The 229,864-nt window shown below is 70.7% G+C and carries 213 protein-coding genes, 2 tRNA genes, 3 pseudogenes and 1 riboswitch (2 of these 219 only partly in view); of the genes and pseudogenes, 136 read left to right on the top strand and 82 right to left on the bottom strand.

What is annotated here, in order from left to right:
• From LXN57_RS47860 to LXN57_RS07685, 6 genes are all read right to left on the bottom strand, one after another.
• On the bottom strand, positions 1-183 hold the 5' portion of the coding sequence (locus LXN57_RS47860; protein ID WP_285904605.1) for a calcium-binding protein. 1,188 nt of this gene lie to the left of the window's left edge; only the first 183 of its 1,371 coding nucleotides appear in the window; its start codon is at positions 181-183; its stop codon lies beyond the left edge, outside the window.
• Positions 184-206: 23 nt separating this feature from the next.
• On the bottom strand, positions 207-1,673 hold the full coding sequence (locus tag LXN57_RS07705) for a calcium-binding protein (protein WP_251797303.1): 1,467 nt from the start codon (positions 1,671-1,673) through the stop codon (positions 207-209).
• Between the two features lie 115 nt (positions 1,674-1,788).
• Positions 1,789-2,154: a hypothetical protein gene (locus tag LXN57_RS07700; protein ID WP_251797302.1), complete on the bottom strand. Its 366-nt coding sequence runs from the start codon at positions 2,152-2,154 to the stop codon at positions 1,789-1,791.
• The gene (locus LXN57_RS07695; RefSeq protein ID WP_251797301.1) at positions 2,154-2,798 is read right to left on the bottom strand and encodes an HNH endonuclease family protein; all 645 of its coding nucleotides are present in this window, start codon (positions 2,796-2,798) and stop codon (positions 2,154-2,156) included. Before LXN57_RS07695 ends, LXN57_RS07700 begins: the two co-directional genes overlap by 1 nt.
• A 100-nt stretch (positions 2,799-2,898) precedes the next feature.
• Positions 2,899-4,626, bottom strand: coding sequence for a 2-isopropylmalate synthase (leuA, locus tag LXN57_RS07690; RefSeq protein ID WP_251797300.1), 1,728 nt, complete (start codon positions 4,624-4,626; stop codon positions 2,899-2,901).
• 184 nt (positions 4,627-4,810) lie between these two features.
• Complete coding sequence (locus LXN57_RS07685; RefSeq protein ID WP_251797299.1) at positions 4,811-5,587, bottom strand: hypothetical protein; 777 nt, start codon at positions 5,585-5,587, stop codon at positions 4,811-4,813.
• A 222-nt stretch (positions 5,588-5,809) separates the two neighbouring features.
• Between LXN57_RS07685 and LXN57_RS07680 the strand changes: the two genes are divergently transcribed.
• The 3 genes from LXN57_RS07680 to cutA are packed head-to-tail and all read left to right on the top strand — an operon-like array spanning position 5,810 to position 8,462.
• Positions 5,810-7,075, top strand: a complete 1,266-nt coding sequence (locus LXN57_RS07680; protein WP_251797298.1) for an aspartate kinase — start codon at positions 5,810-5,812, stop codon at positions 7,073-7,075.
• Positions 7,076-7,083: 8 nt separating this feature from the next.
• Positions 7,084-8,139: an aspartate-semialdehyde dehydrogenase gene (locus LXN57_RS07675; RefSeq protein ID WP_251797297.1), complete on the top strand. Its 1,056-nt coding sequence runs from the start codon at positions 7,084-7,086 to the stop codon at positions 8,137-8,139.
• On the top strand, positions 8,136-8,462 hold the full coding sequence (gene cutA, locus LXN57_RS07670) for a divalent-cation tolerance protein CutA (RefSeq protein WP_251797296.1): 327 nt from the start codon (positions 8,136-8,138) through the stop codon (positions 8,460-8,462). The genes LXN57_RS07675 and cutA overlap by 4 nt, the downstream gene beginning before the upstream one ends.
• A 275-nt stretch (positions 8,463-8,737) precedes the next feature.
• Here the strand turns inward: cutA and LXN57_RS07665 are convergent.
• Positions 8,738-8,814, bottom strand: a tRNA-Pro gene (locus LXN57_RS07665).
• Between the two features lie 72 nt (positions 8,815-8,886).
• A complete protein-coding gene (locus LXN57_RS07660; protein ID WP_251797295.1) occupies positions 8,887-9,783 on the bottom strand; it encodes a metallophosphoesterase in 897 nt (298 codons plus the stop codon).
• A gap of 26 nt (positions 9,784-9,809) precedes the next feature.
• Here LXN57_RS07660 and LXN57_RS07655 point away from each other — a divergent pair, with 26 nt between their 5' ends.
• Positions 9,810-10,262: a GatB/YqeY domain-containing protein gene (locus tag LXN57_RS07655; protein WP_251797294.1), complete on the top strand. Its 453-nt coding sequence runs from the start codon at positions 9,810-9,812 to the stop codon at positions 10,260-10,262.
• Positions 10,263-10,448: 186 nt separating this feature from the next.
• Here the strand turns inward: LXN57_RS07655 and LXN57_RS07650 are convergent, their stop codons facing one another.
• Genes LXN57_RS07650 through LXN57_RS07640 form a run of 3 tightly spaced genes read right to left on the bottom strand, consistent with a single transcriptional unit; the run spans position 10,449 to position 14,180 of the window.
• A complete protein-coding gene (locus tag LXN57_RS07650; RefSeq protein WP_251797293.1) occupies positions 10,449-10,754 on the bottom strand; it encodes a hypothetical protein in 306 nt (101 codons plus the stop codon).
• 54 nt (positions 10,755-10,808) lie between these two features.
• Positions 10,809-13,016 (bottom strand): putative bifunctional diguanylate cyclase/phosphodiesterase, encoded by a 2,208-nt coding sequence (locus tag LXN57_RS07645; protein WP_251797292.1) that lies wholly within the window; start codon positions 13,014-13,016, stop codon positions 10,809-10,811.
• A gap of 3 nt (positions 13,017-13,019) precedes the next feature.
• Complete coding sequence (locus LXN57_RS07640) at positions 13,020-14,180, bottom strand: FIST signal transduction protein (RefSeq protein ID WP_251797291.1); 1,161 nt, start codon at positions 14,178-14,180, stop codon at positions 13,020-13,022.
• A gap of 91 nt (positions 14,181-14,271) precedes the next feature.
• On the opposite strand from LXN57_RS07640, the gene pyrE reads away from it, so the two are divergent.
• From pyrE to LXN57_RS07610, 6 genes are all read left to right on the top strand, one after another.
• Positions 14,272-14,796 carry an orotate phosphoribosyltransferase gene (pyrE, locus tag LXN57_RS07635; RefSeq protein ID WP_251797290.1) on the top strand — a complete coding sequence of 175 codons (525 nt, stop codon included), beginning with the start codon at positions 14,272-14,274 and terminating at the stop codon, positions 14,794-14,796.
• Between the two features lie 39 nt (positions 14,797-14,835).
• Positions 14,836-15,150: a PadR family transcriptional regulator gene (locus LXN57_RS07630; RefSeq protein WP_251797289.1), complete on the top strand. Its 315-nt coding sequence runs from the start codon at positions 14,836-14,838 to the stop codon at positions 15,148-15,150.
• Positions 15,147-15,899: a hypothetical protein gene (locus tag LXN57_RS07625; RefSeq protein WP_251797288.1), complete on the top strand. Its 753-nt coding sequence runs from the start codon at positions 15,147-15,149 to the stop codon at positions 15,897-15,899. The genes LXN57_RS07630 and LXN57_RS07625 overlap by 4 nt, the downstream gene beginning before the upstream one ends.
• A gap of 37 nt (positions 15,900-15,936) precedes the next feature.
• Positions 15,937-16,998 (top strand): Gfo/Idh/MocA family protein, encoded by a 1,062-nt coding sequence (locus tag LXN57_RS07620; protein WP_251797287.1) that lies wholly within the window; start codon positions 15,937-15,939, stop codon positions 16,996-16,998.
• A gap of 29 nt (positions 16,999-17,027) precedes the next feature.
• Positions 17,028-17,297 (top strand): hypothetical protein, encoded by a 270-nt coding sequence (locus LXN57_RS07615; protein ID WP_251797286.1) that lies wholly within the window; start codon positions 17,028-17,030, stop codon positions 17,295-17,297.
• Positions 17,298-17,502: 205 nt separating this feature from the next.
• Positions 17,503-18,333 (top strand): DUF4352 domain-containing protein, encoded by an 831-nt coding sequence (locus tag LXN57_RS07610; protein ID WP_251797285.1) that lies wholly within the window; start codon positions 17,503-17,505, stop codon positions 18,331-18,333.
• 88 nt (positions 18,334-18,421) lie between these two features.
• On the opposite strand, the gene LXN57_RS07605 is transcribed toward LXN57_RS07610, so the two are convergent.
• Positions 18,422-20,833: a transglycosylase domain-containing protein gene (locus LXN57_RS07605; protein WP_438872848.1), complete on the bottom strand. Its 2,412-nt coding sequence runs from the start codon at positions 20,831-20,833 to the stop codon at positions 18,422-18,424.
• A gap of 324 nt (positions 20,834-21,157) precedes the next feature.
• Here LXN57_RS07605 and LXN57_RS07600 point away from each other — a divergent pair, with 324 nt between their 5' ends.
• Positions 21,158-21,460: a WhiB family transcriptional regulator gene (locus LXN57_RS07600; RefSeq protein ID WP_097317528.1), complete on the top strand. Its 303-nt coding sequence runs from the start codon at positions 21,158-21,160 to the stop codon at positions 21,458-21,460.
• 10 nt (positions 21,461-21,470) lie between these two features.
• Here LXN57_RS07600 and bagB read toward each other — a convergent pair whose 3' ends face one another.
• Genes bagB through LXN57_RS07585 form a run of 3 tightly spaced genes read right to left on the bottom strand, consistent with a single transcriptional unit; the run spans position 21,471 to position 24,518 of the window.
• A complete protein-coding gene (gene bagB / locus LXN57_RS07595; RefSeq protein WP_251797330.1) occupies positions 21,471-22,598 on the bottom strand; it encodes an ArsA family ATPase in 1,128 nt (375 codons plus the stop codon).
• Between the two features lie 58 nt (positions 22,599-22,656).
• A complete protein-coding gene (gene bagA / locus LXN57_RS07590) occupies positions 22,657-23,610 on the bottom strand; it encodes an ATPase BagA (RefSeq protein ID WP_221378203.1) in 954 nt (317 codons plus the stop codon).
• Positions 23,611-23,633: 23 nt separating this feature from the next.
• Positions 23,634-24,518, bottom strand: coding sequence for an Rv0361 family membrane protein (locus LXN57_RS07585; RefSeq protein ID WP_251797283.1), 885 nt, complete (start codon positions 24,516-24,518; stop codon positions 23,634-23,636).
• 118 nt (positions 24,519-24,636) lie between these two features.
• On the opposite strand from LXN57_RS07585, the gene sp36 reads away from it, so the two are divergent.
• The 5 genes from sp36 (at position 24,637) to LXN57_RS07560 (ending at position 30,818) form a co-directional block, all read left to right on the top strand.
• Entirely contained in the window at positions 24,637-24,792 is a 156-nt protein-coding gene (gene sp36 / locus LXN57_RS07580; protein ID WP_127498762.1) for a Sp36 family protein, read from the top strand.
• Complete coding sequence (locus LXN57_RS07575) at positions 24,789-25,274, top strand: RidA family protein (RefSeq protein WP_251797282.1); 486 nt, start codon at positions 24,789-24,791, stop codon at positions 25,272-25,274. The genes sp36 and LXN57_RS07575 overlap by 4 nt, the downstream gene beginning before the upstream one ends.
• Positions 25,275-25,385: 111 nt before the next feature.
• On the top strand, positions 25,386-26,198 hold the full coding sequence (locus tag LXN57_RS07570; protein ID WP_251797281.1) for an MBL fold metallo-hydrolase: 813 nt from the start codon (positions 25,386-25,388) through the stop codon (positions 26,196-26,198).
• The gene (locus LXN57_RS07565) at positions 26,195-29,845 is read left to right on the top strand and encodes an adenylate/guanylate cyclase domain-containing protein (protein WP_251797280.1); all 3,651 of its coding nucleotides are present in this window, start codon (positions 26,195-26,197) and stop codon (positions 29,843-29,845) included. Before LXN57_RS07570 ends, LXN57_RS07565 begins: the two co-directional genes overlap by 4 nt.
• Positions 29,846-29,876: 31 nt before the next feature.
• Positions 29,877-30,818 (top strand): serine/threonine-protein kinase, encoded by a 942-nt coding sequence (locus LXN57_RS07560; RefSeq protein ID WP_251797279.1) that lies wholly within the window; start codon positions 29,877-29,879, stop codon positions 30,816-30,818.
• Here LXN57_RS07560 and LXN57_RS07555 read toward each other — a convergent pair.
• The 3 genes from LXN57_RS07555 to LXN57_RS07545 all read right to left on the bottom strand — a co-directional run bounded on the left by LXN57_RS07555 (position 30,795) and on the right by LXN57_RS07545 (position 35,009).
• Positions 30,795-32,801, bottom strand: coding sequence for an acetyl/propionyl/methylcrotonyl-CoA carboxylase subunit alpha (locus LXN57_RS07555; RefSeq protein ID WP_251797278.1), 2,007 nt, complete (start codon positions 32,799-32,801; stop codon positions 30,795-30,797). The genes LXN57_RS07560 and LXN57_RS07555 overlap by 24 nt on opposite strands.
• A complete protein-coding gene (locus tag LXN57_RS07550; RefSeq protein ID WP_251797277.1) occupies positions 32,798-34,129 on the bottom strand; it encodes a carboxyl transferase domain-containing protein in 1,332 nt (443 codons plus the stop codon). The genes LXN57_RS07555 and LXN57_RS07550 overlap by 4 nt, the downstream gene beginning before the upstream one ends.
• 202 nt (positions 34,130-34,331) lie before the next feature.
• Entirely contained in the window at positions 34,332-35,009 is a 678-nt protein-coding gene (locus tag LXN57_RS07545; RefSeq protein WP_020515203.1) for a Crp/Fnr family transcriptional regulator, read from the bottom strand.
• 205 nt (positions 35,010-35,214) lie between these two features.
• Here LXN57_RS07545 and LXN57_RS07540 point away from each other — a divergent pair, with 205 nt between their 5' ends.
• The 5 genes from LXN57_RS07540 to LXN57_RS07520 all read left to right on the top strand — a co-directional run bounded on the left by LXN57_RS07540 (position 35,215) and on the right by LXN57_RS07520 (position 39,891).
• Complete coding sequence (locus LXN57_RS07540) at positions 35,215-36,402, top strand: CapA family protein (RefSeq protein ID WP_251797276.1); 1,188 nt, start codon at positions 35,215-35,217, stop codon at positions 36,400-36,402.
• Positions 36,403-36,455: 53 nt separating this feature from the next.
• A complete protein-coding gene (nth, locus tag LXN57_RS07535) occupies positions 36,456-37,250 on the top strand; it encodes an endonuclease III (protein ID WP_285904606.1) in 795 nt (264 codons plus the stop codon).
• Entirely contained in the window at positions 37,247-37,888 is a 642-nt protein-coding gene (locus tag LXN57_RS07530) for a TlpA family protein disulfide reductase (protein WP_251797275.1), read from the top strand. Before nth ends, LXN57_RS07530 begins: the two co-directional genes overlap by 4 nt.
• A 64-nt stretch (positions 37,889-37,952) precedes the next feature.
• Positions 37,953-38,678: an NUDIX hydrolase gene (locus tag LXN57_RS07525; protein WP_251797328.1), complete on the top strand. Its 726-nt coding sequence runs from the start codon at positions 37,953-37,955 to the stop codon at positions 38,676-38,678.
• A gap of 34 nt (positions 38,679-38,712) precedes the next feature.
• Complete coding sequence (locus LXN57_RS07520; RefSeq protein WP_251797274.1) at positions 38,713-39,891, top strand: MarP family serine protease; 1,179 nt, start codon at positions 38,713-38,715, stop codon at positions 39,889-39,891.
• A 229-nt stretch (positions 39,892-40,120) separates the two neighbouring features.
• Here LXN57_RS07520 and mycP read toward each other — a convergent pair whose 3' ends face one another.
• Together mycP and eccCa are read right to left on the bottom strand one after the other, a co-directional pair.
• Entirely contained in the window at positions 40,121-41,371 is a 1,251-nt protein-coding gene (mycP, locus tag LXN57_RS07515) for a type VII secretion-associated serine protease mycosin (protein WP_438872845.1), read from the bottom strand.
• Between the two features lie 159 nt (positions 41,372-41,530).
• A complete protein-coding gene (eccCa, locus tag LXN57_RS07510) occupies positions 41,531-45,481 on the bottom strand; it encodes a type VII secretion protein EccCa (protein WP_251797272.1) in 3,951 nt (1,316 codons plus the stop codon).
• A 162-nt stretch (positions 45,482-45,643) separates the two neighbouring features.
• Here eccCa and eccD point away from each other — a divergent pair, with 162 nt between their 5' ends.
• Complete coding sequence (eccD, locus tag LXN57_RS07505) at positions 45,644-47,080, top strand: type VII secretion integral membrane protein EccD (protein ID WP_251797271.1); 1,437 nt, start codon at positions 45,644-45,646, stop codon at positions 47,078-47,080.
• A gap of 111 nt (positions 47,081-47,191) precedes the next feature.
• Here eccD and LXN57_RS07500 read toward each other — a convergent pair whose 3' ends face one another.
• Complete coding sequence (locus LXN57_RS07500) at positions 47,192-47,695, bottom strand: inorganic diphosphatase (protein WP_251797270.1); 504 nt, start codon at positions 47,693-47,695, stop codon at positions 47,192-47,194.
• An 884-nt stretch (positions 47,696-48,579) separates the two neighbouring features.
• On the opposite strand from LXN57_RS07500, the gene dacB reads away from it, so the two are divergent.
• The 6 genes from dacB to folE all read left to right on the top strand — a co-directional run bounded on the left by dacB (position 48,580) and on the right by folE (position 55,773).
• Positions 48,580-50,043, top strand: a complete 1,464-nt coding sequence (gene dacB, locus LXN57_RS07495) for a D-alanyl-D-alanine carboxypeptidase/D-alanyl-D-alanine endopeptidase (protein ID WP_251797269.1) — start codon at positions 48,580-48,582, stop codon at positions 50,041-50,043.
• A gap of 65 nt (positions 50,044-50,108) precedes the next feature.
• Positions 50,109-51,170 carry an Rv3626c family coenzyme F420 biosynthesis-associated protein gene (locus LXN57_RS07490; RefSeq protein ID WP_221378218.1) on the top strand — a complete coding sequence of 354 codons (1,062 nt, stop codon included), beginning with the start codon at positions 50,109-50,111 and terminating at the stop codon, positions 51,168-51,170.
• Entirely contained in the window at positions 51,170-52,099 is a 930-nt protein-coding gene (tilS, locus tag LXN57_RS07485; protein ID WP_251797268.1) for a tRNA lysidine(34) synthetase TilS, read from the top strand. Before LXN57_RS07490 ends, tilS begins: the two co-directional genes overlap by 1 nt.
• A gap of 137 nt (positions 52,100-52,236) precedes the next feature.
• Positions 52,237-52,812, top strand: a complete 576-nt coding sequence (hpt, locus tag LXN57_RS07480; RefSeq protein ID WP_221378220.1) for a hypoxanthine phosphoribosyltransferase — start codon at positions 52,237-52,239, stop codon at positions 52,810-52,812.
• 301 nt (positions 52,813-53,113) lie between these two features.
• Positions 53,114-55,129, top strand: coding sequence for an ATP-dependent zinc metalloprotease FtsH (gene ftsH / locus LXN57_RS07475; RefSeq protein WP_221378221.1), 2,016 nt, complete (start codon positions 53,114-53,116; stop codon positions 55,127-55,129).
• The gene (gene folE, locus LXN57_RS07470; RefSeq protein ID WP_251797327.1) at positions 55,126-55,773 is read left to right on the top strand and encodes a GTP cyclohydrolase I FolE; all 648 of its coding nucleotides are present in this window, start codon (positions 55,126-55,128) and stop codon (positions 55,771-55,773) included. The genes ftsH and folE overlap by 4 nt, the downstream gene beginning before the upstream one ends.
• 5 nt (positions 55,774-55,778) lie before the next feature.
• Here the strand turns inward: folE and LXN57_RS07465 are convergent, their stop codons facing one another.
• Positions 55,779-56,282 carry a carboxymuconolactone decarboxylase family protein gene (locus tag LXN57_RS07465; protein ID WP_251797267.1) on the bottom strand — a complete coding sequence of 168 codons (504 nt, stop codon included), beginning with the start codon at positions 56,280-56,282 and terminating at the stop codon, positions 55,779-55,781.
• 79 nt (positions 56,283-56,361) lie between these two features.
• On the opposite strand from LXN57_RS07465, the gene LXN57_RS07460 reads away from it, so the two are divergent.
• Positions 56,362-56,829, top strand: coding sequence for a MarR family winged helix-turn-helix transcriptional regulator (locus LXN57_RS07460; RefSeq protein WP_251797266.1), 468 nt, complete (start codon positions 56,362-56,364; stop codon positions 56,827-56,829).
• A 54-nt stretch (positions 56,830-56,883) separates the two neighbouring features.
• Positions 56,884-57,285 carry a RidA family protein gene (locus tag LXN57_RS07455; protein WP_251797265.1) on the top strand — a complete coding sequence of 134 codons (402 nt, stop codon included), beginning with the start codon at positions 56,884-56,886 and terminating at the stop codon, positions 57,283-57,285.
• On the opposite strand, the gene LXN57_RS07450 is transcribed toward LXN57_RS07455, so the two are convergent.
• Positions 57,278-57,961, bottom strand: a complete 684-nt coding sequence (locus LXN57_RS07450; RefSeq protein WP_251797264.1) for a hypothetical protein — start codon at positions 57,959-57,961, stop codon at positions 57,278-57,280. The two genes, LXN57_RS07455 and LXN57_RS07450, sit on opposite strands and share 8 nt — an antisense overlap.
• On the bottom strand, positions 57,958-60,543 hold the full coding sequence (locus LXN57_RS07445) for an FtsK/SpoIIIE domain-containing protein (protein ID WP_438872847.1): 2,586 nt from the start codon (positions 60,541-60,543) through the stop codon (positions 57,958-57,960). Before LXN57_RS07445 ends, LXN57_RS07450 begins: the two co-directional genes overlap by 4 nt.
• Before the next feature lie 280 nt (positions 60,544-60,823).
• Between LXN57_RS07445 and LXN57_RS07440 the strand changes: the two genes are divergently transcribed.
• Positions 60,824-61,246 (top strand): hypothetical protein, encoded by a 423-nt coding sequence (locus tag LXN57_RS07440; RefSeq protein ID WP_251797262.1) that lies wholly within the window; start codon positions 60,824-60,826, stop codon positions 61,244-61,246.
• Between the two features lie 2 nt (positions 61,247-61,248).
• Here the strand turns inward: LXN57_RS07440 and LXN57_RS07435 are convergent, their stop codons facing one another.
• From LXN57_RS07435 to LXN57_RS07405, 7 genes are all read right to left on the bottom strand, one after another.
• The gene (locus LXN57_RS07435; RefSeq protein ID WP_251797261.1) at positions 61,249-61,854 is read right to left on the bottom strand and encodes a hypothetical protein; all 606 of its coding nucleotides are present in this window, start codon (positions 61,852-61,854) and stop codon (positions 61,249-61,251) included.
• Positions 61,851-62,969, bottom strand: coding sequence for a M23 family metallopeptidase (locus LXN57_RS07430; protein WP_251797260.1), 1,119 nt, complete (start codon positions 62,967-62,969; stop codon positions 61,851-61,853). Before LXN57_RS07430 ends, LXN57_RS07435 begins: the two co-directional genes overlap by 4 nt.
• Positions 62,966-63,508 carry a hypothetical protein gene (locus tag LXN57_RS07425; protein ID WP_251797259.1) on the bottom strand — a complete coding sequence of 181 codons (543 nt, stop codon included), beginning with the start codon at positions 63,506-63,508 and terminating at the stop codon, positions 62,966-62,968. The genes LXN57_RS07430 and LXN57_RS07425 overlap by 4 nt, the downstream gene beginning before the upstream one ends.
• 4 nt (positions 63,509-63,512) lie before the next feature.
• Positions 63,513-65,498, bottom strand: coding sequence for an MFS transporter (locus LXN57_RS07420; protein ID WP_251797258.1), 1,986 nt, complete (start codon positions 65,496-65,498; stop codon positions 63,513-63,515).
• A gap of 1 nt (position 65,499) precedes the next feature.
• Positions 65,500-69,072: an ATP-binding protein gene (locus LXN57_RS07415; RefSeq protein ID WP_251797257.1), complete on the bottom strand. Its 3,573-nt coding sequence runs from the start codon at positions 69,070-69,072 to the stop codon at positions 65,500-65,502.
• A 103-nt stretch (positions 69,073-69,175) separates the two neighbouring features.
• Positions 69,176-69,538, bottom strand: a complete 363-nt coding sequence (locus LXN57_RS07410; protein ID WP_251797256.1) for a hypothetical protein — start codon at positions 69,536-69,538, stop codon at positions 69,176-69,178.
• Position 69,539: 1 nt separating this feature from the next.
• Positions 69,540-69,833 (bottom strand): hypothetical protein, encoded by a 294-nt coding sequence (locus tag LXN57_RS07405; protein ID WP_221378232.1) that lies wholly within the window; start codon positions 69,831-69,833, stop codon positions 69,540-69,542.
• 341 nt (positions 69,834-70,174) lie between these two features.
• Between LXN57_RS07405 and folP the strand changes: the two genes are divergently transcribed.
• From folP to LXN57_RS07360, 9 genes and pseudogenes are all read left to right on the top strand, one after another.
• Positions 70,175-71,026, top strand: coding sequence for a dihydropteroate synthase (gene folP / locus LXN57_RS07400; RefSeq protein WP_251797326.1), 852 nt, complete (start codon positions 70,175-70,177; stop codon positions 71,024-71,026).
• Between the two features lie 5 nt (positions 71,027-71,031).
• Positions 71,032-71,400, top strand: coding sequence for a dihydroneopterin aldolase (gene folB, locus LXN57_RS07395; protein ID WP_251797255.1), 369 nt, complete (start codon positions 71,032-71,034; stop codon positions 71,398-71,400).
• Positions 71,397-71,924, top strand: coding sequence for a 2-amino-4-hydroxy-6-hydroxymethyldihydropteridine diphosphokinase (gene folK, locus LXN57_RS07390; RefSeq protein ID WP_251797254.1), 528 nt, complete (start codon positions 71,397-71,399; stop codon positions 71,922-71,924). Before folB ends, folK begins: the two co-directional genes overlap by 4 nt.
• A gap of 35 nt (positions 71,925-71,959) precedes the next feature.
• On the top strand, positions 71,960-72,439 hold the full coding sequence (locus LXN57_RS07385; protein ID WP_251797325.1) for a DUF3180 domain-containing protein: 480 nt from the start codon (positions 71,960-71,962) through the stop codon (positions 72,437-72,439).
• A gap of 152 nt (positions 72,440-72,591) precedes the next feature.
• Positions 72,592-73,839: an ABC transporter permease gene (locus LXN57_RS07380; RefSeq protein WP_251797253.1), complete on the top strand. Its 1,248-nt coding sequence runs from the start codon at positions 72,592-72,594 to the stop codon at positions 73,837-73,839.
• 31 nt (positions 73,840-73,870) lie between these two features.
• Positions 73,871-74,155, top strand: a complete 285-nt coding sequence (locus tag LXN57_RS07375; protein WP_251797252.1) for a hypothetical protein — start codon at positions 73,871-73,873, stop codon at positions 74,153-74,155.
• A 62-nt stretch (positions 74,156-74,217) separates the two neighbouring features.
• Positions 74,218-74,709, top strand: coding sequence for a hypothetical protein (locus LXN57_RS07370; RefSeq protein ID WP_251797251.1), 492 nt, complete (start codon positions 74,218-74,220; stop codon positions 74,707-74,709).
• 341 nt (positions 74,710-75,050) lie between these two features.
• Positions 75,051-75,488: pseudogene (locus tag LXN57_RS07365) on the top strand (glycine betaine ABC transporter substrate-binding protein); the annotation flags it as partial.
• Between the two features lie 93 nt (positions 75,489-75,581).
• Positions 75,582-77,228, top strand: a complete 1,647-nt coding sequence (locus LXN57_RS07360) for a chromosomal replication initiator protein DnaA (protein WP_251797250.1) — start codon at positions 75,582-75,584, stop codon at positions 77,226-77,228.
• A gap of 84 nt (positions 77,229-77,312) precedes the next feature.
• Here the strand turns inward: LXN57_RS07360 and LXN57_RS07355 are convergent, their stop codons facing one another.
• Positions 77,313-78,437 carry an NADH-quinone oxidoreductase subunit D gene (locus tag LXN57_RS07355; RefSeq protein ID WP_251797249.1) on the bottom strand — a complete coding sequence of 375 codons (1,125 nt, stop codon included), beginning with the start codon at positions 78,435-78,437 and terminating at the stop codon, positions 77,313-77,315.
• Between the two features lie 62 nt (positions 78,438-78,499).
• Positions 78,500-79,468, bottom strand: coding sequence for an SAM-dependent methyltransferase (locus LXN57_RS07350; RefSeq protein WP_438872844.1), 969 nt, complete (start codon positions 79,466-79,468; stop codon positions 78,500-78,502).
• A gap of 306 nt (positions 79,469-79,774) precedes the next feature.
• Here LXN57_RS07350 and LXN57_RS07345 point away from each other — a divergent pair, with 306 nt between their 5' ends.
• The 10 genes from LXN57_RS07345 (at position 79,775) to LXN57_RS07300 (ending at position 91,256) form a co-directional block, all read left to right on the top strand.
• Positions 79,775-80,641, top strand: coding sequence for a Rossmann-like and DUF2520 domain-containing protein (locus LXN57_RS07345; protein ID WP_251797248.1), 867 nt, complete (start codon positions 79,775-79,777; stop codon positions 80,639-80,641).
• Complete coding sequence (gene panC, locus LXN57_RS07340; protein ID WP_251797247.1) at positions 80,638-81,465, top strand: pantoate--beta-alanine ligase; 828 nt, start codon at positions 80,638-80,640, stop codon at positions 81,463-81,465. The genes LXN57_RS07345 and panC overlap by 4 nt, the downstream gene beginning before the upstream one ends.
• Complete coding sequence (gene panD / locus LXN57_RS07335) at positions 81,465-81,902, top strand: aspartate 1-decarboxylase (RefSeq protein ID WP_251797246.1); 438 nt, start codon at positions 81,465-81,467, stop codon at positions 81,900-81,902. The genes panC and panD overlap by 1 nt, the downstream gene beginning before the upstream one ends.
• Positions 81,903-81,974: 72 nt before the next feature.
• Positions 81,975-82,880 carry a septum formation family protein gene (locus tag LXN57_RS07330; RefSeq protein WP_251797245.1) on the top strand — a complete coding sequence of 302 codons (906 nt, stop codon included), beginning with the start codon at positions 81,975-81,977 and terminating at the stop codon, positions 82,878-82,880.
• Positions 82,881-82,941: 61 nt separating this feature from the next.
• Complete coding sequence (locus LXN57_RS07325) at positions 82,942-84,585, top strand: L-aspartate oxidase (RefSeq protein ID WP_251797244.1); 1,644 nt, start codon at positions 82,942-82,944, stop codon at positions 84,583-84,585.
• A 14-nt stretch (positions 84,586-84,599) separates the two neighbouring features.
• A complete protein-coding gene (nadC, locus tag LXN57_RS07320; protein ID WP_251797243.1) occupies positions 84,600-85,451 on the top strand; it encodes a carboxylating nicotinate-nucleotide diphosphorylase in 852 nt (283 codons plus the stop codon).
• A gap of 75 nt (positions 85,452-85,526) precedes the next feature.
• A complete protein-coding gene (locus LXN57_RS07315; protein WP_221378249.1) occupies positions 85,527-86,285 on the top strand; it encodes a type III pantothenate kinase in 759 nt (252 codons plus the stop codon).
• Positions 86,286-86,338: 53 nt separating this feature from the next.
• Complete coding sequence (gene lysS, locus LXN57_RS07310; protein ID WP_251797242.1) at positions 86,339-87,847, top strand: lysine--tRNA ligase; 1,509 nt, start codon at positions 86,339-86,341, stop codon at positions 87,845-87,847.
• Positions 87,848-88,012: 165 nt separating this feature from the next.
• Positions 88,013-88,369 (top strand): histone-like nucleoid-structuring protein Lsr2, encoded by a 357-nt coding sequence (locus tag LXN57_RS07305; RefSeq protein WP_221378251.1) that lies wholly within the window; start codon positions 88,013-88,015, stop codon positions 88,367-88,369.
• 364 nt (positions 88,370-88,733) lie between these two features.
• Positions 88,734-91,256 (top strand): ATP-dependent Clp protease ATP-binding subunit, encoded by a 2,523-nt coding sequence (locus tag LXN57_RS07300; RefSeq protein ID WP_251797241.1) that lies wholly within the window; start codon positions 88,734-88,736, stop codon positions 91,254-91,256.
• A gap of 123 nt (positions 91,257-91,379) precedes the next feature.
• On the opposite strand, the gene LXN57_RS07295 is transcribed toward LXN57_RS07300, so the two are convergent.
• From LXN57_RS07295 to LXN57_RS07285, 3 genes are all read right to left on the bottom strand, one after another.
• Positions 91,380-92,777 (bottom strand): glycoside hydrolase family 43 protein, encoded by a 1,398-nt coding sequence (locus LXN57_RS07295; protein ID WP_251797240.1) that lies wholly within the window; start codon positions 92,775-92,777, stop codon positions 91,380-91,382.
• Positions 92,778-92,788: 11 nt separating this feature from the next.
• Positions 92,789-95,290 carry an alpha-L-arabinofuranosidase family protein gene (locus tag LXN57_RS07290; RefSeq protein WP_251797239.1) on the bottom strand — a complete coding sequence of 834 codons (2,502 nt, stop codon included), beginning with the start codon at positions 95,288-95,290 and terminating at the stop codon, positions 92,789-92,791.
• A 149-nt stretch (positions 95,291-95,439) separates the two neighbouring features.
• Positions 95,440-96,336: an HhH-GPD family protein gene (locus LXN57_RS07285; protein ID WP_251797238.1), complete on the bottom strand. Its 897-nt coding sequence runs from the start codon at positions 96,334-96,336 to the stop codon at positions 95,440-95,442.
• Positions 96,337-96,357: 21 nt separating this feature from the next.
• Between LXN57_RS07285 and LXN57_RS07280 the strand changes: the two genes are divergently transcribed.
• From LXN57_RS07280 to LXN57_RS07265, 4 genes are all read left to right on the top strand, one after another.
• Positions 96,358-96,861, top strand: a complete 504-nt coding sequence (locus LXN57_RS07280) for a glycine cleavage system transcriptional repressor (RefSeq protein WP_251797237.1) — start codon at positions 96,358-96,360, stop codon at positions 96,859-96,861.
• Positions 96,858-97,394, top strand: a complete 537-nt coding sequence (gene def / locus LXN57_RS07275; RefSeq protein WP_251797236.1) for a peptide deformylase — start codon at positions 96,858-96,860, stop codon at positions 97,392-97,394. Before LXN57_RS07280 ends, def begins: the two co-directional genes overlap by 4 nt.
• A gap of 83 nt (positions 97,395-97,477) precedes the next feature.
• On the top strand, positions 97,478-98,242 hold the full coding sequence (locus tag LXN57_RS07270) for an adhesin (RefSeq protein ID WP_251797235.1): 765 nt from the start codon (positions 97,478-97,480) through the stop codon (positions 98,240-98,242).
• Complete coding sequence (locus LXN57_RS07265) at positions 98,243-98,758, top strand: 2'-5' RNA ligase family protein (protein WP_251797234.1); 516 nt, start codon at positions 98,243-98,245, stop codon at positions 98,756-98,758. It begins immediately after the preceding gene.
• Between the two features lie 145 nt (positions 98,759-98,903).
• Here the strand turns inward: LXN57_RS07265 and LXN57_RS07260 are convergent, their stop codons facing one another.
• From LXN57_RS07260 to LXN57_RS07235, 6 genes are all read right to left on the bottom strand, one after another.
• Positions 98,904-99,521: a DUF6518 family protein gene (locus LXN57_RS07260; RefSeq protein WP_251797233.1), complete on the bottom strand. Its 618-nt coding sequence runs from the start codon at positions 99,519-99,521 to the stop codon at positions 98,904-98,906.
• A 112-nt stretch (positions 99,522-99,633) separates the two neighbouring features.
• A complete protein-coding gene (locus LXN57_RS07255; protein WP_251797232.1) occupies positions 99,634-100,200 on the bottom strand; it encodes a hypothetical protein in 567 nt (188 codons plus the stop codon).
• Between the two features lie 247 nt (positions 100,201-100,447).
• Positions 100,448-101,638: a DNA integrity scanning diadenylate cyclase DisA gene (gene disA / locus LXN57_RS07250; protein ID WP_251797231.1), complete on the bottom strand. Its 1,191-nt coding sequence runs from the start codon at positions 101,636-101,638 to the stop codon at positions 100,448-100,450.
• 73 nt (positions 101,639-101,711) lie between these two features.
• On the bottom strand, positions 101,712-103,130 hold the full coding sequence (gene radA, locus LXN57_RS07245) for a DNA repair protein RadA (protein ID WP_251797230.1): 1,419 nt from the start codon (positions 103,128-103,130) through the stop codon (positions 101,712-101,714).
• A gap of 29 nt (positions 103,131-103,159) precedes the next feature.
• Positions 103,160-103,900 carry a hypothetical protein gene (locus tag LXN57_RS07240; protein WP_251797229.1) on the bottom strand — a complete coding sequence of 247 codons (741 nt, stop codon included), beginning with the start codon at positions 103,898-103,900 and terminating at the stop codon, positions 103,160-103,162.
• Positions 103,901-103,987: 87 nt separating this feature from the next.
• Entirely contained in the window at positions 103,988-104,815 is an 828-nt protein-coding gene (locus LXN57_RS07235; RefSeq protein ID WP_251797228.1) for a UbiA family prenyltransferase, read from the bottom strand.
• Between the two features lie 46 nt (positions 104,816-104,861).
• On the opposite strand from LXN57_RS07235, the gene LXN57_RS07230 reads away from it, so the two are divergent.
• Genes LXN57_RS07230 through LXN57_RS07215 form a run of 4 tightly spaced genes read left to right on the top strand, consistent with a single transcriptional unit; the run spans position 104,862 to position 108,301 of the window.
• Entirely contained in the window at positions 104,862-105,587 is a 726-nt protein-coding gene (locus tag LXN57_RS07230) for a methyltransferase domain-containing protein (RefSeq protein ID WP_251797227.1), read from the top strand.
• Positions 105,584-106,738: an acyl-CoA dehydrogenase family protein gene (locus LXN57_RS07225; RefSeq protein WP_251797226.1), complete on the top strand. Its 1,155-nt coding sequence runs from the start codon at positions 105,584-105,586 to the stop codon at positions 106,736-106,738. The genes LXN57_RS07230 and LXN57_RS07225 overlap by 4 nt, the downstream gene beginning before the upstream one ends.
• A gap of 46 nt (positions 106,739-106,784) precedes the next feature.
• The gene (locus tag LXN57_RS07220) at positions 106,785-107,846 is read left to right on the top strand and encodes a type III polyketide synthase (protein WP_251797225.1); all 1,062 of its coding nucleotides are present in this window, start codon (positions 106,785-106,787) and stop codon (positions 107,844-107,846) included.
• Positions 107,843-108,301, top strand: coding sequence for a DUF6023 family protein (locus LXN57_RS07215; protein WP_251797224.1), 459 nt, complete (start codon positions 107,843-107,845; stop codon positions 108,299-108,301). Before LXN57_RS07220 ends, LXN57_RS07215 begins: the two co-directional genes overlap by 4 nt.
• Before the next feature lie 12 nt (positions 108,302-108,313).
• On the opposite strand, the gene LXN57_RS07210 is transcribed toward LXN57_RS07215, so the two are convergent.
• Positions 108,314-109,084, bottom strand: a complete 771-nt coding sequence (locus LXN57_RS07210; RefSeq protein ID WP_251797223.1) for a hypothetical protein — start codon at positions 109,082-109,084, stop codon at positions 108,314-108,316.
• Between the two features lie 335 nt (positions 109,085-109,419).
• Between LXN57_RS07210 and LXN57_RS07205 the strand changes: the two genes are divergently transcribed.
• The 4 genes from LXN57_RS07205 (at position 109,420) to LXN57_RS07190 (ending at position 112,371) form a co-directional block, all read left to right on the top strand.
• Complete coding sequence (locus LXN57_RS07205) at positions 109,420-109,905, top strand: CarD family transcriptional regulator (protein WP_026206027.1); 486 nt, start codon at positions 109,420-109,422, stop codon at positions 109,903-109,905.
• 47 nt (positions 109,906-109,952) lie between these two features.
• Positions 109,953-110,648: a 2-C-methyl-D-erythritol 4-phosphate cytidylyltransferase gene (gene ispD / locus LXN57_RS07200; RefSeq protein WP_251797222.1), complete on the top strand. Its 696-nt coding sequence runs from the start codon at positions 109,953-109,955 to the stop codon at positions 110,646-110,648.
• A 9-nt stretch (positions 110,649-110,657) separates the two neighbouring features.
• Complete coding sequence (gene ispF / locus LXN57_RS07195; protein ID WP_251797221.1) at positions 110,658-111,131, top strand: 2-C-methyl-D-erythritol 2,4-cyclodiphosphate synthase; 474 nt, start codon at positions 110,658-110,660, stop codon at positions 111,129-111,131.
• A 67-nt stretch (positions 111,132-111,198) separates the two neighbouring features.
• On the top strand, positions 111,199-112,371 hold the full coding sequence (locus tag LXN57_RS07190; RefSeq protein WP_251797220.1) for a tetratricopeptide repeat protein: 1,173 nt from the start codon (positions 111,199-111,201) through the stop codon (positions 112,369-112,371).
• On the opposite strand, the gene LXN57_RS07185 is transcribed toward LXN57_RS07190, so the two are convergent.
• The 3 genes from LXN57_RS07185 to LXN57_RS07175 all read right to left on the bottom strand — a co-directional run bounded on the left by LXN57_RS07185 (position 112,358) and on the right by LXN57_RS07175 (position 115,963).
• A complete protein-coding gene (locus tag LXN57_RS07185) occupies positions 112,358-113,377 on the bottom strand; it encodes an N-acetylglucosamine kinase (protein WP_251797219.1) in 1,020 nt (339 codons plus the stop codon). The genes LXN57_RS07190 and LXN57_RS07185 overlap by 14 nt on opposite strands.
• Positions 113,374-114,630 (bottom strand): family 4 glycosyl hydrolase, encoded by a 1,257-nt coding sequence (locus LXN57_RS07180; RefSeq protein ID WP_251797218.1) that lies wholly within the window; start codon positions 114,628-114,630, stop codon positions 113,374-113,376. Before LXN57_RS07180 ends, LXN57_RS07185 begins: the two co-directional genes overlap by 4 nt.
• A gap of 151 nt (positions 114,631-114,781) precedes the next feature.
• Positions 114,782-115,963 (bottom strand): ROK family transcriptional regulator, encoded by a 1,182-nt coding sequence (locus tag LXN57_RS07175; protein WP_251797217.1) that lies wholly within the window; start codon positions 115,961-115,963, stop codon positions 114,782-114,784.
• Between the two features lie 203 nt (positions 115,964-116,166).
• Here LXN57_RS07175 and LXN57_RS47855 point away from each other — a divergent pair, with 203 nt between their 5' ends.
• A complete protein-coding gene (locus tag LXN57_RS47855) occupies positions 116,167-117,375 on the top strand; it encodes a chitosanase (protein WP_285904604.1) in 1,209 nt (402 codons plus the stop codon).
• Positions 117,376-118,147: 772 nt separating this feature from the next.
• Here the strand turns inward: LXN57_RS47855 and LXN57_RS07160 are convergent.
• Positions 118,148-119,305, bottom strand: a complete 1,158-nt coding sequence (locus LXN57_RS07160; RefSeq protein WP_251797216.1) for a homogentisate 1,2-dioxygenase — start codon at positions 119,303-119,305, stop codon at positions 118,148-118,150.
• Positions 119,306-119,380: 75 nt separating this feature from the next.
• On the opposite strand from LXN57_RS07160, the gene LXN57_RS07155 reads away from it, so the two are divergent.
• Genes LXN57_RS07155 through LXN57_RS07140 form a run of 4 tightly spaced genes read left to right on the top strand, consistent with a single transcriptional unit; the run spans position 119,381 to position 122,888 of the window.
• On the top strand, positions 119,381-120,226 hold the full coding sequence (locus LXN57_RS07155) for a hypothetical protein (RefSeq protein ID WP_251797215.1): 846 nt from the start codon (positions 119,381-119,383) through the stop codon (positions 120,224-120,226).
• The gene (locus LXN57_RS07150; RefSeq protein WP_251797214.1) at positions 120,223-121,320 is read left to right on the top strand and encodes a fumarylacetoacetate hydrolase family protein; all 1,098 of its coding nucleotides are present in this window, start codon (positions 120,223-120,225) and stop codon (positions 121,318-121,320) included. The genes LXN57_RS07155 and LXN57_RS07150 overlap by 4 nt, the downstream gene beginning before the upstream one ends.
• Before the next feature lie 33 nt (positions 121,321-121,353).
• On the top strand, positions 121,354-121,812 hold the full coding sequence (locus LXN57_RS07145; RefSeq protein ID WP_251797213.1) for an SRPBCC family protein: 459 nt from the start codon (positions 121,354-121,356) through the stop codon (positions 121,810-121,812).
• 14 nt (positions 121,813-121,826) lie between these two features.
• Positions 121,827-122,888, top strand: a complete 1,062-nt coding sequence (locus LXN57_RS07140; RefSeq protein WP_251797212.1) for an outer membrane protein assembly factor BamB family protein — start codon at positions 121,827-121,829, stop codon at positions 122,886-122,888.
• Here LXN57_RS07140 and LXN57_RS07135 read toward each other — a convergent pair.
• A complete protein-coding gene (locus LXN57_RS07135) occupies positions 122,881-124,191 on the bottom strand; it encodes an aspartate aminotransferase family protein (protein ID WP_251797211.1) in 1,311 nt (436 codons plus the stop codon). The two genes, LXN57_RS07140 and LXN57_RS07135, sit on opposite strands and share 8 nt — an antisense overlap.
• A gap of 75 nt (positions 124,192-124,266) precedes the next feature.
• On the opposite strand from LXN57_RS07135, the gene LXN57_RS07130 reads away from it, so the two are divergent.
• Together LXN57_RS07130 and LXN57_RS07125 are read left to right on the top strand one after the other, a co-directional pair.
• Positions 124,267-125,151 (top strand): LysR family transcriptional regulator, encoded by an 885-nt coding sequence (locus tag LXN57_RS07130; protein WP_251797210.1) that lies wholly within the window; start codon positions 124,267-124,269, stop codon positions 125,149-125,151.
• A gap of 75 nt (positions 125,152-125,226) precedes the next feature.
• A complete protein-coding gene (locus LXN57_RS07125; protein ID WP_251797209.1) occupies positions 125,227-125,811 on the top strand; it encodes a dihydrofolate reductase family protein in 585 nt (194 codons plus the stop codon).
• 98 nt (positions 125,812-125,909) lie between these two features.
• Here LXN57_RS07125 and LXN57_RS07120 read toward each other — a convergent pair whose 3' ends face one another.
• Positions 125,910-127,025 carry an ROK family transcriptional regulator gene (locus tag LXN57_RS07120; RefSeq protein WP_251797208.1) on the bottom strand — a complete coding sequence of 372 codons (1,116 nt, stop codon included), beginning with the start codon at positions 127,023-127,025 and terminating at the stop codon, positions 125,910-125,912.
• A 50-nt stretch (positions 127,026-127,075) separates the two neighbouring features.
• On the opposite strand from LXN57_RS07120, the gene LXN57_RS07115 reads away from it, so the two are divergent.
• Positions 127,076-128,293 carry an MFS transporter gene (locus LXN57_RS07115; RefSeq protein ID WP_251797207.1) on the top strand — a complete coding sequence of 406 codons (1,218 nt, stop codon included), beginning with the start codon at positions 127,076-127,078 and terminating at the stop codon, positions 128,291-128,293.
• Between the two features lie 35 nt (positions 128,294-128,328).
• Here the strand turns inward: LXN57_RS07115 and hisC are convergent, their stop codons facing one another.
• From hisC to hppD, 4 genes are all read right to left on the bottom strand, one after another.
• Positions 128,329-129,411, bottom strand: a complete 1,083-nt coding sequence (gene hisC, locus LXN57_RS07110) for a histidinol-phosphate transaminase (RefSeq protein WP_251797206.1) — start codon at positions 129,409-129,411, stop codon at positions 128,329-128,331.
• Positions 129,412-129,450: 39 nt separating this feature from the next.
• The gene (locus LXN57_RS48570) at positions 129,451-130,080 is read right to left on the bottom strand and encodes an RDD family protein (protein ID WP_438872843.1); all 630 of its coding nucleotides are present in this window, start codon (positions 130,078-130,080) and stop codon (positions 129,451-129,453) included.
• 494 nt (positions 130,081-130,574) lie between these two features.
• On the bottom strand, positions 130,575-131,168 hold the full coding sequence (locus tag LXN57_RS07100; protein ID WP_251797204.1) for an RDD family protein: 594 nt from the start codon (positions 131,166-131,168) through the stop codon (positions 130,575-130,577).
• Between the two features lie 10 nt (positions 131,169-131,178).
• A complete protein-coding gene (gene hppD, locus LXN57_RS07095) occupies positions 131,179-132,333 on the bottom strand; it encodes a 4-hydroxyphenylpyruvate dioxygenase (protein ID WP_251797203.1) in 1,155 nt (384 codons plus the stop codon).
• Positions 132,334-132,540: 207 nt separating this feature from the next.
• On the opposite strand from hppD, the gene LXN57_RS07090 reads away from it, so the two are divergent.
• Together LXN57_RS07090 and LXN57_RS07085 are read left to right on the top strand one after the other, a co-directional pair.
• The gene (locus tag LXN57_RS07090) at positions 132,541-133,845 is read left to right on the top strand and encodes a PQQ-binding-like beta-propeller repeat protein (protein ID WP_251797202.1); all 1,305 of its coding nucleotides are present in this window, start codon (positions 132,541-132,543) and stop codon (positions 133,843-133,845) included.
• 70 nt (positions 133,846-133,915) lie between these two features.
• Positions 133,916-135,583: a fumarate hydratase gene (locus tag LXN57_RS07085; RefSeq protein WP_251797201.1), complete on the top strand. Its 1,668-nt coding sequence runs from the start codon at positions 133,916-133,918 to the stop codon at positions 135,581-135,583.
• A 156-nt stretch (positions 135,584-135,739) separates the two neighbouring features.
• Here LXN57_RS07085 and LXN57_RS07080 read toward each other — a convergent pair whose 3' ends face one another.
• Entirely contained in the window at positions 135,740-136,252 is a 513-nt protein-coding gene (locus LXN57_RS07080) for a hypothetical protein (protein WP_251797200.1), read from the bottom strand.
• 164 nt (positions 136,253-136,416) lie between these two features.
• On the opposite strand from LXN57_RS07080, the gene LXN57_RS07075 reads away from it, so the two are divergent.
• The 3 genes from LXN57_RS07075 to rlmB are packed head-to-tail and all read left to right on the top strand — an operon-like array spanning position 136,417 to position 140,374.
• Positions 136,417-137,814 carry a class II fumarate hydratase gene (locus LXN57_RS07075; protein WP_285904603.1) on the top strand — a complete coding sequence of 466 codons (1,398 nt, stop codon included), beginning with the start codon at positions 136,417-136,419 and terminating at the stop codon, positions 137,812-137,814.
• A 29-nt stretch (positions 137,815-137,843) separates the two neighbouring features.
• On the top strand, positions 137,844-139,256 hold the full coding sequence (gene cysS / locus LXN57_RS07070; protein WP_251797199.1) for a cysteine--tRNA ligase: 1,413 nt from the start codon (positions 137,844-137,846) through the stop codon (positions 139,254-139,256).
• Positions 139,256-140,374: a 23S rRNA (guanosine(2251)-2'-O)-methyltransferase RlmB gene (gene rlmB, locus LXN57_RS07065; protein ID WP_251797198.1), complete on the top strand. Its 1,119-nt coding sequence runs from the start codon at positions 139,256-139,258 to the stop codon at positions 140,372-140,374. The genes cysS and rlmB overlap by 1 nt, the downstream gene beginning before the upstream one ends.
• 751 nt (positions 140,375-141,125) lie before the next feature.
• On the opposite strand, the gene LXN57_RS07060 is transcribed toward rlmB, so the two are convergent.
• Positions 141,126-141,199: transfer RNA gene (locus LXN57_RS07060), tRNA-Thr, on the bottom strand.
• A gap of 140 nt (positions 141,200-141,339) precedes the next feature.
• On the opposite strand from LXN57_RS07060, the gene LXN57_RS07055 reads away from it, so the two are divergent.
• Positions 141,340-142,425, top strand: coding sequence for an ABC transporter ATP-binding protein (locus LXN57_RS07055; RefSeq protein WP_251797197.1), 1,086 nt, complete (start codon positions 141,340-141,342; stop codon positions 142,423-142,425).
• A gap of 65 nt (positions 142,426-142,490) precedes the next feature.
• Here LXN57_RS07055 and LXN57_RS07050 read toward each other — a convergent pair whose 3' ends face one another.
• Entirely contained in the window at positions 142,491-145,307 is a 2,817-nt protein-coding gene (locus LXN57_RS07050) for an Hsp70 family protein (RefSeq protein ID WP_251797196.1), read from the bottom strand.
• Positions 145,308-145,353: 46 nt separating this feature from the next.
• Here LXN57_RS07050 and LXN57_RS07045 point away from each other — a divergent pair, with 46 nt between their 5' ends.
• Entirely contained in the window at positions 145,354-145,788 is a 435-nt protein-coding gene (locus LXN57_RS07045; protein ID WP_251797195.1) for a GNAT family N-acetyltransferase, read from the top strand.
• 274 nt (positions 145,789-146,062) lie between these two features.
• Entirely contained in the window at positions 146,063-149,293 is a 3,231-nt protein-coding gene (locus LXN57_RS07040; protein WP_438872846.1) for a S8 family serine peptidase, read from the top strand.
• A gap of 62 nt (positions 149,294-149,355) precedes the next feature.
• On the opposite strand, the gene LXN57_RS07035 is transcribed toward LXN57_RS07040, so the two are convergent.
• Complete coding sequence (locus LXN57_RS07035) at positions 149,356-150,342, bottom strand: hypothetical protein (RefSeq protein WP_251797193.1); 987 nt, start codon at positions 150,340-150,342, stop codon at positions 149,356-149,358.
• A 114-nt stretch (positions 150,343-150,456) separates the two neighbouring features.
• Here LXN57_RS07035 and LXN57_RS07030 point away from each other — a divergent pair, with 114 nt between their 5' ends.
• A complete protein-coding gene (locus tag LXN57_RS07030) occupies positions 150,457-152,244 on the top strand; it encodes a potassium channel family protein (RefSeq protein ID WP_251797192.1) in 1,788 nt (595 codons plus the stop codon).
• On the opposite strand, the gene LXN57_RS07025 is transcribed toward LXN57_RS07030, so the two are convergent.
• Positions 152,212-153,441 carry a DUF4032 domain-containing protein gene (locus tag LXN57_RS07025; protein ID WP_251797191.1) on the bottom strand — a complete coding sequence of 410 codons (1,230 nt, stop codon included), beginning with the start codon at positions 153,439-153,441 and terminating at the stop codon, positions 152,212-152,214. The genes LXN57_RS07030 and LXN57_RS07025 overlap by 33 nt on opposite strands.
• A 152-nt stretch (positions 153,442-153,593) precedes the next feature.
• On the opposite strand from LXN57_RS07025, the gene LXN57_RS07020 reads away from it, so the two are divergent.
• Positions 153,594-155,000: a trypsin-like serine peptidase gene (locus tag LXN57_RS07020; protein WP_251797190.1), complete on the top strand. Its 1,407-nt coding sequence runs from the start codon at positions 153,594-153,596 to the stop codon at positions 154,998-155,000.
• A 10-nt stretch (positions 155,001-155,010) separates the two neighbouring features.
• Positions 155,011-155,733, top strand: coding sequence for a phosphatase PAP2 family protein (locus LXN57_RS07015; protein WP_251797189.1), 723 nt, complete (start codon positions 155,011-155,013; stop codon positions 155,731-155,733).
• Here LXN57_RS07015 and nagA read toward each other — a convergent pair.
• Genes nagA through LXN57_RS07000 form a run of 3 tightly spaced genes read right to left on the bottom strand, consistent with a single transcriptional unit; the run spans position 155,696 to position 158,633 of the window.
• Positions 155,696-156,793, bottom strand: coding sequence for an N-acetylglucosamine-6-phosphate deacetylase (gene nagA, locus LXN57_RS07010; RefSeq protein WP_251797188.1), 1,098 nt, complete (start codon positions 156,791-156,793; stop codon positions 155,696-155,698). The genes LXN57_RS07015 and nagA overlap by 38 nt on opposite strands.
• On the bottom strand, positions 156,790-157,713 hold the full coding sequence (locus tag LXN57_RS07005; protein ID WP_285904602.1) for an ROK family protein: 924 nt from the start codon (positions 157,711-157,713) through the stop codon (positions 156,790-156,792). Before LXN57_RS07005 ends, nagA begins: the two co-directional genes overlap by 4 nt.
• Positions 157,710-158,633, bottom strand: coding sequence for an SIS domain-containing protein (locus tag LXN57_RS07000; protein WP_251797187.1), 924 nt, complete (start codon positions 158,631-158,633; stop codon positions 157,710-157,712). Before LXN57_RS07000 ends, LXN57_RS07005 begins: the two co-directional genes overlap by 4 nt.
• Positions 158,634-158,818: 185 nt before the next feature.
• Here LXN57_RS07000 and LXN57_RS06995 point away from each other — a divergent pair, with 185 nt between their 5' ends.
• The 4 genes from LXN57_RS06995 (at position 158,819) to LXN57_RS06980 (ending at position 162,075) form a co-directional block, all read left to right on the top strand.
• On the top strand, positions 158,819-159,604 hold the full coding sequence (locus LXN57_RS06995; protein ID WP_221378397.1) for a DeoR/GlpR family DNA-binding transcription regulator: 786 nt from the start codon (positions 158,819-158,821) through the stop codon (positions 159,602-159,604).
• 52 nt (positions 159,605-159,656) lie between these two features.
• Positions 159,657-160,649: an ATP-binding cassette domain-containing protein gene (locus LXN57_RS06990; RefSeq protein ID WP_251797186.1), complete on the top strand. Its 993-nt coding sequence runs from the start codon at positions 159,657-159,659 to the stop codon at positions 160,647-160,649.
• Positions 160,646-161,656, top strand: a complete 1,011-nt coding sequence (locus LXN57_RS06985; protein ID WP_251797185.1) for an ABC transporter permease subunit — start codon at positions 160,646-160,648, stop codon at positions 161,654-161,656. The genes LXN57_RS06990 and LXN57_RS06985 overlap by 4 nt, the downstream gene beginning before the upstream one ends.
• A gap of 98 nt (positions 161,657-161,754) precedes the next feature.
• A complete protein-coding gene (locus LXN57_RS06980) occupies positions 161,755-162,075 on the top strand; it encodes a DUF3263 domain-containing protein (protein WP_251797184.1) in 321 nt (106 codons plus the stop codon).
• On the opposite strand, the gene LXN57_RS06975 is transcribed toward LXN57_RS06980, so the two are convergent.
• Positions 162,072-164,291, bottom strand: a complete 2,220-nt coding sequence (locus tag LXN57_RS06975; RefSeq protein WP_251797183.1) for an AAA family ATPase — start codon at positions 164,289-164,291, stop codon at positions 162,072-162,074. The two genes, LXN57_RS06980 and LXN57_RS06975, sit on opposite strands and share 4 nt — an antisense overlap.
• Positions 164,292-164,421: 130 nt before the next feature.
• On the opposite strand from LXN57_RS06975, the gene LXN57_RS06970 reads away from it, so the two are divergent.
• The 4 genes from LXN57_RS06970 (at position 164,422) to LXN57_RS06955 (ending at position 170,795) form a co-directional block, all read left to right on the top strand.
• On the top strand, positions 164,422-167,187 hold the full coding sequence (locus LXN57_RS06970; protein WP_251797182.1) for an alpha/beta fold hydrolase: 2,766 nt from the start codon (positions 164,422-164,424) through the stop codon (positions 167,185-167,187).
• The gene (locus tag LXN57_RS06965) at positions 167,184-168,047 is read left to right on the top strand and encodes an ABC transporter permease (RefSeq protein ID WP_251797181.1); all 864 of its coding nucleotides are present in this window, start codon (positions 167,184-167,186) and stop codon (positions 168,045-168,047) included. Before LXN57_RS06970 ends, LXN57_RS06965 begins: the two co-directional genes overlap by 4 nt.
• Before the next feature lie 81 nt (positions 168,048-168,128).
• A riboswitch (SAM riboswitch) is annotated at positions 168,129-168,264 on the top strand.
• Between the two features lie 14 nt (positions 168,265-168,278).
• Positions 168,279-169,562 carry a threonine synthase gene (gene thrC, locus LXN57_RS06960; protein WP_251797180.1) on the top strand — a complete coding sequence of 428 codons (1,284 nt, stop codon included), beginning with the start codon at positions 168,279-168,281 and terminating at the stop codon, positions 169,560-169,562.
• Positions 169,563-169,817: 255 nt separating this feature from the next.
• The gene (locus LXN57_RS06955; RefSeq protein ID WP_251797179.1) at positions 169,818-170,795 is read left to right on the top strand and encodes a GNAT family N-acetyltransferase; all 978 of its coding nucleotides are present in this window, start codon (positions 169,818-169,820) and stop codon (positions 170,793-170,795) included.
• Here LXN57_RS06955 and LXN57_RS06950 read toward each other — a convergent pair.
• Both LXN57_RS06950 and LXN57_RS06945 read right to left on the bottom strand, forming a co-directional pair.
• Complete coding sequence (locus tag LXN57_RS06950) at positions 170,734-171,219, bottom strand: hypothetical protein (RefSeq protein WP_251797178.1); 486 nt, start codon at positions 171,217-171,219, stop codon at positions 170,734-170,736. The two genes, LXN57_RS06955 and LXN57_RS06950, sit on opposite strands and share 62 nt — an antisense overlap.
• Entirely contained in the window at positions 171,219-171,728 is a 510-nt protein-coding gene (locus LXN57_RS06945) for a GNAT family N-acetyltransferase (RefSeq protein WP_251797177.1), read from the bottom strand. Before LXN57_RS06945 ends, LXN57_RS06950 begins: the two co-directional genes overlap by 1 nt.
• 96 nt (positions 171,729-171,824) lie before the next feature.
• On the opposite strand from LXN57_RS06945, the gene LXN57_RS06940 reads away from it, so the two are divergent.
• The 4 genes from LXN57_RS06940 to LXN57_RS06925 all read left to right on the top strand — a co-directional run bounded on the left by LXN57_RS06940 (position 171,825) and on the right by LXN57_RS06925 (position 176,880).
• Positions 171,825-172,745 (top strand): hypothetical protein, encoded by a 921-nt coding sequence (locus LXN57_RS06940; RefSeq protein ID WP_251797334.1) that lies wholly within the window; start codon positions 171,825-171,827, stop codon positions 172,743-172,745.
• Between the two features lie 322 nt (positions 172,746-173,067).
• Positions 173,068-174,690 (top strand): chaperonin GroEL, encoded by a 1,623-nt coding sequence (gene groL / locus LXN57_RS06935; protein WP_251797176.1) that lies wholly within the window; start codon positions 173,068-173,070, stop codon positions 174,688-174,690.
• Positions 174,691-174,823: 133 nt separating this feature from the next.
• Positions 174,824-176,620, top strand: a complete 1,797-nt coding sequence (locus LXN57_RS06930) for a glycerol-3-phosphate dehydrogenase/oxidase (protein ID WP_251797175.1) — start codon at positions 174,824-174,826, stop codon at positions 176,618-176,620.
• The gene (locus LXN57_RS06925; RefSeq protein ID WP_251797174.1) at positions 176,617-176,880 is read left to right on the top strand and encodes a DUF4031 domain-containing protein; all 264 of its coding nucleotides are present in this window, start codon (positions 176,617-176,619) and stop codon (positions 176,878-176,880) included. The genes LXN57_RS06930 and LXN57_RS06925 overlap by 4 nt, the downstream gene beginning before the upstream one ends.
• 70 nt (positions 176,881-176,950) lie before the next feature.
• Here LXN57_RS06925 and LXN57_RS06920 read toward each other — a convergent pair whose 3' ends face one another.
• Complete coding sequence (locus tag LXN57_RS06920) at positions 176,951-177,583, bottom strand: HD domain-containing protein (RefSeq protein ID WP_251797173.1); 633 nt, start codon at positions 177,581-177,583, stop codon at positions 176,951-176,953.
• Between the two features lie 226 nt (positions 177,584-177,809).
• On the opposite strand from LXN57_RS06920, the gene LXN57_RS06915 reads away from it, so the two are divergent.
• A complete protein-coding gene (locus LXN57_RS06915; RefSeq protein WP_251797172.1) occupies positions 177,810-178,988 on the top strand; it encodes an FUSC family protein in 1,179 nt (392 codons plus the stop codon).
• Positions 178,989-179,987: 999 nt separating this feature from the next.
• On the opposite strand, the pseudogene LXN57_RS06910 reads toward LXN57_RS06915, so the two are convergent.
• Both LXN57_RS06910 and LXN57_RS06905 read right to left on the bottom strand, forming a co-directional pair.
• Positions 179,988-181,733, bottom strand: a pseudogene (locus LXN57_RS06910) (PrsW family intramembrane metalloprotease); the annotation flags it as partial.
• Between the two features lie 68 nt (positions 181,734-181,801).
• Entirely contained in the window at positions 181,802-182,098 is a 297-nt protein-coding gene (locus tag LXN57_RS06905; RefSeq protein WP_249999670.1) for a GroES family chaperonin, read from the bottom strand.
• A gap of 151 nt (positions 182,099-182,249) precedes the next feature.
• On the opposite strand from LXN57_RS06905, the gene LXN57_RS06900 reads away from it, so the two are divergent.
• The gene (locus LXN57_RS06900) at positions 182,250-183,494 is read left to right on the top strand and encodes an AI-2E family transporter (protein WP_438872842.1); all 1,245 of its coding nucleotides are present in this window, start codon (positions 182,250-182,252) and stop codon (positions 183,492-183,494) included.
• A gap of 9 nt (positions 183,495-183,503) precedes the next feature.
• Here LXN57_RS06900 and LXN57_RS06895 read toward each other — a convergent pair whose 3' ends face one another.
• From LXN57_RS06895 to LXN57_RS06880, 5 genes are all read right to left on the bottom strand, one after another.
• Positions 183,504-183,833 carry a DUF1416 domain-containing protein gene (locus LXN57_RS06895; RefSeq protein WP_251797169.1) on the bottom strand — a complete coding sequence of 110 codons (330 nt, stop codon included), beginning with the start codon at positions 183,831-183,833 and terminating at the stop codon, positions 183,504-183,506.
• A 2-nt stretch (positions 183,834-183,835) separates the two neighbouring features.
• On the bottom strand, positions 183,836-184,684 hold the full coding sequence (locus tag LXN57_RS06890) for a sulfurtransferase (RefSeq protein WP_251797168.1): 849 nt from the start codon (positions 184,682-184,684) through the stop codon (positions 183,836-183,838).
• Between the two features lie 181 nt (positions 184,685-184,865).
• Positions 184,866-184,943 carry an Ms5788A family Cys-rich leader peptide gene (locus LXN57_RS48265; protein ID WP_322112171.1) on the bottom strand — a complete coding sequence of 26 codons (78 nt, stop codon included), beginning with the start codon at positions 184,941-184,943 and terminating at the stop codon, positions 184,866-184,868.
• Between the two features lie 117 nt (positions 184,944-185,060).
• On the bottom strand, positions 185,061-185,855 hold the full coding sequence (locus LXN57_RS06885) for an LmeA family phospholipid-binding protein (protein ID WP_251797167.1): 795 nt from the start codon (positions 185,853-185,855) through the stop codon (positions 185,061-185,063).
• Between the two features lie 88 nt (positions 185,856-185,943).
• A complete protein-coding gene (locus tag LXN57_RS06880) occupies positions 185,944-186,942 on the bottom strand; it encodes a hypothetical protein (protein ID WP_308206599.1) in 999 nt (332 codons plus the stop codon).
• 255 nt (positions 186,943-187,197) lie between these two features.
• Here LXN57_RS06880 and LXN57_RS06875 point away from each other — a divergent pair, with 255 nt between their 5' ends.
• The 6 genes from LXN57_RS06875 (at position 187,198) to pstB (ending at position 193,184) form a co-directional block, all read left to right on the top strand.
• Entirely contained in the window at positions 187,198-187,920 is a 723-nt protein-coding gene (locus LXN57_RS06875; protein WP_221378417.1) for a winged helix-turn-helix transcriptional regulator, read from the top strand.
• Between the two features lie 10 nt (positions 187,921-187,930).
• On the top strand, positions 187,931-188,824 hold the full coding sequence (gene mshD / locus LXN57_RS06870; RefSeq protein ID WP_251797166.1) for a mycothiol synthase: 894 nt from the start codon (positions 187,931-187,933) through the stop codon (positions 188,822-188,824).
• 282 nt (positions 188,825-189,106) lie between these two features.
• Positions 189,107-190,204, top strand: coding sequence for a phosphate ABC transporter substrate-binding protein PstS (gene pstS, locus LXN57_RS06865; protein WP_251797320.1), 1,098 nt, complete (start codon positions 189,107-189,109; stop codon positions 190,202-190,204).
• Positions 190,205-190,245: 41 nt separating this feature from the next.
• On the top strand, positions 190,246-191,316 hold the full coding sequence (gene pstC / locus LXN57_RS06860) for a phosphate ABC transporter permease subunit PstC (RefSeq protein ID WP_251797165.1): 1,071 nt from the start codon (positions 190,246-190,248) through the stop codon (positions 191,314-191,316).
• Positions 191,313-192,398, top strand: a complete 1,086-nt coding sequence (gene pstA, locus LXN57_RS06855; protein WP_251797164.1) for a phosphate ABC transporter permease PstA — start codon at positions 191,313-191,315, stop codon at positions 192,396-192,398. The genes pstC and pstA overlap by 4 nt, the downstream gene beginning before the upstream one ends.
• A gap of 9 nt (positions 192,399-192,407) precedes the next feature.
• Positions 192,408-193,184 (top strand): phosphate ABC transporter ATP-binding protein PstB, encoded by a 777-nt coding sequence (pstB, locus tag LXN57_RS06850; RefSeq protein ID WP_251797163.1) that lies wholly within the window; start codon positions 192,408-192,410, stop codon positions 193,182-193,184.
• 67 nt (positions 193,185-193,251) lie between these two features.
• On the opposite strand, the gene LXN57_RS06845 is transcribed toward pstB, so the two are convergent.
• Positions 193,252-194,091, bottom strand: coding sequence for an NUDIX hydrolase (locus tag LXN57_RS06845; protein ID WP_438872841.1), 840 nt, complete (start codon positions 194,089-194,091; stop codon positions 193,252-193,254).
• 67 nt (positions 194,092-194,158) lie between these two features.
• Between LXN57_RS06845 and LXN57_RS06840 the strand changes: the two genes are divergently transcribed.
• Positions 194,159-195,136: a Gfo/Idh/MocA family protein gene (locus tag LXN57_RS06840; RefSeq protein ID WP_251797162.1), complete on the top strand. Its 978-nt coding sequence runs from the start codon at positions 194,159-194,161 to the stop codon at positions 195,134-195,136.
• 41 nt (positions 195,137-195,177) lie between these two features.
• On the opposite strand, the gene LXN57_RS06835 is transcribed toward LXN57_RS06840, so the two are convergent.
• The 3 genes from LXN57_RS06835 to LXN57_RS06825 all read right to left on the bottom strand — a co-directional run bounded on the left by LXN57_RS06835 (position 195,178) and on the right by LXN57_RS06825 (position 197,863).
• The gene (locus LXN57_RS06835) at positions 195,178-196,191 is read right to left on the bottom strand and encodes an inorganic phosphate transporter (RefSeq protein WP_251797161.1); all 1,014 of its coding nucleotides are present in this window, start codon (positions 196,189-196,191) and stop codon (positions 195,178-195,180) included.
• Positions 196,192-196,194: 3 nt separating this feature from the next.
• On the bottom strand, positions 196,195-196,821 hold the full coding sequence (locus LXN57_RS06830; RefSeq protein ID WP_221378426.1) for a DUF47 domain-containing protein: 627 nt from the start codon (positions 196,819-196,821) through the stop codon (positions 196,195-196,197).
• A gap of 79 nt (positions 196,822-196,900) precedes the next feature.
• Entirely contained in the window at positions 196,901-197,863 is a 963-nt protein-coding gene (locus LXN57_RS06825) for a PI-PLC domain-containing protein (protein WP_251797160.1), read from the bottom strand.
• An 88-nt stretch (positions 197,864-197,951) separates the two neighbouring features.
• Between LXN57_RS06825 and sigJ the strand changes: the two genes are divergently transcribed.
• Positions 197,952-198,818, top strand: coding sequence for an RNA polymerase sigma factor SigJ (gene sigJ / locus LXN57_RS06820; protein ID WP_251797159.1), 867 nt, complete (start codon positions 197,952-197,954; stop codon positions 198,816-198,818).
• On the opposite strand, the gene LXN57_RS06815 is transcribed toward sigJ, so the two are convergent.
• Entirely contained in the window at positions 198,798-199,304 is a 507-nt protein-coding gene (locus LXN57_RS06815; protein WP_251797158.1) for a DUF402 domain-containing protein, read from the bottom strand. The two genes, sigJ and LXN57_RS06815, sit on opposite strands and share 21 nt — an antisense overlap.
• Before the next feature lie 55 nt (positions 199,305-199,359).
• Between LXN57_RS06815 and LXN57_RS06810 the strand changes: the two genes are divergently transcribed.
• Both LXN57_RS06810 and LXN57_RS06805 read left to right on the top strand, forming a co-directional pair.
• Complete coding sequence (locus LXN57_RS06810; protein ID WP_507185024.1) at positions 199,360-201,357, top strand: ATP-dependent DNA helicase; 1,998 nt, start codon at positions 199,360-199,362, stop codon at positions 201,355-201,357.
• Between the two features lie 5 nt (positions 201,358-201,362).
• Positions 201,363-202,160, top strand: coding sequence for a hypothetical protein (locus LXN57_RS06805; protein WP_251797157.1), 798 nt, complete (start codon positions 201,363-201,365; stop codon positions 202,158-202,160).
• A 40-nt stretch (positions 202,161-202,200) separates the two neighbouring features.
• Here the strand turns inward: LXN57_RS06805 and LXN57_RS06800 are convergent, their stop codons facing one another.
• Positions 202,201-202,575: a DsrE family protein gene (locus tag LXN57_RS06800; protein WP_251797156.1), complete on the bottom strand. Its 375-nt coding sequence runs from the start codon at positions 202,573-202,575 to the stop codon at positions 202,201-202,203.
• A gap of 14 nt (positions 202,576-202,589) precedes the next feature.
• On the opposite strand from LXN57_RS06800, the gene mtfM reads away from it, so the two are divergent.
• The 12 genes and pseudogenes from mtfM (at position 202,590) to LXN57_RS06745 (ending at position 210,347) form a co-directional block, all read left to right on the top strand.
• Positions 202,590-202,694 (top strand): small membrane protein MtfM, encoded by a 105-nt coding sequence (gene mtfM / locus LXN57_RS47850; protein ID WP_285904601.1) that lies wholly within the window; start codon positions 202,590-202,592, stop codon positions 202,692-202,694.
• Entirely contained in the window at positions 202,688-203,293 is a 606-nt protein-coding gene (locus LXN57_RS06795; protein WP_438872840.1) for a heme-binding beta-barrel domain-containing protein, read from the top strand. The genes mtfM and LXN57_RS06795 overlap by 7 nt, the downstream gene beginning before the upstream one ends.
• A 50-nt stretch (positions 203,294-203,343) precedes the next feature.
• Positions 203,344-203,739 (top strand): Fur family transcriptional regulator, encoded by a 396-nt coding sequence (locus LXN57_RS06790; RefSeq protein WP_221378558.1) that lies wholly within the window; start codon positions 203,344-203,346, stop codon positions 203,737-203,739.
• 1 nt (position 203,740) lies between these two features.
• Positions 203,741-204,775 (top strand): CAF17-like 4Fe-4S cluster assembly/insertion protein YgfZ, encoded by a 1,035-nt coding sequence (gene ygfZ, locus LXN57_RS06785; RefSeq protein WP_251797154.1) that lies wholly within the window; start codon positions 203,741-203,743, stop codon positions 204,773-204,775.
• 10 nt (positions 204,776-204,785) lie between these two features.
• Positions 204,786-205,655, top strand: a complete 870-nt coding sequence (locus LXN57_RS06780) for a beta-keto acid cleavage family enzyme (RefSeq protein ID WP_251797153.1) — start codon at positions 204,786-204,788, stop codon at positions 205,653-205,655.
• A gap of 6 nt (positions 205,656-205,661) precedes the next feature.
• Positions 205,662-206,567, top strand: a complete 906-nt coding sequence (locus tag LXN57_RS06775) for an asparaginase (protein ID WP_251797152.1) — start codon at positions 205,662-205,664, stop codon at positions 206,565-206,567.
• A 201-nt stretch (positions 206,568-206,768) separates the two neighbouring features.
• Positions 206,769-207,149, top strand: a pseudogene (locus LXN57_RS06770) (helix-turn-helix domain-containing protein); the annotation flags it as partial.
• A gap of 17 nt (positions 207,150-207,166) precedes the next feature.
• Positions 207,167-207,625: a hypothetical protein gene (locus tag LXN57_RS06765; RefSeq protein ID WP_251797150.1), complete on the top strand. Its 459-nt coding sequence runs from the start codon at positions 207,167-207,169 to the stop codon at positions 207,623-207,625.
• A gap of 66 nt (positions 207,626-207,691) precedes the next feature.
• Positions 207,692-208,006, top strand: coding sequence for a DUF2516 family protein (locus tag LXN57_RS06760; protein WP_221378439.1), 315 nt, complete (start codon positions 207,692-207,694; stop codon positions 208,004-208,006).
• Positions 208,003-208,887, top strand: coding sequence for an alpha/beta fold hydrolase (locus LXN57_RS06755; RefSeq protein ID WP_251797149.1), 885 nt, complete (start codon positions 208,003-208,005; stop codon positions 208,885-208,887). The genes LXN57_RS06760 and LXN57_RS06755 overlap by 4 nt, the downstream gene beginning before the upstream one ends.
• A gap of 155 nt (positions 208,888-209,042) precedes the next feature.
• Positions 209,043-209,465, top strand: coding sequence for a hypothetical protein (locus LXN57_RS06750; RefSeq protein WP_251797148.1), 423 nt, complete (start codon positions 209,043-209,045; stop codon positions 209,463-209,465).
• Between the two features lie 63 nt (positions 209,466-209,528).
• Complete coding sequence (locus LXN57_RS06745; RefSeq protein ID WP_251797147.1) at positions 209,529-210,347, top strand: EI24 domain-containing protein; 819 nt, start codon at positions 209,529-209,531, stop codon at positions 210,345-210,347.
• Here LXN57_RS06745 and LXN57_RS06740 read toward each other — a convergent pair.
• The 3 genes from LXN57_RS06740 to LXN57_RS06730 all read right to left on the bottom strand — a co-directional run bounded on the left by LXN57_RS06740 (position 210,312) and on the right by LXN57_RS06730 (position 213,610).
• Positions 210,312-211,322 (bottom strand): LacI family DNA-binding transcriptional regulator, encoded by a 1,011-nt coding sequence (locus LXN57_RS06740; RefSeq protein ID WP_251797146.1) that lies wholly within the window; start codon positions 211,320-211,322, stop codon positions 210,312-210,314. The two genes, LXN57_RS06745 and LXN57_RS06740, sit on opposite strands and share 36 nt — an antisense overlap.
• Positions 211,323-211,327: 5 nt before the next feature.
• Complete coding sequence (locus tag LXN57_RS06735; protein ID WP_251797145.1) at positions 211,328-212,752, bottom strand: GH1 family beta-glucosidase; 1,425 nt, start codon at positions 212,750-212,752, stop codon at positions 211,328-211,330.
• A 99-nt stretch (positions 212,753-212,851) separates the two neighbouring features.
• Positions 212,852-213,610: a maleylpyruvate isomerase family mycothiol-dependent enzyme gene (locus tag LXN57_RS06730; RefSeq protein WP_251797144.1), complete on the bottom strand. Its 759-nt coding sequence runs from the start codon at positions 213,608-213,610 to the stop codon at positions 212,852-212,854.
• Between the two features lie 68 nt (positions 213,611-213,678).
• Between LXN57_RS06730 and LXN57_RS06725 the strand changes: the two genes are divergently transcribed.
• On the top strand, positions 213,679-214,713 hold the full coding sequence (locus tag LXN57_RS06725; protein WP_251797143.1) for a UDP-N-acetylmuramate dehydrogenase: 1,035 nt from the start codon (positions 213,679-213,681) through the stop codon (positions 214,711-214,713).
• Positions 214,714-214,723: 10 nt separating this feature from the next.
• On the opposite strand, the gene LXN57_RS06720 is transcribed toward LXN57_RS06725, so the two are convergent.
• The gene (locus LXN57_RS06720) at positions 214,724-215,221 is read right to left on the bottom strand and encodes a CAP domain-containing protein (protein ID WP_251797142.1); all 498 of its coding nucleotides are present in this window, start codon (positions 215,219-215,221) and stop codon (positions 214,724-214,726) included.
• Between the two features lie 364 nt (positions 215,222-215,585).
• Here LXN57_RS06720 and LXN57_RS06715 point away from each other — a divergent pair, with 364 nt between their 5' ends.
• From LXN57_RS06715 to fliN, 18 genes are all read left to right on the top strand, one after another.
• Positions 215,586-216,284 (top strand): response regulator transcription factor, encoded by a 699-nt coding sequence (locus tag LXN57_RS06715; protein ID WP_249999465.1) that lies wholly within the window; start codon positions 215,586-215,588, stop codon positions 216,282-216,284.
• Between the two features lie 88 nt (positions 216,285-216,372).
• On the top strand, positions 216,373-218,721 hold the full coding sequence (locus tag LXN57_RS06710; protein ID WP_251797141.1) for a chemotaxis protein CheA: 2,349 nt from the start codon (positions 216,373-216,375) through the stop codon (positions 218,719-218,721).
• Position 218,722: 1 nt separating this feature from the next.
• A complete protein-coding gene (locus LXN57_RS06705) occupies positions 218,723-219,160 on the top strand; it encodes a chemotaxis protein CheW (RefSeq protein ID WP_221378449.1) in 438 nt (145 codons plus the stop codon).
• Entirely contained in the window at positions 219,160-220,032 is an 873-nt protein-coding gene (locus tag LXN57_RS06700; protein ID WP_251797140.1) for a hypothetical protein, read from the top strand. The genes LXN57_RS06705 and LXN57_RS06700 overlap by 1 nt, the downstream gene beginning before the upstream one ends.
• Before the next feature lie 13 nt (positions 220,033-220,045).
• Complete coding sequence (locus LXN57_RS06695; protein ID WP_251797139.1) at positions 220,046-221,197, top strand: protein-glutamate methylesterase/protein-glutamine glutaminase; 1,152 nt, start codon at positions 220,046-220,048, stop codon at positions 221,195-221,197.
• On the top strand, positions 221,194-222,039 hold the full coding sequence (locus LXN57_RS06690; RefSeq protein WP_251797138.1) for a CheR family methyltransferase: 846 nt from the start codon (positions 221,194-221,196) through the stop codon (positions 222,037-222,039). The genes LXN57_RS06695 and LXN57_RS06690 overlap by 4 nt, the downstream gene beginning before the upstream one ends.
• A gap of 5 nt (positions 222,040-222,044) precedes the next feature.
• Complete coding sequence (locus tag LXN57_RS06685; protein WP_251797137.1) at positions 222,045-222,431, top strand: response regulator; 387 nt, start codon at positions 222,045-222,047, stop codon at positions 222,429-222,431.
• Positions 222,428-222,913, top strand: a complete 486-nt coding sequence (locus LXN57_RS06680; protein WP_251797136.1) for a chemotaxis protein CheX — start codon at positions 222,428-222,430, stop codon at positions 222,911-222,913. Before LXN57_RS06685 ends, LXN57_RS06680 begins: the two co-directional genes overlap by 4 nt.
• Positions 222,910-223,272: a response regulator gene (locus LXN57_RS06675; RefSeq protein ID WP_285904600.1), complete on the top strand. Its 363-nt coding sequence runs from the start codon at positions 222,910-222,912 to the stop codon at positions 223,270-223,272. Before LXN57_RS06680 ends, LXN57_RS06675 begins: the two co-directional genes overlap by 4 nt.
• A gap of 7 nt (positions 223,273-223,279) precedes the next feature.
• Positions 223,280-223,768, top strand: a complete 489-nt coding sequence (locus LXN57_RS06670) for a hypothetical protein (RefSeq protein WP_251797134.1) — start codon at positions 223,280-223,282, stop codon at positions 223,766-223,768.
• Between the two features lie 119 nt (positions 223,769-223,887).
• The gene (locus LXN57_RS06665) at positions 223,888-224,334 is read left to right on the top strand and encodes a flagellar hook assembly protein FlgD (protein WP_251797133.1); all 447 of its coding nucleotides are present in this window, start codon (positions 223,888-223,890) and stop codon (positions 224,332-224,334) included.
• A 40-nt stretch (positions 224,335-224,374) separates the two neighbouring features.
• Positions 224,375-225,658 carry a flagellar hook protein FlgE gene (locus LXN57_RS06660; protein WP_251797132.1) on the top strand — a complete coding sequence of 428 codons (1,284 nt, stop codon included), beginning with the start codon at positions 224,375-224,377 and terminating at the stop codon, positions 225,656-225,658.
• A gap of 195 nt (positions 225,659-225,853) precedes the next feature.
• Entirely contained in the window at positions 225,854-226,141 is a 288-nt protein-coding gene (locus LXN57_RS06655; RefSeq protein WP_251797131.1) for a flagellar FlbD family protein, read from the top strand.
• On the top strand, positions 226,141-226,932 hold the full coding sequence (locus LXN57_RS06650; protein WP_251797130.1) for a flagellar motor protein: 792 nt from the start codon (positions 226,141-226,143) through the stop codon (positions 226,930-226,932). Before LXN57_RS06655 ends, LXN57_RS06650 begins: the two co-directional genes overlap by 1 nt.
• Before the next feature lie 4 nt (positions 226,933-226,936).
• Positions 226,937-227,947 carry a flagellar motor protein MotB gene (locus tag LXN57_RS06645; RefSeq protein WP_251797129.1) on the top strand — a complete coding sequence of 337 codons (1,011 nt, stop codon included), beginning with the start codon at positions 226,937-226,939 and terminating at the stop codon, positions 227,945-227,947.
• 32 nt (positions 227,948-227,979) lie between these two features.
• Positions 227,980-228,438: a flagellar basal body-associated FliL family protein gene (locus tag LXN57_RS06640; RefSeq protein ID WP_251797128.1), complete on the top strand. Its 459-nt coding sequence runs from the start codon at positions 227,980-227,982 to the stop codon at positions 228,436-228,438.
• 123 nt (positions 228,439-228,561) lie between these two features.
• Positions 228,562-229,512, top strand: a complete 951-nt coding sequence (locus LXN57_RS06635; protein WP_251797127.1) for a flagellar motor switch protein FliM — start codon at positions 228,562-228,564, stop codon at positions 229,510-229,512.
• Positions 229,509-229,864, top strand: partial view of a flagellar motor switch protein FliN gene (gene fliN, locus LXN57_RS06630; RefSeq protein ID WP_251797126.1) — the beginning only. The gene runs 412 nt beyond the window's last position; the window shows 356 of its 768 coding nt (coding positions 1-356); the start codon lies at positions 229,509-229,511; its stop codon lies beyond the right edge, outside the window. Before LXN57_RS06635 ends, fliN begins: the two co-directional genes overlap by 4 nt.

The raw sequence follows: 229,864 nt of genomic DNA, 5'->3' as shown, positions 1-229,864 counted from the left end.
GCGGGTGATGACGACGTTGTGGGTCTGCTTGTAGACCGACCGATAGCGGACGATCGTCGACGACGTGACGTCGGCCGTGCCGGCGGTCGCGGCCTCGGCCGGCACGGCCACCCAGGCCACGCCCGCGACGCCGACGCCGAGCACCGAGACGGCGACGCGACGGGCCTTCCTGCTCAGTCTCATGGGGATTCTCCCGAGTCTCGCGGTCACCAGCGGGCGGTGTCGGCGAGACGCTGCAGGCGCTCGTCCTTCTCGATTTGCGCGGCGCGCGCGGCCTTGGCCCGGGTGGCCGACCCGCCGGCGCCGATCTCGCAGCTGGTCACGGTCTCGCCGGCCTCGATCGGGTCGTTGCAGAAGTCATCGCCGGCCTCGCCGTCGATCGAATCGATGCCGGCATCGCCCCACAGCGCGTCGTCGCCGGCGCCGGCGACGATCACGTCGTTGCCCGGCCCGCCCTTGAGGAAGTCGACGCCGGGGGTGCCGGTCAGCCGGTCGTCACCCTTGCCGCCCCAGATGGTCCCGACCGACGGATCGATGGTGTCGCCTTCGCCGGCCGAGCCGTCGTCGCCCTGCACGCCGTCTGCGTCGGCGGTGACGGCCTTCGTCCGGTTCTCGTAGATCAGCACGTCGTCGTCCGGGCCACCGATGAAGGTGTCGGCATCGGTGCCGGCCGGGAAGACGTCGCTGCCCTCCTGGAAGAAGTCGATGCCGGCACCACCGTTGGCGATGTCGTTGCCGCCGGCGCCGTCGAAGAAGTCGCTGTTGTCGCCACCGATCATCTCGTCGTCGCCGGGACCGCCGCGCATGCTGTTCTCGCCGTTGTGACCTTCGATGAGGTCGTTGCCCTCGTCGCCGACGAGGTATTCGCGGGACGCCGTGAAGTCGCCGCCGATGAGATGGTCGTCGCCGGGTCCGCCGGAGAGCGAGTTCGAGCCGTCGCCGCCTTCGAGGAGGTCGTTGCCGCCGTCGCCGTAAAAGACGTCGAGGCCCAGCCCGCCGTACATCTTGTCGTTGCCGTCGCCACCGTAGAAGTACTGGTCGTCGCCGTCGCCGCCGTACACGATGTCGTCGCCGGCGCCGGCGTAGGACGCGGTGTCGCTACCGGGGCCGCCGTTCAACGTGTCGTTGCCGGTGCTGCCGGAGAGCGAGTCGGCGCCCTCGCCCCCGATGACCAGGTCGTTGCCGGCGTCGCCGCGCAGCACGTCGTCGCCGCCGTTGGTCTGCAGGACGTCGTCGCCGTCACCGGCGTAGATGTCGTCACGCTTGGGGCCGCCGGTGATCCGGTCGTTGCCGGCCCCGGTGCGGGCGGTCATGCCCAGGTTGGCCCGGTTGACCACGATGTCGTTCAGGTCGCCGAGGTCGACCCGGATCCAGTTCACGTTGACCGTGGGCGTACACCGGATCTTGGTGGCGTCGCCGCTGACCGCGACGCAGCCCGCGCCGGCCTTGATGCTGTGGACGTCGTCGACGGTGACGGTGTTGCCGGACTGGGTGAGGACAACGGTATTGGCCTTACCGGTCGCGGCGGTGTAGGTGACGACGTTCGTTTCGACGACTGAGACGATTCCCGTTGTCGCCGCGTCGGCCGGAAGGGCGATCCAGGCGACGCCGGCAACGGCGGCACCGCCGATCGCGACCGTGGCGACCCGGAGCGAGCGCTTGCGGAAATTCAAGGTCGTTCCTCTCCTGAAGGACATGAAGCCTCAGGAGTGTAGGTCGATACGGGACCGTCCCGCTGTCCCGTTTGCCCGCGGGGGCATCGCTGATACTCGATTTTCTGGCCGGCGGTCAGCCTTCCGGGCGGTTCAGGATTCCCACGGCTACGGCGTGGATCGCGTCGGCGTCCCTGGGGTCCTGCACGGGCGCCTTGGCCCCGGTCACGGTGTACCACTCGTCGGCGTCCTTGTACTGCACGCGGACCGTGACGTCGAAGCCGTCGACCTCGGTACGAAGAGTCAGGTCACCCGTCACCACGCCGACCTCGTCGGTCATGACCCCACCCTGGCCGGCCACGATGTCAGTGGTGAGCGCGCTGGGCGCAGCCGGCCCAGCCTCCGCGGCCGGTGCCGCCTCGTCCTCGGCGGGCGCCACGTCGTCGGCCGGCGGCTCAGCAGCGGGGACGGGCTCCTCGGGCGAGCCGGGGGAGATCGTCATCAGCAGTTTCCCAACATGTCTTCGAGCGCGGCCTTCTCTTTAGTGGTGACCGTCAGCTTCCACTTGGCCTTCACAGCGACCCAGTCTTGCGCATATTCGCACCACGCGCTGGTCTCGGTCGGTTTCCAGGTCGACGGGTCCTGGTCGCCCTTCGAGCGGTTGGACGAGGCCGACACCGCGATCAGCTGCGGGTCGTCGAGGTCGTTGGCGAAGTCGCCGCGCTTGTCGTCGGTCCACTTGGCCGCGCCCGAGCGCCACGCGTTGGCCAGCGGCACCATGTGGTCGATGTCGACCTTGGTGGGGGAGTTGAGCACCTGGCCGTCGTAGAGGCTGTTCCAGGTGCCGGCGACGACGTTGCAGCCCGAGTACTTGACCTTCTTGCCGTCCCGCTTCAGCACGGTGTCGCGGACGTCGCAGTTGTCACCCGTGCTGCGCCAGTGCGGGAACCGGTCGCGGCTGTATTTCGCCATCGAGCCGGCCTTGGCCACGGTCAGCGTGTCCAGCTGCTTCTGCGAGGCGTTGACGTCCTGAGTGGACCGGGTCGACCCGGTGGTGGGCTGGTCGGTCGGCTCGAGGGAGACGCCCTGGCATCCGGCGAGGGCGAGTAGGGCGGTGGCGAGGATCAGCGGGGTACGAGGGGGCACATGCCCCAGAGTAGGCGGGGTACGCCCGTTCTGCCCGAGTCGTGCCCCGTGGGTGGATCATCCCGCGCGCCGCCGGGCGCGCGGGATGACCCCGCGAAAATCAGCGAGCGCGGTTGACCGCGCTGGTGACCGCCTTGATCGAGGCGCTCACGATGTTCTCGTCGATCCCGACGCCCCATACCGCCTGGTCGCCGACCTCGACCTCGACGTACGCCGCGGCCTGCGCGTTCTCACCCGAGGTGAGCGCGTGCTCGTTGTAGTCGAGCACCCGCGCGGTGATCCCCAGCGGGGCGATGGCCTGCACGAACGCGTCGATCGGGCCGTTGCCGACGCCGACCAGCGGCCGCCGCTGTCCACGGTGGAAGATCTCGACGTCGATCTCGACCTTGCCGTCGCGGATCGAGGTCGAGTAGGTCTCGATCGTGAACGCCTTGGTCGTCTGGTGGTCGACCAGGTATTCGCCGGCGAAGATGTCCCACATCTGCTGCGGGCTGACCTCGCCGCCCTCCTCGTCGGTGTGGTGCTGCACCACGCCGGAGAACTCGATCTGCAGCCGCCGCGGCAGGTCGAGCTTGTGCTCCTCTTTCATGATGTACGCCACGCCGCCCTTGCCGGACTGCGAGTTGACCCGGATGACGGCCTCGTAGTTGCGGCCCAGGTCCTTCGGGTCGATCGGCAGGTAAGGCACGCCCCAGGTGAACTTGTCGATCTCGACCCCGGCCGCGTCCGCGTCGGCCTGCAGGGCGGCGAAGCCCTTCTTGATCGCGTCCTGGTGGGAGCCCGAGAAGGCCGTGTAGACCAGGTCACCGACGTACGGGTGACGCTCGTGGACGGGCAGCTGGTTGCAGTACTCGACGGCGCGCTTGATCTCGTCGATGTCGGAGAAGTCGATCATCGGGTCGATGCCCTGGGAGAAGATGTTCAGCCCCAGGGTCACCAGGTCGACGTTGCCGGTGCGCTCGCCGTTGCCGAACAGGCAGCCCTCGATGCGGTCGGCCCCGGCCAGCAGGCCCAGCTCGGCCGCGGCGACCGCGGTGCCGCGGTCGTTGTGCGGGTGCAGCGACAGCACGACCGACTCGCGCCGGGGCAGGTTGCGGTGCATCCACTCGATGGAGTCGGCGTACACGTTGGGGGTGGCCATCTCGACCGTGGCCGGCAGGTTGATGATCAGCGGCCGGTCCGGCGTCGGGTCGATGACGTCGATCACAGCGGAGCAGATCTCCAGCGCGTACTCCAGCTCGGTGCCCGTGTAGGACTCCGGCGAGTACTCGTAGAAGATCTCGGTGTCCGGGGTGTGGATCTCGGCGTATTTCTGGCAGAGCCGCGCCCCGGTGGTGGCGATGTCGGTGATGCCGTCCTTGTCGAGGCCGAAGACCACCCGGCGCTGCAGCGTGGACGTCGAGTTGTAGAAGTGGACGATCGCGCGCTTGGCCCCGCGGATCGACTCGAACGTGCGCTCGATCAGGTGTTCCCGGCACTGCACCAGCACCTGGATGGTGACGTCGTCGGGGATCAGGTCCTGCTCGATGAGCTGACGGACGAAGTCGTAGTCGGTCTGGCTGGCGGCCGGGAAGCCGACCTCGATCTCCTTGTAGCCCATCTGCACCAGCAGCATGAACATGCGCCGCTTGCGTTCGGGGGACATCGGGTCGATCAGGGCCTGGTTGCCGTCGCGCAGGTCGACCGCGCACCAGCGGGGCGCGGCCTCGACGTGCCGGGCGGGCCACTGCCGGTCGCTCAGTTCGATGGCGAATTGCTTCTGGTACGGGACGTAGCGCTCGAACGGCATTTTGCTGGAGCGCTGGGTCTCGAAAGCCGAAGAGGACATGTGGAACTGCTCCAAAGGGAGAGAAGACGAGAAGGCGGCGCGCGTCAGCTCCGCGACGAGGTGCCGGCCTGGGATGGGGCCTCGTCGCGGCAGCTAAGAAGGAGAAGCGTCTGCCACATGTCGAAAATGACCCTACGTGATCAACTGAGCCGTTGCCAGCCGTACGCCCGGATGGTGAGAACGCTCAGGCGGAAGGGACGATCCCGGTGGGCTGAACGGGGTCGGGCGCCGGGGGTGGGGCGTCCATGCCCATGGGCGGACCGGCCACCTCCAGGCCGGGCAGCGGCACGGTCGCCGGCCCCTCGACCTGGCTCGTGATCTTGAGTACGCCGAAGCCGACCCGGGCCGCGGTCAGCACCCCGTCGTCGGCGTAGCAGTAGACGCCGACGTCGACCGGGTCGGCGAGCGAGGCCGAGATCGAGTCGATGGAGAAACAACTGCCCTTGGCCCCGGCCAGCGGCTGCACCTGGGTCACGGCGAGCGCGGCCTGCCGGTCGGTGAAGACGGGGAGCCACTGCCGGAACAGGCGCTGAACCTTGGGGTCGTACTCGTCGGGAACGGGTTTGCCGGGCTTGGCGACCTTGACGCAGGTCGAGGTGATCGGGTTGGACTGCGACCCGAGCGTGCACTGGAAGACGCCGGCCGCCGTCGACGCGATCGTCACGTCGGCCGTGCCGCCGAGCGCGCCACCGCTGACATCCACCCGCCACGTGCCGTCCCGGCCGACGGTGGCCACGACATTGCGGGGCCGGCCGCTGCCGTCGTCGAGCGAGTAGAGAGCCGCGTACGCCTTGTCCATGGCCAGCGCAGCCGTCGCGGCCAGGCCGTCGCGAGCGTCCCCGGCAGCCTGACTCGGCCCGGAGCTCGCCGGGAGCGGAACTGTTTCCGGGGCGCCGCTGCAGGCCGCCACGCCCGTCAGGAGCAGGGCGGCGGTGGACAGAAGCATCGAGCGTGGGCGCACCGAGACATTCTCGCCTCCACGGGCCGAATCGCCCCGGTGCTGAGCCTTCTGGCGCTTCGGCGTGTCGCGCGTGTCAGTTCCCTTGCGCGCCGGATTCTGGGATCGCCTGTCGGAGCCGGGCCGGAGCGCGGCTACTGTGGTGGCGATTGTCCTGGCCGGCCTCGCCGGCACGCCAAGCCTGCCGGTCCCACCGGCACGCACAGCCGAAGGATTGGTTCAGCCGTGGCACTGGTGGTGCAGAAGTACGGTGGCTCGTCGGTCGCGACCGCCGAGCGCATCAAGCGCGTCGCCGAGCGCATCGTCGCCGCCCGCAAGGCCGGCGATGACGTCGTGGTCGTGGTCTCCGCCATGGGTGACACCACCGACGAGCTGATGGACCTGGCCAACCAAGTCAGCCCGCTGCCGCCCGGCCGCGAACTCGACATGCTGCTCACCTCGGGCGAGCGCATCTCGATGGCGCTGCTCGCGATGGCGATCCACAACCTGGGCTACGAGGCCCGGTCGTACACGGGCTCGCAGGCCGGCGTGCTGACCACGTCGACCCACGGCAAGGCTCGCATCATCGACGTCACGCCCGGCCGGCTGCGCAGCGCGCTCGACGAGGGCGCGATCGCCATCGTCGCCGGCTTCCAGGGCGTCTCGCAGGACACGAAGGACATCACGACGCTCGGCCGCGGCGGCTCCGACACCACGGCGGTGGCCCTGGCGGCCGCCCTGCACGCCGACGTCTGCGAGATCTACACCGACGTCGACGGCGTCTTCACGGCCGACCCGCGGATCGTGCCCGACGCCAAGCACATCAAGCAGATCACGTACGAGGAGATGCTGGAGCTCGCCGCGGGCGGGGCAAAGGTCCTGATGTTGCGATGCGTCGAATACGCGCGCCGCTTCAAGGTGCCCATCCACGTACGCTCCTCGTATTCTCAGAAGCCCGGCACCCTGGTCACCGGATCGATGGAGGACCCTGACGTGGAACAAGCGCTGATCACCGGGGTCGCCCACGACCGCAGCGAAGCGAAGATCACGATCGTCGGGGTGCCCGACGAACCGGGCGCCGCGGGCCGCATCTTCGACACCGTGGCCCAGGCCGAGATCAACATCGACATGATCGTGCAGAACGTGTCCACCGAGGGCACCGGGCGCACCGACATCTCGTTCACGCTGCCCAAGGCCGACGGCCCGACCGCGATGACCGCGCTCGACAAGATCAAAGATCAGATCAAGTTCAAGAGCCTGCTCTTCGACGACCACGTCGGCAAGGTCTCGCTGGTCGGCGCGGGTATGCGGTCGCACCCCGGCGTCGCCGCCTCCTTCTTCGCCTGCATCGGCGAGGCCGGCGTCAACATTGAGATGATCTCCACCTCCGAGATCCGGGTCTCGGTCGTCTGCCGCGACAGCGACCTCGACACCGCGGTCCGCGCCGTCCACGACCAGTTCGAGCTGGGCAGCGGCGAAACGGCAGTGGTTTACGCGGGCACCGGGCGGTAAGCCCCGTCATGGCGCAGCCCACGCTCGCCGTCGTCGGGGCCACCGGCTCCGTCGGGACGGTCATGCTCGAGCTGCTGTCGTCCCGGCGCAACGTCTGGGGTGAGATCCGGCTGATCGCGTCGTCGCGGTCGGTCGGCAAGCAGCTGAGCTGCCGGGGCGAGCAGCTCACGGTGGCCGAGCTGACCCCCGAGGCGTTCGATGGCGTCGACGTCGCGATGTTCGACGTGCCCGACGAGGTGTCCCTGCAGTGGGCGCCGATCATCGCGGCCCGCGGCGTCACCGTGGTCGACAACTCCGCCGCGTTCCGCATGGACCCCGACGTGCCGCTCGTGGTGCCCGAGGTCAACCCCGAGGCGATGGCCCACCGGCCGCGCAACATCATCGCCAACGCGAACTGCACCGTGATGGCCATGATCATGGCGATCGCGCCGCTGCACCGCGAGTACGGCCTGCGTGAACTGGTGCTGGCCTCCTACCAGGCCGCGTCCGGCGCCGGCCAGGTCGGCGTGGACACGCTGCACGACCAGCTCAGCAAGGTGGCCGGCGACCGCTCGCTGGGCTCCCGCCCGGGCAACGTACGCCAGGCCGTCGGCGACGAGCTCGGCCCGTTCCCGGCGCCGCTGGCGCTCAACGTGGTGCCCTGGTCGGGTGCGCTCGAGCCACTCGGCTGGTCCTCGGAAGAGCTGAAGCTGCGGAACGAGTCCCGCAAGATCCTGGCCATGCCGGCGCTGAAGGTCTCGGCCACCTGCGTCCGCGTCCCGGTGGTCACCGCCCACTCGATCGCCGTCCACGCCGTCTTCGGCTCCGAGGTCGACGCCGAGGGCGCCCGCCAGGCCCTGCGCAACGCCCCCGGCGTGATCCTGGTCGACGACCCCGAGGCCGGCGAGTTCCCGATGCCGATAGACGCCGTGGGCACCGACCCGTCCTGGGTCGGCCGCATCCGCCGCGCGATGGACGACCCCCGCGCGCTCGACCTCTTCGTCACCGGCGACAACCGGCGCAAGGGCGCCGCCCTCAACACCGTGCAGATCGCCGAACTGATCGCGGCCGAGCTGTCCAAATGACCGGCGTCGTCGAGGTCGTGATCACCGCCGCCGACCCTTCCTGGCTGGCCGATTTCACCCGCCGCCTGGTCGATGACCGCCTGGCCGCCTGCGGTCAGCAGGTCGCGGCGATCCGCTCGATCTACCGCTGGGACGGCGAGGTCCACGACGACCCCGAGGCCCGGGTCGCCCTGCACACCCGCGCGTCCCTGGTCGACCGCATCGTCGAGCGGGCGAACGCCGAGCATCCGTACGACGTCCCCTGCGTCCTGGCCCTGCCGGTCGCCGCCGGCAACCCCGCGTACCTGGAATGGGTGTTGCAGGAAACCGAGCCGGCCGCATAGAAACGAGAGCTCAGCGGGCGGACATTGCGTCGACTCGAACCGGTCAGGCCCGGTTTGTGTGATCGGCTCGGAGGAGGTTACCGACTCTCGCGGCGAAGTTCGACCGAGGATTTCGCGCATTCGGGCGATTGAGCGATTGCCGCCGGCACCTCTGCCACCAATCGTTCTTGCCGGGCCCGGAGGTCCTTCGCGCCCTGCGGCTGATCGCTGCTCAACGAGCCTGGGCCGACAGGACGAAGGCCAGGTCAGACAATGTCTGACCTGGCCTTCGCACGTGGTCGGGGTGGCCGGATTTGAACCGACGGCCTCTTCGTCCCGAACGAAGCGCGCTACCAAGCTGCGCCACACCCCGAGCTGCCTGGAAATACTATCCGACGCTTCGGCCAGCGCGAAATCGGTATCCCCAGGAGCGTAAAATCCCAGGTCAGCGCGGTATCAGGGTGAGCATCGAGGCCTCCGGGCGGCAGGCGAAGCGGATGGGGGCGGTGGGGTGGGTGCCCAGGCCGGCCGAGACGTGGAGCCAGGAGTCGGAGCCGGGCCAGCGGTGCAGGCCCTTGGCCATCCGGTGGGGGAGGTCGCAGTTGGTCGTCAGGGCGCCGTAGAACGGGACGCAGACCTGGCCTCCGTGGGTGTGGCCGGCCAGCAGGAGGTCGAAGCCGTCGGCGGCCATGGCGTTGAGGACGCGGGAGGCGGGGGTGTGGGTGACACCCAGGTGCAGGTCGGCGCCGGGGTTGATCGGGCCTTCGACCGTGTCGTACTGGTCGCGGTTGATGTGGGGGTCGTCCACGCCGGCCAGCTCGATCGAGCGGCCGCCGGCCTTGAGCACCGTGCGGGCGTTGTTCAGGTCGGCCCAGCCGGCGTCGGTCAGGGCTGTCCGCAGGTCTTCGGCGGGGAGGTCGGCGTCGCCCTGGACGTACTCGCGCTCGGGGAGCAGGTAGAGGATCGGGTTCTTCCAGCGGGGGCCCCGGTAGTCGTTCGAGCCGAAGACGAACGCGCCGGGGATCGCCAGCAGGGGGCCGAGGGCGCGCAGCACGCCCGGTAGCGACTCCGGGTCGGCCATGTTGTCGCCGGTCACCACGACGAGGTCGGGGTCGAGGCCGGCCAGGGCGGACACCCAGGCCTGCTTGCGGCGCTGGTCGGGCATCATGTGCAGATCCGAGATGTGCAGGATGCGCAGCGGCTCGGCGTCGGGTTCGAGCACCGGCACGTCGAAGCGGCGGAGCGTGAACAGGTTGCGTTCGATCAGCGAGGCGTAGGCGAACGTGGCGGCCCCTGTGGCGAGCACCGCGGAACCGAGAGTGAAAAGAGAGCGCTTGCGCATGGGTGACAAGGGTAGTTTCTCCGTCCATGGGAACGCTGAAAGACCGCCTGAACGATGACCTGCACTCGGCCATGAAGAGCCGGGACGAGCTCACCACGGCCACGCTGCGGATGGCGCTGGCCGCCGTGCGCAACGCCGAAGTCGCCGGTTCCGCGGCTCGCGACCTGTCGGACGACGAAGTGCTCGCCGTCCTGAACAAGGAGTCGAAGAAGCGGCGCGAGGCCGCCACGGCGTTCAGCGACGCGGGCCGGGCCGAGCAGGCGGCCAAGGAGCGGTCCGAGGGCGAGGTGCTCGAGCGCTACCTGCCGCAGCAGCTCAGCGACGACGAGATCGCCGAGCTGGTGGCGGGGGCGCTCGCGGCCGGCGGCTTCACCGGCAAGGGGCAGATGGGTCCCGCGATGAAGGCGGCCCAGGCCGCGGTGGCGGGCCGGGCCGAGGGCGGCCGCGTCGCCGCCGAGGTGCGCAAGCAGCTGGGATAGGGGCTGAGCGCGACAAGGTGAGCGCGCTTCGGAAGGGGGAAGCGCCGGGGCAGGCCGCCCCTGATTCTCGCGATCGCCGGCATGGTTCTGGGCTTCGCCTTCGGCGTCGTCCGGCAGTTCCTGCTCGCCGGCTGAGCACAGCGAAACGGGGGTGCGGCGATCCGGCCGTACCCCCGCAAGGGGATTTCAGATCGCGAGCTGGGGCCGGACCGGGACGGCCGTGACCGCCGGGCTTGCGCTGCGCCCCGGCAACTGCTGCTGCGGCACCGCGTACGGTCCGAGCATGGATTCGATGGCCGGGGCGATCGCCGGCCGGTCGTTGAGCTGGATCAGGCGGGCGGCGCGGGCCAGTGAGCCGGTCTCCCCGTCGCGGAAGCCCTCGCGGTAGCCCTTCTCGTAGCGCTCCCCGCGGCCGAGGGCCCGGCCGAGAGCGAAGCAGGAGGAGCCGGCGAGGGCGAGGAGGAAGAGCAACGCGAAGGGTGTCACCGTCATTTTCCTTCCGGGGTAAATGTACTAATTAGCCGAAAAGTACCCCTAGAGCATGGCTCATGCGGTAGAGCGGTGATCAAGTACGCCAACGGGTGACTCCCCTTGCGTTCCGGCCAGCCGAGCGGGAATGTCGTCGGGATCGGATGGCCGGCACAGGTGGAAGCCCTGCCCGTAACCGCAGCCGAGGCCGCGTAACGCCGCGAGCTGTGCGGCGTTCTCGATCCCTTCGGCCACCACCCGCAGTCCGAGAATCTGCGCCAGCTCGACGATCGTGCGAACCAGGGCGAGGTCCTCCGCGGTCAGCTCGGCCCGGGCGATGAACGCCCGATCGATCTTGAGTTCGTCGACCGGCAACTCCCGCAGGTAGGCGAGCGAGGAATACCCCGTGCCGAAATCGTCGATCGACAGCTGTACGCCGAGATCGCGCAGCACACCGAGGGCCGACTTCCCCAGATCGGGCTCGCTGACCAGCACCGACTCGGTCAGCTCGAGGGTCACGGCGCTCGACGGCAGCCCGGCCATGGCCAGCGCCCGCATGGCGTTGTCGGCGAACCGCGGATGGACGAGCTGGTGGCCCGAGACGTTGACGTTGAGGCCCAGATCCGGGAAGTCGCGCCGCCACTTCGCCACCTGCATCGCGCTCTTCTCGAGCACCCACTGCCCGATGTCGACGATCAGCCCGAACTCCTCGGCGACCGGGATGAAGTCGACCGGCGACACCAGGCCGCGGGTCGGGCTGTGCCAGCGGATCAGCGCCTCGACACCGGCCGGCTGCCCGTCGGCCAGCCGGATCAGTGGCTGGTACTGCAACCGGAACTCGCCGTCGCGCAACGCCCGTTGCAGGTCTCCGCGCAGGCTCAGGTGGTCGAGCGCCTCGGCGTGCATGTACGGCTCGTAGACCAGCACCCGTCCCGGACTCTCCTTCTTGGCCCGGTACATCGCCACGTCCGCGTTGTGCAGCAGATCCTCGGATTTCTCATCGGCCTTGCGCGAGGTCGCGATGCCCACGCCGGCGCCGATGAAGACTTCGCGGCCGGCCACCCGGAACGGCTCCTTGAGGGCGGCCACGATCCGCTCGCCGACAATCTGGGCGGATTCGGCCGGGGAGTCGTGCAGCAGCGCCGCGAACTCGTCGCCGCCGAGCCGGGCCGTGGTGTCGCTGGCCCGTACGCACCCCCGCAGCCGCCGCGCCACCAGGGCGAGCAGCTGGTCGCCGGCGTCGTGCCCGAGGCTGTCGTTGACCGTCTTGAACCGGTCGAGGTCGATGAAGAGCACGCTGGTCGGGTCGACCAGGGTGTTCCGCGAGGCCAGCACCCGGTTGAGGATCTTGAGGAACAGTGCCCGGTTGGGCAGCCCGGTGAGCAGGTCGTGGTGGGCCTCGCGCACCGCCTCGACCGTGCGCGCGTCGGTCAGGGCCAGGCTGACCTGCTGGGCGAAGGCGTCCAGTTGGTCGCGCTGCTCGGTGTTCCGGTCGGTCACCCCGGGCAGGTACGCGACCAGGCTGCCGGCCATCTCGCCGGTGACCCGGACCGGGGCCGCGATCATCACGCCGTCCGCGTCCGGCCGCACCAGCACGGCTCCGCCGGCCATCGCCGCGCGGGCCAGGCTCTCCGGTGGCGCCTCGCCGTCCCCACAGGTGGAGGCGATGCTCAGCCGCCGGTCGGGCCCGCCCTCGGCCAGCATCAGCGCCACCGTGGCCCCGCCCAGCAACTCGGCTGCGCCGCAGGTCACCGCGTCGAGGATCTCGGGCAGCGGCTGCCGGCCCGAGATCGCCCGCTGAATCGTGAGCAGCGACTCGACCAGCCGTTGCCGGGTCTGTGCGCTCGTCGCCTGCTGTTCCGTCTCGGCCCGCAGGTGACGTTCCGCGGCGAGCACCCGGATGCTGCGGAGGGCTAGGCCGAGCACCTGACCCATGCCCTGCAACATCTGCCGTTCCGCGGGGCCGAACGGCTCGGTGAGCCGGGCCACGATGAGCGCGTCGCCGCTCTCGCCGCCGAGCGGGTTGCTGACGGCGTGCAGTTCCCCGAGGTACGGGACGACGAGGATCGGCTGTCCGGCGGCGACTTCGTGCAACGCCGCCTCGGGCAGGACCGGTCCGAAACCGTACGCCCCCGAGACCCGGCCCTCACGCACCACCGCGCCCACCTCGGCCTCGACCATCTCGGTGGCCCGCTCGACCGCGCCGGCGATCGCCGTCTGTTCGTCCTCGGCCGCGTTGACCGCGGTGAAGTACTCGGTGAGCTGGTGCGTCGACCAGGATTCCATGGCTCAGGCCAGAGCCAGCGTGACGAGGGTCAGGGCATGAGTGCCGAGCGCGCCGCGTACGCGGGCGATCTCACCCAGCGTGTAGAAGCCGGCGAACGGGGCATCGCTCAACGCCGTACGCATCGCCTGGATCTCGTGGTCGAGGCCGCCCTCGACGAGACCGGCCCACCGGCCGCCGCAGTCGAAGGCGAGCACGCCGAGTGGTGGCAGGCCGTCGAGCCGGGCGATCGCCTCGGTGCACGACCAGGCGGCGCCGTCCAACATCGACTGCCGGTCGCCCTCCATGAGCCAGACCAGCGCGCCCTGCGGCACGTCGTTGGAACCCCAGACCGAGCGCTCCTCGTCGTCGCCGGCGTGGATCACCCGGATGTCCTCGCCGTTGCGCCGCGAAAGCCCGAGCGGTTGCAACGCCCGGCCGCGGTCGAACAGTTCGGCGGCCGTGCCTTCCATCTCGTTGCGGCGCAGCAGCACGTCCAGGGCCGGTTCCCCGTCGAGCTGGTAGATGTGCGGGCCGTTGGCCCTGGTGACCACCATCGGCGGCTCCTTGCGGCGCCAGCCGTGCGCGACGCCGATGCCGATCGGACCGTCCGATCCGAGCCCGAGCCCCACCACCGCACCGGTGAGCACCTCGTCGCCGATGAACTGGTACGTCTGCCGGAACCGCCGGTCGTCGGCCGCGAACCCGCCGACCAGCGGAACACTGGCCCCGATCGAGGAGTAGGCCCCGCGGACGATCTCGTGCTGCGGGCCCACTAGGCCGTCGGCCAACAGCACCAGCACCTGGTGCTCGTCGTCCAGACCGTGCAGCGCCTCGGCCGCTGCCGACCCTGCGGCCCGTGGATCGGATTTGTGGATCCGGGCCGCCCGGGCCTGCACGGTGAAACCGTCGCCGCCGAGGGCCGCGACCGCGACGCCACCGTCGGTCGTCCCGGCGCTGCCCAGCTCGCCCATCGTCGTGGCGCCGACGATCTCGGCGTCCGGTCCGGCCTCCATCCGTACGCCCCGCAGCAGCGCCGGCAGATCGTGGGCGACCGATGCGAAGACGAAAACGGCCTTGGCCTCCCGCCCGCCGATCGCCTCCGACGCTGCCTCGGCCCCCGCCTTGCGGGAGTCGGGCGCGCTGCTCTGGCCCACGCCGAACCAACGGTGCAGGATGCTCTGCATGATCCTCTGATCGGCACCGTTTGTCGGTTGCTGAGTGGTTGCGTGTGGGGTGCCGTCCGGTGTCCCGCAGCGGCCTGCGAGGCTTGGTTCCGTGACTGACTCCGACCTTGCGCGGCAGGTCCGCGCCGTGAGCCGGCTGACCGGCGAGTTCACCCTGCGTTCCGGCCGCGTCGCCAACGAGTACTTCGACAAGTACCAGTTCGAGGCCGACCCGGTGCTGCTCGACCAGCTCGCCGAGGCGATGGCTGTGCTGATCCCTGAGGGCACCGAGGTGCTGGCCGGTCTCGAGATGGGCGGCATCGCCGTCGTCACCGCGGTCGCCCGGCACGCGAAGCTGCCCACCGCCTTCGTCCGCAAGGAGGCCAAGAAGTACGGCACCGCGCGGCTGGCCGAGGGAGCCGAGGTGGCCGGCCGGCGGGTCCTCGTGGTCGAGGACGTGGTGACCTCGGGCGGCCAGGTCGTCATCTCGACCGGCGACCTGCGCAAGCTGGGTGCGCACGTCGACCACGCGCTCTGCGTGATCGATCGTCAGGAGGGCGGCGCGCAGGCTCTCGCGGCCGAGGGCATCACCCTGCGGGCGCTGCTGACCCGGGCCGACCTGGAAGCCGTCGCCTGATCCATTTACATAGGTAACCTGACGACATATGTTGGCTGTGTGAGAGAGCCGACGTATTTCATCCTGGCCGCTCTGCAGGACGAGCCGGCCCATGGCTACGCGATCATGAGCCGGGTGGCCGCGCTTTCCGGTGACCGGGTGCGCCTGGCCACCGGCACCCTCTACCAGGCCCTCGACCGCCTCACCCGAGAGGCGCTGATCGAGGTCGTCCGGGAAGAGGTGGTCAACGGCCGCGCCCGCCGCCACTACGCGCTCACTCCGGACGGCCGTTCCGCCCTCCAGGCGGAGGCCGCCCGGATGGCCGCGGCGGCACGCATCGTTCTGCGGCCGCGTGTCGCCGGGGGTACGGCATGAGCGAGCGCCTGTACGAAACTCTGCTGCGCCTCTACCCGGCCGCCCATCCCCGCGACGAGATGCTCGACGTGCTGCTGACGGCCGGCCGCCCGGTGTGGCGCGAGATCCCGTCGCTGCTGCTCGGTGGCCTGCGGGCCCGGTGCGGTGGCGACCAGCCGCTCGCCGTCCGCTGGCTGTACGCCGCCCGCGCGGCGGCCCTCCTGCTGCTGATCTTCAGCGCCGTGGGCTCGGCCCGCGAAGTCGCGTCGACCTGGCTGCCGCTGAGCACCATGCAGATCCTGGTGTGGGTCGCGGTGGCCCTCGCGGTCGTGTCGATCATTGCCGGCTGGCGGGTGCCCGCGGCCCTGGCTGGCTTCGCCACCTTCGCGATCAGTGCGGCCGACGGGGTCGACTGGCGAGCGGTCACCGCCTATTCGCTGGCGGCGGTGCTGCTGCTGATTCCAGGCCCACCCACCCCCGTGCGCAACCCGATCCTGCTGGCGCTTCCCCTGGTGCCGCTCGATGCCGTCGCACTCGGCACCGAGCCCCTCTACCTGCTCGGCCTGGCGGTACTGGCCTGGGCAGTGGTCGACGAACGGGTCGCGCTCGCCGTCGGGCTGGCCTTCTGCGTAGCGTTCCTGCAGGTGATCGCCGACCTGCCGGGCGCCGACGCCCGTGGGGTCCTCATCCTCACCGGGTCTCGCATCGCTTACGTGGCCGCCTTCCTCGTCGTCGGCGCCTGGGCAGCGCGCCGGCGGGCACGCGTGTAGGGCCGGTTCACCGGATCGTGGGCTCTACCGTGGACGGATGACGAGGTTCGCTCTTGTCGGGTTCGGCTTTCGCGCGGCGGCGTTTCACCGGGTCGCGCAGGCGCTGCCCGAGTTGGAGTGCGTCGGCGCTGTCGTGCGGGAGCCACGGCCGTTGCCCGTTTCGGCCTACAGCGACCTGCGTGAATGCGTAAGCAGTGCCCGGCCCGACTTCGTGGTCACCGCCGTCCCGCGCGCGGCCAACCCGGGCGTCATCGCCGGTGCGGTGGAGCTCGGCCTGCCCGTCCTGGCCGAGACGCCGCCGGCGCCCGACCGGGCCGGCCTGCGTTCGCTGTGGACGACGGCCGGGCCGTCCGGACTCGTGCAGGTCGCGGAGCAATATCTGCTGATGCCGTCGCACGCCGCCCGGCTGGCGGCTGTGCAGTCCGGCATCATCGGGACGCCGACGCAGGTGCACGTGTCGTCCACGCAGCAGTACCACGCGATCTCGCTGATCCGCGGGATGCTGGCCGTCGGACATGACCCGGCGACGGTGCGAGCCGTGCGAACCGTCGCGCCGCTGCTCGACCCGCTCGATCGTGCCGGGTGGACCGATGCCGCGGAACCGAAGCCGGCCACCACCACCATCGCCACGCTGGACTTCAGCGACGGGCGCTCGGCTGTCTACGAGTTCACCACCAACCAGACGAGGAATCTGCTGCGCTCGCGACGGCTGCTGGTCCGCGGCACGCACGGCGAACTGAGCAACGACGAGATCGTCCACATGCCGGCCCCGCGGACGATCACCCGCACCGCCCTCATCCGCCGGCAAAGCGGCCACGACCTGGACCTGAACGGTTTCGACACGGAGACCATCACGCTCGGCGAGAAGGTGCTCCACCGCAATCCGTACGTCGGTCATCGCCTCAACGACGACGAGATCGCCACCGCCGCACTGCTCGACGCGATGGCGGCCTGGGTGCGGGGCGAGGGGCCACCGCCCTATCCGCTGGCCGAGGGCAGCCAGGATCATCTGCTGGCGCTGGCCGTTGAGGAAGCCGCAGAGACCGGCCAGGAAGTGACCACGGCCGCGGGCAACTGGCCGCCGCCGGCGCACACATGAGGGTGGACATCGGTCGCAGGTGCGGGAGGATGACAGCCGTGAGCGACGAGGAACTGGCGATGCTTCGGGAACGGGCGGCGGTCGGTGATCGGGACGCGACCGATCAACTGGTGGAACTGGCCGGCGAAAGCGGCGATCTCGACGAGCTGCGGCGGCTGGCGGCGGCCGGCAGCAGTGATGCGGCCGCCGTGCTGGTCGAGTTGGCCGCCGAACGGGAAGACCTGGACGAGCTGCGCGAGCTCGCCGCCGCGGGGAGCGAGGACGCCCAAGATGTGCTGGCCGAGCTGACCGACGAGTAGCGGGCGTTCTTTCAAAATTGAACTTTGGTACGAGGCGCCGACCGCGAAAGGTCGGACGAATTCGTCCCGCGTTCATCAGTACTGACAGGACGGATGATGATCTTGCCGGGATGCGGCCTGTTGCATGAGAGGCGCGGCCGCGTCTCTGGACTGGTGCCCGGCCGCAAACCAGTCTCGAGCAGCCAGTCCGTGGAGCACCGAAACCGTGACGTATCAGCCCCACGCTGAACAGCCCTACCCGCCCGACAACTCGCCACAGCCCGGTGTCTACGGCCGGCCCGCCCAGGCCGGACAGCCGGGCGGCGCTCACCAACCCGGCTACGGCAACCAGGCGCCGCACGCGTCCACCTACGGCAATCAGTCGCCGCAGCAGTCGGGCTTCGGCAACCCACCGCCGCAGCAGTCGGGCTTCGGTAGCTCGCCCGCCCAGCAGCCGAACTTCGGCGGCCCGGCATCCCCGCCGCCTGGCTTCGGCGCGCCGGCGCCCACGAAGAAGCGCAAGAAGTGGCCCTGGATCGTGCTCGCCGTGGTCGTCGTCATGATCCTCGGCTGCGTCGGCATCGTCACCCTCGTGGTCGGCGGAGCGAAGGAAGCGGTCGACACTCTCGACGACAACGCCGCCGGCAAGAACGCGGTCGCCGGCGCCATGGGCAAGCCCGCCCGCGACGGCAAGTTCGAGTTCACCGTCAAGTCGATGGACTGCGGCAAGACCTCGGTCGGCCAGTCCGTCCTGGCCGTCAAGGCGCAGGGCACCTTCTGCATCGTCACGATGACCATCAAGAACATCGGCGACGAGGCCCAGACCTTCGACGGCGCCAGCCAGAAGGCGTACGACGCCAAGGGCACCCAGTACTCGGACGACATCGAGGCCGAGCTGGCCGTCAACGGCGACGCCTCGACGTTCCTGCAACAGATCAACCCGGGCAACCAGGTGACCGGCAAGCTCGTCTACGACGTACCCAAGGGCACCAAGCTGACGTCAATCGAGCTACACGACTCGATGTTCTCCGGCGGCGTGAAGATCCCCCTGAAGTAACCGCTCCGACCCGGCGCACCGCCGTCGGATCTTGCCGCTCAGATGTGAAGGGCGGGACGTCTCCAGACGTCCCGCCCTTCCCTGATGCCTATCGCCGTGGTCGGCCCGAGGGTGGGCCGCCGGGGGCGTTGGGGTCGCCGGCCGGGGGTGCGGCCTTGGCCTTGGCCGGGTTGATGATGACGAAACCGCCCTTGAGGGTTCGGCCGTCGGGGCTGGTGCCGGCGGCTGTGCCGGGCGGGCAGTCCGAGTCGATCTCGCTGCCGACGGAGACGTCGAAGCCGGCGTCCTCCAGGCGGTCGCGGGCGTCGTCGATCGAGTCGCACTCGACGTTCGGGATGGAGCGTTGGTCGCCGAAGGCGATCTTTCGGTTCTCGGGCTCCTTGAACTGCTCGCGCGGCTTGCCTTCCATGAAGTCGCCCAGGGTCTGGTAGACCGCCGGGTTGACGACGTCGTGGGACATGCGGTCGCGGTGGTCGGGCCAGTCGGGGTTGACCAGGTAGCCCGCGATCACCAGGGACGTGGTGCCGGCGATCAGCGCGGCGGTCTTGTCGGCGTCCGTCGTGCCGGTCTTGCCGAACACCGGGTGCTTGACCGTCGACTTGGTCTGGCGGGCCGTGGCGCCGCCGCAGCGGCCCATCTGGGCCGAGTCGCCGACCGGGCAGCGGGCGGCGTCGAGGGCCGCGCGGGCGACATCCTTGCTGGTGGCCCGGATGCAGCGCGGTTTGCCGATGTCGAGCTTGTTGCCGTCCTGGGTGGTGATCTGTTCGATCGGGGTGGGCTCGCAGTACATGCCGTCGCCGGCCAGTGTCGCGTACGCGTTGGCCATGTCGAGCGGCGTCGAAGCGGACACACCGAGGGTGAAGGCGCCCCACTGGTTGGCCGCCACCGAGTTGTTCGCGAAGTCGGCGTCCTGCTTGACGCGGAACTGCACGCCGAACCGCTTGGCCACGGCCACCACGTTCTCGGCGCCGACCTGTTCCTCGAGGGGCACGAAGTACGTGTTGATCGACTTCGCGAACGCGGAGTGCATGTTGTAGACGCCCGCGCCGCCGCCGCCCGAGTTGCTGGGGCACCAGAAATGGGTGCCGGGGCAGGCCGAGTCGTTGCTGGAGCTGATGATGTAGCCCGACTTGTAGCGCTTCTCGGCCTTGATCGGCCAGGCCAGCGGGTAGCCCTTCTCGAGCGCGGCGATGATGGTGAAGATCTTGAACACCGAGCCGGCCTGGTAGCCGCTGATGTCACCGCCGCCACTGAGCAGCGGGTTCGTCGTGTTCGGGTAGGTCGCCCGTACGCCCGCCTTGGCCTTCTTCTTGTCCGAGGACAGCGGGTTGGGGTTGGCCGGGTCGGGCAGCTTGTACTTGCGGTTGGCCGCCAGCAGCCGCACCTTGCCGGTGCCGGGCTCGGTCGCGGCCAGCAGCAGGGCGTTCTTGTTGTCGTCCTTGATCCGCTTGTTGATCCGCTTGCGGGCGTCGGCCTGGGCGCTCAGGTCGAGCGTGGTGATGATGCGGTAGCCGCCGCTCTTCAGCCGGCGCTCACGGTCGTACGGGGTGGCGCCGAACGCCTCCTGGCTCATCCACCAGCGGTAGAAGTAGTCGCAGAAGAAGCCCCAGTTGTTGTTGGCCACCGACACGCAGCCGTTGCCGACCGGCTTGACCTGGCGCGGGATGGCCTCTTTCCTGGCCTTGTCGGCCTGGGCCTGGGTGAGCTTCCCCATCTCGACCATGGCCGGGAGGATGTAGTTGTCGCGGCGCTGCTTGATCTGGTCGTACCCGCCCTTGGTGGTCGGGTTGAAGCTGGACGGCGCCTTCACCATGCCGGCGAGCATCGCGGCCTGGCCGGCTGTCAGGTCCTTCGGCTTCTTGTTGAAGTAGACCTGGCTGGCCGCGTAGACCCCGTAAGCCTGGTTGCCGAACGGCGCGATGTTGAGGTAGCGCTCGATGATCTGCTCTTTGCTGAGCTCTTTCTCGACCTGGATCGCGTACTTCATCTCGGTGATCTTGCGCTTGGGCGTGTCCTTGGTGGCGTCGACGACCTCCTGCGGGTTGGTCGCCGAGTAGGCCAGCGACATCCGCACGTACTGCATGGTGATCGTCGAGGCGCCCTGCTTCGACTCCGACTTGCCGCTGTTGTTCACGAACGCGCGGGCGACACCCTTGAGGTCGACGCCGTTGTGGTTGTAGAACTCACGGTCCTCGGCGGCGATCATCGCGTCGGGCATGAACTTCGACATGTCCTTGAGGCGGACGTCGCTGCGGAACTCGTCGTAGAACTGCGAGATCTGCGTCTTCTTGTCCGCCGCGTAGATTCGGGTGATCTGCGGGGAGCTGAAGTCCTTGAGCTCACTGGGCAGCTGCGCGAACGTCTCACCGCCGGCCTTGGCGGCCAGGCCGGACATCGCGGCGGCGGGGAAAGCGGCGGCCGCGACGACGACGCCGGCGAGTAAACCGCAGATCAGCAACGAGGTCGCGTTGGCGAAAATGTTGTGATCGCGTCTGCGCATCCAGGAGGTCACCCGAGCAGGGTACGCGAAGAAAGCACGTGACGACCCATCGGAAAGGTCATGCTTCGCCCCGATTAGTCTGCCCCGCTCGCCGAGATCTTGGGGGGATTTCCGCGAAGCGCACCGAGACCGCACCGAAGCTGATGCCATGGCCTTCGTGGCGTTTGCCCAGAACAGCCGGGCTGTACGTATTTCAGGTACAACGTTGCGTAATCGCCTGACTACAGAGCATGATGGTCCGGCGAGCTTGTCGCACGACGTTCGCACGGCCCGGGGGACAAGGGCGGCGGATGTCAGGGGTAACGCAAGGGGGGACGTTTACACATGGGGATGATCAGCGACTGGCCCAGCATGGCGGCGTGTCAGAGTGGCGACCCTGACGCGCTGTTCGTGCAGGGCGCCGAGCAGAACGTGGCGAAGAGAATCTGCCGCAGCTGCCCGGTCCGCTACGAGTGCCTCGCCGATGCCCTGGACAACAGGATCGAATTCGGCGTCTGGGGGGGCATGACCGAGCGGGAGCGGCGGGCGCTGCTGCGCCGTCACCCGCACGTGGCGAGTTGGCGCAAGATGTTCGAGGCCGCGATGAAGGACAAGGGCGCCGACAAGGTGCTCGTCCCCACTCGCTGAGCCACGTCGGTCACGCCAGGAGCGAGCCGATCGTCCGCAGCCCGTCGACGTCATGGACGTCGGCGGGCTGTGCCGTGACCGAGACCGTCGGCACGCCCGGGAAGGCGTCGATGAAGGTGGCGGCGACCCGCTGCTCACGATCGGTCTGGCGGACCAGGTTGGCGTGGATGCGCAGCGCGTCGGCGACCAGTGGCTGGTCGCCGGCGGCGGTCAGGGCCTCGGCCGCGGCCAGCGAGGCGTCGGCCGGGAGCCCGGGCACCTCGGTGCGGTGCATGCGGTTGAGCACCAGGCCGGCCAGCGGCATCCGCTCGGCGACCAGGCGCTCGGCGAAGTAGGCGGCCTCGCGCACGGCATCGCGCTCGGGCGCGGCGACCAGCAGGAACGCCGTCTGGGGGTCCTGCAGGATCCGGTACGTCTGGTCGGCGCGCTGCCGGAAGCCGCCGAACATCGAGTCGAGCGCGGCCACGAACCCGGACAGGTCAGTGAGCAACTGGGCGCCGAGAACCTTCTGCACCGTACGGGAGAAAAGCCCGAAAGACGCGGTGACCAGGCTGAACATGCTGCGGCCGCCGGTGCGTGCCGGAGCGAGCAACATGCGGAGCATGCGGCCGTCGAGGAACCGGGACAGCCTGGCCGGCGCGTCGAGGAAGTCGAGCGCGGAGCGGGAGGGCGGAGTGTCGACGACGATCAGGTCCCACTCGTCGGTGGCCCGCAGCTGGCCGAGCTTCTCCATCGCCATGTATTCCTGCGTGCCGGCGAAGGTGGAGCTCATGGCCTGGTAGAAGGGGTTGGCGAAGATCTCGGAGGCGCGCTGCGGCGTGGTGTGCTGCTGCACCACCTCGTCGAAGGTGCGCTTCATGTCGAGCATCATGGCGTGCAGCTCGCCGCCGTTGTCGCCGTCGATGCCCTTGACCTGGCGCGGGGTGTTGTCGAGCTCGCTGAGGCCCATCGACTGGGCCAGCCGGCGGGCCGGGTCGATCGTGAGCACCACCGTGCGCCGTCCGTGCACCTCGGCCGCCCGCAGGCCGAGCGCGGCCGCAGTTGTAGTCTTGCCCACCCCGCCGGCGCCGCAGCACACGACGATGCGGGTGGACGGGTCGGCGAGCAGACCGTCGACATCCAGTCGTTGAGTGCTCACTTCAGCCACTACTCAAGGGTAGTCCGAAGTTGATCCGGCGCACGGTCACTGTGGCCCGTCACGCACGCATGAGGGCTGCGGCCAGTTCGTCGAGCCCCGCCTGATCGACGCCGCCGGACAGCAGCGGCAGCTCGACCAGCGGCCGGCCGGTCTCGGCGAGCTCGGTGCGCAGCGTCTCTTCCAGCTCCTGCCGGGTCAGGTGGGCCCGGACCTCGGTGGCCAGCCCGTTGACGGTGGCCGCGTCGGTGGGCAGCCCGGCCTCGGCCAGCCCGCGCTTGAGCTCGGCCTTGGTGACCTTGCCGCCGGTAACCAGGGCCGGCCGGGTGGCGTTGAGCACGATCCGGCCGACCGGGATGCGCAGGGCGCTGAGCTCGGCGATCGCGTCGAGAGTCTCCTGCACCGGCATCTCCTCGAGCAGGGTGACGACGTGCACCGAGGTGATCGGCGAGCGCAGCAGGGAGGCGACGCCGTCGCTCTGGGTCTTGATGGGGCCCATCTTGGCCAGCTTGGCCGTCTCGGCCGTGACGTTGAGGAACCGGCCGATCCGGCCGGTCGGCGGAGCGTCGAGCACGACCGCGTCGTACGCCCGCCGGCCGTCCTGCGACCTGGTCGTCGCCTCTTTGACCTTGCCGGTGAGCAGCACGTCACGCAGGCCCGGGGCGATGGTGGTGGCGAAGTCGATCGCACCCACCTTGCGCAGCGCCCGGCCGGCCGCGCCCAGGTGGTAGAACATGTCGAGATATTCGAGGAGGGCCTCCTCGGGATCGACGGCCAGCGCACGCACCTCGCCGCCGCCGGCCACCTTGGCGATCCGCAGCTCCTTGTAGGGCAGCGGCTCGGTCTCGAAGAGCTGGGCGATGCCCTGCCGGCCCTCCACCTCGACCAGCAGCGTGCGCCGCCCGTCCGCGGCCAGGCCCAAGGCCAAGGCCGCGGCGACGCTGGTCTTGCCGGTGCCGCCCTTGCCGGTCACCACATGCAGTCGTGCCGGCCATCTGCTGACGTGCTCGCCCATGGCCTCAACGGTACGGCGAGCGGTCAGCCGGCCACCTCGCAGACCAGCCAGCCGGTCTTACGGATCACGGTGAACTCCAGATCCTGCGACGACGCCTTCTCGTCGGCGGTGGACATCGTGAGCTCGACCGAGACGAGCGCGCGATCCTCCGAGTTGTCGGAGACCTTCGGGTCGGCCCAGCGGAAGACCGGGTCGGTGTAACCGTCGGCGTACGCCTTGATCTCGGCCACCCGGTCGGCGATCTTCGTCTCGTCGCGGGCCTCGCGGCAGACCAGGTCGTCGGCCGCGGCAGCGTCCTGCTCGGTGTAGACCGCGGTGAGGAACCGGTCGACCGCCGTGGCCGGGTCGGGCGAGCCTGGGTTGTCGGCGTCCCGCAGCAGGAAATAGGCCGAGACGGCGCCGCCACCGCAGAGGAAGAGAGTGCCGACGAGCGCCAGCGAGACCCAGAGCGCGCTCCGGCGGCGGCGCGGGCCGTTCGGCTCGTGGGGCACCTGGTAGGGCTGCTGCGGGGCGCCGGCCCAGATCGGGTCGGGCGGCTGCGGGGTCGCGGCCGGGATCGAATGCTGCCAGGCCAGGTGCTCGGGCGGGGTGGTCTGCCACTCGCCGGGCGCCTCGTGCTGGGCGTGCCAGGGCGAGGTGGCCGGGGCCGGCTGCCAGCCGCTGGGCTCGGGCGGGATGACCTGGGTGCTCTCGTGGAGCGGGGTCTCGTCGGCGAACGAACTCGTCGGGGTCTCGTCGGCGAACGAGCCGGTGGGGGTCTCGTCGGCGAACGCGCCGGCCGGGGGATAAGAGGTGTCGGGCGGCTCGGGAGCGGCGTCGATGAAGTCGATCACAGGCGGCGTCGCCGGGACCGGCGGCGCTGGAGGCCCGGGGGCAGGCGGCGGCCACTCGCCCGGCGGCTGCGTCATGTCGCCCTCCGTGATCTTCCGCTCCCGGTCCGCTCCGAGGCTCGATCAGCCTAGCCAAACCGACCCTGCCGCGGGCCCTAAGCTGGCCGAGGTACCGACGATTAGGGAGTAGGCGAGCATGCAGAAGTGGGAGTACGTGACCGTGCCCCTGCTGGTCCACGCGACCAAGCAGATCCTCGACAACTGGGGCGAGGACGGCTGGGAACTCGTACAGGTGGTGCCCGGCCCCAACGCCGAGCAACTGGTGGCGTACATGAAGCGACCGAAGTCGTGACCACGCCGATCAGTGGAGAGGGCGGTGTGGATGCCTACGCGAAGCTCGCCGAGCTGGGTCTGACCCTGCCCAAGGTGGTGCCGCCGCTGGCGTCCTACGTCCCCGCGGTGCAGACCGGCAACTACGTGTACGTGTCGGGTCAGCTGCCCCTCGTCGACGGCAAGCTGCCGTACACCGGCAAGGTCGGCGCCGAGGTCACCACCGAGCAGGGCGCCGAGCTTTCCCGCCTGTGCGCTCTCAACGGCCTCGCGGCGATCGAGGCGCTGGTCGGCCTGGGCCGGGTCGTGAAGATCGTCAAGCTGACCGGCTTCGTCGCGTCGGCGCCGGGATTCACCGGTCAGCCCGCCGTCATCAACGGAGCGTCGAACCTCTTCGGCGACGTCTTCGGCGAGCAGGGCCGGCATGCCCGCAGCGCGGTCGGCGTGGCTGAGCTGCCCCTGAACTCCCCGGTCGAGGTCGAGATCATCGCCGAGGTGGAGTAACCCCCCCCACCTCGATCGTCCGTTCCGGTTGCAATGCGTGACCTGAGCGGACAGGGAGATCGCACATCCGGTCCTCTTGTTCAACCCCATGCGCGACGTAGGATTTCGCGCATGGGGGGTGTCGCGCCGAACGGGCTGCCGGGCTGGGTGACGCTGTTGCGCGCGCCCAACCCGGGTCCGATGACGCTGGACGGCACCAACACGTGGGTGCTGCGGGCACCCGGCGAGACCTACGGCGTGGTCATCGACCCCGGTCCGCTCGACGAGGGGCACCTGAGGCGCATCGCCGACCACGGTCCGTACCAGTTCATTCTGATTACTCACGGTCACCATGATCACGTCGAGGGCGCCGCTCGCCTCTCCGAGATCCTGGGGGGCGCCGCCGTGCTCGCGGCCGACCCGGCCCACTGCGTCGCCGGCGAGCCCCTCGACCCGCGGGAGCACCTCGGCGGCTCGGGGCTCGAGGTCGAGGTTCTCGACACTCCGGGTCACACCTCCGACTCCGTGTGCTTCCTGGTGCGTCAGGGCGACTCCCGCGCGATGTTCACCGGTGACACGATTCTCGGCCGGGGCACGACGGTTGTTGCCCATCCGGACGGTGACCTCGGTGCCTATTTGGGCAGTCTCGATCGACTCCGGGCGTACGAGAACGTTCTGATGTTGCCGGGGCACGGCCCTTCGCGTATTGACGTGTCGGCCGTCGCCACCGAGTACCGCGACCACCGCCGGGAGCGGTTGGCGCAGGTCGAGGCGGCGATCACAGCCGGTGCGCGCACTGCCGAAGAGGTCGTCGACATCGTCTACCCCGACATCGACCCGGCCGTCCGGTTCGCCGCCCTGTGGTCGGCCGCCGCGCAACTTGATTACCTGAATCACAAAAATGGGGAATCAAGAACACCCACAAGCAGGTTGGATCCGCTGTGACCTGTCCTGTGTGTGGAACCGTCGCCGTGCCCGGCGCCCGCTTCTGCCACAACTGCGGCGCGGCCCTGCCGGCGGCCGCGACCCTGCCGGCGGCTGAGCGACGCATCGTCACCGTGCTCTTCGGTGACCTGTCCGACTTCACCTCCTGGTCGGAAGACCTCGATCCGGAACGGGTCGGCGCGGTCACCGACCGGGTGCTGGCGGCGCTGGCCGGAGCGGTCAAGACCTTCGGCGGCCATGTCGACAAGCTGACCGGCGACGGCATCATGGCCGTCTTCGGCGCCCCGGTGGCCCACGAGGACGACGCCGAGCGGGCCGTGCGGGCCGCGCTGAGCATGCAGCGCGCGGTCCGCCGGGTGCTCGACGACGAGCGCGGCGGCGGCGCCCCGCTCGGCCTGCGGGTCGGCCTCAACACGGGCGAGGTGGTCGCCGGCATCCAGGCCTCGATCGAGTACACCGTCATCGGCGACACGGTGAACACCGCCGCCCGGCTGGCCGACGCGGCCGCCGTGGGCGCGGTCTACGCCGGTTCCCGCACCAGCGGTGGCACCCGGCACGTGGCCTCGTGGCGACAGCTGCGCCCGCTGCGGCTCAAGGGCAAGCGCGAGCCGGTGCCGGCGTTCGAGCTGCTCGGTCTGCACGACGCCCCAGGCACCCGGTCGGGCCTGGGCGACGAGGCGCCCTTCGTCGGCCGCGAGACCGAGCTCGGCCGGGTGGCCGGCCGGCTGGCCGAGGCGATCGACTCCGGCACGTCGCGCGTGATGGTGATGACGGCCGAGGCGGGCATCGGCAAGTCCCGGTTCGCCGGCGAGGTCAAGCGGCTGGCCGCCGGCTACGACGTGGGCAACGGGCGCTATGCCGCCCACACGGGCGCCCGGGTGCTGCGAGTGCGCTGCCGCGCGTTCGGTGAGCGCCGCCGCTTCGCGCCGCTGGCTGACCTCGTACGCAAATCGGTCGGCCTGCCCAAGGACGTGGTGGCCACGGTGGGCCGCACGGTGGTCGAGGAAAGACTGCGCAAGCTGGCCAACCGGCTCGGCCGCGACGGTGAGCCGGCCGACATCGACATCGACCGCCTGCTCGCGCTGCTGGGCTACGGCGAGGCCCCGGCCAACCCGGTGGGCCCGGCAGCCGGCGCCGACTGGCAGCCCTCGACCAAGCGGGCCGACGCCGAGGCGATCTCGGGTGCGGTCGCCGAGTTGCTGAGCGCCCTGGCCGCCGAGGCGCCGCTCGTGGTCATCGTCGACGACCTGCACGACGCCACCGCCTCGACCGTGGACGCGCTGGGCCGTACCCTCTCGCTGCTCGACGGCCCGGTGGTGGTGCTGCTGCTCGGCCGGCCGGAACTGGTGCGCACGGCCGGCGCGCTCACCCGGCTGGCCGACGCCGAGGTGCACTCGCTGCCGCCGCTGCGCGGCTCCGACGCCTCCCGCCTGCTCACCTCGTATCTGAACGGCGGCAAGCTGCCCCAGGCCGACACCGACCGGCTGCTCGCCACCGCGCAGGGCAACCCGTTCTATCTGGCCGAGATGGTCACGCTGCTCATGGAGCGCGGGGCGCTGACACCGGCCGTGGGCGCCAACGCGGCCGGCAAGTGGCAGCTGGCCGACGGCTCGCTCGGCCGGCAACTGCTCTCGCGTGACCTCGCGGCCGTGCTCGCGGCCCGCATCGACGCGCTGCCGCCCGAGCCGCGCTCGGTGCTGCGGGACGCGGCCGTCGCGGGCGACACGGTGCCGGTCGGCGTGATCGAGTCGCTGCGGGAACGCCGGGCGTCGAGCGACGCACGGCCGGGCGCGGTCGCCGCGGTCGAGCTGGAACGCTCGATCGACGAACTGCTGCAGCGCCGCATGCTGCACCGCACGCGAAGTGGCTACGCCTTCACCACGCCGCTGATGCGGGAGGCGGCCTACTCCGGCATCGGCAAGGCTGACCTGGCCGAGCGGCACGCCTACCTCGCCCAGTGGGCCGCGCCCGAGAGCTTCGACCGCGTCGGCTACGACAGCGCGGCCCGGCTCAACCTGACCGACAACGAGCGCGACGCTTTCGTGGCCACGCATGCCGAGTGCGCGGTCGAGCTGGCGAACGCGGTGCGGCTGCGTCCCGAGGCTTCCGTACGCGAGGTCGCCCCGCTCGGCGTGGCCGCGCTCGGCCGCCTGGCCCGCCGCGCGCTGGCCAACATCGAGCCGGCCGCCTCCATCGAGTACGCCGAGCGGGCCGGCGCCCTGACGCCCGAGGGCCTGCCGCTGCCCGACCAGCTCGTGCACGCCCGGGCCCTGCTGCGCCTGGGCCGCGCCGAAGAGGCGCTGACGCAGGGCGAACGCATCGCCAAGAACGCCACCGACGAGCCCGTCAACAAGGCCGAGGCGTTGCTCGTGGTCGGCCGGGCTCACGAGGCGCTGGGCGACACCGGCCGGGCCGTCGCCGCCTGGCAGGAGGCGCTCGAGGTGGCGACCGAGGCCGAGCTGCTGCCCGAGCGGGCCAACGCCATGCGCCGGCTCGGCATGGCCGACTTCCTGGCCGGCCGGCTCAGCCAGGCCAGCAGCCGGTTCGCCGCGGCCTACCAGGTGACGCTGGCCGCGGGTGACCGCCACGGGCAGGCCTGGGCGCTGCAGAACCTCGCCTGGGTGACCACCACCCGGGGGGATTTCGCCGGCACCGACGCCGTGCTGGGCCGGGCGGCCCGGCTCTTCGCCGAGCTGGGCGACCCGGTCGGCCGCTCGTGGCTGCGCGGCACCACGGCGTTCGCCCGGCTGCTCTCCGGCCGCCTGCAGGAATCGCGCCGGCTGGCCCGGATCTTCCTGCCCTTCGGCGACCGGGTGGGCGAGGCCTGGGCGGTCGGCACGCTGCGGGCGGTCGAGGCGTACGCGGCCTCCGAGCTGGGCGAACTGGCCGAGGCCGACGGCGAGGCCCGCCGCGCCTACCGCGACTTCAACGCCGTCGGCGACGACTGGGGCCGGGGACTGGCACTGGTGGTCCGGGGTGCGATAGCCCGCGGACTGGGCGAGCTCGACCACTCGTACGACCTGCTGACCGACGCGCTGGCCTACGCCGACCGCACGGGCCACCCGCTGCTGCTGGGCATGGCCGGGACGCTGCGCGGGTTCATCTCGCTCAACCGGGGCGACCTGGCCGGGGCCGAGGCCGACGCGCGCCGGGTGATGTCCGCGGTCGAGCCGCACAACCCGATGGCGCCGGCCCAGGTCGGCCCGCGGGTGCTGATGGCCGAGGCCCGGTTGCGGTCGGGCGACGCCAAGACCGCGATGGGCCTGCTCGCGCCGATCGCCACCGACACCGGGGTGCCGTCGCTGCTCTTCTCGCGGCGGCACGCCCTGGCCTCGTACGCGGCCGCCCTGCTGGCCGACGGCCGGGTCGAGGCCGCCCTGACCTGGATCGAGCGCGCCCGGCAGGTGAAGGCCGAGGACGTGCGCAGCGGGGTGCTGGCCGCCATGGTCCACGCCCGGGTGCTGGCCGCGGCCGACCGGTGCGACGGCGCGCACGCAGCGGCGGAGGAGGCGGTGTTGCTGGCGTACTCGACCGAGCAGATCAGCGAGCGGGAGGCCGCCGAAGAGCTGCGGGCAGCGCTCGCGGTGGAGCCGCTCGAAGCCTCCGCGGCTGCGACTGTCGCCTACGCGTCTGATGCGCCCGGATGATCGCCCGGGCCGCTGGCGTATTTTCAACTTCATGACCGAGACACCGCGCGGAGCGTTGCCGGCTCCGTACGTGCCTGGCATGTCCGGCTTATCCGTGATGGCGCGTGGGGGGTACGCCACCGTCTACCGCGCGATGCAGGAATCGGTGGGCCGCGAGGTCGCCATCAAGGTGGAGAATCGCCGCCTCGAGAGCGACCGCGACCAGGCGCGATTCCTGCGTGAGGCGCGGGCGGCCGGGCGCATGTCGTCGCACCCGCACGTGGTCGACCTGTTCGACGTGGGGGTGACGGTCGACCAGCACCCCTACCTGATCATGGAGCTGTGCGACGGGTCGTACCTCGACCGCATGCGTCGCACGCCCCTGGGCGCGGCCGAGACCCGCGACCTCGGCGTCAAGATCGCCGACGCCCTGGTGCACTCGCACGCCAACGGGGTGCTGCACCGCGACGTGAAGCCCGCCAACATCCTGTATTCGCAGTTCAACCCGGCTGTGCTGGCCGATTTCGGGCTGGCCGTGCTGGGCGAGATGCGAGACTCCTCGGTCACGCTCGAGGTGCTGACCCCGGCCTACGCGCCGCCCGAGATGTTCCGTCACGACGAGCCGAGCGGGGCAGTCGACGTCTACGCCCTCTGCGCCACGCTCTACGCGGTCATGCGGGGCCGGCCGCCACGCTGGGACGGCGACCGCAGCCCCAGCCTGCTGAGCCTGATGGACCTGTTCCACCAGCCGATCCCCGACCTGCCGGGCGTCCCGGCCGGGCTCACCCAGGTGCTGCGGTACGGCATGGCGAACGACCCGGAATCGCGGCCCACCGCCCAGCAGCTGCGCGAGATGCTGACCGCGGTGCAGCTCAACCCGCCGCACCAGGTGCCGGCGCCGCGCTGGGAACCCGGCGACGACACCCCGACCATCCGCAATCCGCGCCCGCCGAAGAAGAAGTGGTTCGGCCTACTCGGGAGCGAGAACCGCTAGCAGTTCGCCGGTGTCCACCTCGGCCCCCGGGGCGACCGGCAGCGAGGCGACCACGCCGGCACTGGGCGCGTGCACCGGGTGTTCCAGCTTCATCGCCTCCAGCGTGAGCAATAGCTCCCCGGCGCGCACCCGCTGGCCGGGCACGACCAGCACCCGCCGGACGGCGCCGGGCAGCGGCGCGATCAGGGAGCCCTCGACGGCTTCGGGAGCGGGCAGCGGGAACCGGGAGAGCGCGCGCAACGCCACCGAGCCTTCCGGGCTGTCCACATACGAGACGTCACCCACCCGGTGCACGTTGAAGGTCAGCCGGATGCCGTTGACGTCGAGCACGACGCGCTCGTTGCCGGCCCGCACGACCACGGTCTCCGGGTAGTCGGTGGACACCGGCGCCTGACCCAGCCCGGCCAGGTCGAGCTCCTCGGGGTCGACCGTGCGCACCCACCAGCCGGCGAGCTCGCCGTGCCGGTTCATCCGGTAGCCGACCTCGACCGGGCCGGCCGGGCCGTCGTACACGGCGGTCTGCGAGCCCGAGGGCACGTTGCGCCAGCCCGAGGGCAGCGTGCCCAGCACCGTGGCGGTGGCCCGCCGGTCGGCCGCGCCGGCCAGGGCGGCGGCGAGACACGACAGGCGTACGGCGTCGACCGCCGACAGCAGCGGCGCGAACACCTCGGGCCGCCGGTCGAGGAAGCCGGTGTCCACGTCGCCGGTGCGGAAGGCGTGGTGGCGCAGGGCCCGGACCAGCAGGTCCCGGTTGGTGGCCACGCCGTGCAGCTGGGTGCGGGTCAGCGCCGAGGCCAGCATGCGGGCCGCCTCCTGCCGGGTCGGCGCCCAGGCGATCAGCTTGGCCAGGGTGGAGTCCTGGTGCACGCCGACCACCGAACCGCTCTCGACCCCGGCGTCGAGCCGCAGGCCGGGAGCCGGCAGCGGGCGGAACCGGCTGGCCACGTCGGGCACGGCGAAACGGTGCACCGTGCCGCTGGCAGGCAGCCAGGCGTACGCCGGGTCCTCGGCGCACAGGCGCACCTCGATCGCGTGGCCGCGGATCGGCGGCGGTCCGGGCATCGGCAGGCTGCCGCCCTCGGCGACGAGCAGTTGCAGGCGTACGAGGTCGTAGCCCGAGACGCACTCGGTGACCGCGTGTTCGGCCTGCAGGGTCGGGGTGAGCTCGAGGAACCAGAAATCACCGTTCGTGTCGAGCAGGAACTCGACAGCGCCCGCTCCGACGTAGCCCAGCGCCCGGACCGAGACGATCGCCGCGCGGCACAGCTCCTCGCGCAGCCCGGGGTCGACCGCCGGCGACGGGGTCTCCTCGACGATCTTCTGGTAGCGGCGCTGGATCGAGCACTCGCGCTCGCCGAACGGGATCACCGCGCCGTGCTCGTCGGCCAGGATCGGCACCTCGATGTGCCGCACGTCCTCGACGTACGGCTCGCAGTAGACCTCGCCACCCACCTCGCGCCGGGTCGTGGCCAGCGCCTCGACCAGCGTCGCGGCATCCCGGACGACCCGCAGGCCGGTGCCGCCGAGGCCGGTGTCCGGCTTGATCAGGACGGGGAAGCCGGGCACCTCGGCCGGGTCGGTGAAGCTCGGCAGCACCGGCACCCGGGCCTCGGCCACGCGCGCCTTGGTCTCCTGCTTGCTGCGCAGCACGCCGAGCGTCTTGGCCGGGGCGCCGACCCAGATCAGGCCCGCTTCGGCCACCGCCGAGGCGAAGTCCGGGTCCTCGGCCAGCTCGCCGATGCCCGGGTGGATGGCATTGGCGCCGGACCGCTGGGCCGCGGTGATGATCAGGTCGCCGCGCAGGTACGAGGAGCGGGGGGTGCCGCCGTCCAGGCGTACGGCGTAGTCCGCCTCGCCGACGTGCGGCGCGTCGGAATCGGCGGCGGCGTAGACGGCGACCGTCTCGATGCCGACCAGGCGGCAGGTGGCGAACACCCGGCGGGCGGTCTCGCCGCGGTCGGCCACCAGAAGCCGTCGGATCACTGGTCCACCTTTCCGGATCGGAACACGCCGACGTGCCCGGCGCCCTCGACGGCCGCGCTGTGCACGGCGGAGAGGCAGAGCCCGAGCACGGTGCGGGTGTCGCGGGGGTCGATGACGCCGTCGTCGTCGCCGTTGGCCAGCGGGCCGTCGGCGGGCCAGCGGAAGGCGAAGCGGGGGTCGCCGGTGCGCCCGGTGTTGAGGGCGAGCAGCGGCACGGTGGAGTGGGCGAGGGCGTCGACCGCACCCGAGCCGAGAGCGCCGGTCTCGCCGGGCCGGATCAGCAGCAGCGAGGTGTCGGTGGCGTTGGCCAGTTGGATGAAGTGCACCGCCTTCTGGGTGTCGGCCGCCGTTTGCGGGGCGCCCGACGTGGACAGGATTCCGACCGGATAACCGTGCAGCTCGGCCCAGCCGGCCAGCACGGCGTCGCCGGCGGCCGGCTTGAACTCGTCGAAGTCGCTGCCGTCGAGGATGCGGGCGAGCACCTCCCGCGGCTCGACCAGGGCGGGACGGCCCGCGCCGGCCAGGGCGAGCAGATCCTCCGCGTCGTACTTGGGGGCCGGCGGGGGGAAGACGCGCGGCGGCGGGCCGCACTTGCGCCAGTTCAGGCGGCGTACGCACTGACGGGCCAGCCGCAGGGCGTCGCGCTCGTCCTCGGCCAGCTGGTCGGCCGGCGCCGCAGCGGCACGCAGCTCCGCGCCGTTCGTGCCGCCCCGGGGCAGCATCTTGGCGTGCCCGCGCACCATGATCGTGTAGTCCGACAGCGCCGGCAGGTAGGCCGCGTCCCCGCTGGTGGGCCCGAAGACCACACCGACCGTGGGCACCCGGGCCGAGGCCAGGCGGCTCAGGTCGCGGGCGATGCCGCCGCCCGGCGGGGAGCCACCGCCGCCGGCCTCGGTGGCCGACTCGACTAGGTTGACCAGCGGCAGACGGTTGGCCGCGGCGATCCGCGCGGCCCGGCGGATCTTCTCGACCGCGTACGGGTTGACCGCCGTGCCCTCGACGGTCGGGTCGGTCGCGATGATCATGCATTCGGCCGCCTCGACCACGCCGATGCCGGTCACCACGCCGGCGCCCACGGCGAACTCGGTGCCCCAGCCACAGACGGGGGACAACTCCAGGAACGGGGCGTCCTGGTCGAGCAGCATCTCGATGCGTTCCCGGGGCAGCAGCTTGCCCCGGGCGTGGTGCCGGGTGACCGCCCGCTCGCCACCGCCGGCGCGAGCCTCCTCGATCGCCGCCTCGAGCCGTTCCAGCCGGTCGAGGGTGGTGTTGCGACCCTCCAGGTAGCCGGGGGTGCGCGTGTCGACGGTGGTGTCGAGCACGGTCACGTCGGCACCCCGATGCGCTGTTCGACCCCGATGTTCAAAGCCGCGCCCTCTCGTATCCGTTGATGCCTCTCGACCACCTCCGTAACGAGTGGTCGAGTGGGTGCGACACGGATGCAAATGCGGCTGGTTTGTCGCCTTTTCAGGGGTTTACATACGCAATGAGGGGCCGTCCACCGGACGGCCCCTTGAAGATCAGCTCAGGTCAGACGCGGGCGCGCCGCGCGAGACGCTCCGGGTCCAGGATGATCACGCTCTTGCCGTCGAGCCGCAGCCACGCGCGGGAGGCGAAGTCGGCCAGGGCCTTGTTCACCGTCTCGCGGGACGCGCCGACGAGCTGCGCCAGCTCCTCCTGGGTGAGGTCGTGCGTCACCCGCAGGACGCCGCCGTCGCGCGTGCCGAACCGGCCCGCCATCTGCAGCAGGTTCTTGGCCACGCGGCCGGGCACGTCCGTGAAGATCAGGTCGGCCAGGGCGTCGTTGGTGCGCCGCAGCCGGCGGGCGAGCACCCGCAGCAGCTGCTCGGCGATCTCGGGCCGGTTGTTGAGCCACGGCCGCAGCGACGTCTTCTTGAGCCGGGCCAGCCGGGCGTCGGTCACCGCCGTCGCGGTGGCCGTGCGCGGACCGGGGTCGAACAGCGAGAGCTCGCCGACCATGTCGGACGGGCCCATGATCGATACGAGGTTCTGCCGGCCGTCGGCGGCACGGCGTCCCAGCTTGATCTTCCCGGACAGCACGATATACAGGCTGTCACCGGCCTCGCCCTCGTTGAACAGGACGTCGCCCTTGCGGACCTCGACCGTGTCCATCTCCTTGGCGAGCGCCTCGGCGGCCTCCGGGTCCACGCCCTGGAAGATCCCGCTGCGCGCCAGTACCTCATCCATCGCCGCACCTCCGAACACGCGCAACGCCTGCGCTCGATCAGTCTAGGCGCACGCGGGCAAGAATCGGGCGGGCACCCCTTGATCCAGATACCGCAGGGTAACCATCCCGACCGTGACGGGCAGTATTTTTCGTCGCCCGGTGTGGTCGACGACCAGCCTTTCGACGGTTCTTCCGCGTGGCCACCTGAAGGTATCGTCGCCGTCGATGAATTCCCACCCCTCGCATCCACGGCCGGGTATTTTTGGACGACCCGTCCTTACTGTCGCTATTGTCCTGGCGGTCCTGGCCGCGATCGGCGTCGGAAGTGTCGCTTTCGCAAACCGGGACTCCGGGAAGCCGGCCGCCTCCTGGGCCGAGCCGACCCGTTCCACCCCGGCCCCTCCCGCCTCTTCGTCATCGCGGGAGCCGGTCGAGGAGTCGGCCGCCGATGTCGGGACCGTCACACTCTCGGCAACCGGCGACATCATGATGAGCAACGCGCCCGGCCGCATGCCACCCGCCGACGGGGCGGGATTCTTCGACTCGGTCAAGAAGGCGCTCGCCTCCGACCTGGTGATGGGCAACCTCGAGCAGCCGCTCACCACCGACACCGGCACCTCCAAGTGCGGGGCGGCCGCGACCAACTGCTTCGCCTTCCGGTCCCCGCCGTCCTACGCCAAGCACCTCCGGGACGGCGGCTTCGACCTGGTCAACACGGCCAACAACCACTCCAAGGACTTCGGTACGCGGGGCGCGCGCAACACCCGCGAGGCGCTCGACGAGGCCGGCGTCAAGGCCACCGGCAACACCGACGAGATCACCGTGGCCGAGGTCAAGGGGATCAAGGTCGCGGTGGTCGGCTTCTCCTCGTACGCCGGCGCCAACAGCCTGCTCGACCTCGACCAGGCCCGGTCCGTGGTCGAGAAGGCCAAGGAGCAGGGCGACCTCGTCGTGGTGCAGGTGCACATGGGCGCCGAGGGCACCGACGAGCAGCACGTGAAGCCGGGCACCGAGACGTTCTTCGGCGAGAACCGGGGCGACCCGATGAAGTTCAGCCGCGCGGTGATCGACGCCGGGGCCGACCTGGTGGTCGGGCACGGTCCGCACGTGCTCCGGGGCATGGAGTTCTACAAGGGCAAACTCATCGCGTACAGCCTGGGGAACTTCGCCGGGGGCGGGCGCACCCTGTCGCGGACGGGCGTGCTGAAGTACGGCGGAGTCCTGCACGTCACGTTGAGCAAGGACGGCTCGTACGTGGGTGGGAAGTTGCTTTCGACGTACATGAACTCCAACGGGTTGCCGACCCGCGACGAATCCGCCGAGCGGGGGCGCAAGCTCGTGGCCCAGCTGACCAAGGCCGACTTCCCCGAGACGGGTCCGACGTTCGGCGCGGACGGCTCGATCAAGCCGTAGTCACGGCCGGATTCCTTGTCGTAGGGGCGACGTACTCTAAAGCGGTGACTCAGGTGGTGCGGTCGGTCAAGCGGTTCGCGGCAGAGACGCCCATCGGGCGCAAACGGCGGGCCCGCAAGATGGCCCGCGTGCTGGCCGACACGCATCCCGACGCGCATTGCGAGCTCGATTTCACCACTCCGCTCGAGCTGGCCGTGGCGACGATCCTGTCCGCGCAGACCACCGATGTGCGGGTCAACACGGTCACCCCCGAGCTGTTCAAGCGCTACCAGTCCGCCGCCGACTACGCCGCGGCCGACCGCACGGCGCTCGAGACGCTGCTCAAGCCGACCGGCTTCTTCCGGGCCAAGACCGACTCGCTGATCAAGCTGGGGCAGGCGCTGCTCGAACGGCACGACGGCGTCCTGCCGGCGACGCTCGACGAGCTGGTCGCGCTGCCCGGCATCGGCCGCAAGACGGCCAATGTCATCCTCGGCAACGCGTTCGGCGTCCCCGGCATCACGGTCGACACCCACTTCCGGCGCCTCACCAACCGCTTCGGCTGGGTTTCCGAGGACGACCCCGTCAAGATCGAATTCCTGGTCGCCGACCTGATCGAGAAGCGCGACTGGACCATGTTGTCGCACCGGGTGATCTTCCACGGCCGGCGGGTGTGCCACGCGCGCAAGCCGGCCTGCGGGGCGTGCACGCTGGCCACCATGTGCCCGTCCTACGGCACCGGGCCCACCGAGGCGGCCGCCGCGGCCAAGCTGCTCAAGGGGCCCCGGGCCCGTGAGCTGGCCGCTGCCGCCGGGGTCGACCCGGCGCTCGTGCCGGCGGCCGCGGTCGCCGCGCCGGAGGCCCCGTGAGCCAGGCCGCAAACCCCCGGTCCACGCGCTCACCGGTTGTGTCGCTGCGACGTGGTCCTGGGCTTTCCCGGCTGCTGGCGGCGCCGCTTGTTCTTCTGCTGGCGGCTGCGGTCGCGGCCTGTGGCGACGACGAGCCGACCGTGGCCTCGCCGTTCGTGGGTTGCGACGCCCTCAGCGCGCCACCGCCGTCGGCCGCCCCCATCTCAGGAGCATCCACCGCTACCGACCTGCCCGATCTGAAGCTCCCCTGTTTCACCGGCGACGACGAGATCTCGCTACGGACGCTGCGCGGGCCTGCGGTGATCAACATCTGGGCGTCGTGGTGTCAGCCCTGCCGCACCGAGTTGCCGGTCATGCAGAGCCTGGCCGACAAGGCCGCGGGGCGGCTCACCGTGCTCGGCGTCGACTCCGGCGACCAGCGCGACAAGGGCGCCGACTTCGCCACCGACAAGGGCGTGCGCATGCCGACGCTGTTCGACGAGAAGGGCGCCCTGCTGAACAACCTCGGCCGCATCAACCTGCCGGTCACCGTCTTCCTCGACTCGGCCGGTCGTTCCTATGTGCACCCGCTGCCGCTGGACGCCCGGGGATTGTCCGAGCAGGTCCGCAAGCACACCGGTGTGACGGTGACCCCATGAGGCGGCCGGCGCGGCGCATCGGTGGCCTCGCCGCGGGTGGCGACCGACCGTGGGCGGCGGCGTGGTGAGCGAGGGCAAGGTGCTCGAGCGGCCCGTCGGGTTGCCGTCGTGGTTCGAGCCGCTGCTGAGCCGGGTGGGTGGCAGCCGTACAAGCGACTTCACGCCGCTCCGGCCGCCGCCCAGCGGTGGCCGGCCCAGCGCTGTGCTCGTGCTGCTCGGCGAGAGCGAGCCCGATGCCGGCCACCCCGGCGGGCCCGACCTGCTGGTGCTCCAGCGGGCCGCGACCATGCGCAACCACGCCGGCCAGCCCGCGTTCCCCGGCGGCGGCACCGACCCCGGGGACGCCGACGCCGTGGCCACCGCCCTGCGCGAGGCCAACGAAGAGGTGGGGCTCGACCCGTCGAGTGCCGAGGCGCTGGCGCTGCTGCCCGACCTCTACATTCCGGTCAGCTCGTTCGTGGTCACTCCCGTGCTGGCCTGGTGGCGGCGCCCGCACCCGGTGAGCCCGCGGCAGCCGGCCGAGGTCGCGCACGTGGCCCGGCTGCCGATCAGTGAACTGGTCGACCCGCGCAACCGTATCCGGGTACGGCATCCCAGCGGCTGGGTCAGCCCGGCCTTCCAGGTTCGGGGGATGCTGGTCTGGGGCTTCACGGCAGGGGTGATCTCGACGGTGCTCGACATGGGCGGCTGGGCGCAGCCGTGGGAGCCGGGACCCCTGGCCGAACTGCCGGAAGCGAGCGCCCCGGTGCCCGCCACACGCGGCGGAGCGCCCGACGAGGTCCTGCCATGAACCGATGGTGGCCCGCGACTTCTACTGTGGGTGAGTGTCCGTGGTCGATGGCATCCTGATCCTGCTCATGCTGATCTTCGCGATCAGCGGCTACCGCCAGGGCTTCGTCATCGGCGCGCTGTCGTTCGGCGGCTTCTTCAGCGGAGTGCTGATCGGTCTCCAGCTCGGTCCGCTGATCGCCGACCGCTTCACCGACCCGACCGCGCGGCTGGTCGTCTCCCTGGTCACCATCTTCGCGGTCGCCGTGCTCGGGCAGACACTGGCCGGCTGGCTCGGCACCCACCTGCGCCGCGCCATCCAGAGCCCGCCGCTGCAGCGCCTCGACGACGCCGGCGGCGCGGCCGTCTCGCTGGTCGCGGTGCTGCTGGTCGCCTGGCTGATCGCGGTGCCGCTCGGCTCGACCCCGTTCCCCGGTCTCAACTCCGCGGTGCGCAACAGCGCCATCCTGGGCGGCATCAACAGCCTGATGCCCGAGCAGGCACAGGCGTTGTCGTCGGCGCTGGGCGACACCCTCGACACGAGTGGCTTCCCGGCCGTCTTCGGCGGCCTGACCCCCACCAAGGCCAAGGACGTGGCGGCGCCCGACCCGAAGCTCAAGGGCTCCCAGATCGTCGCCCGCTCGAAGCGCTCGGTGCTCAAGGTCCTGGGCACGGCGCCCAGCTGCTCGCGCCGCATCGAAGGCACCGGCTTCGTGTACGCCGACGAGCGCGTGATGACGAACGCGCACGTGGTCGCCGGCACCCGCGAGACAACGGTCGAGGTGAGCGGCCGCCGCGTCGACGCCACGGTGGTCGTCTACGACCCCGACCGCGACCTGGCGGTGCTCTACGTGCCCGGCCTGACCGCGCCGGTCATGCCCTTCGTGGCCAAGCAGGCCGCCACGGGCGCGAGCGCGATAGTCCTGGGCTACCCCCAGGACGGCCCGTACGACGCCCAGTCCGCCCGCGTCCGCGACGTAGGCAAGATCACCGGCCCCGACATCTACGACTCGGGCGACGTGACCCGCGAGATCATCACGATCCGGTCCCTGGTCCGCAGCGGCAACTCGGGCGGTCCGCTCATCACCACCAACGGCCAGGTGCTGGGCGTCATCTTCGCCGCGGCCGCCGACGACAAGAACACGGGCTTCGCCCTGACCGCCAACGAGGCCGCCCCGGTGGCCCAGGCCGGCGAGTCCCGCACCAGAGGCGTCCGCACCGGCGACTGCGCCTGATCAGCGTCCCGGCTGCGCTCGGCCGCCTTCCGCTCCAGCGTTGCGTACGGGTCGGTTGCCGTCGGCGTGTTCGAGGCGTTTGCGCGGACGGGGACGAAACGCGGCTCGGGCTGCGCATCGTCCGGGTCACCGAGTCTGGAGCCAGCACCGTGGCGCCTCAGCGTGCTGACGGGGACGGCGAGTTGGTTGGTGGCGGCGGATCCCCGGACCGGCTGATGGCGCGGAACTGTCAGGTGGTGCCGGCGAAGCGGCGGAATGTCAGGACCGCGGCGGCGACGGAGAGCAGGAACAGCGCCGCGGTGGCCCACCAGGCCTTGTGGGAGGACGCCGGTGGGGCGGCAAAGGGGGCTGCGCCCGTGCCGGGGTCGGACTCGGGGGCGGCGGGGAGCAACTCCTGCGTTTCGCCGTCGGGGGCGGACAGCGCCTGGCCCGGAGCGGGGGCGCTGCCGAAGCGGGCAATGCCGGGCGACGGGGACGTGTCGAGCGGGTTCTCGAAGACCGGGGGGATCGAGGCGGTCAGGGCGGCGACCGGATCGACCAGGCCGAAGCCGAAGAGGGGATCGCGGCCGGCGGCGCCCTTGTCCTTCGCCGTACGGATGATGCGGTTGATGACCTCGCCGGCCGGCATGTCGGGCCAGCGGGAACGGATCAGGGCGGCGGTGGCCGAGACCATCGGGGCGGCGAAGCTGGTGCCCTGGACCTTCCAGTAGTCGCCGCCGGCGTTCGCGCCGACCAACTGGGTGGCAGGGGCGGTGACCACAGTCTCTTTGCCGGTGATCGAGCCGGACCACAGGGTGGTGCCGTCGCGTTCCATGCCGGCCACGGCGAGCACGCCGGGCTCACGAGCGGGGTACCACACCCCGCTGGACGACGACGCGCTCGCGTTGCCGGTGCAGGCGATGACCACCACGTCTTTGGCGAACGCGTAGTCGAGCGCTGCGGCCAGGGCCGCGCTGCTGCCGTTGCCGCCCAGCGAGAGGTTGATGACCTTGGCGCCGTGGTCGACCGCCCAGCGGACGCCCTGGGCGACGATCAGGGCGTCGTTGTAGCGGTTGTCCTCGTCGAGGACGCGTACCGGAAGGATCTTGGCTTTGGGGGCGATGCCCACCACGCCGGCCGTGTCGTCGTCGCGGCCCGCGATGATGCCGGAGACGGTGGTGCCGTGGCCGACCAGGTCGGTGTCGCCGTCGCCCTTGTCGTCGACCAGGTCGAGGCCGGGAAGCACCTGACCCTGCAGGTCGGGATGGTCGGCGTCGACCCCGGAGTCGATGACCGCGACCGTGACGCCGGAACCGCTGGAGTAGGTCCAGGCCTCGGCGACGTTGAGCGTGCCCAGGTGCCATTCGTCGGCGCGTACCGAATCGCCTTGCAGCGGGGTGGGCTCGGCGAAAGCCGGGGCGGCGGGCAGAGCCAGCGCGAACAGGCCGGCAGTGGCGGCCGCCGCGAGACGGCGTGCGCTCACCAACGGGCACCACGCCATCGCGGCGCGGCCGGCCGGTCACTCACCCGTTCAGCGCTCACGGTTCGCATCGCCATTCTGGATCCTGGATGGTCGATGCAGATTACTCCCAAACGGGCCCCGGCGGCTGCTGTCTGTCTATGCCTATCGCACTCGCTGTCTGTTAAATCCTGGCGCACGTCAGTACGGCGCCAGGTGTGCCAACTGAATCAGCCGCACGCCCTCACGCCGCGTGAGCAAGCGGCCCCGGCCGGGCGGCAGCAGCGCCGGGCGGAGGTTGCCGATCAGCGGTCCCTCGTCGGGCGGCCCGGACATCACCAGGCCGGGCGCGGACAGTTCGCGCAGCCGCTGGATGACCGGTTCGTAGAGCGACCGCCCGGCGCCGCCGGCCCGCCGGGTCAGGATCAGGTGCAGGCCGACGTCGCGGGCCTGCGGCAGGTATTCGAGCAGGGGGGTGAGCGGGTTGGTCGGACCGGCCACGACCAGGTCGTAGTCGTCGACCAGCACGAACAGTTCGGGCCCGGTCCACCAGGAGCGCTCGCGCAGTTGCTGGGCCGTCACGTCGGGGCCGGGCAGGCGGCGTTCCATGTAGCCGGCGACCGACTGCATGAGCTCCAGCGTCTTCTGCGCCTGGATCCCGTACCCGATGCGGTGTTCCGATTCCGGCAGGTCCATCAGGGACCGCCGGTAGTCGACCAGGATGATCCGCGCTTCCTCGGGCGTGAAGCGCTGCGTGACCGTGGTGGCCAGGGCGCGCAGGAACGTCGACTTGCCGCACTCGGCGTCGCCGAAGAGCAGGAAGTGCGGGTCCGAGGCGAAGTCGATCTCGACGGGCTGCAGGTCTGCCTCGCTGATGCCGATCGGCAGGCGCAGGCCGCCGCTGCGGTGAAGGTCCATTTCCGCGTACGGGACCAGGGCCGGAAGAAGCCGGACGCGCGGCGCCGGCGCCCCGTGCCAGTTGGCCGCGACCTCTTTCACCAGGTCGGTCGTGTCGGCCAGGGTGCTCAGTTCGGGTCGCACGGTCAGCAGGTGCAGGAACTTGTTCTTGTCGGCCGGGTGATCGATGATGCCACGGCCGGACTGCTCGGGCACGGTCATCGCGGCGCGGCGGTTGACCGTGGAGTCGCTGGGGTCGCCCAGCCGCAGCTCGAGCCGTGAGGCGAACATGTCGCGGATCGCCGGGCGGAAGTCCATCCACCGCGAGGTCGCGACGACGACGTGGATCCCGTACGAGAGACCACGGGTGGCGATGTCGGTGATGACCGGTTCGAGTTCTTCGTACTCTTTGCGCAGCGTGGCCCAGCCGTCGATCACCAGGAACACGTCGCCGAACGGGTCGGTGTCGGTGCCCGGGTTGGCGGGGTTGGCCCGGCGGCGGCGGTAGGACGACATCGAGTCGATGCCCATCGCCCCGAAGCGTGCCTCGCGCTCGGACAGCAGCGTGGAGATCTCGCCGACCGTACGCCGGACGCCCACCGCGTCGAGCCGGCCCGACACCCCGCCGACGTGCGGCAGGTCGCGCAGCGTGCCGAGCGCGCCACCGCCGAAGTCGAGGCAGTAGACCTGCACCTCGGCCGGGGTGTGGGTGAGGGCGAGACCGCAGATCATCGAGCGCAGCGCCGTCGACTTGCCGCTCAGCGTCGAGCCGACGACCGCGACGTGCCCGGCCGCGCCCGACAGTTGCAGCCACATGACGTCGCGGATCTGCTCGCGCGGCTTGTCGACCAGCGCGATCGGCACCTGGAGGGCGCCGTGCAGCTCGGGGTTGGCGAAGGCGAGCCCGCGGACCGGGTCGGCCACCACCGGGCCCAGCAGTTCGTCGAGGGCAGCCGAGACGGTCAGCGGCGGTAGCCAGACCTGGTGGGCCGGCGGCCCCTGTCCGCTGAGGCGGTCGACCATCACGTCGAGGACGGTCTGGCCGTTCTGGGTCTCCACGGGCTGTGGCTCGACCGGCTTGACGGGCTCGGGCGCCGGGACGTACCTCGTCGAATACGGCAGCACCAGGGGTTCCGCCCCGGCCCCACCGGCGGCGGCGCGCGTGCCGGCCTTGCGCACCGGCCCCGAGACGTACGCCGCCTTGAAGCGCAGCAGCGGCTCGGTGCCGAACTTGAGGTAACCGTGCCCGGGGGACCGCGGCAGCTCGTAGGCGTCCGGGACGCCCAGCACGGCCCGCGATTCGAGCGCCGAGAAGGTCCGCAGACCGACCCGGTAGGACAGGTGCGTGTCCAGGCCGCGGAGGCGACCCTCCTCGAGGCGCTGGCTGGCCAGCAGCAGATGGACGCCGAGCGACCGGCCCAGCCGTCCGATCTGGACGAACAGGTCGATGAAGTCGGGCTTGGCCGACAACAGCTCGGAGAACTCGTCACAGATGACCAGCAGCGACGGCAGCGGGGGCAGAGCCGCGCCCCCGGCACGGGCCTTCTCGTAGTCGCGCAGGCTGGCGTAGTTGCCCGCCTTGCGCAGCACCTCCTGCCGGCGGATCATCTCGCCGTCGATCGCGTCGACCATGCGGTCGACCAGCGGCAGCTCGTCGGCCAGGTTGGTGATGACCGCGGCGGTGTGCGGCAGCCGGTCGAGCGAGGCGAAGGTCGCGCCGCCCTTGAAGTCGATCAGGACGAAGTTCAGCGACTCCGACGAGTGTGTGGTGGCCAGGGCCAGCACCAGGGTGCGCAGCAGTTCCGACTTGCCGGAGCCGGTGGCCCCGATGAGCAGCCCGTGCGGGCCCATGCCGTCCTGGGCCGACTCCTTCAGGTCGAGCTCGATCGGCGCGCCGTCGGCGCCGACCCCGATCGGCACCCGCAGCTTGTCGCGGTTGGGCCGGGGCATCCAGGCCTGGGCCACGCTGAACGTGTCGGGCTCGCCGATGCCGAGCAGGTCGGCCAGGCCCATCTCGGCCGCCAGCGGTGTGTCGGCCGACTTCGACATCGCGGCCAGCCGCAGCGGGGACAGCCGCCGGGCGACCGCCTCGGCCTGCTCGACGCTGAGCCTGTCGGGCGTGCCGACCTCGGCCTCGTGGTCCATCGAGTAGGTGTTGAGCACCCGGCGGCCGCCGTGCTGGGCGACCTCGAGCACCAGCAGGGACCGGTCGAGCAGACGCGGCGGCTGCTCGTCGAGGTCGAGGACGGTGACGCCGTCGATGCCGTCGTCGAGCTGGGTCGCGCCGCGCAGGTCGGCCCCGTCGAGCACGATCACCACGTGCGGCGTGCTGTGCCCGCCGGAGCCGAAGCGCGGCCGGTTGCCGATCACGTCCTCGAGCAGCTTCTCGAGTTCCGGGCCGGTGCTGGCGACGAGTCGCACGTGACCGAGGGCGTCGGTGCGGGACGGGTGCAGATTGTGCGGCAGCCACTTGGCCCACTCCCATGAGGAGCGTCGCTCGGGGCCGGCGCAGATCGCGACGATCAGGTCGTCGGGCGCGTGGAACGTGGCCAGCTGGGTGACCACCGCGCGGGACAGGGCCTGCGCGTCGGGCTCGGGGCCGCGCAGGAACACGCGGCCGAAACCGCGCAGGGACGCCGCCACGGGCAGGTCGGGAACCACCGAGTACGCGTCGAGGAAGCGCCGCAGGGCGCCGGCGGTCATCGGCTCGAGCTCGTCGAGCGGCCGGGTCACCGGTGGCAGCAGCGGAGTGGCCAGCGTCTGCGGGCCCACCGCGAGCCGGACGACGCCGAAGTCGGGGTCGCTGGTGCGGCGTTCCCACACCCGGTGGCTGCCGGCGGTCGACCACAGCGTGGTCGGGTCGGGGTGGCGGTAGAGCAGGCCGACGCGCTGCTTGCGGGCCGTCTCGCGGACGCGTTTGCGCAGCCCGGACAGGTGCCGCAGATACTCACGGCGGGCCGCCATCATCTCGGCCTTCTTGGGCGAGCCGTTCGAACCGAAGCTGGTCGCCATCATCGCGATCGACGAGACGCCGAACAGGCCACCGATCACATAGGAGTACGCCCCGCCGCGACCCTGCCCCATCATCATCGCCATGGCCACCGAGCCGCCCAGCATCGGCAGCGCCATCATCGCCTGCTGCCAGCGGCCACCCGTGGCCTGCGGGATCTCGGGCGGCGGCTCGACAGCGATCTCCCCGGTCGGAATCTCCGGCGCGGGTCGCCGGGCCGACCGTTTGATCACCACCGTGCTCATGCCGCGTTTTATCCCTTTCGTCGACAAGGGTGTGATGGTCACTCCCTGTGCGCCGGTCCGTCGCCGGACGTCGCGTTGGGCCCATGGTAGGTAAAGTCTGCTCGCGTCCGCAGCCTCGTCACCTTCGATCTCATATGCGGCACGCAACGGGGAGGGCGATCCATGAGCATCGGTCTGGCGCGGGTGACCATCAGCGCGCCGCAGCGCCGCATCGACGTGGCCCTGCCCGAGCACGTGCCGCTGGCCGAACTGCTGCCCGAGGTGCTGCGTCACGCCGGCGAGGGGCTGGCCGACGACGGCGAGAAACACGGCGGGTGGGTGCTACGGCGCACCGACGGCGTCGCGCTGGCCACCGCGCAGGGTCTTTTCCCGCAGGGTGTACGCGACGGGGAGATCCTGCATCTGGTGCCGGCCCACGACGAGTGGCCCGAACTCGAGTACGACGATGTGGTCGAGGCCATCGCGGAGGGCGCCCGCCGTCGCGGCAGCGCCTGGACGCCCGCCTCGACCCGCACGGCCACCCTGGTCGGGGCGGGCGTGCTGCTCGCCCTCGGCCTGTTCGCGGTGCTCGCCGCCGGTCCGGCCTGGAACGGCGCGGCCTTCGCCGGCCTCGGACTCGCGGTGCTGCTCGCGCTGGCCGGGGTGACGGCTTCCCGGGCGTACGGCGATGCCCGCGCCGGGGCCGCGCTGGGCGCCTACGCGATGCCGTTCGGCTTCGCCGGCGGCGCGGTTCTGGTCGCCACCGACGACCGGGTCGGCGTCGTCGGTCTGCTGCCCTGGCTCGGTGGCTCCGAGCTGCTGGCCGGTTCGGTCGCGCTGCTGCTGGTCGCGGCGCTCGGCGCTATCGGGGTGGCGGCTCAGCAGCGGCTCTTCACGGCGGGCGCGGTGGCCGGTCTGTTCGGCGCGCTCACGGCGCTGGTCAGCATGGTGACCACGGCCGCGGGCTCGGCCGCCGTGCTGATCTCGATCCTGGTCTGCGGCATCGGCGCGTTGCCCCTGCTGGCGATCCGCTTCGGCAAGATGCCCACGCCGCCGGTCACCCTGCCCACCGGAGCCGAGGCGGCCGAGGGCTTCACCACGGCGAGCACATCGAGCGCGCTCGACGCGGCCCGCGAGCGTCCCGACCGGGCGACCGTCTTCGCCGCCGTGACCCGCACCGAAGAACTGCTGGCCGGCATGCTGCTGGGTCACGCTGTGCTGGCCGTGGGCGCGTTCGCCGTCCTGGCTGTGGCCGGCACCCTCTCGGCCCGCATCCTGATCGCCGTCTCGGCGGCGGCGCTGCTGCTGCGCTCGCGGCTGTTCATCACGCTGCGCCAGCGGGTGCCGCTGGTCGTGGGCGGCCTGGCCGGGGTGGCCGCGCTCGGCGCCGACCTGCTGCGCGGGTCGGACGCGACGATGCGGCTCGGCGTGACCTCGGCCGCGCTCGTCCTGGCGCTGATCACGGTCGTGGCCGGTGCGACCTATTCGCGCAAGCCGCCCTCGCCCTACCTGGGCCGGGCCGCCGACCTGTTCGACACGCTCGTGGTGGTCTCGGTCATCCCGGTGGCCTGCGCGGTCGTCGGCCTCTACGACGCTGTGGGCAGCATCAGCCTGGCCTGAGCCCCGGAAACCTGAGCCCCCGGAAAAGCAGCACGCGGGCGGCTCGAAGCCGCCCGCGTACGGGAGCCGCGCGACGTCGGCGGGCGACGGCGGGGCGCGGCGGGTGTTACGTCAGTGGTCGACGCCCTCGGCCTCGGCGACCTCCTGGCGCTTGAACGACGCCCGGATCTCCTCCTCGGCCTCGACGCGGCCGGTCCAGGTCGCGCCCTCGACCGATTTGCCGGGCTCGAGGTCCTTGTAGACGGTGAAGAAGTGCTGGATCTCCATCCGGTCGAACTCGCCGAGGTGGTGGATGTCGCGCAGGTGCTCCTGACGCGGGTCCTCGAACGGGACGCAGAGGACCTTGTCGTCGCGACCCTTCTCGTCGGTCATCCGGTACATGCCGATGGCCCGGGCGCGGACCAGGCAGCCGGGGAAGGTCGGCTCCTGGATGAGCACGAGCGCGTCGAGCGGGTCGCCGTCCTGGCCCAGGGTGCCCTCGATGAAGCCGTAGTCGGCCGGGTACTGCGTCGAGGTGAACAGCGTCCGGTCGAGCCGGATGCGACCCGTCTTGTGGTCGACCTCGTACTTGTTGCGGTGACCCTTGGGGATCTCAACCACTACGTCGAAATCCATCTTGTGCTCCCTTGTTCGCCCGCTGGAGAGAAACCGGGCCGGGCGAGAAACACTGCGGCCGGTCTGGCGGCCGACAGGATCCGCGCGCGACGGTGTGCCGGATGTCGCTAGTCTCCCCTAAGTCTTACGCCGCGCTCTAGGAGGGGCTCGTGGGGAGGCAAGATTCACACGATGGTCCCGGATACGACGGCGTGTCCGAGTCGCATCGCGGCTCTGGAAACGGTAACCCGAGCGAAGGTGCGCCGGGTGTCGCTTCGCCGCAAACCGGCACGACCGCCGACCTCAGCGGGCACGCCGGGGCGCAGGGGTCCCGGCAATCATCCGAACCGGCCGGAACGGGCGGTCGGGCGACCGTGCCGCCGTCGGCCGTTCGGCCTCAGGTGATGCCTGGACGGGCACAGATTCCGGCTGCGTCCGACCCCCAATCGGGGCAATCGCCGCGCGGCGGTGCGAACGGGGCGGAAAATCGGCTGATGCAGCCGCAGCCGCCGGCCGGGGACGCCGACCGAACCGTCGGCGAGAAGACGCGCGACCTGGGCCCGCCGCCGCCCGCCCGGGCCTCCGGCGGCGGCATCCTGCACGACGGCACACCTCAGTCTTCGCAGTCGCCGCGTTCGGAGGAGCGGGCTCAAGGTGCGTGGGCGACCGCGCCTGGATCGCCGGCCGCCGGGGGCACCTATGGGCGCGCCTCGGTGCCGCTGAACACCGTGCGCCCCACGTCGCCCGGTCCGGCCGGGTCTCCGCCCGCGACGCCGCCATCCGGCCCGCCCACAACGCCACCTGCCTTCCCACCGCCGGCAGCGCCAGCTGTGGCGTCGTCGGCGCTGCCACCCGCGGGACGTCCGGCGGCGGGTGAGGGACCGCCGCCGGGTGACAGTGGTGTGATGCCCGCACGGGTGGGTGGCCGAAAATCCCGTACGAAATGGGTCTTCGCCTTGGCCCTTGTCGTTGTTCTCGGCGCGGCAGCCGGCGTAGCAGTGGTCAAACCCGGCCCCGTCGACGAGTGGCTGTCGTCCGCCGAGCCGAGCAGCAGGCCGACGCCCGCCCCCACCACGCCGGATCCATCGCCCACGCCGGTCCTCGTCGCGGCGAGCGGCGGCGGCACCCCTCTCACCGCGAGCTCCGTGACCAAGGCGATCGACCCGCTGGTGAAATCGGCCGCGATGGGCACAAAGGTGCACGCCGCGGTCCTCGACGTGGCGACGGGCGACGTTCTCTACGCACGCAACGCGGACGCGATGACCACTCCCGCCTCGACGACGAAGCTGCTGACCGCGGCCGCGGTGCTCGACGCGCGCGGACCCTCGCACCGGCTGACCACGCGGGTGGTGGCCGGCGTCCAGCCGGGCGAGGTCGTGCTCATCGGCGGCGGTGACCCGACGCTGGCGACTACGAAGAACAAGCTCTTCCCCGGGGCGGCGCGGCTCGATCTGCTCGCGGCCCAGGTCAAGAAGTCGCTGGGCGGCGCCGAGCCGACCCGTCTGCTGTACGACACGTCGCTGTTCAGCGGGCCGGAGACGGCCAAGGGCTGGGACCCCAGCGACATCTCGTTCGGGCAGGTCTCGCGCATCCAGGCGCTGATGGTCAACGCCGGGCGGATCCGGCCGATCCACAACGAGTTCGGCGGTGATCCGCGATCGCCGGATCCGGCCGGCGCGGCGGCGAAGGCGTTCGCCAAGATGCTGGGCGTGCCTTCCTCGGCCGTACGCAAGGGCAAGGCACCCACCAAGGCGGCCGGCCCGTCCTCGGCCCCGGCGACGGTCGACGTGACGCCGGGGCAGGAACTGGGCGCTGTCCAGTCGCCACCGATGGTGCAGCTCACCGACTGGATGCTCGAGCAGAGTGACAACACCGCGGCAGAGGCCCTGGGTCGGCAGGTCGCGATCGCCGACGGCAAGCCGGGCACGTTCGACGACACCACCGAGGCGATCGCCGGACGGATGCGCGACCTGGGGCTGCCGGCCGACGAGGCGAACCTGTACGACGCGAGCGGGCTGTCCCGCAACAACGGGATCAGCCCGACGATGCTGACCCGGCTGCTGTCGCTGGCGGCCTCAGGGGAGCAGCCGGCGCTGTCGTCGATCTTCGGTGGGCTGCCGGTGGCGGGCTGGTCGGGCACGATGCTCAAGCGCTTCGTGTCGCCCAAGCCCAATCAGGGTGGGCAGGGGGTCGTACGGGCCAAGACCGGCACGCTGAGCGGGGTCAACACGATGGCCGGGACGCTGACGACGGCCGACGGCCGGCTGCTGGTCTTCGCGATCATGGCGAGTGGGTCGGCGAACGCCGTCACCGGGCGGGCGGCACTGGACGCGGTGGCCGCCAAGCTGGTGTCGTGCGGCTGCCCCTGAGCAGGGCGGCTGATCTCAGGGTTCCACCCGAGGGTGGGGTGGATTTCCGCGGGTACGGTGGGGTGATGGCGCAGTTCGTTGATTGGGATCTGGCCGCCGCGACCGCCGGCGCGCTGTCGAAATCGGGCCCCTCGGTCTCCTACGAGGACGCGATGGCGGTGGTGTCCGAGCTGCGCGATCTCACCGACGAGGCGGCCGGGCACGTCGCCGCCTACACGGGGCTGACCTCACAGGTCGAGGTGCCACCGGTCCGCGTGGTCGACCGCAAGGACTGGGCCGCCGTCAACATCGAGGGCCTCAAACAGGTGATCATCCCGCTGGTCACCCGGCTCTCCGGCGACAAGCAGCCGGGCGGGCTGGCCGACGCGATCGGCTCCCGGGTCACCGGGGTGCAGGCCGGCACGATCCTGGCCTATCTCTCCGGCCGCGTGCTGGGGCAATACGAGGTCTTCTCCAGCAATCCGGGCCAGCTGCTGCTGAACGCGCCCAACATCGTCGAGGTCGAGCGCAAGCTCGGCGCCGACTCGCGCGACTTCCGGCTGTGGGTCTGCCTCCACGAGGTCACCCACCGCACCCAGTTCACCGCCGTCCCGTGGATGCGGGGCTACTTCCTGGGCGAGGTGCAGGCGTTTGTCGACGCGTCGCAGAGCACCGAGCACATCCTCGAGCGGCTGCGCCGCGGCGTGGCGACCCTGTCCGACGCGCTGCGCGACCCCGATTCCCGTTCCTCGGTGCTCGACATCGTGCAGACGCCGGGGCAGAAGGCCGTGCTCGACCGCCTGACCGCGTTGATGACCCTGCTCGAGGGCCACGCCGAGTTCGTGATGGACGGGGTCGGTCCCGAGGTCATCCCCAGCGTCGAGTCGATCCGGTCCAAGTTCAACCGCCGCCGCGAGAGCGGCAACCCGCTCGAGAAGGCGATGCGGCGGCTGCTCGGCATCGAGGTCAAGATGCGCCAGTACGCCGAGGGCCGCAAGTTCGTGCACGGCGTGGTCGAACGGGTCGGCATGCCCGGGTTCAACAAGATCTTCGACTCCCCCCTGACGCTGCCGCGGCTCGACGAGCTGGGCGACCCCGACGCGTGGGTGGCCCGCGTGCACGGCCCGCAGCCGGCGATCGGCGGGTAGTGGCCCGCATCCCGCCCGCTGTCGCCGCGGTGCGGCTGGCCGTGCGGCGGGCGCTGCCCGCCGAGGGCCTCGTGCTGGTGGCGTGCTCGGGTGGGGCGGATTCGCTGGCCCTCGCGGCGGCGGCCCGGTTCGTGGGAGCCTCGGTGGGGCTGGTGACGGTCGATCACGCTCTGCAGGCGGGGTCCGCCACGCGGGCAACCGAGCTGGCCACCTGGGCGGCGGCGGCCGGGTTCGACCCGGTGATCGTCGAGACGGTGTCCGTCGAGGGTCGACCGGGCGGGCCGGAGGCGGCGGCGCGGGCGGCCCGCTACGAGGCTCTGGGCTCGGCGGCCGAGCGGACCGGGGCGATTGCCGTGCTGCTCGGGCACACGCGTGACGACCAGGCCGAGACGGTGCTGCTGGCGCTGGCCCGAGGCGCGGGTCCGCGTGGGCTTTCCGGAATGCCCGCGCGCAAAGGGATCTTCTGGCGGCCGTTGCTCGACGTCGCCCGGGCCGACACGCGCAAGGCCTGCGCGGCGCTGGGGCTGGCGCCCTGGGAAGATCCGCACAACAGCGATCCGGCCTACGCCCGCTCGCGGGTGCGCGCCGACGCCCTGCCGGCGCTGGTAGAGGCCCTGGGGCCGGCCGTGGTGGCCAACCTCGCCCGCTCGGCCGAGTTGATCGCCGCCGACAACGAAGAGCTGGACCGCCTCGCCGCCGCTGCCTTCTCCGTGAACGTCGCTGACTTGTCCGTCATGAGCAGGGCGATCCGGCGGCGGGTGTTGCACTCGTGGGCGTTGCAGCTCGGGGCGCCCGGTGGAGCGTTGTCGCATCGGCACGTGGCGGCGCTGGACGCTCTCGTCACGGAATGGCACGGGCAGGGGCCCGTTCATCTGCCGGGCGGCATCGAGGTCGCGCGCGACCGGGGAATACTCGTTCGAGTGCCCTGACGGGCTGTGAGAGTTGTCACTCCGCGTAGGCGCCCAGCGGGTGCCATGGGCGGAACTGCCCGATTCCCTGTGGTTCCGGCCGTCGTGATCGCTGACCCGTTCGACGAGACGCAACCTTGATGCGGCAGTCTTGGGCCATGGCTGAGGGCACCTGGTACGCCGCCGACATCGACCACGTGATCATCTCTGAGGAGCAGATCCGGGAAAAGATCGCCGAACTGGCGAAGCAGGTCGCTGCCGACCACGCCGAGGCGGAGGACGGCATTCTGCTGGTCTGCGTGCTCAAGGGCGCTGTCATGTTCATGGCCGACTTCGCCCGTGCGCTGGGCAACTCCGGACCGTCCACCGAGATGGAGTTCATGGCCGTCTCGTCGTACGGGCAGGGCACCACGTCGTCGGGCGTCGTGCGCATTCTCAAGGACCTCGACCGCGACATCACCGGCCGGCACGTGGTCGTCGTCGAGGACATCGTCGACTCCGGCCTCACGCTGTCGTGGCTGATGAAATACCTTCAGTCGCGCTCCGCGGCCAGCGTCGAGGTGGTCGCGCTGTTCCGCAAGCCCGACGCCGTGAAGGTGCAGGTGCCGGTCAAGTACGTCGGCTTCGACATCCCCAACGAGTTCGTCGTCGGCTACGGCTTGGACTTCGCCGAGCGCTACCGTGAGCTGCCGTACGTCGGGGTGTTGAAGCCCGAGGTGTACGCCCGTAGCTGAACCATTTCTCAGCCCCTTCTCAGAATTCAGTCCTTATGGGCGGTTTTGCCAGCAAAGCTGACTGAACGGGCGGCGGCCGGGAAGTGTCCGGGCAACGGGCTCACGGGTTCGCAACCGGCACCCACGGTGTACCGTCGAGTGACCGATGGCGCAGCGTCACAGGCGCCGGAGGGACCGGGAAGATTTCACCGCCACGGTTCGACGGCAGTGCGGATCAGGCCCGGGGCCGCCGGTGAGCGGCACGTTGAGGTGACCAGGACGCCGATCAGGAGGGTCCGGGCGCTTGGCGCCCGACAACAGTATGGAACGTACGCGTTTCTTCCGCCGCCCGGTGGTCTGGATCATTCTGGTGATCATCGGCGTGATTGCGCTGAGCTCCTTTTTCACCAGTGGTCCGAGCTACCAGCGCGTAGATACCTCGGTAGCGCTCGAGCGCCTTAACCAGCCCGGCATCAAGAAGGTCGTCCAGAAGGACAAGGAGCAGACGCTCCAGATCGACCTCGCGGCGCCGGAACGGTTCGAAGGCAAATCGACCGACAAGATCGAGACCCAGTACCCGTACGAGGTCACGCGCGAGATCTGGGCCGAGGTCCAAGAGGCCAAGACGGCCGGCCGGATCACGGGCACGATCAACGCCACGGTCTCGGGCGACAACATTCTCTTCAGCCTGCTGATCAATCTGCTGCCGATCGCCATTCTGGTGATCCTGCTGCTGCTGTTCATGTCGCAGATGCAGGGCGGCGGCTCCCGGGTGCTCAACTTCGGCAAGTCCAAGGCGAAGATGATCACCAAGGACACTCCGAAGACGACGTTCGCCGACGTGGCGGGCTCGGAAGAGGCCGTCCAGGAGCTGCACGAGATCAAGGACTTCCTGCAGAACCCGGCGAAGTACCAGGCTCTCGGCGCCAAGATCCCGAAGGGTGTGCTGCTCTTCGGGCCGCCCGGAACGGGCAAGACGCTGCTGGCCCGGGCCGTCGCCGGCGAGGCCGGGGTGCCGTTCTACTCGATCTCGGGTTCCGACTTCGTCGAGATGTTCGTCGGTGTCGGCGCCAGCCGCGTCCGCGACCTGTTCGAGCAGGCCAAGTCGAACGCCCCGGCGATCGTCTTCGTCGACGAGATCGACGCCGTCGGCCGCCACCGCGGCGCCGGCATGGGCGGCGGTCACGACGAGCGCGAGCAGACGCTCAACCAACTGCTCGTCGAGATGGACGGCTTCGACACCAAGGGCGGGGTCATCCTGATCGCGGCCACCAACCGGCCCGACATCCTCGACCCGGCGCTGCTGCGCCCCGGCCGATTCGACCGCCAGATCCCGGTCGACAACCCCGACATGGAGGGCCGCAAGGCGATCCTGCGGGTGCACGCCAAGGGCAAGCCGTTCACGCCCGACGTCGACCTCGACTCGGTGGCCCGCCGCACGCCGGGCTTCTCCGGCGCCGACCTGGCCAACGTGATCAACGAGGCCGCGCTGCTCACTGCTCGTAACGAGAAGCGGGCGATCTCGAACTACTTCCTCGAGGAGTCGATCGACCGGGTCATCGCGGGCCCCGAGCGCCGCACCCGGGCGATGAGCGACAACGAGAAGAAGATCACCGCGTACCACGAGGGTGGGCACGCGCTGGTCGCCTACGCGCTGCCGCACTCGGCCCCCGTGCACAAGGTGACGATCCTGCCGCGTGGCCGCTCGCTGGGTCACACGCTGGTGCTGCCGACGGAAGACAAGTACACCCAGACCCGCGCCGAGATGATCGACACCCTGGCCTACGCGCTGGGTGGCCGGGCCGCCGAGGAACTCGTCTTCCACGAGCCCACCACCGGCGCCGGCAACGACATCGAGAAGGCGTCCGGTCTGGCCCGGGCGATGGTCACCCAGTACGGCATGAGCTTCAAGCTCGGTGCGGTCAAGTACGGCACCAGCGGCGACGAGCCGTTCATGGGTCGCAACATGGGCCACGAGCGGGACTACTCGGACTCGGTCGCGGCCGACATCGACGCCGAGGTGCGCGCGCTCATCGAGCTGGCGCACGACGAGGCGTGGGAGATCCTGGTCGAATACCGGGACGTGCTCGACAGCATGGTTCTCGAGCTGATGGAGAAGGAAACCATCACCCGGGAAGACATGGACCGCATCTGCGCCCGCGTGGTCAAGCGCCCGCCGATGTCGCCGTTCAACGGCTTCGGCAAGCGCCTGCCCTCCGAGGCCCCGCCCGTGCTCACCCCCGCCGAGCGGGAGAAGCTGCGGACGCAGGCCGAGGCGGACGGGCAGATCGCCGTCGGGCCCAACTCGAACGGAAGCAGCCCGGAAGGCGCCAACTGATCAGCGACGACGACGAACTGGACTATCTCGCCGCCCGTCTGGTCGACGGCAAGCTCACCGGGTCTCCGGTCGAGCAGGCCGTCGACCTCGGGCGGATCGAAAAGGCAGTTCGAGAGATCCTCATCGCGATCGGGGAAGATCCCGATCGCGACGGGCTCGAGCGCACCCCGGCCCGGGTCGCCCGGGCCTATGCGGAACTCTTCGCCGGCCTGCGGGTCGACCCGGCCGATGTGCTGCGAACCAGCTTCGAGGCCGACCACGAGGAGATGGTGCTCGTCCGCGACATCGAAGTGATGAGCATGTGCGAGCACCACCTGCTGCCCTTCAAGGGCGTGGCGCACATCGGCTACATCCCCGGCCCGAACGGCCGGATCACCGGACTCTCCAAGCTGGCCCGTCTGGTCGAGGTCTTCGCCCGGCGCCCCCAGGTGCAGGAGCGGCTGACCTCCCAGATAGCCGATCTGCTCATGCAGAAGCTGGACGCCCGCGGCGCGATCGTGGTTCTCGAGTGCGAGCACCTCTGCATGGAGATGCGGGGCATCCGCAAGGTCGGCGCCCGCACGGTCACCTCGGCTGTCCGCGGCGCCTACCAGACCGACGCCAAGGTCCGCGCCGAGGCGATGGCCCTGATCAACGCCCGCTGACCGTCTCAGGCGCGCACCAGCCGGTTGGCCAGCGTCGACATCGTGTACGTGCCGATGCCCAGCACCACCTCGAGCGCGTTGCGGGTGGTGAATCCGGCCGCCAGGAACGCGGCCAATTCGTCGTCGGGCACCTCCCCGGCCGTCTCCAGCACTCGCAGGGTGAAGGTCCACAGTGCCGCCAGCCGTTCGTCGGCCGGCGGCGTCTTCGCGCGCAGGCCGGTGATGAGCGCGGCGTCGGCGCCGAGCCCCCGCAGCCGCCCGGTATGCAGGCCGAGGCAGACCCGGCAGTCGTTGCGGGCCGCGATCACCATCACCACCACCTCGCGGGCCAGCGGGTCGAGGGTGCTGTGCTCGAAGAGGTCACTGGCCTGCAGAAACCCGCCGAGCATCTCGGGTGACTCGGCCAGCCGGGCGACCGGGCCGGGCAGGTGGCCGAGGTGCTCGACCGTCTGTTCCATGAGCGGCCGCGAGCCGGCCGGCGCCGATGCGAGGGTGTGCTGAGCGAACATCGTTCCTCCGGTAAAGTAGTCAACGTGGTTGTCGAAACAGTAAACCAGGTTGTCGAGTTTGCCAAGCGCGGGGGAACACATGACTGAGGCCGACCCGCCCGGCTACGAGTTGCCGCTGCTGCTGTTCGCGGGCTTCCGCTCCCTCATCGACGAGCTGCACACCGAGCTCGCGGCGCTCGGCCACACCGAGGTGCGCCCGGCGCACGGCTTCGCGCTGCAGGCGATCGGCCCGTACGGCGCCTCGGCCACCGAGATCGGCCGTCGCCTGGGCGTCTCCAAGCAGGCCGCCGGCAAGACGGTCGACCGCCTGGCGGCCCTGGGCTACGTCGAACGAGCCGACGACCCCTCCGACGCCCGCCGCAAGCTCGTCCGCCTGACCCCCCGCGGCCTCGACATGCTGACCCGCTCCGCCGAGATCTTCGACCGCCTGCGCGCCAACTGGGTCCACCAGCTCGGCGCCGACCGCGTCACCCAGCTGGAGTCGTCCCTACGCACGGTCGTGCCCGCGACCGCCTTCCCCGTCGACGTGCCGGGCTGGTTCGGCTAGGTGCTGTCCCGTTAATGAGTGTTCTTGGCGCTTGGGCGTCGCGATACTGACCGGATGATCGAGAAGTTCAACCCTGCCACCGTTCATGAGCCACCGGGCTACTCGCACGTCACCGTCTCGTCGGCGGGGCGGCTGGCCCATCTGGCTGGGCAGTGCCCGCTTGATCGGAGCGGGAAGGTCGTGGGTGAGCCCGGGGACTTCGACGCGCAGACGGATCAGGTGATTGCCAACTGCCTGGCCGTGCTCGAGGCGGCGGGGGCCGGGCCGGGTGACGTCGTGCGGTCGGTGATCTATGTGGTCAGTTCGGAGACGGCCGTGCTGGCCTCGGTGTGGGACCGGCTCAACGCCTCGCCGCTGGCGCCGGCCTTCAGCACCGCGTCGACGCTGCTCGGGGTGGCTGCGCTGGGTTTCGGCGGGCAGCTGGTCGAGGTCGACCTGACGGCCGCGCTCAGTTGAGGAACGACGTCAGGCCGACGCCCATGCAGGTGAGCAGCACGGGGGTCAGGCAGGCGACGGCGCCGACTATGGGGGTGCGGTCGACCCCCTCGGGATCGCCGCCGTAGACGAAGCCGATCGTGATCCAGCCCAGGCCGAAGGCCAGAACCGGCATGCTCAGGCCGCACAGCAGGGCGTACGTCGGCACCGAGCCGGGGGACGCGACCAGGTAGAGCACGATCTGCACGATCAGGACGACCGCGGCGAACGGGCCGTAGATCAACAGGTTCCGCGCCCACGGGCGCCACTGGCGTGCGGGCGCCGTCTCGGTGAGCAGCGCGTCGCCGGCCTCGGCGGTGCGGCGCGCCTGTTGCAGGGCGGCCAGCGCGGCAGCTGGGCCGCCGGCGACGGCCTGAGCGGCCACGTCACGGTCGGCCGACGTCGGCGTCAGCTCCGGCGGGGGTACGGCCAGATCTCGGGTCAGACGGGCTTCCTGGGCGGCCAACCGGGGCCGTACGACGGAAAGCTCCTGCCTCGCGGCCGTGACCGCGGCCTGGTGTTCGGTGGCGGCGGCACTCGCCGCGCGGCGGACCGCGTCGAGTTGTTGCGCGGCGGCCAGATAGTCAGCCCACGGACCCGGCGCCGGGGGCGTCGGCTGGGCCGGGATCGCGCCGGTGGCCTGCTGCTGGTCGGTCACGGCAGATCACCCTGGTCGTCGGTGACGCCGGGGTCGAGGAACGGCACGACGGTGAGCGTGCGCTCGTCGCGGCGGTCGTGCAGCAGCGCTCTGTTCGGCCGGGGGTGCCAGGCGACCGGCCGTCCGATCATCGCCGCCACCTCGGCCGGCGGGACGTTCAGGAACAGCAGGCCGGACACGTCGTCCCGTCCCGCGCTGTCGGCGAACCGATGCGGATCGCGCCACCAGGAAAGCAGGTGAGCGCCGCCGGTCGGGCCGTCCCGCAGCAGCTCGGGCAGGCCGGCCAGGGTGCCCGGGGCGGCCGCGTCCATGCCGAAGACCACCCGGTAGCCGGGACGGCCGGGGTCGAGCTCGCCGGCCAGACCGGCCGCGTCGACCAGCGTCACCTCCTGGCGGTGACCGATCTCGGCGGCCAGGGCCTCGGCGAGTCGGTCACCCTCGGCGACCAGCGAGGCGATGACGAACCGGGCCGTACGAGGCTGGTGGAACGCGGCCACGCTGCGAGCCGCCGCGTCGAGCACCTCGGACGCCGACGCCTGCGACCCGAAGATCGCCAGATGCCGCCCCGGGGCGCCGTCGAGCGGGAACGCCGCGGTGGTGAGACCGACGTCGAGCAGCCGGCCGACCAGGGCCGTGGGAACGGCGCCGCGACCAGCCAGGGCGGCCCGGTAGGTCGGGTCGTCGGCGAGGTGCTGATGCGCGTACCCGGCGAAGACCCGGGGTGGCTGCGATTCGGGGTCGCGGGCACCCCAGAGCCGGTGTCGCAGGTCGCTGAGCAGCTCGTCGTCGGTGTGCGGGTCGGGGAAGCGGATGATGCGCTCGTGCCCGCGGGTGGCGCCGCGCGGCCCGCCCAGCCCGCCGGCCGTGTTGACGACCGCGGTGCCCAGCGGCAGGCCGGCCGCCGAGTCGTTCGCCGGTTCGAGCACGTCGCCGCCGCCCGGCAGCGCGATGCGCACCGGGAACTGGCCGAAGAACGAGTCGCGCTTGGCGTAGTGCGCCTCCAGCCCGGCGACGTTCTGACTGGCCAGGATGAGGTGGATGCCGCACGAGCGGCCGGTGCGGGCCAGCGACTCGAGCAGCGTCGTCGCCTCGGTCGCCACCGGGTCGTTGCCGGCCAGCAGCACCGGGAACTCGTCGATCACGCACAGGATGCGCGGCAGCGGGCGTTTCAGACCGTCCTCGGCCGCCGCGGCGCGTAGCTCCGGCAGCCGGGAGACACCCGCCCGCTCGTACGCCGTGTTGCGGCGCGACATCTCGGCGTTCAGCTCACGCAGCACAGCCAGCCCGTACTCGCGGTCGGCCTCGACCCCCACCGCGCGGGCCTGTGGCAGCCAGGTGCGGTCGCGCCGGGTCGGCACGAACTCGGCGAAGGTCACGCCCTCCTTGAAGTCGAGCAGATAGAGCGCCAGCTCAGCCGGGCTGTAGCGGGCGCACAGGCCGTAGAGCACGTTGACCAGGAAGGCCGTCTTACCGGCACCGGCCCGGCCGCCGACCATCCAATGTGGTGTGAGGTCGTTGAAGCGCAACGCCAGCGGCGTCTCGCCGTCGTGACCGACGACCGCGCTCAACCCCTCGCCGGCGTCACCCGCCCACAGCGGTTCGCCCGGCTCGGGCAGCAGATCGGCCAGCGTGACCCGGGTGGCCGTGACCGAGTGTGCGGCCAGCTCACGGCACACGGCGTCGACCAGGTGGGGCGGCGGGTCGTCGTCGAGGAAGACAGGGGCGTTGAGCCAGGAGACATCCGCGGTGGACCCGTACGTGGCGCCGGGCGGGTCGCCGATCACCGCGTACGGGTTGCGCACCGACACCATCGTCGTGCGAGGCAGCGGCGCCTGGGTTGTCTCGGCCGTCAACGGCGGCGGCGGCCAGCCCGCCACGATCAGATGCAGGCCGGAATCGGGGCCCTGCTGGGCCAGCGCGGCGATCCGGCGCAACTCTTCGCCCTCGGTCAGCTCGGGCAGGCTCGCGATGACCACCAGCATCATGCGGTCCCGCCGGGTGCGCCGAGGGGCGGCGCCGCGGCCGGGGCGCAGCCACTTCTCGGCCTCGGCGAGCACCTCGCGCAGCCCCTGGCGGTCGGTGGCCGGCGGCGACAGAAGGCCCGCGTCCTGCAGGCCCGCGAAGGGCGCGAAGACCGCACCGCCGCCGGTGCCGTCGACCGCACGAACCAGCAGCGACCCGGCCGGCGCGGCGGCGAGCAGACGCAACAGGATCGACCGCAGCAGCCCGAAGACGCGCGAGTCGGTGGCGGTGGCGTCGATCGTCAGGTGGCCCGTGCCGAGCAGCGGGATCACAGCCGGGAAACGTGCGTCGTCGAGCGGCTGGGCGACCCCGAGGCGTACGAACTGGGGCGGGTACACGCCGCCCAGCGGGGTGTTCGCCGACTGCGCGTCGAGCGGCGAGCCCAGCCAACCGGGCGCGAGCGCACCAGCGGCGGCCCGCAACTCCTCGGCCAGGCGATGCTGTTCGAGCGGGTCGCTGCCGGCAGCCTCGGCGTCGAGCGCGGACGACGCCGCATCGGTCAGCGCAGCCGCCTGCCGGTGCAAAGCGGCAGCCTGCTGGACCCGCAAAGCCGAATCCACCACCGCTCTCACCTCCCGTGTGCGGGTAAAACTTATCCCAGACGGGCCGGGGCATCGCGTTCCCGGTGCCTGGTTCGGTGTCCGCGTCGTGCGGATCGTCCCGCTCCAGGTGTGGTTGGGGTGACACGTGTGCGGAGGCACTACTGTCGTATGTGTGCAGCCGCAGGAGCCCGTGACCGGACCGACGCCCCCGCCGTTGGGCCCCGGGACACCGCCTGCCGAGCCGGCGCGGAAGCCCCGGAACCGCCGGTTGCGGTTGTGGCTGGCGCTGGGGGCGGGCGTGCTGACGCTGCTCTGCCTGGGCGGCGTCGGGATCGCCGTGCTGCTCTACGACGAGGAAACAAAGATCGACCGGGCCGAGCCGGACCAGGTGACATCCAGTTTCCTGCGGACATACCTCGTGAATCGAAGTGACGACGAGGCCGCGCTCTACATCTGCGCAAGCGGCGCCAAGCTTGAGGAGATTGCCGCACTGCGCGCTGAAAACATCAATCGAGAAGCGCAGTTCGGAACATCGGTTTCCGTAGTTTGGGAGTCATTGACCGTGGCGCCGGCAACGGGCGGCGTGACGTCGGTGAGTGTTGATCTTGTAATAACGGGATCGAAGGGCGGCGTGCAGACCAGCAGTCGCACTGAGCCGTGGTCGTTCCAGCTGATAGATCAAGACGGATGGCGCGTCTGCGGAGCGACGAAAGAACCCTGACGTCATTCGACCCAGAGAAGGTGCACTGCAACCTCGAGGGTGCGTGGTGCATGGCCACTCCAACCCCAGCGGTACCAGTCAAGCTCCGTCGCCAGGCGCGCGCAGATGCTGCCTTCATTGTTGGTGTGGATCTCCGTGACAGCCCGCAGATCGCGCTCTTCAGTACCGTCCTCGCGCAGGCGGACTACGCGACGCCCCGACAACGAATGCGCGTCCAGCGCAGGTTGCGGGGCGCGGCGAGGAGGCTCATCGAGCGATACGAGCCGCGACGTCACTCCGTCGGTGGGAAGCGGGATGCCAGCCACTCCATACTCCTCGACCCAGACTCGTTCCACCGGCACGAGCGGGGCGAAGATCTCGGTCTGCTCGGCTTCGGCGCGGTACCACTCACCCTCGGACATCACCGGCACGTAGGTGCGACTGCCTTGGACGACCTTCTCGTCGGCGCGGAGGTCCGACCGCCACCCGTGACCGGGAAGCCCGATGAGGACGCGTCTCCCGCGGAGCTGCCCGGTCATCGTCGCGGGAGTAGGCACCAGCGGCCGGGGCGGGTCGAGCTGCCAATCCGGGTGCCCGGCAAACGGATCAGGCTGCGACTCGCCTGTCATCCCTCGTCCCCCAGCGGTGTGCCCTGCTCGCGCATGAACCGGACGGGGTCGATGGCTCCGGCGCTGGACCGGTCGTTGTTCATGTGAACCTCGAAGTGCAGGTGCGGACCCGAGGAGTTGCCGCTGCTGCCGACCCGGCCGATCAGCTCACCGGCCGCGACCTCCTGGCCCTCGACGACGAGCGGCTTCACGATCAGATGGCAATACCTCGTCATCACGTCCCCGGCGTGCTGGATTTCCACCATCCAACCGCATCCACCCTTACCCGGGTAGCCGTCGGCGTTGCAGGTGCGCCGCCCGTTGTGGTCCTCGTCGCACTTCACCATGGAGACGATGCCGCTGGCGGCGGCCGTGATCGGGGACTGCTTGCCGGCGATCAGGTCGACGCCCTGGTGCGTCGGGCGGGAGGCCGTACGGAACCCGGAGCCCACGAGCGCGCCGACCGGCCGAGTCCAGCCCGACGCCGCGATCTGCCTGCCCGAGGCGCAGACCATCGCGACCGAGTCGCCGGCCGCGTTGGCCGCACCGTCGGCGAGCTGGTTCACGATCCGGGTGGCGAGAGGCTCGTGCTTCGCGTACGCGTCCGGGTAGGCGCTGATCTGCACGCGCTGAGCCGCCCGCGTCAGCGGCATCTTCTCCCAGCCCTGGACGGTCTTGAGCTTGTTGTAGAACTTCGTGGCCGCGTAGACCGGGTCGCGCACCTGCTTCGTCGAACCCCAGCCGGAACTGGGCCGCTGCTGGAACAGGCCCAGTGAGTCGTGGTCGTTCTCGGCGCCGAGGTTGCCCAGGTTGGTCAGCCGCGACTCCTGCATCGACGTGGCAACCGCGATGACCCAGGCCCGGGGCGGCATCTTGAGCTGGGCGCCCACATTGATGATGACGGCCGCGTTACGGACCTGCTCGGCGCCGTAGGGCCGGATCCGGGGCAATTTGGTGTCCGGGTCGACCGGGCCGCCCTTGCCGCATCCGAGCGAGGACGCGTTCAGATTGTCCTGGCCCTCGTCGGTGAGTCCGCCGACAAAAAGAGCGGTGATGCCACCGCCGCAACACAACAGAGCCAGCGTCGCCACCAGGGCGACAAGCAGAACTATCTTGCGCGGCCGGGGGATGTTCATGACGACCAGTCGATCCCGTCGACCCGCCAGTGCCCGTCGGGGGCGATCAGGCGAAGGTTCAGCTTGCCGGTGTCCATCGTGACGACGGCGTTGACCACGGTTGCGCTCACCGGCACCAGGCTGGGACGCCCGATCACCCGCTCGGCCGGCACGCCAGCCGGGTCGACCCCGTCCAGCTCGTCGGCGAGCTTGGTGGTCGAGTTGGGCAGCAGCTGCGCCCGCCAGGCCTTGGGCGTGACGTTCTGATGGTCGGCCCAGGCCGAGGCGAAGGCGTAGGCGACCGCCTCCGGCTTTGCCCGTCCCGGGGTGGTGGACGGGCTCGGCGGCGGATCCGTCTCGATGATGCTGTCGTCATCCTTCGGGTCGGCACTCACCACCGGGCCCGGCGACGCGGTGCCGAGCGAGGGCCGGGAGTCGTCACCGTCAGAGAACACCCGGGCCAGACCGACGATCGCCAGCACGATGACGCCGAGGACGATGGCTACGCCCCAGCGGGACCGGAAGATTCTGTTCAGGCCGAGTTCGAGGGAACGGGGCATGCGATCACTTGGCCTCGGAACGGATACGGGGAGTGGCCGGTTCGGCCGTGGTACTACCGGTCTCGGGCCGGTAAATCGCGTACGAGGAGGGTTGCTCGGCCACGTCCGGTTCGGTCCAGCCGGTGGCCCCGCGCGATCGATTCGCCCGGCCTGGGTTCGGCGAAGTGTTTGCAGCGGGTGCGGCAGTCGCTGGTGTGCCGGCATCGTCGCGTACCGACTCGTTGCCGTCGGGTCTGGTCGGACGCGACTCCCCGGCGGAGGTACCCGACGTCACAGGCGACAAAGTGCTCCGATTCGCCGAGTGCGCCGGATCCTCCAGGCGTGCTTCGGGACGCAGGTTGCCCTGATCGACGAACACCGTGCGGCTGCCCTTGCCGATCACATGGCCGCGATCCTCGCTGTCGGCTCCCTCAATCTTGGAGGCCTCTCGCATGTCTCGGAAGAAATTCCTGTGCCAGGAACCGGTGGCGATCGTGCGAGCGTTGTCCTTGCCGCCGAGCTGAGTGATGCGCCGATAGGGGCGAAGGAGGAGCCAGCCCACCACGCCGCACAGCCACACCAGGACCACTTGCAACCAGCCGGGAAGGCTGGCCGTGTTCATGATCAGATCGACGGCAAACAGGTAAATGGCCGCGCCTGTGCCAAAGATGGCGATGTTGAAGACGGCAGCGACTACCGCGTTCCCCAACCGCTTGATTCCTGAGTTCGCCGGGCGTAGAAGCCCGACAGTTCCCAGGATCGGCGCCGCGATGACTGCCCACCGGAACACCAGGAAGCCGAGCAGAACCAAGATCGACGCTGTCAGGTCGAACATGGCGAACATGACCGCAGCGAGGACAGCAATAAACCCTGCGCCGATACGATCCATGCCGTTCACGCCCTGCAGGTACTGATAAGCCTCAGGGTCTTCCTGCTTGATCTGTTCGGCGATCTTTTCCCACTGGGCATTCTTGGCGGTGATCGTCGCATCGCGGTCACTGGGATTTGTCCGAAGGCGCTCGGCGTCGCGCCACGAGAAAGATCGTGCATCATAGAGCGCCCTGCCGTACTTCTGAGCGGTCGGGCTGTCGGCCGAGCCGAGCAGACCACGAAGCCAGTTTCGGTAGAGCATTGTTTCAGTCGACGTGTCGCTGGCCCGCACTGCTGGAGGCCTGTTGTCCTCGCAAGCTCCCGGCGTCGGATCGTCGCACTGACTCGCCGGCGTGTTCTGTGCCCTTGGGCCGACCGCGTCGTGAATGACGCTCAGCGTACTGATCAGACTTTGATCTGCGATCGTTGCAGATCTGACCGGCCAGGTGGCAATTGCGGTGACGATGACCATCACCAGAATTGCCCATCCAGCGGTCGTGGTGGCCGCTCCCATCTCCGCCTGCCGTGAGCGCCAAAGCAGGTAGAGGCCGACAATGCCCAGAGTGATCACGCCGAAGACGCTGAAGACTTTCTCGTAGACCGCCTTGGTTGCCTGATCGACGAGCGGATCGGCCCAACCCCACAGTGATGCGGGATCCCAGGCTCGCTCGCGCAAGGCGTTGGACGCCCCGATGACAGCGGTCGCGATCATGAATTCGCCGTTGGCAATCGTCGTTTCGAACTTGTAGTCCGGATCGACGAGAGTGGAGGCGCATCCGCTATCGAGGTCGTAGGTGGTGTAGCTGTATCCGGCGTACCCGTATTGGCTGTAGAGGCCCTGCGGCCCGTTCTGAGTGGACGACGCCGGGCGCTCGGCGAACCAGCCGGCCAGCCCCGAATCCGGTGTGCTCGGCGTAGGCGGCGTCAAACAGGTGGCCCGGCTCTCCCCGACATCGGCGAGCCGCCCGGCACACCCCTTGAAGTCCTGCTGCCATTCCTCGACGCTGCAAGCCCCGCCAGGCGCTCGCGACGGCAGCCCGGCCGGCGCGGCCGAAGCCGCAGGCGCAGCCACCGCCCAGGCGATCGACGCCACCATCATGACGGCCATCGTCGCCAGCAGCGCCAACCCCCGCCGCACCATCTCAAACCTCCAGGTCGGACGGCAACATCGGGACCGAGGGCGCCGCCTTGGCGGCCGTCGGCGTCGTGTCGAGGTGCTCCAGCAGACCTTCAACGTACGACACGTCGACACGTACCTTCTGCACGCGACCGTCGACGTCCCGCATCACGAACTCGCGGAAACCGAGCCGTGACGACGACGAAGTGTCCACCTGGGACAGCGAGGCCAGCGTGGCCTCGTATCCGTCGTGCACCGGCACCCGCAGCAGGCGTAGCGCCTCGGAGGCGATCTCCTGGTCTTCCGCGATGCGGCCCACGAAGACCGTCGACACGAGGTTCTGCACGTCGAGGCCGAGGATGTCGCGCGGGTTCTGCGAGGCGACCAGGGCGGCGAGGTTCCACTTGCGAGAGTCGCGGGCCAGGCGTACGAGGAAGGAGCGCCCCGACCGCCAGCCCTCCATGAAGTGGGCCTCGTCGAGGCCGACCATCTTGCGCGACGACATCGAGCCGCCGTAGCAGCGCCGGACCGCGAGCCGGTGGGCCGTGTGCAGCATCGGCAGGGCCAGCGATTCCTCCGCCGACCAGTATTCGCGCTCGATCTTCAGGTCGGGCAACCGCAGGCCGGCCATCGTGATGACCGTCAGGGCCGCGTCGGCGCCGAGCAGGTGTTGCGGGGGCGAGCCGAAGAACAGCAGCGCCAGCGGCATCTCAGCCGTGTCGAGGAGAAGGTTGGCCAGTTCCTTGCCCTCGTCGTCGAGGCCCTGCAGGGTGCGTACGACGTCGTCCAGGGTGGATGTCTCCTCGGCCGGCACCTGGCGCACAGCGTGCCGCAGCAGCGTCGCCGTGGACGCTTCCTTGGCCACCTGCGGCGGCACCAGCATCGAGCAGATGTCCTGCACCAGCATGCGGCGCTCGGCGCGGGCATTGGAGACCGCGATCTCGAACTCCCGGTCGCCGCCCGGCCCGGTCGCGAACTCCGACCGGATCGGGGTGGGAATCAGCGCGTACGGGGCCAGCGTGCCCTGTTCCGAGCCGGTGAGATTGAGGACGCGGGAGTAGGGCCGCAGTTCCGGCATCTGGCACAGCCGGGCGAGGGGACCCGACGGGTCGAGCAGGGTGACCTGCACGCCCCGGCGCGCGTTCAGGTAGCCGAGGGCGCCCATCAGCGTCGACTTTCCACCGCCGGGCTCGGCCACGAAGACGCCGAGGCCGGAACGTTCGCGCACCTCCATCGGGAAGTGCAGGTCGAGGAAGACCGGCCGGCGGCACGTGCCCGACGTGCGCCCGATCAGGTCGCCCCGGCGGTCGCCGACGGTCGACGCCGCCTGGGGGAGGGCCGCGGCCAGCAGTTTGACCGGCATGCGGCGCACGTAGCCGGTGTTGGCGATGGGCTCACCCGGGATGAACTCGCGGGCCAGCTGGTCCTGGTTCTTGGGGTGTTGCAGCGAGATGCGCAGCTCACGCGAGTAGAGCTGGATCAGGCGGCGGGCCCGTTCCAGGCATTCCTCGCGGGTGGCGCCGCCGACCGCGATCCGGTGCCAGCCGTGCGCGCGGGCCGACTCGACCGGCAGGCCGGTGGTCATCTCGTCGCCGATCACGAGCGCCCGCTTGGCCAGACGTTCCAGTTCGGGCGGCGCGTCGATGCCGTGCTCGGCGTAGTCGAGCTGCTGCGAACGGATCATCCGGAGTCGGTGCTCCAGATTCTTGAACGAGCTGCCCGAGCCGAGGATGTCGAGCCGGGACGACAGCTCCATGGGCCAGGGCAGCCGCTCGTGGAAGTGCATCCACGGCTCGTGCTTCTCGGGGATCTCGAGCGGCTCCATCCGGCCGACGGAGAGCACGGCGACGTGCCGTTCCTCCCCGGTCATCCGGTTGACGAGCTTCACGGTGGAACCGTACGGGGTGCGGTATCGCTCCACCTGCTCGGTCAGGGCCAGCAGGTCGCCGGTGTCCCACTGCCCGTTCGTGACCGGCGACAGCGGCCCGGGCGGGGCCATGCAGAGCGCCACCGAACGGAACAGCAGCCATTCCAGCTCCTGCGGGGTGACCCGGCGCCCGCGCATGCCGAACGCGTTGAGCACCTCGTCGAACTGCTCGACCGCGCGGTTGAGCTTGCGCCGCTCGCCGTCCGAGGTGCCGCGCCCGAAGATCCGCAGGACCCGTTCCGAGAACGTGTCGCCCAGCGAACGCCGCGCGAACGTGACACCCAGGTAGGTCTGCCCCTCGGCGTGGTTGACCGAGAGCAGGTGCCGCTGGGCCGCCACGAGGTGGTCGGACCACGAGGTGCCGCCGCGCACGTCGGGCAGCGGCTTCGCGGTGAAGGAGTCGACCGTGCGGGCCCACTCGTCGGCCGGGAACGGCCGGTTGGTGCGGCGCAGGTGCAGCCGGAAGCCGGCCAGGCCCGCGTACTGCTCGGAGATCGCGCTGAGCAGGGCCTCGCGCTCCGCGTCGGGCCGGAACGCCCAGCGTACCTCGGGCAGGTAGTACCAGGCCGTGACCGTGCTCTGGGTGAAGGTCAGGTGGCCGGCGATCTCGCTGATCTCCAGCTCCATGACCGGGTCACGGTCGTTGAACTTCAGCTTGTGCGGCCGCAGCGCCAACGCCTTGTCCTGGCGGACCGGGAGGTTCCTGGGCTCCTTCTTGCGCTTGGCCGGGGACTTCTCTTTGCGCTTCGCCGGAGCCCGGTCGGTGGCCGGCACAGGCAGGGGCGCCTCGGCCGGCGGGGCCTGCGGGGCGTACGCCTCCACCGGCCCGGCCTGCTGCGGCGCGACCTCGTCGCGGCGCATCGGAGCTGCGCCGCCCACGGTCTGCCACAGCGGCGGCGTCGACACCGGCGCGGCCGGGGCGGGGCCGGCGTCCGCGGACGAGGGCGTGGGCGGCCAGTTGTCGAAGTCGGGCCAATCCTCGAAGTCGGCATCGGCGGTGGCGCCGACGGACTCCTGGAAGTAGTCGGCCTTGGGCCCGATCGGGGCCCGGCTGAACGGCGCGCCCGGTTCGGACGTGCCCCAGGGGCCGTCCGGCTCGTCGGGGACCGGCCCGGCGAGCTCCGGTTCGGACGGGCGCGGGGCCGGCGTCGGCATCGTGAACGGCGGCGACGAAACGGACTGTTCGGCAACCGGCGGCGCAGAGACCGGCGGCGCAGAGACCGGCCGCTCGGCGACCGGTGGCAGGGTGACGGGCGGCTCGGCCGGTGGCAGGGCTACAGGCGGCTCGGCGACCGGGGCCGGCGCCGGGGCCGCGGACACCGGCCGTGGCTCGACCGGCTCCGGTCGTACGGGCTCGGGGGTGGGAAAGGTCTTCGGCGCCGGCGGAGTGGCGCGGTCGTCGAAGTCGAACCCGAAGTCGAAGTCGAGCTCCGGATCGGCCGGCGCGTCGGCGGCTGGGGGGCGAGCCGTCACCGGTGCAGGCGGCGCGGCGCCGCCGAAAAGGTCGAGGAACGGCGAATCGATGTCGAGCGTGGTGTCCACCCCCGCACCCCGCGGGCGCAGCGGCTGCGGGGACTGGAAGACGCCGACCGCGCCGTGTCCCGGCGCGGCCACGAACTCGTCGGCCGGCTCGTCAGCGGAATCTGACGACGAGTAGTGGTTCGAACGCACTCCGTTACTCTGCCTGCCCTGCGTGTCGGCATCCGCGCGGGGATGACCGTGCGGAACGGGTCCGGTCATGCGCCGTCCCCGTGGGAGCATGCGAATGAACTGGTCATACCAACTCCTCCCGAACCCGGATGCGAGTGGCGACAAGTCTCGGGTCGCGTCGCTCGACCGCCGGCTCGCGCGTGCGGCGCCAGTCGGTGAGTGCGGTCCGGATGACGACCCGGGCCGGACGGTCGGGGTCGACATGGCGGAACACGTACGACGTGGTGACCATGGCGAGCGCGATCTCCCAAGCCGGGAATGGATCGAACTCGAAGGTCAGCAGGTAGTGCAGGAACATGAACAACGGCACCAGCACCACGAACATGCCGTACTGCGCGTACGGCAGGTGGATGGGCAGGGTGTAGCCCGGCGGGCCCAGATAAACGAGGCGCGCCCGGTAGATGTCGTCGTCGGTCCGCAGCCGCATCTCAGTTGAAGATCAGCTTGATCAGGGCGTCGCCGACGAAGAACAGCGTCGCGGCGCCGGCGATGAAGGCCAGGCCCACGATGGCGATGGCCGAACTGGTCAGCACCTTCGAGATCTCACCGCGGCTGGCTCGTCCGATAAAGATCACGCCCAGTACGGCCAGCAGGATGGGTGCGATGTTGCTGGCGAAGAAGGTGACGATGCCTTCGGTGTTGATGCCTTTGGGTTCGGGCGCGGCGAGCGTGGCCTGCTGAAGCATGGCTGCCGCCTGCGTGGCGAGCTCAGTGGCGATCATCGGTAAACCTCCCCGTGCCCGGCTAGGGGGTTCCGGGCACGCTGCAGTTGTGAAGCTTCACGGCATCGCCCATATCGTGCAACTTCCCACCCTGCGCGTCGAGTGAGCCGTTCGGGCACAGCCATGCTCGTCTGCTCTCTTCGGTTCCTGCAAATGATGCCTAGTTCCGAAGAGTACGGCCCGCCGTTCTTGGCTACAAGCGCCCGAAACGTTACGCAAGGTGATGGCGTGCGTGAAATTGAGTTACGGGTCATCGTACGCACGTGCGACAACCCCGCCCGCCGTACCCTCGGTCCGTGACGACGGAGCCGACGGATGCGCTGGTCGCGGGGCGCGCAGTGATGCAGATGGATCACCCGGTCGTGATGGGCATCCTGAACGTCACGCCCGATTCCTTCTCGGACGGCGGGAAATACACGGACGTGGAAGCCGCCGTCCGGCACGGGATCGAGTTGCACCGGGCGGGCGCGGACATCGTGGACGTGGGTGGCGAGTCAACCCGTCCCGGGGCTCAGCGGGTCGACGCCGGGACCGAGATCGCACGGGTCGTCCCCGTCATCGAGCGGCTGGCCCGGGCCGGTGTGCCGCTGAGCATCGACACCACCCGGGCCGAGGTCGCGCGGGCCGCCCTCGAAGCCGGCGCCGCCGTGATCAACGACGTGTCGGGCGGGCTGGCCGACCGGGGCATGGCCAGGGTCGCGGCCGAGGCCGGCTGCCCCTGGATCCTGATGCACTGGCGCGGGCACTCCCGCCGCATGACCGAGCTCGCGGTGTACTCCGACGTCGTTTCCGAGGTACGCGCCGAGCTGCTCGAACGCGTCGGCGAGGCCCTCTCCGCCGGCGTCGACCCGGCGCAGGTCATCCTCGATCCCGGCCTCGGTTTCGCCAAGACCGCCGAGCACAACTGGGCCCTGAGCGCCCACCTCGACGTCCTCGTCGGCCTGGGCTACCCGGTGCTCTTCGGGGCCAGCCGCAAGACGTATCTGGGCCGGTTGCTGGCCGGTCCGGACGGCACGCCGCGCCCGGTCGAGGAGCGCGAGGCCGCGACCCTTGCCACGTCGGTGCTGGCGGTGGCGGCCGGCGCCTGGGGCGTACGGGTCCACGACGTGACCGCCACGGCCGACGCGCTAGCCGTGTGGCGCGCGACCGGGTCGCCGCGGCTGCGCACCGTGTCCGCGAGTGAGAAGGAGTGAACGGGGTGGAGGGACGGATCACGCTGACCGGGCTGCGGGTGCGGGGCCGGCACGGCGTCTTCGATTTCGAGCGCGAGCAGGGGCAGGACTTCGTCGTCGACGTGCGCCTCGACCTCGACCTCGACCTCGCACCGGCCGCGGCCAGCGACGACGTCGGTGACACGGTCCACTACGGGGAGCTCGCCGGGCGCCTGGCCGAGATCGTCGGCGGCGAGCCGGTCAATCTCATCGAGACGCTGGCCGACCGGCTGCTCGCCGCCTGCCTGGACGACCCGCGGGTGTCCGCGGCCGAGGTCACCGTCCACAAGCCGCAGGCCCCGATCCCGCTCGAGTTCGCCGACGTCGCGGTCACCCTGCGCCGGAGCCGTGCGTGACCCGGGCGTTGCTCTCGCTCGGCAGCAACCTGGGCGACCGCGAGCAGCACCTGCGCCGGGCGGTCAGCCGGCTCGGCCCGGGTGTCGTGTCGCGCTCCGGCATCTACGAGACGCCGCCGTGGGGGGACGCCGACCAGCCCTCGTACCTCAATGCGGTCGTGCTCGTCGCCGACCCGGAAGCGGAGCCGCGCGACTGGCTCGAGCGTGCCCGGGCGGCCGAAGCCGAGGCGGAACGCGTACGCGATCCGGAGCGCCGGTTCGGCCCGCGCACCCTCGACGTCGACGTGATCGCGGTCTGGGACGCCGGCGGTCGGCCGGTGCTCAGCGACGACCCCGAGCTGACGCTGCCGCATCCCCGTGCCCACTTGCGTGCCTTCGTGCTGCGGCCCTGGCTCGACATCGAACCGGCGGCCGAGCTGCCCGGCCACGGGCCGGTCGCCGCGCTGCTGGCGGCGCCCGGCCCGGCGGACGACGTCGCCGGTCTGACCCCACGGCCCGATCTGACACTAGAGTTGTCGGTGTGAGCAGCAATCCGCAGGCGCCCAAGTCGGACCCGTCGATGCGCCCGACCAGTATCTCGGTGCTGGTCGTCGCGGGTCTGACCGCCGCTGCCGTGGGCTGGCTGCTGCTCAGCTTCACGTATTCGACCCTGCCCGACCTGCCGTGGTCGCCGGTGATCGTGCTGGCCGTGCTGGCCGTCGCCGAGGGCCTGCTCGCGCAGAACACGGCGGCCCGCATCCAGCGCAAGCCGGGCACGCCCCGGGTCGACCCACTGGCGGTCGCCCGCTACGTCGCGCTGGCCAAGGCGTCCGCCCTGGTCGGCGCGATCTCGGCCGGGTTCTCGGCCGGCCTGCTGGCCTACCTGGCCATGGAGCCCACGCAGGCCGCGCACGACGATCTGCCGGTTGCCGTCGGCAGCGCGCTCTCGGCCGCGGCGCTGGTCGGCGCGGCCCTCTGGCTCGAGCGGTCGTGCCGCATCCCCGAGCAGCCCGACTCCGAGGACGAGAACGATCTGGGTCGACCCACCGGCCTACTCTGAGGCCACGAACGAGATCCGGGTCCGCCCCGGGATCTCGGCCTTGAACTGAGACCGACTCGTATCCGTATGCTCTGGACGCGGGGCACGCGCCCGGCGGATTCCGGCGTGCGTCTCTTTCACCGCACGGGGGGCGCACACGAGGAGGCGCGACGATGGCGTACGACGACTCGACCTACCGCCGGCAGACCGACGAACCCACGCCGACCGACCCGGCCGCCTATCGGGCCAACACGCTGGCCGCGGCCGAGCAGCGGCGGCGGGCCGAGGAACTCGACGGCGTCGGTGAGACCACGGCCGACGTGCTGCGCCGCGCCGAGACCGACGAGGACGGCCGCGACCGCCTCGGCATCCACCTCGGCTGGGAGGTCGTGCTGCTGGTCGCCGCGGCAGCGATCGGTTTCCTGCTCTGGCGCCTCGATCCGGAGAGCCTGCGCCGCCCCGGCCTCGACGACCTGCTCGTCACCGGCGCCGCGATCGGCCTGCTGACCCTCGGTGCGGGCCTGAGCCTGCGGGCCGGCGTGCCCAACCTGGCGCTCGGCCCGATCGCGCTGGCCGCCTCCCTCCAGTACGCCGAGCAGGGCGACCAGGGTCTGGTCAAGGCCATGGTTCCGGCGCTGGTCCTCGCGGCCGCGGGCGCGATCGTGCTCGCCGTGGTGATCCTGGTGCTGCACGTGCCCGGCTGGGCGGCCACGCTCGCGGCCGCTCTCGGCGTGATCGTCTTCGACCAGCTGCGCGTCGCCCCGGTCGCCGTGCAGGGCACCTACGACCCGACCGGCCAGGCCTTCTTCCTGTTCGGCGGGTTCGCCCTGCTCGCCGTGTTCGGCGGCGCCCTGGGCACCGTCACACCCATCCGGCGCTGGCTGGGCCGCCTGCGTCCGGCCGGCGACCCGGCCCGTCGCCGGGGCGCGGCCGTCGCCTTCCCGGTGATCGGCGCCCTGCTGCTGTCCTCGCTCTTCGCGGTCGCGGCGGGAACGCTCCTGGCCACCCAGTCCGGCGGGCCGATCGTCCCGGCCACCGGTCTCGAGTGGAGCGGCATCGCCCTCGGCCTGGCCATGCTGGCCGGCACCAGCGCGTACGGGCGGCGGGGCGGCATCTTCGGCACGCTGTTCGCGGTGGCGGCCCTGACGCTCTTCCTCGACTACGCCGAGCGGCGCACCTTCGACATCTCGCTGTTCGCGATCGCGGCCTGTGTCTTCGCGGGCGGCCTGGTCGTCACCCGGCTCGTCGAGACGTACGGGCGGCCCCTGCCGGTCGCCGGCCAGGCCGACTGGAACGCGGCCGCTCCCGCGACGGGCGCCAACTGGCAACCCGACCTCCCGGAGACCTGGTCGACCGCCACCACGACCCCGCGCGGCGACCGCTGGGACTCCGGTCCGTGGGGTACGGGCACTGGCCAATGACCGCCCGTCCGCTCGGCTTATGCTCTTGGTCATGACCTCTCCGAGCTTCGCCGAGCTGGACGCCCTGCCCACCGAGGAGCTGCGCGAGCGCGCCTTCCACCGGGCGCGGGAGCGGCGCGACGTCGGCTTCTTCTGGTCGGTCTTCAAGCACCTGCCCGACGCCGACGAGGCGGCCCAGCTCGACGGCGCGCCCAACTCGATCGGCCCCACGGTCGACGAGGCGGTGGCTCTCTGGCGTGAGCTCGAGGGCCACGGGTACGGCGAGAACGAGCCCCTGCTGCGGGCCGCGTTCATCGATTACCTGCAGAAGCACTGACGCTCCGGGCGGCATCCACCGCTGTCGTTTGAACTGAGCGCCGCTCTGGGAAATAGCGGCGCATGGCTCTCGGTAACCGCTACAAATCTGCGCCTGGTGCGGGCACGCTGGCCGCGCTCATATTGGTTCTCGTCTTCGGCAGCCCCTGGTATGCCGAGTGGGCGATCGACAACACCGACCCGGAAACGGCCGGCGGCTGGTTCCTCAACCTGCTCGCCTGGCCGCGCTGGTCCTTCGACTCCGACGACTCCCTGCGCGCGATCATCGTCGGCGACCTCAAAGCGATCCTGCTGGTCGTGCTGACCGCGCTCTTCCTGTTCCTGCTGCCCGGATCGCAACTGGCCCGGGCCCGCGGCACGATCAGCCAGTTCTTCGCCGGCTGGGGTGCCTACGTCTTCGCCGCCGGGTTCGCCGCCCTGCTGACGACGCTGTTCCTGGCCAACCCGTCGCTGGTGGAAGCCTTCCGGGCGGCCGGCAACGGCGCCTCGTACGGGCTCTTCGTCGGCTGGATCATCGGCCTCGCCACGCTGGGTGGTTACCGCGGCACTAGATAGGCCGCTCAGGTTGCCGGACGGGTCTCGCGGCTGTGCTCCTCGAACAGCCCGGCCTGCGAGACCGTTCCGATCGGCTTCCCGTCCTCGACCACGAGCACCTCGCCGACGTCGCCGGCCAGCATCGCCGCCGGCGCGTCGTAGAGCGTGCCGCCGGCGTCGCGCCCGGCTTCATCGCCGAGCGGACCGGAGTGACGGCGAGACGGCGGATGCCCCGGTCGGCGCCCACGAAGTCGGCCACCTCGGGGGATTCCGGCCGGCTCAGCAGCTCGGCCGGGGGTGCGTACTGCCGCAGGACGCCGCCGTTGCCGAGAACCAAGCGATCGTCCCCCAAGTCGTCCAAGGCTGCCGCCGAAGAGTTCGCAACTGCGAACAGTTTGACGGCCGACCTCGCCAAGGACCCGTCCTCGCCCGAGCTGCAGACCACGATCACCAACCTCATCGCGCTCGGCGAGAAGCGTGGCCTGGTCTTCGGCAAGCCGTCCGCCGCGCAGGACCAGAACGCGTTCGCGGTGACCACCGCGTTCGCCGACAAGAACGGTCTGCGAACTCTCTCCGACCTGGCCGCGAAGTGCTCCGGTGCGGCCACCGTGCTGGGCGGCCCGGCGGAATGCCCGCAGCGTCCCAAGTGCCGGCAGGGACTGGTCGACACGTACGACTTCAAGGCCGGCAAGTTCAGCAGCCTGGACGCGGGTGGCCCGCTCACGCTGACCGCCCTCAAGACCGGCACGGTCAGCGTCGGCCTGAGGTTCAGCTCCGACCCGGCTCTGGCCAGCAGCTAGGGCTTATTGTCGGAGATCGCCGGGTTTCAGGTCATCTGAAGCCCGGCGCTCGAACAGTTGCTCGATCGGGGAGTCTGGGTAATATCGGCGGCCATGCCGGAACTGGACTCCGTGGCGGGTAACGCGCGACTGCTCCGCGGCCTCAATTGGGCGGGCGTTCTGCTCGCTCCCTTGGCCGCGGCTGTGGTGCTGCTCGGCCAGAGCTCCAACGCCGTGCGGTTCGCCGTGCTCGTCATCGCAGTCGCTGTCGTGCTGGTCGGCGCGTCCGCTCTGGTGCGCAGCGACCCGGTGCTGGGCCGCATGGACGTCGAGGACGCTGTGGCCGACCAGGTCGCACAGCTGCGCCGTGAACTACGGGCCGAGTTCGGCGCGGGCGGCCCCGGGACGGCCGGTGTTGTGCACGGTGGCGGCCACGGCGCGGTTCCTCACGGCGGTGGCCTCCACGGCGGAGCTGCGGTTGGCGGCGCAGGCGGGAGTCTCCACGGCGGGGCTGCGGTCGGTGGCCCGGGCGGGAGTCTCCACGGCGCTGGCAAGCAACGCGCCTCTGCTGTCGTCGCGCCGCCGCCGGCCGATGAGGAGGCGGGATTCTTCGCCGACATGCCACCGGTGTATCCGGAGGACGACCCGTTCGTGAGCCCCTCCGGCTTCCCGGGCCGCGGCAACTTCCCGGCTTCCGCCGACTACCAGGGCTCGTCCGACTATCCGGACCAGGCCGATTACCCGGGCGGCTCCGACTACTCAGGTGAGTCCGACTATTCAGGCGGGTCTGATTACCCGGGCGGGTCCGACTACCAAGGCGGCTCCGACTACCAAGGCGGCTCGGACTACCCGGTCAGGTCGGACTACCAGGACGAGTCCGACTTCTCCCGCCCGTCCGACGACTTCTCGATGCAGCCCGCCGCCCCACCGCCGATGCAGTCTGCTGGTCCGCCGGCGAGGCGACCCGCCGGCCCGCCGCCGAGGCGGCCTGCGGGTCCGCCGCCGATGGGTTCTACCGGTCCGCCTGCGATGGGCTCTGCAGGCCCGCCGCCGACGGGATCGGCCGGTCCGCCGCCCATGGGGACGGCGCGTCCGCCCGTTCCCGCTGGTGGCCGCGGCGGGATCCCGGCTGCATCGGCCGCGGTCCGCCCCCCGGCTCGCACCGGCCCGGGCATGACCACCGGCGGCCGTCCGATCGGCCCCGGCGGCCGTGAACCCGGCACTTCGACCGGAGGCCGGCCTGCCGCCGCGGCCGCAGTACCGCCGCCCCCGCAGGTTCCCCGCCAGCGCGGAGCAGCCTCCGTGCCGCCGCCCGCGCCCCCGCGAGCCTCGGCCGCCGTCCGTCCGGGCGGTCCCACCGTCTTCGGCGGTCAGCCGGAGTCACTCGCCGACGACTTCGGCGCCAGCAACGGTTACGCCGGCCAGGCGTCCGGCGTCTACGGCACCCCGCCCGGCGGCAATACCTACGGCGCCGCGAACACCCACGGCACCTCGAACGACGACTTCGACTCCGACGAGTACAACGGCTACGGCGCCCCTCAGTACGGCGCCGACCAGAGCGATTACGGCTACGGCGAGGCGGGCGGCTACGGCGAGGGCGGCTACGAACCCTCGCACGAGCCGGACGCCGCGACCGGCGACCCGAACTACAAGGCCCGCCGCCACCGCCCGTCGGCCAACGACACCAACGTCGGCTCGCTCAGCGACTTCGCCCAGTACGGCGGCTACACCCCCGACCAGGGCAACTACGGACGCCGCTAGACAACGCCAGGCAAACTGACCCGGCGACCCGGCGACCCGGCGACCCGGCGACCCGGCGACCCGGCGACCCGGCGACCCGGCGACCTACTTGTCGACGTCGCCGACCACGAAGAACATCGACCCCAGGATGGCGATCAGGTCGGGCACCAGGCAGCCCGGAATGAGCGTCGACAGCGCCTGCACGTTGGCGTAGGACGCGGTTCGCAGCTTCATGCGCCACGGCGTCTTCTCGCCGCGCGACACCAGGTAGTAGCCGTTGACGCCGAGCGGGTTCTCCGTCCAGGCGTACGTGTGCCCCTCGGGGGCCTTCACGACCTTGGGCAGCCGCACGTTGACCGGCCCGGAGAGCTGATCGACCCGGGCCAGGCACTCCTCGGCGAGATCGAGCGACACGAACGTCTGCTCGAGCAGCACCTCGAACCGCGAGTGGCAGTCGCCGGCGCTCCGGGTCACCACGGGCACGTCCAGTTCGTCGTACGCCAGGTAGGGCTCGTCGCGACGCAGGTCGAAGTCGAGCCCGCTGGCCCGCGCGACCGGCCCCGATGCCCCGAACGCGGCCGCCTGCTCGGCCGTGAGCACACCGACCCCCACCGTGCGAGCCAGGAAGATCTCGTTGCGCCGGATCAGGTGGTCGAGGTCGGGCAGTCGCGTGCGGACCGTCCGGATCGCCTCGCGCGCCCGGCCCGTCCACCCGGCCGGCACCTCTTCCTTGAGGCCGCCGACCCGGTTGAACATGTAGTGCATCCGGCCGCCGGAGACCTCTTCCATCGCCGCCTGGAGGGTCTCGCGCTCGCGGAACGCGTAGAACATCGGCGTGATCGCGCCGATCTCGAGCGGGTACGAGCCGAGGAACATCAGGTGGTTGAGCACCCGGTTGAGTTCGGCCAGCGCCATCCGCAGCCAGGTCGCCCGCACGGGCACCTCGATGCCCATGAGCCGTTCGACGGCCAGCGCGACGCCCAGTTCGTTGCTGAAGGCGGACAGCCAGTCGTGCCGGTTGGCCAGCATGAGGATCTGCCGGTAGTCGCGCACCTCGAACAGCTTCTCGGCGCCGCGGTGCATGTAGCCGACGATCGGCTCGCAGTTGACCACCCGCTCACCGTCGAGCGTGAGCTTGAGCCGCAGCACGCCGTGCGTCGAGGGGTGCTGCGGGCCGATGTTGAGCACCATGTCGGCGGTCTCGAGCCCGGCGCCGGTCCCGACCGTCATCTCCTTCAGACGGTCTTCAGTCCGGTTTTGGGTGGCGGGCGGGGCGGTTGGCTGGGCATCCGTCACAACAGCATGCTCCCACGCTCGCCGAGCCCGATGTTGTGCAGCAGCCACCAGTGGCCGCCCAGCCCCGACCGCTCGATCAGCTCGGCCTCCGCGCCGGCCGCGGCCAGCGCGCGCACGTATCCCGCCGGGTCGCTGCGTGCGAGGTCGAGCGGGGGCCGCCCGCCGTCGACTCCGAGCGCTTTCAGCGCCTCACGCTGGCGAACCAACACGTACGGCGTCCCCGCCGCGCCCGCCACTGCGTCCATCGCCACGTGCGCCGTCACATCGCAGGACCCGTCCGGCACCGGCGCCACCGACCGGCCGGACCGGAACCCGGTCAGCGTGCCCATCGGCGGCCGTTCCGCACGCCGATGCCCGTAGTCGATCGCCAGCGCGCAGCCCCGCCGCACCTGCCCGACAGCGTCGGCCCAGGCGGCGTCGCGCGGCCACCCGATCTCGGCCCGCCCCGCCTGCGGCCACCACCGCCGCAGCCAGAACAGGTCGGCCGGATCGACCAGCCCACCCAGCGACTCCACCCCGGTCGCCGGCTCGACCAGCACTTTGCGCAGTCGCCCCTCGTCGTCGAGGTCGGCGATGTCGAGCGGCACATTGTCGAGCCACTCGGTAGCGATCAAGAGTCCGACGAGATGATCCGGAATGTCCGCCCGCCACTCGATGCCGTCTGGAAGATCCGGTGGCCGCGGCGCAAGCTCGACGGCGGTGAGTCGCACCCGCTCGGGCAGCAGAGGCCGCAGCTGAGCCAGCAGCTCCCCACGCCCCGCACCCACATCAACCAGGTCGAACACCTTGGGTCGGCCCAAGGCGGCGTCGATCCGCTCGATCAGCCGCAGCAACGCTCCGGCGAACAGAGGGGAGGCGTGCACGCTGGTCCGAAAGTGATCGGTCGGCCCGTCGTCGGCACGCACGAAGAAGCCCCCGGGCCCGTAGAGCCCGGCTTCCATCGCCGTCAGCCACCCAGCTTTCACACTCGCCACCCTAGGCGCTCCACCCGGAACCGGAAGGTCCTGTGGACAACGCTTCCCGCATCGGTCATGCCTGTGGACAACTCGGCCGCTGGGCCTTGACGAGGCGTAGGTTCACCCCCCGTTGCCCCTTGGCGGGCGGGGGCTGGGGATGGCGCGATCGGAGCCAGCCGCATTGATCTTGTGGATCGGTCGGGCTGGTCCGAGTTGAGCGGTGATGGTCTTGTTCACACGGTCTTGTCACCGATGTGTTACGGCGGCGCATACTTGCCCCGACCGGTACCCCGTACTTGAGGACTGGATCTTGATATGAGCGCATCGTCGCCCCTGACTGTCGGCGTTGTGGGGGCAGGCCGGGTGGGTGCCGTTCTCGGCGCCGCCCTGAATGCCGCCGGCCACCACGTGGTCGCCGCCGCTGCCGTTTCCACCGCCTCCCGCAGCCGGGCCGCCCGCCTGCTGCCCGGCGCCGCGATCCTGCCCGCCGACGAGGTCGCGCGCGCCGCGGACGACCTCCTTCTGCTCGCCGTGCCCGACGACGCGCTCGCCGGCGTCGTCTCCGGCCTGGCCGCCACTGGTGCGCTGCGCCCGGGCCAGGTCGTGGCGCACACCTCGGGCGCGCACGGGCTCGCGGTGCTGGGCGACCGGCGCGGCATGGCCCTGCACCCCGCGATGACCTTCACCGGCACCGCCCTCGACCTCGAGCGCCTGCCCGGCATCGCCTGGGGCGTCACCACGGCCGACCGGGTCTTCGCGGCCCGGCTCGTGGCCGATCTGGGCGGCGTCCCCGAGTGGGTTGCCGAGGACGCCCGCCCGGTTTATCACGCGGCCCTCGCCCACGGGGCGAACCACCTGGTCACGCTGATCAACGAGGCCGCCGACCTGCTGCGCGCCGCGGGCATCGAGGAGCCGTCCCGCATCCTGTCGCCGCTGCTGCACGCCGCGCTCGACAACGCGCTGCGGCTGGGCGACGCCGCGCTGACCGGTCCCGTCTCGCGGGGCGACGCCGGCACCGTCGGCAAGCACCTCGATGGCATGCCGGCCGAAGCCGTGCCCGCGTACCTGGCCCTGGCCCGCCGCACCGCCGACCGGGCCATCGCCTCCGGGCGCCTGCGACCGCAGGATGCTGCGCTGCTGCTCGACGTCCTGTCCCGCGCTGCGGTGGGGAGCCCGTCATGACGTACGTGATCCACACCCGCGACGAATTGGCCGGCGTGACGAAAAGGGCCGTCACGAGGGCCGTCGTGATGACCATGGGCGCCCTGCACGAGGGCCACCGTCAGCTCATGCGCGAGGCCCGCCGGCGCGGTGACGAGGTGATCGTCACGATCTTCGTGAACCCGCTCCAGTTCGGCCCGAACGAGGATTTCGACAAGTACCCGCGGACGCTGGAGGCCGACATCGAGGCGTGCCGGGCCGAGGGCGTCGACGTGGTCTTCGCGCCCGCCCGCGACGAGGTCTACCCGGGCGGCCCGCCGTCGATCACGATGAACGCCGGTCCGCTGGGCGAGATCCTCGAGGGCGCCAGCCGCCCGGGCCACTTCGCCGGGATGCTCACGGTCGTCCACAAGCTGCTCATGCTGACCCGCCCCGACCTGGCGTTCTTCGGCGAGAAGGACTTCCAGCAGCTCGCGCTGATCCGCCGGATGGCGGTCGATCTCGAGCTCGGCGTCGAGATCGTGGGGGTGCCGACCGTACGCGAACCGGACGGCCTGGCCATGTCGAGCCGCAACCGCTACCTGTCGCCGGACGAGCGGCAGGCCGCCCTCGCACTGAGCCGGGCGCTGCGCGAAGGCGCCACCCACACCGAGGCCGAGGCCGCGCTGACCGCCGCCCGCAAGATCCTGGCCGACGAGCCCGGCGTGCGGGTCGACTACCTGGCGCTCACCGGCGCCGACCTCGGAGCTCCCGCGGCCGGTCCGGCCCGCCTGCTGGTGGCGGCCCGCGTCGGCGCCACCCGCCTGATCGACAACGTTCCGCTGACTCTGGAGAAGGCCGCCTGATGGTCCGCACCATGCTCAAATCCAAGATCCACCGGGCGACCGTGACCCAGGCCGACCTGCAGTACGTCGGGTCGGTGACGATCGACCTCGACCTGCTCGAGGCGGCCGACCTGCTCCCGGGCGAACAGGTCGCGATCGTCGACGTGACCAACGGGGCCCGTCTCGAGACCTATGTTATCCCGGGCGAGCGGGGCAGCGGCGTGATCGGCATCAACGGCGCCGCCGCCCATCTCGTGCACCCCGGTGACCTGGTCATTCTCATTTCGTACGCCCAGCTCGAGGACGCCGAGGCACGTGCCTACCAGCCGCGGGTCGTGCACGTGGACGCCGGCAACCGGATCATCGAGCTCGGGGCCGATCCGGCCGCGGCCGCCGAGGGCATGGCGGGTGGCCTGACCCGGGGCGACCTGAGCGCCACCGGGGTGGCGATTTCCTGAACGCCGCCGATCCGGTTTCGATCGCCATATGATCTGAAAACGGACATCGCGGCGCGAGGGAAGGTGTGGTTCATGCGACACCGGCTCGGGCTCGCTGCCGTCCTGGGCCTGGTGCTGCTCGCGGCCGGCTGCGGCAAGCCCGGCGGTGTCGACGGCGACCTGACCAACGGCTGGGGCGCGATGGCCCCCGCGTCCGGCTTCGAGCCGAACACCGGTGCCTGCCACAACGCCAACTTCAGCCCGGTCGGCCCGCGCGGCACCTACGAAGAGGTCGACTGCGCGGCGAAACACCGGACCGAGACGGTGTATGTCGGCACGTACGAATCGCCCGCGGCCGACGCTGACGTCCCACCCGCGGACGGCTCGGCCGGGGCCAAGGCCGCGTACTCGGTCTGCGACCAGAAGACGACGACTTTCGCCGGCGGCCCGTGGCGCAACGCCCGGCTGTGGATCGGCGTGACCCGCCCGACCGAGGCGGCCTGGAACGGCGGCGCCCGCTGGTACCGCTGCGAGGTGATCGAGCTCAACTCGGTCGAGGACGACGGCGGGCTGGTGCAGCGCGAGGGCAGCCTGCGCAACGTGCTCGCCGCCGGCACCTCGGACCTGCTGCTCACCTGCTACGCGATCCAGCTCGACGGCAACGGCGCCATCGCCACCATGCCCGCGGTGAGCTGCGCGGCCAAACACAACGGCGAGTTCGTCGGCGTCTGGTACGCCAAGGACCTCGACTATCCGAAGGACGACGCGACCTGGGCCAAGTTCCACGACGGCTGCCGCGAGCTGATCGCGGATTACGTGGGTGTGCCCAAGGACGCCGACCTGCAGTACCGCACGGGCGTGGTGTCGCTGCCGGGCGGCGCCGACGTCTGGGCGCTGGGCGACCGCGGCGTGCGCTGTTACCTCTGGCTCGACGGCGTGGAGCTCACGTCGACGGTCAAGGGCAAGGGCGTCAAGAGCCTGCCCGTGCAGTACAAGTAACGGTGACCACGAATGTCCACCCCGGCGCCGAAGTGCCGTACCGGCGGAGTGTACTGAGCGGATGTTTGTCGCCGACCTTCCGGAACTGCCCAGTCGGCTCGCCGCGCCCGAACCGGGCTGGAGCGAGACCACCGACGTGCTGGTGGTGGGTTCCGGCGTGGCCGGCCTGACCGCCGCGCTGCATCTGCGCGAGCAGGGCCTGCACGTCACCGTCGTCACCAAGGTCAACATCGACGACGGGTCGACCCGGTGGGCCCAGGGCGGCATCGCCGCGGTGCTCGACCCGCTCGACACCCCGGCCGCCCACGCCAACGACACCGAGATCGCCGGCGTCGGGCTGTGCGACCCGGCGGCTGTGCGCGTTCTCGTCGAGGAGGGGCCGGCCCGCGTACGAGAGCTGATCCGGCTCGGCGCGGCCTTCGACCGCCACGCCGACGGTTCCCTGATGCTGACCCGCGAGGGCGGGCACCGCGCCGACCGCATCGTGCACGCGGGCGGCGACGCGACCGGGGCGGAGGTGCAGCGTGCCCTGCACGAGGCTGTGCACCGCGACCCCTGGATCCGCCTGGTCGAGCACGCGCTCGTCCTCGACCTGCTGCGCGCGGCCGACGGCCGGGCCTGCGGGCTCACCCTGCACGTGCTCGGTGAGGGCTCGGAGGACGGCGTCGGCGCCATCCTGGCCCGCGCGGTCGTGCTGGCCACCGGCGGCATGGGCCAGATCTACTCCTCCACCACCAACCCGTCGGTCTCCACCGGCGACGGCGTCGCTCTCGCGCTGCGGGCCGGCGCGCTGGTCAGCGACGTCGAGTTCGTGCAGTTCCACCCCACCTCGTTCGTCACCGCGAGCGTCAACTCGGTGCAGCGTCCGCTGATCTCCGAGGCGCTGCGCGGCGAGGGCGCCCACCTGGTCGACGAGACGGGCGCGCGGTTCATGGTCGGTCAGCACGAGCTGGCCGAGCTGGCCCCGCGCGACGTGGTGGCCAAGGGAATCCACCGGGTGCTGCGGGCGACCGGGGCCGACCACGTCTATCTCGACGCCCGTCACCTGGGCCGCCCGTTCCTCGAACAGCGCTTCCCGACGATCGTCGCGTCCACCCGTGCCGCCGGCGTCGACCCGGCGTCCGAGCTGATCCCGGTCGCGCCGGCGGCCCACTACGCGTCCGGCGGCGTCCGCACCGACCTCGCCGGCCGCACGAGCATCCCCGGCCTCTACGCCTGCGGCGAGGTCGCCTGCACCGGCGTGCACGGCGCCAACCGCCTGGCCAGCAACTCCCTGCTCGAGGGCCTGGTCTTCGCGAAGCGGATCGCCGACGACATCGCCCGCGAGCTGCCCCCGCAGGCCGATCCCGCGCCGGCCGGGCCCCGCAAGGACTGGGTGGTCGCCCCCGCCGCCCGCCCCGAGCTCCAGCGCACGATGACCCGCGGCGCGGGCGTGCTGCGCTCGGCCGACTCGCTGTCGGCCACCGCCAAGGAGCTGACCCGCCTGGCCGAGCAGCGCGACACCCCGCGCAACGCCGCCTGGGAGGCGACGAACCTGCTGACGGTGGCGACGGTGCTGGTCGCGGCCGCGCGCACCCGCCGCGAGACCCGCGGGTGCCACTGGCGTGAGGATTTTCCCGGGGCTGAGGACGAGTGGCGCGGCCACCTGCTGCACACCCTCGACCGCCAGGCCCGCTTGACACAGTCCTTCGAAGAGATGGCCTGACCACAGGGGGAACGATGAACGAGTTGGACGTCGCCGAGGTCGAACTGATCGTGCGCACCGCGCTCGCGGAAGACCTGGGCTCGCCGCCGCACGACGTGACCAGCGAGGCCACCATTCCCGCCGACCAGGTCGACACGGCCGAGCTGGTGGCCAGGGCCGACGGCGTGGTCGCCGGCCTACCGGTGGCCGCGGTGGCCTTCAACGACACCTCCGGCGGCGCCGACGTCTTCGAGCAGCGGGTGGCCGAGGGCGACCGGGTCACCCGCGGCGACGTGCTGGCCGTCGTCACCGGCCCCACCCGGGCTCTGCTCACGGCCGAGCGCACGGCGCTCAACCTGCTCAGCCGCATGTCCGGTGTGGCCACACACACCCGCCGCTGGGCCGACGCGCTGGCGGGCACCAAGGCCACCGTCCTCGACACCCGCAAGACCACGCCGGGCCTGCGCTACCTCGAGAAGTACGCGGTGCGGATCGGCGGCGGCACCAACAAGCGCATGGGCCTGTACGACGTCGCCATGATCAAGGACAACCACAAGCTGGCCGCGGGCAGCATCACCGCCGCCTACCGCCTGGTCCGCGAGCGGTTCCCCGAGGTGCCGGTGCAGGTCGAGGTCACGACGCTGGCCGAGGCCTGCGAGGCGGTCGAGGCCGGCGCGACGTTCCTGCTCTGCGACAACATGACGCCCGACCGCCTGCGCGAGGTGGTGGCCGAGGTGGGCGACCGCTCCGAGCTCGAGGCCACCGGCAACCTACGCTTGGAGACGGTCGCCGAGTACGCGGCCACGGGCGTCAACTATCTCTCGGTGGGCGGCCTGACCCACTCGTCGCCCATCCTCGATATCGCCATGGACCTGCGCCCGCGTTAGGGGCGCAACGGGGCGCGGCGGCGACCGGTCGGGACGACCTGGAACCATGGACGAAACCCCCTCTGGAGGATTTCCGTGCTCCTCTGCATCGACATCGGTAACACCAACACCGTGCTCGCCACGTTCGACGGTGACAAACTGGTCCACAACTGGCGGATCAAGACCGACGCCCGATCGACCGCCGACGAGCTGGGCCTGATGTTCCGCGGCCTGCTGGCCGGCGACGCGGTCGAGATCACCGGCGTCGCCGCCTGCTCGACCGTGCCGGCGGCGCTGCGGAGCCTGCGCACCATGCTGGGCCGCTACTACGGCGAGCTGCCCAACGTGATCGTCGAGCCGGGCGTCAAGACCGGCGTGCAGCTGGCGATCGACAACCCCAAAGAGGTGGGCGCCGACCGGGTGGTCAACACCCTGGCCGCGCACGCCCTCTACGGCGGGCCGTCGATCGTCGTCGACTTCGGCACGACCACCAACTTCGACGTCATCAGCGAGAAGGGCGAGTTCCTGGGCGGCGCGTTCGCCCCGGGCATCGAGATCTCCTTCGACGCCCTGGCCGCCCGGGCCGCCCAGCTGCGCAAGGTCGAACCGGCCAAGCCGCGGTCGGTGATCGGCAAGAACACCGTCGAGTGCCTGCAGTCCGGCATGTACTTCGGCTTCGCCGGTCAGGTGGACGGCATCGTCAGCCGCATGATCGACGAGATCGGCCCGGTCAAGGCCGTCATCGCCACCGGCGGCCTGGCGTGGCTGGTCAAGGACGAGTGCCGGACGATCACCGCCCACGAGCCGATGATCACGCTGATCGGGCTGCGGATGGTATATGAGCGGAACGTTTAAGTAGGCCTGAGTAGGCTCTTGGGGCATAATCCACTCGTACAGAGAGTCGTGCCGTGACCGAGCAGAATGTTGCCGTCCCTGATCCCGCCGAGGACCTTCCCGAGCAGATGCGGGTCCGCCGGTCGAAGCGGGACCGGATGCTCGCCGAAGGGGTGTCCCCCTATCCGGTGTCCGTCCCTCGGACGGCGACGCTGAAGCAGGTCCGCGAGCAGTACGCCGACCTGCCCGTCGACGCGGCCACCGGCGACCAGGTGTCGATCACCGGCCGGGTCATCTTCGTGCGCAACGGCGGCAAGCTGTGCTTCGCCACCCTCCGCGACGGTGACGGCACCGAGATCCAGGCCATGCTCTCGCTGGCCAAGGTGGGCGAGGAGCGCCTGACCGACTGGAAGCAGCTGGCCGATCTGGGCGACCTGATCTCGGTCACCGGCGAGGTGATCACCAGCCGCCGCGGCGAGCTCTCCGTCCTGGCCGACTCGTGGGCGATGAGCGCCAAGGCCCTGCGGCCGCTTCCGGTGGCCCACAAGCCGCTTTCCGAAGAGACGCGGGTTCGCCAGCGCTATGTCGATCTGATCGTCCGGCCCCAGGCCCGCGACATGGTTCGCACGCGTGCCACGGCCGTGCGCAGCCTCCGCGAGTCGCTGTTCCGCCGCAATTATCTCGAGGTGGAAACGCCAATGTTGCAGTTGCTGCACGGCGGCGCCACGGCCCGGCCCTTTGTGACACACAGCAACGCCCTCGACACCGATCTCTATCTGCGGATCGCGCCGGAACTGTTTTTGAAGCGGGCCGTCGTCGGCGGCATCGATCGCGTCTTCGAGATCAACCGCAACTTCCGCAATGAGGGCATGGACTCGACGCACTCGCCGGAGTTCGCGATGCTCGAGGCCTACCAGGCGTACGCGGACTACAACGTCATGCAGCAGCAGACGCGCGAGTGGATTCAGGAAGCCGCGTTCGCGGTCGCCGGGTCACACATCGTGACGCACTTCGACGGCGCCGAGTTGGATCTGAGCGGCGAGTGGGCATCGGTGACTCTCTATGGATCTCTCTCCGTGGCGCTCGGCGAGGAAGTCACCCCGTCCACCGATATCTCGCAACTGCTGCGTTATGCCGAAAAGCACGACCTTTCCGTCGATCCGAAGTGGGGCCCGGGCAAGCTCGTCGAGGAGCTGTTCGAGCACCTCGTGCAGCACACACTCCAGGCGCCGACGTTCGTGCGGGACTATCCCGAGGAGACCGCGCCGCTGACCCGCGCACACCGGGAAACTCCAGGTCTCACCGAGAAGTGGGACCTCTACGTCTCCGGTTTCGAACTGGCCACCGCCTATTCCGAGCTGGTCGACCCGGTCGTGCAGCGCGACCGGCTGCTGGCCCAGTCGTTGCTGGCGGCCGGGGGCGATCCCGAGGCGATGCAGCTCGACGAGGATTTCCTGCGGGCCATGGAGTACGGAATGCCGCCCACCGGTGGCATGGGAATGGGAATCGATCGCCTCTTGATGGCGCTCACCGGCCTGGGCATTCGGGAAACGATCCTCTTCCCGCTCGTCCGCCCCGAGTAAGCATCCGGAGATAGCATGACGGGATAGCTCCCGGTCAACGTGCGAGGGCGCCGGAACGGGCCCGTGCCGGAAATGTTCTGACCGCCATTGACGGACGATGCCGCTGTGGCGTTATTGTCTGTGCGTCGCATTGGGGAGAACCTGTGTTCGGGAGGATAACGGCGCGTGGCCAAGCAGATCATTCACAAGCTGGTCGATGACATCGACGGAGGCGACGCCGACGAGACGGTGAAGTTCGCCCTCGACGGCATTCAGTACGAGATCGACCTCTCGGAGAAGAACGCCGCCAAATTGCGGGAGCTCTTCGACCCGTACGTGGACGCCGGATCCAAGGTCGCCCGCGGCGGTGTGGTCGTGGGTGGCCGGGCCGCCCGCGGCCGGGGCGGCGCGACCGCCGACCGGGAGCAGAACAAGGCGATCCGGGAGTGGGCAAAGAAGGCCGGCAAGGACATCTCCGACCGGGGTCGTATCCCACAGGAGATCGTGGACGAGTTCCACGCCAAGGGCCCGGGGCGCAACTGACCCACGAACTTCCAGCCCCCGGACAGATGCAGCAGGGCCCGTCGCACCTCGTGCGGCGGGCCTGTTGCTTTTCGCTCGCTCTTCGGTCGTCCGCCGTAGGGTTATCCACAGGCGGGGACGACGTTGTCCACAGCCTGTGGATGGTCGTTCCCGCGATTTCGCTGTCCGCGTAGCCGTTCCACTGGGGGAACAGCGGCTGAGCGTGCGAAGTTGGCTAAATCAACGTTGCGGAAGGTTTCGAGGGGCCACGAGGGCCCAGCAAGACCGCCCGGCGGCGATAGAGTTGTCAGTACGGGTATCACCGATGCCCGTGCGCTGGCCCCGCCAGTTCACATGGCGCACGGCACGTGAGGAGCACGAGGGCATGTTCGAGCGGTTCACCGACCGAGCGCGACGGGTTGTCGTCCTGGCCCAAGAAGAGGCCCGGATGCTCAACCACAACTACATCGGGACCGAGCACATCCTGCTCGGCCTGATCCACGAGGGCGAGGGCGTCGCCGCCAAGGCCCTCGAGAGCCTGGGCATCTCCCTCGAGGGGGTGCGGCAGCAGGTCGAGGAAATCATCGGCCAGGGTCAGCAGGCGCCGAGCGGGCACATCCCGTTCACGCCCCGCGCCAAGAAGGTTCTCGAGCTGTCGCTGCGGGAAGCGCTGCAGCTCGGCCACAACTACATCGGCACCGAGCACATCCTGCTCGGCCTGATCCGCGAGGGCGAGGGCGTCGCCGCCCAGGTCCTCGTGAAGCTGGGCGCCGACCTCAACCGGGTCCGTCAGCAGGTCATCCAGCTGCTCTCCGGCTACCAGGGCAAGGAGCCGGCTGCGGCCGGCGCGGCGGCGGGCGAGGCCGCGCCGTCGACGTCCCTGGTGCTCGACCAGTTCGGGCGCAACCTGACCCAGGCCGCCCGCGAGGGCAAGCTCGACCCGGTCATCGGGCGCGAGAAGGAAATCGAGCGGGTCATGCAGGTGCTGTCCCGCCGCACCAAGAACAACCCGGTGCTCATCGGCGAGCCCGGTGTCGGCAAGACCGCGGTCGTCGAGGGCCTGTCCCAGTCGATCGTCAAGGGCGAGGTGCCCGAGACGCTCAAGGACAAGCAGCTCTACACGCTCGACCTCGGCGCGCTGGTCGCCGGTTCCCGCTACCGCGGTGACTTCGAGGAGCGCCTGAAGAAGGTCCTCAAGGAGATCCGCACCCGGGGCGACATCATCCTGTTCATCGACGAGATCCACACCCTGGTGGGTGCGGGCGCCGCCGAGGGCGCGATCGACGCCGCGAGCATCCTCAAGCCGATGCTGGCCCGCGGCGAGCTGCAGACCATCGGCGCCACCACCCTCGACGAGTACCGCAAGCACCTGGAGAAGGACGCCGCTCTCGAGCGCCGCTTCCAGCCCATCCAGGTCGGCGAGCCGTCGCTGGCGCACACCATCGAGATCCTCAAGGGCCTGCGCGACCGCTACGAGGCCCACCACCGCATCAGCATCACCGACGCGGCCCTGGTCGCGGCGGCGACGCTGGCCGACCGCTACATCTCCGACCGCTTCCTGCCGGACAAGGCGATCGACCTGATCGACGAGGCCGGCGCCCGGATGCGAATCCGCCGGATGACCGCGCCGCCGGACCTCCGCGACTTCGACGAGCGCATCGCCCAGGTGCGCCGCGACAAGGAGTCCGCGATCGACGCGCAGGACTTCGAGCGGGCCGCGCAGCTGCGCGACAAGGAGAAGCAGCTGCTGGGTCAGAAGGCGCAGCGCGAGAAGGAGTGGAAGGCCGGCGACCTCGACGTCGTGTCCGAGGTCGACGACGAGCAGATCGCCGAGGTCCTGGGCAACTGGACCGGCATCCCGGTCTACAAGCTGACCGAGGAGGAGACGTCCCGGCTGCTCCGCATGGAAGATGAGCTGCACAAGCGGGTCATCGGCCAGGAGGACGCGGTCAAGGCCGTCTCCAAGGCGATCCGGCGCACCCGGGCCGGCCTGAAGGACCCGAAGCGCCCGTCCGGCTCGTTCATCTTCGCCGGCCCGTCCGGTGTCGGTAAGACCGAGCTCTCCAAGGCGCTGGCCGAATTCCTCTTCGGCTCGGAAGACGCTCTGATCCAGCTCGACATGTCCGAGTTCCACGACCGCTACACGGTGTCCCGTCTCGTCGGCGCCCCTCCCGGTTACGTCGGTTACGACGAGGGTGGCCAGCTGACCGAGAAGGTGCGTCGCAAGCCGTTCTCCGTGGTCCTCTTCGATGAGATCGAGAAGGCCCACCCGGACGTCTTCAATACGCTCCTGCAGATCCTCGAGGACGGCCGCCTGACCGACGGTCAGGGCCGCATCGTGGACTTCAAGAACACGGTCATCATCCTGACCACCAACCTCGGCACGCGGGACGTGGCCAAGGCGGTCTCCCTGGGCTTCCAGGCCTCGGAGGACGTCGAGAGCAACTACGACCGGATGAAGGTCAAGGTCAACGACGAGCTGAAGCAGCACTTCCGCCCGGAGTTCCTCAACCGCATCGACGACACGATCGTCTTCCACCAGCTCCGCCAGGAAGAGATCCTCCAGATCGTCGACATCTTCACCGCTCGCATCGAGGGTCAGCTCAAGAACAAGGACATGGGTCTCGAGCTGACCGACAACGCCAAGAAGTACCTGGCCAAGAAGGGCTTCGACCCGGTGCTGGGCGCGCGGCCGCTGCGTCGCACGATCCAGCGCGACCTGGAAGACACCCTCTCCGAGCAGATCCTCTTCAACGAGCTGCGCCCCGGCCAGATCGTGGTCGTGGACTGCGAGGGCGACCCGGAGAACATCGAGAAGTCCAAGCTGGTCTTCAAGGGCGCCGACCGGGGAATCGCGGTTCCCGACGCGGTTCCGGCCGACCTCGGGGCTACGACCACCGAGGAGTAGGCACCACGTAGTTCACGACAACGGCCCGGCTGCGACGCAGCCGGGCCGTTGCGCGTCCCGGGGCGACATCCGGGAAGGAGCCCGCGCACGCGTCGGGGGGAACGCGTACGCGGGCGGATGCCGTCAGCTCAGCCGCAGAACTGTTCCGGCCGAGCCGACGGAGACGGTGGAGCCGGCGATCCGCAGGTAGCCGCCCTCGACACGCAGCTTGAACCCGGCGCGGACGACCTCCCGCCGAACCGCGAGCGGGGTGGTTCCCAGGCGCAGGCCGGGCCCGATGAACTGTGCCGGTTGGTCGACCGAGCGCAGCACCTCGGTCCCGTCGGCCTGCGCCTCGAAGCGGAACTGGGTGGCTGCCAGGTCGCGGGGCGCGCGCTGCACCACGATCGTGCCGCCGGCCGAATGCCGCACGTAGTCGTCCGGCCGGTCGGCCGGCGTGATCCGCACGATCGGGCCGCCGTCGCCCACGGGCACGCCGAACAGCGGTGTGCCGTCCGGATGCCAGTAGAGCCGTTGCACCCGGGCGTGCCGGTTCGGGTCGTAGAGCGGGTCGCCGGTGATGTCCCGGTAGTCGCGGGCGTGATAGACGAGCACGTCGGTGCGCCCGTCCTCGGCCACCGTGAAAGAGTTGTGCCCCGGCCCGAATCTCTCGGTCGAAGCGTTGGTCACGAAGATCGGGTCCGGCGTCTTCACCCACGACTCCCGCCGCAGCAGGTCGGCGTCCGCGTCCGCGGTGAGCAGGCCCATGCAGTAGCGGGCGTCAGTGGCGCTGGCCGAGAAGGTCAGGAACACCCGCCCGTTGCGGATCAGCACGGCCGGCCCCTCGTTCACCCGGAAGCCCTGGATCTCCCAGTCGCGGGTGGGCGTGGTGATCCTGGTCGGCTTGCTCGCGAGCGACCACGGCGTGCCCATCCGGGCGATGTAGAGGCTGGTGTTGACGGCGATCTCCGGCTCGCTCTGTGCCCACACCAGGTAGCGGCGGCCCCGGTGCGCGAAGGTGGTCGCGTCCAGCGTGAAGCCGTCCCACTCGGTCATCAGCTGGGCCTTGAGCTGCCAGCCACTGGCGTCCAACGGGTCGGCCAACGGCGATTCCAGCACGTACGTGCGGATGCGGAACACGTCGTCGGAGTCACCGGCAGCGAAGTAGACGTACCAGCGGCCGTCGACGCGGTGCAGTTCCGGCGCCCAGACGTGCCCGGCCATCTTGCCGCTGGCCGGGCGCCGCCAGATGACACTCTCGGCCGCGCCGGACAGGCCGGCCAGGGTGGACGCTCCGCGCAGGGCGATCCGGTCGTATTCGGGGACCGAGCCGGTGAAGTAGTACCTGCCGTCGGTGCGAGGCGTGATGAAGGGATCGGCTCGCTGAGTGACCAGGGGCTGGACGGTGGGAACGCCGTAGATCTCGGCGTCGGAGCGCGGCTGAGCGGCCGTAGCCGGCGACGATGACGCCAGGCCGAGCCCGGCCAGTCCGGTCCCGGCGGCCGCCCCGAGGAGCGTACGTCGCCTCAGGTGGAAAGACATGCGGTGGCTCCCTATCGGGTCTTGAGGCGGAGGAAGGTGACCGAGCCGGCCGGGAACTCGCGGGTGAAGGACGAGCCCAGGCCGCGGACGGTGGTGGTCACGGGCTGGATCGGCTCGGCCGAGCGGGTGTTCTGCTCGCCCGGGTCGCCGGCCAGCACGGTCATGCGACCCGTCGGTGCGACCTTGAGGCGGCCGAGGTCGACCCTGGTGAGCGCCGGCGTGGTGGAGGCGTTGACGACCTTGACGATCACTTCGCCGGTACGAAGGTCGCGGGTGACGACCTGAGCGAACGGCTCGGTGACCTGGTTGTCGTCGAAGCTGCCCCACACCTGACCGTCGCGGATCAGGGTCACCTTCGTGCCCCGGACCTCGATCCTCAGGTCGTACGTCTGGCCGGTGTTGACCGTGTCGGGCCGGGTGAACAGCTGTTCCTTGGCGGCGGCGGACCCGGTGGCCTTCTCGATCGCGCCCTGCGTGTTGTTCCAGCCGCCGAGGTTCCACCAGTACCAGGTGCCCGAGTCCTTGATCCCGAACGGAATGAGGAAGCCCTCGTCGCCGGCGGTCTTGGTGGCCTTCACGCTGATGTCGTAGTCGGTGGCCGTGATGTTCGCGGCCGCGGCGACCATCGTGTTCTCGGCCGTCGCGTCGGTCTGGGCGTACGCGCCGTCGGCGACCGTCCACGTCCCGCGGTTCTCGATCGGGCTCCAGCCGTCGGCGTTGCCGTCGTCGAAGTTGTCCTCGAGCAGCACCGTGCCGTCCGGAGCGGTCACCTTCAGGTCGTCGTAGCGGGCGGCCGTACGCCAGGTCGAGAGCCCGACCCGGCCGGTGACCGGCTGCGGCTGCACAACCCGGCCACCCGACACCGAGGAGGGCACCACGCGGTCGCCGACATTGGTCATGAACAGCTTCTGCATCTGGTAGCTGGTCGAGCCCCAGGACTCGTCGTTGTCGAACCAGATCAGGTCCGGCCGCCACTGCACGTTGTCGATGTTGGCGAGCAGCGGCGCGTACGAGGCCATCCGGACCACGTCGGCGTTGCGTTCGAGCCCGGTCATGTAGGCCGCCTCGGACAACGAGTTGAAGAACTTGGCGTCCTGCGAGGCGTACTCACCGAGGAAGACCTTCGGCCCGTTCCGGTCGTACGAGTCGTAGCGCTCGTTGTTCTGCAGGAACCAGTTCGGGCTGTTGTAGTAGTGCTCGTCGACCATCTCGGTGCCGGCGGCCCGGTTCTTGGCCCACAGGTTGTCGAAGGTGACGCCCATGTCGTCCGGCCCCGAGTTGCTGATCACCGTGACGCCCGGGTGCTTCGCCTTGATCGCGTCGCGGAACTGGAGGAAGTTGGCGAAGTACTCCTCGGGCAGGTTCTCCTCGTTGCCGACCGCCACCATGGTCAGGCCGAACGGCTTCGGGTGACCCATCTGGGCCCGCACCCGGCCCCAGGTCGAGGTGGCCGGGCCGTTCGCGAACTCGATCAGGTCGAGGGTGTCCTGGATGTGCCGCCGCAACAGTGCCGGGTCGTCGGTCGCGCGGTTCTGCCCGCAGCCGGTGACCAGCGCCGGCACGACCGGCAGCGGAGCCGCCCCGATGTCCTCACTGAACTGGAAATACTCGAAGTACCCGAGGCCGTAGCTCTGGTTGTAGCCCCAGAAGTTCGCGTTGGTGCCGCGTGTCTCGACCGGACCGACGGTGTCCTTCCACTGGTACGAACGGGCCCGCGGGAAGTTCGAGGCGGCGTCGTACGCGTAGTGGCTGCCCGTGTTGACCAGGCATCCGCCGGGGAACCGGACGAAGCCCGGACGCAGCGCCGCCACCTTCTCGGCCAGGTCCCGGCGCAGCCCATGGCCCTTGTACGTGTCACGCGGGAACAGCGACACCATGTCGAGCCGCGTCGTGCCGGCGCCGGTGGTGCTCACCGACAGCCGGCCGCTGTCGCTGGTGGCCGTGGCGCGCAGCGACCCCGCGTACCGGACCCAGGTGTCGCCCTTGACGTTGATCTTGATCGGGGTGGCCAGCGCGGCGCCGCCGGTCGTCGCCAGGGTGATGGTCAGCGGGGTGCCGGCGGTGTCGCTGCGCGCCCAGACCGAGAAGTCGTAGCGTTCGCCCTTCTCGAGCGCGATGCCACTGTTGTACCCGGCGTTGGTGATGCTGCCCGGGCCGGTCAGCCGCAGGTAGGTGCGGTTGCGCTCGTTGAGGCGGGCGTCGTCGTCGACGGTGGCGGCGGTGCCGGTTGCCGCCCAGCCGGTGAGGCCGGTGTACGACTGGTTGTCCGCGCTCTGGAACTCGAAGGAGCGGTTGCGGACCAGTTCGGCGTAGAGCCCGCCGTCGGCCGCGTAGTTGATGTCCTCGAAGAACACGCCGTACATCTCGTCGCTGATCGCGGGTCCGGTCGCGCCGGAGTCGACGGTGATCGTGTAGTCGGGATCGGCGGCGGCGACGGCCGGTGGGGCGACCGCGAGGGGCAGGGCGGCCACGGCAGCGACGATGCCGGCCGTGCGGGCTCGGAAGCGGGACACCGGGATCCTCCCGTTGTTCGCGCGCACAACGCCGCAACCCAGTGCTCAGGCGGTGAATCCATAGCTGCACTTAGAGGGCGCTGCATGCGTGATAAGCATCTATGTGAGCGTTCACTCTAGACGCAAGCCTTCGGAAAGTCAGCTGCCGGCTACAGAGATTGCGGCGGTACGCGCGGCGCGTCCCCGGCGAGTACGAAGACCTCCGTGTCGAGCGGCTCGACGAGCCCGTCCTCGACCAGGCCGGCCAGCGCCCGGGCCCGCTGCACGTCGTCGTTCCACACCAGATCGAGGCGCTGCCGGGGCACCGGGCCGGTGGCGTGCCGCAGCACCTCGAGCAGCAGGCCGCGTACCTGCCGGTCGGTTCCCGCGTACCGCTGCGGCTTGCGACTCGGTCCTTCGAGCGCAGGGGAACCGTTGAGCCGCCACGCGCAGACCTGCTCGAACGGGCACTCGGGGCAGAGGGGGGAGCGGGCCACGCAGACCAGGGCGCCCAGTTCCATGAACGCGATGCTGGCCCGGGCGGCCCGGGCCGGTTCCTCGGGCAACAGGTCGGCCATCGCGACCAGGTCGGCCGCGGTGGTGGACGGGCCCGCGTCAGGCTTGCCCTCGACGGCCCGGGACACCACGCGGCGGACGTTCGTGTCGACCACGGGGTGGCGCTGGCCGTACGCGAAAGTGGCCACCGCCCGCCCGGTGTAGGTGCCCACGCCGGGCAGCGCCAGCAGTTGTTCCAGATCGGAGGGAACCTGGCCGCCGTGCCGCTCGACCATCGCCACGGCGCAGGCGTGCAACCGCATCGCCCGGCGGGGATAACCGAGCCGTCCCCACATGCGGATAGCTTCCGAAGGCGGGTCGGCGGCCAGGTCGGCGGGGGTGGGCCAGCGGGTCATCCAGGAGCGCCAGGCGGGCTCCACGCGGACGACCGGCGTCTGCTGGAGCATCACCTCGCTCACCAGGACACCCCAAGGGGTGGTGTCGGGCTGTCGCCAGGGCAGATCCCGGGCGTTCTGGTCGAACCACGTGATGGCGTCATCGGCAAGAGTCATGGCAGGTCTTACTGTAGGCAGGTGCATGAGCTCGCCATCACCGTCATCGGTCCCGACCGGACCGGCATCGTCGCCGACGTGTCCGAGGCGCTGGCCGGCGTCGGGGCCAACCTGACCGATTCCACCATGACCCGCCTGCGCGGCCACTTCACGATGACCCTGATCTGCACGGGTCCGTCCGTCGACGAGGCGAGCGCCGCGCTGTCCTCCCTGGGCGACGTCGTCACCTCGGTACGGTCGGTTGCTCCCGAGTCCGACAAGCCGGGCGGCGGAGACCCGTACGTGGTGAGCGTGCACGGCGCCGACCGGCTCGGCATCGTCGCCGCGGTGACCCGCGTGGTCGCCGCCGCGGGCGGAAACATCACCGATCTGAGCACCCGGCTGACCGGAGCGCTCTACGTGCTCATCGCCGAGGCCGACCTGCCCGCCGGCTCGGCCGACGAACTGGCCGAGCAGCTCGCGGTGGCCGCGGCCGAGCTGGGCGTCGAGGTGACCCTGCGCCGCGCCGAGTCGGAGATCCTGTGACCGCGCCCGTGGCGTGGGACGGGCCGGAGGGCAAGGTCCTCCCGGTCGTCACCGCCCCGGCGACGGTTTTGAGTACGGTCGGCGACGAGGTCGACCCGGCCGACCCGGCGGTCGTGCGGCTCGCCGCCGACCTGGTCGCCACCATGCGGGTCTCGCCCGGCTGCGTCGGCCTGGCCGCACCGCAGGTCGGCGTGGACGCCCAGATCTTCGCCGTCGACGTCACCGGCCACCCCAAGGCGGCCACCACGCACGGCGCGTTCGTCCTCTGCAACGCCAAGATCATTGAGGCCAGCCGCTGGAAGGCCGGACGCGAGGGCTGCCTGTCCGTTCCCGACCTGACCGGCGACGTGAAGCGGGCCGGGCGGATCGTGGTGTCGGCGACGCTGCCCGGCAGTGGCGAAGCAGTCGAAATCACCACCGACGCCTTCGAGGCCCGCGCCCTGCAACACGAGATCGATCACTGCGCCGGAAAGTTGTTCCTCGATCGTGTCGCCGGGGCGCACGCGATCTACCAGCGCAAGGTCTACCTCTAGACATTTTTGCGAGTCGTTGTCGCATACGCCCCGGCGCGTCGCGGCGTTCCGCGCGGGCGCGCGGGTTTAACGTGTTGCCCATCATGCGAGCGACGGTTGGTCCCCTTCCATCCGCCGTCTATTGGCGGCGTCGTGCGGTCGTGCTGGGCGCAGTGCTGCTCGGCATCATCGTGCTGTTCGTTTCCTGCACCGGTGGCGACGACGACTCGAAGAAGAGCCAGAGCCCGACGTCGGCTTCGACGCAGCTACCCAGCTCCGAACCGAAATTGCCCGAACCGTCGTTCGTTCCTGGAGTGCCCGGCGACAACGGCCCTTCGTTGCCCGCGCCCGGCGACCTGCAGACCCAGCCCCCCGGTGACGACGACCCGTCGCAGCCCACGCTGCCCCCGACCGGCGGCACCGGCACCGGAACAGGCACCGGCGAGAACAACAACGTCAACATCCCCGCCGACGGCTCCTGCGCCGACGGCGAGCTCGCCGTGACCCCGATTCCGGCCTCCACGAACCTCAAGCGCGGCGCGCCGGTCCAGATAGAACTAAAAATCAAGAACGTCAGCCAGCGTGCCTGCGCCCGCGATGTCGGGGCCGACCCGCAAGAGCTCTACATCGACCAGGGCGCCCACAAGTACTGGTCGTCCGACACGTGCAGCACCGCCAAGGGCGGTGACGTGCGCCAGCTGCCGGCCGGGCAGGAACTCACGTACAAGGTCACCTGGAACGGTCGTCAGTCGAGCACCTGCGCCGGCGGCTCGCCCGCCGGCCCCAACCCGCCGCCCGGCCAGTTCGAGCTGCGCGCCCGTCTCGGCACCCTGGTCAGCAAGCCGGTCCCGCTGACCATTACGCAGTAAGTGGTCGCCGCTCTCGAGCTCTACCTGGACGTCGACGCCACCCGCCGGGTACGCACCCTGTGGCGCGCCCTCGAGGCCGAGGGCATCCCGACGCTGGCCTCGCTCCTGCAGGAGAAGCATCGCCCGCACGTATCGCTGGCTGCCGCCCGCAGCCTGGCCCCGGCGGCGGTGGCCAAGGCCTTGAGCGGCCTGCCGGTCGGCCGTGGTTTGACGCTCGACCTCGACTTCGTGGGCCAGTTCGTGGGGCGGGTGCTGTGGCTGGGCGTCACGCCGACGGCCGCGCTGCTCGACCACCATCGGGAGGTGCACGAGCGCCTGGAAGCGGCCGGGGTCGAAGTGTGGGATCTCTACCGGCCGGGGCGCTGGGTGCCCCACTGTACGGTATCGATGCGGGTGCCCAACCCCCAGATGGGTCACGCGATCCGTCGCTGTCTGGAGATGCTCCCGCTGCGAGCGACAGTCACCGGCGCCTCGGTCACCGATCACGCGAACGCCATTGACGAGCCGCTGACCTGAGCGCGGCCGATCACACGAACGGCATCGATGGGCCGCTGACCTGAGCGCGGCCGATCACGCGCACGGCATCGATGGGCCGCTGACCTGAGCGCCGCCGATCACGCGCACGGCATCGACGAGCCGCCGAGCTCCTGAGCGCCGCCGGTCAGCGGAAGCCGATGACGGACAGCAGGGCGTAGCCGACCGCGGTCAGCGGAAGGGCGAAGACCAGCCCCAGCGCGCGACGGCGCCACGAGCCGCCGACCCAGAGGGTGATCAGCACCCCCAGGGTGACCAGGACGGCTACGGCCTCCAGCTGATCGGTCGTGTCGTAGGAGGGGTCGCCGATCCGCCCGGCCTTGATCACCGCCTCGGCGAACAGGACGGCCGCAGGCATGCCCACAGCCACGGCCTGCAGTCGGCCGGGCGTACGGGCGATCACGCCGGCGGCGCCGAAGACCGCGCCGGCCACCACGCCGAAGCCCATCCAAGCGAGCGAACTGGCGTTGAACAGGTTGGACCAGTCGTCGTTCTGGATCAGCGCCGCGGCCAGGTAATAGCTGGGGACGGCCACGATCAGGCAGACGATCGCCCCGGCCGTGCCGACGGGCAGCGACCACCGGAAACCCCACGTGAGCAGGAACGCCGCCACCGCCCAGACGGCCATCGAGTTGCCGAGGTCCCCGAACGGCCACGGCACATACTTGATCCAGACGAAGTCGAGCACCCCCAGCAACAGACCTGCCAGGGGCGCCGCCAGCACGACGTTCCGGTTGCTCACCATGGCAGTCGATCTTAAGAGTCCTCCGCCCGGCGCACATCGAACCTCGGACAGGCCCCAACCCGCGGGTGATCAGCCCAAAGACAGATTCGGCCCGTGCCGCATCCGGACGTTGTCAGTGGTCGGGGGCGCCCGGGGAGCAAACCTTCAGCGGGTGCGCCGGAGCAGACCTGCGGGCCTCGGCCACCCACCGCCGGAGGTTCGCGCCCGACTGCTCGACCCGATGATCGGTGGTGTCCAGAATGGGCACCACCCACCGGGGATCGCCGGCCCGCCAGCTGGACCACCGCTCCCACCGCATCCCCGGCCAGCCACCCTCGGTGAGCACAACCGGCGCATGACGCGGGTCGGCGGCGTGTCCACGATGCCAGCGGGCCCACCCCACGAAGGCCTTCTTGGCCAGATCAGACCACCTGCCGGCATCGCGCTGCTCCAGCCGCCGCAGCCGCTCGTCGTCGGCCACGTCGAGCACGCACGTCACGATGCCGTCGAGTTCGACCGCCGAGGGACTGGCCAACACCTCACCGAGCGGAGACTGCCCCAGCAACAGCATGTCGAGCCCGTCCCGCTGATAGCCGACCGCGCGCCGCACCCAACCTTCCAGGCTGCGCTGCCGCCATGTCGTATCGGCCCCCGAAGGCACCCCGATCTCGTCGAAGTCGTGCACCACGAGCCCCGCCACCGAGGCGCACCCCCGAGCGGCAATGGTCTTCCCCGAACAACTGGACCCCGCAACCGACAGCAACACTCCACCACTGTGTTCCCGCCGCAGCCGGAGCGCGACCGAGTTCGCCCGGTCACGTCGAAGGGCCGCGGACGGTGCCAGGTCGAGGCCGGCAACGCCACACCCTCAAAGAGCGAACGAAGCCGAGCAGGCCGCACCCGCAAAAGCCAAAGAACCCGAGTGGACGCACCCGCAAGGCGAAGGGTCAGACGTAGCGCTCGAGGATGGACGCCTCGGCCAGGCGGGACAGGCCCTCGCGTACGCCCCGGGCCCGCGCGTCGCCGACGCCCTCGACGGCCTGCAGGTCTTCGACCGTGGCGCCCAGCAGCCGTTGCAGGCTGCCGAAGTGGTCGACCAGGCGGTCGACGATCTGGGTGGGCAGCCGCGGCACCTTGGCCAGCAGTCGGAAGCCGCGGGGGGAGACCGCCGCGTCCAGCGAATCGCTGGCGCCGGGGTAGCCGATCGCCTTCGCCACGGCCACGAGGTCGATCATCTCGGTGGCGGTGAGCAGGTCGAGTTCGACCAGGGCCTCGTCGAGCGTGCGGGCCTTGCGGCCGGTGGGCAGGTAGTCGCGGATGACCAGGGTGCGGTCGGAGTCGACGCCGGCCATCAGCTCGTCGAGCTGGAGCGCCAGCAGGCGGCCGTCGGTGCCCAGCTCGACCACGTAGCCCGAGATCTCGTCGGCGATGCGGCGGACCATCTCCAGCCGCTGGACGACGGCGACCGCGTCACGCACCGTGACCAGGTCTTCGATCTCGAGCGCCGAGAGCGTGCCCGAGACCTCGTCGAGGCGCAGCTTGTAGCGTTCGAGGGTGGCCAGGGCCTGGTTGGCCCGGGACAGGATCGCGGCCGAGTCGTCGAGGACGTGGCGCTGACCGTTCACGTAGAGGCCGATGATGTGCATCGACTGGCTCACCGAGATGACCGGGAAGCCGGACTGCTTGGCCACCCGCTCGGCCGTGCGGTGGCGGGTGCCGGACTCTTCGGACGGGATCGCCGGGTCGGGCATGAGGTGGACCGCGGCCCGCATGATCCGGGTGCCGTCGCTCGACATGACGACCGCGCCGTCCATCTTGCACAGCTCACGCAGCCTGGTCGCCGAGAATTCGACATCGAGCGGGAAGCCGCCGGTGCAGATGCTCTCGACCACCGCGTCGTGGCCGAGCACGATCAGCGCGCCCGTGCGCCCGCGGAGGATGCGCTCGAGGCCGTCGCGCAGCGCGGTGCCGGGCGCCATCAGGGCCAGATTGGCGCGCAGCGGATCGGCGGTCACCCCGCCGCCCGTGAGACCGGGACCGGCGCCGGCGGCCGCCGGACGATGCGTCGAGCCGTTGACGCCGGGCCGCGGCGTGGGGTTGGCGGCGGAGGGCTTGGAACCATCGCGGTCGAACGGCACCTGGACATTCTACGGACTGTCATCCAGGGCAACGAGCCGTGGTTCGATGAATGCTCCGTAGCGTGATTAAAGGTCACTGTCGGTCACCGCCAGCCGCGGCCGAAGCCCGGGCCGCCGACTGCAGAGCCGAGCGTAGGTCGCTCACCTCGATGACTTCGATGCCGCGGGGCGCCTCGGGAGCGCAGCCGGGCGGAACGAGCGCCACCTTGAAGCCCAGCCGTGCCGCCTCGGCGAGCCGCCGGCCGACGGCGCCGACCCGCCGGATCTCGCCGGTCAGCCCCACCTCGCCGATCGCCACCAACTGGGGCGCCATGGCCAGGTCGAGGCCGCCGGAGGCCACCGCGAGCGCCATCGCGAGATCGGCCGACGGCTCGATCAACCGGATGCCGCCCACCGTGGCCGCGAAGACCTCACGGTTGTAGAGCTTGAGCTGTTTGGTGCGACGCTCGAGCACGGCGAGCACCATGGCCAGCCGGGCGCTGTCGAGGCCCGACACGGTACGCCGGGGTGAGCCCTGCACCTCGGCCCCGATCAGGGCCTGCACCTCGGTGACCAGGGCGCGGCGACCCTCCATGGCCACGGTCACGCAGGTGCCGGGCACGGGCTCGTTGTAGCGCGTCAGGAACAGCCCCGAGGGGTCGGGCAGGCTGGTGATGCCGTTCTCGTTCATCTCGAAGCAGCCCACCTCGTCGGCCGCGCCGTAGCGGTTCTTGACGCCGCGGACCAGGCGCAACGACGAGTGCTTGTCGCCCTCGAAGTGGAGCACGACGTCGACCAGGTGCTCGAGCACGCGCGGGCCGGCGACCTGACCGTCCTTCGTGACGTGGCCCACCAGCACGGTGGCGATGCCCCGTTCCTTGGCCACGCCTACCAGCGCGGCGGTGACGGCCCGCACCTGGGTGACGCCGCCCGAGACGCCCTCGGTGCCCGGTGCCGAGATCGTCTGCACCGAGTCGACGATGAGCAGGCCGGGCTTGACCGCGTCGAGGTGGCCCAGGACGGCGCTGAGGTCGCTCTCGGAGGCCAGGTAGAGCTTGTCGTGCAGGGCGCCGAGCCGCTCGGCGCGCAGGCGCACCTGGCTCACCGACTCTTCGCCACTGACCACCAGGGACGGTGTGCCGGCGCCGGCGGCCCACTGCTGAGCCACGTCGAGCAGCAGAGTGGACTTGCCCACACCGGGCTCACCGGCCAGCAGCACCACCGCGCCCGGCACCAGGCCGCCGCCGAGCACCCGGTCGAGCTCGCCCACGTTGGTCGGCACGGCCTTGGCCGGGGCCGCGCTGATCTGGGCGATCGGGCGCGCCGGCTCGGACGGCAGCCGCGAGCTGACCACCCGACCGGCGCCGAGCGGGGTGCTCACCGTGGACTCGATGACCGAGCCCCACTCGCCGCACTCGGGACAGCGGCCCAGCCACTTGGGCGGCTGGTGGCCGCAGGCGTCGCAGACGTAGGCGGGGCGGGCGGCCTTGGCGGCGGTGCGGGACGATGTCACCCCGCAAAGCTAGCGGGGCGGTACGACATTTACTCGTGCTCTTCCGGCTCCGCCTCGACCGGGCCGCGCGAGGCGGGCGACAGCGGGATCGCGAAGGGCGCGTTGACCTCGAGCGGCTGCGAGTAGCCGCTGATCTCGAAGATCAGGCTCAGCGAGTTGCCCGGCTTGAGCTCGTCGCTCAGGCCCGCGGCGAACAGCTTCGAGGTGTCGTCGGGCAGGAAGCTCGTGCTGCTCAGAGCCGGGATGGTGATGCGGGCCGGCTGCAAAGCCTCGGCCGCCGGGGCCGACGCCGGCGCGCTGGGCAGGCTGGGCTGCACCGACGGGTCGGGAATGCTGCTGGCCTGGGTGACGTCACCGGGCGGGATCGAGGCGGCCGGGCGGCTGCCGGACGGCTCGGGGTTGGCGCTGGGCGACGCGGCGGGAGCACCCCCGGTGAGCCCGATCCGCTGCGCCGAGACGACGCCCTCGACCTCGTTCTGCAGCGGCTTGCTGCTGATCAGGACGGTCACCGGCTCGGTGGTCTGGTTGAACAACGACACTTCGAGGGGGGCGTCACCGTTCGCCGGGTAGCCCTCGGGGCCGTTGTAGAGGACCTGGAGGTTTCGGATCAGCACGCGACCGTCGGGGCTCTGCGTGCTCAGGCCCGAGATCGGCGCGTCCAGGAGCGCGGTCTCGGCCACCTGGCCGGCCGAGCAGCCGACCAGCGCCATCATGGCGACCGTGGCGGCACCCGCGGCCTGGGCGACGCGGCGGGTTCCCAGCGAGCGCATCACGATCCTCCAAGCTGATGAAGCTCGACATCTCAAACAGGTTCAGCCTAGAGGTCGGTGATCGAGCGCGTGCGGCGACCCGTCCAATCACACCACCCGGCCGCTGGAGATGAGCAGCAGAACGTCGATGAGCGCGACCAGGATCACGGCGCGGAACATGGCGACACCGCGTCCCTTCGCGCGCATGGTGGCGTACCACCCGAGCGGAAGGACCACGACGGCGGCCGCGGCGCCCGTCCAGCCGGCCCACGACGGTGGCCCGGGCGGCCCGAAGACCAGCGTGAGTGTCGCACTGAGAAGGAGCAGGGCGGCGACCACGGCCGATCCGGTCGCGCCGAGGCGGTGCGGCAGGCCCCGTACGCCCGTCGCCGCGTCATCCGCAAGATCGGGCAGGACGTTGGCGAAGTGGGCGCCCGCGCCCAGCAGCGACCCCGCGGCGACCAGCCAGGCGGGCGGCGCCGGGTTGCCCGGCAGCGAGACCACGACGAATGCCGGCAGCAGTCCGAACGCCACCACATAAGGCACCACCGACAGCACGGTGGACTTCAGCGGCCAGTCGTAGAGCAGCGCGAACACACCGACGAGGGTGATCACGACGGTGGGCCACAGCCCGAACGGCAGCCCGAGAAGCGGGATGGCCAGGGAGGCAACCAGTCCGGCGATGCCCACCGCGCGCCGGGAGACCGCCCCCGAGGCGACCGGCTTGTCGGTACGCCCGGCGACCTGGTCGCGGTCGGCGTCGAGCCAGTCGTTGACCCAGCCCACCGCGAGCTGCGTGGCCCCCACAGCGAGGAACACGCCCAGGATCGACCACCCCCGGTGACCGACGCCGACGGCGAGCAGAGTCATCGCCACGGTGACGGCGCCGCCGGGCTCCGGGTGGGACGACTTGATCACTGCCAGCGCACGGGACATGCGAGCAGTGTGGCGGGTGTGCCGTTGTCATGCCACGCTCGATCACATGCCGTCGATGCCGCGTAACGATCCGCGTCAGTATGACGACCTGGCCGGCGAGTGGTGGCGTCGCGGCGGTCACTTCGAGCTGCTGCACTGGCTGGCGGAGGCCCGCGCCCAGCTGATCCCGCCCGCCCCTTCCGCGGGGGCGCTGCTGGTCGACGCGGGCTGCGGCGGCGGCCTGCTCGCGCCGCATGTGGCCGGCAAGGGTTACCGGCACGTCGGCGTCGACCTCCGCTCCTCGGGCCTGCGGCACGCGGCCGCCCGCGGCATGACGGCGGTGCGCGGCGACGTGACGGCGTTGCCCCTGGCCACCGGCTCGGCCGAGGTGGTGGCGGCCGGCGAGATCCTCGAGCACGTGACCGACCTGCCGGGCACCGTGGCCGAGCTGTGCCGGGTGCTCAAGCCGGGCGGGCTGCTCGTGGTCGACACCGTCAACGACAACCCGCTCAGTCGCTTCGTGACGGTCACGCTGGGCGAGCTGATCGGTCTCGCCCCGGTGGGGCTCCACGATCCGGCGTTGTTCGTCGACCCGCGCCGGCTGACCGCGGAGTGCGCTTCCCACGGCGTACGGCTGAAGGTGCGCGGCGCCCGCCCCAGCGTGCCGGGACTGATCCGCTGGCTCGGGCCACGCCCCCGGCCGGACAGCCGCCCGCTCGGCCGCATCGTCCCCACCCGCTCGACGGCCGTGCTCTACCAGGGTTCCGGTCGCAAGGCAGAGGAGTACGCATGAGCTCACCGGCCAGCCGGCTCGCGCCCCGGTTCGCGGCCCGTGCCGCGGCTCACGACCGGGACGGCAGCTTTCCCGCCGACGACTTCGCCGACCTGCGCGCCGCGGGCCTGTTCGGGCTGATGGTCCCGGCCCGGCTGGGTGGCGCCGGCGCCGGCTTCGCGGAGTACGCGGCGACGGCCTACGAGCTGGCCCGGGGCAACGGCGCCACCGCGCTCGTGTTCAACATGCACGCCTCGGTGACCGGTGCGCTGGCCGGCGTCACCGACGAGCTGGCCGACGCCCTGGGCCTGCCGCCCGAGGCGCTCCAGGCCCGCGACGACGCGCTGCGGGCCGCGGCCGAGGGCAAGTGGTACGCCGTGGCGATGAGCGAGCGGGGCGCCGGCTCCCGGTTGTCGCAGCTCACTACGTCGTACGAGGCGGTTGACGGGGGCTACCGCATCCGGGGCGCCAAGACGTTCTGCTCGGGGGCCGGGCACGCGGACGCCTACCTGGTCGCCGCGCGCAGCGCCGCCGACCCGTCCCAGGTCTCGCAGTTCCTGGTGCCGGCGGGCGAGGGTCTCCGCGTCGAGCCGACCTGGGACGCGCTCGGGATGCGCGCCACCGGCTCGCACGACCTGCACGTCGACGTCACCGTGCCGGCCGGCACGCTGCTCGGCGGGGTCGAGGGCCTGGCGCTGGTCGTGGCCCAGCTCGCCCCGCACTGGATGGTGGCCAGCTACGCCGCCGTCTACGTCGGGGTGGCCCGCGCGGCCGTGGACGCGGCGGTCGAGCACGTCAACGAGCGCAAGCTGGGCCACCTGCCGGCCATCCGGTCGCGGATCGGCCGGGCCGACGCCGCCGTCGCCGCCGCCCGGCTGGCCGTCCAGGAGGCGGCACGCCGGGTCGACGAGCAGCCCGGCGACGCCGAGACCAACCGCTGGGTGTGGCGGGCCAAGCTGCTGGCCGGCACGACCGCGGCCGAGGTGGCCGCCTCGATGCTGGAGGCGGCCGGCACGTCGGCCATGCGCCGCGGCCATCCGCTGGAGCGGCTCTACCGGGACGCGAGAGCCGGATCACTACAACCGGCGACCAGTGATGTGTGTGCGGATTGGCTGGGGGTAGACGCCCTCGGCGGAGACGCGGATTCCGAGGGTTCGGCGCCGCGCTGGTAACACCTATCGAGGCAAGGGCGGCGGGGTTCAGGCCGGGGAGGCACAAGTGAATCGCAACGCGACCATCGCAGGGCTGGGAACAGCGCTGCCGCCGCCTGCCGTGCAGGACGATCTGTGGGAAGGCTTCTTCGCGAAGCACTACACCGCCGAGAAGCGGGCGCTCGGAAAGCGCATCTTCGCCAACTCCGGGGTGCGCACCCGTCAGGCGGCGGTCAGCCCGCTGCTCGAGGACGTCTCGGAGTGGACGACCGAGCAGCGGATGCGCCGCTATCAGGTCGAGGCGGTGCCGCTCGGCAAGGAGGCGGTCGGCCGGGCGCTGACCGACGCCGGCATCCGGGCCGACGAGCTCGGACTGTTCGCGGTCTGCTCGTGCACGGGGTACGCCACCCCCGGGCTCGACATCCTGCTCGCGCGCGACCTGGGCATGTCACCGTCCGTCCAACGGCTCTTCGTGGGGCACATGGGCTGCTACGCGGCGCTGCCGGGCTTGGGCACGGCAGCCGACTTCGTGGTCGCCCGGGGCCGCCCGGCCCTGTTGCTCTGCGCCGAGCTGACCAGCCTGCACCTGCAGCCGGCGAGCACCCGCACCGATCTGCAGCAGATCGTGTCGCACGCGCTGTTCTCGGACGCCGCGGCCGCGGTCGTGGTCCTGCCGAACGGCCCCGGCTACGCCGTGCGCGACGTCGTGGCCGTCACCGACACCACCACCGCCGACCACATGACGTGGGAGGTGACCGACCTGGGCTTCCGGATGGGCCTGTCCCCGCGCGTGCCGGCGGTGCTCGAGCTGCACGTCCGCAAGCTGGTCGACGACCTGCTCGGCCGGCACGGGCTGAGCATCGCCGAGGTCGACGGCTGGGCGATCCACCCCGGCGGCCCCAAGATCCTGGATGTGGTTCAGCAACAACTCGGTCTCGATGACGGGGCCCTGGCCGCCTCGCGGGGCGTGCTTTCGGCGTACGGGAACTGCTCGTCACCCACTGTCTTGCTGGTGCTCGACGCGCTGCGCCGCCGCCCGGCCCCGCCGCGACGGGTGGTGATGCTGGCGTTCGGGCCGGGGCTCACGCTCTACGGCACGCTGCTCGAGGCCTCTACAGTCACAGCGTGACGGGTGAGCGGGCGCGGGGTGTCGTGCTCTATGCGGCGGCCGGCCTGCTGGTCGCGGCCGGAGCGGCCTGGTGGGCCGGGTCGGCGCCGCCCGGGCGCGACAACGACCAGGTCGACGAGTGGCGCGCGACCGTCGAGCAGCAGCTGCCCGACACCGAGAACCAGGCCGACGCGGCGACGTCAGTGCTGCGGGCCGGGGCCGACCAGTCCTTCGAGACGTCGGTCGCCACCGGCGAATACCTGGTGTCGATGATCTGCCGGGGCGGCCCCGAGTCTCTGGTCCGGGTCAGCCTGAGCCAGTTCGGGAGGGATTCCGGCCGGGGCCTGCGCTGTTCCGGGGAGCGCCCGCCGGACAGCTTCAAGGTCGGCCTGGGCGACGTCGTGCGCCTGAACGTCGTGGTGAGCGACAACGGCCCGGTGGTTTTCCGCTACCACGTACAGCGCGTGCTCGACTGAGCCCGTCGGCGGTCAGAGCCGGGCGAGGTCGGACCGGAAATCCTCGATCGACAGGGTGCGCGGAACCACCCGGAGGATGTTGGTGCCACGGTCGACGAGGACGGCCGCAGCCGTGGTGTCGGGGTCGGCGAGGCGCAGATGGGTGCGCAGACTGCCTGCCGGATCGTTCAGCATCCGCACAGTCTTGCCATTCGCCGGTGGCGTGGCGCCGGTCGACGGCGTGCCGGCGGCGGACGCGGAGGCGGTCAGGGTGGAGACGGCGATCACAGCGATCTCGGGGCCGACCGCGTCGATCGTGTCGGAAATGAGCGCGGCGCAGGCGCAACCGTCGGTCAGCAGGATGACAGCCGGTAGCCGCCCCCGCAGAGGCACCGTCTGCCCGTCGGCGGCCAGCAGTTCGAGCGCGGGCAAAGTCATGACCCGTTCGGGCGTGGTGGTGGCCGTGCGCTGGGCCGCGGGCTGGCGGGGCGGGCCGGGCCACGCGGAGGCGAACAGGCTGGCCACGGTGACCAGCACGGCCAGCGAGATGATCAGGACCGGAGCGCGTAGCACGGTGGCGGCGACGCGGCGCAGCCGGCGGGCCGCGGGCCGGCGCATCAGCTGCTGCCAGCGGGTGGGCGGCCCGGCCAGGCTCAGCTCGGCACGGACGGCGTCGACCTCGTCGGACAGCTCGGACAGATCGTCGGGAATGACGATCACGCCCCACTCCTCGGGCAGGTCGGGCAGGTCGTCCGGCGCACCACCATCCGACGACCATCCGCCGTTGTCGCCCGCACCAGCCATGACTCACCCTCCCCCCGGGCCGACCAGTCGTTCTTCGGTCGGGGACCTTGCGCCCAGCCTTCCATCCGGCGGGGCTTGACCGCCAGTAGTGCGCGCTTCCGGACCTTAGCGATAAGCTTGACCACACAAACGCCGTAGGTGCGAAATATCCGACTCCGACGGTAATGCCGTCACCAACTCGTCACGGTGTGTTACTGAGGCAGCTTGCGGCGCTTATGTCAAGCCGCAGAAACGCCCATCACAGGGCCTCTGAGCTGCACTAACAGTCACCGGCTGGGCGGGACATAGCTGCCTGAGCGTGTTACCCTAGACACAGCGAAAGGGGCTTCGAACCTATGGTTTTCAGTGTCGGCGAGACCGTTGTTTACCCCCACCACGGGGCCGCACTCATCGAGGCAATCGAAACAAGGGTCATCAAGGGCGAGCCGAAGCAGTATCTCGTGCTGCGCGTCGCCCAGGGCGATCTGACCGTGCGGGTGCCCGCTGAGAACGCCGAAATCGTCGGCGTGCGCGAAGTGGTTGGCGAGGAAGGCCTGGGCAAGGTCTTCGACGTCCTCCGCGCTCCGCACACCGAGGAGCCGACGAACTGGTCGCGGCGTTACAAGGCCAATCTCGAGAAGCTTGCTTCCGGCAACCCCCTCAAGGTTGCCGAGGTTGTTCGTGACCTCTGGCGTCGTGAGCGTGAGCGTGGCCTCTCGGCCGGCGAGAAGCGCATGCTCGCGAAGGCTCGCGACATCCTCGTCGGTGAGGTTGCCCTGGCGGAGAAGAGCACCAAGGACGAGGCCGAGGTTCTCCTCGACAAGGTCCTCACCGAGGCCTGATCCATCCCGCCTCGGCGCAACAACATGTGTGCGCACAGGACCGCGACGTGACCGCGAAGCTCAATGCCCGCGGTGACGTCGCGGTCTTGGTTCCGGCGGCCGGTGCCGGCCTGCGGCTCGGCCCGGGCGGGCCCAAGGCTCTGCGTCTGCTCGCCGGCGAGCCGTTGCTCGTCCACGCGGTCCGCCGCGTGGCGGCCTCGCCGTCGGTCCGCCTGATCGTGGTCGCCGCTCCCGCGGCCGAGGTCGAGGCTGTGCGTTCCCTTCTGGCGCCGGTCGCGCCGGTCACCGTGGTGGCCGGCGGGGCCGAGCGGCAGGAATCCGTGTCCCGGGCCCTGGCCGTCGTGCCGCCCGAGATCGGCATCGTGCTGGTTCACGACGCTGCGCGCGCCCTCACTCCACCCGCTGTGATCGAGGCGGTGGCGGCGGCCGTACGCGAGGGTTGTCCCGCGGTCATTCCGGTGCTGCCGGTGGTCGACACCATCAAAGAGGTCACCCCCGACGAGACCGTGCTGGGCACGGTCGACCGCTCGGTGCTGCGCAGCGTGCAGACCCCGCAGGGCTTCCGTCACAGCGTGCTGGCCGACGCCCACGCAGCCGCGGCCGACCCGCTCACCGACGACGCCGGCCTGGTCGAGAAGGCGGGCCTCCCGGTCACCTGCGTTCCCGGCTCCGAGCTGGCCCTGAAGATCACCCGTCCGCTCGACCTGATCCTGGCCGAGGCCCTGCTCCAGCTGCCTGGGTAGCCTGACCGGGTGATCAGTCAGCGGGTCGGGATCGGGACGGACGTGCACGCCTTCGAGGCGGGGCGGGCCTGCTGGGTGGCCGGGCTGCTCTGGCCCGGCGAGGTGGGGCTGGCCGGGCACTCGGACGCCGACGTGGCTGCGCACGCGGCCTGTGACGCGTTGTTCGGAGCGGCCGGGCTCGGTGACCTCGGCAGCAACTTCGGCACCTCGCGGCCGGAATGGGCGGGGGCGTCGGGTGCGGCGCTGCTGACCGAGACGGCGCGGCTCGTGCGGGCGGCGTCGTTCGAGATCGGCAACGTGTCGATCCAGGTGATCGGCAACCACCCCAAGATCGGCCGGCGACGGGCCGAGGCCCAGGACGTGCTGTCGGCGGCGGTCGGGGCGCCGGTCACGGTTTCCGGCACCACGACCGACGGGCTCGGGCTCACCGGGCGCGGCGAGGGCCTGGCGGCGACGGCTATTGCCCTGATCGCCCGGGTCTGAGCACACAGCCGCGGTCCGAGGCAAGCCCCGGACCGCGGCATTTCGTGGTACCGCCTACGCTCGAAGTGTGGCCGCGCCCCTGGAACCAGAGACCACCCCCGAGGAGTACCGCCAGCGTGCGCTTCTGCTCGCCGATCTCGGCCGGTACGACGAGGCGGCCCAGGAGGTCGCCGCCGGGCTGACGGCCGCGCCCGACGAACCCAGCCTGCTGGCCACCCTGGCCCGCATCCACCTCGCGGCCGAGCAGCCGGGCGAGGCTCTGCGGGCCGCCGACAAGGCGGTGGCGGCCGGCCCCGAGACGATCACCAACCTGGTCGTCCGGGCCATGGCGCTGACCGACAGCCGGCAGTACGGCGACGCGGCCCGGGTGGCGGGCGAGATCCTGCGCCAGTGGCCGGCCGACGCCTACGCCCAGCGGACGGGCGCCGCCCTGCTCAGCGAGTCACGCAACGGGCAGGAGGCGCTGAACGCCGCCTGGAACGCCGTCCGGGTCGCGCCCGACGAGGCCGAGGCGCACCTCGTGCTGGCCGTCGTGGCGGCGCGGCTGCGGCTCTTCGATCTGGCCCAACGGGCGTACGCGCAGGCCCTTGATCTGGACTCGGCGATCGGCGACGCCCAGCACGACATGGGAATCGTGCGGTTCGAGCGGCGGCGCTGGGCCAAGGCCCTCGAGTCGCTGGCCGACGAGGCCACGTTGCCCGCTCAGGGCGAGCCCGAGACGCAGGCGGAGCAGGCGGGCGACTATCCCGAGCCGTTCCCGCGCAAGTATCCGGCGCCCGACCGGCCCGAGCCGCAGGAGCCGAAGCGCGGTTCGAGCAGCTGGACCGGGGAGCCCGCGATCAGCCGGCCGTCGGGTCCGGTGCTCGACCCGTCCGAGCCGTCGGCCGAGGCCGTGCGGCGGGGCGTGCTCTACGGCGCCAACGCGACGCTGGTCACCGGGGTCATGGCCGGCTTCATGACGCTGACCAGCGAGGGGATCTCGCGGGTGTGGGCCGGCCTGGTCGGGGTGCTGATCGTGGTGGGTGTCCTGATCGCGCTCAAGCGGATGGTGCCCGAGCCGCTGGCGGCCGCCCTGGGTCGGCTGCGGGCGCACAACCGGCCCCTGGCGGGCGCGACCTACATCGGCTTCGTGGCGCCGCTCGTCCTCCTGGTCTATGCGCTGGTGGGTGGCGTCGTCACGCTGGTCGCGGCCCTGGTCCTGGCCGCGGTGGCCGAACTGCTGATCCTCAGCCGGCGGTAAGACCGCTGACGGAACCGATCGGCGTCCGCGGTCGGGCCAGTCCGGCCCGCAGCCTGGCCTCGACGGAGTGCGGTGTGGGCCCGAGCGCGTCGAGAGCCAGCAGGGCCGCGCCGGTGATGGGCGGAACCTCGGGGACCGAGATCTCGGCCTGCGGGGCCTGGCGGAGAGCCCCGGCCAGCACCTGGCTGTGCAATTGCGGGTGGCGGGCCCGCAGGACGCTGCCGCCCAGCACCAGAGCGTGCGGACGGTCCAGCAGGCCGAGGCGACCGGCGGCGACCCGGTGCTGCCCCAGGATCTCTTCGGCCTGCCGGGTGATCAGGGCGCCCGCCACCTCGTCACCGCTCGCGGCCACCTCGAACAGCAGATGCGACAGGTGCGGGATCTCGTCCCGGTCGATCTCGCCCACGTGCAGCGCGATGGAGACCGCCTCGACCGTGGGCCGGTCGAAGTGTGCGGCCACCGCGGCACTCAGGGCGGTGGGGCGCCCCCGGCCGTCCTCGCCCCTCGCCGCGAGGCGCAGGGTGTGATCGGCCAGGTCATGTCCGCCGCCCCAGTCGCCGGAGATCGGGCCCAGGGCGACGAACCGGGCCGTACGGCCATCGGCCGCCCGCCCCACGCAGTTGTTCCCGGCGCCGCAGACCACGGTGACCGCGTCCGGCATCGACGTGCCCGACCGCAGCAGGGCGAAACAGTCGTTGTCGACGACTGTGCGCCGGGCCCACGCCTGCGCGGACAGGGCTGTCTGGAGCTGGGCCACCTCGGCCGGAAGATCCGCGCCGGCCAGGTAGGCCGCGGCTACCTCGATCGGTTCGTCGTCCGGCAGTCCGGCCTGCCCGCGGGCGGTCTCGACGAGCTGGTCGAGGACGCTGACCGTGCCGGCCAGGCCGATGTTGTGCGGCGAGGACGTGCCGCCGCGGACCGACGCCAGCACGTCGCCGTCGGCGGCGCCGAGCACCACGTCCGTCTTGGAATTGCCCCCGTCGATGGCGAGATAGAGCGCTCTCATCGGGCCCACGCGAGATGGGCGCGGCCGCCGGCGATCAGGCGGTCGGTGAGCTGCTCGGCCTTCTCGTGCTGCCCGACCAGCGGATGGGCCAGCAGGGCGTGGTAGACCCGCTCGCGGCCGCCCCGCAGCGCCGCGTCGAGCGCCAGTTCCTCGTACCCCGAGACGTGCGCGACCAGACCGGAGAGCTCGGGTGGCAGGGGGTTGAGCGGCAGCACCGCGGGGCCGGCCGTGGTGGCGCGGGCCGAGACCTCGATGACCGCGTCGTCCGGCAGGAAGGGCAGAGTTCCTTCATTGCGTACGTTGACCGAGTGCACAGCCCGGTCGTCGAACCCGTGCAGCGACGCGATGAGCCCGACCGCCGCCTCGGAGTAGTAGGCGCCGCCCCGCTCGCCGAGGAGCGCCGGCTTCTCGACCAGCGCGACATCGCGGTACATCTCGAGCAGGGTCGCCTCGATCTCGGCCACCCGCTGCCCGCGCGTCGGAGAGTTCAGCAGCTCCCGGACGTGCCGGTCGTGGGCGTAGAAGTAGGACAGGTAGTACGAGGGAACGTTGCCCAGCGTGCGCAGCACCTGTTCGGGCAGGTCGACCTCGGCCGCGAGCTCCGGCAGGTGCGAATCGAGCAGCTCGGGCAGCCGGTTGACGCCGTCCACATAGGCCGCGCGCTCCCACGTCAGGTGGTTGAGGCCGACATGTTCGAGGGTGACCGCCGACGGCTCCACCCCCAGGTGGGCGGCGAAGCGCCGCTGGAAGCCGATCGCCACGTTGCACAGCCCGACCGCGCGGTGACCGGCGTCGAGCAGCGCCCGCGTGACGATGCCGACCGGGTTGGTGAAGTCGACGATCCACGCGCCCGGTTTGGCCCTTTCCCTGATGCGCGAAGCGACGTCGAGGACCACCGGGACCGTACGCATCGCCTTGGCCAGACCGCCCGCGCCCGTCGTCTCCTGACCGACGCAGCCGCAGTCGAGCGGGAACGTCTCGTCGCCTATCCGGGCCTGCTGGCCACCGACGCGCAACTGGACGACCGCCACGTCGGCGTCGGTCACGCCGGCGTCGAGGTCGGTGGTCCACCAGATCTTGGCGGGATGGCCGTAGTGCTCGAGGATGCGGGCGGAGAACGCGCCCACGACCTCGAGCCGGTCGGCGGCCGGATCGATCAGCACCAGTTCGGTGACCATCGAGCCGAGCCGGGCGAATCCGTCGACGAGTTCCGGGGTGTAGGTGGACCCACCCCCGACAACAGCGATTTTCAACCTTTGAATCCTGTCAGTGTAATGCCCCGGACGAAGGCACGCTGAGCGAAGAAGATGACGACGAGCGGCTGTGGCTGATCAGGGCAAAAGGGCGTGCGGGAGCCGTTTGTTCGCTGTGGCCTCTCAGGTGGGGGTTTAAGCAGGTGGGGGTTTAAGAGGAACGGATCGAGTCGATGAGGGCTTCGTGCACCGCCGTCAGACCGGCGTCGAGCGCGCCGAGCAGCACCGCGTCGTCGTCGATGGCGGTCACGGCGATCGAGCTCTCCAGCGGGGCCGCGCGGCGCACCGCGAAAGTCACCGCGGACAGCAGCGGCGCCCCGCCGGCCTGGGCGATCGGGCCGGAGAGCACCACCAGATAGGGGTCGAGCACGGCGATCACCGCGGCCAGCCCGATCACGATGCGATCGGCCAGGGCGATCAGGAAGTCGCCGCCGTTGGCCGGGTCGGTCGCTGCGGCCCGGACCACGTCGGCCGGTGTGCGCCCGGGAACGCCGCTGTCGCGGGCGAGTTCGAGGATCGCGGCGCCGCCGAAGAGGTCCTGCAGGTCGAGCTTGCGGTGCGAGGAGTCGGGGGAGTAGAGCGGCATGTAGCCGATCTCGCCGGCGCCACCACGGGCGCCGCGCATGAGGGTGCCGGCCATGTCGATGGCCAGACCGAGGCCCTCCTCGCCCAGCCAGAGCAGGGCGAAGCCGTCGGCGTCGCGGCCCACGCCTCGCTGCCGCTCGGCGATCGCGGCCAGGTTGACGTCGTTGTCGACGCCCACGTGGGTGCCGAGCGCCGCCGCCAGCTGGGGGACCAGGCCCGTACGCCCGAAGCCGGGCACGTCGACGTGCCGGATCGTCGCGGTGTGCGGGTCGTACGAGCCGGCCACGCCGAACTGCACGTGCCGGATGCGATCGGCCGGGACGCCGGCCTCGTCGCTGAGCCGGGCCACGACCTCGACCAGGGCGGTCAGCGGGTCGGTGGTGAGAAAGTCGATGGACGACTCGATACGTCCGCGGACCTCGCCGGTGAGGTCGCAGAGCGCGGCGACCACCGAGGGGGCGCCGCTCGCCCCGATGTCGCGCACCGAGACGGCGGCCGCGTAGGCCGCGTCGGGGTTCGCGTTGTAGATCTCGGCGTTCGGCCCGGGCCGCCCGCTGTTGTGGCCGACGACGTTGACCAGCCCGGCATCGGTCAACCGGCGTAACACCTCGGAGATCGTCGGCGTCGACAGCGCCGTGAGTTTGCGCAGGTCGGCCCGCGTGAGCATGCCGGGGTCCAGCAGGTGGGCCAGAGCCGCGCTCTCGTTCATGGCACGCAGCAGTTTGGACGAACCGGCCAGACGGGTCACGGCGGCTCCCGGTGCGAAGTAGCGATAGGCAAACTGGCTAACAGTTTGCCCGGACGGTAGGCGGACCGCATTCCGGTGTCAAGGGTCCGGCCGCCAGCCTAGAGCAGTCCATCGAGACCTATTGATAAACCTTTTTAACAGTTGTAGCGTCTCGACTCATCGCGCGATCCATCCCCCACGATCACCCTCTTTCGAGGAGCGCCATGATCCGCGCAAGAAGAGTCCTGTACGCCACCGTCGCCCTGGCCGTCCCCGGCGCCGCCCTGATCTATGGGCTGCTCCCCGCCAGCGCTGCGACGGCCGGTCCGATCAAGGGCCTGGGCGGCAAGTGTGTCGACGTAGCGGCCGCCAGTCCGGCCAACGGCACCGCCATCCAGCTCTACGACTGCAACAACACCGGCGCCCAGCAGTGGACCGTCGGCAACACCGACAACAGCATCCGTGCGCTCGGCAAATGCCTCGACGTCACGGCCGCCGCAACCACCAACGGCGCCAAGATCCAGCTGTACGACTGCAACGGCACCGCCGCCCAGAAATGGACCGTATCGGGCGCCACCCTGGTCAATTCGGGCAGCGGAAAGTGCCTGGACGTGACCGGCAGCAGCAGCGCCAACGGCACCCGGCTCCAGATCTGGACGTGCTCCGCCACGGCCAACCAGAGCTGGACCCTGCCCGGCGGCTCCACCCCGACCACGCCGCCGACCACCCCGTCCGGGGTCAACCTGGACAACCCCGTGAAGAAGGACGTCGCGATGCAACTCGTGTCCGCGGCCGAGAACTCGTCGCTGGACTGGCGGGCCCAGTTCCGCTACATCGAAGACATCAACGACGGGCGCGGCTACACGGCCGGCATCATCGGCTTCTGCTCCGGCACCGGCGACATGCTGGAACTCGTGCAGGCGTACACCAACGCCGTGCCCGGCAACGTGCTGGCCAAATACCTGCCCGCGCTGCGCAACGTCAACGGCACGGCCTCGCACGCCGGACTCGACCCCAACTTCACCAACGACTGGCGTACGGCAGCGAACGACAGCCGCTTCCAAGCCGCCCAGGAATCGGAACGCGACCGCGTCTACTTCAACCCCTCGGTACGAGACGGCAAGAACGACGGGGTGCGCGCCCTGGGCCAGTTCGCCTACTACGACGCAGCGGTGATGCATGGGTACGAGGGAATGCGAGCCATCCGCACGCAGGCGCTGAAGCGGGCCAAGCCCCCGTCCCAGGGCGGCGACGAAAGGGCGTGGCTCAACGTCTTCCTGGACGAACGCGTCATCGAGATGAAGAAGGAGGAGGCGCACTCGGATACGTCCCGTGTGGACACCGCGCAGCGCCGCTTCCTCAACGCCGGCAACTTCGATCTGAATACGCCGTTGGACTTCGCCGTTTATGGCGAGAATTTCCGTATCGGCTGAGTCTTTGTTCTGGGGTCGGGGGTGCCTGTGGTGGCTCCGGCCCTGCTGTTTTTCAAGACCGCGGTTTTCTTGCGGTGGGACGGCCGGGGCCGAGGGTGTTCTATCACTGCTTTGAGAGCGTTTTTACGCAGTGATAGAACACCCTCGGCCCCGGCCTTGCCGGGGGTTCACCTTGCGGTGAGTTGGGGGTTGGCGCTTCTCTGGGTGCCTGGCTGAGGTGGGGGAACCCGTGCGGCTTGGCGGTCTGGCTTCCGCGACGGGGATGAAGCCGGGAGGCTTTCCTACTCGGGCGGGCCTGGGTGGTGGGTTGCGCGTTCGCACCGTGCCGGTTGCGCTTGCCTTCGGCATGCCCTGCGGGCGATATGGGCTGGGATGGGGGTAGGGGTAGGGGTAGGAAGTATTCGAGTGCTGGGGAGGCCTGTGGTGCTCAGTGGCTACTCGGCCTCACGCCGGTGGTGGCAAATTGGTTGAGTCCTTTCCGTCTTTTCTCTCCACAGTGGGCCCTTGGCTTGGGGGTTCTCCGGGCGACGGCAGTCGCAGCTCATCGTGAGGGTGGGAAGGACGCAAGCCGCTCTTTGCTTGCGTCCTTCCCGGCTTGCGATTCGCTCCTGGCGGCCGTTGGTCGGAGAGCCCCCAAGCCCACCCAGCGTCACCATCGCCAGAGATGCTCTCCAGCGATGGCCGGGGTCTGGGGCAGCGCCCCAGGGTTCGCCCCCCCCGATCAGCCGACTGAGCGCTGGCAGGCGACGTCGAGATGTCGGTGATCAGCCGTCTAACGGTTCCAGGTCCAGGCGTACGCCGTGTCCTCGACGGCGACGGCGGCGTCGCACAGGTCGAGGGGGCGGAAGGTGTCGACCATGACGGCCAGCTCGTCGAAGGCCTCGATGCCCAGGGCCCGTTCGACCGCGCCGGGCTGGGGACCGTGCGTGAAGCCGGACGGGTGCAGCGAGATCGAACCCTGCTCGATGCCGGAGCCGCGGCGGGCCTCGTAGTTGCCGCCGGTGTAGAAGATCATTTCGTCCGAGTCGACGTTGTGGTGGTTGTACGGCACCGGGATGGCCAGCGGGTGGTAGTCGACCTTGCGGGGCACGAACGAGCAGATCACGAAGTTGGGGCCCTCGAACGTCTGGTGGACCGGCGGCGGCTGGTGCACGCGCCCGGTGATGGGCTCGAAGTCGTGGATCGAGAACGCCCACGGGTAGAGGCAACCGTCCCAGCCGACCACGTCGAACGGGTGCTGCGCGTAGACGTGCTTCGTCCAGCCCGCGCGGTGTTTCACCAGCACTTCGACGTCGGTCTCGTCGACCAGGAGCGGCGTGCCGGGGGCGCGCAGGTCGCGTTCGCAGAACGGCGCGTGCTCGAGGAACTGGCCGCGCACCGACAGGTAGCGCTTCGGCGGTCCGATGTGGCCGGTCGCCTCGATGGTGAGGAGACGAGCCGGTCCGTCCTGCGGGACGATCCGGTGGACGACCGAGGTCGGGATGATCACGTAGTCGCCGGGGCCGGCCTCGAGCGCGCCGAAGCTGGTCTCGACGATCACCCGCCCCTCCTCGACGTACAGGCACTCGTCGCCGACGGCGTCGCGGTAGAGCGGGGACGACCGGTCGGCGACCACGTAGCCGATCCGCACGTCGTCGTTGGCCAGCAGCGGGCGGCGGCCGAGCACCGCGTCGGCCGGGCCGGCATCGAGCTTGTGGGTGCGCAGGTGGCGCGGCTTGAGCGGGTGGTTGGCCGACCGGGCGAGCGGCGGGGTCTCGTACACCTCGGCCGAGGCGATGGCCGTGGGCGGGTGCCGGTGATAGAGCAGCGACGAGTCGGACGAGAAGCCTTCCTGTCCCATCAACTCCTCGGAATAGAGGCCGCCGTCAGGTCGCCGGAACTGCGTGTGCCGCTTGTGGGGCACCTCGCCGACGCTGCGGTAGTAGGGCATCGTTGCCACCCACCTTAATTACGACATTCAGGACGTGGTTGTCCGCTTCTCGAAGACTCCATTAGGTTCGGATTCGTGTCAACGCTGGTTCCTCCGCTCTTCGCCGGGCTGGTGGACGACGCGTCCCTGCTGCCGCCGAGCCCCACTGGCGTCGCCGAGGCCGTCGCCAAGCACGACGAGCACCGTGCAGGCTGGTTCGCCGGCCTGCTCGGTCCCTTGCTCGTGCCCGCCTCGCTGATCGGCGCCGACCTGATCGCCCACGACGTGCCGTTCGCCCTGGTCGGTGACGTCAGCCTGGGCGCGTTGCCCATCGCGGTCGACAAGCTGCGGGCGGCCGGCGGGCGCGTCCTGCACATCGAGGCCGCCGTGGCGCGCCGCGGCGAGGACCCGCAACCCGGTCTCGCCGGTCTGCGCGCCCTGTCCGAGGGCGACCGGGAGCTTCTGGTGTACGCCGAGATTCCACTGAGCTGGGGCCTGCTGGGCGCTCTGGACACGGTGCTGGAGGCCCGCGCCGCCGGTCTGCCGATGGCGCCCAAGTTCCGCGTCGGCGGGCTCGCCGCCGAACTGTTCCCGACCCCGGTCGAGCTGGCCGCCGTGCTCTGCGCGTGCCGCGACCGGCAGCTGCCGTTCCGGCTGGCCGCGGGGCTGCGCCACGCGATCCGGCACACCGACCCCGAGACCGGCTTCACCCATCACGGCTTCCTCAACGTGCTCACCGCGGCGATCAGCGCGCACGACGGGGGCGAGGTGGCCGAGGTGGCCGAGGTGCTCGCCGCCACCCATCCGGTGCCGCTGGTCGAGGCCTGCCGCGCCCGGCGTGGTGAGCCGCGGCCGCTGTTCGCCGGGTTCGGGGCGGTCGGCGTCGTCGAGCCGCTCACCGAGCTGGTGCGGCTCGGCCTGATCAACGGGGGCTACGAGTGAACGGGTTCGGGCTCGACAATCTGCCGTACGGCGTGTTCAGCCGGCCCGGGGGTGAGCGGCGTCTCGGCGTACGGCTGGGGACCGACGTCGTTGATCTTTCGAGCCTGGGCGGGCACCTGGCCGCGGGCTCGCTCAACCCGCTGATGGCGGCCGGCCGCGCGGAATGGCGGGCCGCGCGGGAAGCCGTGATCGCGCACGTGACGGCCGGTCCGCCGCTGATCCCGCTGAGCGCGGTGACCCTGCACCTGCCGTTCGAGGTGGCCGACTACACCGACTTCTATTCGTCCGAGCAGCACGCGCTGACCGTCTCCAAGATCCTGCGGCCGGACGCTCCCGGCCTGCCGCCGCAGTGGAAGCACCTGCCGATCGGCTATCACGGCCGGTCGGCCACCGTGGTCGTCTCCGGCACCCCGATCCGGCGGCCGTCGGGGCAGATCGCCGAGGGGGTCTTCGGCCCGTCCCGGCGGCTCGACGTCGAGGCCGAGGTCGGCTTCGTGGTCGGCGTGCCCGGCCGGCGCCTCGCCACCACGGACTTCGCCGAGCACGTCTTCGGCCTCACGCTGGTCAACGACTGGTCGGCCCGCGACCTGCAGGCCTGGGAGTACCGCCCGCTCGGCCCGTTCCTGGCCAAGTCGTTCGCGACGTCGGCCTCCCCGTGGGTCGTGCCGCTCGACGCGCTGGCCACCGTCCCGGCGGTTCCGCAGGATCCCGAGCCGCTCGACTACCTGCGCCCGTCCGGCCCCGGCTTCGACCTGCGCCTGAGCGTCGAATGGAACGACACCCCGGTCAGCTGCCCGCCGTTCGCCTCGATGTACTGGACGGCGGCCCAGCAGCTGGCCCACCTGACCAGCAACGGCGCCGCCGTGCGGACGGGCGACCTGTACGCCTCGGGCACCGTCAGCGGCCCGGAACGCGACCAGGCCGGCTCGTTCCTCGAACTCACCTGGAACGGCGCCGAGCAGGTCAAACTGGCCGACGGCACGCGGCGTGGCTTCCTCGAGGACGGCGACCACGTGCGGATCGCCGGCACCGCGCGTTCGGCGGCCGGCACAGAGATATCTCTCGGCTCGGTTTCCGGGACGGTCATCCCCTGAGTTGTGTCGTACGGTGTACGCGGGGGTGACGCTATGTCGACGGTCGTGGTGACCCGCCTGATCGACGCGCCGGTCGCGGCGGTCTGGCAGGTGTTCACCGATCTGAGCCGGCGCCGCGAGTGGCTCACCGCGGTCACCCGGGTCGAGGTGCGCAGCCCCGGGCCGTTCGGCGCGGGCACGGTGTGGCGCGAGACGCGCAGCATGGCCGACGGCGGCGAGGTCACCGAGGAGTTCCGGGTCCGCGAGTGCGAGGTGCCCGAGCGGTTCGTGGTGACGTCGCCGGGCATCGGCGCCGACTACCGCATGACGTATTCGTTCGTGCCGGTCATGTCGGGCCGTCATCGCGGCGGCACGATGGTGACCGTGAAGCAGGACGGCTCGGCCACCGCGCCCGCCGGCCGCATCCTGGGGTTGATCTTCGGGGGCCTGGCCGCCGAAACGGCCGAGGGCGCCCTGCGCCGCGACCTCGACGATCTGGCCGCGGTCGCCTGACATAGGCTGCCCGGGTGTCCCGGGTGCTGCTGCGATCGTTGGTGGCGGTCGTGCTGGCGGCCGCGGCCGCCCTGGTCGGCTGGCGGGTGCTGGGCCCGGCCGAGGTGCTCTCGCCCGCGTCGGGGGGCTATCCCGATCCGGTCAGCAGCGGTCCGGGGGTCACCGGGCGTACGAACATGGCGCCGCTCATCGTCGACGAGCGATTGCGGGTGTACGCGGGCAAGCGGCAGGTGCGGGCCGACTCCCCGGTCGACGCGAAGAGTGTGAACACCGCGCGCTGGTCGCTGCGGCGCTGGCCGGCCCAGGTCGCGGGCGTGGTGGCGTCCGGGCCGACGGTTGTCAGCCGGTGGTCGGATGGCGAGCTGATCGCGATCGACGGGCGTACCGGGCGGGAGGCGTGGCGGGTCGGCACGGATCTGCCGGCGCCGGCCGCCGAGGGGCATCGAACCGGAGCCTCGATCGTCTGGGCGCCGGTGGGGCTGTACGTCGGCGACGGAGCGGTGCTGGTCGCAGGGGGTGGTCGGCTGGTCGCGTACGAGGTGGCGAGCGGAGCGCAGCGCTGGGCGGCCGACGTGCCGTGCGCGGACGGTTTCACCACGCTGGGCGGGCAGTTCTTCTGCTCCAGCGGCGGGTACTCGTTGTCGAGCGGGGCGGCACTCACGCCGTACCCAAATGGGCCTTTTGTTCCTATTGCGTGTGAGGTCGGACGCTCCGGTTGTGCGGGCTTACGCGACAGGAACGGGCAGGGGTATTTCGCTGACGGAAGGGCGCTGCGGCGATCCGTCGACTTGGACAAACCGGACAGCACGATTGTCGCCGGCAAGGCTGTGACGGTGCCAGCGAACGTACAAGCGCTGGGTGTTTCTCGCGGGCGGCTGGTGACGCTGACCCCCGATCGTCACCTGCGTGTCGACGGCGGGCCGGACTTCCCGCTGGCTGTCGGCACCGAAGCGCTGACCTGGAAGCCGGGGTTGTGGCAGGTCACCGACGACTTTGTGGCCATCGAGCGTCTGGACGAGGACAGCGCCGACGGCTACTTCACCGTCGACACCGTGATCATCGCGTCGGTCAGGTGAACCGCGGCGCGACGTCGCCGATCGCCTGATCGAGGATCCCCAGCCCGAGGTCGAGCTCGTCGGCCGAAGACGTCAGTGCGGGAGCAATCCGGAAGACGCCGCCCATGCCGGGCAGCTGCACCACGTTCATGTGCAGGCCGAGCTCGAGGCAGCGCCGGGTGACCGCCGCGCCCAGCTCGTCGGCCGGCTGTTTCGTCTGCTGGTCGAGCACCAGTTCGAGGCCGACCAGCAGGCCGCGGCCGCGCACGTCGCCGATCACCGCGTGGCGGGTTCGCAGCTCGCGCAGGCCGTCGGCCAGGTGCGTGCCCAGCTCGGCGGCCCGGTGGTCGAGCTTGTCCGCCTCCAGGACGTCCAGAACCGTGTTGCCGACGGCGGCCACCAGAGGATCGGAGACGTGCGTGGTGAAGAACAGGAAGCCCCGCTCGTGTGCGGTCTGCTCGATCTCGGCGGTGGTCACCACGGCGGCCAGCGGCAGCCCGGCGCCGAGAGTCTTGCTCAGCGTCAGGACGTCCGGCGTGACGGCGTCGCGCTGGAACGCGTACCAGTCACCTGTTCTGCACAGACCTGTCTGTGCTTCGTCGAGGATGAGCAGGCCGCCGCGCTCGTGGCACTTGTCGCGCAGCGCGGCCAGATAGCCCGGCGGCAGGTCGAGGACGCCGCCCGAGCTGAGGATCGGCTCGACGATGCAGGCGGCCAGGCTGCCCACCGACTGGGCGTCGAACAGCTCGAACGAGAAGTCCAGCTGCCGCCGCCAGTCCAGCTCACCGTTCGCGTCGGTGAAGTCCGGGCGGTACGCGTTCGGCGTGGGGATCGCGAAATTGCCGGGCGCCGCCGGCCCGTACCCCTTGCGCCCGGAACTGTAGGTAGCGCCGGCGGCCGCCTGGGTCATGCCGTGCCACGAGCGGCCGAACGAGATGATCTCGTGCCCGCCCGTGACCAGCTTGGCCATCCGGATGGCGGCCTCGTTCGACTCGGCCCCGGTGGTCAGCAGCAGCACCTTCTCGAGGGGATCGGGCAGCGACTCGGCGAGGCGCCGGGCCAGGTCGACCACCGGGCGGCTGAGCATGCCGCTGAACAGGTGGTCGAGCGAGGCGATCTGGCGCTGCACGGTGGCCACCACGGCCGGGTGCGAGTGCCCGAGGATCGCGCTCATCTGTCCCGAGGTGAAGTCGAGCAGCCGCCGGCCGTCCGCCGTGAAGACGAAGCTGCCCTCGGCGCGCTCGATGATCTCGGGGGCGAACCGCCCCGCGCCGGAGTAGCGGACCAGGTGACGCTCGGCGTCCGACCAGAACGTGTCTGTCATGCCTCGACGCTAAGAGGTGATCTAGCGTCGGGTCCATCTCACATTTCCGCGCCTGCTGTTAAGGAGAGCCGCACAGTGACGTTGAATCCGTGGCGCCTGCGGTTGCTGGTCGACCTTTCCACGTACGGCACGGTCCGCGCGGTCGCCCAGCGCGGCAATCACAGTCCGTCCGCGGTGTCGCAGCAGCTGGCCACCCTGGAACGGGAGACCGGCACGGCCCTGCTGGAACGCACCGGCCGCCGCGTGCGGCTCACCGCAGCCGGGGTGCTGCTGGCCGGCCGGGCCCGCGAGATCCTGGCCGCCATGGACGCGGCCGAGGCGTCGCTGCGCGGCCTGCGGGACGAGCCGGCCGGCACGGTGACGCTCGGGGCCTTTCAGAGCGCGATCCCGGCGCTGGCCGAGCCGGCCGTCGCCCGGCTGGCCGCACGGCATCCCGACGTCACCGTGGTGCTGCTCGAGATGGAACCGCACGTGAGCATGCCGGCCCTGCGCCGCGGCGACGTGGACGTCATCGTCACGACCACCGACTTCGCGGGCGCCGAACTCGACCCGGCGATCGACCTGGTGCCCCTGGCCGAGGACGAGGTCGTGCTGGTGCTGCCGGCCGGGCACCCGCTGGCCGCGCTGGAGGCGGTCGGCCTGGAAGCGTGCGCCGACCAGCGCTGGACCTTCGACGTGGCCGGCTCGTACATGTCGGACCTGGCCACCCGCCTGTGCCGCGAAGCGGGCTTCGAGCCGACGGTGATCTGCCGCTTCAACAACTACATGCTGACGCTGCGGCACGTGGAAGCCGGCCGCTCGATCGCCTTGCTGCCGGCCCTGGCCGTGGATCCGCGCTACCGGGTGGTCACGAGGCCGCTGACGCCCGCGGTCTCCCGGCGCATCACGGCCGCGGCCCGCCGCGGAGTGGATGGCCGGCCCGAGGTAACCGCGGTGCTGACCGCCCTGCGCAGTAGATAAGTTGCTATGGTCCTCGGAACCGCTTGCAGATCGCAATCACTTCGGAGGTTCGCGGTGCTGGACACCACCTGCCACATGTCGATCTCGTTGGACGGCTTCGTCGCCGGGCCGGACCAGAGCCGCGAGAACCCCCTGGGCGTGCGGGGACGCGAAGTGCACGGCTGGCACATCGGCGACCCCCGGGCCACCGAGGCCGACAAGCTAGCGGCGTCCTGGCTCATGCGCCCCCGCGGCGCCTACGTGATGGGCCGCAACATGTACGGCCCGATCCGCGGCGACTGGGACGAGGAATGGTCGGGCTGGTGGGGCGCCGAACCGCCGTACCACGCGCCGGTGTTCGTGCTGACCCACCACGCCCACAAGCCGATCGAGATGGAGGGCGGGACGACCTTCCACTTCGTCACCGAGGGCTTCGACGCGGCCTACTCGGCGGCGCTCGAGGCGGCCGGCGGCAAGGGCGTGGACATCGCGGGTGGGGCTTCGACCGTCCGGCAGGCCCTGATCGCCGGCGTGATCGACGAGCTCACCCTCGACATCGCGCCGGTGCTGCTCGGTTCGGGCGAGCGCATCTTCGACGGCGTCGACTCCTTCGGCTTCGAACCGGTTGAGGTGCTGCACTCGCCGCTGAGCACTCACATCCGCTACCGCCGCCCCAGCTGACACCGCAATTACATGGATGAATTTCAACCACTCTTAGTGACTGCTGCAGCCTCACGCCGCTGCGAGCGGTTCATGAAGACACCACCACCGTCTCGTCGTCAACGTGGGACGAGTTGCCCGAGCAGAGCGGACCATGCGGCTTCGGCGGCACCGGCCACCGGGCCGTCGGGGCCGAGAGCAGCGGGTAACAGCGGGGGCGGGGAACTGCGGCGGATTGCCATCAAGCCGGACTGGTAGGCCGCGTGGAGTTCGGCGGGGGCGGCTGTCAGCAGGTCGGCGGCGATGCTGCCCAGGACGACCAGGTCAGCGTCCAGGCCATTGACCAGGCCGGCGATTCCCCGGCCCAGGGCGGCGGCGGCCATCGTTACGGCGGCCCGTTCGGCGGGGGCCGGGGAAGCGATCACAGCTTTCGCGTACGAGACCGGGTCGGCCGGCGAGGGCTGGCCGAGGTGACGGGCCAGGGCTGTGCCGTCCACGGCGGTGCCCCAGCAGCCGCGGGCTCCGCAGGGGCAGATGACTGCGGGGTCGCCGAAGGGCATGTGGCCGAACTCGCCGCTCGCACCGTGGGCGCCGATCACCAGGCGGCCCTGATCGACCACTGCGCCGCCCAGGCCGTATTCGATGAGCAGGTGCAGGGCGACCGCGGCGCCGGCGGCAGCGCCGCGGGCTGATTCGGCGGTGGCGGCCAGGCTGGCGTCGTTGCCGGCGACCAGCAGTGGCGCGTCGGGCCAGAGGTCGTGCAGGTCGACGTCGTGCCAGCCCGATGTCGTGGCGTCCAGTCGGCGGTCCGATGTGACGGGGCCGGGGGCGGCGATGCCCAGGGCGCGCACCCTTTCGCCGTGCGTCTCGCGCATCCGCGTGATTCCGCCGGCCACGCCGGTCGCCACGTCGGACCATCCGGTGCCCGTGTGGTCGGCGGAGACGGTGGCGACCACACGGCCGCCCAGTTCGACCGTGTCGAGCCGCCAGGCGCGGTGGGTGATCTGCGCGGCCAGCACGACCGGGCCGGACGGGTGGGCGACCAGCGCGGTGGTCGGGCGGCCGCGGGCGCCGCTGCGGGCGGCCGGGGCCTCGGCCAGCAGGGACGCCTGGGTGAGGCGGGCGACCAACTCGGTCGTGGCGCCGGTGCCTATGCCCAGGTGGCGAGCGGCATCGGCCCGGGTGACGCCGGGGTGGGCGTGGACCACCCGGAGCAGCTCGGTCGTGCGCGTCACAGTCGGTCGCTCCTCTTCTTTTGCTCTGGATCAGAGCTTATTCTGCGAAGGTGACACTGAACCGCCCGGCCCTGGCCGTTCTCGGCGCCTCCTCGTTCTTCTACGTGACCGCGGAGACCATTCCGGTGGGGCTGCTGCCCGAGATCGCGGTGGGGCTCGACGTGGCCGAATCCGATGTCGGCCTGCTGCTGACCAGCTACGCCGTGGTGGCCGCGGTGAGCACCATCCCGCTGACCGCGCTGACCATGCGGGTGCCGCGCCACCTGCTGCTGGCGATCACGATGGCGATCTTCGTGGTGTCGCAGGCGGCGGCCACCTTCGCGCCGACCTTTCTGGTGCTGGTGCTGGCCCGGCTGATCTGCGCGCTGGCCCACGGCGTCTTCTGGTCGGTGATCGGGCCGGTCACCGCCCGGCTGGCGCCGCCGGGGCAGGCCGGCCGCGCTACCGCGCTGGTCTTCGTCGGCAACTCGCTCGCGATCGTGCTGGGTGTTCCGCTCAGCACCGCGCTGGGTCAGTGGCTGGGCTGGCGGACGGCGCTGGGCGCGATGGTCGTCGGCGGGGCGATCTGCGTGATCGGGCTGATGAGGGTGCTGCCCGAGCTGCCGCCGCGGCCGCACGACCTGAACGTGCGCCCGGTGGCTCAACTGCGGGCCGCGATCGCCCTCGGCCGGGACCGGCAGGTGCTGTTGCTCTGCCTGATCACTGCCCTGCTGGTGATCGGCCACTTCTCGGCGTACACGTACATCGCCCCGCTCGTGCGGCGCGACGCCGGGCTCGAGGGTGCCGGGCTGAGTGTGCTCCTGCTCGGGTACGGCTTTGTCGGGCTGATCACCAACTACGCGGTGGGCCGCTTCGTCGACCGGCGGCCGGGCACGATGCTCGTCGGCCTGCTCGCCGTGCTGGCCGTCTCGGTCGCGCTGCTCGCGCCGGTGCTGGGCCTGGCGCCGACCGTGATCGTGACCCTGCTGTGGGGCGGCGCCTTCACGGCCATCCCCGTGCTGCTGGCCGCGGCCCCGCTGCGCATCGCGCCGCGGGCCCGGGACGCGGCCTCGGCCCTCTACGTGGTCGCCTTCCAGATCGGGATCGGCGGTGGCGCCTTCCTCGGCGAGCGGATGATGCGCGCCGGTCACCTGGGTGTGCTGCCGCTGGTCACCGCCGGGTTCGCGGTCGTTGCCATCGCGGTCATCGTGACCGTCGGCCGGCGGACCTTCCCCGCTCGGCTGAGCGAGGAGGACCACCACCGGACCGAGGCGCAACTGATCGGTTAGCTTTCCGGGCCACTTCCGCCGCGGCGACGACAGCGTCAGCTCTTCAGGGCCACTTCCGCCGCCGCGAGGAAGGCGTCATTTTCCTCAGCCGTGCCGATCGTGACGCGAACGCCGTCGCCCTGGAACGGCCGGACGATGACGCCGCGCGACTCGCAGACCTGGCCGAACGCGATCGCGCCGTCGCCCAGCGGCAGCCACACGAAGTTGGCCTGACTGGACGGCACGTCCGCGCCCATCGCCCGCAGCGCCTCGGTCACCCGGTCACGCTCGGCCACGACCAGGGCGCACCGGCGGCGGACCTCCTGCTCCTGGGCCAGGGCGGCGATCGCCGCGGCCTGCGCGACCAGGCTGGTCGAGAACGGGGTGAGCACCTTGCGGATGGCCGCGGCCACCTCGGGCTGGGCCACCAGGTAACCCATCCGCAGGCCGGCCAGGCCCCACGCCTTGCTCATGGTGCGCAGCACGAGAACGTTGGGCCGGTCACCGTACGTCTCCAGCCCGTCCGGCACCTCGGGGTCGGTCACCAGTTCGCGGTACGCCTCGTCGAGCACGACGAGCACGTCCGAGGGCACCGAGGCGAGGAACCGGTCGAGCTCGGCCTTGCGGACGCTCGTACCGGTGGGGTTGTTGGGGTTGCAGACGATCACCAGCCGGGTCCGGTCGGTGATCGCGCCGGCCATCGCGTCGAGGTCGTGCCCGTGGCCGTCCGTGTTCGGCACCCGCACGCTGGTCGCGCCCACCCCGGCCGAGATGATCGGGTAGGCCTCGAACGAGCGCCACGAGTAGACGATCTCGTCGCCCGGCAGGCAGGTCGCCTTGACCAGGATCTCGGCCAGCGCCACCGACCCGCAGCCGGTCACGATGCGCTCGGCATCCACCCCGAGCCGCTCGGCCAGCGCGTCCCGCAGGGCCGTCGCGCCCATGTCGGGGTAGCGGTGCGAGTGCAGCATGGCGTCGGTGACCGCCTCGATCACGCCGGGCAGCGGGCCGTACGGCACCTCGTTGCTGGCCAGCTTGATGGCTTCGGCGATGCCGAGCTCGCGGGTCAGGTCGGCCAGGTTGCGGCCGGGCATGTAGGCGGGCAGGCCGTCGAGGTCGGCGCGGGTGAGGCGGGTCATGGCATCAGCCTTCGGTCCGGTTGGCGGGCGGTGGGTGGGTCATCCCTGATGGGAGGTGCCGTTTCCGCCGCCGCTGGTGGTGGCGTCGACGGGCTGGCGGTCGTCGGGCGGCAGCGCGACCACGACCGTGCGCGCCGTCTTGTCGTGGAAGGCCTGGCGCAACTGCTGGTCGAAGACCGGCGACACGCAATCGATGAGCTGGAGCACGAAGCCGATCCCGGCGCAGCCCCAGGCCGGCGTCCACAGGCCCAGGCGGGCCCAGCGCCCGAACGCGCGGCCGAAGCCGAGCGGCTTGGTGTCCTCGACGGCGACGACCTTGATGCGCATGAGGCGTTTGCCCAGCGTCTGGCCGCTGCTGCCGATCGCCGGGGCCTCATAGGCCAGCCAGAGCAGGGTGGCGATGATCAGCATGGCCCAGAGCAGGCCGTCCATGCGGCCCGAGGCCTGCACGTCCCATGCGCTGCCGCCGTTGGCCATCTCGTCGATGGTGGCCCGGTACATCGGCACGAACTCGCGGGCCCACTGGTACGCGAACCAGCCGTTGATCACGATGTTGAGCAGCAGCACGGCGAGGATGTCGATGAGCCGGGCGAGCAGCCGCGGACCCAGCCCGGCTAGCGCGAACCCGTGCGGGCGGGCCTGGATGGGCGGGTACATGCCCGCGCGCATGCCGGGCGGCATCTGCTGCCATCCGGGCGGCGGCTGCCACCCCGGCGGCGGCTGCCATCCGGGCGGCGGCTGTGAACCGGGCGGCGGCTGTGAACCGGGCGGCGCCTGCCAACCCGGCGGAGGCTGCGAGCCCGGCGGAGGCTGCGAGCCCGGCGGAGGCTGCGAGCCCGGCGGGGGCTGCCACGCCGGCGGTGGCTGCCAGCCGGGGGGAGGCTGCCAGCCCGGCGGAGGCGGAGGCTGCGGACCCCAGCCGGGCGGTGGGGACTGCGGAGTCGTCGATGCGGGCGGGGTGGGCTGAATTCCCAACGTCGGAGTTCCCGATGCTGGGACAGCCGGCGGTTCGACAGCCGGCGGCGGCTCCTCTTCGACCGGGGGCGGCCCTTCGGGCGGGACCGCGTCGGCTGGGATGGCCTTGCCCAGCCATCCCTCCCCGTCCCAGTAACGCTGGGTATCGGGGTCGGCGGGGTCTTTGTACCAACCGGCGGGCAGCGAGCTCATGGAGAAACCTTAACGACCACCGTCTGAGCGAACTTGTCGTGCAGGGTCTGCTGGTACGGCTTGTCCCACAGTTGCCACAATCCGTCGATCCAGCTGAAGGCCGGCACGAACATCCCGGCGATGTACTCGATGAAAAAACGCTTGGCGGCGATGCCCCTGGTGAGCGTGAGACTCGGGTCGAGCGGCACCACGCGGATCTTCATGGCCTTCTTGCCCAGGGTCTGCCCGCTCCGGTGCATGTACTCCACGACGTACACGTAGTAGAGCAGCACCGAGACCACCAGGAAGCCCAGCTGGAACAGCAGCACCGGCAGGAAGAAGTCGTTGAACACCTCCCCGAACCCGGCCTCGGGCCCGTAGGACTCGGGATCGGGGGCGTCCAGCCAGTTGATGAAGACGAGGATGGCGGGGACGAACAGCACCATGCTCACCACAAGAAGGAGCCCGACGTCGATCATGTACGCCAGCAGGCGCTGGCTGAATTCGGCGAGGGGAACACCGGCCGGGCTCACGGGCGGGGGCGGCGGCAGGTAGCCGGGCCCCGCCGGATAGCCCGGCGGTGGCCCGTACCCAGGTGGTGGTTGATTCACGCGACCAGTGTCACAGATTGCCGCGGAGTTCCTGCTCCCGCTCGATCGCCTCGAACAGCGCCTTGAAGTTGCCCTTGCCGAAGCCGAGCGAGCCGTGGCGCTCGATCAGCTCGAAGAACACCGTCGGCCGGTCCTGCACGGGCGAGGTGAAGATCTGCAGCAGGTAGCCGTCCTCGTCCCGGTCCACCAGGATCTTGCGGGCCTTGAGCTCCTCGATCGGCACACGTACCTGGCCGATCCGGGCCCGCAACTCGGGGTCGTCGTAGTACGAGTCGGGGGTGTCGAGGAACTGGATGCCGGCCGCGCGCATGGCGTCCACGCTGGCGATGATGTCGTTGGTGGCCACGGCGATGTGCTGGGCGCCCGGGCCGTCGTAGAAGTCGAGGTACTCGTCGATCTGCGACTTGCGCGCGGAGACGGCCGGCTCGTTGAGCGGGAACTTGACCTTGCGGGTGCCGTCCGCCACGACCTTGGACATCAGCGCCGAGTAGTCGGTGGCGATGTCGTCGCCGATGAACTCGGCCATGTTGGTGAAGCCCATGACGCGGCCGTAGAACTCGACCCACTCGTCCATGCGGCCCAGTTCGACGTTGCCGACCACGTGGTCGACGGCCTGGAAGAAGCGCTTGGGCTGGAGGCCGGCGTCGATCGCGGGCTGCCGGTCGACGATCGGCGCGCGGGAGACGAAGCCGGGCAGGAACGGCCCGTCGTAGCCGGACCGGTCGACCAGGGAGTGCACGGTGTCGCCGTACGTCGCGATGGCCGCGATCCGCACGGTGCCGTGCTCATCCTTGAGGTCGTGGGGCTCGGTGACGCTCCGCGCGCCGGCCGCGATCGCGTGGGCGTACGCCTTGTCGACGTCGGGCACCTCGAGCGCGATGTCCTGGATGCCGTCGCCGTGCCGGGTCACGTGGTCGGCCCCCGGCGCCCCCGCGTGCACCGCACCGGTCAGCACGAACCGGGCACCCCCGCTGACCAGAACGTATTCGGCGTGGTCGCGGTAGCCCTGCTCGGGCCCGCGGTACGCCACGCAGGTCATGCCGAAGGCGGTGGAGTAGTAGTGGGCCGCCTGCTTGGCATTGCCCACGAGGAACTTCAGGTGGTCGACGCCCTTGACGGGAAAGACGTCGTCGGTGCGGGTCTCTTGTGCCATCGTCTGCGTCATTGACTGAGGTTGTCGCAGCTCACAGGCTGATTCAACATGTGCTCGGGCAACTGCGCAGCGTGCCCGGTCGGGACCGGGTCGGACCGTTCAGCCGGTGCAACTTGCGCAATCGGGGACCCGTCATGGCCGTTAAATCCGGCAAATGGTATCGACACGGGCGAATCAAGATCCATCGTCCAGATGATTGACCTGGCTAGCGTGTCGCGCATGGCGTCGGGTGGCAGCCCCTGGAAGGGGTACGCGCTGGTCGCGATCGTAATCGTGATCGTGCTGGCCACCACCGGCGTGTGGAATCCCTGGCCACAGGTCTGGGCCTGGGTCAACACGAGCGAGCCGATCGCGGGCAACGCGTCCCGGTGGCAGCAGCGCATCGGCGGCAGCCCGCAGAGCGTCGCGGTGGTCGGCGACGCGGTCGTCGTCGAATACCGGACGTCGATCGAGGCGTACGGAATCACCGCGGGGATCAAGCTCTGGGACAGCGATGCCGACTGGGCCTCGATCTCGGGCAGCGGCAACGAAGCGGTGGTGGCCACCGGCCGGCTGCTGACCAAGGGTTACCAGGTGCTCGACCCGCGCAGCGGCGCGGTGCTGCGGGCCGACACCGAGGCCACCGCGGTCTGGACCTACCGCGACTCGCTGCTCGACCTGCACTGCGCCAAGGGTGGCGACTGCCAGCTGACCGCCTGGGCCCCGCGCGGCACCAAGCCCCTCTGGACGGTCGACACCGGCGGCATCGGGTTCGTGCTCAACGCGGCCAACCCCGACCTGCCCGACACCAAGCAGCTCACGGCCGACCGGGTCGACGACGACGTGGCCCGGCCCCGCCTGACGCCCAGCCTGATCGGGCTGCCCGACGACGGCAAGATCCGCGTGATCGACACCGCCACCGGCAAGGTCGTACAGGTCGCCGAGCCGGGCGCCGGCCAGCGCGTCGCCATCGCTGGCGGGCGGGTGCTCACGGTGACCGGCACGGCACAGGACGGCACCTGCTACTACGGCGTGGTGGCGACCGACCCGCCGTCGTCGGCGGCGGTCTGGCGGCGCGAGGGGCTCAATCTGCGTACGGCCGACAACGGCTCCAACTGCCAGCAGGAGCACGACCCGGCGGGCGGCGAGGACGTGATTCTCGGCGTCGACCCGACCGGCCGGCAGGAGTTGCTGGCGGCGCACGACGGGCGGCTGCTGTGGCGCGGAGCCAAGGGCGAGACCGTGCTCGCGGTCAACGACAACCACGCCGTGATCCGCAGCGCCGACGGCCGGACGCTGCGCGGCTACGGCTTCAGCCGGGGCCGGACGACCTGGTCACGGCCGGTCGGCGAGGGCGGGGCGGCGGCGATCACCCCGTACGCGGCGGTGATCACGAGCCGCAAGCCGGAGCGCGTCGTGGCCGTGGCGCCCGGCACCGGGCGGGCGCTGGTTGATCTTCGTACCGGCGCGGAGGTCTTCGCCGTCGGACCGGGCGGCCTGATCGCCGTCGCCGGGCGCGAGATGGCCTATATTCCGTTTACTTGACCGAACTGGTATGCGCTCAGGGGCGGAGTGGTTCGCCGATGCCCCGGTGGCTTGTCTAGGCTTGCCGCTCATGAGCAAAGGGGCCGCATTCTCGTACTCGCCGCTGTTGCCCATCGGCGACGACCTGACCGAATACCGACTGGTCACGGACGAGGGTGTCGACGTCGTGCACGGGCCGGGCGGGCGCCGGTTCCTCACCGTCGAGCCGGCCGCTATGACGCAGCTCACGGCCGAGGCGATGCACGACATTGCGCACTATCTGCGCCCGGCTCACCTGGCCCAGCTGCGCGCGATCATCGACGACCCCAAGGCGTCGCCGAACGACCGGTTCGTCGCGATCGACCTGTTGCGCAACGCGAACATCGCGGCCGGCGGGGTGCTGCCCATGTGCCAGGACACGGGCACCGCGATCGTGATGGGCAAGCGCGGGCGGCACGTGCTGACCGACGGCACCGACGAGCGAGCGATCGCCGAGGGCGTCTACCAGGCCTACACCCGGCTCAACCTGCGGTATTCGCAGCTCGCCCCGCTCACCATGTGGGACGAGCGGAACACCGGCTCGAACCTGCCGGCCCAGATCGAGCTGTACGCGGAAGACCCGGGCGGCGCCCCCGACGCGTACAAGTTCCTGTTCATGGCCAAGGGCGGCGGCTCGGCCAACAAGTCGTACCTCTATCAGGAGACGAAGGCGCTGCTCAACCCGGCGCGGATGATGGAGTTCCTGGACGAGAAACTGCGGCTGATCGGCACCTCGGCCTGCCCGCCCTACCACCTGGCCGTGGTCATCGGCGGCACCAGCGCCGAATACGCGCTGAAGACGGCCAAGCTGGCCAGCGCGAAATACCTCGACAACCTGCCCCGGCACGGCACGATGTCGGCTCACGGCTTCCGCGACGTCGAACTGGAAGCGGCCGTCCTCGAACTGACCCGCGACTTCGGCATCGGCGCCCAGTTCGGCGGCCGCTACTTCTGCCATGACGTACGGGTCATCCGCCTGCCCCGGCACGGCGCGTCCTGCCCGGTCGCCATCGCCGTCTCGTGCTCGGCCGACCGCCAGGCCCAAGCCAAGATCACCCCGTCCGGGGTCTGGCTGGAACGCCTCGAGACCGACCCGGCGCGCTTCCTGCCCGAGGTCGACCTGGACAACGAGCCGGTGGTCAAGGTCGACCTCAACCGCCCGATGGCCGAGATCCGGTCCGAGCTGGCGAAGTACCCGGTGAAGACCCGCCTCTCGCTGACCGGCCCCCTGGTCGTGGCGCGCGACATCGCCCACGCCAAGATCGCCGAGCGCCTCGATGCGGGCGAGCCGATGCCGCAGTACATGAAGGACCACGCGGTCTACTACGCCGGACCGGCCAAGACCCCCGAGGGGTACGCGTCGGGCTCGTTCGGCCCGACCACGGCCGGCCGCATGGACTCGTACGTCGAACGCTTCCAGGCCGCCGGCGGCTCCCTGGTCATGCTGGCCAAGGGGAACCGCTCGGCCCAGGTCACCCAGGCCTGCAACTCGTACGGGGGCTTCTACCTGGGCTCGATCGGCGGCCCCGCGGCCCGCCTGGCCCAGGACTGCATCCGCCACGTCGAGGTGCTCGAATACCCGGAACTCGGCATGGAAGCGGTCTGGAAGATCGAGGTGGAGGACTTCCCGGCCTTCATCATCGTCGACGACAAGGGCAACGACTTCTTCGCCGACGTGACCCGCCCCAACCCCCTGCTCCGTATCGGCGCCCGCCCGTGATCTTGGCCGAACGGGTGCCGTGGACCGGCACCGTCGGCCCAATACACCGGCGGTTCCAGGCCATAAGCTCGCGGTGATGTCCGAGATGGAGATGTGGGCCGAGGCGAATGCAGACCCGTACGAACATCTGACCGTGTCGGCGGCCGTCGCCGGCGATCAGGCGGCGCAGTAGCCGGCGACGGGACTCAGCCATTCCTTGAACTGGCCCTCGATCGTCGAATTGAGGACCTTCAGGTTCTTCGCCTTCTTGATGTAAGCCTTGTTGACCGCGCTCGCGTCGACCTTCGCGGCCGAGGTCAGGCCGGCTGCCTTGAACTCGGGGTTCTGCGCGGCTGCGGTCTCCTTGCGGATCTTCGCGGCCACCTGCTTCAGCTCGGTCACGGCAGTGGCCTCGGCTTTGGTGGCTTCGGCGGACTGCTTGGCCTCCCGGTAGGTGATCATCTTGCCCATCGCGGCGCCGAAGTCGCGCAGCTCTACCGTGTAGAGGCTCTGGAGCTTGTCGCAGACGACCTTGGTGTTGGCCGTGTAGTCCGGCGGGGGCGGGCTGCTCGGAGCGGTGCTCGCGGGAGTGGCCTCGGGGGCCGCCCCGGTGCTCTCAGCGTCGCTGTCGCAGGCGGCGCCGGTCAGCATGACGCTGCCGGCCAGCACGGCCAGGAGGGCGCGTCGCATGGGGTGATCCTGTTCGGTCGGGGACGGGGCACGCTCCGCCGACGGTACGTTCCGGCTGCCACATCGTCCAACCCACAGTCATCGCGCGACGTCGAGAAGACCCTGGCGGCCCTTCGTGCCGAGGATCATCTGCGATTCGGCGCGGTCGGAGGGACGATGGAACGGTGACTACTGACGCGAGCGGTTACCGGATCGAGAAGGACACGATGGGCGAGGTCCGGGTGCCGGCCGACGCCCTCTGGCGGGCGCAGACCCAGCGGGCGGTCGAGAACTTCCCCATCTCGGGCCGCGGCCTCGAGCCCGCCCACATCAAGGCGCTGGCCCAGATCAAGGGCGCGGCCGCGCAGGTCAACGCGGCGCTCGGCGTGCTCGACGACGACCTGGCCCAGGCCATCGCCAAGGCCGCCGCGCACGTGGCCGAGGGCGGCTACGACGACCAGTTCCCGATCGACGTCTTCCAGACCGGTTCGGGCACCTCGTCCAACATGAACGCCAACGAGGTCATCGCCACCCTGGCCGCCCGCGAGCTGGGCCGTCCGGTGCACCCGAACGACCACGTCAACGCGTCGCAGTCCAGCAACGACGTCTTCCCCTCGTCGATCCACCTGGCCGCGACCGAGGCGGTCACCAGCGAGCTGATCCCGGCCCTGGAACACCTCGGCACGGCGCTGCTCGAGAAGGCCGGGGCCTGGTCCGAGGTGGTGAAGAGCGGGCGCACCCACCTGATGGACGCCACGCCGGTCACCCTGGGGCAGGAATTCTCCGGGTACGCGCGACAGGTCGCCAACGGCATCGAACGGCTCACCGCCACACTGCCGCGCCTCGGCGAACTGCCCCTGGGCGGCACCGCGGTCGGCACCGGCGTGAACACCCCGCCCGGCTTCGCCCCGGCCGTGATCGAGCGGCTGCGCCAGAGCACCGGCCTGCCGGTCACCGAGGCCCGCGACCACTTCGAGGCCCAGGGCGCCCGCGACGCGCTGGTCGAGGCGTCCGGCCAGCTCAAGGTCATCGCCGTCGGGCTCTACAAGATCGTGAACGACATCCGCTGGATGGGCTCGGGTCCGCGGGCCGGCCTGCGCGAATTGCGCCTGCCCGACCTGCAGCCGGGCTCGTCGATCATGCCCGGCAAGGTGAATCCGGTCGTGCCCGAGGCGGTCCGCCAGGTCTGCGCCCAGGTGATCGGCAACGACGCGACGGTGTCCTTCGCCGGCTCGCAGGGCGACTTCGAGCTCAACGTGATGCTGCCGGTGATGGCGCGCAACCTGCTCGAATCGATCCGGTTGCTGGCCAGCTCGGCACGGCTGCTGGCCGACCGCTGCATCGCCGGCCTCGAACCGAACGTCGAGGTCGCCCTGGCGTACGCGGAAGGCTCGCCCTCGATCGTCACTCCGCTCAACCGGTATCTGGGCTACGACGAGGCCGCCGCGATCGCCAAGGCCGCCCTCGCCTCGAACCGGACGATCCGGGAGGTCGTGATCGAGCGCGGCCACCTGGAGGGCGGCAAGCTGACCGAGCAGCAGCTCGACGAGGCTCTTGACGTCCTGAGGATGACGCGTCCCTAGCAATTTCCCAGTGCCGGTAGTCTTGTACGGTGAGTTTGCGCTTGTACGACACCGCGACCCGATCGGTCCGGGACTTCGTCCCGATGACGCCTGGCCAGGTCGGTATCTACCTGTGTGGGCTCACCGTGCAGTCCAGGCCGCACATCGGTCACCTGCGGTCCGCGGTGAACTACGACGTGCTGCGCCGCTGGCTGATCCACACCAACTACGAGGTCACCTTCGTCCGCAACGTCACCGACGTCGACGACAAGATCCTCGAGAAGTCGCACTCGTCGGGCCGTCCGTTCTGGGCCATCGCGTACGAGAACAGGCTGATCCTCGACGCCGACTACCGCGCGCTCAACGTGCTGCCGCCGACGTACGAGCCGCTCGCCACCGGCCACATCCCCGAGATGCACGAGCTGATCACCGAGCTGATCCGCACCGACCACGCCTACCCCGCGGCCGGCGGCGCCGGCGACGTGTATTTCGACGTGCGTTCGTACGCGGAGTACGGCGCCCTGTCCGGCCAGAACCCCGACGACATGCGCCCGCCGAGCGACGGCGGCGAGCCCGACAAGCGCGACTACCGCGACTTCGCCCTGTGGAAGGGCGTCAAGGCCGACGAACCGGCCGAGGCCTCGTGGCCGTCGCCGTGGGGCCAGGGCCGCCCGGGCTGGCACATCGAGTGCTCCGCGATGGCGCGCCGCTACCTCGGTGACGAGTTCGACATCCACGGCGGCGGGCTCGACCTCACGTTCCCCCACCACGAGAACGAGATCGCCCAGTCCCGCTCGGCCGGGCTGCCGTTCGCCCGTCACTGGGTGCACCACGCCCTGCTCAACCTGGGCGAGGCCAAGATGAGCAAGTCGCTCGGCAACGTCATCGACCTCGCTTCCGTACGGGAACAGGGCATCCGCCCGGTCGAGCTGCGTTACTACCTGGGCACCCCGCACTACCGCTCCCGCATCGACTACTCCGACGAGTCGCTGCGCGAGGCGGCGGTGGCCTACCGCCGGATCGAGGGCTTCGTGCAGCGCGCCCTCGAGATCGTCGGTCCCGGCCGCCCCAAGGACGTGCCGCCGGCGTTCGCCCAGGCCATGAACGACGACCTCAACACGTCGGCCGCGCTGGCAGTCGTCCACGACTGCATCCGCGAGGGCAACACCGCGCTCGCCGCCGGCGACGAGGCGGGCATCCGCGGGGCGCTGACCGCCGTCCGCGCGATGCTGGGCGTGCTCGGCCTCGACCCGCTCGACGGGATCTGGACCGGCGACGCGCCCCGGAACGACCTCAAGCCGGTGGTCGACTCGCTGGTCAAGCTCGCGCTCGAGCAGCGTACGCAGGCGCGGGCACGCAAGGACTGGGCGGCGGCCGACTCGGTCCGCGACCAGCTCAAGAACGCGGGAATTCAGGTGGAGGACACTCCGGCCGGGCCGCGCTGGACGGTAGGAGAGCACTGATGCCAGGAAATTCGCGCAACGTGAGCAAGCGGACCGTGTCCAAGAAGGGCGCCGCCATGGGCTCGGGCGGCAAGAACCGCGCGAGCCTCAAGGGCCGGGGCAAAACCCTGCCGGCCGACGAGCGTCCCTGGCACAAGGGCTACTCAGGCACCGAGAAGCTGCCCGACAAGACGGCCCGCAAGCAGGACAAGGAGCGTCGCGCGGCGGCTGCCGAGGGGCGTGCCCCCAAGGTCGGCGTCCCCGGCAGCAAGGACACCACCTGGGGCCGGGGCGGCGGCCGGGCGTACGGGAAGCAGGCGCCGCAGCGAGGCAAGGTTCCCGGCCGCGGCGGCCCCCGGGTCGCGCCGGGCCGGCGTTCCAACCCCACCAAAGAGGGCCCCGAACTGCTGCTCGGCCGCAACCCGGTGGTCGAGGCGCTGCGCGCCGCGGTGCCGGCCACGGCCCTGTACGTGGCCCAGGGCATCGACATCGACGACCGGATCAACGAGATCATCCGCACCGCCGGCGACCGCGGCATCCCGATCCTCGAGATCGGGCGCAACGAGCTCGACCGGATGACCGGCGGCGTCCTGCACCAGGGCATCGGCCTGCAGGTCCCGCCGTTCGCGTACGAGAACTTCGACGACCTGGTCGCGGCCGCCCTCGAACAGACCGCCCCGCTGCTGGTCGCGCTGGACGGCGTGACCGACCCCCGCAACGTCGGCGCGGTCATCCGCTCCGTCGCGGCCTTCGGCGGCCACGGCGTCTTCATGACCGAGCGCCGCGCCGCCGGCATCACCGCGACCGCCTGGCGCACCAGCGCCGGCGCGGCCGCCCGCGTGCCGGTCTCCCAGGTCGTCAACCTGACCCGCGCGATCAAGACGGCGCAGCAGGCCGGCTTCACCGCGATCGGCCTGGACGCCGACGGCGAGACCGACCTCTACAACCTGGAAGCCGCGATCGGCCCGCTGCTGGTGGTCGTCGGCTCCGAGGGCCGCGGCCTGTCCCGCCTGGTCGGCGAGACATGCGACCTGCGAGTCAGCATCCCGATGGCCTCCGACGTCGAATCCCTCAACGCCAGCGTCGCCGCCGCGGTCACCCTGGCCGAGGTGTCCCGCCGCCGCACGTACGGTCAGTGACATAGAGCCACCCGCCCGGGATCACGGGCGGGTGGCCCCGCAAGCGGAAAATCACCGGCAGCCGCCCGCTGCCAGCAGCCGTAGCTGTTGCCCGCTCCTGGGGTGGTCGCTGGGTCGCCGAACGAGGCCATCGCCGCCGCCGGCGCCGGCAGCAGAACGAGCGTCACGACCGCCACATACAACTTGATCTTCATGCCAAGCCCAACGACGATCCCTCGATCGTGGTGCCGGTCAAGATCCCCGGTTGGCCCGTCATCGAGCTGCCGGCCTGCGGATGTGTTCGCGCCGCTGCGCGAGCGCCTTGGCGGGCTGTGGCCTATCGGGCCGAAGACCTTGGGGCGCTGCCCCAAACCCCGGCCATCGCTGCGGAGATCTCCCTGGCGATGGTTGCGGTGGGAGGGCTTGGGGATCTCGTTGCGGCGGCGGCCGTAGCGAATCGCAAGCTGAGGGGAACCGCAACCACACCCCGGTTGCGGCTCCCCTCACCTCACGATGAGCCAAGGCTGCCGTCGCAACGAGATCCCCAAGCCAAAGGCCGCTGTGGGGGAAAGACCCATGGTGAACACAGCCGAGTCGAGTTACCGGACAGCGCGCAGCGCAGCCACCAAGCTTTACCCCAGAGCCCGAAGGGCTTTCCAGCCCAGCCGCCCACAGGCGCAGGCACCGTGACGTGGGGTCTGGGGGCTCGGCCCCCAGGAAGGAATGCGAGGAGGCAGGTCCGCGCTTTTTGCGGACAGGAAGGCCCCCGACGAGCCCCCGGTCGGGATCGAACCGACGACCTCCCGTTTACAAGACGGGTGCTCTGGCCATCTGAGCTACAGGGGCGGGCTTGGGGGTCAGCATACTTGCTGTGAAAGTGCTGGCCACCTTGGCATGACGTGTAAAAAGCTTTACGTTTACAGGGCTGTTCCTCCACTCGGATCGTCCGGCACGTTCCTGCCGGTGGAAAGGAAGTCTGTTTCAGCATGGCTACCGTTACGTATGACAAGGCGTCCCGGATCTACCCGGGCTCTGAGCGCCCCGCTGTCAACGAGTTGAACCTCGAGATCGGCGATGGAGAGTTCCTCGTTCTGGTCGGCCCTTCCGGTTGTGGCAAGTCCACCAGCCTGCGCATGCTCGCTGGGCTCGAGGATGTCGACCGTGGTCGCATCCTGATCGAGGGCAAGGACGTCACGAACCTGCCGCCGAAGTCGCGGGACATCGCGATGGTGTTCCAGAACTACGCGCTGTACCCGCACATGTCGGTGTACGAGAACATGGCATTCGCTCTGAAGCTGCGTAAGACCTCGAAGGCCGAGATCGACCGTCGGGTGAAGGAGGCCGCGGCCCTTCTGCAACTCGACGAGTACCTCTCCCGTAAGCCGAAGGCGCTCTCCGGTGGCCAGCGCCAGCGTGTCGCCATGGGCCGCGCGATCGTGCGTGAGCCGCAGGTGTTCCTCATGGACGAGCCGCTGTCGAACCTTGACGCGAAGCTCCGTGTGCAGACCCGTTCGCAGATCGCGTCGCTGCAGGCGAAGCTGGGTGTCACCACCGTCTACGTGACGCATGACCAGGTCGAGGCCATGACGATGGGCCACCGCGTGGCCGTCATGCTCGACGGTGTGCTGCAGCAGGTCGACACCCCGCGCGCCCTGTACGACACCCCCGGCAACGTTTTCGTGGCCGGCTTCATGGGTTCGCCCGCCATGAACCTCAAGACCGTTCCGCTGACCGAGACCGGCGGCAAGTTCGGGTCGTGGAACGTGCCGCTGACCCGTGAGCAGATCGCGGCCGCGCAGAACGGTGGCGGCAAGGTCACCATCGGCTTCCGTCCCGAGGCGGCCGAGCTGACGACCGAGTCCGCGGGTGCGCTGCCGATCGTCGTCGACCTGGTCGAGGACCTGGGTTCGGACGCCAACGTGTACGGCCACGCCGACTTCGACGGCACTCAGGAGCGGTTCGTGGTCCGCACCGACCGTCGCAACATGCCGAACATGGGCGAGACGGTCTACATCAAGCCGCAGACGACCGGTATCCACATGTTCAACGCGGAGTCCGGCGCTCGCATCTGAACGATCTGACGTCAGTAGGCCGGGCGGTCCCTTCGGGGCCGCCCGGTTTTCGTGTGGGTAGGGGGCTATCCGGCGTACTGGACGACGATGAAGTCCTTCCGGGTGGCGCAGGCCAGGTGGCTGCTGTTCCACGAGCAGGTGTCGGTCTGCACGTCGGCCAGCGGGCCGAGCTGTACGGGGTCGTCGCCGAGGTGGCGGCCGGCGAGGGCCGGGTCGTCGGCGTAGCCGGCCAGCGGTTTGCTGAATTCGAGCACGTTGGTGGCGTCGAGGCGGGCCGCGGCGGCGGGGCGGGCCCAGACCTCGGTGCCGTCGGAGTCGATCAGCCGGGTGGTGGTGGAGTAGCTGACCAGGACGGCTTCGCCGACGGGGACGATTTTGTCGGCGTCGGGGGCGGCGGCTTCCCAGACCCGTTTGCGGTCGGTGACGTCGACGGCGACCACTTTGGCCCGGTCGTCGCCGTAGCCGGCGCCTTCGATCATGCAGATGCGGTCGTCGCCGCAGGGGGCGAGGGCGCTGAGCCGGGCGGTGGCCGAGCCGGCCGTGTAGACGATGGTGTCGCCGTCCAGGTTGGCCAGGTTGTAGGCGACTATGCGGTGGATGTCCTCGGAGCCGCGCACGATGAGACGGCCGTTGTGGGCGATCACCTCGTCGTCGGGGCGGGCGACGTTGGGGCGGGAGGCGAGGACCTTGCCGTCGGCGTTGATGACCCGGGCCGAGCGGTCGGCGGCGATCTGGACGAGCCGGGGGTCGTCGCCGAGGTCGGGGGCGAGGGCGCGGCCCTGGGCGCTGGCCGGGCCGGAGAGGTCCGCCGGGGTGGTGACGGCGATGAGCGCGGGCGCCGGGGTGCCTTCGGGGTCGGGGACCGCCCACCGTTGCTCGCCGGTGGTCAGGTCGAGGCCGAGGAGCTGTTTGCCGGCGCGGTCGGCGACGACGGCCCGGTCGCCGGCGAAGTAGACGATGTCGTTCTCGCCGAGGGTGCGTTCCCAGCGCTTTTCGCCGCGGTCGGCGCTCAGGACGATGAGCTGGCTGCTGTCGGTGTCGTAGTCGGTCTCGCTGAACAGGGCGACGCCGTCGGGGAGGGCGGTCATGGACTCCCAGCGGTCGGCGGTGCCGGCGGCGGGGTTGGTCCAGACGGGTTTGGTGTCGCCGGTGTCGATGGCGACGACGCCGACCTTGCCGGTGTCGTAGTCGGCGCTGCCGAGGTAGGCGCGGTCGCCGCGGACGACCGCGTCCTTCCAGGCCGAGCCGAGCGGTACGGCCGGGGCGACGTGCACCGGTTCGCCGAGGGGCCGGTAGTCGAGGGCGGGGTAGCGCGGCCAGAAGGCCCAGGTGAGGGTGGCGCCGGCCGCTACGAGCAGGGCCGTCGCCGCGGCGCCCGCGATGATCCAGCGGCGGCGGTTGCCGCGCGGCTTCCCGGTCGAGGGCGACGATGGTTGCGGGGTGTCGGAGGCGAGCCAGGGTTCGGCGCTGGGCGGCCCGAACGTGGACGACGAGCCGGGCGGGCCGGAGTAGGACGGCGAGCCGGGCATGGCGTGCCCACCGGCGGCGATGGCGGCGGCCTCACCGGTGGCCCACGGGTCGACGGGCTCGCCGTAATGCCGGTCATCGCCGGGCCGAGCCGGCCCCAGAACCGGAGCCGCGGACGGCGCGGCCGGCCCCGGAAGCGGAGTCGGCGGCCCGGCAGCGGCGGTGGGCGGCCCAGAAGCAGCGGTGGGCGGCCCAGCAGCGGCCGTGGGCGGCCCAGAAGCGGCAGCGGTAGGCGGCCCGGAGGTGGAAGCGGAGGAGGCCGCCGCAGACGCGGGAGAGGCGAAGGGCAGCGTCGCCCCCTCGGCGACCGGCAGCTCGGGCTGCTCGAGCACGGTCGGCGCGATGCCCAGCTGCGCATGCAGCAGCCGGGCCACGAGCGGCACCCGCGACGACCCGCCGACGAGGAAGAGCCCGCTCAACTCGGCCGGCTGGAGCCCCGCGGCCGCGATCACCGCAGCCGCCTCGGCCACACCCCGCCGCACCAGCGGGTCGATCGCCGCTTCGAGCTCGTCGCGGGTCAGGTGCACCGCTTGCTCGACCCCGGGCACCGGCACCGGCGCGAACGAACTGCGCGACAACATCTCTTTGGCGCCGCGCACGTCCTCCCAGAACTGCCGCCGGGCCCGCCACTGTGCGAGCGTCACCGGCTCGGTGAGGGCCCGCCACGCCTCGGGCTCGGCCCCGGCCAGCGACTTGCCCAGGTGGCCGACGAGGGCCGCGTCGAGGTCGAGGCCGCCCAGGTTGTCGGCGCCACCCGAGGCGGTCACCGAGAAGGCCGCGCCGGGCCCGTCGTGGCGCACCACGGCGATGTCGAGCGTGCCCCCGCCGAAGTCGAACACTCCGAGCGAGGCCCCGACCGGCAACGGCCGGCGCAGCACCTCGGCGAAGTAGCGGGCGGCGGCCACGGGTTCGGGCAGCAATGCCGTCTCGCTCGGCCAGCCGGCCCGGGCGAGCGCATCGACCAGCACCGCCCGGCGCGGGGCGCCCCACGAGGCAGGATGGGTGACCGTGGCCGGCGGCAGGAAGCCCGCGGTGGCCACGGCCTCGCGGGCGACCGCGCCCAGCAGGGCCGCGAACAGGTCGGCGACGGGCACGGTGGCGCCGTCGCCGAGCAGCACGGAGTCTTCGTCGATGTGGCGTTTCGGGTGGGGTTCGAGGCGGCCGGGGTCGGCGTGGCCGAGACGGATGGCGTCGGCGCCGACGTGCAGCCGGCCGGACGCGTCGAGGTGGACGGCGGACGGCAGCAGTGGGCGGCCGTCAAACAGCAGCGGCCGTGTCCGCCCGTCGGGACGTCGCAGCATGGCCACCGTGTGTGAGGTGCCCAGGTCGACGCCGAGCTCGAAGCCTTCGGTCACCCGCGTCATGCTACGACCCACGGACGACGACGGAACGAGCGTAGGGGTGGTCGATGTGCGGATCGAGCGGATCGTGGACGCCGCGGAGGTGCACGCGGCGGCGGATCTCTTCGACGGGCCGCCGCTGGCCGAGGCGACCGGGCGGTTCCTGGCCACGGCCGGGCACCACCTGCTGCTCGCCTACGACGACGACGGGCGTGCGGTCGGGATGATCACGGGAGTCGAGATGACCCATCCCGACAAGGGCACCGAGATGTTCGTGTACGAGCTTTCCGTCGTGCCCGAAGCCCGCCGGCGCGGAATCGGGAACGCGCTGGTGACCGAGCTCGCTGCGATCGCGCGTCGCAACGGCTGTTACGGCATGTGGGTGGGGACCGAGCCGGACAACGAGGCCGCGCTCGCGACCTACCGCCGGGCGGGCGCCGACGAGGAGGCGCCGTTCACCCTGCTCAACTGGGACCTGATCCGGCGAGCCGAATAAAAGCGGAGAGTGGCCACCCGATCCCGACATTTGCTCTCGCATCCGTCGATACGAGGTGACCTGCGGTAACACGCTTGAATTGATGCGCAGGACCGAATGTCACGGCCTCGTCACAACGTCATCGACCGTAGTGACTTCTATGCCGATCGATCGGAGGATCCGGTGATCGCGCCCAGTGAACCCCCGCTGGGGCGCCTTCCTTCCGGAGGACCCGTACGTGAGACAACAATCCACATGGGGCCGGCGAACGTTCACCTCGGTACTGGCTGTCGGCGTGGCCGCCGGCGCCACGCTGAGCGGTGCGCTTCCGGCCGCGGCGGCGCCTGACCAGGGCGCCGTTCTCGCCGCTCTGCAGAAGGCGGCCGAGAACCCCGCCACCCCCAAGGACGCGTCGGCCGACACCCTCGGCGCACACGACGCCGAGCTGCTGGCCAAGGCCGAGGCGGCCAACAAGAAGTTCGTCACGGCGATCTTCGCCACCGAAGAAGGCAAGTCGGCCGAGGTGGCCGCGAAGATCGAGGCGCTCGGCGGTGTGGTGACCCGCCGCTTCGACCAGATCGGCTACCTGCTCGCGTCGGTGCCGATCGGCAAGGTGCTGACCGCCGCTGAGCTGTCCGGCATCGTGGCGGTCGACCTCGAAGAGACGATCAAGCTGCCGGAGACGGGCAGCCGGCACGAGAAGCCGGGCAAGCCCGTGCAGCTGGCCGCGCCCGGGCCGTCGACGCCCGCCGCGAACCCGTACCTGCCGACCGACGAGACCGGTTCGGTGGACTTCAAGAAGAAGAACCCGAAGTACGACGGCCGCGGCATCACGATCGGCATCATGGACTCCGGCGTGGACATCGACCACCCCGCGCTGGCCAAGACCACGACCGGTGAGCGCAAGATTGTCGACTGGGTGACCGCGACCGACCCGTTGCTCGAGAACGACGGCTCCTGGCGCGCGATGCTCACCGAGGTGGCCGGCCCGGCCTTCACGTACGCGGGCGCCTCGTGGAAGGCGCCGGCGGGCACCTGGCGGATCAACCGCTTCAGCGAGTCGATCACGGCCAACTCCGACGCCCTGGGCGACGTCAACCGGGACGGCGACACGACCGACACGTGGGGCATCCTCTACGACCCGGTCAGCCACGACATCCGGGTCGACACCAACCAGAACCTCGACTTCACCGACGACGCCGTCATGCGGCCGTACAAGGAGAAGTTCGACGTCGGGCACTTCGGCGCCGACAACCCGGCCACCGCGGTGACCGAGCGCATGCCGTTCGTCGTGGAGTACCGCGAGGACGTCAAGCTCGACCCGGCCGGCCTGCCCGGTCAGGTCGCCGACTTCGTCAGCATCGGCATCCCGGAGAGCCTGCACGCCTCGCACGTGGCCGGTATCGCCGCGGGCAACGACCTGCTGGGTAACGCCGCGTTCGACGGTCAGGCGCCCGGCTCCAAGATCGTCTCGTCGCGGGCGTGCTCGTGGGGCGGCGGCTGCACCAACGCCGCGCTGACCACCGGCATGGCCGACCTGGTCATCAACCGCGGCGTCGACGTGGTCAACATGTCGATCGGCGGTCTGCCCTCGCTCAACGACGGCAGCAACGCGCAGGCCAAGCTGTACAACGAGCTGATCAACAAGTACGGCGTGCAGTTGTTCATCTCGGCCGGCAACAGCGGCCCGGGCGTGAACACGATCGGCGAGCCCTCCGGCGCCAGCGCCGTGGTCAGCGTCGCCGCCAGCATCTCGGACGACACGTGGAAGGCCAACTACGGCGCGGACACCCGCAAGCCGTTGCAGCTGATCCCGTTCTCGTCCCGGGGCCCGCGCGAGGACGGCGGCTTCAAGCCGAACATCGCCGCGCCCGGTTCGGCGATCTCGCTCTCGCCGACCTGGGAGGTCATTCCCGGGCTGGCCACCGTGCCGTACACCCTGCCGCCGGGCTACTCGATGCAGAACGGCACCTCGATGGCCGCTCCGCAGGCCGCTGGTGGCGCCGCGCTGCTGCTGTCGGCGGCCAAGGCCAACGGCATCAAGGTGTCCCCGCTGTCGCTGCGCCGCGCGATCTACTCGACGTCCGACCCGATCCCGGGTGAGCAGGTCAACGAGCAGGGTCACGGCCAGCTCAACGTGCCGGACGCCTGGAAGCTGCTGGCGAAGAAGTCGGCCACCCGCACGTACACGTCGTCGGCTCCGGTCTGCACGCCGCTGGCCGGCCAGCTGGCCACGCCCAACCAGGGCGAGGGCATCTACAACCGCTGTGCCGTGGCCGCCGGCGGGCTCAAGCCGGGCCAGGTCAAGATCCAGACGATCAAGCTGACCCGGACGTCCGGCCCGAGCTACCCGATGCTGCACAAGCTCTCGTGGATCGGTGACCGCGACTCGTTCGTCTCGGCGCCGCTGGTGCTGCTGCCGCTGAACAAGACCGTCAGCGTGCCGGTCGTGGTGCGTGCCAAGACCGGCGTGGCGAGCGCGCTGCTCAAGGTCGACGACCCGTCCACCCCGGTGGTCGACTTCGAGGTGCTCAACACGGTCGTCACCGGCGTCGACACGAAGAAGCCGTCGTACGCGGCGGCCTTCTCGGGCCAGGTCGACCGCAGCTCGACCACCTCGTTCTACGTCACCGTGCCCGAGGGGGCCAAGGCGCTGCAGGTCGACCTGTCCGGCATCGCCACCGGCTCGCAGACCCGCTGGATCGCGATCAACCCGTGGGGCATCCCGGCCGACGGCACGGCCAGCGCGAACTGCTTCACGAACTACTCCGACGCGAACGTCTGCAAGCCGTCGGAGCGGTCGTACGAGAACCCGATCCCGGGTGTGTGGGAGCTCGAGGTCGAGGCCCGGCGCACCACGCCGGTGCTGAGCAACCCGTTCAAGCTGGACGCCAGGATCCAGGGTGTGCAGCTGACGCCGGCGTCGGTGACCCTGCCCAGCGTGACGGTCAACCAGCCGTCGCCGGTCAGCTTCGCCGTCAAGAACCTGTTCGGCCCGGTCACGGTGACCGCGCAGGGCGGCCCGCTCGGCAGCGCGAGCCGCCAGCGTCCGTCCATCGAGGAGGGCGGCAGCCAGGAGTACGAGATCGTGGTGCCGGCCGGTGCGAGCCGGCTCGACGTGACGATCGGCAACCCGGCCGACGCCACCGCCGACCTCGACCTGTCGCTGTACCGGGGCGCCACCCTGGTCGGCCAGGACGCCGACGGTGACTCGGACGAGTCGATCTCGCTGGCGAACCCGCCTGCGGGCACGTACACCGCGGTGGTCGACGGCTACGCGGTGCCCGCGGGCACCACGGCCTACGACTACCTCGATGTCTACTTCAGCCCGGCCCTCGGCTCGGTCACCACGACGGCCACGCCGGTCACGCTGGCCAACGGCGCGTCGACCACGGTCAACGCCTCGGTCACCGCGCTCGCGGTGCCGCCGGCCGGCCGTGAGCTCTCGGGTGAGGTCGCGATCGTGACCAGTGCGGGCGCGGTCGTCGGCCGCGGCCCGATCGCCATCACGGCTGTCACCGGGTAGTAGTCACCAGCAGCAAAAGGCCCCGTCCGGCATGTTGCCGGGCGGGGCCTTTCGTGTGCGGGTCAGCGGTACTGCTGGTCGACGCCTGCCACCGGGCGGCCGTCGGACGAGAACGGGCGGCGCTCCGGCTCCTCGGTGTCGTCGGTCTCGACCGGCTCCTCGTACAGGCGCGGGTCGTCGGGAGTGGCCGTCGGCGTCGGCTGCGGCTTGGGCTGCTTCGGCTGCTTGGCCGGCTTCTGCTGCTGGGCCGGCTTGTGGGGCTGGGCCGGCTTGTGGGGCTGGGCCGGCTGAGCGGTAGCGGGCGACGTGCCCGGCGCGGGGGTGTCGGCGGTGGGGGTGTCGGCGGCGGGCATGGTCGCGGCGGGCATGATTGCGATGCCGCCGGCCGGCATGCCGGAGAGGTCGGGCTCGTCGGTGGCCGGCAGCGTGCGCGGCGTGTCATCGTCCGCGGGGGTCCGCGGCGACCCGTTGGCGGGCAGCAGGCCGCCCAGCCCGCCCAGCAGCGGAACTCCGCCGTCGAACATCTCGGCCTGGCGCATGGTCGGCCGCTCGTTGAAGTCGCGGACCTGGCCGCTCGGCAGCAGCCCGCTGAGCAGCGGCAGACCGCCCGGGCCGAAGATCGGCAGGCTCCGCACGGGGAGGCCCTGGAAGGGCAGCGCCGAGGTGGGCCTCCGCACGACGTCGGCGGCGGGCTCCTCGTCGTCCGGAAGGTCGCGGGCCGACTCGCCGCCCGGGACCAGGCCGCGCCGCTGCCCGCCGTTCGGCTCGCCGGACCGGCCGGGCAGCAGAGGGTCGAGGTCGGGGCTGTTCTGCCCGGCCTTGAACTGTGCGACCGGGCTCCGGCCGGCCGCGGTGTCCTTCAGCGTGCTGTTCCCGAGCGGATTGTCCACATTGACACCGTTGCTCTGACCCAGCAGGTCGGCAAGCCGCTCGTCGGCCTGCTGGGCCGCGGCGTCCACACCGGGCAGCAGGTCGGCCTGCGCGGGTGAGGCCGCGAACAGGATGATCCCGCCGGTGAGAGCCGCTCCGGCATACCACAACTTGCGCACTGTTCTCCTCCTGGAAAGAGATCCGATTTCGGAAAGCCTCGAATTCGGACTAAAGCATCGGATGGGGCAACGAGTGGCCCCGGGGGCGGGTTCCGGCTGGCTACGATCGCGAACGTGGCAACGGACGCGGCGAAGGACGGCGTACGGCGGTCTCTGGTCGCCCGATTGAGAGATCGAACGGCCGACCCGCGTCCGCATTTCGTGGTGTGTGGATCGGACGCCCTCGTCTATACGCTGGCCGACGAGCTGGCCACCTCGGGCCGCATCCGGCTCACCGTGATCACGCCGCCCGACCTGCGGCCGGTCGTGCCCGACCTGAACGGTCTGCGCACCCGCGGGGTCAGGGTGATGACGGCCGCCCGGCTCGACGAGCGCACGTTCTCAGACGCCGGTCTGGCCGGCGCCGACGCGCTGGCCCTGGTGATGCCGGACGACATGGCCAACCTGCACGCGGCGTTGTGCGCGCGGGCCGTCGAGGGTGACCTGCGACTCGTGATCCGCATGTTCACCACCGGTCTGGCCTCCGGGGTCCGGCGCCTGTTCACCGACTGTGCGGTGCTCTCCGACGCGTCCATGGCCGCGCCCGCGTTCGTGGCGGCCGCGATCGGTGAGGTCGCGCCGACCCATTTCCGGTACGCCGCCCGCACGCTCAACGTGGCCAAGCGGGCCGACGTGCCGCGTGACGCCGCGCTGTTCACCCTGGCCACCTCGGACGACAACGGCCGGATGACCGTGCTGCCGGCCGAGCCCGCACCGGCCGGGCAGAAGCCCACCGATCTGGTTCTGGCCGAGGCCACCGGCCGCCCGGCGGCCCAGGCGGTGACCGCGCGCCGCCTGGCACGGGCCGGCCGCCGCCGTCGCCCGTGGCTGTCGATCGGCCGGGCCCTGCGCATCGGGCTGACCCGCAAGCTGGGCATCGCCGTGCTGGTCGCGCTGGCACTGACCGCGGTCTCGGGCGCCCTGTTGACCCACTTCACCGGGGTCAGCGGATTCTGGAAGTCGATCTACATCACGTTGCTGACCATGGTCGGCTCGTCCGATGTGGAACCGGACAACACCCCGGCCGCCCAGGGCGCCCAGCTGGTGCTGACGGTGGCCGGGGTCGCCCTGCTCCCGCTGATCACCGCGGCCGTGGTCGACGGCGTGGTCAAGACCCGCCTGGCTCTCGACCGCGGCGAGGTCCTCAAGGTCCACAGCGGGCACATCGTGCTGGTCGGCTTGGGCACGGTCGGCACCCGGGTGCTGCGCCAGCTGGTCGACCTGGGCCTCGACGTGGTGGCGATCGACCGCAACGCGGCCGCGCGCGGCGTCAAGGTGGCCGCGTCGCTGGGCGTCCCGGTGATCGAGGGCGACGCGTCGCAGGAGGAGACTCTGCGCGCCGCCTCGATCGACCACTGCCAGGCGCTGGTCGTGGTGTCGACCGACGACGCGGTCAACCTGCAGGCCGCGCTGCACGCGCGGGCCGCCCGCGAGGACATCCGCGTGGTGCTGCGGCTGTTCGACGACGACTTCGCGCAGCGGGTGGAGGCGGTGTTCAACATCAACATTTCGCGCAGCGTCTCGCGGTTGTGCGCGCCCGCGTTCGCCGCCGCCATGATCGAGCGCGAGATGCTGGCGACGATTCCGGTCGAGCGGCACGCGCTACTGGTGGCCGCGGTGCGGGTTCGGCCGGGCTCGCTGCTCGACGGTGCTCCGCTGAGCAGCGCTGACAGGGTCGAGAGCACCCGGGTGATCGGCATGACCGCGGCCGGCTCGGAATGGGTCGACCGGCAGCCCGACCCGCGCCGGGTGCTCGCCGCGGGTGACGAGATCGTGGTCGTCGCCCGCCGGGCCGGCCTGCGCGTGCTGCGCGAGCAGGCGACCGAGCCGCTAGAGCCCGGCCTCCACGACGCCGGGCAGTGAGGCCACCTCGACGCCGAGCACAGCCTGCTCGTCGGGCTTCTTGGCGAGCACGTCGGTGAGGTAGGACTGCACCGCGGTGGCCATGCCGACGTCGCGCTTGGCCCGTTCGGAGAGCAGCCACTTGTGCTGGATGACCTGGGTGAAGATCTCTTGCGGTTCCAGCTTGCGGCGCAGCGAAGCCGGGACGGCCCGGACGACCGGCTCGAAGACCTCGGTCAGCCAGCGGTGGGCCGCCTGCTGTTCGTCGGTGAGCAGGCTCTCGGCGCGGTAGGTGTCGAGGTCGTTGAGCAGCTGGCGGGCCTGGTTCTCCTCGGCGTCGAGGCCGGTCAGGCGCAGCAGGCGGCGGGTGTGGTAACCGGCGTCGACCACCTTGGGGCGGATGCGATAGCCCTTGTCCACGGTGGACATGTCGACCTCGGCCACGTCGAAGCCGAGCTCGTTGAGCCGCCGGATGCGCCGCTCGATGTCGTGCCGGGCGTCGCGCGGCACCTCCTGCTCGTAGGTGACCTCGTGCCACAGCCGCTCGTAACGCGCCACGATGTCGTCGACCACGGCCTCGGGGTCGATCGACTCGTGCAGCAACTCGGCCGCCTCGAGGTCGAGCAGCTCACCGAAGATGTTGAGCCGCAGGATCTCGACGTCCTCGCTGCGCTGGCCCTCGGAGAGCCGCGGGTAGAGGTTGCCGGTCTCGGCGTCGACCAGGTAGGCCGCGAAGGCGCCGGCGTCGCGCCGGAACAGCGTGTTGGACAGTGAGCAGTCGCCCCACGAGAAGCCGGTGAGGTGCATGCGCACGACCAGGGCGGCCAGCGCGTCGAGCAGGCGGTTGAGCGTCTCGGGCCGCAGCACGTGCGAGAAGAGCGCGCGGTAGGGCAGCGAGAACTGCAGGTGCCGGGTGATCAGCACGGTCTCGAGCGGCTCGCCGGCCTTGTCCAGGCGGTCGTTGACCATCCCGACGGCCTCGACGGCCGGGAAGTCGATGCGTTCCAGCGCGCGCAGGAGGTCGTACTCCTTTTCGGCGATCCGCTCGCGGGTCTCCTTCAACGCGTAGACCACGTCGTTGAGTTTCACGAACCGCACGATGTGGCGGGAGATGCCCTGGGGCAGGGCGACCAGGTGTTCGGCCGGCCATTCCTCGAGCGGGATGTCCCACGGCAGATCCAGCAAGGCTGGGTCGACGACTGCGGAAGTGATGCGCACGGAACCAGTGTGCACGCTCCCGACGGCGCGTCGCTCCCGCAGGTGGCTCGTTACACAGGTGCGAGAACGCCGGATTAGAACATATGTCCCTGATATGATGTGAATGGCGGTTTGTCACAGTGCCCCTGAAGACCGGTCGACGTAAGGCAGGCATGGCGATCGCGGCGTGCGCCGCCCTGGTGCTGGCCGGTGCGGCCGGGACGACCGCTTGGCACGCCGCCGGGTCCGGGAAGTCGGTGGGCTCCTGGCATGAGGCGCCGGCGGCGGCCGGCCAGACCCCGGTGTCGGCCGAACAGCGGGCCGGCGAGCGCTCCCAGCCGGCTACGCCCGGCGGGGCTTCGGCTGTGCCGGGGCCGTCGGCGACGCGACTCGCGCCGGAGAAGGCGACTGTCCAGCCCAGCGCGGTGGTCACCGTTCCTGAGGCGGGCAGTCCGGAGCGGCCGGTCGAGTCGGGCTCGGCGCAGGCGAACGGCCGGCAGCGGGTCGGCGAACTGGTCAGCGTGCGCAAGCTGCTCGGCTATCTCGGGGGCAAGCCCCGGCAGGAGACGTTCCGCTACCCGGGCGCGTCCTATGTGAAGTTGCACTTCTCGCGGATGGCGCTGATGCCGGGCGACTACGTCACCGTCTCGAACGCCGACGGCACCGAGAACTACCGGTACGACGCCCCGGCCGACCGGACCGGGCGGGGCGACCGCTGGGCGATGTCGGTCACCGGCGACACGGCCGTGCTCGAAGTGCACCGCGGCGCCGGGAACCTGCTCGGGCTGGGCGACCTGGCCGGCTCGCTCGGTGTGGACGTCGACCGGGTGGCGCGCGGGTTCAGCCGTACGGAACAGGACCGCCAGCCCGAGAAGCAGATGACCGCACCGGGCCGCACCGGGCGCGAGGAATCGGTCTGCGGCGCGGACACCTCGGCCGACGCCGCCTGTTACCGGTCGAGCGACCCGGTGGCGTACACGAAGTCGAAGGCCATCGCCCGCCTGTTGATCAACGGCACCGAGCTCTGCACCGGCTGGCGGGTCGGCGCGCAGAACCGCATGCTCACCAACAACCACTGCTTCACCACCTCGGCCCAGGCCTACGGCACCGAGGTCTGGTTCAACTACCAGTGCGCGAAGTGCGGCGGCTACGACGTCTACCAGCCGACCAAGGTGTGGGGTTCCAAGGTCGTCGCCACCGACCGCACGTACGACTTCACGCTGTTCACGGTCGACAAGTTCGACTCGGTGCGGAAGTTCGGCTACCTCAGTCTGGACACCCGGCGGCCGGCCAAGAACCAGCAGCTCTACGTGCCGCAGCACCCCGCCGGCGAGCCCACCCGGATCGCCGGGTCGCTGGGCGAGCAGGCCGGCAACTGCGCGGTGGCCGACTCCGCCTACGACGGCTACGCGCCCGGGTCGGACGTGGCCTACTACTGCGACACCGAGGGCGGTTCCTCCGGCTCGCCGGTGATCTCGCGGGCGACCAACAAGGTGGTGGCGCTGCACCACTTCGGCGGATGCCCCAATTCGGGCGTCCGGGGTGACCTGCTCGCCGCCAAGCTGGGCAAGCTGCTCTAACTTAGGGAGCGTGGCCGAGAAGAAAAGCTGGTGGCTGGACGTCGTCCTGGTGGCGGCGTTCGTCGCGATCACCGTGGCGCTCATGCGCGGCCACCTGCTGCGCCTGGACGAGCGGGTGGCCGACTGGTCGCTGAGCCACCAGCCGCCGGTGCCGTACTGGACCGCCCGGGTGCTCAACTATCTGGGCCAGGGTGGTCAGCTTCTGATGCCGCTGTCGCTGCTGCTCAGCGGGTTGCTCGCCTGGCGTACGCGCTCGGTACGGGCGATCCTGCCGTTCGTGGCGGCGTTCGTGCTGACCTACGTGACGATCGGGCCGCTGAAGATCTGGGCCGACCGGGCGGCTCCCCGGTTCGACGGTCCGGAGCGGGTGATCATGCACAACCCGCAGGCCGAGGGCGTGTACGCGATGAGCTACCCCTCGGGTCACCTGGGCAACTCGCTCGTCTGGTACGCCGTCCTGGCCTTGCTGATCGCGGCGCTCCAGCGGCGGCCGTTGCAGCGCTGGGAGACGTACGCGGTCCGGGTGGCCCCGGTGGTGATCGTCTTCTGCACGACCGTCTACACGGGTTTCCACTGGCTGACCGACTCGGTGGCCGGCCTGCTGCTCGGCGTGGTGCTGGCCCGTCTGATCGAGCGCATCCCGTTCGACCGCCTCCCGCTGCCCGCCCTGCGCGGCTGGGAGAAGCCGGCTGGTTTCATTCCAGCCAGCGACCGGAGCGCATCACGCGTTTGACGTGCAGGTCGGGCGAGAGCACCACCAGGTCGGCCCGCAGCCCGGCCTCGAGCGCGCCGATCCGGTCGCCCAGGCCGAGCACCCGGGCCGGCGTGGTCGAGGCCATGGCCACCGCCTCGGCCAGCCCGATGCCCGCGGCGACCGTGTTGCGCAGCGCCTCGTCCATGGTCAGGGTGCTGCCCGCGATCGAGCCGTCACGAACCAGCCGGGCCGCCCGGTCGGCCACGACGACCTGTTGACCGCCGAGGTCGTAGGTGCCGTCGGCCATGCCGGTGGCGTCGATGGCGTCGGTGATCAGCGCGGCCTTGTCGGGCCCGGCGGTGCGGGCGGCGAAGCGCAGCATGCCCGGGTGCAGATGGATGTTGTCGGCGATCAACTCGCACACCACGGGCGAGGAGAGCAGGCCGACCACCGGCCCGGGCTCGCGGTGGTGGGGCGGGCGCATGCCGTTGAACAGGTGGGTGCCGACCGTCGCGCCGGCCGCGACGCCGGCCAGCGTCTGCTCGTACGTGGCATCGGTGTGCCCGACCGCGGCGGCGACTCCCTGCCCGCGCAGGAAGCCGATCGCTTCCAGGGCACCGGGCAGCTCGGGGGCGATCGTCACCAGGCGGACGGCGCCCTCGCCCAGCTTGATCAGCGCGGCCAGCTCGTCGATCGACGGGTCGCGCAGGAACTCCGGGTTCTGGGCGCCGCAGCGGACGCCGGAAAGGTAGGGCCCCTCGTAGTGCATACCGCCGATCACCCCGGCCTCGGCCAGCGGGCGGTAGGCCGCGGTGGCCTCGCGCATCAGCTCGAACGGGGAGCTGACCAGGCTGGCCAGCATCGTCGTGGTGCCGTGGCCGAGGTGGAAGGCGGCCGCACCGCGGGCCGACTCGACGTCGCCGGTGGTGAACGTGTGGCCGCCGCCGCCGTGGCAGTGCAGGTCGACGAAGCCCGGCACGACGATGTCGTCGCCCGCGCCTCCGGCCGCCTCGACCGAGAGGATCGCCGGCCCGTCGACCTCGACGTACCCCTCTACCACGGCGCCCGGCCGGACGATCCTGCCGCCGATGCGGGTCATGCGAGCTTCTCCAGGTGGTCGAGGGCGAGCAGGGCGGCGCCGATGCAACCGGCCTCGTCGCCGAGGCCGGCCCGGACGAACCCGGGCGGGCGGTGGAAGGTGATCCGCTCGCGGAACGCCTTCTCGAGCGGGTCCAGCAGCGCGTCGCCGGCCTCGGCCAGCCCGCCGCCGATGACGAACACGCCGACGTCGTAGAGCGCCTGTCCGATGACCATGCCGTCGGCCAGCGCCTCGACCGCCTCGCGCCAGACCGTGCGGGCCAGGGCATCGCCCTCGCCGGCCTTGGTCACCACGTCGAGCGCCGTGGCGCCCGGGACGCCGGCCAGTTCGGAGTAGCGCAGCCCGACGGCCCGGGCCGAACCCAGGGACTCCATGCAGCCCCGCTGCCCGCAGGGGCAGACCGGGCCGCCGGGGCGGACGACGATGTGGCCCAGCTCGCCGGCGGCGCCGTGCGCCCCGGAGTAGCCGGCGCCGCCGACGACCAGCGCGGCCGCGATCCCGGTGCCGATCGCGACGAACAGCACGTGGCGATGGCCGCGGCCGCCGCCCAGGCGGGCCTCGGCCATGCCGCCGACCCGCACGTCGTGGCCGAGCACCGCGGGCAGGCCGAGCCGTTCCTCGATCCGGGCGCGCACGGGAACGTCCCGGAAGCCGATGTTGGACGACCAGGCCGCGATGCCGTTCTCCTCATCGACGACGCCCGGCACAGCGACGCCGGCCGCCACCGGCTCGAGGCCGTCGGCGCGGGCCTGGGCAGCCAGCCCCTGAGCGACGTCGAGAATCGTGCCGAGCACCGCCTCGGGACCCCGCTCCGCCTGGGTGGGGTGCCGCTCTGCGTGGTGGACCGTCCCGTCCGGCCGGACCAGCGCGCACTTCATGCCCGTCCCGCCCACGTCGAGGGCGACCACCACCCGGTTCACCGCAGAACTACCGAGCGGGTCAGGTTGCGCGGGTGGTCGGGGTCGAGCCCCTGGCTGGTGGCGAGCAGCACGGCCACGCGCTGGGCGACGATCAGGTCGGCCATCGGGTCGAGCGGGGCGCGGCCGCCGCACCAGCTGCCGAGGGCCGCGTAGCCGCCGTGGTGACGGCTGTGCACGAACAGGGCGCCGGTCGCCTCGACCTCGTCGGCCAGGCCGGTCGGGATGTCGCCGAACGCCCACACCGCGCGGCGCGGCGCGGCGATGGCGATCGGGCCGTGCCGGTAGTCCATCGCCTGGTAGGCCTCGGCCCAGTAGCCGGCGGCCGCGCGGCACTTGAGCGCGGCCTCCTCGGCCAGGCCGACGGTCCAGCCCCGGCCGAGGAAGGTGATCTGCTCGGCCAGGGCGGGGTGCACCGGCAGCGGCAGGCGGACGGCCACCTCGGCGTCGGTGGCGGCGGATTCGAGGTCCTCGCCGAGGTGCGCTCGGAGCAGCGCGAGAGTGCTGGTGGCGAAGCGGGTCTGCACGACCGACTGCTCGTAGGCGAAGTCGAGCAGCACGGTCCGGTCGGCGATCCGCGCGGCGGGCTGGGTCACGTCGGCCGTCAGCACGGTGGTCGGCGTGCCGCCCGCGAGGTCGTTGAGCAGGTCGAGGACCTCGGTGGTGGTGCCGGAGCGGGTGATCGCGACGACCCGGTCGTACCGGCGGCGGCGGGGGAGCTCGGAGGCCTGGAACGCGTCGGTCTCGCCCTGGCCGGCCTGCTCGCGCAGCGCCGCGTACGACTTGGCCATGAACCACGAGGTCCCGCAGCCGACGACGGCGACCCGCTCGCCGCGCTCCGGCAGGCCGGGGGCGTCGGCCAGCTTCGCGGCCTGGCGCCAGCACTCCGGCTGGCTGGCGATCTCCGCCTTGACGTACGTCATGGGCCACCCTTCACCCGCGTGCGCATAAGCGCTCGGTACCCAGCACTTTCGAGCGTCATTCTGCGTGGAAGCCCGGCGGGGATGCAACCATCGTCGCCGCACCGCGCAGGGCTGATCTTTGCTTCGCGGGCTTTCGCGCACTAATGTGCACACTCTTATCACGGAACGTGCAGCGGGGAGTCTGGGTGGACCGGTACGCGCGGTGGAATGCCCTGCTCGAGTTGCTCGCCGAGAGCGGCCGGGTCAGCGTCGAGGACGCGGCCGCCCGGCTCGACGTCTCGCAGGCCACCATCCGCCGTGACTTCGACCAGCTCGCCCAGCAGCAGATGATCACCAGGACACGCGGCGGCGCGGTCGCCAACGGCGTCTCGTACGACCTGCCGCTGCGCTACAAGAGCGCCAAGCACTCGGCCGAGAAGCAGCGCATCGGCGAGGCCGCCGCCGGGCTGGTCACCCCGGGCACGGTCGTCGGGCTCAACGGCGGCACCACCGTCACCGAGGTCGCGCGCGCTCTCGCCGTACGCCCGGATCTGAACGCCGGCGGCGACGGCTCCCAGCTCACCGTGGTGACGAACGCGCTCAACATCGCCAACGAGCTGCTGGTCCGCTCGCGCATGAAGATCGTCGTGGCCGGCGGCGTGGTCCGTCCCCAGTCCTTCGAGGTGGTCGGGCCGCTCGGCGGCGCGCTGCTCAAGGAGGTCACGCTCGACATCGTGCTGCTCGGCGTGGATGCGGTCGACGTCGAGCTCGGCGCGGCCTCCCACCACGAGGGCGAGGCCGCGATGAACAGCCTGATGGTGGCCCGGGCCAAGCGGGTCGTGGTGATCGCCGACTCCTCGAAGCTGGGCGGCCACGCGTTCGCCCGGATCTGCCCGATCACCAAGATCGAGACACTGGTGACCGACTCCGGCGCGCCGGACGACGTCGTCGCGCGCTTCCGCGAGGCCGGCGTCCACGTCGTCCGGGCGTGAATACCCGCTTCAGTAGCAGCGCATATTGACGGCTCTGTCTAGAGTCTCGCCCGTGACTGCCGTATTGGAGATAGCCGGGCTGCAGAAGACGTATCGCAGCCGCAAAGGTGTGCGAAGAGCGCTCGACGGTTTCGACATGACCGTCGAGGCGGGCCAGGTGCACGGCTTCCTGGGGCCCAACGGCTCGGGCAAGACCACCACGTTGCGGACGCTGCTCGGGCTGATCAGGCCCAACGGCGGCCGGATGGCGATCCTCGGGCGCGAGGTTCCCGCGAGCCTGCCCGAGGTGGCGGGCCAGGTCGGCGCGATCGTCGAGAGCCCGCAGTTCTTCGGCAACTTCACCGCGCAGGACACCCTCTCGCTGCTGGCCGACGCGGGCGGGGTGCGCAAGGAGCGGGTCGTCGCCGTCCTCGAGCTGGTCGGCCTGCGCGATCGCGCCAAGGACCGGGTCAAGACGTACTCGCTCGGCATGAAGCAGCGCCTGGCCGTGGCATCCGCGCTGCTCAAGGAGCCGAAGCTGCTGATTCTGGACGAGCCCGCCAACGGCCTCGACCCGGGCGGCATCCGCGAGATGCGCACGCTGATGCGCAACCTGGCCGAGTCGGGCATGACCGTCGTGCTCTCCAGCCACATCCTCGGCGAGATCCAGCTGATCTGCGACTCCGTCACGATCATCTCGGCCGGGCGGCGGGTGGCCGCGGGCTCGGTGGCCGACGTGCTGAAGACCCACACCTCGTCCTCGGTGAAGGTGGCCCTCGAGCCGGGCGTCGACATGCGCAACGCGATCGAGCTGCTGCGGGCCAACGGCGCCCAGGTGACCGTCGAGCACGACCACTTCACGGTCGGCAACGCCGGCAACCCGGCCCAGATCACCCGGATCCTCGCCGAGCGGGAGATCTACTTGAGCGAGCTGACGCCGATGTCGGCCGACCTCGAGAGCGTCTTCCTCGAGCTCACCGGCACGGCGCCGGTGGAGGGCCAGAACCGCCAGGTCGACCAGTCGGCGGCAGCGCCCGCGCCGGCGAGCGGAGGGTGGGGACAGTGAGCCTCTACAGTGCCGAGACCCGGCGGCTGACCAAGCGCCGCTTCACCAAGCTCTTCCTGCTGGGCGTGACGTTGATCCTGGCCGCGGTGGCGGCCGGCATGTTCTTCACCAACGAGAAGGTCGGCCCCGCGCAGATCGCGTCGGCCCAGGCCCAGGCGCAGCAGGACTACCAGCGCTCGCTCGAGCAGTTCCAGCGGGACCAGGCCGCCTGTCAGGCCGCTCAGGGCACGGCCCAGGCGAGCAACTGGCCGCCGGGCTGCGAGGGCATGATCGAGCCGACCGCCGAGGACTTCCAGACGCAGTGGTACATGCCGCCCACGTTCGACTTCCGCGAGAACTTTCCGGACATGGTGACCACGCTGGCGGCGCTGCTGGCCATGGTGGCGTTCATCGTGGGCGCGTCGTTCGTGGGCGCCGAGTGGAGCAGCGGCGGCATGATGAACCTGCTGCTCTGGCGGCCCCAGCGGCTGCGTGTGCTGGGCACCAAGCTGGCGGCGCTGCTGGTCTTCTTCACCGCGCTGACGGTGGTGTTCTCGGCGGTCTGGACCGGGCTGTTCTATCTGATCGCCCAGGCTCGCGGCTCGTCCGAGAGCATGACCTCGGGCGCCTGGCAGTCGATCGCGCTGATGGAGCTGCGCGGCCTGGCCCTGGTGGTCGTGGCCGGGGCGGTCGGCTTCGGCCTGGCCTCGCTGGGTCGGCACACCGCGATGGCGCTGGGCGTGACGATCGGCGCGGTGATCGTTTTCCAGTTCGGACTCGGGACCGTCCTCGCGCTGGCCGGTGTCAAGTTCGCGGAGGCCTATCTGATTCCGGTCTGGATGATCGCCTGGATGAGCAAGGAGGTGAAGATCGAGGACTACAACTCCTGCGACTTCTCCTCGGCCGGCGGGTGCGTGCCGGATTCGCTGACGCTGACCTGGCCGATGGCGGGCGGCATCCTGGCCGCCGTCTTCGTCGTCATCGTGGGGGCGTCTATGTGGACTATGCGTAGCCGGGACGTCACGTGAGGTAACGTCGGGCGGGGCATGCGGGCGGGGGGCGTCGGACTTATGCTGACGGTCCCCGCTTCGTACATCTGTGCTCGTCCTTCTTCTGTGGAGCCGTCATGCAGCCCGCCGCTGACCCGTCCGAAGAGCAGCAGCACATCCCGGCTCCGCGGGCCGAGCCTCTCGCTGAGCCTCCGGTTGCGGCGGAGCCCGCGCTGGGCGAGCGTGAGCAGCAGATCCTCGCCTTCGAGGCCCGCTGGTGGAAGCACGCGGGCTCCAAGGAACAGGCCATCCGCGACACGTTCGGCCTCGGCTCCACGCGTTACTACCAGCTGCTCAACGCCCTGCTCGACAACCCAGCCGCGCTCGAGCACGACCCGGTTCTCGTCGGCCGGCTGCGGCGCCTCCGCTCCAGCAAAGCAAGGACCCGCCGCCGTTAAGCCTGGTGCGTTTCCGCGTACGCGGCGAGCCAGGCCACCTGGCCAGGGTCGAGTGACGCCCGTACGCGCTTGCGGGCCGTGGCCACGTTGGCCGCGGTCACCGTCGTGGCCTCGAGCGACTCGCGCATCGCCGACAGGGCCGACTCCCGGATCAACGCCGCGCAGTCGGCCGCCGAGAAACCGTCCAGCTCGGCCCCCAGCTGGGCCAGGTCGACCTCCTCGTCCAGCGGCACCGACTTGGCTGTCGCCTTGAGGATCTCGGTCCGCGCCTCGGCGTCCGGCGGCGGCACGTAGACCAGCCGCTCCAGCCGGCCGGGCCGCAGCAGGGCCGGGTCGATCAGGTCGGGCCGGTTCGTCGCGCCGATCACCACCACGTTGCGCAGGTCTTCCACGCCGTCGAGCTCGGTGAGCAGCGCGGCCACCACCCGGTCGGTGGTGCCGCCGTCGTTGGCTTGCCCGCGGGTGGGGGCCAGCGCGTCGACCTCGTCCAGGAAGACCAGCGTGGGCGCGGCCTCGCGGGCCCGGCGGAACAGCTCGCGGACGGCGCGTTCGCTGTCGCCCACCCACTTGCTCAGCAGCTCGGCCCCCTTGACCGAGAGCACGTTGGCCTTGCCGGTGCCGGCGATCGCCTTGACCAGGTAGGTCTTGCCGCAGCCGGGCGGCCCGTAGAGCAGCACCCCGCGGGGCGGCGAGACGCCGAGCCGGGCGAACGTGTCGGGGTAGGTCAGCGGCCACAGCACCGACTCGGTCAGCGTCTGCTTGACCTCGACCATGTCGCCGACGTCGTCCAGGGTCACCGCGGCCACCTCGAGCGTCGAGTCGGCCATCGACGTCGGCCGCACGACGTCGAGCGCGCCCTCGAAGTCGGCCATGGTGACGTTCGCGGCCTCGTCGGACTCGCCGTCCTTGTTCTTGTCGGTCTGCCGCAGGGCGGCGCGGACGCCGGCCTCGCGGGCCAGCGCGCCGAGGTCGGCCGCGACGAACCCGGGGGTGCGCCCGGCGATGTCGTCCAGGCGCACGTCCTCGGCCAGCGGCATGCCCCGGGTCAGCACCCGCAGCTGCTCCAGCCGCATGGCCGAGTCCGGCAAGGGCACGGCGAGCTGCAGAGCCAGCAGGTCGGGCGAGCGCAACGAGGTGTCGACCGACTCGGGCCGGCTGGTCGTGGCGACCACCGCCACCCCGGCCCGCAGCGTTTCCTCGAGCACCTGGCGGAAGACGATGGAGATCGGGCCCGGATCGTCGCGGGGCGCGATGGAATCCACGTCCGAGAAGAGCAGCACGGTGGCGCCGCCGGCGCGGGCCTCACGGGCCAGTTCGTGCAGACGGCCGGCGGCCGCGGTGTTGGTCAGCGCGGCCAGTCCGGGGGCCCAGACCTGTACCACCCGGGCCTTGACCTGGGTGGCGACGGCCCGGACGAGCGCCGACTTGCCCGAGCCGGCCGGGCCCGAGATGAGCACGCCGAGCGAGATCTTGGTGCCCAGTCGGGCCAGCACCTCGCCGTGGTTGAAGCCCAGGTCGAGCAGTTCCTCCAGCTCCTTGGCCTGCGAGCGGAGGCCGGGCAGGTCGTCGATGCTGAGCGGCGGCACCTCGGGATCGGTGGTGGCCGGCTCCTGCGGGCGGGTGGCCGGGCCGGGCACCGGGGTGGAGACGGGACCGTCCTGCCACGCGACCACGGTGTCCATGGTGATGACGGCCGCGTCGGATTCGGTCACCTCGGCCACGGTGAGCAGGGCGACGTTCCACTGGTAGCCCAGCCGGTTGCGCAGCCGCCGGCCGATGTCGGGCATCTGGGGGCGGTCGCCGAGCGGCAGCACGTCCTGCGGGCGCAGCGACACCCGGTCGCCCGTGCTGACCACCTTGCCGAGCAGGGCGAGCCGCAGGATCTCGGGCGAGACCAGCGCGACCACGTCGGCCTCGCCGGCCAGCGTCACCCGGCGGGCCGCCACCGCGGGCTGCCGGGCGATCGTGACCTGGCCGCCGTCGCGCAGCCCGAGGTTGCCGAGCGTGAGGTCGTCCGCGTAGAGGAACTCGCGGCTGGCGCCGGCCTCGGCCTTGGCCGCGAGCGCCGCCGTCGTGGTGACACCCCGCAGGCGTACGGGATCACCCGCGTTGATCTCCAACGCGGTCATCACCTCGGGGTGCAGCCGCACGATCCCGCGACGGTCGTCGAGCCCGGCCGGCCGCAGGGTCGCGGTCAGCTTCAGTTCCTCATCCACGCGTGCAGGCCCCTGTCGGTCGAGCGTCTGATCCCGATGGTCCACGTTATCGCCCGGCCGCAGCATCGCCCGCACGCTTGCTGAGAGGTTTCACAGGCACTGCTCAGACCGCTCAGGCTAGCTTTCATGCATGTCTTGGACGAGCCGGCTGCGCCGCGCCCTGCCCCGGCCGACCCGCAGGCGCATCATCGCCGGTTCGGCCACCCTCGTGCTCGTCGCCGGGTTGGTCGGCTGGGCGGTGTGGCCCGAGCGGGACGGGTGGACCACGCAGGACGAGATGATCACCGTGGTCAGCGGGCCCGAGCGCAACGAGAACGTGGCCCTCGACGCCCGGCTTTACCTGCCCCGCGACCGCGACGGCAAGGTGCCCGCGGTGCTGCTGGCCCACGGCTTCGGCGGCACCAAGGAGTCGGTCAGCAGCGACGCCGAGTCGCTGGCCGAGCGCGGCTACGCGGTGCTGACCTACACCGCTCAGGGTTTCGGGCGCAGCGGCGGCCAGATCCACCTGAACAGCCCGGACCACGAGGTGCGGGACGCTCAGGGCCTGCTCGACTGGCTCGCGGCCCGGCCCGAGATTCGGACCGACGCGGCCGGCGACCCCCGGGTGGGCGTGGTCGGCGGGTCGTACGGCGGGGCGCTGGCACTGATGCTGGCCGGTCAGGATCCGCGGGTCGACGCGATCGTCCCCTCGATCACCTGGAACGACCTGACCAACGTGTTCCTGCCGCAGTCGGCCGACACGTCGGCCACCGGCGTCTTCAAGAAGGGCTGGGCCGGCGTCTTCTTCGGCAACGGCGGCGCGGTGCCGGCCGACGGGGCAGCCGCGCCACCGCCGACCGGCATCACCATCGACCCGGCCTGCGGGCGGTTCGCCGCCGATGTGTGCCAGGCCTACCTCGACGTGGCCACCACCGGCAGCCCCGAGGCGTCGACGCTCGACCTGCTGCGCCGGTCGAGCCCGGCCGGCACGGTGGGGCAGATCAAGGCGCCCACGCTGCTCGTGCAGGGTGCGGTCGACACGCTCTTCCCGCTCAGCGAGGCCGACGCCAACGCCCGTTCGATCGCCGCCACCGGCACGCCGGTGCGGGTCGCCTGGTTCACCGGCGGGCACGACGGCGGGGCTGGGCCGCAGAGCGACCAGGACAGGGTGAAGTTCCTGACCGTGCAGTGGCTCGACCACTACGTGAAGGGCGAGGGCGACGCGCCGTCCGACAGCTTCACCTACTCGCGGGTGGCCGGCTTCAGCGCGCTCGACCGGGATCTGGTCACGAACGGCTACTCGACCGACGCGTACCCGGGACTGGCCGGAACCGGCCGGACCGAGCTCGAGCTCGAAGGCCCGGCGCAGCCGATCGCCAACCCGCCCAACGGCAACCCCGGCGCGATCTCGTCGCTGCCCGGAACCGGCGGACGGCTGAGCCAGCTGCTCTCCGGTGTCGCGGCCGACATCCCGGGCCAGTTCGCGACGTTCGAGACCCGGCCCGTGGGCTCGGCGATCGACGTGGTCGGGGCGCCCGCCGTCCGGCTGCGGGCTGCCTCGCCGACCGGTGAGGCCACACTGTTCGTCAAGCTCTACGACGTCGACGAATCCGGCGCTCCGACGCTGAGCGCGGGGTTGGTCGCCCCGGTGCGGCTCACCGAGCTGCCCACCTCGATCGAGCAGGCGCAGGAGCGCACGATCCGGCTGCCGGCCATCGTGCGGCGGATCGAGGCCGGCCACACCGTACGGGTCGTGGTGGCCACGACCGACCAGGCCTTCCTGTCGCCGGTGCAGCCGGCGACGTACACGGTGCAGGTCGCCTCCGCCCTCGAACTGCCGACCGCCGTGGGCACGCCGATCGCCAACCCGCAGACCATCTGGCGCTACGCGCTGGCCGGCCTTCTGGCAGCGATCGTGGTCGGTCTGGCCGTGCTGCTGCTCGTGCGGCGCCGGCGCGCCCGCGGGCAGCACGAGCCGACCCTCCCCGAGTTCGCGCAGACGCCGCTCGTGGTCCGCAAGCTGCGCAAGGCGTACGGGGACGGGTTCGTCGCCGTCGAGGAGATCAGCTTCACGGTCGAGCGCGGCCAGGTGGTCGGGCTGCTCGGGCCGAACGGCGCCGGCAAGACCACGACGCTGCGGGTGCTGATGGGCCTGACCATGCCGACCGCGGGCGACGCGCTGGTGTTCGGCCACCGGCTGGAGCCGGGCTCCCCGGTGCTGTCGCGGGGCGGGGCGCTGGTCGAGGGGCCCGGCTTCCTGCCGCACCTGACCGGGCTGGAGAATCTGCACGCGTACTGGAAGGCGACCGGCCGGCCGTGGGCGGACGCCCGCTTCGACGAGGCGCTGGAGATCGCCGGGCTGGGCGACTCGATCCACCGGCGTACGAAGAAGTACAGCCACGGCATGCGCCAGCGGCTCGCCATCGCCCAGGCCATGCTCGGCCTGCCCGAGTTGCTGGTGCTCGACGAGCCGACCGACGGGCTCGACCCGCCGCAGATCGCCGAGATGCGCCGGGTGCTCAAGCGGTACGCCACCGACGGCCGGGCGGTCCTGGTCTCCAGTCACCTGCTGGCCGAGGTGGAACAGACCTGTACGCATGCTGTCGTGGTCAACAAGGGCCGGATCGTCGCCTCGGGCCCGGTCGAGGACATCGTCGGCGAGTCCCCGTCGGTGCAGCTCGAGGTGTCCGACGTGCCGGCCGCCGAGCGGGTGCTCGACGAGCTGGGCGTGCGCTCGGTGCTGCCCGACGGGCCCTCGGGCCTGATCGTCGACATGAACGGCACGCCCCGCTCCGAGGTGGTGGCGTCGCTGGTGCGGGCGGGGGTCGCCGTCGACCGGGTGGTGCCGCGGCGAAGGCTCGAGGACGCCTTCCTCGCGCTGGTGGGGGACAACTCGCGGGGGAGTGGGGACCGATGAGCGTCGCTACGGAGTCGGGCGCGACCGGATATCGGCCGTCGCGCACCATGCCCGTCTGGGCCGAGGTGCGCCGTCAGGCGTCGCGCCGGCGCACCCAGCTCGCCCTGGGCTTCATGGCGGTGCTGCCGCTGATCGTCCTGGCCGCCTTCGAGTTCGGCGGCGGCGAGGACGAGGAGAGCGGCGGAGCGTTCGACAGCCTGGTCGGCCTGGCCACCTCGGGCGGGCTCAACTTCGCGCTGTTCTGTCTGGCTGTCTCGGCCGGCTTCCTGCTGGTCGTGGTGGTCGCGCTGTTCTGCGGCGACACGGTGGCCAGCGAGGCCAGCTGGGGCAGCCTGCGCTACCTGCTGGCGGTGCCGGTGCCGCGGGCCCGGCTGCTCGCGGTGAAGCTGATCGTCGCGCTGGCCTACTCGGCGGTCGCCCTGCTCGTGCTGACCGGTGTCGCGCTGATCGCCGGCACCCTGCGCTACGGCTGGAACCCGCTGGGCAGCACGGTGGCGGCCGAGATCGCGCCCGGGCCGGGCCTGCTGCGGCTGCTGGCGATCGTCGGCTTCCTGGCGATCTCGATGCTGGTCGTGGCCGGGCTCTCGTTCCTGCTCGGGGTGCTGACCGACGCGCCGCTGGGCGCGGTGGGCGGCGCGGTGATGCTCTGGATCCTGTCGAGCATCCTCGACCAGATCACCGCGCTCGGGACCATCCGCTACCTCCTGCCGACCCACTTCAGTGATGCCTGGATGGGTCTGCTCTCCACCCCGGCGCAGGTGGACGACCTGGTCAAGGGGGCGATCAGCGCGATCGCCTACGCGACCCTGTGCTGGGGCGTGGCGTTCTGGCGCTTCACCCGCAAGGACGTCACCTCGTAGGCGCGGGTCTTGCTCACACCTCGGGATCCCCTGCTTTATTACGGGGGATCTCGACGTAAGGTGTTGGAAACACAACTGAATACCTCATCCAGAGGGGCAGAGGGAACGGCCCTGTGAAGCCCCGGCAACCACCACGCATGTCTCGACGGAGAGGCCGCGCGTGGCAGGTGCTAATTCCGTCCCCGGTCCGGCAGATCGCCGCGGGGAAAGATGAGAGGGAAGGCCTCTAAAATGACGTCTGCCGTCAGCGCACCCGCTTCTGTCTCCGCTTCGCCCGCCACCGGGCTGGTCTGTCGCGCCTGCGGCGCCGAATACCCGCTGATCGCCCAGCACGCCTGTTACGAGTGTTTCGGCCCGCTCGAGGTGGCCTACGACCAGGCCGCCCTCGCGCGGGTCACCCGTGAGCAGATCGAGGCCGGTCCGCAGAACATCTGGCGGTACGCCGGCCTGCTGCCGGCCGGTCAGGACCCGGCCACCCGCGTCACCCTCGACCCGGGCCTGACCCCGCTCGTCAGCGCGCCCGCTCTGGCCGCCGCCGTCGGGCTGCGCGCCCCGCTGTGGGTCAAGGACGACTCGGCCAACCCGACCCACTCGTTCAAGGACCGGGTGGTCTCGGTGGCGCTGACCGCCGCCCGCAGCCTCGGCTTCACCCGCTTCGCCTGCGCCTCCACCGGCAACCTGGCCAACTCGGTGGCCGCCCACGCGGCCCGGGCCGGCGTTCCCAGCATCGTCTTCATCCCGTCCGACCTGGAGCAGGGCAAGATCATCACGACGGCGGTGTACGGCGGTGACCTGGTCGCCATCGAGGGCTCCTACGACGACGTCAACCGGCTCTGCGGCGAACTGGTCGAGACCGACGAGTTCGAGGACACCGCGTTCGTCAACGTGAACGTCCGGCCCTTCTACGCCGAGGGCTCCAAGACCCTCGGCTACGAGGTGGCCGAGCAGCTGGGCTGGCGCATCCCGGCCCAGGTGGTCATCCCGATGGCCTCGGGCGAGCTGCTCACCAAGGTCGACAAGGCGTTCTCCGAGCTGGTCGAGGCGGGCCTGGTCGAGGCGCCCGAGGGTGGCTGGAAGGTGTTCGGCGCGCAGTCGGCCGGGTGCAACCCGATCGCGACCGCGCTGCAGGCCGGCACGGACGAGATCGTGCCGGTGAAGCCGACCGGCATCGCGAAGTCGCTCAACATCGGCGACCCGGCGGCGGGGGCGTACGCGATCGAGGCGGTCCGGCGCACCGGCGGCTGGATGGACTTCGCCGACGACGAGGAGATCCGGGCCGGCATCCGGCTGCTCGCCGAGACCACCGGCGTCTTCGCCGAGACCGCGGGCGGCACGACCGTGGCGGTGCTCAAGAAGCTGGTCGAGAGCGGCAAGCTCGATCCCGCGAAGGAGACGGTCGTCTACAACACCGGTGAGGGCCTCAAGACCATCGACGCCGTCGCCGAGCAGGTCGGGCCCACGCATCGGATCAAGCCGTCGCTGCGCGGCGCGCGCGAGGCGGGCCTGCTGGGATGACGCTGCGTAGTCGGCGTTCCGCCAGGAAGTGAGAATTCCATCGCGAGAGGGCTTGCGCCGGGATCTCCGGATCGGCAGGATGCTCTCTGCGGGAGGGCGTGACGCCGTACGTGGCCCCTCACCTTCGAGCTTGGCGACAATCTCTCGAGGTGCCCAACGACCCAGTGCCGGAGGCGCTGTGCGTCCGCCATCCCGACCAACTTCAAACGATTAATTCGTTAGCGTTCATGGCCGTCACCGAGCAGGGTGGCGGCCATGCGCATTTCAACGGGGCCCCTCACCTCACCCGAGATCGCCTACGAGATCGCCCGGGCGACGGCGGTCCACGACTGTCCCGACATCCCCTACCAGTCGCAGAAAAATTTCCTCGCGCTCTTCGACTATCCGCCACCCGGTGTGACGTACGAGCGCTATCTGGGTTACGTCGACGACCAGCCCGCCGGCTACCTCGAGCTCTCGTACCCGCAGCTCGACAATCTGGCCAATGTCGACGTCGATCTGCTCGTGCTGCCCGCTCATCGGCGCCACGGGCTGGGCCGGGCGTTCCACGACCTCGCCGTCGAGCGCGCCCGGGCCAACAACCGCCGGCATCTGATCGCCGCCACGGTCGACCGGCACCCCGACGGCGCCGCCTTCGCCGAGGCGATGGGGGCCAAGGCCGGCCTGGCCGAGATCCGCAGCCGGCTCGATCTCACCACTCTCGACGGAATCCGGCTGGCCGAGTTGCGGGCCGACGCCGAGAAACACGCCGAGGGCTACCACCTGCGCCGGTGGGTCGGGGTGGCGCCCGACGACATCATCGACGACCTGGCCTATCTGGAGGGCCGGCTGAACATCGACGCCCCCACCGGCGACATCAACTGGGAGCAGGAGAACCTCGACGCCGACCGCATGCGGAAGGGTGAAGAGGCGCGCGAGCGACGCGGGCGCCGTAGCTACCAGTCGGGCGCGATGACCGGCGACAAGATGGTGGCCTTCACCTGGCTGGTCTCCGACGTCGACGAGGAGACCCACGCCTGGCAGAACACCACCCTGGTCGACCCCGACCACCGCGGCCACCGGCTGGGCATGCTGGTCAAGCTGGACAACCTCGACCACCTGCGGGAGCTCAAGCCCCAGCTCAAGGCGATCGACACGTTCAACGCGGCCGAGAACGCCTTCATGCTCAACATCAACCGCGCGATGGGCTTCCGGGCGGTCGACGCCTGGATCGAATGGCAGAAAGACCTCTGACCGCCCACGGGCGCAGCGGGAGGTCGGCGGGGTAGCCGCCGTCCTTCAGCCCCGCGTGCTTCTCGAGGAAGTTGCGGACGCCCCACGAGCCGGTCGTGGCGTACGACCAACCGCACGCGGCCCAGTAGGCGGGCCAGAAGAGGGGGCCGAGCACCGCGTACTGCTCGGCGTGGCGGTGCTCGTGACCGAAGAGCGCGGCCCGTTCGTCGTCGAGCAGCCACTCGGCGCTGCGCCGGGTCAGGATCACCGAGCCGACCGTGAAGCAGGAGGCCGGCGGGACGGGCAGGCGGTAGCCCTCGGCGATCAGCACCCCGTGCCGGCCGCGGCGCAGCCGGGTGCGCGTGGCCAGCGCGATCAGCAGGCCCGCGCCGGTGGTGCCGTTCAGCGCGGTGAGGATGCCCCGGGTCACGTGGCGCGCGGGCATCAGAGGCTCCGGCGCATCCGCAGCTCGGTGAGCGTGGGGATCACCGGGTGGGGCACGCGCTCACCCGTGTCGGTGAAACCCAGCTTCTCGTACGCCCGGACGGCCCGGTCGTTGCCCACGACCACCTCGAGCAGGGCCCGTCTGCGGCCCGCGGCCCGGCTCCAGTCGTTGACCGCCTCGATCAGGTCGGCCAGCACCTTGCCGCCGCGGTGGGCCGGCGTGACGTAGACCGCGAAGATCACCGTCTCGCCCGGGAACTCGGGCATCACCGTGCCGCCGGCGTGCCCGATCAGGCGACCGCCGTTGCCGGGATCGGCCACGAAATTGGCGAAGCCGGCGCCGGTCGAGGCCTCGATGATGCGGCGGCGGTAGGACTCGTGGGACCGTGCGGCCGCGTCGGCGAGGGTCTCGAGGAACGCCAGCGGGCTGTCGGCCAGCATCTCGAGCCGTAACGCGCGCATGCGAGCCGCGTCGCCCGCCGTCACCCGGTGCACGTTCCAGCTGCCCATGCCGTTCTGACTACCTCGCCCGGCGCCGGGCGGCAAGCGGATTGGCGCACATCGGACGGGGTGGCGGCCCGGCCGTGGCTCGGGCATGGTGTCCGGATGGACCACGGCGAGGCTCGCATCTTCATGGTCGAGGCGCCGGTGGTGGCGGCCGCCGATCCGTTCGACGCCGAGGGGCGCACGGCCGACCTCACCCTGTCCCGCGCGTTTGTGCCGCCCGTTCCGTCGCTGTCCGACGCGCTGGTCCCCGGCCCGGGCCAGGCGGAGTGGTCGCACCGCTTCGGCGGGGTGCTCGGCCGCAACGCGATCGCCCTGCTGCCCGTAATGGTCCTGATCGCCCTGCCCATGCATTTCTTCGTCGGCCGGCTGGACGAGGCGGTGATCGCCGCGCCGTACCTCTCCGGCCTGGCCGACGGCCTGGGGCTGCTGCTGCTCCCGTTCATGTGGCTGGCCTATCTGGCGGTGTCCGCGCTGCCCCAGGTGCTGAGCCTGGCCGGGGTGGCCGGGGTGGCCGTGCCCCGGGCGGCCGGCGGCTCCCGGCCCCGGCTGCGCCGCGCCTGGTCGCTGGTCGCCCTGCGGCTGCGGGCCCTGTGGCTGTGGTTCGCCGCCTTCTCGGTGCTCACCGGCAGCCTGCCGTTGCTGCTCACCGAGGATCAGTTCGGTCTGGCCGCCGCTGTGCCGCTCGCCGTCGTGCTCGGGGTCGTCTCCACCGGCGTGCTGACCTTCGGCGGCGTCCTCGGCTGTGTCGTGCTGATCGAACGCGGCCGGGGGCGCCGCCGCGCTCTGCATCTGCTCACGCGCGTCCGGCCGGTCGGCCTGATCACCGCGGCGGCCGCGGTCGTCGTGGCGCCGGGGTTGGCCGAGGCTCTGCTCGGCGGGTTCGCGGCCACCGCGGCCGGGGTGGTCGCGGTTCAGCTGTGGGCGATCGCGGCCCTGGTCACGTATGCGCAGGCGCGCCGGGCCGACGAGCCGGTGACCAGCCTTTCCCTGATGCGCGAGCTGGCCGCGCCCGAGGACTGAGCGGGCGGGGCAGCAGCTCAGCCTTCGCTCAGGTCTTGGGCGGAGGGCGGGGTGGCCGGAGGGGGTTTCCTTGCACTCGCCCTGCGAGAGTGCTAAACAAGTCATTGGCACTCGCGACTGTTGAGTGCCAAGCAGGTCGGGACGGTGGGGTCTCGGTCGCGGCGTCGCCATCGGCGCCGGGGCACGGGGCCGGTCGTCGCGGGCTATCCGGCTCGGCCTGAGGACGTCACATCGCCAGGTGGTGACGTCCGCAGAGTTCCGCACACGTGCGGGGGCGGGGCCCACGGCCCAGCACCTCGAATGTCCAGGAGGACACAGCCGTATGGCCAAGATCATCGCATTTGACGAGGAAGCTCGTCGCGGCCTCGAGAGTGGTATGAACCAGCTCGCCGACGCCGTCAAGGTGACGCTCGGCCCCAAGGGCCGCAACGTCGTGCTCGAGAAGAAGTGGGGCGCCCCCACGATCACCAACGATGGTGTATCCATCGCCAAGGAGATCGAGCTCGAGGGCACCTTCGAGAAGATCGGCGCCGAGCTGGTCAAGGAGGTCGCCAAGAAGACCGACGACGTCGCCGGTGACGGCACGACGACGGCGACCGTTCTGGCCCAGGCGCTGGTTCGCGAGGGCCTGCGGAACGTCGCCGCCGGCGCCAACCCGATGGCCCTCAAGCGGGGCATCGAGGCCGCCGTCTCGGCCGTTTCCGAGGCTCTTCAGCAGCTCTCGAAGGACGTGGAGACCAAGGAGCAGATCGCTTCGACCGCCTCCATCTCCGCCGGTGACTCCACGGTCGGCGAGATCATCGCCGAGGCCATGGACAAGGTCGGCAAGGAAGGCGTCATCACCGTCGAGGAGAGCAACACCTTCGGTCTCGAGCTCGAGCTCACCGAGGGCATGCGCTTCGACAAGGGCTTCGTGTCGGCCTACTTCATGACCGACGCCGAGCGCATGGAGGCCGTCTTCGACGACCCCTACATCCTGATCGCGAACAGCAAGATCTCCGCGGTCAAGGACCTGCTGCCGGTCCTCGAGAAGGTCATGCAGGGCGGCAAGCCGCTCGTCATCATCGCCGAGGACGTCGAGGGCGAGGCCTTGGCCACCCTGGTCGTCAACAAGGTCCGCGGCACCTTCAAGTCGGTCGCCGTCAAGGCCCCCGGCTTCGGTGACCGTCGCAAGGCCATGCTCGAGGACATCGCCATCCTCACCGGTGGCGCGGTCATCAGCGAAGAGGTCGGCCTCAAGCTCGAGAACGCCGACCTGAGCCTGCTGGGCTCGGCCCGCAAGGTCGTCATCACCAAGGACGAGACCACCATCGTCGACGGTGCGGGCGACGCCGAGCAGATCCAGGGCCGGGTCAACCAGATCCGCGCCGAGATCGAGAAGTCGGACTCCGACTACGACCGCGAGAAGCTGCAGGAGCGCCTGGCCAAGCTGGCCGGCGGCGTTGCGGTCATCAAGGTCGGCGCGGCCACCGAGGTCGAGCTCAAGGAGCGCAAGCACCGCATCGAGGACGCCGTTCGCAACGCGAAGGCGGCCGTCGAGGAGGGCATCGTGCCCGGTGGTGGCGTCGCCCTGGTGCAGGCCGGCAAGACCGCGTTCGACAAGCTCGACCTGGTCGGCGACGAGGCCACCGGCGCCAACATCGTCAAGGTCGCGCTCGACGCCCCGCTGCGTCAGATCGCCGTGAACGCCGGCCTCGAGGGCGGCGTCGTGGTCGAGAAGGTGCGCAACCTGGAGGCCGGTTACGGTCTCAACGCCGCCAACGGCGAGTACGTCGACCTGCTGGCCGCGGGCATCATCGACCCGGCCAAGGTCACCCGCTCGGCGCTGCAGAACGCCGCGTCGATCGCCGCGCTGTTCCTCACCACCGAGGCCGTCGTGGCCGACAAGCCCGAGAAGAACCCGGCTCCGGCCGGTGCCCCGGGCGGCGGTGACATGGACTTCTGAGTCCAGTCTTGAAAGGGCGGGTCGCGTGAGCGACCCGCCCTTTTGCTGTCGTGTGACCTGCGGCGGCTGAGTGCGGAACGGTCGCGACGGCGAGCGACTTTGGGAAGCGGCGGGGCCGCGTAACCTGGGACAGGTGCGCGAACCCTCCGTCTCCCGTTACGCGGCCGGCCGTCTCTCCCCGATCCGGCGGGTCTCCGACCTCCGGCGCCTGCGTGACGAACAGTTCGACGTCCTGGTCGTCGGCGGCGGCGTCACCGGCGCCGGTGCGGCCCTCGACGCGGCCTCCCGCGGCCTCAAGGTGGCTCTGGTCGAGGCCCGCGACCTGGCAGCCGGCACATCCAGCCGCTCCAGCAAGCTGATCCACGGCGGTCTGCGCTACCTGGAACAGCTCGAACTGCACCTGGTGCACGAGGCGCTGACCGAGCGGGGCCTGCTCTCGACCCGGCTGGCGCCCCACCTCGTACGCCCGGTGCCGATCCTGGTGCCGCTGCCGGCCGGCAACCCGGCCGCCCGGGTGGGCCGACGGGCCTACTACGGGCTCGGTGTCGCCGCGTACGACGTGTTCGCCGGTATCTTCGGCACGGGCCGGGGCATGCCGCTGCACCGGCATCTGAGCCGCGACGGCGCCCGCCACCTCTTCCCGAGCCTCCGGGCCGACACGGTGAACGGCGCCATCCGCTACTACGACGGCCAGGTCGACGATGCCCGCCTGGTGGTCAACCTGGCCCGTACGGCGGCCAGCCTGGGCGCGGCCGTGGTGACCAGCGCCCGGGTGGTCGGCTTCGTGCGCGAGGCCCGTGAGGTGGTCGGCGTCCGGGTCCGCGACCTGGAATCGCCCGACTCGCCGGAATTCGAGGTGCGGGCGCGTACGGTGGTCGCCGCCACCGGCGTCTGGAGCGACGACATGTCGCAGATGCTGCGCGACGTGGGCGTCCGGCCCGGCCTGCGAGTCCGCGCGTCCAAGGGGGTGCACCTCGTGGTGCCGCGCTCGGCGATCACCGGCGAGGCCGGGCTCATCCTGCGCACGCCCACGTCGGTGCTCTTCGTCATCCCGTGGGGCGGCCACTGGATCATCGGCACCACCGACACCGACTGGAAGCTCGACCGGTCCCACCCGGCGGCGTCCGCGCGCGACATCCGTTACCTGCTCGACCAGGTCAACGAGGTGCTCGACCGGCCCCTGACCACCGATGACATCGAGGGCGTCTACGCCGGGCTGCGACCGCTGCTCAGCGGCGAGGCCGACTCGACGTCCAAGCTGTCGCGCGAGCACGCGGTGGTCGAGCCGATGCTCGGGTTGCTGCTGGTGGCCGGGGGCAAATACACGACGTACCGGGTGATGGCGGCCGACGTCATCGATCGGGCGGCCCGGCGCCTCGGTGTCGACCGGCCGTCCCGTACGGCGGAACTGCCCCTGCTCGGAGCCGACGGCTACGCGGCGGCGTGGCGCGACCGGCAGGACACGGCCCGCCGCCACGGCGTCACCACCGGCGTGATCGAGCATCTGCTCGAGCGGTACGGCACGCTCTCGGTCCACCTGCTGGCCATGATCAAGGCGGACCCGGCGCTGGCCACGCCGCTGGCTGGTGCTCCGGAGTACCTGGCCGCCGAGGTGGCGTACGCGGCCCTGGCCGAAGGCGCCCTGCACCTCGACGACGTGCTGACCCGGCGTACCCGGATCTCGATCGAGACGGCCCACCGGGGCAGCGAGTCGGTAGCGCACGCGGCGAAGGTGATGGGCGAGGCGCTGGGCTGGGACGAGGCGGTGCGCGAGCGCGAGATCGAGCACTACGTGGCCCGCGTGGCAGCCGAACGCCAGAGCCAGACGATGGCCGACGACGTAGCGGCCGACGCGGCGCGGCTCGGAGCCCCGGACGTCCGGGGTTACGCCGCCGACCGCGGGATCGACCTGCTGCAAGTCGACCTTTGATCCTCGTCGACGAGCCGCGCTGGCCGGCCCGGGGCCGCCTCTGGTCCCATCTGGTCAGCGATGCGAGCTACGCGGAGCTGCACGTCTTCGCCGAGATGCTGGGCGCCCCGCGCCGGGCCTTCGACCGCGACCACTACGACATTCCCGAAACACGGTTTCCGAGCGCCCTGTGGCTGGGCGCGACGTTGCTGCCTTCGCGTGACCTGGCCGCCCGCCTGCGAGCAGCCGGCCTACGCCGGCCCAAACACCTGCACCGGTAGTTGCGGGCGCTCACCCTGCGGGTTGCTCAGCCGTTGAGCTCGCTCCCGCGGCTGTCTCAGGGGAGCGTTCTCAGGCTCTTAGTTCGCGCTCCAGGTTGGCGCGGGCCCTTGACTCCCACTGTTCGCGCAGCGGCGGCAGGCGGTAGATGGAGGGCAGCTCGAGCAGGGCCTTGAGCACCTGGGCCCGGCCCGCCTTGAAGTCGTCGTCGGGCACGTGGGCGTACTCGCGCCGGATGGCCGCGGTGTATGCCGCGTACGCCTCGTCGTCCCCCGCCAGCACGGCCAGGTCGGCGTCGCACAGCAGCTCACCGTCCGGATCGTCGTCGCCGGTCGCGTGCCCCGCAGTGAGCCCGACCAGCCGCGCGACGTCGGCAGCGGTCGCGTCCGACACTCCCAGCGTGGCCAGCAGCCCTTCGGCGAACTCGGCGCTGTCCCGCTCGTTGGCGTCGCCCAGGGCCCGCGGGTCATAGACGGCGTCGTGCATCCAGGCCGCCAGCCGCACCCGCTCCGGATGCGGCGCCAGCTCGGCGAACCGGTCGACCACGTCGAGCACAGCGGTCAGATGCGCCACCGTGTGGTACTGCCGCTGCGGCTCCGACCACCGCCCGATCAGATACCCACCGGCCGCGTCGAGATCCCCGTCCGGCGCCGTGGCTCCCGCCGCCCGAACCGCCTCCCGGAACCGCCCCACAAGATTCTCCACACCCAATCCTGACACCGGCCCCGATCATGCCGCCCGCAGCCTCAGCTCCACCCGACGACCTTGAACCCGGGGCCCGCGTCCCCTACGTCTCCTCGACTGCCCGCCCGCCCCGGGGGTGCGGTGAAACTACGCCTTCTGTCCAGCTGGGGCGGTGGGTTGTCCACACGCGTGGCCTTGGCCTCTGTGTGTGCGTGGAGAGGCCGGTGAGGACCTAGGGTTTGTGGTCATGACCGAGGGCGCACGGCAGGGGCGGGTTGCGCGGGTGCGCACCCGGGCCGGAACGGGCGTGCGGGCGGGATTGCGGCGGGCCCGACACGGGCTGGCGCTCGCGCTCCAGGCGGGGGTGGCGGCCGGAATCGCCTGGTTTCTCGCGCATGACGTGATCGGGCGGCCCACGCCGTTCTTCGCGCCGATCGCCGCCGTGATCACGCTGGCGTCCTCGGTGGGGCAGCGTGCACGGCGTACGGCCGAACTCGTGCTCGGAGTGGCCATCGGCATCGGGATCGGCGACGCCATCATCCTGCTCATCGGTAGCGGGCCATGGCAGATCGGGCTGATCGTGCTGCTCGCCGTGGTGGTCGCCACGGCGGTCGGGGGTGGCACGCCGCTCGTGGTGCAGTCGGCCTCGTCGGCCGTGCTGGTGGCCACGCTCACCTCGACCACCGGGCTGCCCTGGACGAGGTTCTTCGACGCCCTGGTCGGCGGCGGCGTCGGCCTGGCCGTGATGACGGTGCTGCTGCCCCTCAACCCGCTCAACGTCGTCCGCCGCGCGGCCGACCCGGCTCTGCGCGCGCTGGCCGACGGCCTGCACCAGGTCGGCATCGGGCTGGCCGAGCGCAACCGCGACACGATCGCGGACGCGCTGAGCCACCTGCGGACCGCCGAGACGTCGTTCGCCGCGTTCTCGTCGGCTGTCACCGCCGCCCGCGAGAACGTCGCTTTCGCGCCGGCCCGCTGGCGCAGCCGGGGCGCGCTGGCCCTCTACGTCGACGGTGCCAACCACATCACGTACGCCCTGCGGAACTGCCGCGTGATGAGCCGGCGAGCCGACACGGCGCTCGGCGACGACGAGCCGATCCCGGAGGTGCTCGCCGTCTCGGTGGGTCTGCTCGGCGACGCGGTTGACCTGCTGCGCCAGGAATGGGCCAAAGGCGTCGAGCCGGTCGCCGCCCGCGAACGCGCCCTACGCGCCGCGACCGAGTGCGGCCAGGCGTACGAGGAGGGCGTCGGCTTCTCCGGCGGCGTCATCGTCGCCCAGGTTCGCACCGCCGCCACCGACATCCTGCGCGCCAGCGGCATCGACTACGCCGAGGCGCCCCGCCTGGTCCGCCGAGCCGTCGGGCGGCCCCACTCCCGCCGCCGAAAGCCCGGCACCCGCCCGACCCTGGGCCGCCCTCCCACCTGACGGCCGGTCCTTCCCACCTGACGGCCGGTCCTGGCGCTTGACGGCCGGTCCTGGCGCTTGACGGCCGGTCCTGGCGCTTGACGGCCGGTCCTGGCGTCTGACGGCCGGTCCTGGCGTCTGACGGCCGGTCCTGGCGTCTGACGGCCGGTCCTGGCGCTTGACGGCCGGTCCTGGCGCTTGACGGCCGGTCCTGGCGCTTGACGGCCGGTCCTGGCGTCTGACGGCCGGTCCTGGCGCTTGACGGCCGGTCCTCGCGTCTGGTGGCTGGGGGAGACGGTCTGGGTCGCCTGTGTGGTGGCGCGACGGACAGACAGATGGGCGCCGACGGCTGCTCTCGCGGCTTCTCGCTTGTGTGATTCGCTACTGCTGCGGCGGGTCGGCCGGGCGGCTCTCCGGATCGGTGGCCGGTGGGACGTCGGCGGGCGGCGGGGCGAACGGCGGGGGTGCCGGGTAGGCGCCGGTCGTGGGTTGGGAGCTGTGCTCGGGCGGGTAGCTGTAGCCGGGTTGGGGGCCGTAGCCCGGCTGAGCGCCGATGGCCGGCTGGGCGCCATAGCTCGGCGTGCCGGGCTGAGCGCTGTCGCCGGGGCGGGCACTGTCGTCGGCTTGGGCCGATTGCCCGGGCTGGTCGGGGGAGCCAGATTGGCCACTCTGACTGAATCCAGCTCCGCCCGTGGGCTGGGCACCGAGGTTTGACTGAGAGCTATCCGGCTGGGTGGCATAACCCGGCTGACTGCCGTTTACGGACTGCTGGCCCGGCATAGGCGACGGACCGTATCCAGGCTGAGGCACGTATCCAGGCTGGCCGCCGTACCCGGGCTGGCTGCCATACCCAGGTTGGGGTCCGTGTCCAGGTTGGGGCCCGTTGCCGGGCTGGCCGCCGTATCCAGGATGAGGCCCGTACCCCGGCTGGCTTCCGTACCCGGTCTGGCTGCCGTACCCCGGCTGAGGGCCGTTCCCGGACTGCCCGCCATATCCAGGCTGAGGGCCGTATCCAGGCTGAGTTCCGTCGCCCGGCGGGCCGCCGTACCCGGGCTGGGGCCCGGAAACGGGCTGGCTGTACCCAGGTTGAGGCCCGGAGGTGGGTTGGCTGCCATACCCAGGCTGCGCTCCGTAAGCGGGCTGCCCGCCGTATCCAGGCTGCCCGCTGTACCCGGGCTGCCCGCTGTACCCGGGCTGCCCGCTGTACCCGGGCTGCCCGCTGTACCCGGGCTGGGTGCCATACCCGGGCTGGGCGCCATACCCGGGCTGGGCGCCGTATCCGGGATGCGCGCCGTATCCAGGCTGCGCACCGTAGCTGGGCGGCGGGCCACCGTACGCCCCGCTCGTCGGGTGGGCGCCGTACGGAAGCCCGGGGTAGCCCCCCTGGGCGTACGCGGGCTGGGCGAACCGGATCGGCAGCGGGACCACCGGCTCGGAGGGTGGCGGGACCGTGCGGGTCACGCCGTCGGGGAACGCTATCTGGTAGTTGTGGCCGTCCCAGAAGGCCTGCGGGGTCTGCGGGTCCTTGGCGGTGAAGACCGCTCGGTATTCGAGGATCTCGGTGAGTAGCCGCTGTTCCTCGGCCGCCGCGCGTTGGAGGTCTTGCGGCTTGCGGTCGAGGCCGCGGTTCATCCCGTCGCGCAGCAGGGCCAGCTGGGTCGACGCGAACTGGAAGCTTTTCATCGCCTTCTGGCCGGCCTCGCCCGCCACCCGGCGTGCCCACTGGCGGGCCGAGTAGCGCCGGCCGAGGCTGCCCAGCGCGGCGACCTCGGGGGGCGAGAACCAGCCCGTGGAGACGTAGAACGGCAGGACCCGTTCGGTGAGCCGGCCCTCCCAGGCGCGCAGCGCGATGGCGAAGCCGACGACCGCGAAGAAGAACGGCACCATGAAGCCCAGATAGCCGTACAGCATGATCAGGGGTTGGGCGAGGCTCACCGAAAGCGTCGGCAGCAGGTTGAACGTGCCGTGCAGGATCATCGCCAGCAGCAGGCCCGCGATGGGGGCGAGCCAGCGCACCTTGCGGTCGCCCGCGCGGGCGGCGATGCCCAGGCCGATGCCGGTCATCGCGGAGAACAGCGGGTGGGCGAAGCCGGTGAAGAGGATCCGCACGATGAAGATGGCGAAGAGGTTCTGCAGGCCGGTGGCCGGGCCGTACTGTTCGACGCCGGCCGCGTAGCCGTGCTCGCCCAGGTAGAGGACGTTTTCCACCATGGCGAAGCCGAGCGCCGAGAGGCCGCAGTAGACGATGCCGTCGGTGATGCCGGACCACTCGGCGCGGCGCCGCCAGAACAGCAGGAGCGGGCCGGCCGCCTTCATCAGCTCTTCGATGAAGGGGGCCACCAGCACCGCCACCAGCGCTTCGGGCAGGCCGATGTTGTCGAACAGGATGGCCGAGCCCGTGTTGACCGCCAGCGCCACCAAGGTCGCGATCGCCGCGCCCCAGGCGAAGCAGAAGGCCAGGTAGCGGATGGGCTCGGGTTCGTAGCGGTCGAGCCACAGGAACGCGGCGACCAGCAGCGGAACCGGTAGCACGGCCGCTGTCAGGCCGATGGCCAGGCCGGTGGGGCCGATGTTGACGCCCAGGAACAGCAGCATGCCGATGGCACCGGCCAGCAGGAACGAGACGACGCCGGCGATCGGCAGCCACCGCCGCCACCCGGTGCGGCGCGCGGCCACGGACAGCCCGGTGCCAGGCATGACCTCGGTGCCGACAGCGGCCGTCGGCTCTGAGGGAGGAGCGACAGCAGCGGGCGAATCGTCGGCCATGTGGCCAGCGTAGTCACCCGAAAGGCGACGGACCGCCCCGAGGCGCTCCGCGAATGATCAAGAACGGGTCAGAGGTACAGCCCGGTGCCGTCCGGCTCGACCCGCACGGCAGCCACGGCGTGCACGTCACGCTCGCGGAGCAGCACGTACTCCCGGCCGTGCAGTTCGACCTCGGAGCGGTCGTCCGGGTCGAAAAGCACGCGGTCGCCCACGACGATCGAGCGGACGTTGGGCCCGACCCCGACCGCGGTGGCCCAGGAGAGCCGTCGCCCCATCGACGCCGTCGCCGGGATCACGATGCCGGCGGTCGAGCGGCGCTCGCCCTCGCCCCCGTCCTGGCGGACCAGCACACGGTCGTGCAGCATGCGGATCGGCAGTCCGCTCTCGGTGTGGGTGTCGGTGCTCACGATTGCTGACGGTACGCCGCTCGACGTGGCGGCCACCGGCCGGGAGCGCTGCCCACTAGGTTGTCAAGGTGCGTACCGCGACGGCGAGGGGGTAGGCGGGTTGAGCCGCTTGCAGCGAGTCCGGGAACACCTGAGGCGGGCCTACGACTCGGGCCGGGACACCGTGCGCCTGGCTCGCGAGGAGTCGCGGCCCGAGCCGGACCCAGAGGTCGAATTTGCCCCACCGCCGCCGGAGCCGGATGACGTGCACCATTCGACGAACAGCCGGGACGACGCCGAGGTGCCGCACTCGCTGCGCATCGCGGCGGCCTGGGGCTGGCGGCTGATCGTGGTCGGCCTGGTCGGCTGGGCGCTGCTGCGCTTCGTCGGCATCATCAGCGTGGTCGTCATCCCGCTGGCGGTCTCGCTGTTGCTGTCGGCGCTGCTGGCGCCCGCGGTGGGCTGGTTCCGCCGGTTGCGCCTGCCGCCGTCGCTGGCCACGTTTCTCGTGCTGATCTGCGGTCTGGCCGGGGTCGCGGGCACCCTCACGCTGGTGATCACGCAGTTCGTGAACGGTCTGCCCCAGCTGACCGAGGGCGCCACGGCGGGCATCCGGACGATCCAGGAATGGGCCAAGACGGGGCCCCTGCACCTCTCGGACGACCAGGTCAACCAGGCCATCGACAACGCGCAGGAGTGGATCAACTCGAACACCGCGTCGCTGACCTCGACCGGCATCGCCACCGCGGCCACCGTCTTCGAGGTGCTGACCGGCGCGATCCTGGTGCTGTTCTCGACGTTTTTCTTCCTGCGGGACGGCCGCAAGATCTGGCGTTTCATCGTGCGGCTGTTCCCGGTGAACGCCCGCTGGTCGCTCGCCGATGCCGGGGACGCCTCGTGGGTCACGCTGGGCGCCTACGTGCGGGCCACCGTGCTGGTCGCGTTCATCGACGCCGTCGGCATCGGGATCGCCCTGGTGGTGCTGGACATCCCGTTCCCGTTCCCGCTGGCCGCCCTGGTGTTCCTGGGCGCGTTCATCCCGATCATCGGGGCGAGCATCTCGGGCACGGTCGCCGTGCTGGTGGCCCTGGTCGACCAGGGCTGGGTGATCGCGCTGATCGTGCTGGGCGCGGTGATCCTGGTCCAGCAGGTCGAGGGGCACGTGCTCCAACCGCTGATCATGGGCCGGGCGGTCGCCATCCACCCGCTCGCCGTGATCATCGGCATCGCCTCAGGGGTCGTGCTGGCCGGCATCATCGGCGCGCTGATCGCGGTTCCGCTGATCGCCGTGCTCAACACGGGCGTCCGGCGCCTCACGCGCCGCCGCCCGGAGGTGCCGCCGACCGCCGTGGTCGTGACGGGCGGCGGCACCTGAGGCGTGCGATCAGGCCGGCGAGACGCTGAGGCCGACCTCGTTGACGCCGACCGTCGCGTCCACGACGGCCTCGCCGTTGCCGCTGCGGCTCAGCGCGCGCAGCGTCCAGGAGCCGGGCGCCGCGAAGAAGCGGAACACGCCCTCGGGCGACGAGACCACCTCGGCGGTGAACTCGCCGGTCGCGTCGAGCAGCCGCACGTACGCGCCGCTGACGGCCTCACCGTCGGCGTTCTGGACGATGCCGGTCAGCACGGTCTCGCGGTTGAGATCCACGTGGGCGGGCACCGGCGCCGACTGGTCGGGCGCCGCGCAACCGGCCGCGATGTTGGGAGAAGTCATGGTCACGCCTTCCCGGGTTCGTCGCCGAGCGCGATCGGGACGCCGATGAGCGAGCCGTACTCGGTCCACGAGCCGTCGTAGTTCTTCACGTTCTGCTGCCCGAGCAGTTCCTTGAGCACGAACCAGGTGTGCGAGGAACGCTCGCCGATGCGGCAGTAGGCGATGGTGTCCTTGCTGCCGTCGAGGCCGGCCTCACCGTAGATCTTGGAGAGTTCGTCGTCGGACTTGAAGGTGCCGTCCTCGTTGGCCGCCTTGCTCCACGGCACGCTGATCGCGGTCGGGATGTGCCCGCCGCGCTGCGACTGCTCCTGGGGCAGGTGGGCCGGGGCGAGCAGGCGTCCGGCGAACTCGTCGGGGCTGCGCACGTCGACCAGGTTCTTGACGCCGATGGCCTGGACGACCTCGTCGCGGAACGCGCGGATCGACAGGTCGGGCGCGGCCGCCTGGTAGCTGGTCCGGGCGCGCACCGGCACGTCCTTGGTGTACGGACGGGCGTCGAGCTCCCACTTCTTGCGGCCACCGTCGAGCAGCCGGACCTGGTCGTGGCCGTAGAGCTTGAAGTACCAGTACGCGTACGCGGCGAACCAGTTGTTGTTGCCGCCGTAGAGGATCACGGTGTCGTCGTTGGAGATGCCGCGCTCGGACAGCAGCGCCGAGAACTGCTCCTGGTTGACGAAGTCGCGCCGGACCGGGTCCTGCAGGTCCTTCTTCCAGTCAATCTTGATGGCGCCGGGGATGTGCCCGCCGTCGTAGGCCGTGGTGTCCTCGTCGACCTCGACGAAGACCAGGCCCGGGGTGTCGAGGTTCTGCTCGGCCCAGTCGGCCGTAACGAGTGCGGTGTCGCGACTCATCAGTTCACTCCCTTGTCAGGTGAGAGATGGGGGTGAGTCAGCGCACGGAGATTGTTGTGTCGCACCGCGCGCGGGACCCAGTGGAGATGGACGGATCTCGAGCTGTCGTGCGACGGGCGCCACGGACCCGGCAGCATTGCCGGCGGGGAGAGCTAAAAGGTGCTCAGCACAAGTGGCCCCGTCAGATGACGGGGCGACACAGGCAGGCGGCCATGCGGCACAGGTCGACCGCACGCCTCTTGGTGAGCAACGGGCTCATGAGAACGGACCCTACCAGCGGTTCCGGTGCGGGTAACAGGCCCGACCACGATCCGGGATGTGAGTCTTCAGTCATGTCACAGGGCGGTGGTGGGGTGGTCGGACGGGATGGGCGGCGTCACAGGCCGCCCGCGTTCAGTGACACATCGTCGGCGCCGGCGGTGAAGCGCAGGCCCTCGGGCGTGGGCTCGACCTTCTGCACGGCCAGCTTGAGCGGCAGTTCCGGGACGCGCAGGTCGACCGAGAGCTTCTGCACGTAGCTGTCGATGAGATTGCGGATCAGCGGCACGTTGGGCAGACCCTCGGCGGTCACGTCGGAGAAGCGCACCTGCACCACGCCCTCCTTGACCGTGACGGCGGCGGTGCCGGCGACATCGAACGTCTGGCCCAGGGCTTGCACGGGCGCGCTGCCCACGAGCCTGCCGTCGCGCTCGGCGAGCTTGAGCCCGGGCTGGCCGATCAGCTCGGCCAGCTGCGGGTAGTCGATGATGCCGGTGCCGGTGACGGTCTTCGCGACGATGTCGCCGTTGCCGCTGCGGATGGTGTCGAGCGGCGCGCTGACGTTGTCGGCGTTCACGTCGAGGTCGGCCACGCGGACGGTCCGGTTGTTGCCGGCCGGGCCGGAGAGGTTCGCCAGCTGGATCCGGATGCGCTTGTAGTTCCCGTCGAGCACCTGGGTCAGGAACGGCATGCCCTCGATCGTGACGTCCGGCTTCTCGCTGGTCGCGTTCTGGTCGGCGATCTGCTCGGAGACCCGGTCGCCGATCATGCGTTCGGCGTAGCCGGCCGCGAACCGGTCGAGCCCGACGAGCATGCCGGCCACCAGGAAAAGAAAGATGATCAGGGTGATGAGCAGGCGTCGTCCCCGCCGCTTCCTGCGCGGGCGTTCAGTGCCGTAGACCTCGCCGCTCACCGACCGTCCTCCCACCAGAGCCGAAACTGCCCAGAACCGTACATGCCCCGTCCCAGGCGTTCACGAAACCGTCCGATGCCGACGGCGGTCAGGCGAGGAACCAGTGGCTCAGGGCGTACGCGGCCGGCGAGAGTAACGCGAAGGCGCCCAGCGGGCCCTGCATGTGCCGGGCCACCCAGAAGGTCGGCGCGTCCCCGGCGAGCTGCCGGTCGGCCTGCCCGAAGTTGACCGCCAGGTCGACCAGGTGGGCGATGAGCACGGCGATCAGGCCCACGACGGCGCCCTTGGCCGGGGTGAAGGGCAGCACCAGGACGCTGCCCAGCGCGGCCGCGGCCAGGGTGCCGAGCATCGCGCCGAGCACGATCCCGGTGGCGCCGCGGGGCACCTGGGCGGCGAGCCGGGGCTTGGGGAAGATCGCGTCGGTGGCCCGGGCGACCAGCAGCGCCACGCCCGCGGCGACGGCGCCCACGGTCAGCGTCTGGGTGCCGACCTCCTGCCGGGTCAGGACGATCGGGATCGCGTAAGCCACGACGCCGGCCACGATCACCAGCGTCGTCCGCCACGAGTCGGTGACGCGCTTACGGTCCTCGGCGCGGACCAGCTGACCCAGCACCGCCGCGACGAAGCCGCCGAGGGCGACCCAGACCAGCGGCAGCAGCTCGGCCCGTGCGCCGGTCACGGCGAGATAGTCGGCGACCAGCGCGGTCGGCACACAGACCCCGGCCGTGGTCAGGGCCGCGGGCGGGCCGAGCGCCATCACCCAGGCCAGCAGGGCGAGCAGCTGCACACCGAACAGCACGATCGCGTACGGCAGTCGCGAGTCGGGCGCCGAGGTCACGGCGCCCAGCACGAGGCCGACCGCGAGCAGCCCGGCGAACCCGGCGATAGCCAGCGACAGCTCGCGGCGGACGGGGACGACCTCGATCTCCTCGAGCTCGTCGTCCTCGCTCTCCTCGGGCTCGGCGGCGGGATCGTCGGGGCCGGGCTCGTCCCGGAAGCCGGCGGACGGGCGCTTGCCGCCGCCTCTCGCGATCTCGCGTGAGGCGTCGGCGTCCCAGGACTCGTCCTGCGGCATGGTAGGGAACACGCAAGCGATCGTGCCAGAACGAACGCGCCCGCCCAATTCCCCGGGCTCTGTTAAACCCCTGTTACGAAACTGCCATTTGTACGCCGGGAGGGCGTTCACTACATCACTCAGACAAACGATCGAGGCGATCCTGGTGATGCATCGGTTAAGGTAAGCCCAGCCCACCCGTCGGTGACGCCGGGAAATGTCCACCGATGTCGGAACCATGAGTAACGCCATCGAGTCACCCGAGCGGCCTGTGCCGCAAGGACGGAGGTGAGTGTGGAAATCCTTCTGTTGGTGACGGCGCGTGCCGGTGAACCTTCCGCCGTGCTGCCCGCGCTGGATCTGCTTCCCCACTCCGTACGCACCGCCCCCCGCGATGTCCGCACCCTGGTTTCCGGGCCCAGCCCCGACGCCGTGATGGTGGACGCCCGTTCGGAGCTCTCCGAGGCCCGGGCCACGTGCCGCATGCTGCACGCGACCGGCATCGGCGTCCCGCTCATGGCGGTCGTCACCGAGGCGGGCCTGATCGCACTCAACGCCGACTGGGGTGTCGACGACGTCATCCTGGCCAGCGCCGGCCCGGCCGAGGTCGAGGCCCGGCTGCGCATGTCGGTCGGCCGTCTGAGCAACGCGACCGCCGGCGCCAACGGTTCGGTGCGGGCCGGCGAGCTCAACATCGACCCCGACACGTACGCGGCCAAGCTCAAGGGCCGCCCACTCGACCTCACGTACAAGGAGTTCGAGCTGCTGAAGTTCCTCGCCCAGCACCCGGGCCGAGTCTTCACCCGCGACCAGCTGCTGCGCGAGGTCTGGGGCTACGACTACTTCGGCGGCACGCGCACGGTCGACGTGCACGTCCGTCGCCTGCGGGCCAAGCTCGGCTCGGAATACGAGTCGATGATCGGCACGGTGCGCCAGGTCGGCTACAAGTTCGTGGTGCCGCCGTCCGGCCGCCAGCTGCCCGATCACGAGCCGGTCTCGCTGCCGGTCTAGTGTCAGGGGCATGACGACCGTCCGCCCGGTTGACCGGTTGAGTGCTGCCGAGGCAGCCGAGGTGCTCGCTCTGGCGAGCGCCGCCGAACAGGCCGACGGCGTCTACCCGCTGTCCGAAGATGTAGTGCTGCGTGTGCGCGGTGGGGGAGCCCCCACCGCGCACACTCACTTTCTGGCCTATGCCGGCGAGCGCCTCGCGGGCTACGCCTATCTCGAGGCCTATCTCGAGCGCGACGGCTCGGGTGAGCTGTTCGTGCACCCGTCGGCCCGCCGGCACGGTCACGGCACCGCCCTGCTGACTGCCGTCGGTCAGGGGCCGCTGCGCTTCTGGGCGCACGGCGACGAGCCCGGCGCCCGGGCCTTCGCGGAAAAGAACGGCTTCGAGCGCGTACGGGTCCTGTGGCAGATGCGCCGCTCGCTCACCGAGCCCCTGCCCGAGATCCCGCTGCCGCCCGGCATCACGCTGCGCAGCTTCCGCCCCGGCCACGACGAGCAGGCCTGGCTGGGCGTCAACGCCCGGGCCTTCGCGCACCATCCCGAGCAGGGCCGCTGGACCCTCGACGACCTGTTGCTGCGCGAGGGTGAGCCCTGGTTCGACCCGGCCGGCTTCCTGCTGGCCGTCGACGGCGACGACACGCCGGCCGGCTTCCACTGGACCAAGGTGCATCCCGCGTCCGGGGCCGACCCCGCGATCGGTGAGATCTACGTGCTGGGCGTCGACCCGGCCGGTCACCGCCGGGGCCTGGGAGCGGCGCTGAGCGTGGCCGGCCTGAGCCATCTGGCCAAGCAGGGCCTCACGGTCTCGAACCTGTACGTCGACGAGTCCAACACCGCGGCCGTGGCTCTCTACCAGCGCCTCGGCTTCGCCATTTACAAGACGGATATCAACTACTTCCGTCCATAATCCGAGGTGGGTGTCGGTCGACACACCCTGCCGGGCCGCACGAGTCACGAGCCGGACAAGGTCGTGTTTCGGGTCGGTAAACACCGCCCCCATTTATCCGGCATTTCCGTCTCTCGTCACTCAGTTCACGCAACGGACAACTCGCCCTCAGGGGAAGGCCAACTTCCGGCGTCGACGTGTTCACTGCGCGTTCATTTAGCCCCGGCTAACCGGCTACCTCTCACTCTTAGCTTCGGTGGTGCCGGTGCGACGCCGGCGTTGCACACCACCGAAGGGAAAATTGTGAAGCTCCAGCGGTCCGGTTTTTTGGCAGCCGGCATTGCTTTGACTGCGACGCTCGCGCTGACCGCGTGCGGCTCGGACAACGAAACGCCGGCGGCTGAGGGCGGCTCTTCCGCCGCCGCCGGTGACTGTGTCGCCGGCAGCCTGACGGCTCAAGGCTCGACGGCGCAGAAGAACGCCATGGACGAGTGGATCAAGGCTTACCAGACTCAGTGCAGCGGTGCTCAGATCAACTACCAGGGCACCGGCTCGGGCGCGGGCATCGAGGCCTTCATCGGCGGCACCGCCGACTTCGCCGGCTCCGACTCGGCCCTGAAGGAGGACGAGCAGCCCAAGGCCAACGCTCGTTGTGCCGGCGGCGAGGCGCTCAACCTTCCCATGGTCATCGGTCCGATCGCGGTCGTCTACAACGTCGAGGGCGTCGACAACCTGCAGCTCGACGCGCCGACCCTCGCCAAGATCTACTCGGGCGCCATCACCAAGTGGAACGACCAGGCGATCGCCGCCCAGAACAGCGGCGCGAAACTGCCGGACACGGCGATCCAGGCCGTCCACCGTTCCGGCGAGTCCGGCACCACCGACAACTTCACCAAGTACCTGAGCAAGGCGGCCGAGGCCGACTGGACCTTCGGCAACAACAAGGCGTGGAAGGCCCCGGGCGGCGTCGCCGCCACCGGCTCCGACGGTGTGGCCGCCAAGGTCAAGAGCACCGCCGGCACGCTCGCCTACGTCGAGCTGTCCTTCGCCGAGAACAGCGACCTCTCGATGGCCAAGATCAAGAACGGCGCCGGCGAGTACACCGAGCTGACCGGAGAGAGCGCCGGCAAGACGATCGCGGGCGCGAAGATCGAGGGTGAGGGCAACAACCTCGCCATGAGCATCGACTACAACACCACGGAGGCGGGCGCCTACCCGATCGTCCTGGTGACCTACGAGATCGCCTGCAGCAAGGGCAGCCCGAAGGCCAAAGAGGTTCAGTCCTTCCTGAAGTACACCTCGAGCACTGCCGGTCAGCAGGAGCTTGCCGAGCTGGGCTACGCCCCGCTGCCGGACTCGGTCCGGAGCAAGGTCGAGACCGCCGTCGCGGCGATCAGCTGACCTGATCCGTCAATCCCTCCGAGACAACTGCGAGCGAGCTGATGGGTGACTACCCCTCCCGCTCGGAAAACGCCACTGCCGGCGACCTGGGTGTGAACGACAGTCACACCCCGGGCGCCGGCACCGGTGTTTCCCCGAGCCGTTACGACGAACCCCCGATCGGTGGCGGTGGCGCCCTGCCCAAGAAGAAGTCGTTCTCGATGGAGACCGGTTTCCGGGGCTTGTCCGTCGCGGCCGGCGCGATGGTGCTGGTCATCATCGTGGCCATTGCCGTCTTCCTGATCTCGAAGGCCGTGCCGGCGCTCGGTGCCAACACCGAGAACTTCCTGACCTACAAGCAATGGTTCCCCAACGAGACGAACCCCGCCTTCGGCATCGCCGCGCTTGCCTTCGGCACCGTGCTCACGTCGATCATCGCGCTCATCGTCGCGGTGCCGATCTCGCTGGGCATCGCGCTGTTCCTGTCGCACTACGCGCCGAAGCGGCTGGCGACGCCCCTGGGCTTCACCATCGACCTGCTGGCGGCGGTGCCCAGTGTGGTCTTCGGCCTCTGGGGCCGCGACGTCTTCCAGCAGCCCGTCCACGACTTCTCGGTGTGGCTCAACACGTACTTCGGCTGGATCCCGATCTTCGGGGGTGACGGGCCGTTCGGCCAGTCGATCATGCTCGGCGGCCTGGTCCTCGCGATCATGGTGCTGCCGATCATCACCTCGCTGTCGCGGGAGGTGTTCCAGCAGACTCCGGGCATGAACGAGGAGGCCGCGCTGGCTCTCGGGGCGACCCGGTGGGAAATGATCCGCACAGCGGTCGTTCCCTACGGACGGCCCGGTGTGATCGCCGCCGTGATGCTCGGCCTCGGCCGCGCTCTCGGTGAGACGATCGCCTTGGCCCTGACGCTCGGTCTGGTCTTCAACATCTCGTTCAACCTCATCGAGGTCGGCGGCAACTCGGTCGCCGCCAACATCGCCACCACGTTCGGTGAGGCCAACGAGACCGGTCGCGGTGCCCTGATCGCCTCCGGTCTGGTGCTGTTCGCCATCACCCTGGTCGTCAACATGGCGGCACGGGCGATCATTTATCGTCGGCGCGAGTTCCAGGACAGTGCGGCATGAGTCTTCTTGAACGTGAGGCTTCCGGCGTCGCCATGACGCCGGACAACATTCGCTCCAAGCGCCTGCCGGTGATCGTGAACCTGGGGATCGCGGTGGCCGCCCTGGTCGTCTCGGCCGCGGTCGTGCTCGGCCTCGGCATCGGCAACTGGGTGCTCGTCATCGTGCTGGGCATCGGGTTCTATCTCCTCGGCCTGCTGGTCGTGGCCGGGCGTGTCGAGGGGCGGCGCGCGGGACGCGACCGCATGTGGAAGACGCTCATCTACGCGGCCTGTGTGCTGGCGATCCTTCCGCTGGCCTCGGTGGTGTGGACGCTGGTCTCGAAGGGCTACAGCCGTCTCGACGCCGACTTCTTCGGCTCGTCGATGAACAACATCGGCGCCCGGGACGAGAACGGTGGCGCCTATCACGCGATCATCGGCACCCTGGAACAGGTCGGCATCGCCACCCTCATCGCCGTTCCGCTCGGCGTGCTGGGCGCGATCTACCTGGTCGAGTACGGCCGTGGCCGGTTCGCCAACACAGTTCGCTTCTTCGTGGACGTCATGACCGGTATCCCTTCCATCGTCGCCGGCCTGTTCATCCTGTCCTTCTGGGTGCTCATCGTCAGCCCCTGGTTCAACGACGGGCAGCCGCGCTTCTCCGGTTTCGCGGCCTCCCTCGCGCTGACGGTGTTGATGCTGCCGACGATTGTGCGATCAACCGAGGAGATGCTGCGCCTCGTCCCCGGCCCGCTGCGTGAGGGCGCGTACGCCCTCGGAGTTCCGCAGTGGAAGACGATTCTGCGGGTCGTCCTGCCGACCGCGCTGCCGGGCATCGTCACGGGCGTCATGCTCGCCGTCGCCCGCGCGGCCGGTGAGACGGCGCCGGTGCTGCTCGTGGCCGGGGGCGCGGCGGCGATCAACTTCGACCCCTTCGCCGGCAACCAGTCCTCCCTGGCGCTCTTCGTGTACCAGCAGGCCGGTGACGCCTCGCGGTACGCCCCGGCGCGAGCTTGGACGGCCGCGCTGACCCTGGTCGCGATCGTGCTCGTCCTGACGATCGCCGCCAAGCTGCTCGCCCGTCGCAACAGTCTGTCGAAGTAGAGGTAAGCCATGGCCAAGCGCATCGAGGCGACCAACGTCTCCTCCTACTACGGCTCGTTCAAGGCCATCGACAGCGTGTCGATGGTGGTCGAGCCCAAGACCATCACCGCTCTGATCGGGCCGTCGGGTTGCGGCAAGTCCACGTTCCTGCGGTCGATCAACCGCATGCACGAGGTGCTGCCCAACGCCCGCATCGAGGGCTCGCTCACGATCGACGAGCAGAACATCTACGACCCAGATGTCGACGTCACCGCCGTGCGCCGCCTGATCGGCATGGTGTTCCAGCGTCCCAACCCGTTCCCGACCATGTCGATCTACGAGAACGTGGTCGCCGGTCTGAAGCTCAACGGCGTCAAGAAGAAGTCGCTGCTCGACGACGCCGCCGAGCAGTCGCTGAAGTCGGCGAACCTGTGGAACGAGGTCAAGGACCGGCTGAGCCGTCCCGGCGCCGGCCTCTCCGGCGGTCAGCAGCAGCGTCTCTGCATCGCCCGCACCATCGCGGTCGAGCCGCAGGTCGTGCTGATGGACGAGCCCTGCTCGGCCCTCGACCCGATCTCGACGCTGGCGATCGAGGACCTGATGTTCAAGCTGAAGGACCGCTTCACGATCATCATCGTCACGCACAACATGCAGCAGGCCGCTCGCGTCAGTGACAAGACCGGCTTCTTCTCGATCGACAAGACCGGCGACCCCGGCCGCCTGATCGAGTACGACGACACCCAGAAGATCTTCAGCAACCCGACCGAGAAGAAGACCGAGGACTACATCACCGGTCGCTTCGGCTGAAAAGTCCCGCACATCACCCGTCGGGCCCTGTGGATAAGTCGATTTGCCCTTTTCAGTCGGCGTATTTTCAGGCCAGCCCCCTGGGTGGGCGGGGTAGGGCTGGTTGGCGGCGCTCCTGCTGCAGGTACAGCAGGGCGCCGCCGTCGTTCGTCAGTTCGACGCGAGGCATGACCGGGGTAGCGGCGTCGCGTCGGCTCGCGGCCGCGACGACTTGCGCCATTTCGCCGTACGCCGAGAGCGAGTCAACCGTGTGCCGGGTCGGTGGCAGCATGGCCAGGCCGGTCGGCGCGCCCGGGCCGATCCAGATCGCCTCCGTGGCCTCGCCGGAGACGTCGCGGGCCATCTGCCCCTCGGGCAGCAACGAGACGAAGAACCACGTATCGTACCGCTTCGGCTCGAACTCCGGGGTAATCCAGCGTGCCCACGGGAAGAGCAGGTCGTCGCGCAGCCGTAGCCCGCGGCGCCGCAGCAACTCGGTCAGGGTGAGCTCGCGGTCGGCCACGGCGGCCCGGTCGGCCTCCCAATCGGCCGTGCTGACGTCGGCCAGCGTGCGGTCGGGCTGCTCGATCGGTCCGGCCAGCAGGACGCCGGTCTCCTCGAAGAGCTCCCGCACGGCGGCGCCGACGACCGCATGGGCGCGCCCAGCGGGAACGCCGAGACGGGCGGGCCAGTCGGTGCGCAACGTGTCGGGGCGGTCGGTCGGGTCGACGCCGCCACCCGGAAAGGCGTACAGGCCGCCGAACGCCATCGTGGCCGCGCGCCTCAACACGTACAGCTCGAAGGAATCGCCCGAAGGGCGCAGTAGGACGACGGTGGCCGCGTCGCGCGCCGGGGCGGGGACCCCCGCGAACTCGCGGGCCCGCTTGACCATGGCCGGGGGTAGCCGCACGGGCGTCGGATCGGTCACCACCCGATCCTCTCCCAAAAGCGGACTGAAGACGATCTGACCGGGCGCGGACGATACCGTAAGGATCATGACCGAAAAGAAGGTTCGCTGGGGAATCCTCGGCCCCGGCGGGATCGCCGCCCAGTTCGCCGGCGACCTGCCGCTCGTGCCCGGGGCTGAGCTCGCCGCGGTCGGCTCCCGCCGGCAGCAGACCGCCACCGAATTCGCCGAGCGTTTCGGGTTCGCCCGGGCCCATGGCTCGTACGCCGATCTGGCCGCCGACCCCGGCGTCGACGTCGTCTACATCGCCACGCCACACGCCTTCCACGCCGAGGCGGCGCATCTGTGCATCGAGGCCGGCAAGTCCGTCCTGGTCGAGAAGCCGATCACCCTCGACCTGCCGTCCGCCGCCCAGCTCGTGGCGCACGCCCGCGACAAGGGCGTCTTCCTGATGGAAGCCATGTGGATGCGCACCAACCCGGCCATCCGCAAGATCGCCGAGTTGGTCGAGAACGGCACGATCGGCTGGGTCAGCGCGATCCACGCCGACTTCGGCCTGCAGGGTCCGTTCGAGGCCGACCACCGCCTGCGCAACCCGAAGCTGGGCGGCGGCGCGCTGCTCGACCTCGGCGTCTACCCGCTCAACCTGGTCCACCTGATCCTGGGCGCCCCGGCCTCGGTGCAGGCGTGGGCCCACCTGACGCCCGAGCGGGTCGACGAGAACACCGGCATCCTGCTCGGCTACGAGCCCGGCGCGGTGGCCGCGCTGACGTGCAGCATCAACGGCCAGAGCCGCAACAACGCGACGATCACCGGCACCGACGGCCGGATCGAACTGCCCGAGGGCTTCTTCGTGCCGCGCACCTTCACCCTGCACCGCCCCGGCCGCGATCCCGAGACCTTCGATCATGACTTCCCCGGGAACGGCTACCAGTTCGAGGCGGCCGAGGTCCAGCGCTGTCTCCAGGCCGGCGAGCTCGAGAGCCCTCTCATGTCGCACGCGACAACCCTCGAGGTGATGACCCTGCTCGACACGATCCGCGAGGAAGTCGGCGTCGTCTACTGAGGGCCGGGCCGGCGCGGGTCGGCAGGTCGTCCGTCGTCGGCTCAGGTGAAGAGGGGGCGGACGAGGAAGTAGTAGGCGCAGGCGATCAGGCCGGCGGCGGGGAATGTGGTCACCCAGGCGATCACGATGTTGCCGGCCACGTTCCAGCGGACGGCGTTCAGGCGCTTGGTGGCGCCGACGCCCATGATGGCCGACGTGATCGTGTGGGTGGTCGAGATGGGAGCGTGCAGTACGTACGCGTTGAAGAAGAGCACCGAGCTGGCCACCGTCTCGGCGGCGAAGCCCTCGGCCGGGCCGAGGTCGATGATCTTCCGGCCGAGCGTGCGGATGATGCGCCAGCCGCCCGAGTAGGTGCCGGCGGCCAGCATCGTCGCGGTGGTGATGTAGACCCACCACGGGATGTGGGTGGCGTTGTCCTGGAAGCCGCCCGTGTAGAGCGCCAGCACCACGATGCCCATGGTCTTGGCGGCGTCCTGGATGCCGTGGCCCAGCGACATCAGCGCGGCCGAGATGGTCTGGGCGATGCGGAAGCCGCGGTTGAGCTTGCCCGGGTTGCCGCGGCGGAAGATCCACATGATCGCGACCATCACGATGAAGCCGAGCAGGAAGCCGACGAACGGCGAGGCGACCATCGGGATCAGGACCTTGTCGACGATCGTGCGCCACTGCACCTCGCCCAGCGCCGGGCCGGCGACCAGCGTGGCGCCGACCAGGCCGCCGAACAGGGCGTGGGACGAACTCGACGGCAGCCCGAACCACCACGTGATCACGTTCCAGGTGACCGCGCCGACGACGCCGGCGAAGACCACGGCGAGGCTGGGGATGCCGAGCTCGAGCTTGACCAGCCCGTCGCCGACCGTCTTGGCCACGTCGCCGCCCAGGTGGGCGCCGATGAAGTTGCCGACGGCGGCCATGGCCAGCGCGATCCGCGGGGTCAGGGCCCGCGTGCTGATGCTGGTCGCGATGGCGTTGGCGGCGTCGTGGAAGCCGTTGGTGTAGTCGAAGGCCATCGCGGCGATGATCACCGCGGAGACGGCGAAGAACTCGGGCGACAAGGCCTAGGACTCCTTGACCGCGATGGTCTCGACGGTGTTCGCCACGTGCTCGAACGCATCGCAGGCGGCCTCGAGCTCGTCGGCCACCTCTTTCATCTTGAGCACCGTGAGCGCGTCGTACTCGCCCGAGAAGAGCCGGACCAGCAACATCCGGTACGACCGGTCGCCCTCGTTCTCGAGCCGGTTGATCTCGATCCAGTACTCCTCGAGACCCTTCATCGCGCGCAGCCGCGGCATGGCGTCAGCGGTGATCTTGGCCTGCTGGTCGAGCACGTCGACCAGCTCGTGCATCTCGCGCGGCAGCGACGGGAGCTCGGTCAGCCCGTACAGGTAGAGAAGGTTGCCGACCGCCTCGAGGTGGTCCATCACGTCGTCGAGCTGTGAGCCGAGCGAATAGATGTCCTCACGGTCGAACGGCGTGATGAACGTCGAGTTGATCTTCTTGTAGAGGTCGTGCGTGATCTGGTCGCTGTCGTGCTCGACGTCGGTGAGCCGGTCGCTGACCGACTGCACGTCGACGCCCGGCAGGGCCAGCTCGTTGAGCAGTTCCGTGCCCTTGACGAGATTGTTCGCGGCCTGGGTGAACAGGTCGTAGAAGGCGCCCTCGACAGGGCGGAAGGAGAACTTCACGGCGCGAACCTCGATCGACAGGCGATGGTTGATCTCCGGGAATGCTACGGCCTCCCCTGGTTCACCTTCTGCTCGCCCGCTAAACGGCTTCCCGGTGTCGTTCTGTGCGGGGCGCCTGGGGGCGCGGCGAGTTGCGCCGGACGGCCCGGGTCGGCAGCGGTTCGCGGGCGACCCAGCGGCTCACCGGATTCTTGCGCAGGTGCCGGGCGAGTCCACGCTGGTCGTGGTCGGCGATCACGTCGACGCCGGCGGCGCCCAGCTCGGCCCAGATTGCGGCTCGAGCCTTGCGGGGCCCTTCCGGCAGGCCCGAGATGCGCACGGTACGCCCGTCGTCGTGGGCCGAGCGGACCATGGCGTGCAGCAGGTGACGTTCCTCGGCCGGGATCGGTTCGAGCCCGTCCCAGCCGAACCGCCGGCTCCAGGACTCGCTGATCATCGGTACGAGGGTGGCCGGCGCCGACCGCGAGCCGATGTCGTCGAACGACCCGTCGGCGAACGCGTAGCGCACCGGCTGGGCCGCGAGCAGCTCGCGGACGTCCACGATGCCCGTCACCGACACGGTGACCGCGCCCGGCGCCAGGTCGTCGCCGTCGCAGTGGCTGAGCAGCGCGGCGTGGTCCCGCAGCTGCTGGTCGAGGATGCGGTACGCCCGCAGGAGCGTCTCGGCGTCGCGGACGGCGCCGGTGACCTCGACGACGAGCCGGAACGGCACCGGCTGGTCGCGGGCGAGCCGGCCGCCGTTGCCGCGGGCGCGGGCGAAGAGCGGGGTGAGCACCAGCCGGCGCAGGGTGCGGCCGGGCTGCGGCGCGCCCGGCCCGAGGAACAGTTCGCCCCGTGGACCGGGGGTGACCGGCACGGTGAGGCCGCCGAGCCCGCGCCGGAACACCCCGGGCAGCGGGTCGATGTCGTCCGGCCGCGCCAGCGCGTGGCCGGACGCCAGGTAGGAGCCGCGGCGGCGCACCACCGTGAGTCCGGCCACGGCTGATCCGGCCACGCCGGCGAGTCCGGCCAGGCCGCCCGCGATCGCAAGCCCCTCGTTCACGTCACACCATCCGATTCGTACAAAATGGGCGTTTTATACTCTGACACATCTGCTACCCCGCTCCGGGAATGTCGCGCAGAATTCCCTCATGCCGCCCTCCGCCGAGGCTTTCGAAGCCGAGCGCTCACATCTCGTCGCCGTCGCCTACCGGATGCTCGGCAGCGTCGCCGAGGCGCAGGATGTCGTGCAGGAGGCCTGGCTGCGCTACATGCGCGCGGCCGACGGCGAGATCCGCGACGTGCGCGCCTGGCTCACCACGGTCACCGGCCGCCTCTGCCTCGACGTGCTCAAGTCGGCCCGCGTGTCGCGCGAGTCGTACACCGGTCAGTGGCTGCCGGACTATTTCGTGGACCCCGACGTCGGCCCGGCCGGGCAGGCCGAGCAGCGCGACCAGGTCGGCCTGGCGCTGCTCGTGGTGCTGGAACGGCTGAGCCCGGAGCAGCGGGTGGCGCTCGTGCTGCACGACGCGTTCGCGGTGCCCTACGGCGAGGTGGCCGAGGTGCTCGGCACGACCGAGGCCACGGCCCGGCAGCACGCCTCGCGCGGACGCCGGGCGGCCGCCGAGGGCAGCGTGCGGCACAACGCCGACCTGGCCGAGCAGCGGCGTGTGCTGGCTGCCTTCATCGAGGCTGTCAACAGCGGGGACATGCAGGCGCTGGCCGCCGTGCTCGCGCCCGACGTCGTGTCGATCAGCGACGGCGGCGGCTTCACCAGCACCGCGCTACGACCGATCATCGGCGCCGACAAGGTGTCCCGCTTCTTCGTCGGCATCGCCCACGGCAGCCGGATGGCGGGCGCCGTTCTCGAGCCGGCCCTGATCAACGGCACCGCCGGGATCCTCGTACGCGGGCAGTCGGTCAGCGGCGCGCTCGCCATCACCGTCGCCGACGGCCGCATCACCGGCCTGTTTCAGCAGCTCAACCCGAACAAGCTGCTAGTCAGCGACCTTCTGTAGATATTGGTGGAAGTGCGTGGCGAACGGCTCGCTGCCGTCGCCCAGCGCCACGAGCAACTTGTCGGCCGCCGCGCGGGCCTCGCGTACGAGATCGTCGGGGTAGCCGAACTGGGTGCGGTGCTCGTCGAACTCGTCCTCGTCGCGCAGTTCGACCACGCCCGTCGAGCGCCGGCGCACCACGTCGAGATCGAGGTCGATGATGTGGACGGTGTCGCCCTCCCACCGTGCCGGGGTGGTGATGTCGCAGTAGACCTCGCTGGTGCGCGGCTGCGGGTTGAACATGCCTGTCCACCACGTGTGGTGGGGGATGAGCAGCACGAACGGGATCTGCTCGACCGACGGGCGGCCGTGATAGACCGACTCCGTGCCCTTGGTGACGCCGACCCAGACCCCGAGCTCGTCGGAGTCGAAACGGCGGGCGGGATAGTCCCGGTGGGCCGACCCGTCGTACTTCGTGTAGACGACCCGGACCGTGTCACTCGGCATGCAAGAACCCTAACGGTGGTCGGCTTCTGTCGGTGGTGGCGGGTACCGTCTGCCCGTGCCCGCAGCAACGAAGAAGTCGGTGTCCGCAGAGCAGCTCCTCGAGGCCGCCGTCGGCGCCGTGCCCGGGGGCGCCTCCCGCCCCGGTCAACAGGCCATGGTGGCCGCCATCGACAAGGCCGTCCGCGAGCGTGAGCACCTGCTCGTCCAGGCCGGCACGGGCACCGGCAAGAGCCTGGCCTACCTCACCCCGTCGCTGCTGGTCGACGGTCCGGTGGTGATCTCGACGGCCACCCTGGCCCTGCAGAACCAGCTGGTCGAGCACGACCTTCCCCGCCTCGCCGCCGCGGTCGAACCGGTGCTCGGCCGCAAGCCCACCTACGCCGTGCTCAAGGGCCGCCACCACTACCTCTGCGTCGCCAAGATGGAACACGCCGACGAAGAGGCCCCGACCGACACGCTGTTCGACGACGCGCCGCCCAAGACGACCCAATGGCTGGGCGAGGCCGGCCGGCTCGGCAAGCAGATCCAGCGGCTGCAGGCCTGGGCCGAGAAGACCGCCACCGGCGACCGCGACGAGCTCGACCCCGGCGTCGACGACACGGCCTGGCGCCAGGTCTCCATGCCGGCGCGCGACTGCGTCGGCGCCGCTCGCTGCCCGTACGGCGCAGAGTGCTTCGCCGAGGCCTCACGGGCCCGGGCCCGTGAGGCTGACATCGTGGTCACCAACCACAGCCTGCTCGCGGTCGACATGCTGGCCGACCGTCACATCGTCCCGCCCCACAAGCTGCTGGTCATCGACGAGGCCCACGAGCTGGCCGACCGGGTCTCCTCCGCCTCCCAGGCCGAGCTGACCCCCGAGGCGGTCGAGCGTTCCTCCCGCCGGGCCCGCACCCTGCTCTCCCCGGCCGCGGTCGAGTCGCTGGCCGAGGCGGCCGACGCGCTCACCGTCGCCCTGGCCGAGGCGCCCGCGGGCCGCATCACCGGCGGTCTGCCCGAGCCGCTGGCCCTGGCCGTCGCACGCGTCGAATCGGCCACCCGGGCCGGGCTCACGGCGATCGGCGAGGTCAAGTCCGACGACCCCGACCCGGTCCGCAAGCAGCAGGCCAAGGCCGCGTTCGACGATCTCAACGGCACGGCCCAGCGCCTGCTCGAAGAGTCCGGCTTCGACGTGGCCTGGGTCGAGAAGTCGGATGTCGGCAGCGGCCGCCGCGCGCTCGTGGTGGCTCCGCTCTCGGTCGCCGGCACGCTCGCCCAGGGCCTCTACGCCGATCGCACGGTGGTGGCCACGTCGGCCACGCTCACGCTCGGCGGGCGGTTCGACACCGTGGCCCGCTCCCTCGGCCTGCCCGTCGCGGCCGCGGCCGGCCCCGAGAGCTCCGGCGACGGCTGGACGTCGCTCGACGTCGGCTCCCCGTTCGACTACCCGCGCCAGGGCATCCTCTACGTCGCCGCCCACCTGCCCCGCCCGCAGATGTCCGGCCTGCCCGCCGCCGCCGGCGAAGAGCTCGTCAAGCTCGTCGAAGCGCTGGGCGGCCGCACGCTGGGCCTGTTCTCGTCGCGGCGGGCGGCCACTCAGGCCGCCGAGCTGCTGCGCGCCCGCACCGACCTGACGATCCTGGTGCAGGGCGAAGAATCGCTGCCGGTGCTGGTCCGCAAATTCCGGGAAGACAAGGCAAGCTGCCTGTTCGGGGTGATGTCGCTCTGGCAGGGCGTGGACGTCCCGGGCGACGCCTGCCAGCTGGTGGTGATCGACAGGCTGCCGTTCCCGCGCCCCGACGAACCTCTGGCCGCGGCCCGGGCCGCGGCGGTCGACGCCGGCGGCGGTTCCGGGTTCGCGTCGGTCAGCGTGCCGATCGCGGCCATCCGCCTGGCCCAGGGCGTCGGCCGGTTGATCCGCTCCACCGGCGACAAGGGCGTGGTCGCCGTGCTCGACTCCCGCCTCGAGACGGCCCGCGGCTACGGCGCCTTCCTGCGCAAGTCGCTGCCGCCGTTCTGGTACACGACCCGGTCCGAGGTCGCCCTGGGCGCCCTCCAGCGCCTCGCCGGCCAGTGAGCCCGATGCGTCGCTGGTGGCTCACCAGCCTCGTCGGGGTCTGGATCGTCGCGCTCGGCGGGCTCGTCGTGTGGTCGGTCGACCACGACCGGGCCACCGTGCCCGAGCAGCGCGACATCGACCTCGCGCTGGCCGACCTCGAGCGGGCGGCCGGGGTCGTCTACGCCGCGGCAGACGGCGACGACCGGGCCGTGGTGCTGGGCGAGTTGCAGCTCACCCGCGACTGCCGCATCACGCCCGTCCGCTCCGGGCTGGCCGCCGCCCGGGCCGTGACCGTCTACGTCGCCGACACGAAGACGGCCGAGGCGGTCGAGCAGATCGCGGCCGGGCTGCCGGCGGACTGGGCCACCGACTGGGGCCGCAGCAGCGCCGGCACCCGGGTCTCGCTGCACGCCGACGCGGGCAACTTCGTCGGCATCGACCTGAGCAGCCCGGCCGTGGCGACGACGTTCACGCTGCGGCTCACCACCGGCTGCCGGCCGCTCGACGGCGAGGTCCCGCGCGGCGCCGGCGAGGCGTCCCCCTCGCCGGCGCCGGCCCTGCTGAGCACGGTGGTGGGTGCGCTGGGCGGCAATGTCGGCGAGCCGGTCGTCCACGCCGTCACGTGCCCGTCGGGCGGCGTCGCGGGCTCGTGGACGGTGGCCGGCGTGTCCACGCCGGACGACCTGCCCGGCCACCTGCGCCCGGCCGGCGAGGTCGTGCACGCCGACGAGACGGTGCGGGCCTACCGCAACCGTGACGACTCGGTGGTCGTGCGGCCCGAGGGCGCCCAGCTGAGCGTGACCGTCAGCACGCCCTGCTAGGTCTGTTTCGCAGCGGGGCCGGGGCTGCGGCGAAACAGACCTAGTAGACGAGCGCCTGCGCGCCGTCCGACATGATCTCCTCCACGAAGACGGCCGCGCCGGCGATGCGGATGCCCGGCAGCACGTCGGCGGCGGTGATGTCGCGGCGCGCCACGCACTGGGTGCAGGCGGTCACCCGGCCCGCCGAGAGCAGCAAGTCGAGCAGGTCGGGCAGGGGAGCCGCGTGCGGCAGCTCGAACTCGGCGGCCCGGCCGGGCAGGGCGAACCACGCCGACTCCCCGGTGAGCCAGAACGACACGTCCACCCCCGACGCGACGGCGGTGCTCGCGACCGTGAAGGCCTGCGAGCAGCGTTCCGGGGCGTCGGCTCCGGCGGTTGCCTTGACGACCAGCAAGCGTGCCATGAACGCCAGCATAGGATGGCTCGGTCATGGTTACGGAAATCGGGTTCGTGAGCCTGCTGGTCGCCGGTCTCGGCGCGCTGGCGGGTGGTGTCGGCTATCTGGCGATGCGTGTGTCGAGGGGGCGTTGGTGAGCGATCAGGAAAATCCACTGGGCCCACCGCCCTGGCTGAACGCGCCGCCCGTCGACGCCTATCCCTACGAAGAGACGCACGACCTGCGTCAGGGCGCCGACCTCAACCCGGCGCTGCTCGGTCTGCTGCCGTTCGTGGGGCTGTGGCGCGGCCGCGGCAAGGGCGGCTTCCCGGCCGAGACCGACTACGACTTCGCCCAGGAGGTGCGGATCAGCCACGACGGCCGCCCGTTCCTGCGCTACGAGTCGCGATCCTGGCTGCTCGACGACGAGTCGAAGCCGGCCGGCGAGTGGATCGTCGAGTCGGGGTTCTGGCGTCCGGTGCCCGACGCCCAGGGCCGCGCGACCGACGAGATGGAAGCCGTCATCGTCAACCCCGACGGTGTCGTCGAGATCTACGTCGGCAACACCATCGGCACCACCCGGCTCGAGATCGACACCGACGCGGTGGCGTACACGCCGACCGGTCAGCACCTGACCGGCGCGCGGCGGCTCTACGGCATCGTCGAGGGCGCCCTGCTGTACGCCCACGAGGTGTCGATCGACAAGAGCGAGCTGCAGCCGCACATGTCGGCCCGGTTGCTCAGGGTCGGCGGCTGACCGCTCCGGGAGCGTAATCTCGTAGCGTGTCCGCCACTTCGCTTGCCGCCATGCTCCGGGAACGGGGGCTGCGGCTGACTCCGCAGCGCCAGCTCATTCTCGAGGCGGTGCACGAGCTCGGCCACGCCACCCCCGAGCAGGTGCACAACCATGTGCGCGAGCGGGCCGCCGGGGTCAACATCACCACCGTCTACCGCACGCTCGAGCTGCTCGAAGAGCTCGGGCTGGTCACCCACACCCACCTCTCGCACGGCTCGCCCACCTATCACGCGGCGGGTGAGGATCAGCACGTTCACCTCGTGTGCCGTGGATGTGGGTCGATCAGTGAGGTAGACCCGAGTGTGATGCAGCCGGTGACCGACCGGTTGTTGAGCGAGCGCGACTTCCGCGTCGACGTGGGCCACGTGTCCCTCTTCGGAGTGTGCGGGGACTGCAAGGAGCTGTGAGATGACCGTGGTAATGGTCGAGGACCTCGATCCCTCCGCCGCCGACTCCGGGGTGCCGGCCCATTACGGCGACCCGATGCGCGAGCAACGCACGCTCGCGACCGCGGTAGGCCTGGTGGACCGCTCCAACCGCGATGTCCTCGCCGTGCCCGGCGAGGAACGTGCGAGCTGGCTGCACACTTTGACGACCCAGCATCTGTCGGATCTGTCGGAGAACCAGGGCACCGAGCTGCTCGTGCTGTCGCCGCACGGCCACGTCGAGCAGCACGCCCTGGTCACCGAGGACGGCGAGACGACCTGGCTCGACACCGAGCCCGGCGCCGGGCCCGGTCTGCTCAAGTATCTCGAGATGATGCGCTTCTTCACCAAGGTCGAGCCGCGCGACGCCACCGGCGAGCTGGCCGTGCTGTCGCTGGTCGGCCCCGGCGCGGCCGACGTGATCCCCGGCCTGGCCGAGCCCCGTGTGCAGCCGGTGCCGGGCGCCAAGTTCGCCGCCGGTGATGTGCGGCCCGAGGCGACGAGCCTGTACGACGTACGGAAAACCGAATTCGGCCTGGCTCGCCGGGTGCCTCTCGGTATCGATCTGCTGGTCCCGCGTACGGAGAAGACCGCAGTGATCGAGAAGCTCGGCGTTCCCCTGGCCGGCCTGTGGGCCTACGAGGCGATCCGCGTCGAGCACCGCACGCCCCGGCTCGGCTGGGAGACCGACCACCGCACGATCCCGGCCGAGGCCGAGTTCATCGCGGCCGCCGTCCACCTCGACAAGGGTTGCTACCGCGGGCAAGAGACGGTGGCCCGGGTGCACCACCTCGGCCGTCCGCCGCGCCGCCTCGCCCTGCTGCACTTCGACGGCATCGCCACCGACCAGCCGCCCGCCAAGGGCACCCCGGTGGTCCGCGAGGGCCGTGAGGTCGGTTTCATCGGCACCGCCGTCCGCCACCACGAGCTGGGCCTCATCGCCCTCGCGGTGCTCAAGCGCAACGCGACGGAGGGCCTCACGGTGGGCGAGTCCGTGGTGGCGGTCGACGAACACTAAGGTCAGATCCATGACCGGGACCGTGATCACTGTTGCTCCGACCGGCGCCGAAAGCAGCAAGGCCGACGTGCCCGCGCTGCCCGTCACGCTCGACGAACTCGTGGCCACCGCCAAGGAGTGCGAAGCGCTGGGCGCTGCCATCATCCACGTCCACATCCGGGACGCCGACGCTCAACCGACCCTCGACCAGGGGCGGCTGCGCGCCACGGTGAGCGCCCTGCGCGAGTCGACCGGCCTGATCGTGCAGCTCTCGTCGGGTGGTGCGGCCACCGACCCCGAGGGTGATCGGCTCGCCGTGCTCGACGCCGGCCCCGAGATGGCCTCCTGCACGATGGGTACCGTCAACTTCGGCGACGGCGTGTTCCTGAACCGCTGGGCGTTCATCGTCGACCTGCACACCCGCATGCAGGAGCGGGGCATCGTGCCGGAGTACGAGATCTTCGATCTGGGTCAGCTCACCACGTTGCAGCGCCTGCTCGGGAAGTACGGCCTGCCGTTCGGCGGGCACGTGCACGTCGACCTGGTGATGGGCGTGCCGGGTGGGATGCCGGCCACGGCGGCCGCGCTGGTGGCCTGCGAGCAGGCGATCCGCGACCTGCCGGCGGGCACCACGTTCTCGGCCACCGGCATCGGGCGCGGCACGATCCCGGTCATGCTGGCCGCGCTGAGCGCGGGCGGGCATCTGCGCGTCGGCATGGAGGACACGGTCACGTACGCCAAGGGCCGGCCCGTCGAGTCGAACATGCAGCTCGTGGCCCGGGCCGTCGGCTTCGCCCAGCTGGCTCAGCGTCCCCCGCTGACCGCCCGCGAGACCCGCGAGCTGCTGGGGATCCCGGCCCCCCATCCAACCACCCCGGCCACCACCCCGAAATCGGACTGAAGGCGCATGATTATCGCTGAAGTAGTGCGCTCGGGCTTCGTCGAGAGCGTGCACCACGGCTCGGTCTTCACGACAGCCGGAAGCCGCGGAGACGTGACCACGCCGATCTTCCCGCGCTCGTCCAGTAAGCCGCTCCAGACCGTCGGCATGCTGCGGGCCGGCCTAGTGCCGCGCGACGAAGCCGACCTGGCCCTGATCAGCGGCAGCCACTTCGGCGAGGCTTTCCACGTACGCCGGGTCCGCACGATCCTCGACGCGGCAGGGCTGACCGAGGACGCGCTGCGCTGCCCGGTGTCGCTCCCGCTGGACGAAGATTCCCGCGACGCCTGGCTGCGTGCCGGCGGCGGCGCCGAGCGGGTGCTGATGAACTGCTCGGGCAAGCACGCCGGCATGCTGGCCACCTGCGTGGCCAACGGCTGGCCGCTGGATTCGTACCTCGACCCGAAGCACCCGCTCCAGGTGGCGATCACCGAGGCGGTGGCCGACCTGGCCGGCGAGCCGATCACCGCGACCGGCGTGGACGGCTGCGGCGCGCCGGTGCTGGCCCTCTCGCTGACCGGGCTGGCCCGCGCGTTCGAGCGGCTGGTCGCGGCCGAGCCGGGCACCCCCGAGCGCCGGGTGGCCGACGAGATGCGGGCCCACCCCGAGCTGGTGGCCGGCACCGGGGCCGACGACACAGTGCTGATGGCAGCAGTGCCGGGCCTGCTCGCCAAGGGCGGCGCCGAGGGTGTGGTCGCGGTGGCGGTGCCCGGCCGCGGCGCGATCGCCATCAAGATCGACGACGGCGGCATGCGCGCCCGCACCCCGGTGCTGCTGAAGGAACTACGACGCCTCGGCGTCGAAGCACCCCAGATCGGGGAGCTCGTACTAGGTGGCGGCAAGCCGGTAGGGGAGATCCGCGCAGTCTCCTGAACGGACACCCGCGCTTCGCCCGTTGATGTCGAGGGCGCCGAAAAGTGCTAGGCGAAGCCGAGGTGCTTTTCGGTGTCCTCGACATCAACCTCCCAGGGCGAAGCGCCCGCCGAGCGAAGCGAGGCCATGTGCTCAGCTTCACGCTTGCTGTAGTTAGCGTTTTGCTTGCAACAGCTAGCACTCCGGGCTACCGTCGGATGCATGGCCGCACCCAAGGATCTGCCCGAGGACATCGGTGGTTTCATCCGTGACCTGCGGCAGACCGCCAAGATCTCGCTGCGCCAGCTCGCCGACAAGGCGGGTGTGAGCAACCCGTACCTCAGCCAGATCGAGCGTGGCCTGCGCAAGCCCAGCGCCGAGGTGCTCCAGCAGATCGCCAGCGCGCTGCGGGTGTCGACGCCCGCGATGTACCTGCGTGCGGGTCTGCTCGACAGCGAGGGTCAGCAGGGTGTGCTGGCCGCGATCGCGGCCGATCCCGAGCTGACGATCGCTCAGAAACAGACGCTGACGCAGATCTACGAGACGTTCCGCAACGAGAACGCGCGCAACCGGCCCGAAGAGGCCGCACCCGAGACCATTCCCGCCCAAGAGGAGCAGAAATGACCGAGCAGACCAAGACCCGCTTCCCCGCCCCGCTCTACGCCGCCGCCGGCGCCGGTGACATCGCCGTCGAGCAGCTGCGCAAGCTGCCCGCCGTGCTCAACGAGCTGAGCGAGCGCGCCACCGCCTCCCTGCGCGTCTACAACGAGCAGGCCGGCACCAAGGCCGCCGAGCTGCGCGACAAGGCCTCCACCACCGACTTCGAGGCGCTGCGGGGCAACGCCGCCAGCGTCGCCACCTCGTTCGCCCAGATCGCGCAGGACCGCGCGGTCGCGGCGTACACCGCCCTCGTCGCCCGCGGCGAGCGCGTGGTCGGCACCGGCGTCGTCGAGGCCGCCGAGGTCGTGAACGCCGACATCGAGACCACCGATGAGCCGGCCGCCATCGAGGCCGCCGACGCGGCCACCGCGAAGGCCGCGGCCACCCCGAAGCCGCGCAAGCGCGCCGCCTCGAAGTGACGACGCGACAAAAGATGATCAGCGGGGCCCGGCATGCGCTGGGCCCCGCGGCATAGACTTTCCGACATGGCCTCCTCCGCGCCGATCTTCTACGACATCGCCGTCGGCTATCTGAACCTGCTCATTCTCATCTTCTCGCTGGTCGTCCAGGCGGTCGCGCTGATCCACTGCCTGACCCAGCGGGGCGACGGATTCCAGGCCATCGGCACCCTGCCCAAGGGTGCGTGGGCGGCGATCCTCGCGATCTGCATCGTGCTGACGCTCCTGGTCAGCAGCGCGGTCGGCATCTTCAGCCTGATCGGTATCGCGGCGGCGCTGATCTACCTGCTCGACGTCCGCCCCGGTCTCAAGGATCTGTCGGACGGCAAAGGCTTCTGGTGAGGCGGTTCGGCCCGCCGCCGCCCGACGGTGGGCCCCGCTTTCGGCGCCGGGAGCCGACCGGGCCGCGGTCCGGCCGGCCGACCCTTCCCGAGCCGCCGACCGAGATGCTGACAACCCCTTCCGGCGTACGCCTGGAGGGGTTGATCACCGGCGTCGGCGATCCCGTCACGGTCTTCGCGCACGGGCTGGCCGGCGACATCTCCGGTACCCGCCCGCTGGGCAGCGCGGTCACCGGCCGCCGGGTCTTCTTCCACTTCCGCGGTCACGGCCGTTCCGACGCGCCGGTCGGCCCGTGGACCTTCGGTGACCTGGCCGCCGATCTGCGTGCCGTCGCCGACCTGACCGGCGCCACCCGGGCACTGGGCGTCAGCCTGGGCGCGGCTGCGCTCGGGCGGCTGCTCAGCGACACGCCCGGCCGGTTCGAGCGGGTGGTCTTCTATCTGCCGGCGCCGCTCGACGGCCACCGGCCCGCGGCGGCCGAGGCGCGGCTCGAGCGGTTGCTGGCCGCGGTCGAGTCGGGCGAGGCAGCGCCGATCGCGGCCGCGGTCGAGCCCGAACTGCCGCCCTCGGTGCGCAACACTCCGGCCGGCTGGAGCTTCCTGCGGCAGCGGGTCGAGCAACTGCAACGCGATGGCCTGGCGCCCGAGCTGACCACCCTGTGGCACGAGCCCGCCGTGGCCGACGAGTCGTCGCTGCGAGCCTTCCAGGGGCGCGCACTGGTGCTGGGCTGCGTCGGCGACGAGGTGCACCCGGTGGCCTGGGCCGAGCGACTGGCTTCCTTGCTGCCGGGGGCTGAGCTGCATGTCTACGACCGTCCGGCCGTGTTGTGGAACAACCGGCGTGAGCTGCGCGAGCGCATCTCCGCCTTCCTGAACGACTGAGGGCACGCCCGATTTCTCCGACGGGTCCTCCAGTGGCGCTGTCTTACGTGCGCCCGTCTGATCGGTCTGCTGCCGGTTGGGCCGTAACCTTCCTCGGCTCTTGGCACGTTGTCTTAAACGTGTGGCTATCCCCCAAATCAGTTTTTTTCGGACTCGTGGCCTTCGGGCTTCCGGTCGCCGTCGCGGTCGGCTGGAACCTTGCCGTCCCGGTCAAGCGCCCCGCTGCAGTGGGCGTCCCGGGCGGCGAGGGCGTGCTCGGCGCCGCCCCGGCCCGGACGGCGACCGAGCCGGTAGCCGTGCGCTACTCGGCCCGTCCCTACCGACCGGTGCCGACGGTGACCCCCACGGCCTCGGCGACGTCGGTCGCGGTGCCGTCGGCGCCGTCGCGATCCCCGGCGGCCACCGTCGTGCCGCCCCCGGCCAGTCCGTCCCCCGGTCCGTCGGAGAGTGTGGTGATCCCGCTGCCGCCGCTCGACCAGCCGCCCGTCCCGACCCCCACCGAGGTCAGCAGCTGGCCGGCCGAGCCCGCAGAGCCGTCCACGTCGTCGTCGGCCCCGGCGGCCCAGCCGTCGGAGTAGACCGACAAAGACTGGGCTGCTGCTGCGCAGCGGGTTCACGCCGGCTGTTCTAAGCTGCCGGGCGTGACCGTCGCGAAGCAGTTCCTCACCGGCGCCGGGCTGCTCGGGCGCGGGCTGGGCCTCGTGTTGCGCAGCCCCAAGCTGCTCGGGCTCGGGCTGGTGCCGGCGTTGATCGCCGGGCTGGTCTACAGCACGGCGCTGTTCTTTCTGATCAACTATTTGCCCGAGCTTTCGCGTACGGTCACCTGGTTCGCCGACGGCTGGGCCGAGTGGGGCCGCGACGTCGTCCAGGTCTTCGCCGGACTGGGGCTGCTCGGGCTGTCCGTGCTGCTCGGCATCCTGACCTTCACGGCGGTCACGCTGCTCATCGGCGACCCGTTCTACGAGCGCATCTCGGAGCTGGTCGAGGACCGGTTCGGCGGGGTGCCGGACGAGGTCGAGGTGGGCTTCTGGCCGTCGCTGCGGCGCAGCCTGGCGGATTCGCTGCGGTTGATCGGGCTGTCGATCCTACTCGGTGTTCCGCTCTTCCTGCTCGGGTTCGTGCCGGTGGTGGGCCAGACGGTCGTGCCGGTGCTCGGTGGCGCCCTCGGCGGCTGGGTGCTCGCCGTCGAGCTGACCGGGGTGCCGTTCCAGCGGCGCGGGCAGCGACTGCGGCAGCGCCGGGCCGTGCTGGGCGCCAACCGGCCGCTCACGCTCGGCTTCGGTGTCGCCGTCTTCTGCTGCTTCCTGATCCCGCTGGGCGCCATCCTGCTGATGCCGGCCGCGATCGCCGGGGCCACACTGCTGGCCCGGCAGTCCCTCGGATACGACATCACCGGCCCCGGCAGCGCGCGACGGGACAGCGGATCAGGCGGACTCGCGGACCACCAGCTCCGTCGGTAGCACCACGGCGTCGGGCAGGCCCTGCTCGCCGTTGACCAGCCCGAGCAGCTGGCGGGCCATCGTGCGGCCCATGTCGGCGATGGGCTGGCGCACGGTGGTCAGCGGCGGATCGCTGTAGCGGCTTATCTCGAAGTCGTCGAAGCCGATCACCGCGACGTCCGCGGGCACACGACGGCCGGCGTCCTTGAGGGCGATGAGCGCGCCGTGGGCCATCATGTCGGAGGCCACGAAGACCGCGTCCAGGGCCGGGTCGCCGGCCAGCAGCGCCCGCATCGCCTGGATGCCCGATTCGCGGGTGAAGTCGCCGACCGCGACGTGCTGGGCCAGCCCGGCCTCCTCGAGGGTGGCGCGGTAACCGGCGAGGCGGTCGATGCCGGCCACCATGTCCTGCGGGCCGGCGATGGTGGCTATCCGGCGGCGGCCCGCGGCGACCAGGTGGCGGACGGCGGCACAGACCCCGCCGAAGTGGTCGACGTCCACATAGGGCACGTCGGCGCTGCCGATGGGACGGCCGCTGCAGATCACCGGAATGCCCAGGCGCGCCAGCGTGCCGGGGAGCGGGTCGGCGCCGTGCATGGAGGCGAACATGACACCGTCCACATGGCCGGCCACCGCGTAGCGCTCCACCCGGCCGTGGCTGCGGGCGGAGCCGGCCATCATCAGCACCAGCTGCTTGTCGGCCGCTTCGAGCTCGACGCCGACGCCGCGGATGATGGCCGGGAAGAAGAGGTCGTCCGAGAAGACGCGGTTGGCCGTCTCGGGCAGGATCAGCGCGATCGACTCGGTGCGCTGGGTGACCAGGCTACGGGCGGCCTGGTTGGGCACGTAGCCCAGTTCGTCGACGGCCCGGGTGACCGCCTCGCGGATCGAGGCGGCCACCGAGGTCGAGCCGTTGACGACGCGGGAGACGGTCGCCCGGGACACCCCGGCGCGGCGCGCCACTGCTTCCAGCGTCGGCCGCTCCCGCGTCACCACTCAGGTCACTCCTCGCTAGAATCCGACGCCGCGATGCCGTTGCGCCGGATCACCTCCCGGTACCACTTCGCGCTGTCCTTCAGCGTCCGCTGCTGGGTCGCGTAGTCGACGTGCACGACCCCGAAACGCTTGCGGTATCCCTCGGCCCACTCGAAATTGTCCATGAGCGACCAGACGAAGTAGCCACGCAGATCGACACCGGCCGTCAGGGCATCATGGCAGGCCCGCAGGTGGCCGTCGAGATATTCGACCCGCCGGCTGTCGTGAACCTCGCCGTCGGCCGACGGCACCTCGGGGTACGCCGCGCCGTTCTCGGTGATCAGCAGGGGCACGCCGGGGTAGTCGTCGTTGATGCGCTTGAGCAGGCCAGTGAGCGCGGACGGCTCGATCAGCCAGTTCATGTCGGTGACGGGGCCGTCCGGCGCGCGCCAGGCGATGCCCTCGCTGCCGGGCTGGTCGAGCGCGGCCGGGGCGCCGGGCTTGGCCGACACGTACGACGGTTGGTAGAAGTTGATCCCGAGCACGTCGATCGGGGCGTTGATCGTGGCCAGGTCACCGTCGGCGATGTACGACAGATCGGTGAAGCGGGACATGTGCTCGAGCATGTCGGCCGGATACTGACCCTTGAACAGCGGGTCGAGGAACATCCGGTTGGAGAGGCCGTCGATGATCCGCACGGCTTCCTGGTCGGCGGCGCTGGTCGGGTCGACCGGCAGCGCGACGTTCGGGTTGAGCGTGATGCTGACGCTCTGGGCGCCGGCCGAACGCAGCGCACGGGCGGCCAGGCCGTGACCGAGCAGCAGGTGGTGCACCGCCGCGAAGACGGCCGCCGGGTCCTGCTTGCCGGGCGCGTGGACGCCGCTGCCGTAGCCGAGGTAGGCCGAGCACCAGGGCTCGTTCAACGTCGTCCAGGTCTTGACGCGGTCGCCGAGCCGGGCGTGCACGATCTGGGCGTACTCCCCGAAAGCCTCCGCCGTCAGCCGGTTGGCCCAGCCGCCGAGGTCTTCGAGGGTCTGCGGCAGGTCCCAGTGGTAGAGCGTGACGACCGGGTCGATGCCCTGGCCGAGCAGTTCGTCGGTGAGCCGGTCGTAGAAGTCCAGACCCTTGACGTTGACCGGGCCGGTGCCGTCGGGCTGGATCCGCGGCCACGCGACCGAGAACCGGTAGGAGGCCAGGCCCAGGTCCGACATCAGCGCCACGTCGTCGACGTAGCGGTGGTAGTGGTCGCAGGCCACGTCGCCGGTGTGCCCGTTGTAGACCCGTCCCGGCGTACGGCTGAAGGTGTCCCAGATCGACGGGCCTCGACCGTCCTCCCGCGCCGCGCCCTCGATCTGGTACGACGCCGTGGCGGCGCCCCAGATGAAGTCGTCGGGGAAGGTGATCGCGGCGAGGGCCGGCTGCGCCGACGTGGACGTGACGGTTGCCGTCATTCGTGCCCCGCTTCCTAGTTGAACGCGAAACCTCAACTTAACCGGTTAATGATAGGAGCGGAACCGCTCCCGGGTAGCCCGGTAAGTCGAATGTAAGCGTCAACCGGTGCGCAGGGCCGAGATCAGGCGGGGGTCGCCGGTCACCGCCAGGCGTTCCGCGTCCATGCGTCCCATCAGCATCAGGAGCAGGTCGCTGGCCGAGCCGGTCGCCTGGGCGCGGGCGTGATGATCGTCGGAGTCGAGGATCGTGCCCGTGTCGAGCAGGGCCACCCCCGGGCCGCGCAGCCGCACGAACCACTCGTACGAAGCGTCGGTCGCCACGAGGTGGACCACGCCGTGCAGGTCGGTCGGGCCCTTGCGGCGGCCCGCCGGAAGCCAGGTGTCGAGCACCTCGTTGACCCCGTCGGCGGCCAGCTTGGTCTCGATCGGCGTGGCTCGCTGGGCCGCCGATTCCGCGTCCCAGCGGTGCACCGAGATCTCGTGAGCCATGCGGCGCTGCCAGAACGACGCCTTCTTGGCCTGGGGCGCCCAGTTCCACGCGGGGAAGTCGGCGTCGAGGGCCTCGAGCGTCTCGATCGTGCCGGTGAGCTCGCGACGGAGCCCGTCGAGCGCTGCCGCCCACTCGGGCCGGGCCGGGACCTCGGCCGGGGCAGGCCGTTCGGTGACACCGCGGGCTGCGGTTTCGCGCACCCAGTGCAGTTCGGAGGTGAGGTGCTCGACGAGGTCGGCCACCGTCCAGCCGGGGCAGGAGGGCACGGCGGCGCCGGCGCCGGCCTGGGCGACGGCGTCCTGCAGCGCGGGGCTGTCGGCACGCAGAGCCGCCAGCCAGAAGTCCTTCGTCGCGTGCAGCCTGTTCATCGCCTTGCTCTCCGCTCCACCGGACCGCCGATGAGAATGCCCGAATCATTGAGCCTAGGGTGGTTGTCGTGTCTGACGCTACCGCCGCCCCGCAAACCGACCTGTCGGCGTACACGACGCTACGCCTCGGCGGTCCAGCCGGCACCTTGACGGTCGCCACCGAAACCGACCAGATCCTGGCAACAGCCCGCAAAGCGCCCGGCAAAGTGCTGATTCTGGCCGGCGGCAGCAACGTGGTGATCGGCGACGACGGGTTCGAGGGCACCGTCCTGTTGTTGCGCACCCGGGGCATCCGCGTCGTGGAGGACGACGGCGACAGCGTGGTGCTGCGGGTCGCGGCGGGCGAACCGTGGGACGACTTCGTGGCGTACGCGGTGGAGCAGGGCTTCTCCGGGGTCGAGTGCCTCAGCGGGATCCCCGGCTCGGCCGGCGCCACCCCGATCCAGAACGTGGGCGCCTACGGGCAGGAGGTCGCCCACACCATCGTGGCGGTGCACGCGTACGACCGGCAGAGCGACACGATCCGGGTCATGCCGCCGGCCGAGTGCGGCTTCGCCTATCGGGCCAGCGTCTTCAAGCACAACGACCGCTTCGTGGTGCTCGAGGTCGACTTCCGGCTGGCCCGCTCGCCCGGGTCGGCGCCCATCCGCTACGCCGAGCTGGCGCGCAACCTCGGCGTCGAGGCCGGTGACCGGGTCGGCCTGCAGCAGGCCCGCGACACCGTGCTGAAGCTGCGGGAGCAGAAGGGGATGGTGCTCGACCCGGCCGACCGGGACACGTGGTCGGTCGGCTCCTTCTTCACCAACCCGGTCCTCGGCGCGGCCGAGTGGACGGCGCTCGGACTCGAGGCCCCGCACTGGCCGGGCGCGGACGGCTCGGTCAAGATCCCGGCGGCCTGGCTGATCGAGCGGGCCGGGTTCGCCAAGGGCTTCGCCGGTGACGGGGTGGCCATCTCGAGCAAGCACACGCTGGCGTTGACCAACCGCGGCGAGGGCACCACCGAGGCTCTGCTCGACCTGGCCCGTACGGTGCGCGACGGCGTCCGTGGCACGTTCGGCATCGAACTGCACCCCGAGCCGGTGCTCATCAACTGCGCCCTTTAGCTCCCGTCGATCAGTCCCAGCCGAAGACCTGGGTGTAGTAGGGAACGCCGTTGGCGGCGTACACCACGCCGGTGCCTATCGAGTGGGCGCCGCAGTTGAGCATGTTGGCGCGGTGACGCGGGCTGGCCATCCAGGCCTGGATGACCTCGGTCGCGGTGCGGTAACCCCAGGCGATGTTCTCGCCGGCCGGCTGTTCGTACCCGGCCAGATGTGACCGGCGGACGAAGGTGGTGCCGTCGCTCCAGACGTGACTGAAGCGGCCGGTGCGCGCCATGTAGAAGCTCTGCCGCACCGAGGCCACAGTCAGTCCCCGGTCGACCGCGAGCAGCCGCCTGCAGCCGTTGGCCCAGCGTTGCTGATTGGTCATCGTGACCACCTGGGACATCAGCACGCGGGGCGCGACGACACTGGGCGGCGCAGCCGGAACGGGCACCACGGCGCCGGCCGGCGCGGCCGCGGCCAGCAGCGCGCCGAGCGTGGCCGTACACAGGACGAGACGTCGCACCACGTTGCCTCCTCTTCGCGGTGGGCCGAGTCGCCCACCAGGGATATGGCATCCGTTTTCTGGCTGTACGTCCCATCTTTGCCGGAAACCGGAATCCCGGGCCCAAATATTTGTCAGGCTGAAGGGATTCGCGTGATCTCCCGATTGGCCGGGCCGGGAGCGAACAGCCCGCTAAACTGTCACTGTCCGTAAATAGACCGTGACATCACGCTATCGTGAGTTTTGCGCGGTTGATTCCGCCGCCGGCGATCGTGCCGACGGCGCCGAGCACACGACACCGACCCTCTCCCCGGGCGCCACCGGCGCGCGGCGGGCGGTCGTGTCCGGACATGAGCACGAGCGAGGGGTGGGGCAGGGTGAGCACAGGATGAGTCGCCTACTCGTCGTCGAGGACGATCCGGACATCGCACTGGCTCTGCGGATGCTGTTCAGCCGGGCGGGCTACGAGGTGGCCCACGCCGGTGACGGCCGTACCGGTCTCAAGGAGGCCTACGCCGAACACCCCGACCTGGTGGTGCTCGACGTCGGCCTGCCCGAGATGGACGGCTGGCAGGTGCTCGAGCGGCTGCGCGACGTCTCCGACGTGCCGGTGCTGGTGCTGACCGCGCACGGCCAGGAGGCCGAGAAGGTGCGCGGGCTGCGTGGCGGCGCCGACGACTACCTGACCAAGCCGTTCGCCAACAACGAGTTGCTGGCACGCGTCGAGGCGCTGCTGCGACGCTCCTCGAGCGGTCAGAACAGCTGGGCCAGCCAGGTCTACGACGACGGTCTGGTGCATCTCGACCCGACCAAGCGGCGGGTCTATGTCAAGGGCGACGAGAAGCGCCTCACGCCCACCGAGTTCCGCCTGCTCAACGCCCTCGTGCGGCACGCCGGCGCGGTGCTCAGCCCCAACCAGCTGCTGACTCAGGCCTGGGACGACCCGACCGGCATCGGGCAGGAGCGCGTCAAGTTCGCCGTACTGCGGTTGCGCCGCAAGCTCGGCTGGTCCGATCCCGACGAGTCGCCCATCGAATCCGTGCGTGGATTCGGCTACCGCTACCGCCGCCCCGGCGGAGAGGCCTGATTTCTCTTCGGTTGTGTTTCAGGTGCCCTCAGGTGGCCCGTACGCAGGTCGATGAGTCCCTTGGAACGCCGAGCTGGAGGTAACGAGCGTGGAAGACCTTGGTGAGATCGTTGGCGAATTCCTCATGGAAAGCCACGAGAACCTGGACCAGATCGACCGTGACCTGGTGCAGCTCGAACAGGACCCGAATTCCCGCGATCTGATCTCACGCATCTTCCGGGCGATCCACACCATCAAGGGCACGAGCGGCTTCCTGGCCTTCGGTCGTCTCGAGAAGCTGGCTCACGCGGGTGAGTCGCTGCTGTCGAAGCTGCGTGACGGGGTCATGCCGGTCACCCCGACGACCATCACCACGCTGCTCGCCACCATCGACGGTGTGCGCTCGATCCTGGCCAACATCGAGGAGACTCAGGCCGAGGGCGACGTCGACATCGACAGCATCATCGCGCAGGTCAACGCTCAGATGAAGGCCGGTGAGGCGGCACCGCCACCGGCGGCCGAGGCACCCGCCGCGGAGGCGGCCGAGGCGCCGCAGCCGATCGAGGAGACGCCCGCGCGCCCGGCCCCCGAGCCGGTCGAGAACCAGCGCCGGCCGATCGGCGAGATCCTGGTCGAGACCGGCGCCGCCCAGGCCCAGGACGTCGGTTCGGCCCTGGCCCAGCAGATCGAGGGCGACGAGCGCAAGCTCGGCACGATTCTGCTCGAGGAGGGCAAGGCACAGCCGGCCGCGGTCAGCGAGGCGCTCCAGGCCCAGGCGCCCAAGCGCAGCATCGCCGACAGCGCCATCCGGGTCGACGTCGATCTGCTCGACACGCTGCTCAACATGGTGGGCGAGCTGGTGCTGGCCCGTAACCAGCTGGTGCGGGGCGTGATGGAGATCGGCGACACGACGCTGGTGCGCAGCGCACAGCGGCTCGGCATGATCACCAGTGAGCTGCAAGAGGGCATCATGAAGACCCGGATGCAGCCCATCGAGCACATCTGGTCGAAACTGCCCCGGGTCGTCCGGGACCTGAGCAACGGCCTCGGCAAGCAGGTCCAGCTGGTCATGCAGGGTAAGGACACTGAGCTCGACCGAAGCCTGCTGGAGGCGGTGAAGGACCCGCTGACCCACCTGGTGCGCAACGCGGTCGACCACGGCATCGAGGAACCGGACCAGCGGATCGCGTCGGGCAAGGGCCCCGAGGGAACGCTGACGCTGCGGGCCTATCACGAGGGCGGGCACGTGGCGGTCGAGGTCGCCGACGACGGCGCCGGCCTGAACGTGGACCGGATCGCGCAGAAGGCGGTCGAGAACGGGCTGCTGCGTGCCGACCAGGTGCCCAACATGGACCGTCGCGACATCATGGCGATGGTCTTCCAGCCGGGATTCTCCACCGCTGCCAAGGTCACCAACGTGTCCGGCCGCGGTGTGGGCATGGACGTCGTGAAGACCAACATCGAGAACATCGGCGGCGCGGTCAGCGTCGACTCCACGCCCGGCGAGGGCACGGTCTGGCGGCTCACCATCCCGCTGACGCTGGCCATCATCCAGGCCCTCACCGTCGACTGTGGTGACCAGCGGTACGTGGTGCCGCAGGTCGCGGTGCTCGAGCTGGTCTTCATCGACGGGCAATCCACCAAGATCGAGTACGCCTCGGGCGCGCCCGTCTACCGCCTGCGCGGCAAGCTGCTCCCGCTGGTGCGGCTCGACCGGGCGCTCGGCCTCGACGTGGGGGCCGACGAGGGCGTGTACATCATGGTGCTGCAGGCCGACGGCCGCCGGTTCGGCCTGGTCGTCGACCGGGTGCTGAACACCGAAGAGGTCGTGGTCAAGGCGCTCAACAGCCGGTTCAAGGACATCGGGCTGTACGCCGGAGCCACCATCCTCGGCGACGGCAAGGTGGGCCTGATCCTCGACGTCTCGTCGCTGGCCCGGCGCAGTCACCTCACCGCGGACGCCGAGCGGCAGAACCTGGAGGCCTCGGCGCGGGCCGGGAAGGGCGCCGGATCGGGGGAACGGCTGCTGGTCACGGCGGTCGGCGAGCGTCGGGTGGCGATTCCGCTCGACACCGTCACCCGGCTCGAGGAGTTCCCGCGCAAACGCATCGAGCACGCCGGCTCCCGCGAGGTCGTGCAGTACCGCGGGCAGATCCTGCCCCTGGTGCGGCTGTCGCACCTGCTCGGGGCGTACGGCGAGGAGCCCGAGGGCGACACCGTGTCGGTGGTCGTCTACAGCGAGGGCGCCCGGAGCGTGGCCCTGGTCGTCGATCGGATCGTGGACATCGCCGAGAACTCGACGACCGCCCGCCGGGACGCTGAGGAGGACGGCCTGGTCGGCACCGCGGTCATCCAGCAGCGGGTGACCGAGCTGCTGGACGTGCGCCGGGCGATTCTCGCAGCCGACCCCAACTTCTACACCGACCTGGAAAACGACGAGTTGCTGGTGGAGGCCTGAGATGCCGAGCCGACAGTTTGCCACGTTCGAGGTGGCCGGCCAGCTCTTCGGTGTCGAGGTGCACACGGTGCAGGAGGTGCTCTCGTACAACGAGTACACCCCCGTGCCGCTCGCGCCGCAGGCCATCGGCGGGCTGTTCAACCTGCGCGGTCAGGTGATCGCCGCGGTTGATCTGCGGGTGCAGCTCGGCATGGCCCGCAAGGCTCTCGAGGGTCCGGTGATGAACGTGATCCTGCGCGGCGACGGCGAGCCCGTGAGCCTGGTCGTGGACCGGATCGGCGAGGTGGTCGACCTGGACGACGACACGTTCGAGCCACCGCCGGACACGCTCAGCGGGCCGACCCGGGAGCTCGTCGTCGGGACGTTCAAGCTGGACGGCCGGCTGATGCTGGCCCTCGACGTCAACCAGGCCGTCGACACGCAGCGCGCTACCACCTGATGTACAGCCTCGTCAGCGCCCCGGTGCTCGGCTTCGACCTGACCCGCCTCACCGGCGGGTCGGCCACGGCCGAGGTGATGCTGCGCGGACTCCGCCTCCAGGCCGCCGACCTGCCGGTGCTCGCCAACCGGCTGCCGGACGAGGGGGTCCGCGGCCCACTGTGGGTAGAGGTGGAGAGCGCCGCCCGCCGGATGCCGTCGCTCAAGGGCCTCAACAAGGACGACGCGGCGGGCAGCCTGGCCCTGGTCGAGCGCGCGCCCATCGGCACCGTCGACTCGCTGCTCACCTGTCTCCGGTACGACGTGATGGCGTGGACCTGGACGGGCACCGGCCGCGACGCGACGCAGACGGAGGAGGCAGCCTCCGCGACCGCGCTGCTGTGCGATGCCGCCGTCGCCAGTTACCTGCGCGAGGTGCTCGACGCCGACACGCGTCGCGGCCTCGGCGGGGGCTGGGTCGCGGCCATGCGCAAGCTGCCGACCGGCGCCCCGATCGACCTCGGTCCGCACCACTACACGATCTCCGCCCTGCTCGACCGGCTGCGCTCGCTGCGATCGACCGACCTGAGCCGGCTCCTCGCCTCGGCCGAGGACTCCCGCCGCAATGCCGGCGGCTGGTCACCGGCCGTGCATTCGGCGTCCTGGGCGGCTTATCTGTCGGATCGGGTCCGCACGGCCGCCGCAGCACAGATGCTGTTGGTACAGGCCGTCGACACGGCCGCCATTCCGTTGGCCGACCGGGCCGGCGGTGTCTGGAACATGCTCAGCGGTGCGGTGCAGGCACTGGTCGTACGCGACCTGCTGGACACCTCGACCGCCCATCGGTTGCTCGCCCCGGTGGTTGCGGCCCTCGGCCCCGCGTGGCTCGGGTAAGGAAGGTGACCGGGTGATATCGGTCCTTGTCGTCGACGACTCGGTGGTCGTCCGTCGCTTGATCGTCGACGCTCTCGGTGGCGCCGAGAACATCGAGGTCGTGGGCACGGCGTCCAACGGGTTGCTGGCCCAGGCCAAGATCGACCAGCTCAAGCCCGACGTGATCACGATGGACATCGAGATGCCCCAGATGGACGGCATCACCGCGGTCCGCGAGCTGCGCAAGCGGCACAAGCAGATCCCGGTGATCATGTTCAGCACGCTGTCGGCCGCGGGCGCCTCGGCCACACTGGAGGCGCTCTCGGCCGGCGCGACGGACTACGTGACCAAGCCGAGCAACACCGGCAGCGTCGAGCAGTCGATCAAGGCCGTCCGGGACGAGCTCGTCCCCAAGATCTACGCGCTGGCGGGCAAACGCCGGCCGAGCGCGCCACCGGCTGCTCCGACCCGACCCGGCGCGGCCCCGCACCGGGTCGGCCTGCCGCCCACCGGTCCGGGCCGTCCGCCCGCCGGGCCGCCCAGCTCCGCCCCGGCCCGGACGGCTCCGCGCCGCTCCGCGCCCGGCGGCCGCATCGACATCCTGGCCATCGGCTCTTCGACCGGCGGTCCGGACGCGCTGACCAAGGTGCTGACCGGCATTCCGGCCGACTTCCCGGTGCCGATCGTCATCACCCAGCACATGCCGCCCGTCTTCACCAAGATGTTCGCCGAACGGCTGGACCGCAGCACGCCGCTGCGGGTGGTCGAGGCCGGCGACGGCATGGAGCTGGCGGCCGGCTGGGCCTACGTCGCACCCGGCGACCAGCACCTGGTGCTGCACCGCCGGGGCACGGCCACGCTGACCCAGCTGAGCGGTGCGCCGCCCGAGAACTCCTGCCGCCCCGCCGTGGATGTCATGTTCCGGTCGGTCGCGGCACTGTACGGCGGCTCCGCGTACGCGACCGTGCTGACCGGAATGGGACACGACGGAAGAGGTGGCGCGAAGGTGCTGAGGGACGCGGGCGCCGAGGTGCTGGCCCAGGACGAGGCCACCTCGGTGGTGTGGGGCATGCCGGGCGCCGTGGTCGGCGCGGGACTGGCGGACGAGATCCTGCCGCTCGACCGGATCGCCGCCCATCTGGTGAGCCGGGTCAAGGCCGGACGCTCGGCGGCGGTGGCCCGATGACGCTGTCGCAGGCCGAGTTCAACTACGTGTCCCAGCTCGTGCGGCGTGAGGCCTCGATCGTGCTGGCTCCCGGAAAGGAGTATCTGGTCGAGGCACGGCTCATTCCGGTGGCCCGCGCGGTGGGGGCGGCCGGGGTCAGCGAATTCCTGGCCGACCTGCAGCGCCGGCCCGATCCGGCCCGGCAGCGCAAGATCATCGACGCCCTGACCACGAACGAGACCTCGTGGTTCCGGGATCGGGAGCCGTTCGCGGCGCTCACCGATGTCGTGCTGCCGGAGCTGGTCAAGTCACGGGCGTCGGCCCGCAAGGTGCGGGTGTGGTCGGCCGCGAGCTCCAGCGGCCAGGAGGCGTACAGCCTGGCCATCACGATGCAGGAGACCCTGCCGCCCGGGTGGTCCTACGACATCATGGGCACCGACATCTCGACCGAGATGGTCAAGCGGGCCGAGACGGCCGAGTACAGCCAGGTCGAGGTGAACCGCGGTCTGCCCGCGGCCCAGTTGGTGCAGTACTTCGAACGGGCCGGGGCGCACTGGCGGATCGCTCCGGCGCTGCGCCGCAACGTCTCGTTCCGCCTGATGAACCTCACCGCGCCGCTGCCGGTCATGCAGCCGTTCGACGTGATCTTCCTGCGCAACGTCCTGATCTATTTCGACGTCGCCACCAAGCGTCAGGTGCTGCAGAACGTGGCCAAGCTGCTGCGGCCGGACGGCTGGCTCTTTCTGGGTGCGGCCGAGACCACGATCGGGATCGACGACAACTACGAGCGGGTGGCCGCCGGCCGCACCTCCGCCTACCGAGTCCGTACCGGGGCGCCCGCGGGCGCCATGAGAAGGGGATGACGCGGATGCGCGCCATGGTGATCGACGACTCGCGGGCGATGCGCATGATCCTCAAGCGCATCGTCACCAAGCTGAATTTCGAGGCGGTGGAGGCGGGCGACGGCAAGGAGGCGCTCGACCTGCTGACCGCGATGCCCGAGGTGCCGGAACTGGCCCTCATCGACTGGAACATGCCCAACATGAACGGGCTCGAGTTCGTCACGCACGTCCGGGCCGACCCACGCCTGCGCGAGATGACGCTGGTCATGGTCACCACCGAGAGCGAACAGAGCCAGATCGTCCGGGCGCTCGCCGCGGGCGCCCACGAATACGTGATCAAGCCCTTCACCGAAGGAGCCATGATCGAGAAGCTGGCCCTGCTGGGCCTCGTCCCGACCGGAGCGAACTCATGAGCGTCGAAGTCGAGGTCAACGAGAACGACCTCGCCGAGATGGTGGAACAGGTCTGGGAGTCGTACCTGGATCCGGAGGGCGTGAGCCCCCTGCTGCAGACCTACGACGAGAACCAGGCGTCCGAGGTGCATTCCTCCGTCTCCATCACCGGTTCCTGGACCGGGCACGTCGTCTACGCGTCCTCGCTGCCGGCCGCCCGCCGTGCCGCCGGCGCCTTTCTGGCCATGGGGCCGGACGAGGTCAGCGAGGAGGACCTCTCCGACGTGCTCGGCGAACTCGCGAACATCATCGGCGGAAACGTCAAGGCGATGCTGCCGCCCGGCGCGGTCCTGTCGCTGCCGCAGGTGGCGCTCGCTCCCGAAGCGACGGCGCGCTACCCCAATGCCCACCGGATAACCGGGGTGTACGGGATCTGGGACGGCGAGCCGGTGTCAATTTCCATGTGGCAGAGCCGCGGAGACAACAAGGAGGGCGCGGAATGAAGATTCTCATCGCTGACGACAGCCGGGTGATGCGGCAGATCGTGATCCGCACCCTGCGTCAGGCGGGGTTCGGCGACCATGAGCTGATCGAGGCGGCCAACGGTCGCGAGGCTGTGGAGATGACCCAGGCGCACAGCCCGGACCTCGTGCTGTCGGACTGGAACATGCCCGAGCTGACGGGCATCGAGGCACTGCGGCAGCTCCGCGCGGCCGGCAACGACGTCAAGTTCGGTTTCGTGACGTCCGAGAGCACACCCGAGATGAAGGAACAGGCCGAGGCGGCCGGTGCTCTCTTTTTCATCGTCAAGCCCTTCTCGGCTGAACGATTCGATGAGGTCTTCGCTCCTATTCTGGGATGATTACGACATGTCCGACGTCTCGCTCCTTCCTGGCACCCTGGCCGTTCGCAACCTCTTCGAGGATCTGCTCGGCCGGGAAGTGACCGTCAGCCCCGGCGAACCCATCAGCGCAGATGAGGTCGCCACCTCGACGGTCGCCCTTTTCACCGATCCCACACAGAACCTCTTCGCCGTCCTCGGCATGGATCTCAAGCTGTCGGCCAACGCCGGCGCCGCGCTCGGCCTGCTTCCGGCCGGCGCTGCCGAGGACAGCATCGACGAGAAGCAGCTGTTCCCGAATCTCGCCGAGAACGTCGGCGAGCTCTGCAACGTGCTGACCAGCCTGCTCAACCGCGAGGGCAGCCCGCACATCAAGCTCCACCAGGTGGTCTATCCCGGCGACCCGCTGCCCGCCGACGCCCGGGCCCACCTGATGGCGCTCGGCCGCCGGGTCGACCTGCTGGTCGAGGTCAACCGGTACGGCAAGGGAAAGTTCAGCCTCTCCCTGGCGCCGTGACATCAGCTCGGCAAGAACGGGTCTGCCCAGGTGGCAGGCCCGTTCTTTTTTGGTTCTAAGCAAGTTGCCGATCCGGTCGAAGCAGATTATGAGCCTCTGCCAACCGACGGGAGCACGTCATGACCTCGCCGATCTCCGGATTCTCCGGCGCCGCGGCCGCGGCCGGCGCCACCGGCGCCGAGAAGGAGAAGAGCAAGACCCTCGGCGACCGGGACACGTTCCTCAAGCTCCTGGTGGCCCAGCTGAAGTACCAGGACCCCAGCAAGCCGGCCGACTCGACCCAGTTCCTGGCCCAGACGGCCCAGTTCACCCAGGTCGAGAAGCTGGAGGGCATCGCCGACATGCTCAAGGGCCAGCAGCTGATCACTGCCAGCTCCCTGGTCGGCAAGACGGTCGAGTTCATGGACGCCGGCGGGGCCAGGGCCACCGGGGTCATCTCGGCCGCCAAGCTCAACGGCGACAGCGAACCGATGCTTCGGATCGGGAACACGGACGTGCCGCTGTCCAAGGTCACGGAAGTCCAGGAAGTGAAGCCGGACGCGACCCAGGCGACGCCCAAGCCGTAATCCTCAACCGCTGTAGTCCTCAACCGCAAAGGATCCATTCATGCTGCGTTCCCTCTATTCCGGCATCAGTGGCCTGCACGCGCATCAGCAGATGATGGACGTGACCGGTAACAACATCGCCAACGTCAACACCGTCGGTTACAAGGCGAGCTCGGTCCAGTTCCAGGACACCCTCAGTCAGATGACCCAGGCGGCCGGCGCTCCCCAGAACGGCGGGGCCGGCACCAACCCGGGCCAGGTCGGCCTCGGTGTGCGCAACGCGGGCATCACGTCGAACTTCAGCCAGGGCTCGGCCCAGACCACCGGCAAGGCCGGCGACATGATGATTCAGGGCGACGGCTTCTTCATGACCCGCCGCGGCAACGAGGAGCTCTACAGCCGGGCCGGTTCCTTCTTCTTCGACGCCAACGGCACGCTGGCGACGGCGACCGGGGATCCCGTGCAGGGCTGGACGGCCGACGAGAACGGTGTGGTGAACCCGGCGGCCAAGCCGGGCGACATCAAGATGCCGCTCGGCAAGAGCATCTCGCCCGTGCCGACCAGCACGGTCGAGATCAAGGGAAACCTGACCAACGACATGCCGGAAGGCGTCACCGACCCGACCACCATTCCGGCCATCGAGATCCCGTTCAAGGCGTTCGACAAGACCGGCAACCCGATCAGCCTCTCGGCGAAGTTCACGCGAGACACCGTGGATCCGACGGCCTCCGTCCAGGACTGGACTGTGACTCTCACGAAGTCGGGTGATGCCGGGCCGGCTACGCCGGTCACCGCGACCATTCAATTCCAGGACGGTAAGCCTGTCCCCACGCCTCCGGCGACGAGGGCGATGCTGGCGTTCACGAACGCCGCAACGATCGACCCCACCCTCAGTGACACGTTCGATTTCGACGCCGGGGACCTGACGATGTACCACGGCCTCACCGAGGCCCGGGTCTCCGACTCGAACGGCAACGCGGCCGGCACGCTGGCCTCGCTGTCGTACACCGTCTCGGACACCGGGCAGATCATCGGCGCCTTCAGCAACGGTCAGAAGAAGGTGCTCGGGCAGGTCGCCCTGGCCACCTTCAAGAACGTCAACGGCCTCGAGAAGACCGGGGACTCGCAGTGGCGGGCCACCGTCAACTCCGGTCTGGCCCAGGTCGGGCAGCCCACCAGCGCCGGTCTGGGCCAGGTGATCAGCGGCGCCTTGGAGATGTCGAACGTCGACCTGGCTCAGGAGTTCACCAACCTGGTCATCGCCCAACGCGGCTTCCAAGCCAACTCCCGCATCATCACGACCTCTGACGAGATGCTCCAGGAGCTCGTCAGCATGAAGCGCTAGTCATAAGCATCAGAACGGTCGACCGGTCGGGACAGGCGTTTTCACGCTTGTCCCGACCGTCTGTCTTTGAGCGGATCGGCTGCACCCGTACCGCCACCGGTTGGATCTCATCGGCAACCGGGATCAGGCCGAAACACATATCGAAGGGCCACGGACGGCCACCAGCCAGGACTACACCACCAAGGACGGATGTAAGTGATCCTCGTAACCCGCATCAATGGTGCCGTGTTCGCCCTGAACCCGGACCTGATCGAGCGCGCGGACTGCACGCCCGACACGGTCATCACGCTGGTCGACGGCACCAAGTACGTCATTGCCGAGTCCGTGCCCGAGTTCATCGATTCAGTGCGGCACTACCGCGCCTCACTGATCGCCCAGGCAAGCCGCCTCGAGGCCGAGCCCACCAACACCCACTCCTCCGCTCCGTCGTCCGATGACGACGACGACGCCAAGGTGCTCCCGCTGCACCGGAATGGACGCTGATGGACATCTCAACCATCGTCGGTGTAGTCGCCGGCCTCATCATCGTCTTCACCGTTCAGATCCTCGAGGGCGGCTCGCCGACCTCCATCCTGCTGATCCCCTCGATGTTGCTGGTGTTCGGCGGCGCCTTCGCCGCCGCGATGGCCGGCGGCGTCATGAAGGACTGGACGGGTGTCGGCGCCCAGCTCACCAAGGCGTTCGCCAAGAAGGTCACGCCCCCCACCGAGCTGGTCGACGAGGTCGTCAAGCTGGCCGAGCGGGCTCGTCGCGAGGGCCTGCTGGCCCTCGAGGACGCGGTCAAGACGGTCGAGCACCCCTTCCTCAAGCGCGGTCTGCAACTCGCCATCGACGGCACCGACCCCGACGAGCTGCACGACATCCTGCACGCCGAGATCGCGGCCAAGAAGAAGTCCGACAAGGCCAGCGCGAAGCTGTTCGAGAACATGGGCGGTTACGCCCCGACCATCGGCATCGTCGGCACGGTCATGGGTCTCGTGCACGTGCTCGAGAACCTCGACAAGCCCGACACGCTGGGTCACTCGATTGCCGCGGCGTTCTGCGCCACCCTCTGGGGTGTTCTCAGCGCCAACCTGATCTGGCTGCCCGTCGCGTCCCGTCTCGCCCGGCTGAGCGCCGTCGAGGCCGAGGAGATGGAACTGGTCGTCGACGGTGTCCTGGCCATTCAGGCCGGCTCCAACCCGCGCCTTGTCGCGCAGAAGCTCCGCAGCCTCCTCCCGCCGGACGAGGCCAAGAAGGCCGAGACGGCCGCGAACACGAAGAAGGCGGCCTGACCCGATGAGCAGTGGCGGGGGTAAGCGTAAGCAGAAGCACGAGGAGCACGAGGAGCACGTCAACCACGAGCGCTGGCTCGTGTCCTACGCCGACATGCTGACCCTGCTGTTCGTTCTGTTCGTGGTCCTGTACTCCATGAGCGACGTCAACATGAAGAAGTTCGCCCAGCTCGCCTCCGGTCTGTCCTCCGGCTTCGGAGCTCAGAGCGTCGCCTTCCAGGGCCAGACCGGGCCGATGGACGGCTCGGGCAACTCCGCCGAGATCGTGCAGATCGACCCGGGCGCCAACCCCGGCGACGGCAAGGCCGGCTCGTCCAACCTCACAGCCCAGCAGAAGGAAGCCGTCAAGGCCGCGATGGCTGCCGAGAGCCGCGCGCGGGCTTCGAAGAACGCTCAAGCCGCCGCCAAGGAAGCCGAAGACCTCAAGAAGATCGAGAACAAGATCTCGGACGCGCTGGCCAAGCAGAAGCTGCTCGGCTCGGTCAAGTTCACGATCGACCGCCGGGGCCTGGTGGTCACCGTCCTGACCAACGAGGTCGTCTTCGCCGGCAACCGGGCCGATCTGCAGCCCGGCGGCCGGAAGATCCTCGACGCGATCGCCCCGACCCTGGCCAAGTTGCCCAACCGTATCGAAGTCAACGGCAACACCAACCAGCTCAAGGTCAAGACCACGTTCTACCCGAGCGGCTGGGAGCTCTCCGCCGCCCGCGCGTCGACCACGGTGCGCTATCTGGTGGCGCGTGGCCTGGCCAAGGACCGCATGAGCGCCGTCGGCTTCTCGGACACCAAGCCACTGATCAACCCGTCCGACCCGCGGTCGATCACCATGAACCGCCGCGTGGACGTCGTGGTCCTGACCACGCTGACCGCCGAGCAGGCGGCACTGCTGCCGGCCGCGTCCGGCGCCGACAGCAAGTTGCACACCGGTGAGACTTCGGAGCAGGCCGGTAAGCGGGCTCAGAGCGGCACCGGGAACACCGATACAACTGGCGAGTCCAACAACCAACCCCGCTAACACGCCAACGTACGACTGAGAGGAGCTTTCAGATGAGCAAGGACGAGACGACCACTGCTGCCGCCGACGCCCCGAAGAAGTCCAAGAAGATGCTGATGATCATCGTGATCGCCGCAGTCGTGCTGCTGGGCGGCGGCGGCGCCGGAGCGTTCTTCATGCTGAAGGGCGACACCGCCGAGGCCGCGCCGGTCAAGGGCAGCGTGGTGGCCCTGGAGGACGCGATGACGATCAACCTGGCCGACGGTCACTACCTGAAGCTGAACTTCTCGCTCCAGCAGACCGCGGACGCCGGCGCCGAGTCGGTCGACACCAGCGAGGCCCGCGAGCTGGCGATCGACGAGTACACCGGCAAGTCGCTGGAGGAGCTCTCCACCGAGAAGGGCCGCGAGGAGCTCAAGAAGGAGCTGACCGCGAAGATCGTGAAGGCGTACACCGAGGAAGACAAGAAGCTGGTGATGGGCGTCTACTACACCGCCTTCGTCACCCAGTAACTCCAACAGCACAGGTTAGCCAAGAGGGCGGGTTCACTCCGGTGAACCCGCCCTCCTGGGTCGTAAGCCCGTAAAAACGCCCCTCCCGCTCAGCCGTTCCGGAAACGAGCCGATGGGGACAACGTGACCAACGCCGCACGTACCTCGGGCCGGATCTCGCGCCGTGGCCATGGCGGCGGGCCGGCGCCGTACGACTTCCGCAAGCCCATCAAGCTCTCCCGGGAGCACGTCCGCACCTTGCAGATCGCGTTCGAGACGTACGCGCGCAGCTGCGGCACACTGCTCACGACCCGGCTGCGGGCGGTCAGCAACGTCACGCTGGCCGGGATCGAGCAGTTGAACTACGACGAGTACGTCGCCGCTCTCAACAATCCGACGGTGCTCGCGGTGGTGGTGCTCGATCCGCTGCCCGGGTCGGCCCTGTTCGAGATGTCCACCTCGGCGTCGATGACCGCGATCGATCACATGCTGGGCGGTCCCGGCGGGCCGCAGCCGGAGCGGCCGCTGACCGAGGTCGAGATGCCCCTGCTGCGCGGTCTGCTGGAGCGGATGCTCGGCGAGCTGCGGTACGGCTTCGAGACGCTCGTCGACATGCACCCGAAGCTCAAGGAGATCGAGTACAACGCGCAGTTCCTCCGGGCCCACCAGCCCGGGGACGCCTGCGTGGTCGCCTCGTTCGACATCAAGATCGGGGCCGAGGAGACCAGCCACACGATCTGCCTGCCCTTCAACACGATCCTGCCGGTGCTCTCGCGTACCGAGGCGGTGGTGCTCAGCGACGCCGAGCGGGCGGCCAAGGACCTGGCTCTGCGCAACCTCACGGCCGGACTTTCCTCGGCCCCGCTCGATGTGGCGGTCCGATTCCAGCCCATTCGGATGCGTACCGATGACATCGTGGACCTGAGGCCCGGTGACGTCGTCCCGTTGGGCCATCCGACGAGTCAGCCTCTCGAGGTGACCGTCAACGAGACCGTTTTCGCCCATGCAGTGCCCGGTAATCAGGGGGCCCGGCTCGCCTGCCTCGTCGTGCCTGCCCCCAAGGAGTCCTCGCCCAAGGAGTCTGGTCGCCCATGACCGCGCCCACCATCACCGCGCCGCAGCTGGCGCTCGCCCGGAACGCGGCCGAGGCCGCGCTGGGCGTCCTTCCCACCAGCCGGCCCCTGGTCGCTGCCGACCCGATCGCGGCGACCGCCGACGCCCTGACCGAGGGGCAGGCGGTCACCGCCCGGTTCAGCGGCGCGGCGTCCGGCGAGGTGGTCGTGGTGGTCGGGCAGGATCTGGCGGACGCGCTCCGGGAGAGCCCGCTCGGCGAGCTGGACCTGACGGCCGCGGTGCGCCCGGCGCTCGAGGCCGCGGCCCGCGTCTTCGGCCCGGTGGTGCTCGACCCCGGTGTCGTGATGGAGCCGCAGGTGGCGCTGAGCGCGCT

The sequence above is a fragment of the Paractinoplanes hotanensis genome (genome assembly GCF_023717965.1).
In the GTDB taxonomy this organism is placed as follows: domain Bacteria; phylum Actinomycetota; class Actinomycetes; order Mycobacteriales; family Micromonosporaceae; genus Actinoplanes; species Actinoplanes polyasparticus.
The sequence above is the reverse complement of the archived record's forward strand: the minus strand, read 5'-3'. Positions and strand labels throughout refer to the sequence as shown.

Coding starts and splice junctions, on each gene's coding strand:
- LXN57_RS48265 (WP_322112171.1), bottom strand. CDS start 184,943: ATGAGCCCGTTGCTCACCAAGAGGCGTGCGGTCGACCTGTGCCGCATG.
- LXN57_RS07640 (WP_251797291.1), bottom strand. CDS start 14,180: ATGCAGAGCATCCTGCACCGTTGGTTCGGCGTGGGCCAGAGCAGCGCG.
- LXN57_RS07285 (WP_251797238.1), bottom strand. CDS start 96,336: ATGACTCTTGCCGATGACGCCATCACGTGGTTCGACCAGAACGCCCGG.
- LXN57_RS06775 (WP_251797152.1), top strand. CDS start 205,662: ATGATTATCGCTGAAGTAGTGCGCTCGGGCTTCGTCGAGAGCGTGCAC.
- LXN57_RS07160 (WP_251797216.1), bottom strand. CDS start 119,305: ATGCCCTACTACCGCAGCGTCGGCGAGGTGCCCCACAAGCGGCACACG.
- pstA (WP_251797164.1), top strand. CDS start 191,313: ATGAGTCTTCTTGAACGTGAGGCTTCCGGCGTCGCCATGACGCCGGAC.
- LXN57_RS06645 (WP_251797129.1), top strand. CDS start 226,937: ATGAGCAGTGGCGGGGGTAAGCGTAAGCAGAAGCACGAGGAGCACGAG.
- LXN57_RS06705 (WP_221378449.1), top strand. CDS start 218,723: ATGCCGAGCCGACAGTTTGCCACGTTCGAGGTGGCCGGCCAGCTCTTC.
- LXN57_RS07240 (WP_251797229.1), bottom strand. CDS start 103,900: ATGCGCTCGCTGGGAACCCGCCGCGTCGCCCAGGCCGCGGGTGCCGCC.
- LXN57_RS06840 (WP_251797162.1), top strand. CDS start 194,159: ATGACCGAAAAGAAGGTTCGCTGGGGAATCCTCGGCCCCGGCGGGATC.
- LXN57_RS07270 (WP_251797235.1), top strand. CDS start 97,478: ATGCGAGCGACGGTTGGTCCCCTTCCATCCGCCGTCTATTGGCGGCGT.
- LXN57_RS07300 (WP_251797241.1), top strand. CDS start 88,734: ATGTTCGAGCGGTTCACCGACCGAGCGCGACGGGTTGTCGTCCTGGCC.
- mycP (WP_438872845.1), bottom strand. CDS start 41,371: ATGGCGTGGTGCCCGTTGGTGAGCGCACGCCGTCTCGCGGCGGCCGCC.
- LXN57_RS07675 (WP_251797297.1), top strand. CDS start 7,084: ATGGCGCAGCCCACGCTCGCCGTCGTCGGGGCCACCGGCTCCGTCGGG.
- LXN57_RS06660 (WP_251797132.1), top strand. CDS start 224,375: ATGCTGCGTTCCCTCTATTCCGGCATCAGTGGCCTGCACGCGCATCAG.
- LXN57_RS06665 (WP_251797133.1), top strand. CDS start 223,888: ATGACCTCGCCGATCTCCGGATTCTCCGGCGCCGCGGCCGCGGCCGGC.
- panC (WP_251797247.1), top strand. CDS start 80,638: ATGACGTACGTGATCCACACCCGCGACGAATTGGCCGGCGTGACGAAA.
- sigJ (WP_251797159.1), top strand. CDS start 197,952: ATGCCGCCCTCCGCCGAGGCTTTCGAAGCCGAGCGCTCACATCTCGTC.
- LXN57_RS07355 (WP_251797249.1), bottom strand. CDS start 78,437: ATGACGGTCGGGACCGGCGCCGGGCTCGAGACCGCCGACATGGTGCTC.
- hisC (WP_251797206.1), bottom strand. CDS start 129,411: ATGACCCGCCTCACCCGCGCCGACCTCGACGGCCTGCCCGCCTACATG.
- LXN57_RS06765 (WP_251797150.1), top strand. CDS start 207,167: ATGACCGAGCAGACCAAGACCCGCTTCCCCGCCCCGCTCTACGCCGCC.
- eccCa (WP_251797272.1), bottom strand. CDS start 45,481: ATGAGCACGGTGGTGATCAAACGGTCGGCCCGGCGACCCGCGCCGGAG.
- LXN57_RS07650 (WP_251797293.1), bottom strand. CDS start 10,754: ATGACGGTGACACCCTTCGCGTTGCTCTTCCTCCTCGCCCTCGCCGGC.
- sp36 (WP_127498762.1), top strand. CDS start 24,637: ATGCAGAAGTGGGAGTACGTGACCGTGCCCCTGCTGGTCCACGCGACC.
- dacB (WP_251797269.1), top strand. CDS start 48,580: ATGCCCGCACGGGTGGGTGGCCGAAAATCCCGTACGAAATGGGTCTTC.
- LXN57_RS07055 (WP_251797197.1), top strand. CDS start 141,340: ATGGCTACCGTTACGTATGACAAGGCGTCCCGGATCTACCCGGGCTCT.
- LXN57_RS06675 (WP_285904600.1), top strand. CDS start 222,910: ATGAAGATTCTCATCGCTGACGACAGCCGGGTGATGCGGCAGATCGTG.
- LXN57_RS07615 (WP_251797286.1), top strand. CDS start 17,028: ATGACAGCCGTGAGCGACGAGGAACTGGCGATGCTTCGGGAACGGGCG.
- LXN57_RS07080 (WP_251797200.1), bottom strand. CDS start 136,252: ATGCGACGCGCCCTCCTGGCCGTGCTGGCCGGCAGCGTCATGCTGACC.
- LXN57_RS07455 (WP_251797265.1), top strand. CDS start 56,884: ATGATCGAGAAGTTCAACCCTGCCACCGTTCATGAGCCACCGGGCTAC.
- LXN57_RS07330 (WP_251797245.1), top strand. CDS start 81,975: ATGCGACACCGGCTCGGGCTCGCTGCCGTCCTGGGCCTGGTGCTGCTC.
- LXN57_RS07210 (WP_251797223.1), bottom strand. CDS start 109,084: ATGGCTGGTGCGGGCGACAACGGCGGATGGTCGTCGGATGGTGGTGCG.
- LXN57_RS07490 (WP_221378218.1), top strand. CDS start 50,109: ATGGCGCAGTTCGTTGATTGGGATCTGGCCGCCGCGACCGCCGGCGCG.
- LXN57_RS06685 (WP_251797137.1), top strand. CDS start 222,045: ATGCGCGCCATGGTGATCGACGACTCGCGGGCGATGCGCATGATCCTC.
- folP (WP_251797326.1), top strand. CDS start 70,175: ATGCAGATGGATCACCCGGTCGTGATGGGCATCCTGAACGTCACGCCC.
- bagA (WP_221378203.1), bottom strand. CDS start 23,610: ATGGGCGAGCACGTCAGCAGATGGCCGGCACGACTGCATGTGGTGACC.
- LXN57_RS07360 (WP_251797250.1), top strand. CDS start 75,582: ATGCCGGAACTGGACTCCGTGGCGGGTAACGCGCGACTGCTCCGCGGC.
- ftsH (WP_221378221.1), top strand. CDS start 53,114: ATGGAACGTACGCGTTTCTTCCGCCGCCCGGTGGTCTGGATCATTCTG.
- LXN57_RS07655 (WP_251797294.1), top strand. CDS start 9,810: ATGGGAACGCTGAAAGACCGCCTGAACGATGACCTGCACTCGGCCATG.
- LXN57_RS07660 (WP_251797295.1), bottom strand. CDS start 9,783: ATGCGCAAGCGCTCTCTTTTCACTCTCGGTTCCGCGGTGCTCGCCACA.
- LXN57_RS06970 (WP_251797182.1), top strand. CDS start 164,422: ATGTCTTGGACGAGCCGGCTGCGCCGCGCCCTGCCCCGGCCGACCCGC.
- pstC (WP_251797165.1), top strand. CDS start 190,246: ATGGGTGACTACCCCTCCCGCTCGGAAAACGCCACTGCCGGCGACCTG.
- LXN57_RS06690 (WP_251797138.1), top strand. CDS start 221,194: ATGACGCTGTCGCAGGCCGAGTTCAACTACGTGTCCCAGCTCGTGCGG.
- mshD (WP_251797166.1), top strand. CDS start 187,931: ATGACGACCGTCCGCCCGGTTGACCGGTTGAGTGCTGCCGAGGCAGCC.
- LXN57_RS07000 (WP_251797187.1), bottom strand. CDS start 158,633: ATGACGTACGTCAAGGCGGAGATCGCCAGCCAGCCGGAGTGCTGGCGC.
- LXN57_RS06800 (WP_251797156.1), bottom strand. CDS start 202,575: ATGCTGGCGTTCATGGCACGCTTGCTGGTCGTCAAGGCAACCGCCGGA.
- LXN57_RS07425 (WP_251797259.1), bottom strand. CDS start 63,508: ATGCCCCGTTCCCTCGAACTCGGCCTGAACAGAATCTTCCGGTCCCGC.
- LXN57_RS07230 (WP_251797227.1), top strand. CDS start 104,862: ATGCCGTCGATGCCGCGTAACGATCCGCGTCAGTATGACGACCTGGCC.
- LXN57_RS07700 (WP_251797302.1), bottom strand. CDS start 2,154: ATGACGATCTCCCCCGGCTCGCCCGAGGAGCCCGTCCCCGCTGCTGAG.
- LXN57_RS06670 (WP_251797134.1), top strand. CDS start 223,280: ATGTCCGACGTCTCGCTCCTTCCTGGCACCCTGGCCGTTCGCAACCTC.
- LXN57_RS07135 (WP_251797211.1), bottom strand. CDS start 124,191: ATGACAGACACGTTCTGGTCGGACGCCGAGCGTCACCTGGTCCGCTAC.
- LXN57_RS06680 (WP_251797136.1), top strand. CDS start 222,428: ATGAGCGTCGAAGTCGAGGTCAACGAGAACGACCTCGCCGAGATGGTG.
- LXN57_RS06700 (WP_251797140.1), top strand. CDS start 219,160: ATGTACAGCCTCGTCAGCGCCCCGGTGCTCGGCTTCGACCTGACCCGC.
- groL (WP_251797176.1), top strand. CDS start 173,068: ATGGCCAAGATCATCGCATTTGACGAGGAAGCTCGTCGCGGCCTCGAG.
- ygfZ (WP_251797154.1), top strand. CDS start 203,741: ATGACCGTGGTAATGGTCGAGGACCTCGATCCCTCCGCCGCCGACTCC.
- LXN57_RS07620 (WP_251797287.1), top strand. CDS start 15,937: ATGACGAGGTTCGCTCTTGTCGGGTTCGGCTTTCGCGCGGCGGCGTTT.
- LXN57_RS07410 (WP_251797256.1), bottom strand. CDS start 69,538: ATGCGGCTGCGGACCGACGACGACATCTACCGGGCGCGCCTCGTTTAT.
- leuA (WP_251797300.1), bottom strand. CDS start 4,626: ATGTCCTCTTCGGCTTTCGAGACCCAGCGCTCCAGCAAAATGCCGTTC.
- LXN57_RS06950 (WP_251797178.1), bottom strand. CDS start 171,219: ATGCCCGCGCGCCACGTGACCCGGGGCATCCTCACCGCGCTGAACGGC.
- LXN57_RS07570 (WP_251797281.1), top strand. CDS start 25,386: ATGGGGGGTGTCGCGCCGAACGGGCTGCCGGGCTGGGTGACGCTGTTG.
- LXN57_RS06940 (WP_251797334.1), top strand. CDS start 171,825: ATGGACCACGGCGAGGCTCGCATCTTCATGGTCGAGGCGCCGGTGGTG.
- LXN57_RS07375 (WP_251797252.1), top strand. CDS start 73,871: ATGACCTCTCCGAGCTTCGCCGAGCTGGACGCCCTGCCCACCGAGGAG.
- LXN57_RS06890 (WP_251797168.1), bottom strand. CDS start 184,684: ATGAGTCGCGACACCGCACTCGTTACGGCCGACTGGGCCGAGCAGAAC.
- LXN57_RS07585 (WP_251797283.1), bottom strand. CDS start 24,518: ATGACGCAGCCGCCGGGCGAGTGGCCGCCGCCTGCCCCCGGGCCTCCA.
- LXN57_RS07205 (WP_026206027.1), top strand. CDS start 109,420: ATGGTTTTCAGTGTCGGCGAGACCGTTGTTTACCCCCACCACGGGGCC.
- LXN57_RS06895 (WP_251797169.1), bottom strand. CDS start 183,833: ATGACTTCTCCCAACATCGCGGCCGGTTGCGCGGCGCCCGACCAGTCG.
- LXN57_RS06955 (WP_251797179.1), top strand. CDS start 169,818: ATGCGCATTTCAACGGGGCCCCTCACCTCACCCGAGATCGCCTACGAG.
- LXN57_RS07605 (WP_438872848.1), bottom strand. CDS start 20,833: ATGCGCAGACGCGATCACAACATTTTCGCCAACGCGACCTCGTTGCTG.
- LXN57_RS07125 (WP_251797209.1), top strand. CDS start 125,227: ATGTCGATCTCGTTGGACGGCTTCGTCGCCGGGCCGGACCAGAGCCGC.
- LXN57_RS06640 (WP_251797128.1), top strand. CDS start 227,980: ATGAGCAAGGACGAGACGACCACTGCTGCCGCCGACGCCCCGAAGAAG.
- LXN57_RS07645 (WP_251797292.1), bottom strand. CDS start 13,016: ATGGAATCCTGGTCGACGCACCAGCTCACCGAGTACTTCACCGCGGTC.
- LXN57_RS07625 (WP_251797288.1), top strand. CDS start 15,147: ATGAGCGAGCGCCTGTACGAAACTCTGCTGCGCCTCTACCCGGCCGCC.
- LXN57_RS07085 (WP_251797201.1), top strand. CDS start 133,916: ATGAGCAAAGGGGCCGCATTCTCGTACTCGCCGCTGTTGCCCATCGGC.
- rlmB (WP_251797198.1), top strand. CDS start 139,256: ATGCCAGGAAATTCGCGCAACGTGAGCAAGCGGACCGTGTCCAAGAAG.
- thrC (WP_251797180.1), top strand. CDS start 168,279: ATGACGTCTGCCGTCAGCGCACCCGCTTCTGTCTCCGCTTCGCCCGCC.
- nagA (WP_251797188.1), bottom strand. CDS start 156,793: ATGACCCGCATCGGCGGCAGGATCGTCCGGCCGGGCGCCGTGGTAGAG.
- LXN57_RS06735 (WP_251797145.1), bottom strand. CDS start 212,752: ATGACGGCAACCGTCACGTCCACGTCGGCGCAGCCGGCCCTCGCCGCG.
- LXN57_RS07325 (WP_251797244.1), top strand. CDS start 82,942: ATGTTTGTCGCCGACCTTCCGGAACTGCCCAGTCGGCTCGCCGCGCCC.
- LXN57_RS07380 (WP_251797253.1), top strand. CDS start 72,592: ATGGCGTACGACGACTCGACCTACCGCCGGCAGACCGACGAACCCACG.
- eccD (WP_251797271.1), top strand. CDS start 45,644: ATGAGCATCGGTCTGGCGCGGGTGACCATCAGCGCGCCGCAGCGCCGC.
- LXN57_RS07225 (WP_251797226.1), top strand. CDS start 105,584: ATGAGCTCACCGGCCAGCCGGCTCGCGCCCCGGTTCGCGGCCCGTGCC.
- LXN57_RS07090 (WP_251797202.1), top strand. CDS start 132,541: ATGGCGTCGGGTGGCAGCCCCTGGAAGGGGTACGCGCTGGTCGCGATC.
- LXN57_RS07500 (WP_251797270.1), bottom strand. CDS start 47,695: ATGGATTTCGACGTAGTGGTTGAGATCCCCAAGGGTCACCGCAACAAG.
- LXN57_RS07295 (WP_251797240.1), bottom strand. CDS start 92,777: ATGTCTTTCCACCTGAGGCGACGTACGCTCCTCGGGGCGGCCGCCGGG.
- cutA (WP_251797296.1), top strand. CDS start 8,136: ATGACCGGCGTCGTCGAGGTCGTGATCACCGCCGCCGACCCTTCCTGG.
- panD (WP_251797246.1), top strand. CDS start 81,465: ATGGTCCGCACCATGCTCAAATCCAAGATCCACCGGGCGACCGTGACC.
- LXN57_RS07145 (WP_251797213.1), top strand. CDS start 121,354: ATGTCGACGGTCGTGGTGACCCGCCTGATCGACGCGCCGGTCGCGGCG.
- LXN57_RS06650 (WP_251797130.1), top strand. CDS start 226,141: ATGGACATCTCAACCATCGTCGGTGTAGTCGCCGGCCTCATCATCGTC.
- LXN57_RS07405 (WP_221378232.1), bottom strand. CDS start 69,833: ATGATCGCCACTGAGCTCGCCACGCAGGCGGCAGCCATGCTTCAGCAG.
- LXN57_RS07460 (WP_251797266.1), top strand. CDS start 56,362: ATGACTGAGGCCGACCCGCCCGGCTACGAGTTGCCGCTGCTGCTGTTC.
- LXN57_RS07020 (WP_251797190.1), top strand. CDS start 153,594: ATGGCGATCGCGGCGTGCGCCGCCCTGGTGCTGGCCGGTGCGGCCGGG.
- pstB (WP_251797163.1), top strand. CDS start 192,408: ATGGCCAAGCGCATCGAGGCGACCAACGTCTCCTCCTACTACGGCTCG.
- LXN57_RS06980 (WP_251797184.1), top strand. CDS start 161,755: ATGCAGCCCGCCGCTGACCCGTCCGAAGAGCAGCAGCACATCCCGGCT.
- LXN57_RS06760 (WP_221378439.1), top strand. CDS start 207,692: ATGGCCTCCTCCGCGCCGATCTTCTACGACATCGCCGTCGGCTATCTG.
- hpt (WP_221378220.1), top strand. CDS start 52,237: ATGGCTGAGGGCACCTGGTACGCCGCCGACATCGACCACGTGATCATC.
- LXN57_RS48570 (WP_438872843.1), bottom strand. CDS start 130,080: ATGCGCGCGGGCATGTACCCGCCCATCCAGGCCCGCCCGCACGGGTTC.
- LXN57_RS06815 (WP_251797158.1), bottom strand. CDS start 199,304: ATGCCGAGTGACACGGTCCGGGTCGTCTACACGAAGTACGACGGGTCG.
- LXN57_RS06965 (WP_251797181.1), top strand. CDS start 167,184: ATGAGCGTCGCTACGGAGTCGGGCGCGACCGGATATCGGCCGTCGCGC.
- LXN57_RS07185 (WP_251797219.1), bottom strand. CDS start 113,377: ATGAGAGCGCTCTATCTCGCCATCGACGGGGGCAATTCCAAGACGGAC.
- LXN57_RS06915 (WP_251797172.1), top strand. CDS start 177,810: ATGACCGAGGGCGCACGGCAGGGGCGGGTTGCGCGGGTGCGCACCCGG.
- LXN57_RS07540 (WP_251797276.1), top strand. CDS start 35,215: ATGAATTCCCACCCCTCGCATCCACGGCCGGGTATTTTTGGACGACCC.
- LXN57_RS06715 (WP_249999465.1), top strand. CDS start 215,586: ATGAGTCGCCTACTCGTCGTCGAGGACGATCCGGACATCGCACTGGCT.
- LXN57_RS07235 (WP_251797228.1), bottom strand. CDS start 104,815: ATGTCCCGTGCGCTGGCAGTGATCAAGTCGTCCCACCCGGAGCCCGGC.
- LXN57_RS07560 (WP_251797279.1), top strand. CDS start 29,877: ATGACCGAGACACCGCGCGGAGCGTTGCCGGCTCCGTACGTGCCTGGC.
- LXN57_RS06730 (WP_251797144.1), bottom strand. CDS start 213,610: ATGAACAGGCTGCACGCGACGAAGGACTTCTGGCTGGCGGCTCTGCGT.
- LXN57_RS07600 (WP_097317528.1), top strand. CDS start 21,158: ATGGGGATGATCAGCGACTGGCCCAGCATGGCGGCGTGTCAGAGTGGC.
- LXN57_RS06780 (WP_251797153.1), top strand. CDS start 204,786: ATGACCGGGACCGTGATCACTGTTGCTCCGACCGGCGCCGAAAGCAGC.
- nadC (WP_251797243.1), top strand. CDS start 84,600: ATGAACGAGTTGGACGTCGCCGAGGTCGAACTGATCGTGCGCACCGCG.
- LXN57_RS07545 (WP_020515203.1), bottom strand. CDS start 35,009: ATGGATGAGGTACTGGCGCGCAGCGGGATCTTCCAGGGCGTGGACCCG.
- LXN57_RS06905 (WP_249999670.1), bottom strand. CDS start 182,098: ATGCTGCACGACCGTGTGCTGGTCCGCCAGGACGGGGGCGAGGGCGAG.
- LXN57_RS07345 (WP_251797248.1), top strand. CDS start 79,775: ATGAGCGCATCGTCGCCCCTGACTGTCGGCGTTGTGGGGGCAGGCCGG.
- hppD (WP_251797203.1), bottom strand. CDS start 132,333: ATGACGCAGACGATGGCACAAGAGACCCGCACCGACGACGTCTTTCCC.
- LXN57_RS07430 (WP_251797260.1), bottom strand. CDS start 62,969: ATGAACATCCCCCGGCCGCGCAAGATAGTTCTGCTTGTCGCCCTGGTG.
- LXN57_RS47855 (WP_285904604.1), top strand. CDS start 116,167: ATGATCCGCGCAAGAAGAGTCCTGTACGCCACCGTCGCCCTGGCCGTC.
- LXN57_RS07370 (WP_251797251.1), top strand. CDS start 74,218: ATGGCTCTCGGTAACCGCTACAAATCTGCGCCTGGTGCGGGCACGCTG.
- LXN57_RS06790 (WP_221378558.1), top strand. CDS start 203,344: ATGCTCCGGGAACGGGGGCTGCGGCTGACTCCGCAGCGCCAGCTCATT.
- LXN57_RS07465 (WP_251797267.1), bottom strand. CDS start 56,282: ATGTTCGCTCAGCACACCCTCGCATCGGCGCCGGCCGGCTCGCGGCCG.
- LXN57_RS07435 (WP_251797261.1), bottom strand. CDS start 61,854: ATGACAGGCGAGTCGCAGCCTGATCCGTTTGCCGGGCACCCGGATTGG.
- mtfM (WP_285904601.1), top strand. CDS start 202,590: ATGGTTACGGAAATCGGGTTCGTGAGCCTGCTGGTCGCCGGTCTCGGC.
- LXN57_RS06805 (WP_251797157.1), top strand. CDS start 201,363: ATGCGTCGCTGGTGGCTCACCAGCCTCGTCGGGGTCTGGATCGTCGCG.
- LXN57_RS06945 (WP_251797177.1), bottom strand. CDS start 171,728: ATGGGCAGCTGGAACGTGCACCGGGTGACGGCGGGCGACGCGGCTCGC.
- LXN57_RS07420 (WP_251797258.1), bottom strand. CDS start 65,498: ATGGTGCGGCGGGGGTTGGCGCTGCTGGCGACGATGGCCGTCATGATG.
- LXN57_RS07385 (WP_251797325.1), top strand. CDS start 71,960: ATGCGCCCGACCAGTATCTCGGTGCTGGTCGTCGCGGGTCTGACCGCC.
- LXN57_RS07260 (WP_251797233.1), bottom strand. CDS start 99,521: ATGGTGAGCAACCGGAACGTCGTGCTGGCGGCGCCCCTGGCAGGTCTG.